Origin of the sequence: Serratia sp. B501 (assembly GCF_051172315.1) — a bacterium.
Classification (GTDB): Bacteria; Pseudomonadota; Gammaproteobacteria; order Enterobacterales; family Enterobacteriaceae; genus Serratia; species Serratia ureilytica.
This window is the reverse complement of sequence record NZ_JBPIZB010000003.1, coordinates 343,225-569,419: the sequence shown is the minus strand read 5'-3', so window position 1 is coordinate 569,419 and position 226,195 is coordinate 343,225. Positions and strand designations below refer to the sequence as shown.

Sequence of the window (226,195 nt, the reverse complement as noted above, 5' to 3'; positions counted from 1 at the left end):
GCCGATGGATATCGTCAATGAGCCGGTCACGGCGCCGGTGCTGGCGGGCTGCCGCTTGCCGCGCATGGGGGCCGCTGCGGCGGACGACATTCAGGCGGCGGTGAAACTGATCCGCCAGGCCAAATGCCCGGTGCTGCTGCTGGGCTTGCAGGCCAGCCGGCCGGAGAACAGCGAGGCGGTGCGCCATCTGCTGTACCGCACCCATATGCCGGTGGTCGGCACCTATCAGGCGGCGGGGGTGATTGACGTCAATCACTTTGCCCGCTTCGCCGGCCGCGTCGGCCTGTTCAACAACCAGCCGGCCGATCAGCTGTTGCAGAAGGCCGATCTGGTGGTGAGCGTCGGCTATGATCCGATTGAATACGATCCGTGCATGTGGAACAGCCACGGGCGGCTGAAGCTGGTGCACATCGACGTGCTGCCGGCGGATATCGACACCTGCTATCGGCCGGATGTCGAACTGGTGGGCAACATCAGCGCCACGTTGAACATGATGACCGAAGCGTTCAATGAGGCGGTCTGCGTCCCGGCGGAGGTGGAACTGATCCTGACCGATCTCGGCCGCCAGCGCGCCGAATTGGCGGAACGCGCCGCGCGCCGCGGCGGCATGCCGATCCATCCGTTGCGCATCGTCAAGGAGCTGCAGGACATCGTCAGCGACGACGTGACGCTGTGCGTGGACATGGGCAGTTTCCACATCTGGATAGCCCGCTATCTTTACAGCTTCCGCGCTCGCCAGCTGTTGATCTCCAACGGCCAGCAAACCATGGGGGTAGCGCTGCCGTGGGCCATTGGCGCGGCGCTGGTGCGCCCCGGCGACAAGGTGGTGTCAATCTCCGGCGACGGCGGCTTCATGCAGTCGAGCATGGAGCTGGAGACCGCGGTGCGGCTGAAAAACAACATCGTGCACGTGATCTGGGTCGATAACGCTTACAACATGGTGGAAATGCAGGAAGTGAACAAATACCAGCGCAAATCCGGCGTGGAGTTCGGGCCGATCGACTTCAAGGCCTACGCGGAATCCTGCGGCGCGGTCGGTTTCGCCGTGCAGTCGGTGGAAGATCTGCGGCCGATGCTGCGCAAGGCGATGGAGATCCAGGGGCCGGTGGTGGTGGCCATTCCGGTCGACTACGCCGATAACTATAAGCTGATGGCGCAGATGAACTTCAGCCAGATGATTTAATTTCATCATCCTCGCGCCGTTTCACCGGGGCAGGCTGCTTGCGCGCCTGCCCGTTTTTATGCGCGGAATTTGTCCTTTACATCGCTAACTGCATGATTTATTGCTATCCGTTCGGCTGTTTTTTCACCACTGGGGATAGCAATGAAAAGAAAAGCAATAACGATCGGGCTGCTGGCGTTGGCGATTGCCGGCGGCGCGCGGGCCAATACGCTGGTCTACTGTTCCGAAGGCTCGCCGGAAGGCTTCAACCCGCAGCTGTTCACCTCCGGCACCACGGTAGACGCCAGTTCGGCGGCGATCTACAACCGGCTGGTGGATTTCAAACCCGGCACCGTCGAGCTGCAACCCAGCCTGGCGGAAAGCTGGGAGGTGAGCGAAGACGGCAAGCGCTATACCTTCCATCTGCGCAAGGGCGTGGCATTCCAGAGCAATAAATATTTCACGCCCACCCGCGATTTCAACGCCGATGACGTCATCTTCTCGTTTATGCGCCAGAAGGACGCCAACAACCCATATCACAAGGTCTCCAACGGCGCCTACACCAACTTCGAGTCGATGGAGTTCGGCACGCTGATTGACCGGATCGTCAAGGTGGATGACCACACCGTGCGCTTTGAGCTCTCCCGCGCCGAGGCGCCGTTCGTCGCCGATCTGGGCATGTATTTCGCCACCATTTTATCGGCGGAATATGCCGACGCGATGCTGAAGGCCGGCACGCCGCAGCGGGTGGACAACGATCCGATCGGCACCGGGCCGTTCCAGCTGGTGCAGTACCAGAAGGACGCGAAAATCCTCTACAAGGCGTTCGACCGCTACTGGGAAGGCAAGCCGAAGCTTGATCGGCTGGTGTTCTCGATCACGCCGGATGCGGCGGTGCGTTACGCCAAGCTGCAAAAGAACGAATGTCAGGTGATGCCGTTCCCCAATCCGGCGGATCTGGCACGCATGCGGCAGGACGGCAACATTCAGGTAATGGAAAAATCCGGCTTGAATATCGGTTTCCTGGCGTTCAACACCCAGAAGAAACCGTTGGATAACGTTAAGGTGCGCCAGGCGTTGGCGCTGGCGGTCAACAAGCCGGCGATCATCGACGCGGTGTTCCACGGCGCCGGTCAGCCTGCCAAAAATCTTCTGCCGCCGGCCCAATGGGGCAGCAACGCGCAGCTTGAAGACTACCCGTATTCACCGGAGCGGGCGAAGCAGCTGTTGCAGGAGGCCGGGCTGGGGCAGGGCTTCGACATCGATCTGTGGGCGATGCCGGTGCAGCGGCCCTATAACCCCAACGCCAAGCGCATGGCGGAGATGATCCAGGCCGACTGGGCTAAAATCGGCGTGCGCGCCAAAATCGTCACCTTCGAGTGGGGCGAGTATTTACAGCGGATTAAAAACGGCGAACACCAGACCGCGCTGATGGGCTGGACCACCGCCAACGGCGATCCGGACAACTTCTTCGGGCCGCTGTTCACCTGCGCTTCGCTCGGCGGTTCGAACTCGGCGAAATGGTGCTATAAACCGTTCGACCAGCTGATCCTGCAGGCGCGCGAAGAGAACGATCACGCCAAACGGGTGGCGATGTATCAGCAGGCGCAGGTGATGATGCACGATCAGATGCCGGCGTTGATGATTGCGCACTCGACCATCTTCGAACCGGTGCGCAAGGAAGTGAAAGGCTACGAGATAGACCCGTTCGGCAAACACATTTTCAAACAGGTGTCGCTGGAGAAGTAACGACAAGGCCGGGATAACCCGGCCTTTTTCATGCCTGTGGCGCGTCGCAGTGATAGCGGCCGCGGGGGATCACCAGCGGCGTGTGGGACAGCGGATCGTCGATGATCATGCACGGCATGCCGAACACCCGCTCCACCAGTTCGGCGGTAATGATCTCCGCCGGTTTCCCTTCCGCCACGATCTTTCCGTCGCGCATGGCGATGATGTGATCGGCATAGCGGCAGGCGTGGTTGAGATCGTGCAGCACCGCGATCAGGGTTTGACCGCGCTCGCGGTTGAGCTGGCGGAACAGATCCAGCAGCTCGATCTGGTGCGCGATGTCCAGATACGTCGTCGGTTCATCCAGCAGCAGCAGCGGCGTTTGCTGCGCCAACGCCATCGCTACCCAGACGCGCTGACGCTGCCCGCCGGACAGCTCGTCGACGCTGCGATCCGCCAGTTGGCTGACGTTGGTGGCCGCCATGGCGGCTTCCACCGCCTGTTTATCGGCCTGTGTCCACTGTTTCAGCAGGCTCTGGTGCGGATAGCGGCCGCGCGACACCAGGTCCGCCACGGTGATGCTGTCCGGTGCAATCGAGGTTTGCGGCAGCAGGCCAAGCTCGCGCGCCAGCGCCTTGGTGGCGAAACTGCTGATGTTCTTGCCGTCCAGCATCACCTCGCCGGCGCTGGGTTTCAGCAGGCGGCACAGGGCGCGCAACAGCGTCGATTTGCCGCAGGCGTTCGGCCCGACGATCACCGTAAAGGCGCCGTCGGGGATCGCCACGCTCAGATCGTCAGCGATGATTTTATTGTCGTAGCCCAGCTTCAGGTGCGAGGCGTGCAGGCGGTGGCTCATGGCATTATCACTCTTCATTATCTATCTGCGGGCCTCACGGATGAGCAGCCAAATCAGGTACAGGCCGCCGATGCAGACGGTCACGATCCCGACCGGCAGTTGGATCGGCGCGAAAAGATGTTGGGACACCACGTCGGCGCCGAGCAGCAGCGCCGCGCCCATCAGCGCCGAGGACGTCAGGGTGACCGAGGATTGCCCGGCCAAGCGGCGGGCGATTTGCGGCGCCGCCAGCGCGATAAAGGAAATCGGCCCGGCGGTGGCGGTGACGGCGGCGGTGAGGGTGACGCCGAACAGCATCAGCCACAGCCGGCTGCCTTCGGCGTTCACGCCCAGCGCGCGCGCCGTGTCGTCGCCCATTTCCAGCAGCTGCAGCCGTTTGCCCATCAACAGCGCGGCCGCGGCCGCCAGCAGGATGAACGCCGTGGCGGGCTGGGCTTTCTGCCAGGTCATGCCGTTGAGCGAGCCGGCCTGCCACATGGCGGCGTCCATGGCGCGCTCGAGCGAGGCGGTGATGATCAGCCAGGTATTGGTGGAGACCAGCACCGCGCTGATGGCGATGCCGACGATGATCAGCCGGAAGCCGGCGATGCCTTGCCGCCAGGCCAGCAGGTAGATGGCCAGTGCGGCGAGAATGCCGCCGGCCAGCGCGCCGCCGGCGATGTAGTAATAGCCGCCGTTGAACAGGGTGATGGCGATCAGCGCGCCGGTGTAAGCCCCCATGTTAAAGCCAATCACGTCCGGGCTGCCGAGCGGGTTGCGGATAATCGACTGGAAGATGGCGCCGCTCATGCCGAGCGCGGCACCTAACAGCAGCGCCATGGCGATACGCGGCAAGCGCCATTGGGTGACCACGGTGACCAGGTTTTTCGGCGCCTCGCCGGTCAGCGCGGCAAAAACCTGCTCCAGCGAAAGTTGCAGCGTGCCGTAGCACAGGGCGGCGACGGCCATCGCCAGACACAGCGCCAACAGTGAAAGGTTGACCAGCAGCAGGCGCAGCGGCAGGCGCCCGTTGATGACGCCGTCCGGGCGGCCGATATACAGCGTGTGCGGCAGACTCATCACAGACCCCCCAGCGTTTTCTTGCGGCGCACCAGCCAGATCAGCACCGGCGCGCCGATGAAGGCTGCCACGATGGAAACCCGCAGTTCACCGGCCGCCAGCAAGCGGCCGACCACGTCGGCGCACAGCAGTAAAATCGGTGCCAGCAGCATGGAGTAGGGCAGGATCCAGCGTTGGTCGGGGCCGACCCACCAGCGGGCGATATGCGGCACCATCAGGCCGATGAAACTGATCGGGCCGACGGTGGCGGTCGCCGCGCCGCACAGCAGCGTAATGGCGATCACTGCGATCGCCTGAGTCAGCACTACGCGCGCGCCGAGCGCGATAGCCAGATCTTCCCCCATGCCGATGGTATTCAGCGGCCGGGCGATGAGCAGCGTCAGCAGGCAGCCGAGCAAAATGGCGGGGGCGGTCACCGGCAGGGTGGCCAGCGTGCGGATATCCAGCGTGCCGGCCTGCCAGAAGCGCAGTTGGTCGAAGGTTTGCGGATCGATCAGCGACAGCCCGGTGGTGATGCCGAGCAACACCGCGCCGATCGCCACGCCGGCCAGCGTCAGCCGCACCGGGTTGATGCGCCCGCCCGCCAGCGTGCCTATCAGGTAGACCAGCAGGGTGGTGACGGCGGCGCCGACAAAGGCGTAGGCCATATAGCTTTCGGTGGTGGCGGCGCCGAAAAACATGATGCCGATCACCACGGCGAAGCTGGCGCCGGCGTTGATGCCGAGCACGCCGGGATCGGCCAGCGGGTTGCGCGTCAGCGCCTGAATCAGCGCGCCGGCGGCGCCGAGCGCCATGCCGGCCAAAATGCCCGCCAGCGTACGGGGCACCCGGGCGTTGAGAATGATGGTGCTGTCGGAGCCGCTCGCGGCGCCCTGTAGGCTGAGCCAGACGGTATGGAAGGGGATGGCTTTGGAACCCAGCATCAGGCTGGCAATGATGCACAGCAACAACAACGCCAAGCCGATACCGAACCCGGCGATGCGTTTGAAGCCACTGGCGTAAGCTGCGTGCGGTGCGGACGAAAGCGTCCGCTCAGTCGGAGTGGGTACGTTCACACCGGTAACTCCTTTATGATTTTTATTCTCATTGTTATTTGCGTTCGTGAAGGGCGCAATAGTAACACGAGTTTACGCCCGCATGCACCCGCCGGTTGGTGGCGAAGGCGCGTGGACGATGTTAATAACTATTGATATTTCAATTGATTGAATGTGAATGGTTGCCCCGTTTGCGAAAAGCGTCGGCAGGGGACTGGCCTGCCGACGGCGTGATTCAGGGCTTTTTGAACAGCCGTTCGATTTGGTTCAGCATGTTGGTGGCGCTGTAGTAATCGAGACGGAAGGTATCGTTGCCGACGGCGTAGACGTGCCGCTGTTCCACCGGCTCCAGATGTTTGAGGAACGGGTTGGCCAGCACCTCTTGCACTTTGCGCTCATTGGTGGCGAACAGGATCAGGGTTTTGCCGTTCAGGCCTTCGGCCATTTTTTCGCCGGAGATCTGGATGATGTCATGGCGTTTACCCATGCTGGCGTTGCCTTTGGCGCTTTCCGGCGGGGTAGCCAGCTGGAAGCCGAGCTGGGTCAGCAGCTTGCCTTGGGCGGAGCCCGGCGTCCACAGCATGGCTTCGCGGCCGTTGTCGGCATACACCAGCGGCGTGGTCGGCTGCGGCGGCAGGGTAATCGCCTGCTTCACTTGTTCCACGCGCTGCTCGAAACGATCTTCCGCCTGTTTGGCGCCGGCTTCGTGACCGGTGATCTCACCGAGCTCGCTGGCCAGCTGTTGCCAGCTTTTGTCGCCGTAATCGAGCACCAGCGTCGGCGCAATGGCGGACAGCTGATCGTACAGTTTCAGCGCCGAATCACCGCCGGTCGCGGCGACGACGATCAAATCCGGCGCGGCGGCGGCAACGGCTTCGGCATTGGGTTCCACCTGATACAGCCGTTTGACGTGGCGCTGTTTGGCCACTTCGCTCCACTGGGTAAAGAAGCCTTGTTGATCGGCCACCAGGGGATTTGGACTGGTGGCGGCGCTGGCGACCACCGGGGCGTCGATAGCCAGTAACGTGCCGGTGATGGTGACGCTGGTGGATACGATGCGCTGCGGCGGTTTTTCCAGCGTGAACTTCCCTTTGGCGCTGTCGATGGTGCGCGGCCAACTGCTGTCGGCAGCGGGGGCTGACGGTTTCTGCCCGTCGCTCTTGTCGTCCGGGCCACAGCCGCTGAGCAACAAGCTGGAAGTGGCGATGAATGCAATGAACAGCTGGCGTAAGGATAGGGTCATGAGCGGGCTCTTTCTTTCCTTGAACTAAGGCGTATCAATCCGGCGGCGGATTGGCTGCGTGGTGGATGCCCGCTAATTTACCATTCAAGCCGCCAAAATGATAACCATTCGTATCTCAGCGCGTGGCGAATGAAGAAAGGGAGGCGAACGGCAGAAACGAAAAAAGCGCCAAAAGGCGCTTTTTTCCGAATGGGTGGGTCGTGCAGGATTGATTCGGCCTGTGGCCTCACCCTGCGGGCAACATTGCGCGTTGTCGTATCGCTGCGCGATGCTCGAACCTCTACGGTTCTTCATCCTACACGACCCGGTGAACTCTGTCGGCGAGAGATGAAGTCAGAGTCGGATGGTGCAGAAACGAAAAAAAGCGCCAAAAGGCGCTTTTCTCTGAATTGGTGGGTCGTGCAGGATTCGAACCTGCGACCAATTGATTAAAAGTCAACTGCTCTACCAACTGAGCTAACGACCCGCAGAAGTGGTGGGTGATGACGGGCTCGAACCGCCGACCCCCTCCGTGTAAAGGAGATGCTCTACCAACTGAGCTAATCACCCACTTCAGGACTTCCAGGCACTGCTAAACGAGAGAATGATGGTGGGTGATGACGGGCTCGAACCGCCGACCCCCTCCGTGTAAAGGAGATGCTCTACCAACTGAGCTAATCACCCTCATTCGTTCTCATTTTTCTCAACAAGATGGTGGGCGATGACGGGCTCGAACCGCCGACCCCCTCCGTGTAAAGGAGATGCTCTACCAACTGAGCTAATCGCCCCGTCTTGTTGGAGTCGCATTATAGGGATAGTTCAAAGTGAGTCAACGGTTTTTAAAATGATTTCAATCGTTCGCCGCAAATTTAGGCAGGGCGCGATAATTATCGCCAACGGCGCCGATTCTTTGCGCAACGCTATGCGAAACTCGCCGCAAAACGCGCGAAATCGACCGGCGCAATATCGTGTCGGCGTTGAGGAATTAGCGCGTGGTGATACAATGTCGTCCACTCTTTTTTCAATTCCGAGCAATCGTCGGCCATCGCCGACACGCGTTGCGTAATAAGGCAGTGAACCCAATGAAAATCAAAACCCGTTTTGCACCGAGCCCGACCGGCTATCTTCACGTCGGCGGCGCGCGTACCGCACTTTATTCCTGGTTGTTCAGCCGCCATGCGGGCGGTGAGTTCGTTCTGCGTATCGAAGATACCGATCTGGAACGCTCTACCCAGGACGCGATCGACGCAATTATGGATGGCATGAACTGGTTGAACCTGGATTGGGATGAAGGCCCGTACTTCCAGACCAAGCGTTTCGATCGCTACAACGCGGTCATCGACGAAATGCTGGAGCAGGGCACCGCCTATAAATGCTATTGCTCCAAGGAACGCCTGGAAGCGCTGCGCGAGAAGCAGATGGAAAACGGTGAGAAGCCGCGTTACGACGGCCACTGCCGCGACAGCCAGTGCAGCCACACCGACGACGAGCCGCACGTGGTGCGCTTCCGCAACCCGCAGGAAGGGTCGGTGATCTTCGACGATAAAATTCGCGGCCCGATCGAATTCAGCAACCAGGAGCTGGACGATCTGATCATCCGCCGCACCGACGGTTCGCCAACCTATAACTTCTGCGTCGTTGTCGATGACTGGGACATGGAAATCACCCACGTGATCCGTGGCGAAGACCACATCAACAACACCCCGCGCCAGATCAACATTCTGAAAGCGCTGGGCGCGCCGGTGCCGGAATACGCGCACGTGTCGATGATCCTCGGCGACGACGGTAAAAAGCTGTCCAAACGTCACGGCGCCGTGGGCGTGATGCAGTACCGCGACGACGGCTATCTGCCGCAGGCGCTGCTGAACTACCTGGTGCGTCTGGGCTGGTCCCACGGCGATCAGGAGATCTTCTCCATCGACGAGATGAAAGAGTTCTTCACGCTGGAAGCGATCAACAAATCCGCCAGCGCGTTCAACACCGAGAAGCTGCAGTGGCTGAACCACCACTACATCAACCATATGCCGGCGGAAGAAGTGGCGGTGCATCTGGCATGGCACGTTGAGCAACTGGGCATTGAAACCCGCAACGGGCCGGAACTGAAGGACATCGTCAAGCTGCTGGGCGAGCGCTGCAAGACGCTGAAAGAGATGGCGGAGTCTTGCCGTTACTTCTACGAAGACTTCAGCGAGTTCGACGCCGACGCCGCCAAGAAGCACCTGCGTCCGGTCGCGCGTCAGCCGCTGGAAGCGGTGCGCGCCAAGCTGGCCGCCATCACCGTCTGGACGCCGGAAAACGTGCACGACGCCATTCAGGGCACGGCGGATGAGCTGGGCGTCGGCATGGGTAAAGTCGGCATGCCGCTGCGTGTCGCGGTGACCGGCGCCGGCCAGTCGCCGGGCATGGACGTGACCGTACATGCGATCGGCCAGAAGCGTTCGCTGCAGCGTATCGATATGGCGCTGGCTTACATCGCCGAGCGTGAAGCCCAGGCCTGATTAGGCTGATACGCCTTAAAGAAAAAGCCCCGTGGAGCGATCCCGGGGCTTTTTTATTGCGCTTTGTCAGGCTTGTTCGCTAGCCGGCAAACCCGGACGGTAGGCGAGGAAATACATCAACCCGACAAAGCCGGCGCCGCCCAGCGCATTGCCGAGAAATACCGCGACGAAATTAGGCAGATATTGCTCCCAGCCCATGCCGCCGGCAAAGATGGCCGCCGGGATGATGAACATATTCGCCACCACGTGCTGGAAGCCGATGGCGACAAAAGCCATGACCGGGAACCACATGCCGATCACTTTGCCCGGCACATCTTTGCTGGCGAAGGCTAACCACACCGCCAGGCATACCAGCCAGTTGCAGCCGACGCCGGAAATGAAGGCGTGCAGGAAGTCCGCATCCACTTTGGCCTGCGCGATCGCCAGCGTCTTATGTAAAAACGCGCCTTCGGTCAGGCCCAGCAGGTGGCCGAAGAAGTAGGCGACGGCCACGCTGCCGGCGAAGTTGGCCAGGGTGACCCAAAACCAGTTGCGCAGCACGGCGATGGCGGGAATTTCACGGGCGAACCAGGCCATTGGCAAGGTCATCATGTTGCCGGTCAGCAGTTCGCCGCCGGCCAGAATGGTCAGGATCAAACCGATAGGGAAGACCGCGGCGCCCAACAGCGCGCCGAAAGAGCCCCATTCGGCCGGCAGGGTGCCGATGACGTGAATATCCAGCAGGAAGCCGGTGGCGATAAAGGCGCCGGCGAGAAAGCCCAGAATCAGCAGATTAGCGAGAGGGGCGCGGCTTTTGTTTACCCCGGCCTGAACGGCGAGGGCGGCGATTTCTTTTGGTGAATGCAAAGACATGACGGACTCGGTTTATAGTAATAAAGTTTATGGCGCGGGCAGTCTATGCCGCTCGGGAGCCCGACTCAAGCGCATTTCGCTAACATTCCGTTAATTAAAAATCAACGTGATATGCAGGGTCTTTTGCCATTTTGAGAAGTAGCGCGCAAAATGGATGAACTCTGCGCAAAGTGATGATTTTTTGGCGCCAAAGATGCTGATTTGGCGGCTTTTTCAACGCTTGATTCAGTAATTCAATTTAGCCGTTGACAGCTTTGAGCGGGTTTCATATTATGCGCCCCGTTCACAGCACAAAGTGATTGTGGAACGGGGCTATAGCTCAGCTGGGAGAGCGCTTGCATGGCATGCAAGAGGTCGACGGTTCGATCCCGTCTAGCTCCACCAACCTTCTTCTCAGAGAGGTTGGGGAATACCGTAACGCCGGTCAACGCGTACCACTTTTGTGGGGCTATAGCTCAGCTGGGAGAGCGCTTGCATGGCATGCAAGAGGTCGACGGTTCGATCCCGTCTAGCTCCACCACCATTTGAAAAGCCGACCTTAGGGTCGGCTTTTTGCTTTGCGTTATTTCACCTTCGCCGAAGGCCAGCCAATAAAAAAGGCGCCCGCAGGCACCTTATCATTGCTGTAAATTTCAGGCTTACCCCAGCACCAGACCCGCGATGGAAGCGGACAGGATGCTGACCAGCGTAGAGCCGTAGACCAGCTTCAGACCGAAGCGGGACACTACGTTGCCCTGGTGTTCGTTCAGGCCCTTGATCGCACCGGCCACGATGCCGATGGAAGAGAAGTTGGCGAAGGACACCAGGAATACCGACAGGATCCCCAGGCTGCGCGGCGACAGTTCGGCAGAGACTTTCTGCAGTTCCATCATTGCCACGAATTCGTTGGAAACCAGCTTGGTGGCCATGATGCTGCCGACCTGCAGGGCTTCGTGCTTAGGAATACCCATGATCCAGGCGAACGGATAGAAGAAGTAGCCGAGGATTTCCTGGAAGCTCAGGCCGAAGATGGCGCTGAACACGCCGTTAAGCGCGGCGATCAGGGCGATGAAACCAATCAGCATCGCGGCGACGATAATCGCTACTTTGAAGCCGGCCAGGATGTATTCGCCCAGCATTTCAAAGAAGCTCTGGCCTTCGTGCAGGTTGCCGAGGTGCAGCTCTTCTTCTTTATTGGTGTCGTACGGGTTGACCAACGACAGCACGATAAAGGTGCTGAACATGTTCAGTACCAGCGCCGCCACCACGAACTTGGCGTCCAGCATGGTCATGTAGGCGCCGACGATGGACATGGACACCGTAGACATCGCGGTCGCCGCCATGGTGTACATGCGCTTTTCCGACATCTTGCCCAGGATATCCTTGTAGGCGATGAAGTTTTCGGATTGGCCCAGGATCAGCGAGCTGACGGCGTTGAACGACTCCAGCTTGCCCATGCCGTTCACTTTCGACAGCACGGTACCGATAATGCGGATGATGAAAGGCAGCACTTTGATGTACTGCAGAATACCGATCAGCGCCGAAATGAAGACGATCGGGCACAGCACCTTCAGGAAGAAGAACGCCAGGCCTTTGTCGCCCATGCCGCCGAACACGAAATCAGTCCCTTGTCCCGCAAACCCGAGCAGTTTGTCAAACAGCGCGGCGAATCCTTTTACGAAGCCCAAACCCGCTTCCGAATGCAGGAAAAAGTAGGCCAGCAGTACTTCGATAACCAATAATTGAATAACATAGCGAATGCGGATGCTTTTGCGATCGCGGCACACCAACAGGGCCAGGATCGCCACCACCACTATCGCCAACGCAAAGTGCGCAATATGGGACATGTTTGCTCCAAATTTGAGGCAGGCTGAATTTCGGCTGTCATTTTATGTAACGCTACGTTTAAAAACGAGACTTCTATTGCAAATATGGAAAATCATAGTGGGAGTTCTCCTAAAGTGTTGCGCAAAAGCATAAAAAATCAAGATGTTAACTCAGACATAGGAAATTCGTATTCTTGTGCTAACCTGTCTTTCAGGGGTATTGCAGCCAAAATCCCAACCCAAAAGCACGGAAATCGGCAAGTTCGGTGTCGAACCCTTCGATAAAACCGTTAATGTTGGCTATTGCAGAGATAAGTTTTACCACTCTAAATGCGCTTGATAATTATTATCATTTATATAGAGTGGAGATAAACGTAATTTCAGTAAGGGTTCAACATATGCTGAACAGTCGCGTGGTTGAAACCACCTCCGGTCGCTCCGCCAGAAAAATCAAACTCTCGCTGATGGGGCCCGCCTTCATCGCCGCTATCGGCTACATCGACCCCGGCAACTTCGCCACCAATATCCAGGCCGGCGCCTCGTTTGGCTATAGCCTGTTGTGGGTCGTGGTCTGGGCCAACGTGATGGCGATGCTGATCCAGCTGTTGTCCGCCAAGCTGGGGATCGCCACCGGAAAAAACCTGGCCGAGCATATTCGCGATCGCTTTCCGCGGCCGGCGGTATGGGCCTATTGGGTGCAGGCGGAGATTATCGCCATGGCGACCGATCTGGCCGAATTCATCGGCGCGGCGATCGGCTTCAAGCTGCTGCTCGGCGTCTCCTTGTTGCAGGGCGCGGTGCTGACCGGCATCGCCACCTTTTTAATTCTGATGCTGCAAAAGCGTGGACAAAAGCCGCTGGAATGGGTGATCGGCGGCCTGCTGCTGTTCGTCGCCGCCGCTTACATCGTCGAGCTGGCGTTTTCCCAGCCGCAGTTTGCGCCGCTGCTGAAAGGCATGGCGTTGCCCGATTTGCCCAACGGCGACGCGGTATTCCTGGCCGCCGGGGTATTGGGTGCCACCATCATGCCGCACGTGATCTATCTGCATTCGTCGCTCACCCAAGTCGGCGGTGAGCACGATAAGGCGGAGCGCTATGCCGCCACCAAAGTCGACGTCGCCGTCGCCATGACCATCGCCGGTTTCGTCAACCTGGCGATGATGGCCACTGCCGCCGCCGCGTTTCATTTCAGCGGCCACAGCGGCATCGCCGATCTCGACGTGGCCTATCTGACGCTGCAACCGCTGCTCGGGCAAGCCGCCGCCACCGTGTTTGGCCTGAGCCTGGTGGCCGCCGGTCTTTCTTCCACCGTGGTGGGCACGCTGGCGGGGCAGGTGGTGATGCAAGGGTTCGTGCATTTCCATATCCCGCTGTGGCTGCGCCGAGCGGTGACCATGCTGCCGTCGTTTATCGTCATCATGCTGGGAATGGACGCCACGCGCATTCTGGTGTTGAGCCAGGTGCTGCTCAGCTTCGGCATTGCGCTGGCGCTGGTGCCGCTGCTGGCTTTCACCGGCAATCGGGCGCTGATGGGGGAGATGGTTAACGGCCCCGTGGTGCAAAACCTGGGCAAGCTGATCGTGTTGGTGGTGGTGGGGTTGAATGGCTACTTGCTGATCGGCAGTGTGCTGTAGGCGAAAACAGTGCGGGCCGGCGTTGCGCCGGCCCGTTGTCGTTAATCGCGGTCGTCATCGCCGTGGCGGCGCCAGCGATCGCGGTCATGATCGTGGTGGTGTTTTTTCTCTTTCTTCCAATGGTGCTTATCGTAATGCTTGTCGTATTTACGATAGCGTCCTTCATGATAGTAATAGTGTTTGCGCCAGTAGTCGCGGTCGCGCCAGCGATAGCCATCCCAGTAATAGCCGCGCGGGCTGCGATCGCCGAGATAGCGTCCCTGATGGCCTTGCCACCAGTCGCGATCGCGCCAGTCGTAACCGTCCCAGTAACGGCCGCGATTGTCCTGATCGCCGATGCGCAATGAAACGCCCGGCATCAGATCGATGCTGATCCCTTCGGCGTGCGCCTGCTGTGCGGCGGGCAGTACCGTCGCCGCCAAGATGGCGGCCAAGAGCAGAGGTTTAAACATGACTTCTCCTTTCCGCTTGCGCGGCCTGGCCGTTGATCACTTTATGAAGCGCGTTCATCAGTTTAAAAAAACGGCCTTATCGTTATTTTTACTGCAATATCGGCATCATAGCGCCGGCGCATGGGGTTGAATCTGAGAGCCACTCTGAAAAGGGCGCCGGAGGCCGAGATTTGAGATTTTTCTGGGGCATCGCCGCTCAATTGAGCGGCGGAATTTGTAAGCGATTACAATAAGATTTTCTCGATCTGCGCAAGCTCTTCTTCAGTGAAGTGACGATTGGCCAGCATGCCCACCGCGTCTTCTATCTGCGCAGTCTTGCTGGCGCCGATCAGCACCGAGGTGACGCGATCGCCGCGCAGCACCCAGGCCAGCGCCATCTGCGACAGCTTCTGCCCGCGTTGCCGCGCCAGCGCATCGAGGCGGCGCACCTTGTCCAGTCGATCGGCGGTCAGCTGTTCCGGCTGCAGGAAACGGCTGCCGCTGGCGGCGCGGGAATCTTGCGGGACGCCGTGCAGATAACGATCGGTCAGCAGGCCGCCCGCCAGCGGGGAGAAGGCGATCGCGCCGACGCCATGATCCGCCAGCGTATCCAGCAATTCCGCCTCCGGCCCGCGTTCAAACATCGAATACTTGGGCTGGTGGATCACGCACGGCGTGCCGAGCCGCTGCAGGATGTCGAACGCCTGGCGCGCGCGCTCGGCCGGGTAGTTGGACAAACCGACATACAGCGCTTTGCCCTGGCGCACCAACAGATCCAGCGCCGCCATGGTTTCTTCCAGCGGCGTGTCCGGGTCCGGCCGGTGGTGATAAAAGATATCCACATACTCCAATCCCATGCGCCTGAGGCTCTGATCGAGGCTGGCGACCAGGTACTTTTTCGAGCCCCAATCGCCGTAGGGGCCGGGCCACATGGTGTAACCGGCTTTGGATGAGACGATCAGCTCGTCGCGCCAGGCCCGCAGATCGACGTTGAGAATGCGGCCAAAGTTTTCCTCGGCGGCGCCGGGCGGCGGGCCGTAGTTGTTGGCCAGATCGAAGTGGGTTATGCCGCGATCGAAGGCGCAGCGGATCAGGGCGCGGGCGTTGTCGTACAGCGTGGCGTCGCCAAAGTTGTGCCATAGCCCGAGCGAGACGGCGGGCAGCTTCAATCCGCTGCGGCCGCAGCGCCGGTATTCCATATCTTGATAACGCGAGGGGGAGGCTGGGTAGGACATCGTGATCCTTTGTCGGCGAAGAAGTGGCGTGTTTTGAGTGTATGCGTTTTCACAACGTGCCGCCGAGGGGGCGATCACAAGGCCGGCATGTAACGCCAGGTTGCCGCTCGACACGGAAAGCGCTGTTCGAAAATTAACCGGCATCTTCGATACTTAAAGATAATCGCTTCAGCTGCAGACAGGTGATGATCATGACTCAGATCTACACGGTGGCCGATTATCTGCTCGATCGTCTGGCCCAGATTGGCATCCGCCACGTCTTCGGCGTGCCGGGGGATTACAACCTGCAATTCCTCGATCACGTCATCGCTCATCCGCAAATCACCTGGGTAGGCTGCGCCAACGAACTGAACGCCGCCTACGCCGCCGACGGCTATGCGCGTTGCAAACCGGCCGGGGCGTTGCTCACCACCTTCGGCGTCGGGGAGCTGAGCGCGCTGAACGGCGTGGCCGGCAGTTATGCCGAATACCTGCCGGTGATCCACGTGGTGGGCACACCGGCGCAGCGTGCCCAGCGCGCCGGCGATTTGCTGCACCATTCGCTGGGCGATGGCGACTTCACTCACTTTGCGCGGATAGCCAAAGAAGTCAGCGTCGCACAGGCCAACCTGACCGCCGACAACGCCGCCAGGGAGATTGACCGCCTGATCGATGCCGCCTTGCTGGAGCATCGTCCGGTTTATCTGATGCTGCCCAGCGACGTAGCGGAAGCGCCGCTGCCGGCCAAACCGGCGCCGCTGATACTGCGCCAGGCCAGGCTGTCGCGGAGCGCATTGCAGGCGTTTATCGCCGCAGCGCGTGAAAAGCTGCAATCGGCACGGCAAGTGTCATTGCTGGCGGACTTTCTGGCGGACCGCTTTGGCGTTGAAACGGCGCTGGATAACTGGATGCAGGAGGTGGCTATCCCGCACGCCACGCTGCTGCTCGGCAAGGGCGTGCTGGATGAGAACCGCGACGGTTTTGTCGGCACCTACAGCGGCGGCGCCAGCGCTGCGGCGACCAAAGCGCTGATTGAAAATGCCGATGTCGTGATCACCGTTGGCGTGCGTCTCACCGACACCATTACCGGAGGATTCACACATCATCTGCCGGCGGAAAAATGCATCGATATCCAACCGTTCGAAGCCTGGGTCGGTCGTCAACGGTTCAGCCGCATCCCGATGTGCGCCGCCGTGCAGGCGCTGCACCGCCTGACTCTGTCACTGGCGTCGCGCTGGCCGTTGCCGACGATCGGCCGTCCGGCGCTGCCGGAAGGCGATGGGGAAGGGTTGGATCAGCACGCCTTCTGGCAGCAGATACAGGATTTCCTGCGGCCGGGGGATATCGTGCTGGCCGAGCAGGGCACGGCCTGTTTCGGCGCCGCGACCTTGACGCTGCCGCGCGGCAGCCGGATGATCGTGCAGTCGCTCTGGGGCTCGATCGGCTATACCTTACCGGCGACCTTCGGGGTGCAAACCGCCGAACCGCAGCGCCGGGTGGTGCTGTTGATCGGCGACGGCGCCGCGCAATTGACCGTGCAGGAGCTGGGATCGATGCTGCGCGACGGGCTTAAACCGGTGATCTTCGTGCTGAATAATCAGGGCTACACGATTGAACGCGCTATCCACGGGCCGGAGCAGAGTTACAACGACATCGCCCGGTGGAACTGGACGCAGCTGCCAACGGCATTGGCCGGTGGGCGGCCGGTGACGGCGTTGCGGGTCAGTCAGCCGGAGGCGCTGCGCCAGGCGCTGAGTGAGGCGGCGCAGGGCGACCGGCTGGCTTTCATCGAAGTGATGCTGCCGAAGATGGATATTCCCGAACTGCTCGATACGATCTCGCGCGTCATTCAGTCGCGCAACGCCGCCGCCTGAGCCGCGTCGTCTTCCAGCAATCGCTCCAGCATCCAGTACCCCGCCGGGCCCGGCGGGGTCAGTTTGGACCATACCGCATCCACCGAAATCAGTTTGGGCCAGCCGCGCGGGCGCAGCTGGGTGAGCCTGCCGTGGCCGTATTGTTGCACCAGCCAGTGCGGCAGCACCGCCCAACCGAATCCCTGTTCCGCCATCTCGAGCAACAGCAGATAGCTGGGCGCCGACCAGACCAGCCCGCCTTGTCTGGCCGCTTCGGCGCCGGTGTAAGTGTTCAGGATCAGCTGACGGGTGCTGGATAATTGCTCCGGGGTCGGCGCGGCGACCTGCGCCAGCGGATGCCCATGCGCGACGAACAACCCCATTTCGGTCTGCTCAGGCAGGCGGGAGAAGGCGATATCCGGCGGATAGGTTTTTTGCACTTCCACCATGCCCAGCTGTGCGCGGCCGCTTTGCAGCAGATCGATGACGTCGCCTTCCTCGGCGATCATCCATTCCAGCTCAATCTCCGGGTAACGTTGTTCAAACCGCTGCATCAGGCTGTCGTGATGCTTCGGCTGGTAGGTATCGGAAAATACCATGCTCAGGCGCGGTTCGACATTGCCCGCCAGCTGAATGCTCAGCGCGTCGAGCCGCTCGCTGGCGGCGAGGATCTCCTGCACGTGCCCCAGCACCTTGCGGCCTGCGGCGGTGAGCACCGGTTGGCGCGCGCTGCGATCGAACAGCGTCAATGCCAGGTCGGCTTCCAGATTGGCGATGGCGGTGCTGACGGTGGATTGGCTTTTGCGCAGCTTGCGCGCGGCGGCGGAAAATGAGCCGAGGGCGGCGGCTTCAACGAACGCCTGTAACGCTTCCGGTGAATAGTGCATATATCTACTTTATAGATGGAATCTATTTTTAATCTACCCAAAAAAGCGATGATAATCACCTGGCTTTCGCAACAACTGTTGAAAAAAAGGTGATGTATGCAACTGCAAAACAAGTCTCTCATTGAACGTATCGTCCACGCCGTCGGTTTCGAGGCCATCGCCGTGATGGTTTGCGCCCCGCTGGGCGCGTGGCTGCTGAACCGCTCAATGGTGCAGGTCGGTGCGTTGGCGGTGATGCTGTCCACCGTCGCGATGCTGTGGAACATGGTTTACAACACGGTGTTCGACCGCCTGTGGCCGGTCAGCCGGGTGGTGCGTAACCTGAAGGTGCGTGCGCTGCACGCCGTCGGCTTTGAAGCCGGTTTTATTCTGATCGGCGTGCCGATCGCCGCCTGGATGCTGAGCATTTCCTGGGCGCAGGCGTTTATGCTGGAAATCGGTTTCTTCCTGTTCTTCCTGCCGTACACCATGGCCTACAACTGGCTGTACGACACGCTGCGCCAGCGCTGGTTCGAAGCGCGCCAGCCGATCAATTCCGGCGCCAAATAAGGCGTCGTCAGCCCGGCGATTCTCAGGTAAGGTCAGAGGATCGTCGGAAAATGCTGAGGAATGAAGGATGAAAGTGTTGGGTCTGCTGGGCGGCATGAGTTGGGAATCCACCATTCCGTATTACCGCACCATCAACGAGCAGGTAAAGGCGCGCCTCGGCGGGCTGCATTCGGCCAAAATCGTGCTCTACAGCGTCGATTTTCAGGAGGTTGAACGCTTGCAGCACCAGGACGATTGGGATGGCGCCGGCCGGCTGCTGGCCGCCGCCGCCGTGGCGTTGCGCGCCGCCGGCGCCGAAGCTATCGTGATCTGCACCAACACCATGCACAAGGTGGCGGAGGCGGTCGAGCAGGCCAGCGGCCTGCCGCTGATTCACATCGCCGACGCCACGGCGCTGCAGGTGCGGGAGAAAAACATTCGCCGCGTCGGGCTGCTGGGCACGCGTTTTACCATGGAGCAGACCTTCTACCGCGGCCGCCTGCAGGAATTGCACGGCATCGATGTGGTGACGCCGATCAGCGCCGATCGTGACATCGTGCACCGCATCATCTATGACGAACTCTGCCTCGGCAAAATTCGCGACGCCTCGCGCGACGAGTATCGCCGGATCATCAGCGATCTGGAGCAGCAGGGCGCGCAGGGGATTATTTTCGGCTGCACCGAGATAGGGTTGCTGGTGAGCGAGCGGGATGCCTCGGTGCCGGTGTTCGACACCACCGCGATCCACGCTCGCGCCGCCGCGGCGTTCGCGCTGGCCTAATCGTCGTGCGGTGGTTGCCGGCGGTTCACCAGCATCAAGGGTTTGCCCGCCAGCGCCAGCCAGGCGGGCAGCATCACGATGCACAAGATCGGCAACAGGTGCAGATCCGGCACCACCGCCACCGCCATAAACAGGCTGAGCCAGCCGTCGCGCGTGACCACCAGCACCAGCCCCATGATGGCGCAGGAGACGGTGATCGCCGCCGGCACCGCCGGAACGTGCTGGTGCAGCATCAGCCCCAGCGCCCCCCCGACGAACACCGCCGGGAAGATGCGCCCGCCGCGAAAGCCGCAGGCGGCGGCGATCACCAGCGCCGCCAGCTTGGTCAGGGTAACGGCCAACAGCGCCGGCACCGAATAGTTGCCGTCTGCCGCGAGGCGCTTCATTTCATCCAGCCCTTTGAACAGGGTAATCTCTCCGCCCACCAGCGCCAGCAGGCCCAGCACAAAGCCCCCCAGTCCTAGCATCAACACCGGATTCTTCATCGAATGGAACAGGCGGTGAACGTGCGGGAAGCACCACAGCGCCACCATGCCGAGCGCGATGGCGATCAGCGCCACGATGGCGCCGCTGAAGATGTCCGGCAGCCGGGTTACGTCATAGGCGTCGAGCTGCAGGGCGAAATTGGGCACGAAGAACAGCTGGGTGGTGACCGCGCCGGCTGCGGCGGCCACCAGCGGGGCGAACAGCCGATCCCACAGCGGCGTTTCGTTATTGCCCGCCAGGGTTTGCGAGAAGATCAGCGCGGCGGCGACCGGCGTGCCGAACATCGCGCCGATGGTGCCCGCGGCCGCCAGGATGATCCAGTCCATGCGCGGCACTTTAGGCAGCAGGCGCGCCCCCGCCGCCGCCACCAGCGCGATATTGATGGCGGTGATCGGGTTCTCCGGCCCCAGGCTGACGCCGCCGGCCAGGCCGACGATCAGCGCCAATCCCAGCCCCGGCAGGGCGGAGAGCGGCAGCGGCATGCCGATCAGCGATTCCGTCGCCGGATCCGGCCCGGCATGGCCCGGCATGTAGCGCACGATCAGGCCGACCGCCACGCCGGTCAGCGTCAGCATGCCGAGCGGCCACCAGGGTGCCTGGGCGTCCAGGCTCAGCGCGTCGGGCAGCGTCACCCACAGCCATTGCTGCAGCGTAGCGGCGACTTTCATCATCAACAGCAGCACCAGACTGGAGGCGGAACCGATAATCAGCGCAGGCAAAGCAAAGGCCAACATGGCATTGGCGCGCGGATGCAGCATGGATAATCCCTTGTCGATGCCTCCATGCAGGGCAGGGAGAGCAGGTGGTTGGACAGTGACCACAGCTTGCCAGACTATCGGCGAGCAGGCACGCATTGATATTGCCCGGCGTCGATGACGGTTAACAGTCGCGGCGGCGCGTTTTTTGCCGCAATTTGTTTCAAATCGCGGCTTGGCAGGTCAGCTGAAACGTTTTTTGTGATCCGGATCGCTATTGGGGCGCAGATCCGAGGCGGGTGATTGTTGTTTTCGCAGCAGGATTTTACAGTGTGGGCAGCTTTTTATTTTTCATTTTGCGGAGACGAAATCAATGACCTATGCCCTCGTAGGTGATGTTGGCGGCACCAATGCCCGCCTGGCGTTGTGCACTGTTGCGACGGGTGAGATTACCCAGGCGAAAACCTATTCCGGCCTGGAGTTCGACAGCCTGGAGGCGGTGATCCGCCACTATCTAAAAGCGTGCGATATCGAGGTGCAGGACGCCTGTATCGCGATCGCCTGCCCGGTGACGGAAGACTGGGTCGCGATGACCAACCACAGCTGGGCGTTCTCTATCAAAGAAATGAAGGCAAACCTGGGGTTGAGTCATCTGGAAGTGATCAACGATTTCACCGCCGTCTCGATGGCGATCCCGATGCTCTCGCCGGACGACGTGCTGCAGTTTGGCGGCGGCGATGTGCAGCCGGGCAAACCGATCGCGGTGTACGGCGCCGGCACCGGGCTGGGTGTTGCCCACCTGGTGCAGGTCGATCGCCGCTGGGTCAGCCTGCCGGGCGAGGGCGGCCATGTCGATTTCGCACCGAACAGCGAAGAAGAAGACATTATTCTGGAGGTGCTGCGCGGTGAAGTGGGGCACGTTTCCGCCGAGCGCGTGCTGTCCGGGCCGGGCCTGGTCAACCTGTATCGCGCCATCGTCAAGGCGGACAACCGCCTGCCGGAGAAACTGGAGCCGAAGGACATTACCGAGCGGGCGCTGGCCGACAGCTGCATCGACTGCCGCCGTGCGCTGTCGCTGTTTTGCGTGATTATGGGGCGCTTCGGCGGCAACCTGGCGCTGAATCTGGGCACCTTTGGCGGCGTGTACATCGCCGGCGGCATCGTGCCGCGCTTTATGGAATTCTTCAAGGCCTCGGGCTTCCGCGCCGCCTTCGAAGATAAAGGGCGTTTTCGTGACTATGTGCGAGACATTCCGGTGTTCATGATAACCCATGGCCAACCGGGTCTGCTGGGAGCCGGCGCGCATCTGCGCCAGACGCTGGGCATGCAGCTGTAAGCAACGCGGCGGCACGATAAAAAAAGGGGCGCAACCCGCAGGTTGCGCCCCTTGTCGTTTTCGCGGGGTATCAGGCTTTGGCCAACTCTGCCGCCTGTGCCGTTTCTTCGCTTTCCACTTCCACGGCTTTCGGCGCTTTGATGAACAGCGTAATCAGCAAGGAGGCGGCGGACAGGACGCCAATCACCATGAAGGTGGCGTGGAAGCCGCCGAAGTATTTGGCGACGAACGAACCGGCCAGCGCGCCCAGGCCGAAGCCCTGGTAGATGATGCCGTAGTTCTTGCTGTGGTTTTTCAGGCCGAAGAAGTCGCCGACAATCGCCGGGAACACGGTGATGTTGCCGCCGAAGCAGAAGGCCACCGCGCCGACGCAGATGAAGAACAGCGTGTGGTTCAGGGTCATGAAGCTCAGGGCGACAATCGCCAGCACGGTAACCAGCATGGTGAAGCTGATGACGCGCATACGGCCCACTTTATCGGACAGCGTCCCCAGGATGATGCGGCCGGCGGTGTTGAAGATGGCGACGGCGGACACGGTGTTGGCGGCGGTGGCCAAGTCCATCCCGGCCAGTTGAACGCCCATGTCTTTCACGATGCCAATCAGATACAGACCGCTCATGCAGGCGGCAAAGAAGATGGTGAACAGCAGGTAGGCTTCTTTGGTGGCCAGCATCTGGCGCACGCTGAAGTCGTTGCCCAGACCGTTGGCGCCTGGCTGTGCGGCGTTGGTCGCCAGCACCGGCTCTTTCAGCAGCAGGGAGCCGACGACGATCAGGCCCATCACGATGGCACCCCAGTAGAAGAAGGCACCGGAAACGCCGACGTCGGCGATCAGGGCGGCGTTGACGTATTTGAACAGCAGGCTGCCGCTGCCGAAGGCGCCGACGGAGATGCCGGAAATCAGGCCTTTGTTGGCCGGGAACCATTTGATCAGGTTGGACAGGGTGGAGATGTAGGCGATACCGACCGCAAAGCCCACCACCACGCCGGCCAGCAGGTAGATCATGTCGAGAGAGCTGACGTGGGCGCTGGCGATAAGGCCCAGGCCGACCAGGATGCCGGAGCACAGCGTCAGGTTGCGGATGCCGAAGCGTTCTTGCAGCTTACCGGCGAACAGCGTGGCGAAGGCCAGGAAGAAGCTGGTGATGGAGAAGGTGGTGGCGACGTCCGCCAGCCCCCAGTGGAACTTGTCGACCAGCGGCTGGTTGAACAGGCTCCAGGTGTAGATGGTGCCCAGACCCATCTGACAGATGATGGTGCCGAGAACGATTAAGCTGCGATTTGCCGGTTTGGTGTTCATGGCCGGTCTCCTTCCTGTGTGTGCGTTGCCGGGCGTGAGCCGTTGGCTGAAATTTGCGGGGTGAATCAGCGTTCCCGCGGTATGGGCTTATTATATGGCCGGCCCCTGCGGCGGGCGGCGGATCGGGAATGAGTTGCACGACGGAAGGAATGAAATGCATTTTATGCGGCGTGAGTTGCCGTTTTTGCGCCTGAAAGCCCGTGAAATGCCGGGGGTGGCACGTGATCTACATCAAAGATATCAACGATTTATTGTTAATCGCCGGTGAACGATTGTGGTGGAATTGTGAAGGATGCGTCTGAAAGGCGTAAATCGGCATTGCGCCTATAGAGCGGCGGTGAGCGCGGGGCTATGTTATCTGCGATCGGACAAGGTCCGCTCTGCAGGAGCCATGAAATGAAAAAAACGCTGTTGTTACTGGCTGCGCTGCTGGCGCTGCCGCTGGCGAGCCAGGCCGACGTCTCCATCGGCGTGAACGTGCCTGGCCTGTCGTTGCATATCGGCGATCGCGACAATCGCGGCCATTACTGGGACGGCTATCGCTGGCGCGATCCGCGCTGGTGGGCCGATCACCGCCGGTATGAACGCCCGCGCGGGTACTATTACGGCCCGCCGCCCCGGGTGATTTACTACGGGCCGCCGCGGCGCGACTGGCGCGACCGGCCGCATTACCGCATGCCGCCACCGCCGCCGCCGGGGTATTACTACCGTCCGGGCCCGCGCTGGTAAGCGCTTACAGGCGCATCAGCTTGCGGAACTCTTTCACCTTGCTGCGGCTGACCGGCACTTCAAACTCGAGATCGCTCAGCCGCAGAATGTAGGTATTGTTGAACCAGGGCACGATCTCGCGGATCTTCGCCAGGTTAACGCAGTAAGAGCGGTGGCAGCGGAAGAAATGCTCTTCCGGCAGCCTGCCGTAAAACTCGGTGATGTTCATCGGCATCACGAACTCTTCCCGGCGGGTATAGACCCGCGTCACCTTTTCATCGGCGGCGGCGTAATAGATGTCGTTGATGTCGGTAACGATGATCCGCTCGTCTTTGATCAGGTTGATGCTGTGGCTGCCGCGGCTCGGCGCGCTGGCCGGCTCCGTCGCGCCGGCGGGGCGATGATGCAGCGCCTCCAGCTTTTGCAGCATGGTGACGATGCGCGCCTCGTGATAGGGCTTGAGGATATAGTCGAACGCTTCGATCTCGAACGCTTCCACCGCATGCTCTTTATAGGCGGTGATGAACACGATAGACGGGCGATGCGCGAATTTGCTGATGTTTTGCGCCAGCAACACGCCGTCCAGCGACGGGATGTTGATGTCGAGGAAAATGGCGTCGACCTGGTGGGTCTGCAGGTATTTGAGGACGTCGAGGCCATCTTCGAAGGTGGCGACGATATCGATATTGCTGTGTTTCTTGATCAGGTAGCTGAGTTCTTCCTGCGCGAGGAATTCGTCTTCCACGATAATGGCTTTCATGAGGCCTCCGCGACCGGCGGCGCGCTCGGCTCCTGATGCAGCTTGCCGCCGTTTTTGCTGATGTAGAACGCGATTTCGGTGCCCGGCTCCAGGCGGCGGATATGCAGCCCTTCACCGTACAGCAGCGACACGCGGTGGTGTACGTTGAGCAGGCCGATATTGTGGCCCGGCATCTCGTTGCGCGCCACCCGATCGATGGTTTCCTGATTGATGCCGTGGCCGGTATCCTTCACCGATATTTTCACCCGGTCGCCCTGATCTTTCACTGCGATCACCACTACCCCTTTGCCCTTGCAGGGCTGGATGCCGTGCACGATGGCGTTCTCCACCAGCGGCTGGATCAGCAGACTCGGAATGCGCACCGAGACGTCGTCGTCGATGTCGTAAATCACCGTCAGCTTGGCGCCGAAACGCGCCTGTTCGATGGCGATATAATCCTGGATCTGATGCAGCTCCTTGCGGATATCGATCAGTTCGTCGTTCAGCTCCAGGTTGTAGCGCAGGTAGCGCGACAGGTTGATGATCAGCTGGCGCGCGGTGTCCGGATTCAGGCGGATGGAGGAAGAGATGGCGTTCAGCGCGTTGAACAGGAAGTGCGGGTTAATCTTGCTCTGCAGCGCGCGCATTTCGGCTTTATCCGCCATCTGACGCAGGTGCTCGATGCGCGAAACCTCCATCTGGGTGGAGATGATCTGCGACAGCCCGACCGCCATCACCTTCAGCGTGTTGGTGATCTGGTGAGCGTGGCAGTAGTAAATTTTCAGCGCGCCGGTCACTTCGCCTTTTTCCCACAGCGGCACCACCAGCTGCGAATGGATCTGCGGCGCGGCCGGGTTTTCCAGGTTGTTTTTGATGATGATTTTGCCGTGGCGAATGCTTTCGCGAGTGACGCGGCTCAGCCCTTCGCGGCCGATCGGGTAGGCTTCGCGCCCTACGCCGACGTAAGCCAGCACCTGATGGGTATCGGTGATCGCCACCGCGTCGGCGCGGATATCCTGGCGGATGATATCGCAGATGGTGGCCAGCGATTCGCTGTTGATGTTGCGGAAATAGGGCAGCGTCTTGTGGGCGATATCCAGCGCCAGCTTGGCCTGGCGCGCGGCGATCACTTCTTTCTCATCCTCGACGCTCTGCACCAGCAGCACGATCAGGCCGATGCACACCGTGCCGAGGATCATCGGCAGGGCGATCTGCGACACGATGTCCAACCCGAGCTCGGTCGGCTTGGCCCACAGTACGATCAGCAGCATGGTGAGGGATTCGCACAGCATGCCGCCGACGATGCCGGCGCGCCAGCGCTGCTCTTTTTTGACCTTGAGGTTGATGTAACCGGCGCTGATGCCGGCGATGATGCTGGTGATAAGGCAGGGCACCGAGGTGATGCCGCCGATGTCGATCAGATAGCGGTGCACCCCGGCGATGATGCCGGTGACGATCCCCACCCAGGGGCCGAACAGGATGCCGCCGGCCATGATGGCGATGACGCGCACGTTGACCAGCGAGCCCTCAACGTTGATGCCGGAGTAGGTGCTGAACAGCGCGAACAGCGAGAAGATTGCCGTGACGATGCCGAGCTCAAGCGGCGTATGGTCTTCTTTTTGCAGCAGTTGGCGGAACAGCCGGGTGCGGGTCAGGAAAAACAGACAGATCAACATCAGCGCGGCGCGATCAAACACCGCCAACAGCATTTCAAAAAAAGGGTGCACGACGGGTTCTCGCTGCGGCCTACGGATGACGGCAGTATACCACAGCGAGAGAGGCCCGTGGCTGGGGGCGGCGGTCAGCGCATGCCGAGCTGCGCTTTGCCCAGCGGCGTCAGCAGCTCGACGGTGGCGCGGCCCTCGAAATCGACCTCGAAATCGTCGGGGGCGAAGTCCGGCGGCGTTCTGCCGTCGATAAAGCTCGGCAGTTGGCGCTGCAGATAAGCGTCGTTTTTCTCGCAGCCCGGCGCGGCGGCGATGTACATCACGTTGCTGTCGAACTCGCCGTTATGTTCGTTCTCCACCGCGTGGATCACATCGCAGTGCCAAAAGACCGTGTCGCCCGGCTCCAGATCGGGAATAGGGGAAATCCCGCTTAATAAAAGGGGATGCCATTTTTCCGAGATCGACAGCGCGCGACCCGGCGCCGCATCGCACAGATCGTCATCGGCGACGTCGTCCTGCAGCGCGCGCAGCAGCACATAGGCCATGGCGTTGGCGATCGGCACCAGGTTCAGCGTGCCGGCGTTGGTGCGCTGCGGCGTCAGCGCCGTCCAGCCCTGGAAGGTGCGGAACATCGAGCAGACCGCCGGAGAGGCTATCTCGCGCACTTCGGTGCGGCCGTCGGCGGCGAAGGGATCGTACTGCTGCCAGTCGCCGGAGAAGACGTGGCGATACACATAGCGGAAGTTCTCGTCCAGCCAGCGCTCGATGGTGCCGCTGTCGACGTGCGGCGACAGGCCCAGCGACGAGGAGTTCGGCGGGCGGCGGCGGGTGCGATCGGCGTAGGTGGCGACGCGAGTCGGATCGAAATGCTGCTTGCCGTTGCTTTCGGTGGCCCACAGGCTGTTGAGGAACACCTGCACCGCATGCATGCGTGCGTCCTGCCGCGCTTCAACCTGCGGTTTTGACCAATAGATGCCGTAAATCTGTGGCTTGCTGGCGGCCAGCTTGCCGAAATAGTTGTCTTCGGCGGCGTTCTTCAATCGCTCGACGAAGTTGTTGCGATCGAGGTAATCGCCGATTTCGCGGTTCCAGCCCTCGGCTTTGGCGCGCGGAAACACCCCGCGAATAGCGCAGGCACCGCGTTGTTTGATCAGCGCTTTTTGTTGTTCAGTGACGCGCTGCTGCAGGATATCTTCCGCGTCAATTTGCGGCACCGGGTTGTGGCCGGCGGCCAGTTCACGGCGAATCTGTTCGACCTGGCCGCGGATGTTCTCTTCCAGCGCCTGGAATACGTCGCGATAGTTGGGCAATGCCTGGCGCAGCTGACGCTTGACGTTAACGATCGCCTGCGGAATATCGTCGATGACTAAAGAGGCCATGGTGTTCTCCTGATGCCGCGTGGGTAACGGCGGCGGGCAGTTGTAGGGAATCGGGCAAGACGTTATGGTTTTGTGGTTTTAACGTAAATGATTATCGGCAACCAATCGGGGAAAATAAAGAGATATCTTTCATTCGTAAGTTCCTCTTTTTCGTTTTTCGGAGATTTTATGAAGCTGGTCACTGAACGTCTGCAGTTACAGTCGATAACCGCCGAGGATTGGCCGCTGTTTCTGCGCCTGTACCAAGATCCCGAGGTGATCCGTTACATCTCCGATCCGCGCAGCGAAGCGGAGATCCGCGCACGGTTCGAGGAGCGCCTGCCGGTCTGGGACAAACACGGCGACCAGTGGCTGTGCCTGGTGATGCGTGAGAAGCACAGCGGAGAGGCGGTGGGCATTACCGGCTTTCGCCCGCACTGGGCGCCGTATCGGCAGGCGGAAGTGGGATATGGGAGTTTGCCTTCCGGGCAGGGCAAGGGCTATGGCAAGGAGTCGCTGCGGGCGGTGCTGGATTTTGCGGTGAACGCCTGCGGTTTTCACAAGCTGACCGCCACCGTGACCGCCGGTAACGTCGCCTCGCGCGGCCTGCTGGAGTCGTGCGGTTTCCAGCTGGAGGGCACGCTGCGCGACAACTACCGTCTGGCGGATCAGTGGTGCGACGACTGGCTGTTCGGGCTGCTGGCGGCGGAGTTTCAGAGCGCTAAATAAAAATATCGCGCCGGGTATCGACAAGCTCGTCGGCGCTGCGCTATGTTCGATATTCGGTCAGTTCGCTGGCCAGCGTCGCTCGGACGGTCCGGGCGCTAACGTCTATCGAGGAATCCCCTATGGCTGATAACAGTCCACAGCGCCGTTTCACGCGCATTGAACGCCTTCCCCCTTACGTATTCAACATCACCGCTGAACTGAAGATGGCCGCACGCCGTCGCGGCGAGGATATTATCGACTTCAGCATGGGTAACCCCGACGGCCCGACGCCGCCGCACATCGTGGAAAAACTGTGCGCCGTCGCCCAGCGCGACGACACCCACGGTTATTCCACCTCGCGCGGCATTCCGCGCCTGCGCCGCGCCATTTCGCGCTGGTATGCCGATCGTTATCAGGTGGATATCGATCCGGAAAGCGAAGCCATCGTCACTATCGGTTCGAAAGAGGGTCTGGCGCACCTGATGCTGGCGACCCTCGATCACGGCGATACCGTGCTGGTGCCGAACCCCAGTTACCCGATCCACATTTACGGCGCGGTGATCGCCGGCGCTCAGGTGCGCTCGGTGCCGCTGGTGGACGGCGTGGATTTCTTCGGCGAGCTGGAGCGCGCCATTCGCGAAACCATTCCGCGCCCGAAAATGATGATCCTCGGCTTCCCGTCCAACCCGACCGCGCAGTGCGTGGAGCTGGATTTCTTCGAGCGGGTGGTGGCGCTGGCCAAGCAGTACAACGTGCTGGTGATCCACGATCTGGCCTATGCCGATATCGTCTATGACGGCTGGAAAGCGCCGTCGATCATGCAGGTGCCGGGGGCGAAAGACATTGCGGTGGAGTTCTTCACCCTGTCGAAAAGCTACAACATGGCCGGCTGGCGCATCGGTTTCATGGTCGGTAATCCCGAACTGGTCAGCGCGTTGGCGCGCATCAAGAGCTATCACGACTACGGGACCTTTACGCCGCTGCAGGTGGCGGCCATCGCCGCGCTGGAAGGCGATCAGCAGTGCGTGCGCGATATCGCCGAGCAGTATCGGCAGCGCCGCAATGTGTTGGTGAAAGGGCTGCATGAGGCCGGCTGGATGGTAGAAAACCCGAAGGCGTCGATGTACGTCTGGGCGAAAATTCCCGAACCTTATGCCCATCTCGGTTCGCTGGAGTTCGCCAAACGCCTGCTGGCGGAAGCCAAGGTTTGCGTTTCGCCGGGCATCGGCTTCGGCGACTATGGCGATACCCATGTGCGCTTCGCGCTGATCGAAAATCAGGACCGTATTCGCCAGGCGGTACGCGGCATCAAGGCCATGTTCCGCGCGGACGGGTTGCTGATGCCGGGCAAAGGCGGCGGCGCCAAATAATCCTGTCAGGCCGGACGTTTGTCCGGCCTTATTTTTTCCCGTCCCAAGGTTTTCTTCATTATTTCCCCATTATGCTCGACTACGCTGAATTTTATTTTTTGGATAGAGTGTATGAGCAACCGCTACGCGCGATCGCAAATCGTTTTACATTGGTTGACGCTGCTGATGGTGATCCTCACCTACGCGGCGATGTTGCTGAAGGATTCGGTGCCGGAGGCGTGGGCGCCGCTGGTCAAAAATCTGCACTTTAATTTTGGGGCTTCGGTTTTTGCCCTGATGCTGATTCGGCTGGCGGTGCGCACCCTCCACGCGACGCCGCCGACCACGCCGCCGCTGGAGGAATGGCAGGAAGTGGGCGCCAAGATCTTCCATTGGCTGCTGTACGTGGTATTCCTGATGTTGCCGCTGCTGGGCGTGTTAACCCTGGCCTACGGCGGGAAATCGTGGACTTTACTGGGGTGGCCGGTACCGCAATGGGTGACGCCGGATCCGGTGATGCGCAAGCTGGTTAAAACGGTTCATGAGACGCTGGCGAATATCGGCTACTTTATCATTGGCGCGCATGCGCTGGCGGCGCTGTATCACCACTACCTGCGCAAGGACGACACCCTGCGCCGCATGATGCCGGGCAAATAACGGCGAACGACGGAAACGACAAAGGGACGCTCGCGCGTCCCTTTGGCTGTGTTCCCGGTCAGGCAACCATCAACATGAAGGTGCCAACCCAGGCAACCAGCATGAATGACACGCCCATCAAAAAATATTTCACTGAACAACTCCTGTCTGGAGTCCTCGCCAGCAATGATCCCGATTGTTGTGCTGAGTGTTTTATGGGCAACCTGTTTGTCGGGCGGGTTCTTCCAAACGAAAGAACAACGTCCTCGCGCGCGGGTTGTCCGGTTGTCGCGCCTCATGCTCCGTGAGGTAAAATCCGAACCGCGACAGGATCGGCGCTAATGTACTCTCAATACTGGTCTGATTTCAATACTGTGTTTTTGATCACAATTTTAGGCTATTTTTTGAACAGGGCGCGCTGTTTTATAACGCTTTTTATCGGCGGGCGACAGGAACTAGCCCGCCGTGGCGGGCTGTAAAATAAGGGATGAAACAATGCAGCGGCAGGCGCTCAGGCGACGGCGTTGATGCCGGTCGCCAGAATGACCCAAAAAACGAGACAAGACAGCAGAATAACGGCCCAAATATGACGGCGACTCCACTCCATTTTTAGCCTTCGTTGTTGCGACAGAGGATTAGGTAACGATCACATCGGCGCGAATGGAGGAAAATTTAGCCCCTGCGGATAATATTTTGCTTACCTGTTGCTAACTTATTGGCAAACTTCACTTATTGTCACGCGCACGTCGTAGCCCAACAGATACAGCGCCTGCTCCAACGCTTCCACCTTCGAGGCGTAACCGATATCCAGCAACCGCTCCATTTGCCCGCCGTTGAAACCCAGCTTGCGCGCCAGCGCCGCTTTACCGGTGTTTTTGCGCAGCATGGCGTTGTGCAGTTCGATTTTCAGCGCCACCAGCGCCGGCAGGTGTACCCTCAACTCATCGGCTTGCAGAGGGGAAGGGGCGGGCAGGGGCAAACCTTCATCCATCGTGGCGGCGATGGCGGCCAACAGGCTTTCCTGCGCCTCCAGTTCGATGTCTTCGCGTTTATAGCAGGCGGTTTGCCACTCGGGGAAGTCGCGAAAACCGATCTGCCAGGCGTCGCTGTCGCGATCGAAGGCGTAATGGGCGAAGTAATGGCTGAACATGGCGATCCCTGATTAAAACCTGAATGAGGCGCTATTGTGACGGCACGGCCGGCGGATAGCCATAGCCTTGAGCGGAATGGCGCTCAATCAGTCTGTTCACGCGGCTTGCGTCGCAGCCCGTCGGGCGGCAACAGCAGGGCGCAGACCATGACTGCCAGACTGAACAGCGGCAGCCAGCGCGCTACCGGGCCGGGGGAGTAGTTGTTGAGCACCGAGCAAACATAGCACGCTACGGCCAACGCCCAACCGGGCAGGCCGATATCGTTGAGTCGGAACGCGGTTTTGGCCATGAACCACGTGACCAGGCCGAAACAGAACAACGCCCACACCATAATGCACAGCAGATACAGCAGCACCGAGACGAATTCGGCGCCGTCGCCGTGCGCGTGGGCGCGAAAATGGTTTTTATCCAGATAGGTCGACAGAAACGACAGCAGCACGATACCGATGGCGAAGATCGCCAGCGAGAAAATAAACGGTTTGCGCGAGATGCGCCCACGGTACAGGTCTTTGGCGAGTTGTCCGAGAGATTCCATCACAGTCCATTGTCGTGATCATTGCGGCGATAGCCGGGTGGCAAGCAGTGAGCATTTTATCGGGGCAAACGTGGGCGTCAAGGTGATAACTTTTCTCATTTAGTTGCGGTTGAGATTCAGCGCGGCCGCACCGGGCGTTCTTTGCCCGTGCAAAACGTCACAATTTGGCACGTTTGGCTACCTGACGCGGTCATTGGCGGCATAATCCTGTTTGTTCGCGTTGAACAATGCATTAACATAACTCCCACTTATCTCTTGCATGGCTATATGGATATCCGATGCGTCACCTGGTTGCGCTTTTACCGCTGATTACCTTGCTTGCTGCCTGTAGCAGCACGCCGAAACCCAGTACCACCGCTACGCCGCAGAGCACCCCGGTAAAGGGCGGCTTTTTGCTGAGCCCGGCGCACAGCGGCGCGCCGCTGGGTGGGGATTTCGCCAATAACCCGAATACCGCGCGCTTTATCGAGAAGATGGTGCAGGAACACGGTTTTGACCGGCAGCAGCTGCACGACGTGCTGGCGCAGGCTCGGCGATTGGATTCGGTGCTGCGGCTGATGGACAGGCAGGCGCCGACGCCGTCTACCCAGGGGCCAACCGGGCCGAATGGCTCCTGGCTGCGCTACCGCAACAAGTTCATCACCCCGGATAACGTGCAAAACGGCGTGGTGTTCTGGAATCAATATCAGGATGCGCTGCAGCGCGCCTGGCAGGTGTACGGCGTGCCGCCGGAGATTATCGTGGGGATTATCGGCGTGGAAACCCGTTGGGGCCGCGTAATGGGTAAAACCCGCATTATCGATGCGCTGGCGACGCTGGCCTTCGACTACCCGCGCCGCGCCGATTACTTCGCCGGTGAGCTGGAAACCTTCTTGCTGATGTCGCGCACCGAAGGCGACGATCCGCTCGAGTTGCGCGGCTCCTTCGCCGGTGCGATGGGCTACGGGCAGTTCATGCCTTCTTCCTTCAAAAGCTATGCGGTCGATTTCAACGGCGATGGGCATATCAACCTGTGGGATCCGGTCGATGCCATCGGCAGCGTGGCCAATTACTTCAAAGCGCACGGCTGGTCCAAAGGCGAGCCGGTCGCCATTCAGGCCAACGGCCAGGCGCCGGGGTTGGAAAACGGCTTCAAGACGCGCTACTCGGTCGCCGCGCTGGCCGAAGCCGGCCTGAGCCCGCAGGGTTCGCTTGGTGATAACCAAGAGGCCAGCCTGCTGCGGCTGGATGTCGGCACCGGCTACCAGTATTGGTACGGTCTGCCGAACTTCTACGTCATCACCCGCTATAACCACAGCACCCATTACGCCATGGCGGTATGGCAACTGGGCGAAGCGGTCGGGCGCTCGGCGCGCGGCGGCTTCTGACGCTGCGTCAATAAACGAAAAAGGCCGCTTGCGCGGCCTTTTTTGCATTCTGAGCAATCAGAAATCGTAGCGCAGACGCACCACGGTCATATCGCCGAGGTTGTCGGTGCTCGATGTCAGCACGTGCTCCACGTCAACGCGGAAACCGTAGTCAAACTGTACGGTCACCCCGAGGCCGTTATCGATGCGCTGGTAGTTGCGGCCGGTGATGTATTCCAGGCGGTCGCCCATGAAGTACGGCATCACCGATTTCACCGCGTACTGACCTACCGGCACGGTATAACCGGCCAGGTATTCGATACCCCACGCATCGCCGGCGAAGTAATTATTGACGTCGGCTTTCTTGGTGGTCAGGAAGTCGTTGTAGTAACCGCCGCCGAAGGTCAGGGTCCAGTTGTCCGGTTTCCAGCTGATGGCGGTGCCGAAAATGTTCTGATCGTAGCTTTTGCTGCCGCTGGTGGACGGGTTGCGCATTTCGGCGCGGGTGTAGTTCCAGGCGGTGCCCCAGGTCAGATCCGGCGTAATGTGGTAATCCACACCCAGAGAGCCGCCGCCTTTGCGCTTGTAGCGCAGGCCGTTGCCCGGCAGATAGTCGCTGTCGCTGAACAGGTACGAGGCGTAAACGTCCGCATCGCCGAAGCGGTTCTTGTACTTCAGCATTTTGCGTGAACGGTAAGAGCCGTCGTAGTCGCCGTTAATGCCGTTGCCCGGCGCCTGGGCCAGCATGTCGTAGTCCCAAATATCAGTCTTGGCGCCCACCACGTCATAATAAACGCTGTTCTGCTGACCGAAGGTCATCTGGCCCCAGGTGTTGCTTTTCAGGCCGGTGTACAGCATGCGGCGGCTGGTGTTTCTCGCGCCGTCGGCATAGTGATGATCCCAGTCAAACAGCGCCGGAATGTTCACGCCCAGCTCGTAGTAGCTGATCCAGCTGATATCGTCGAACAGATAGTAGTCCGCCGCGAAACGGAAGCGGGTGCCGCCGTCGAAGCCGTTACGCTTGTACGAGCCCTTGTCACCGTCGCCCGTCATGTTGTTGAACTGCGGACGAATACTGCCGCCAACGGTGAAGTTCAGGCGGCTGAGCGGATCGCCGGCCTGTGGATCTTGCTTCAGCAGGGTGATTTCCGCCTGAGCGGCGAACGACGCGCTGCCGATCGCCAGACCCAGCGCCACCGCTTGAGTCATTACGCGCAATTTCATTGCCATGTGTTATCCCTGTTTTAGGTATGACCGCCCTCATCAGCGCCGCCATGCCGATGTTTTGCGCAGAAAGCTGCGTTTTTGCGCATTTTGACGGTTTTTTTTGGTGTTTTAGCGGCGGGCGGCATTTGTAGCATAAACGGTGAAATAAATAATTACTTTTCTTGCTAATTATTGGCCGGTTTTTGACCATTTCGTGCGGTGAAAGTGGCCGCTCTGCCTCTCTCTCCACTCGGATGAATTCATTTAACGCCAAGGTTTATATTTTTCATTTGTCAGTCACCAACCCCAGCCTGTAATTTCAGCCATGCAAGAGATAATTAATTCCAGCCTGTCACCGCCGTATTAACGTGAGGCATTTTTGCGTAATCGGTTGGCAGGAATAAGCGATTGGGAGGTCGCCATGAGAAACCTGTTAATGTTGTTGGTGGGGCTGTTTTCATTACCGGCGATGGCGGCGGAGTCGCACGTCTGCCATTCTCAAGCTTATGATTATGCAGAGGTTAGTAAGCTAAGGTTGTCTGACGACACTCTGTTTTTCTGCCGCGGCGTGGGGCGCCTGACGATCCCGGAATTGGCGCGAAAAGGCTGGAAGGTGATTCACCTGGCGCAGCAAACTGAATATACCGACTCCGTCGACAGCGATGGCGAAGTTATTAAGCTTTATCAGGAAATCGTGGTGTATAAAGAATAACGCGGCGGCAGCCTGTGATTATTTCAACGGCGGCGGGAACCCTATTATGAATGCAAGAATCGGTATCGACGGCAGGGCTGCCGCCGCCATGGTGATGCTATGCGCCATTTGGGGGATGCAGCAGGTGGCGATCAAGGCCGCTGAACCGGATGTGTCGGCGGTGCTGCAAATTGCCATTCGCTCCGGTCTTGCCGCCCTGGGGGTTTACCTGCTGGCGCGCTGCCGCGGCGAGTGCTTCACCTGGGATCGTGCCACGCTGAGCGCCGGTTTGAGCGTAGGGGCATTGTTCGCGCTGGAGTTCTTTTTTGTCTCCGAAGGGCTGCGCTATACCAGCGCTTCGCATATGGCGGTGTTTTTGTACACCGCGCCGCTGTTTTCCGCTCTCGGCCTGCATTTTCTGATTCGCCAGGAACGCCTGTCGTCGGTGCAGTGGCTTGGCATGCTCATCGCCTTTGGCGGCGTGGTGTTGGCCATATCGGGCATGGCTGAGGGCAGCGGCGACGCAGCTCGGTTGAAGGGCGATCTCTACGGCCTGCTGGCGGGGATCGCCTGGGGCGGTTCTACGCTGGTGATCCGTACCTCGCGTCTGGCGGAGTGTCCGGCTAAACAGACGCTGCTGTTCCAGTTGACGGGCGCCTGCGTGCTGCTGTCGTTGCTGGCGATAGCGTTGGGCAATTTGCACGTCGCTCTGAGCCGGGTGGCCTGGAGCAGCCTGCTGTTCCAAACGGTGATCGTGTCGTTTTTCAGCTACCTGATCTGGTTTTCACTGTTGCGTCGTTATCAGGCGTCCTCGCTGGGCATTCTCACCTTTATGACGCCGGTATTCGGCATCCTGGCCGGCGTCGTCATGCTCGGCGAGCCGCTGCAAATTGAGTTTGTATTGGGTGCCGTGCTGATCGTGCTGGGGTTAATCGTGGTGAGTTGTTCATATCTTATTTATTTTGACCGTAGGGTGGCACCAAAAATATAAATTATGGATGTTGATGTACAGAATTACCAAATAAGCTGCGAAAGCCAATTCATTATTCAGATGCAAATATCCCGCTATGCCTGGGGCGTGCCGTTGATTACGCTCAGCGATAACGGTGACTTTACCGTGATAAGAAGCCGAGGTTGGTCGAAATTGGCTAACGGAATGCCGCTGGAGGTTTATTACTTTGCCAATAATTCCCTGCTGACCTGGGATAAAAATCGCAAATATATCTCTTATTCAAAGGCCGGCCGGCTCTATGCCTGCGCGTTGCATTTCTCTTATTCTCCCAAAGTATGGCGATAACCCTCTGGCCATCAGACCAGAGGGGATATTTTCATTATCCACTGCTTAAACGCGAGGATCTTCGGCCACTGCCGCTCGGAGATGGTCGAGGTAAAATAGCAGTGCTCGCAGGGCACGGTCATATCGGCGAACGGAATGATCAGCTCGCCGCTTTTGATCCAGTCCTGCACCAGATTAAGCCGCCCCATGGCGACGCCAAGGTGCCGCGTAGCGGCCAGCACCGCGAGATCGGAACGGTCGAACTCCATACTTTTACTGTCGGTATCCAGCCCCAGCGCAAAGTGTTGTGACCAGGTTTGCCACTCATCTTCGCCGGAGTTGTAGCGATCGTGCAGCAGCGTACAGCGAGCCAGGTTTTCCGGCGCATCATACAGATTGTGTGCGGCGGCGTACTGCGGCGTACAGATCGGCACCATCGATTCCTGCATAAAGGCTTCTTCCAGATGCCGCCCCGAGCGCAGTTTGCCGAAGTACATCGCCAGATCCACGCCGCGGTTGGCCAGGTTGATGATTTCCTGCCCGGTCAGAATGTTGAGATGAATGGTGGGGTGCTGGGCGATAAAGTCGCCGATGCGCGGCAGCAGCAGACATTGCACCAGGGACGGGTGCGAGTAGAGGGTCAAGGTCCCCGTCAACTCGCGATTTTTGATGTCCAGGATTTCCTGATTCAAGGTGTTGAAGGAGCTGTCCAGCGCCCATTGCATGCGCTCGCCCTCCGGCGTCAGCGTAATTCTGCGATGAAAGCGTTGGAATAGCAGAAACCCCAATTCCTTTTCGAGCAAATTAATGCGGTGGCTCACGGCGCTGGGGGTGATCGACAATTCTTGTGCCGCCAGCGCAAAAGATAAATGACGGGCGACGCATTCGAAAGTATGCAGCCTGGAAAATTGATAGCTGGTCAGCGGGGTCGCCCGCTGCGAATGTTTTTTACTGGGGAACATGCTATTTCTCCGTGCGCATAATCCGGCAATATTAACATTTAATGGTGCGGAGGATAAACCCAGCCTGATTGATATATTCGGTTTTTATGCCGAGGAATTTCGTTATCTTGAGGGGAAATTAACTTACTGGCATAACACGCGGAAATAACAGACACAGGGGGCGTTGACTGAGAGGGCGATGATAATCAGCAATAGGACGAATATAATAAAAGAGGTGCCGTTAAGCCGCGAGTAAAGGCGGTGTGCGACAGCCTGAACGATAAAGGCTCATGTTCCATGCGGGATATAACGGTTTCGCCATAATAATCCGTCGCATGGCGACGCAGAGCACGCGTTAAGCCCGGATGCCAACGAGAGGGAGGCAGCAATCCCCCGCCTGGCCAGAGAACCGTGCCCGGTGGCTGCCCACCGGACACGGCATTCAGGGAAAAGCGGTTTGCTCGTCGGCGCCCATCAACGGCGACGCAGCAGCAGGCCGGCCAACAGACCTGCGCCGGCAACGAGTGCCAACGCGGCGAGGGGATTTTTCTTCATCATGCTGCCGGCGCAGCTCAGGGCGTCGCCGTATTTTTCTTGCAGCGCGCCCACTGCCTGGCGCGTGACGCCTTCGGCCTGCCAACGTTCGTTGCCGCTGACGTCGCCCGCGATTTCCTGCGCTTTGCCCGCCACTTTTTCCATCATGCCATTGGCTTTTTCGCTGTTCATTATGATGCGCTCCTTAGGTTCGATCCGTTTGGCGTTCGCTCAGGGCGAAAGCCTGCATTTGCACCGCCATGTTATGCACTTCACTCGGTGCTCATAAGGGGCGTTTGCATCGGTATGGCTAGTGCATTTGCAGGCTACTTGCCATTCATCGAGGCCGGTCCGCCGGTAAACAGCCCGCGTTCTCTGGCCCATACGATGGCTTCGCTGCGGCTGTGCACGCCGAGTTTGGAATAGACCGTCGCGACATGATTGCGAATGGTGTTGAGCGCCAGATTGAGGCGCGCCGCGATTTTCTTGTCCGGCAGTCCCTCGCAGATCAAACCCAGCACATCGCGCTCGCGCGGGGTGAGATCGTTGGCGGCAAACCCGGTCTGGTTGGACCGATTGATGCTTTTCACATTAGCCAGTTTTTCGATCAGGGTTTGGCTAAACCACGAGGCGTCCTGCATCACTTCCTCGATGGCGTTCACCAGCTCCAGCTCCGAGCGCTTGCGTTCGGTAATGTCCATGAGCACCAACAGATAGCAGGGCACATTATGGATGCTGACGGCATCCGCTGAGGCCACGCAGTCGATTAACTCGCTCCCTTTCTTGCGCACCCGGATGTCCATCCCTTCGACATTGCCGGTTTTTTCCAGGGCGGCAAACAAACGGCTGCCCGCTTCGGGATCGTCAAAAACCGGGATCTCGTCGACCGATTTGCCGATCAAGGCTTCGGCGTCGTATTCGATGGCGCGGGTGAAGGCTTCGTTAACATCCAGCACGCGCCGCCCGTCTGCGGTGCACACCAGCGTTGGCACCGGGCTCAGGCGGAAAGATTTGGCGAACCGCTCTTCACTTTCTCGCAGCGCCGATTCAGCCTGGCGCCGGGGTTCGAGATCGGTAAACGTGAACAGCATGCAGTCGTCTTCATTGATGTCCAACGGTTGACCGGCAACCACCACCAGCTTGCTGCCTCCGTCGGGCAGTTTCAGCTCGGCCTCCATCTGCGGAATGGTGGCGCCTTCCCCCAGGCGCTGCACGGCCAGCTCTTTATGCTCGGCCTGTTGCAGGACGTCCAGTTCATAAACCGAACGCCCCAAGACCTGCTCACGTTGGTAACCGGTCATATCAAGGAACCCTTGATTGACCTTGACATAGCGCAGATCGCTGAGCCGACAGATGACCGCCGGCGCCGGATTGGCGTTAAAGGTTTTTTCAAAGCGCTGTTCGGCGCTGGCCCACTCCGTCGCGTCGCTCATGATCAGCGCCAGCAGCTCCGGCTGCCCCTGCGGATCGGTGACGATCAGGCTCCGCAGGCGGTGCACCCAGAAATTGTCCGGATCGTCGACCTGGCGAACTTCCACCACCACATCGGTGAAGGTCTCGCCATCGGCAACCCGGTTCAAAGGGTACTGCTCCAAAGCCAGCGGATGGTTGTTGCGATAGCGCAGGGCAAAACGCGCCGCGTACTCGCCGGCATTGGCCCCCAGGGCTTGCTGGTGGCTCACGCCATGCATGGCTAACGCGGCCTCGTTGGCCCATAGCAGGGTTTGATCGGTATCCGTCAGGATCACGCCGTCGGACAAGCCGGAGATGATTTGCTGCAGGTGGCCGCGGTTGGTTTCGCTGGCCAAGACGGATTGGCTCATGTGTTCTCCGCTAGACAGAAGGGGAGCGGCCTCTCTAGGGGCCGCGGGTTGCGCTACTCGCTGAGCAGCTTAGTGCATAACGTGCGTATTCGCAGGGTGTGAATGCACCAGGCGTTCTGGTGCAAATGAACCGGGACGGCCGATGATGCCGCGCGGCAGACTGAATTTGTCTGCGCGGTTTTCTGCCGTGCCTGCAATCACTTGTCCAGAAAATATAAGGAACAACGATGACCACTGTCTATGAATCAAATCGCTTTGCGTTTCAGGTGTCATGGGGCTCGATATTGGCCGGGAGTGCCGTGGCGCTGGTGACTTATCTGATATTCAGCGTGCTGGGGACGGCGATCGGCGCCCAGGCCGTGGATATGATGCAAAAGGGCAACCCGCTGAGCGGATTTGGCACCGGCACCGGGATCTGGCTGCTGGTTTCAACGCTGGCATCGCTGGCCGCGGGCGCATTCGTCGCCGGCCGCACCGCGCCGAATCGCGGCGGCTTGCATGGCCTGCTGAGCTGGGCGATCACCACCTTGCTGACTACCTGGTTGATGGTGTCGCTGGCGAGCGGCGTGGTGGGGCTGGCTGGCAACGCGGTTGGCAAAGGGCTCTCGCTGGCGGGCAGCGGCCTGGCGGCGGCGGCGCCAAGCGTGGGCGACAGCCTGAAGCAACAGTTGGATAAAAAGGGCATCAGCCTGGACTGGGGAAACCTGGAAAGCCAGTTGAACGCAACGCTTAAGCAGAGCGGTAAGCCGGAGCTGGATCCGGCTCGGTTGGAGCAGAAAGCCAATCGGGCGGCCGCCGACGGCAAACAGTCGGCCGTGGATGCCGCGGCCGATCCGGCGCAGGCCGCCACCGAGCTTAAGCAGTGGTTCGAGCGCGTTAAGCAGTCCGGTGAGCCGACGTTGAGCGCCGCCGATAAGGACGCGCTGGTGAATATTGTTGCGGCGCGTACCGGCAAGAGCCGTGATGAAGCGAGCCAAATCGTCGATAACTACGCCCAGGCTTATCAGCAGGCGGTGCAGAAGGTGGAAAAACTCAAGGCCGAGGCCGAGCTGAAAGCGCGTGAAGCGGCTGATGAAGCGGCCAAGCAACTCTCTCGCGCCGCGTGGGGCTCACTGCTGATACTGTTGCTGGGCGCTGCGTTGAGCGCCGGCGTGGGGCGAATTGCCGAGTCAACCCGCCGTAGCGTCGCGGTGAGTTGAGATGGGCAAAAACCTGTCGTGCATCTCGCTGAATTATCGAAAAGTGGCGGGAGCGTCCGCGCCCGTACTGGTCATCGATTTTTGCAACGAGAACAACGAGCGCTACACCTTGCGCTATAACTTGCCGCCGGATACCCCGGAACGGACCGAGCGACGGGTGTCCTTGCTGCTGTATCTGTTGCGTAAGCACAGAGCGGCAGAAATCGACAACCTGACGGACTAATCCGCTCATTGGATGAAAAGCCCAGCTTTGCGTGCTGGGCTTTTTTTTGAGGAGCGGGCGGTTACGGTAACAAACTATGGCGCGTATCGGCTTGGCGCTTGACGGCGGAGAGGCTGGCGCGGTGCGGGAACATCAATGCCCCCGGGACGGGAAGGCAATATATGACCTCTAACATGATTTGTTGATGCATCCGCTTTTTCTGTGCAGGGAAAGATAAAAAAGAAACTCACTGTTGCGACACGTGATTATTAAGCCTGATGTTCAGGCTTTGCGTTTATTCCTTTCAGCTTCCTTAGCCACGGCTCAGGCTTTACCCATTAGCTGCAATAAGTGTTATCAACAATCAAGGCTATAAAATGCGATTTAATTTCTGATGATGAAATTCCTATTCGGCCATGCAATTGATGCGATAAAAAACACTTTAAGATAAAAAATTTAACAGGAAGTGTGATTCTCACTGGCGGCGCAAGTGCTCCTTCAATAGATGCACTTTGTGTCGTTAAATTTTGTTTTTCGATTTTCTTGTGGGTGGATTTATATAACATGATCATTTTCAGTTATTTATATAATGACCTCTTGGAGGGTGTGAGAATAAAAAGAAGAGGGTGTGATTTTTTAGGATTAATCTTAATGACTTAATTTCTTTGCTTAACGATTTTAATGAAAAGGACACGGATTTTATAAATGCAAGGAGCGCACATGGATTACAGAAGAGATATTCTTTTACAAGTATTGGAGTATATGGAAAAGAATATTGTGGAGGGGCTTTCGGTTGAGAAGGTTTCAATTATCTCGGGTTACTCTAAATGGCATTTACAGCGGTTGTTTAAGCATTATTTTGGCATTACGCTCGGGACGTATATCAGGAATAGAAAGCTGAGCCGATCGGCTGTCTTGCTCAAACAGCATCAAGGGAACATATTGGATGTCGCCTTGGCATCGGGGTTTGCCTCTCAGCAATGCTACACCCGGGCATTCAAACGTTTCTTTGGCGAAACGCCCAACAGCTTTAGAAACAGCCGGGGATGGGATTTTTCCACGCAGATCCCCCCGTACGGCAACGATAATAAACCCTATTTCTATCATACGGTCATGCCGGATGACATCGAGATGCTGAAGCATTACAAAACATTAATTTTCCATTCTATAAGGAAATACAGAGATGCCAATGATATTGCGCAGACTAATGAGAAACGGCTAAGCAAAAATTGGGGGGCATATAATGTAGAGAAAAGCAGGGGGAATAAATGCCATGCCAACGGCAAGGAGCAGGCGGTTTTTCACTCCATCTTCAACTTCTATATCCCAATGGGCAAGTATATTGTTATTCCCTTTATGGGCGAGTTGCCTGAGTACGTTAATTTTTTTGAGGGGATATATGACGCTTACTTGCCGGCTATCAACGCCAAAATGAGGGAAAGCTTCTTTATCGAGCTATATAGAGATGAAAATTCAAACAGTAAAGTTATCAATGTCGATATACTTATTCCTGTGACGTAGTGATGGAAAAGGAGACGTCATGGATAGAGAAAATCGCCCCGATTCGATGAATAAACGGCACCGCGCACTCCTGCTACTGTATTTAAGGCTGTCTGCCTTTGGCCGAATCATCGTCGCCGGTTTAGGGAAACGGGCCATTCAATTCATGCTGGCATTTATTCTGTTCATGTTTTCAGGAAATGCGATGGCCAATAATTGGGAACATCAGCCAATCGCGTTGGCAGGAATGACCTGGATGGCGTGCCTGCACCTGCAGGGATGAAATTAGGGCTGAACAAGGGATTGGAGCAGGGGCCGCGGGCGGTCGATGCGCATTGGCTCGATAAGGAAAAATGGCGTCCCCGACTGGAATCGAACCAGTAACTAGCCCTTAGGAGGGGCTTGTTATATCCGTTTAACTACGGGGACGCTGCAGACCGGCAACCGAAGCTGCCGGGGCATTATACCTTTTTTTACCCGCAGAATAAGCGCTTAGCGGCGCGTTTGCTCAATACCTCGCCAGTTCGCGCCGAAATTTCCTCGGCTAACCGACGGCGATCACGGTTTTTCCCCGCCGTGGCGCCGTTTTTCCTCTTGCAGGCGCGCCGCCTTATTTTTGGCGCTCAAATCGTTGCGGATTTGCGCGTGGCTTATCAGCGCAAAGATAAAGGTGCCGCCGATGATGTTGCCCGCCAGCGTCGGCAGGGCGAACGGATAAACGAATGCTTGCCATCCCATCGCGCCGTTGAACACCAGATACAGGATCTCCACCGAGCCGACCACGATATGCGTCAAATCGCAAATCGCCACCAGGTAGGTCATCAACACGATCACCCAGATTTTCGCCGCGCCGGCGGCCGGGAACATCCATACCATGGTGGCGATGATCCAGCCGGCCAGGATGCCGTTGGCGAACATTTCTCCCGGCGTATGGCGCATCACCTCTTCGCCCAGGCTGATGAAGGCGCGGCGCGTTTCGGCGTCGAACAGCGGCATATGGGTAAACGCCAGCGCCGCCAGCGCGGTGCCGATCAGATTGCCGAGCAGCACCACGCCCCACAGGCGCAGCAGGATAAGCAGGTTGCGCGGCGTGGGTTTATGCATGATCGGCAACACCGCCGTGACGGTGTTTTCGGTAAACAGCTGCTGGCGCGCCATAATGACAATGATAAAACCGAAGGTGTAGCCGAGGTTCTCAATGAAAAAGCGGCTGGGATCGTCCGGCAAGCGGGCGTGGAAAATGCCTTTCGCCGCCAGCGAGGCGCCCATCGACAGCCCGGCGGCGATCGCCGACCACAGCAGCGCCAGCCCGTCGCGCTCCAGCTCTTTTTCGCCTTCCATCCGGATCTGTTCATGCACCGCCGCCGCGCGCGAAGGCAAATTTTCTTCCCTGACTTCGATTTCGCGTTTGCCCTGTTCCTGCTCTTCGCTCTCTACCTGCATTGTCTCATCCGGCTCGTGCTCCTGGCGTTGCTGTTCGTTCATGCTGTCGCTCCTGCTCAATAAGGGTGAGTTCACGTCATTAAGCGTAGTTGCCCGGTCTAAATGCGGCGAAATACAGAAAAAGGTAACAAGAGTTAAAATCCGCCGATTTTTTCCACGCATTCTTGATCCTGCTCGCCATATTGGCCCCTCGGCGCGCCCGCCGCAGGCTGCGTGCGGGGAAAGGCTTATGCTATGATTCGCTATCCCAAAGAAAAATATGAGTTCCCTGATGCTGGAAGCCAAAAGTCTGAGTTGCGTGCGCGATGAGCGCATCCTGTTTAGCGAGCTAAGCTTTTCAGTTCAGCCGGGCGATATCATTCAGGTAGAAGGGCCGAACGGCGCGGGCAAGACCAGTTTGCTGCGCATCCTCGCCGGTCTGGCGCGGCCGGACGGCGGTGAGGTGTGCTGGCGCGGGCGCAACACGTTGCGCGATCGCGCGGCGTATCAGCAAGATTTGCTGTTTATCGGCCATCAACCGGGCATCAAAGCCGTATTGACACCCTTTGAAAATCTGCAGTTTTATCAGGCGGTGCGCGGCGCGGTCGAGCATCAGGCCATCTGGCGCGCGCTGGAGCAGGTGGGGTTGGTGGGGTACGAAGATCTGCCGGTGGCGCAGCTTTCGGCCGGGCAACAGCGGCGGGTGGCGCTGGCGCGATTGTGGCTCAGCGCGGCGCCGCTGTGGATCCTCGATGAACCCTTGACGGCAATCGATAAACAGGGCGTGGCCGAGTTGATTAGCCTTTTTGAACAACATGCGCAGCGGGGCGGCATGGTATTGTTGACTACGCATCAGGATTTGGCCGGCGTCAGCCAAACGGTGGGCAAAATTCGTTTGGCGGAACACGACGCGGGGAGTTTGTGATGTTTTTGACTCTGGTGCGTCGCGAATTGAAGATCGCCTGCCGTAAAGGGTCGGAGATCGTCAACCCACTGTGGTTTTTCCTGATTGTGATCACGCTGTTCCCGCTGGGGATTGGCCCTGAACCGCAGCTGCTGGCGCGCATTGCGCCGGGCATCGTGTGGGTGGCGGCGCTGCTGGCTTCGCTGCTGTCGCTGGAGCGGCTGTTTCGCGACGACTTTCTCGACGGTTCGCTGGAGCAGCTGTTGCTGCTGCCGACGCCGCTGCCGATGACGGTGCTGGGCAAAGTGTGTGCTCACTGGGTTGTGACGGGATTGCCGCTGCTGATCCTGTCGCCGCTGGTGGCGCTGCTGCTGTCGCTTGATATGCAAACCTGGCTGGCGGTGGCGGGTACGCTGCTGCTCGGCACGCCGACGCTGAGTCTGATCGGCGCTATCGGCGTGGGGCTGACCGTCGGCCTGCGCAAAGGGGGCGTGCTGCTCAGCCTGCTGGTGCTGCCGCTGTATATCCCGGTGCTGATCTTCGCCACCGGCGCGATCGACGCCGCCTCGATGGGCATGCCGATCGACGGTTATCTGGCGATACTCGGCGCGATGCTGGCGGGCAGCGTGACATTGGCGCCGTTTGCCACCGCGGCGGCGCTGCGAGTGAGCGTGCACTAGCTAACGTATTGAATGAACAGACGGGGCAAGGCCGACAAGAGCGTACCCCGCAGAAGATTTTCGCCGTTTCGAACGCTCGGAGCGGCCGACGCATAAAAATTACCGTGAGCACTGACGACAATGTGGAAATGGTTACATCAACTGGCGCGGCCCGAACGGCTGTATCACGTCTGCGGCCGCTTTATCCCCTGGCTGGGGCTGGCGGCGGCGGCCTGCCTGCTGCTCGGCTGGGCATGGGGCTTTGGCTTCGCGCCGAAGGATTATCAGCAGGGCGACAGCTTCCGCATCATTTATATTCATGTGCCGGCGGCCATGTGGTCGATGGGCATCTACGCCTCGATGGCGGTGGCGGCGTTTATCGGCCTGGTGTGGCAGATGAAAATGTCCGATACCGTGGTGGCGGCGATGGCGCCGATCGGCGCGGTGTTCACCTTTATCGCGCTGGTGACCGGCTCCGCCTGGGGCAAGCCGATGTGGGGCACCTGGTGGGTATGGGACGCGCGGCTGACCTCCGAGCTGGTGCTGCTGTTCCTCTATATGGGTGTCATCGCGCTGTATAACGCTTTTGAAGACCGTCGCCTGGCGGGCCGGGCCGCCGGCATTCTGGTGCTGGTGGGCGTGGTGAACATTCCGATCATCCATTTCTCCGTCGAATGGTGGAATACGCTGCATCAGGGCTCGACCAACATGCAGCAATCCATCGCGCCAAGCATGCGCACCCCGCTGCGCTGGGCGATCCTCGGCTATCTGCTGTTGTTCATCACGCTGACGCTGATGCGCCTGCGCAATCTTATCCTGTTCCAGGAGCGCCAGCGCCCGTGGGTTGCCGGGCTGGTGAATAAGGAGCGTCAGTCATGAATGCCGCGTTCGATTCCTGGCCGGCGTTTTTCGCCATGGGCGGTTATGCCTTCTATGTCTGGCTGGCGGTCGCCGTCACGCTGATTTCGCTGTTGGGGCTGGTGGCGCACACCGTCTGGCAGCGACGGCTATTGCTCGCCGAGATCGGCCGCCGTCAGGCGCGCGAGCGGCGCATTCGCCATGCGCAACAATCAAAACAAAAATCCGCCGCACCGCGGGAGAAATCATTGTGAATCCACGTCGTAAAAGCCGCCTTTATCTGGCGATCGTTGTGCTGATCGGCATCGCGCTGACCGCAACCCTGATGCTGTACGCGCTGCGCTCCAACATCGATCTGTTCTACACCCCGGGTGAAATCCTGCAGGGTAAGGGCGAAAACCATGAGAAGCCCGAGGTCGGCCAGCGGCTGCGCATCGGCGGCATGGTGATGCCCGGCTCGGTGAAACGCGATCCCAATACGCTGCAGGTCAGCTTCAAGATTTACGATGCGCGCGGCGCGATCGGCGTGACCTACACCGGCATTCTGCCGGACCTGTTCCGCGAAGGGCAGGGCGTGGTGGCGCAGGGCGTGCTGGGCGAGGGCAACGTGGTCAACGCGCGCGAAGTGCTGGCCAAGCACGACGAGAAATACACCCCGCCGGAAGTGGCCGACGCGATGAAAGAGAATCACAAAGGGCCGGCGGAAGCGTATAACGCGCCGCAGGCGGAGGGCGCCAAGTCATGATGCCGGAACTGGGCAGTTTTCTGCTGTGCCTGGCGCTGGCGATCGCGCTGTTGCTGAGCATTTACCCGCAGTGGGGCGCGGCGCGGCAGGACAGCCGCATGATGGCGGTGGCCCGCCCGCTGACCTACGGCATGTTCGCCGCGATTGCGCTGGCGTTCCTGTGCCTGGTGCATGCCTTCGTGGTCAATGACTTTACCGTCGCCTACGTGGCCACCAACTCCAATACCCAACTGCCGGTGTATTACCGCATCGCCGCCACCTGGGGGGCGCACGAAGGTTCGTTGCTGCTGTGGGTGCTGCTGCTGAGCTGCTGGTCGCTGGCGGTGGCGTTGTGCAGCCGGGCGATGCCACAGGACGCGGTGGCGCGGGTGTTGTCGGTGATGGGCATGATCACCGCCGGCTTCCTGCTGTTCATCATCATGACCTCCAACCCGTTCACCCGCACGCTGCCTAACTTCCCGATCGACGGCAGCGATCTCAACCCGCTGCTGCAGGATATCGGCCTGATCTTCCACCCGCCGCTGCTGTACATGGGCTATGTCGGCTTCTCGGTCGCCTTCGCGTTCGCCATCGCCTCGCTGATGGCCGGCCGGCTCGACACCGCCTGGGCGCGCTGGTCGCGCCCGTGGACCACCGCCGCCTGGGTGTTCCTCACGCTGGGCATCGTGCTCGGATCGGCCTGGGCCTACTATGAGCTGGGCTGGGGCGGTTGGTGGTTCTGGGATCCGGTTGAGAACGCTTCCTTTATGCCGTGGCTGGCCGGCACCGCGCTGATGCATTCGCTGGCGGTGACCGAGAAACGCGGCACGTTCAAAGCCTGGACGGTGTTGCTGGCGATCACCGCTTTCTCGCTGTGCCTGCTGGGCACCTTCCTGGTGCGCTCCGGCGTGCTGGTCTCGGTGCACTCCTTCGCCTCCGATCCGGCGCGCGGCATGTTTATTCTCGCCTATCTGGTGATCGTCATCGGCGGTTCGCTGCTGCTGTACGCGGTCAAGGGCGGCCAGGTGCGCAGCCGGGTGCAGCACGAGACCTTCTCGCGCGAGACCTTCCTGCTGGGCAACAACGTGCTGCTGATCGCCGCCATGCTGGTGGTGCTGTTGGGCACGCTGCTGCCGTTGGTGCACAAACAGTTGGGGCTGGGCAGCATTTCGATCGGCGAGCCGTTCTTCAACACCATGTTCACCTGGCTGATGGCGCCGCTGGCGCTGCTGTTGGGCATCGGGCCGCTGGTGCGCTGGCGCCGCGATGAGCCGGGCAAGCTGTGGCGCCGCCTCGGCGTGGCGCTGCTGGTGACGCTGGTGCTGTCGATTCTGCTGCCGTGGCTGTTGCAGGACAGCATCGCCGGCATGACGGTGGTGGGCCTGATTATGGCGCTGTGGGTGATCATCCTGACGCTGATGGAGCTGCATGAGCGCGCCACCCATCGTCACGGTTTCTGGCGCGGCCTGCGGCAGCTGTCCCGCAGCCACTGGGGCATGGTGCTCGGCCACCTCGGCGTGGCGGTGACGGTGATCGGCATCGCCTTCAGCCAGAACTACAGCGTGGAGCGCGACGTACGGATGAAGGCCGGCGACAGCGTGGATATCCACAACTATCACTTCGTGTTCCGCGACGTGCACGACATTCGCGGCCCGAACTACAGCGGCGGCGTCGGCATCATCGACGTCACGCGCAACGGCAAGCCGGAGGCGACGCTGCACGCGGAGAAACGCTACTACAGCGTGGCGCGCAGCATGATGACCGAGGCGGCGATCGACGGCGGGTTCAGCCGCGATCTGTACGCAGCGCTGGGCGAGGAGCTGGAAGACGGATCCTGGGCGGTGCGCCTGTATTACAAACCCTTCGTGCGCTGGATCTGGTTCGGCGGCGTCTTTATGGCGCTCGGCGGCCTGCTGTGCATTCTCGATCCGCGTTATCGCATGAGCAAAAAGCTCAAGCGTGAAGGCAAGCTGGAGGCGCAATCATGAAGCGTAAGCTGCTGTTTATCCCGTTGGTGCTCTTCCTGCTGCTGGTGGCGGCCCTGATGGTGCAACTGACGCGCAACGCCGGCGGCGAAGATCCGACCATGCTGGAGTCGGCGCTGATCGGCAAACCGGTGCCGACCTTCAGGCTGGAATCGTTGGATCAGCCGGGCAAAACCTACGATCAGGCGGTGCTGCGCGACGGCAAGCCGATATTGCTCAACGTCTGGGCGACCTGGTGCCCGACCTGCCGCGCGGAACACCAGTATCTCAATACGCTGGCGGCGCGCGGCGTGCGGGTGGTCGGCCTGAACTATAAAGACGATCGCGCCAAGGCGGTGACCTGGCTTAATTCCCTCGGCAATCCCTATGCGCTCAGCCTGTACGACGGCGACGGCATGCTGGGATTGGATCTCGGGGTGTACGGCGCGCCTGAGACCTTCCTTATCGACGGACAGGGGATCATTCGCTATCGCCATGCCGGCGACATGAACGAGCGCGTCTGGCAGCAGGAAGTGCTGCCGCTGTATAGAAAGTACGGGGGTGAGGCATGAGGCTGATTGCCCTGCTGTTCGCCGCATTGCTGAGCTGGAGCGCCGCTGCGGCGATCGATACCTATCGCTTCAACTCCGTTGAGCAGGAGCAACAGTATCGCGAGTTGACCGAACAGCTGCGCTGCCCGAAATGCCAGAACAACAGCATTGCCGATTCCAACGCCATTATCGCCGCAGACATGCGCACCAAGGTGTACGAGCTGATGATGCAGGGGCAAAGCAAGCAGCAGATCATCGATTACATGGTGGCGCGTTATGGCAATTTCGTCACCTACGAACCGCCGGTAACGCCGGCGACGCTGATCTTGTGGATCGGCCCGCTGCTGTTCGTGCTGATAGGCGGGGCGGTGGTGATCCTGCGCACCCGTCGCCGGCCCGACGCGGCGGTGGACGATGAATTCTCCGAACGGGAACGGCAGCGCCTGGCGGCGTTGTTGCAAGAGACTGACAGGAAGAAACCCTAATGGCTTTTTGGCTGATTATTTGCGTGTTGCTGGCCGGCGCCGCCGCGTTGCTGGTGGTGCCGGCGATGCGCCACGGCAAGCAGAGCGCCGCTACGCGCGATGCGCTGAACAAGGCGTTCTATCAGGATCGCCTCAGCGAACTGGAGCAGGACGAGCAGCAGGGCGTGGTGGCCGAGCGCCCGGAGCTGGTTAAAGAGCTGCAACAGAACCTGTTGAACGACATCCCCGTCGAACAGGCAGAGCAGGCGAAACCGATCAACCGTTGGGCGTTAGTGCCGGGCGTGCTGTTATTGCTGGCGGTGACCGTTGGCTTTTATCTGAAAACCGGCGGGTTGGCGCAGGTGCTGGATTGGCGTCTGGTGCAGGCGCAAATGCCGGAATTGCGTGAGCGCGTCGCCAATGAGCGCGCCAAACCGCTGAGCATGGAAGAGATCGCTCGCCTCGGGCTGGGGCTGCGCACCGAGCTACAGCAGGACGATCGCAATATCAATGACTGGATGATGCTGGGGCGCGTCGGCATGGCGTTGAACAACGCCACCACCGCCACGCAGGCATTTGCTCATGCCTATCAATTGGATCCGAATAGTCTGGAAGTGCGGCTCGGCTATGCCGAGGTCTTGACGCGATCCAACGATCCGGAGGATAACAAGCAGGCGACGCAGCTGTTGCGGCGCATGATCGCGGAAAATCACAGCGATCCGCGGGTGCTCAGCCTGTTGGCGTTCAACGCTTTCGAACAGGGCGATTTCAAACAGGCGATCGGCGCCTGGCAAGTGATGCTGCAGCTGCTGCCGGCTAACGATCCGCGCGCGGAAGTGATAAAGCGCAGTATTGCACAAGCAAAAGCCCAGGCCGGCGGAGAAACTGTTAAACTGAATGTGACTGTTTCACTGTCACCGCAGGCGGCGAAAGCCATGCCGCCGCAGGGGACGCTGGTTATCTCGGTGACCGACGGCGTCAGCCCGGTGCCGGTCGCGGTAAAACAATTGCCGTTGAGCCGTTTTCCGCTGTCTTTCTCTCTGGACGACAGCAACGCCATGATGCCCGAGCGTCTACTCTCGGCACAGCATCAGGTGCAGGTGCGTGTGCGCCTCTCACAGGACGGATTGGCCACGCCGCAGCCGGGGGACTGGTTCGGCGAAAGCTCGCTGCAGACATTCAGCGGCAAAGAGCAGGTTAGCGTTCAGATAAACAAGCAGGTCCCTGAAAAATAAGACCGAACGTGTTTTTATGGAGAAAAATATGAACTTTCGCCTGACTGGGGTGGCATTCGCAGCGGCATTACTGGTGGGCTGTGCCAGCGCGCCAGACAATGAGCCGCAAGGGCGTTCCGATCCTCTGGAAGGATTTAACCGGACGATGTTCGACTTCAACTACAACGTCCTGGATCCTTATATCCTGCGTCCGGTCGCGGTGGCCTGGCGTGACTACGTGCCGATGCCGGCGCGTAACGGCATCAGCAACTTCACCTCTAACCTGGAAGAGCCGGCCAGCATGGTCAACGCCTTCCTGAAGGGCGATCCTTACCGCGGGATGATCCACTTCAACCGTTTCTTCCTGAACACCCTGCTCGGGATGGGCGGCCTGATCGACGTGGCCGGCATGGCCAACCCGAAACTGGCGCGCGAAGAGCCGAACCGTTTCGGCAGCACGTTGGGGCATTACGATGTGGGCTACGGTCCGTACGTGATGCTGCCGGGCTACGGCAGCTTTACCCTGCGTGAAGACGGCGGCGACTTTGCGGATACGCTGTATCCGATGCTGAGCTACCTGACTTTCTGGATGTCGGCGGGCAAATGGGTGGTCGAGGGTATCGAAACTCGCGCTCAACTGCTGGATTCCGACGGCCTGCTGCGCAACTCCTCCGATCCTTATGTCATGGTGCGCGAAGCTTACTTCCAGCGCCACGACTTCATCGCCAACGGCGGTTCGCTCAAGCCGGAAGAGAACCCGAACGCCAAGGCGATTCAGGGCGATCTGGACGAGATCGACTCGCAGTAACCGCCGGCCTTATGCCCATGAAAACCCGCCGTCTGGCGGGTTTTTTTACGCCCGCTGCGAGCGACAGGCAAAGAAAAAGCGCCCCGCGGGGCGCTTTGGCATCCATCTCAGGCGAGATTAGAAGCGGTAGTTGAAGTTGGCGCCGTACAGCCAGGCTTTACCCACCGAGTTGAAGGTGTAAGGACCTTCATTGATGGTGACTTTCTGGCCGTGCATGTAGGACACGCCGACGTCAACCGAGGCGTCTTTGTTGAACGCATAGGTAGTACCGGCACTCAGCCAGAAACGATCCTGATCGGGAATGGAAATCGAACGGTTTTGGGCAGGCACCGGGCTGTCATCGAAGGCGATACCGGTACGGAAGGTCCAGTTGTCGTCGTAGAAGTAGGTGGTGCCCAATGCGATACGGTAGGCATCGCGGAAGCCTTCATGCTTCTCGAACAGCGTCTGGCCGTTGTTGCCGGTGGCTCTCAGCTCCTGGAACTGGCTCCAACTGGTATAAGCCAGGCTGTAGTGAACGGCCCACTGCGGCGCCACTTTGTTGTAACCGGACAGCTCCCACATTTCCGGCAGGTTCAGATCCAGAGAACCTGGAATGGTGCTACCGCTGGTGCCCCACGGTAAACCAACGCCCAGCGCCTGGGTAATTGGGTTGTACTGTGCCGGCAGGCTGCTCTTGTAATCGCCGTCGAACTTGATTTTCACTTCAGAGCGATAGGTGAAGCCGTAACGGTTGTTTTCATCCACTTCGTAGAGAATACCGGCGTTCCAGCCGAAGCCCCATTTATCGCCTTTCAGGTGAGAAATCTGGGTATCGCCAGGGATTTGAGCGATCATTCCGGCTTGCTGCTGCGTTAATCTACCGGTTTGTAAGCCTTGAGCAGCCAATAGCTTAGGCAATTCACCGGCGTAACGCTCGAGTTTAGCCTTGGCGTAGACGGCGTCAAAGCCCAGGCCAAAGCTGAAGTGTTGGTCCAGACGATAGGCGCCGCTCAGGTTCAGGTTCAGGGTTTCCAGATCGGTTTTACCGCCGTAAGCGCCTGCGGTGTAACCGTTATTGAATTCGGTCGCCAAACCGAAGTTGCTGGTGACCGAGCCGCCTACGGCGAATTGATCGTTAATCGGGTGAACATAATGCAGGTTCGGCACCCAGGCGGTCGGCGCGATGTTTTTCGCATCCAGACTGGCGCGGGAAGGCGAGGTACCGGAAATATCGACGTCCGGATCGATGAAGACTGCGCCGAAAGAGAGTTCCGGGCGGGTATACATCATCAGCAACGCCGGGTTGCGGCTTGCGGAGGCCGCCGTATCCGCCATGGCGCCTTCGCCAGAATACGAACGTCCTAAACCAGCTGATGAGAACTCATTCAGCTGGAATCCTGCGGCAGACACGTTTGAAGAAATAATTGCCACTGCAGCTGCGAGAGCTGATTTAGTCAATAGGTTTTTCTGGCTCATGACCAAAACCTCATTATGTGTTTATTATTTAAACTATTGTTACACGAAGTAACAAGGAGCGCGGGATTGTAGGGTCCGTTATCGTTCAGACAAATCAGACCAGTGGCTGAAGTATAGGTCTGACCTGTGAAAATGTTGCAAGTTTGTTTTTGAAATATTTCCACTCTGATATCAAAAAAGAGATCTGCTTAACAAAAAGACAGTGGTAAATAACAAAATTCTTACCATTTCTTAGCAGGCGCTCATTTTTATTTGTGATTTCCATCACTTAAAACACCCAGTAAAAGTAAGTGCTAGTGATTGCCGGCTTGGGAGCGTAAAATACCCACAGAATTTTGTGGCTTTGCGCCGGTGAATAAAACGGCAATTTGGGCTGATAACAGAGGCCCTTGAGGAGAACCAACCATGTCAGATGCAATTAATAAATGCAGCGCCCAGGAAACCGCCGCGTGTTGCTGCGTGGATGTCGGCACCGTGATGGATAACACCGATTGCACCGCATCCTACAGCCAGGTGTTCAGCAATCAACAAGATGCGGAGGCGATGCTGGCGGCCCTGAGCGAAAAGGCGCGCGCGGTCGAATCCGATCCCTGTGACATCAGCAGTAGCATTAAACCGGTTGACGGCGGCGTACAATTGGAAGCCGATTTTACCTTCGCCTGCCAGGCGGAAACCCTGATCTTCCAGCTCGGCCTGCGTTAATCCCCGCTTTACCCCCGGCGCCGCCTGCTGCGCGCCGGGGATTTCCTTCCCTGCCTCGTTCCCGATAGAAAGTGCGCCTGCTCGCAGTTTTGATCTCTGCCGGTTTGCCAAATGTAACCGTTTGGTTAACAATGACCTCATCAGGTCAGACCTCTTTCTGCCCATTGCGCTGACGTTATTTTCTTCAGGAGCATTTATGAGTAAGGCACTGCCGTTGGTGACCCGTCATGGTGACCGCATTGCGATTGTGAATGGACTGCGTACCCCCTTTGCCAAACAGGCGACCGCCTATCACGGCATTCCGGCGGTGGATTTAGGGAAAACGGCGGTGAGCGAGCTGTTGGCGCGCAGCGGTATCGAGCCGCAACTGATCGAACAACTGGTGTTCGGCCAGGTGGTGCAAATGCCCGAAGCGCCGAACATCGCGCGTGAGATCGTGCTTGGCACTGGCATGAGCGTCCATACCGACGCCTACAGCGTGTCGCGCGCCTGCGCCACCAGTTTCCAGGCGATCGCCAACGTGGCGGAGAGCATCATGGCCGGCAGCATCAGCGTCGGCATCGCCGGCGGGGCGGACTCTTCTTCCGTCTTGCCGATAGGCGTCAGCAAGGCGCTGGCGCGCACGTTGGTGGACGTCAACAAGGCGCGCACGCTGTCGCAGCGCCTCAAATTGTTCAGCCGGCTGAAATTCCGCGATCTGATGCCGGTGCCGCCGGCGGTGGCGGAGTATTCCACCGGCCTGCGCATGGGCGATACCGCCGAACAGATGGCGAAAAGCCACGGCATCACCCGTGAAGCGCAAGATGCGCTGGCGCATCGTTCCCATGAGCTGGCGGCCAAGGCCTGGCGGGAGGGGTGGCTGCGCGACGAGGTCATGACCGCCTACGTGCCGCCTTACCGCGCTCAGCTTTCTGAAGACAACAATATCCGCAAAGACTCCAGCCTGGCTTCCTACGCCAAGCTGAAACCGGCGTTCGATCGCAAACACGGCAGCGTCACTGCGGCCAACAGCACGCCATTGACCGACGGCGCGGCGGCGGTACTGATGATGAGCGAATCGCGCGCCAAAGCGCTGGGGCTGCAGCCGCTCGGCTATCTGCGCAGTTTCGCCTTCGCCGCCATCGACGTGTGGGAAGACATGCTGCTGGGGCCCTCCTACGCCACGCCGCTGGCGCTGGATCGCGCCGGCATCGGCCTGGCCGATCTGACGCTCATCGACATGCATGAAGCCTTCGCCGCGCAAACGCTGGCCAACCTGAAGATGTTCGCCAGCGAAGCGTTCGCCCGCGAGAAGCTTGGCCGCAGCCAGGCAATCGGCGAAGTGGACGTGGACAAATTCAACGTATTGGGCGGTTCTATCGCCTATGGTCACCCGTTCGCCGCCACCGGCGCGCGCATGATTACCCAGACGCTGCGTGAGCTGAAACGCCGTGGCGGCGGGCTGGGCCTGACCACCGCCTGCGCCGCCGGCGGGTTAGGGGCCGCGATGATCGTGGAGGTGGAATGATGAGCGTCGAAAACGCATTGCACGAGCAGCGCGCCAAACCGTCGGCCTTTCAACTGACGATCCGCCCCGACAACATCGGGGTGATCACCATCGACGTGCCGGGCGACAAGGTCAATACGCTCAAGGCCGAGTTCGTCGAACAGGTTAACGACGTGCTGATCCGCGCGCAGCAGCATACTGCGCTGGAAGGGCTGGTGATCGTTTCCGGCAAGCCGGACTCGTTTATCGCCGGCGCCGATATCACCATGATCGCCGCCTGCACCAGCGCCAAAGAGGCGGAAACGCTGGCCAAGAAAGGGCAGAGCACGCTGGCGCAGATCGCCGCCTTCCCGGTACCTGTGGTGGCGGCCATCCACGGCGCCTGCCTTGGCGGCGGGCTGGAATTGGCGCTGGCCTGCCACGGCCGCGTCTGTTCGCTGGATGACAAAACCGCGCTCGGTCTGCCGGAAGTGCAGCTGGGCCTGCTGCCGGGCTCCGGTGGCACTCAGCGCCTGCCGCGCCTGATAGGCGCCGCCAAGGCGCTGGACATGATCCTGACCGGCAAGCACATTCGCGCCCGCCAGGCGTTGCGCATGGGGCTGGTGGACGACGCCGTGCCGCAATCGATTTTGCTGCAGACCGCCATCGAGCGGGTGAAACAGGGCTGGAAGCATCAGCGCGAGCTGCCGTGGCAGGATCGTCTGCTCAACGGCCCGCTGGGCAGAAATCTGCTGTTCAGCATCGTGCGCAAGAAAACGTTGGCGAAAACGCACGGCAACTACCCGGCGGCGGAGCGCATCATTCAGGTGGTGCGCACCGGGCTGGATCACGGCAGCGCCAGCGGCTATGAAGCCGAAGCGCGCGCCTTTGGCGAGCTGGCGATGACGCCGCAATCGGCGGCGTTGCGCAGCCTGTTCTTCGCTTCCACCGCGCTGAAAAAAGAGCGGGGCGGCGATGCTCAGCCGCGCGCCTTGCATCGCGTCGGCATTCTCGGCGGCGGCCTGATGGGGGGCGGCATCGCCTGCGTCACCGCCACGCGCGGCGGTTTGCCGGTTCGCATCAAAGACATCAATGAAACTGGCATCAATCATGCGCTGAAATACAGTTGGGACGTGCTCGGCAAGCGGGTGCGCAGCAAGCGCATGCGCCCGGCGGAGCGGCAAAAGCAGATGATGTTGATCTCCGGCTCTACCGATTACACCGGATTCGAGCAGGTGGACATCGTGGTCGAGGCGGTGTTTGAGGATCTGGCGCTGAAGCAGAAGATGGTGGCCGAGGTCGAAGCGAACTGCGCGCCGCATACCGTGTTCGCCTCCAATACTTCCTCGCTGCCTATCGGTCAAATCGCCGAACAGGCCCAGCGGCCGCAGCAGGTGATCGGTCTGCACTACTTCAGCCCGGTGGACAAAATGCCGCTGGTGGAAGTGATCCCGCACGCCGGCACAAGCGAAGAGACTATCGCGACCACCGTGGCGCTGGCGCACAAGCAGGGCAAGACCGCCATCGTGGTGGGCGACAGCGCCGGTTTTTATGTCAACCGCATCCTGGCGCCGTACATCAACGAAGCGGCGCGCTGCCTGCTGGAAGGCGAGCCCATTGAATCGCTGGACAAAGCGCTGGTGGACTTCGGCTTCCCGGTCGGCCCCATCACCCTGTTGGACGAAGTGGGCATCGACGTCGGCACCAAGATCATTCCTGTGCTGGTCGAGGCGCTGGGGCCGCGCTTCGCCGCGCCTGCCGCGTTCGATGCGGTGCTGAAGGACGGGCGCAAAGGGCGCAAGAACGGCCGCGGCTTCTATCTTTACCCGAGCGAGGGGCAGCAGCGTCAGCGGCGTAAGCGCGCGGACACCTCATTGTATACGTTGCTCGGCGTCACGCCGAAGGCGCACATGCTGCCGGCGACCATTGCCCAGCGCTGCGTGATGATGATGCTGAACGAAGCGGCGCGCTGCCTGGATGAAGGCGTGATCCGCAGCGCGCGCGACGGCGACATCGGTGCGGTATTCGGCATCGGTTTCCCGCCGTTCCTTGGCGGCCCGTTCCGCTATATGGATGAACTCGGCGCCGAGAAAGTGGTGAAGACGCTGGACTACCTGCGTCAGCAGCACGGCGAGCACTTCGCACCGTGCGAGCGCCTGCAGCGCATGGCGCAGCAGGGCGAACGTTTTTACCCGCTGGGGAGTTGAACGCAGGGCGGCCCGATTTGCACTATAGTTGCAACAGGGCCGCGTTGTGATCGCCATCACTCCTTGCGACAGCGTCAGCCCGTGAGGCTGTACAGCAAGGCTGCGGCAGCGGTAAGTTAGCTTGAGCGCCATCAATAATTTTCATGGCGAAAAGGTTAAAATTTAACCCGTTGAATTGATTGTTCTATGAGCAATCGAGGTTTGCTCGGGGAGGATTGCTGTAAAAAACAGCATTTTCTTTACGCAAACTTTCAGGCAAAATGCCCGGCCGCCATAAAGAGACGGCGCGTTATCGTTTTAAAGCTTTGGCTTTGGGGTTGTAAAACTCGGCGGTACAGCACGCACGGCGTTTCTGTATAGCGTTACTTTGTCAACAACAGCGGTGCAATATGCAAGTTTTGATTATGCGTCACGGAGAGGCGGCGCTCGAGGCAGCCAGCGATGCGGTAAGGCCCCTTACCCTGTGCGGCCGCGACGAGTCCCGTCAGATGGCGGCCTGGTTGAACACCAAGTCTGTGGATATTGAACGCGTGCTGGTCAGCCCCTATCTGCGGGCCGAACAGACGCTGGCGACGGTGCGTGAAGCCTTGACGCTGCCGGAGGGCGAAGAAGTGCTGCCCGAACTGACGCCGGGCGGGAACGCCGAACAAGTCGGCAGCTATCTTCAGGCGCTGGCGATGCAAGGGGTGAGCTCGGTGCTGATCGTGTCGCACCTGCCGCTGGTGGGGTATCTGGTGGCGGAACTGTGTCCGGGCGAGTGCCCGCCGATGTTCGCGACCTCGGCGATCGCCAACGTCGATCTGCCGGCGGACGGCAGCTACGGCAAATTTGAATGGCAGGTCAGCCCGTCGCAGGTGATGGCCAAAGTGTGAGCCGCGGATGCGGTGCGGAATAAACTCAGGGCGATGTCTGACATCGCCCTGAGTCGTTTCTGCGGGAGGCTATTCTGCCAGCTCCACCAACAGCAGGACGGCGGCGTTGCCGCCCCATTCCTTCGGCGCCTGATGGAACGCCAGCACGTCGGGATGCTGCGCCAGCCACAGCGGCGTTTGCTGTTTGAGAATGTGTTTGCCGTGCCCGTGCATCACGCAGGCGCAGTGTACATGCTCGCGTTTGCAGGCGGCGATCAGCGCCCCCAATTCCTGCTTGGCCTGCAGCTGAGTCAGGCCGTGCAAATCAAGAAACAGCTCCGGCGAATAATCGCCGCGTCGCAGCTTCTTCAGCTCATACGGGCTGCTGCCGGGGCGCACGTAGCGCGTCGGGCCTTCCTCTTCCAACTGCGGCTGATATTCATCTGAAAAATAATAGCTGGCATCGACCTGCTCCTGCAGCAGCCGCTGCGGCGCGACCTGTTTGACCTTGAGCTTCGGCGGGCGGTGGACGATGGTGTCCTGGCGCAGCTTTTTTGCGCCCGCCACCGACTCTCTGAAGAGCTGTTGTTCGTCTTTGCTCAGAGGGAGCTTGTTCTTCATGCTTCATTCACCGGAAATCGTTTATTTCGCTAGTTTACCTTGTGAATGAGCGCTGTCGACGCAAAACTCGGGCCAGAGTGAAAAGCGCGAGGGGCGCGCGTGATTTGTCGCGGGCTTCATGGCAAACTATGCGGCTAAATCATGAAACACAGCGCCTGCCGGAGGGCAAATTGGACAAAATTTTCGTCGACGAAGCAGTGAACGAACTGCACACCATTCAAGATATGCTGCGCTGGACGGTAAGCCGTTTCAACGCCGCCAATATCTATTATGGTCACGGAACCGACAATCCGTGGGACGAAGCGGTGCAATTGGTGCTGCCAAGCCTGTTTCTGCCGTTGGACATTCCGGAGGACATGCATACCGCTCGTCTGACTTCCAGCGAGCGCCATCGCATCGTTGAGCGCGTGATCCGCCGCGTCAACGAGCGTATCCCGGTCGCCTACCTGACCAACAAGGCCTGGTTCTGCGGCATGGAATTCTACGTCGACGAACGCGTGCTGGTGCCGCGCTCGCCGATCGGCGAGTTGATCAACGATCGTTTCAGCGCGCTGATCCCGCACCCGCCGCGCCATATTCTCGACATGTGCACCGGCAGCGGCTGCATCGCCATCGCCTGTGGCTACGCTTTCCCGGAAGCGGAAGTGGACGCGGTGGACATCTCCAGCGAAGTGCTGGCGGTGACCGAGCGCAATATTCAGGCGCACGGCGTCGAGCACCAGGTGATCCCGATCCGTTCCGATCTGTTCCGCGACGTTCCCGCGATCCAGTACGATCTGATCGTCACCAACCCGCCGTACGTCGATGCGGAAGATATGTCGGATCTGCCGCAGGAGTTCCGCTTTGAGCCGGAACTGGGGCTGGCGGCGGGCAGCGACGGCCTGAAGCTGGTGCGCCGCATCCTGGCGTGCGCGCCGGACTACCTGACCGACGACGGCGTGCTGATTTGTGAAGTGGGCAACAGCATGGTACATCTGATGGAACAATATCCGGACATCCCGTTCACCTGGCTGGAATTCGAAAACGGCGGCGACGGCGTGTTCATGCTGACCAAACAGCAGCTGGTGGATTGCAAGGATCACTTCAGCCTCTATCGCAGCTAAGCCGCATTTCCAAGGCCCGCATGGCGGGCCTCATAACGATAAAAGACTAACGGTAAGGAGCCGTGATGGCAGGAAACAGTATTGGGCAGATTTTCCGCGTCACCACCTTCGGTGAATCTCACGGGGTGGCGCTGGGTTGTATCGTCGACGGCGTGCCGCCCGGCATCCCGCTCACCGAAGCCGATTTGCAACACGATCTGGACCGCCGTCGTCCGGGCACCTCGCGTTACACCACCCAGCGTCGCGAACCGGATCAGGTGCGCATTCTCTCCGGCGTATTCGAAGGCGTGACCACCGGCACCAGCATTGGTCTGATCATTGAAAACACCGATCAGCGCTCGCAAGACTACAGCGCCATCAAAGACGTGTTCCGTCCCGGGCATGCCGACTACACCTACGAACAGAAATACGGTCTGCGCGACTATCGCGGCGGCGGCCGCTCTTCGGCGCGTGAAACCGCCATGCGCGTCGCGGCGGGCGCTATCGCCAAGAAATACCTGCAGCAGAAGTTCGGCGTGCAGGTGCGCGGCTATCTGGCGCAGATCGGCGACGTGACCTGCGAGCTGAAAGACTGGGATCAGGTCGAACAGAACCCGTTCTTCTGCCCGGATCCGGACAAGCTGGAAGCGCTGGACGAACTGATGCGCGCGCTGAAAAAAGAGGGTGACTCCATCGGCGCTAAGGTCAGCGTGATTGCGGAAAACGTGCCGGTTGGCCTGGGCGAGCCGGTGTTTGACCGCCTCGATGCCGATCTGGCGCACGCGCTGATGAGCATCAACGCGGTGAAAGGCGTGGAGATCGGCGACGGATTCGCCGTGGTGACCAAACGCGGCAGCGAAAACCGCGATGAAATCACCCCGGAAGGCTTCCAAAGCAACCATGCCGGCGGCATTCTCGGCGGCATCAGCAGCGGCCAACCGGTGATCGCGCATCTGGCGCTGAAGCCGACCTCCAGCATCATGGTGCCGGGCCGCACCATCAATCGCCACGGGGAAGCGGTGGAAATGGTGACCCGCGGTCGCCACGATCCGTGCGTGGGCATCCGCGCCGTACCGATCGCCGAAGCGATGATGGCGATCGTGTTGATGGATCACCTGCTGCGCCAGCGTGCGCAAAACGGTGATGTGGTTTCCGACGTGCCTCGCTGGTAATCGCCATGAAAAACTGGATGTTGGGCCTGGTGGCCCTGACGGCCTCCGCTTCCGCCATGGCGCTGACGCCGTGGCAGAAAATCGACCATCCGGTGGCCGGCGCGCCGCAGGCGGTGGGCGGTTTCGCCAACGGCTGCATCATCGGCGCGCAGCCGTTGCCGCTGAATTCACCGGACTATCAGGTGATGCGTACCGACCAGCGCCGCTATTTCGGCCATCCGGATCTGCTGGCGTTCATACAGCGCCTCAGCAGCAAAGCGAACCAGAAAGCGCTGGGCACGGTGCTGATCGGCGACATGGCGATGCCGGCCGGCGGGCGCTTCAGCAGCGGCCACGCCAGCCACCAGTCTGGGCTCGACGTCGACATCTGGCTGCAGCTGCCGCGCCAACGCTGGAGCGCGCAGCAATTGCTCAAACCGCAGCCGATCGACCTGGTGTCGGGCGACGGCAAACAGGTGGTGGCGAGCCAATGGCAACCGCAGATTGAGTCGCTGATCAAACTGGCGGCGCAGGATGCGGACGTGACGCGCATCTTCGTCAACCCGGCGATCAAGCAGCGTCTGTGCCTGGACGCCGGCGCCGATCGCGCCTGGCTGCACAAGGTGCGGCCGTGGTTCGGCCACCGTGCGCACATGCACGTGCGTCTGCGTTGTCCGGCCGGCAGCCTGGAGTGCCAGGAGCAGGATACGCCGCCGCCGGGCGATGGCTGCGGCGCCGAACTGGCGAGTTGGTTCGTACCGCATCAGCCGAACGCGAAGCCGGGCAAACCCGTGCCGCCGCCGTTACCGCCTACCTGTCAGGCATTGCTGGATCACCATTTCTCAGCGGAATAACACATGGACTGGTTCGTCATTGGCCCCGAAATGCTCGGGGTGTTGTTTGCGGTAGCGCTGCTGGCGGGGTTTATCGACTCCATCGCCGGCGGCGGCGGATTACTGACGGTGCCGGCCTTGCTGGCAGTGGGGGTTCCTCCGGCGCAGGCGCTGGCGACCAATAAGCTGCAGTCGGTCGGCGGCTCCTTCTCCGCCAGTCTGTACTTCATTCGTCGGCGAGCGGTGAACCTCAACGACCAGAAGCTGACGATTTTTCTGACGCTGATCGGCTCGATCGCCGGTGCGATTCTGGTGCAGCACATGCGCGCCGATTTGCTGCGGCAGATGTTGCCGCTGCTGGTGATCGGCATCGGTCTCTATTTCTTGTTGATGCCGCGACTGGGTGAGGAAGATCGTCAACGCCGCCTCGGCGCCTTGCCGTTCGGGCTGGTAGCCGGCGGTTGCGTCGGGTTTTACGACGGTTTCTTCGGCCCCGGCGCCGGCTCATTCTACGCGCTGGCCTACGTGACGCTGTGCGGTTTCAACCTCGCCAAGTCTACGGCGCACGCCAAAGTGCTGAACTTTACCTCCAACGTCGGCGGGCTGGCGTTGTTCATCATCGGCGGCAAGGTAGTGTGGAGCATCGGTTTGGTGATGCTGGTGGGGCAGGTGCTGGGGGCGCGTTTGGGCGCGCACATGGTGCTGACCCGTGGCCAGAAATTGATTCGGCCGATGATCGTGATCGTCTCGCTGGTGATGAGCCTCAAGCTGCTTTACGACAATCACGGCGCAGAGATTCAGCAGTGGCTGTCCGCCTTCGTGCACGGCTGACGATGAAAATGGGCGCCGTTTATGCGCCCGTATCCCCCCGCCGGTTATCGGGTATAATGGCCTCTTTATTTTTGTGGTTATAGAGTTTTTTATGTCAGACACGCAGACCCGCCATCATTATGAGCAGTTGATCGAGATCTTCAATCGCTGCTTCAGCGATGACTACAACACCCGCCTGGTGAAGGGCGACGACGAACCGATCTACCTGCCGGCCGACGACGAATTGCCGTATCACCGCATCGTGTTCGCCCACGGTTTCTACGCCAGCGGCCTGCACGAAATTTCGCACTGGTGCATCGCCGGTGAAGCGCGCCGTCAATTGGTGGACTTCGGCTATTGGTATTGCCCGGATGGGCGGGACGCGCAGACCCAGAGCGAATTTGAAGCGGTAGAGATCAAACCGCAGGCGCTGGAATGGATGTTCTGCGTGGCGGCCGGTTTCCCGTTCAACGTCAGCTGCGACAACCTGAACGGCGACTGCGAGCCGGATCGCATCGCGTTCCAACGCAAGGTGCGCGCCCGGGTATTGGCGCTGCTGGAGCAGGGAATACCCACAAGGCCTGCGCGCTTTATTCAGGCGTTGCAATCGTTCTACAATACGCCACCGTTGGCGGCCGAGCACTTTCCGTATCCGGAAGATCTCAACTGACGCCACAGCCCGTTATTTAATGAGGAAATTTGATGATCGCAGAATTTGAAGCGCGCATTTTGGCGCTGATTGATGACATGGTAGAGCACGCCAGCGATGATGAACTGTTTGCCGGTGGCTACCTGCGCGGTCATCTGACGCTGGCGGTGGCCGAGGCGGAAGAGCAGGGCGAACACACCGCCGAAGCGCTGAAAGCGCGGGTGGAGGAGAGCCTGCACAAAGCGATCGCCGCCGGGGAACTCTCGCCGCCGGATCAGATCCTGGTGCGCGGCATGTGGGAAAACCTCTATCAGGCTGCAACCCCTGCCGCCTGATCGTCATGCCGGGGCGCGTCGCCGCGCCCCTCAAGGTTGATTAAACCGCACGCCCTTTCAGCAATTTCCGCACCCACATCCGATTCGGATTCAACGCCGCCAGCAGGCGCGCATCGCCCGGCAACGGTTCGCCGAACAGTTGCGCCGCCAAAATTTCCGCCGCCAACGGCGCCGAGCACAAGCCGCGCGAGCCTAACCCGCCGATAGCGAACAGACCGGGATAGACCGGCGCATCGGCGACGGTTTCGCCGCGCTGATTCTGCCGCTGCAAGTCCTGATACTGCGCCAGCGTGGCCTGATAGTCCGGCAGCGCGCCGACCATCGGCAGATGATCGCGGGTGGCGCTGCGCACGCCGCAGCGCGCCTGATGAGCGCTGACGTCCACCTGCTGCGGCCAGGCCTGCTCCGGCAGACAGCGCAGCAGGCGCTCGCGGTTCTCCTGTTGCTCCTGCTCGCGGTAGTCGGTGGCGATGTCGCCGCGCTGGTAGCTGGCGCCAATGCAGTGGTGGCCGTTGTTGGCATTAACCGGCGTCAGGTAGCCGTCGTAACACAATACCTGTTTCAATTGACCGAGGGCCGGCGAGGTCGGAATATGCGACACCTGCCCGCGTACCGAATACAGCGGCAGGGCCTCCGTCGGCGCCAGTTCGGCCAACCGATGGCCGTTGGCCAGGATCACCGTCGCATGGCGCCGGCTGTCGCCGTTGGCGAAATCGATGCGCCAGCCGTTTTCTTCCTGCGTCAGCCTCTGTGCATCGTGCCGGTAGTGGCAGACCAAGCCCTGACGCTGCGCCAGCGCGATAGCGCCGCGCGTCAGCTCGGCCGGGCAGAGCCAGCCGCCTAGCGGGTAGGTGATGCCGCCAAAGCCGGTATCGACGCCGCACCGTTCGCTGAGCGTCTCGCGGTCGGCCGCCATCGCCAAGGCCTGCGGCCAGTCGGTTTTCAGCATGTTGGCGATCTTGGCGCCGCTCTTTTCGTCATAGGCCAACTGGCTGACGCCGCACCACTGGTGATCAAAGGCGACGCCTTGTTGCAACAGGGCATCGTACTGGCGGCGGGCGAAGGGAAACGCGGCGCTGAAAAAGCTCTCCAGCGCGTCGCCGCTGCCGTTCAGCAAAGGATAAATCGCGCCCTGGCGGTTGCCGGATGCGCCCTCGGCCGCCTGCTCATCGGCGCAGTACAGCGTGACGGTGGCGCCGCGGCGCAGCAAGGCCAGCGCGGTGAGCGCGCTGGCGACGCCGCCGCCGATTAGGGCGATGTCGGCGGTGTTGTCCGCCGCCGGGCGTCGATACCAGGGCGCCGGATGTGCGGCGGGCTGCGCATCGGCCGGGAGCTCGCCGGCGAGCATCTCACGCTTTTGGCCGAAGCCTTTGCAGCGGTTGACCTGAAAACCGGCCTGTTGCAAGCCGCGGCGCACGAAGCCGGCGGCGGTAAAGGTGGCGAAGCTGCCTCCCGGCCGGGCGAAGCGCGCCATGGCGGCGAACAGTTGATCGGTCCACATGTCGGGGTTTTTTGCCGGCGCGAAACCGTCGAGGAACCAGGCATCCACCTGGTTATTCATGCTGGCGTCAAACTGCGGCAGCAGATCGTTGACGTCGCCGAACCACAGATCGAGCGTAATGCGTCCTTCGGCTAACAGCAGGCGATGGCAACCCGGCAACGGCAGCGGCCACTGGGCGCGCAGCTCGTCGGCATAAGGCGCCAACTCCGACCAGCGTGCATGCGCCGCCGCCAGGTCAGCCTGCTGGAGGGGGAATTTTTCGAAGCTGATAAAGTGCAGGCGCTGCAGCGTCGCGTCCGGCTCAGCCTGACGGAAGCCGGCGAAGGCCTGCCACAGCGTGAGAAAATTGAGCCCGGTGCCGAACCCGGTTTCCGCCACGACAAACAGCGAGCGCGGATGGGCGGCGAAACGTTGCGGCAGCCGATTGCCGTGCAGGAAGACGTAGCGGGTTTCTTCCAGCCCATCCTGATTGGAAAAATAGACGTCATCAAACTGTTTCGAAACAGGTGTACCCTGTTCGTTCCAGGTTAGCGTTGCGGTTTGGATGGGGGCGTGGTTCACGGTCAATGGCTCGAAATTCAAGGGATGCCGCGAATTCTAACGGCGCTGGCGCCCCGGCGCAAACTGGACAACAATAAAGCTGAAAAACGCTGATCGGACTTGTTCGGCTTACATCTGTACGCTAAAGTGCGATGCAAAATCCCGTAGGTAAATAGTGGAAGAGGTATTGAATGAAACGTGCAGTGATTACTGGCCTGGGAGTTGTCTCCAGCATTGGTAATAACCAGCAGGAGGTCCTGGCAAGCCTGCAGGAAGGACGTTCTGGGATCACTTTCTCCCAGGAGCTGAAAGATTCCGGCATGCGTAGTCACGTATGGGGGCAAGTTAAGCTCGACACTACCGGCCTGATCGACCGCAAGGCGGTGCGTTTCATGAGCGACGCTTCCATTTATGCCTTCCTGGCGATGCAAGAAGCGATCGCGTCTTCCGGCCTGAAGGAAGAAGAGTATCAAAACAACCCGCGCGTGGGCCTGATCGCCGGTTCCGGCGGCGGTTCTCCGCGCTTCCAGGTGTTCGGCGCCGATGCGATGCGCAGCCCGCGCGGCCTGAAAGCGGTTGGCCCGTACGTGGTGACCAAGGCCATGGCTTCCGGCGTTTCCGCCTGCCTGGCAACGCCGTTCAAAATCCACGGCGTGAACTACTCCATCAGCTCCGCTTGCGCGACCTCCGCGCACTGCATCGGCAACGCGGTTGAGCAAATCCAGCTGGGCAAACAGGACATCGTGTTCGCCGGCGGCGGCGAAGAGCTGTGCTGGGAAATGGCCTGCGAGTTCGACGCGATGGGCGCGCTGTCCACCAAATACAACGACACGCCGGAAAAAGCGTCCCGCACCTATGACGCCGATCGTGACGGTTTCGTCATCGCCGGCGGCGGCGGCATGGTGGTGGTTGAAGAGCTGGAGCACGCGCTGGCGCGCGGCGCGCACATCTATGCGGAAATCGTCGGCTACGGCGCGACTTCCGACGGCGCCGACATGGTTGCCCCTTCGGGTGAAGGCGCAGTGCGCTGCATGAAGATGGCGATGCAGGATCTGGATGCGCCGATCGATTACATCAACGTGCATGGCACCTCTACGCCGGTAGGCGACGTGAAAGAGCTGGGCGCCATTCGTGAAGTGTTCGGCGACAATACCCCGGCCATCTCCTCCACCAAGGCGATGACCGGCCACTCGCTGGGCGCTGCGGGCGTGCAGGAAGCGATCTACAGCCTGCTGATGCTGGAGCACGGCTTTATCGCGCCGAGCATCAACATCGAAACCCTGGATGAACAGGCGGCCGGCATGAACATCGTGACTCAGCCGACCCAGCGCGAGCTGACCACCGTGATGTCCAACAGCTTCGGCTTCGGCGGCACCAACGCCACGCTGGTGATGCGCAAACTGGCGAAATAATCCCGCCGCGCGTCATTCCGCCAACAAGCCCGCGTTTTCGCGGGCTTTTTACTGCCCGAAGCCCACCGGCCGGGCGCTCGGAGTTTTCCCAAATCACATCCCCTGACACATCATTACCTCGCCATTACACGCGTTGGGCATACAATAGCCAGGTAGCGTGATTATCGCTCGGCGTAGCTTTCTAAAGTGATCGAACATTGAGGCAAGAAGTATGAAAAAGTTAATTGCGGTTGGGTTACTGTCGGCCGTGTTGGCCGGATGCGCCACCGATTCTCCCTGCGTGCCGGTCTACGATGACCAGGGGCGTCTGGTGCACACCAACACCTGTATGAAGGGCACCACTCAGGATAACTGGGAAACCGCGGGCGCGATCGCCGGCGGTGCGGCGGCGGTTGCCGGTCTGACCCTCGGTATCATCGCGCTGACCAAGTGATCGGCGCGGAACAGGAATAAGCCCGGCCATTGCGCGCCGGGCTTTTTTATCTCACTGCACTAAAAATGCTTTGAACTGCGGCGTCATCACGGCGCTGAAACCGTCGTCGGTTTTGCTGATCAGGTAGACCGCCAGCCCTTTCTCTTCTGCGAGCTGCAACGCTTTCTCCGGGCCCAGCACCATCAAGCCGGTATCCCAGCCGTCGGCCTCGAGTGCGGTCGGGGCGATCACCGTGGCGGAAACCAGTCGGTGGTTTATCGGCCTGCCGGTGGTCGGATCGATGACATGGGAGTAACGCTGGCCGTTTTGTTCGAAGTAGTTGCGGTAGCTGCCGGCGGTGCTGATGCCGTAACCGTGCAGATCCACCAGCGCCTGCACCGCATTTTCACGGTCGGTCGGCTTTTGGATCGCCACCCGCCAGGGTTTGCCCTGGCCGTTGACGCCGCGTGAAGAGACCGCGCCGCCTACCGACACCAGGTAGTTGGTAATGCCGTGACGGTTCATCAGGCGCACCAGCTCATCGGCACCATAGCCTTCGCCCAGCGTCGAGAGATCGACATACATGCCCGGCAGATCTTTTTGCAGCCACTCCCCGCGATTGTCGCTGATCAGCTTCAGGTGCTGCAGGCCGATGTTCAGCTTCGCCGCGTCGATCTGCGCCTGTTCCGGCACCTTGACCGGATGCTTGTCTGGGCCGAACCCCCACAGGTTCACCAGTGGGCCGACGGTGATGTCCATGGCGCCGCCGGTATCGCGGCCGATGCGTTGGGCCATCAATACGATGTCCGCCATGCCGCGCGGGATAGGCTGCGGCTCGAGGCTGGCGCTGCGGTTAAACCGCGACAGCACCGAATCGGCGCGGTAGGTAGAGATATCGTCGTTGGCCCGTTCGAGCACCGTGTCGATCTGCCGCTGCAGCTCTTGTTTGCCGATCGCGACGTCACCGCTGACCTTAACGCTGTAGAAGGTGCCCATGGTCTTGCCATCGATATCGATTTGCGGGCGAGAGGCGGAATCGTCGCAGGCGACGAGCAGGGCGCATAAGGCGCTGAGCAACGCCCCTTTGGCGAGCAGGGAAGCCATAACATGTCCTTTGAAACCGTGAAAGCCGCTACAAATAAAGTAAAGCGCGGCAAATGAAAAGCGGATAAAGGTAAAATAGCATTTTGCTGGCGCTGAAGCCGCGTCTGAGCTAACGTCTGCCCATTCTTTTCGGTGAGGTTCACACTGCCGCTATGAGTTCAACCGCCATTTCTCGGCTTATCCACCCCTTTGTCAAAGATCGCTTCTTGCATGCATTGCTGCTGGCCGGCGTGGCGATGTTCGCTTTTCATCCGCAGCCGCTGTCGGCGCTGGGTGGTTTCATCGACGGCCGTACCCTCATCACCCTGTTGGGGCTGATGCTGCTGACCAAAGGGGTGGAGGTCAGCGGCTACTTCGATTTTGTCGGCCGCAAGATTATCAACCGCTTGCACAACGAACGGCGGCTGGCGCTGTTCCTGGTGTTTTCCGCCGCGCTGCTGTCGTCGTTTCTTACTAACGATGTGGCGCTGTTTATCGTCATTCCGCTCACCATCACGCTAAAAAAGCTGTCGGCGCTGCCGGTTGGCCGCTTGATCATCTTCCAGGCGCTGGCGGTGAACGCCGGTTCGTTGCTGACGCCGATCGGCAACCCGCAAAATATCCTGCTGTGGAGCCGCTCCGGCCTCTCTTTCCTCGGTTTCATCGGCCAGATGGCGCCGTTTGGCGTCGCAATGATGTTGAGCCTGCTGGCGCTGACCTGGTTCAGCTTCCCGGCGCGCGACATCGTGAAAACGCCGAATACCGAGGGGTATCCCTACCAGCGGCCGCTGTTGCTGAGCTGTGTAGGGCTGTATGCGGTTTTCCTGCTGTGTCTCGATTTCGATCTGCCGTTGTACGGGCTGCTGGCGGTGTTCGCCGGTTTCTTGCTGCTGGCGCGCCGAGTGCTGTTGCAGATCGACTGGAGTCTGATTTTCGTGTTCGCCGCCATGTTCATCGATGTCGGCCTGTTTACCCGTTTGCCGCCGCTTCAGCCGGCGTTCGCCGCCATCGCCGGGCTGAGCGAGGGGAGCGTGTATGCGTTGGGCGTCGGGCTGTCGCAGATCGTCAGCAACGTGCCGGCCACCATACTGTTGCTCAACTATGTGCCCTCCAGCGCTCAGCTGGCCTATGCGGTCAACGCCGGCGGCTTCGGGTTGGCGATCGGATCGCTCGCCAACCTGATTGCGCTGCGCATGGCGGGGGAGCGCAAGATCTGGTTGCGCTTCCACTATTATTCGCTGCCGCTGTTGGTATGGGCCGCGTTGCTCGGCTGGGTGATGAGCTAAGCCGGTTGGCCGCTTTGTCGCGCGGCCAGCAGGCAAATGCTGCGGGTCACCTGATAGGATTTCACGAAGGCGCTGACGGGTAAAAACTCGAAGCGCGAGTGGAAGTTATGCGCGCCGGTGAAGTAATTGGGCGTCAGGATGCCACGGCTGGAGAGCGCCGCGCCGTCGGTGCCGCCGCGCATTGGGATCACCTTCGGCGGGATGCCGTGGGCGGCGAGGGCGCCGAAGATCAGATCGATGGCGCGCCGGTCCTCGCCGATGGCGTTGCTGATGTTGCTGTAGATGTCGCTGACGCTGCAGCTGACGTTGGCCCGCGGATAGTTGGCCGCCACCTGGCGCACCGTCTCCTCAAGGCGGGCCTTGCGCGCCTCGAACGCCGCGCGATCGAAGTCGCGAATCGACACCTTCAGCGTCGCCTGATTGGCGTTGGCGGCCAGATCGGTGAACCAGAAATAGCCCTCGCGCCCTTCGGTGTGCTCCGGGGTATCCTGCACGTCGAATCGGTTAATGATGTCGTTGGCGATGCGTATCGGGTTGATTAATACGTTTTTCGCCGACATCGGGTGGGCGGTCACCCCCTCGATGCGGATCTCCGCCGCCGCCGCGTTGAAATTCTCGTACACCACTTCACCCAGTTCGCAGCAGTCGATGGTGTAGGCGAAATCGACGGGGAAACGCTGCAGATCCAGCGCCTTGGCGCCGCGCAGGCCGATTTCTTCGTCCGGCACGAACGCCACCACGATATCGCCGTGGCGATCGGCCGCGGTCAGGTTGGCCAGCAGCGTCATCACCACGGTGACCGCCGCCTTATTGTCGGCGCCCAGCACGCTGGTGCCGTCGCTGAACAGGATCTCTTCGTTCCGGTAGGGCAGGATCTCCGGATGCTCGGCGGTACGCAGCCAGATGTCTTGCTCGGCATTCAGGCATAAATCCTCGCCGGTGAAGCGCAGGCGCTGCGGGCGAATCTCGGGCGACAGGCCGACGTCCACGGTGTCGATATGCGTGATGAAGCCGATGCGCGGCGCGCCGGGTTGGGTGCCGGGCTTGCGGGCGGTCACGGTGGCGTGCTCGTCGATTTGAACGTCGGCCAGGCCGAGCCGGCGCAGCTCGTCCGCCAACAGTTGCGCCATCTCATGCTGTCCCGGCGTGCTGGGCAGGGCGGTTGCGGCGGCGTTGCTCTGGCTGGTGACGGCCAGGTAGCGGAAGAAACGTTCGGTAAGCTGTTCGGCAATCGGGCTGGTCATCGGAACTCCTCGCGGTTGGCAATCTACCGGTTTTAAAACGAAATCAGCCGATTGTCCAACGGCGCAATGCGTAAACCGCCAGAATGCGAAGCATCGCGCAGAAACGAAAAATAGCGGTGCAACTAGGAAATAGTCGCAGGTTTCTGCGGCAAAATCGGTGTTAGCTGTGGGCCGGGAAGCGCCCGCATAACACTTATCTGTCCCTCAAGGAGAATTCATGCACACCGGTCACGCTTTGCTCATCACCTTACTGTCCCTGGGCATCTCTCACAGCGCCTGGTCGTCCGCCGATACCGGGCACGCCAACAGCAACGCCAACAGCCGCGAGGTGGCCAGCGCGTTGGGCGGCCTGAAGAACAAAACCTACGAGCTGGAACAGGCGCCGAAGATCCGCGTCGCCAGCTTCAATATCGCCGCCGGCAAGGTCAGCGACATGACCGCTATCGCCAAGGCGATTCGCGCGATGAACGTCGACGTGGTGGCGCTGCAGGAGGTGGATAAACTCACCGCCCGCAGCGGGCGGGTCGATCAGGCGGCGGAACTGGCGAAGCTGACCGGCATGCAGGCGGTGTTCGGCCGGGCGATCGATTTCGACGGCGGTGAATACGGCCTGGCGTTTCTCTCGAAGTATCCGCTGCACGACGCCGTGATCTATCCGTTGCCGTCCGGCCAGCGCGAGCAGCGCATCGCCTTCAGCGCCAAGGTCGATGTGCCGGAGTTCCCGACGCCGATTACCCTGTTCAACACCCATCTCGACACCAAGGAGGATCCGACGATGCGTCTGGATCAGGTGCGGGAGCTGAACGATCGCACCATCGAAGTGCGCGGCATCAAACTGCTGTTCGGCGACATGAACGACGTGCCGGGCAGCGTCACCTGGCTGGAGCTGAGCCGCTATTGGAACGATATCATGCCCAACGGGCAGGACGGCCGCAGCTGGCCGGCGGAAAACGCCGAAATCAAGGTGGATTACATCTTTAGCGGCAATGCGCAGCGTTGGCATCTGGACAGCCTGACGGTGCCGAACGCCAGCGGCGATTGGAACGGCGTGCACTGGCCGGCGGTGAGCGATCACCTGCCGCTGGTGGCGGAGATGCGCCTGACCGAGCAATAAGCCGGCCGGCGTCTCTCCGGGGCAGGGCTAAGCCGCGGCGATCCGCGCCAGCCGCTCGACGGCGCTGCGGATCTCGCCCGGCGTCAGGGCCGAAAAACCCAGCAGCCAGCCGTCGCGCTGGGCCTGAACCGTTTGGTATTGCGCCGTTAACCCGGGCGTAAGGACGCCGAGCCGCCGCGCCTGTTGGCTGAGCGCCGCCTCCCGGCCGGGCGGCAGCCAAACGCTGAGCTGCAGGCCGCCGGCGGCGGGAGCGGCCGTGGCGAAGTGGCTCAGCTTTTCGCTCACTTCCGTCAGCAGAACATCGCGCCGGCTGTGGTAGAGCTGGCGCATGTAACGAATATGCGCGGCGAAGTGCCCCTGGCGGATGAACTCGGCGGTCACCGCCTGCATCAATTGCGCGCTGTGGCCGTCATAGACCGTGCGTGCGGTGACGAAGGGGGCGACCAGCGCGGGCGGCACGATCAGGTACGCCAGCCGCAGCGAAGGGAACAACGATTTGGAGAAGGTGCCGAGATAGAGCACCCGGCCATGGCGATCCAGGCCTTGCATCGCCGGTATCGGCAGCCCGTCGTAGTGAAACTCGCTGTCGTAATCGTCCTCAATGATCCAGGCCTGCTGCCTTTCCGCCAGCGTCAGCAACGCCAAGCGGCGCGCCAGACTGAGCGCCGCGCCGGTCGGGTATTGGTGCGAGGGCGTCAGATAAATCAAACGCGGATCGGGCAAGGAAGGTTCTGCTCGCAGGCCATCGCCGTCTACCGCCACCGGCGTCAGCGCGGCGCCGGCGCTGATAAAGGCGTTTCTCGCCCCGGCGTAACCCGGCTCTTCCATCCAGACATCATCACCGCTGTCCAACAGTAAGGTGGCGATCATTTGCAGCGCCTGCTGCGAACTGGTCAGCACGATAACCTGGCTCGCATCGCAGACTACGCCGCGCGTTTGGTTGACGTGGGCGGCAATGGCTTCGCGCAGCGGCAGATAGCCTTGCGGATCGCCGTAGCGCAGCAGGCTTTCCCCCTGCAGGCGCAGGCGTTGAGCGGTCAACTGCTTCCACAGGGCCAGCGGAAACGCGCGCAGGTCCGGCGAGCCGGCAGCGAAGGCCTGAGGGTTCTGCGGATCGCGGCAGCCGCCGGTGTGCACGATCTGTTGGCCGCGCAGCGAAAGGCGCGGCATGGCGGTGCGGGTCGCCGGCGGCGGCGATTTGGCGATGCGGATAGCCACAAATGTGCCCTGGCCGACGCGGCGCTGCAAATACCCCTCCGCTTCCAACTGACCGTAGGCTGCTTCGACGGTCACCCTTGAGAGGTTCAGATCCCCAGCCAGCACTCGGCTGGAGGGCAGCCGTTGCCCAACGCTCAATGCGCCGTGGTGGATGGCCTGCCGCAATGCCGCACACAGACGATCGCGCAGCGTGCCGATGGCCTGGGGCGATTGCTGAAACAGCGTGATCAGCGTGTGCCGCATAATGGGTCTTATCATGAGTAAAAAATGGGTATCAATCATAAGACCAAAATCGGGCACTATTGTCATCTGTCTTGATCAACGGGAGTGAGTGATATGTCGAAAGAATCCTTGGTGCTGGCCTTTCCGCCGGCAGAGCCGGAAGAGAGCCTGGCCTATCTGGCGGCCAAGCTGAGCCGCTATGCGGATGCCTGGGACGTGGCGGAAGATTTGCGCAATGGCGTGGACGGGATGGTGGTGATCGACACCCGTGCGGAGGCGCTGTACGCCGCCGGGCATATCCCCGGCGCGCTCAGCTTGCCGCATCGCCTGATGGATGAAGCCGGCACGGCGCACCTGGATCGCCAAAAGGTGTATGTGACCTACTGCGACGGCATCGGCTGCAACGGTTCCACCAAAGGCGCCTACAAGCTGGCGAAGTTGGGGTTCAGGGTGAAGGAGTTGATTGGCGGGCTGGATTTCTGGCTGCGCGACGGCCATCCGTTGGCCATCGGCGAACTGCCGGGGTCGCTGCGCTCCCGGGCGGCCGCAGCGGACTGCGGCTGCGCCTGAGGCGTTAAAACACCAGCGCCAGCACGACGGCCAGCGCCAACAGCAGCAGGATCAGCGCCACGGCGGGCTTGCTCAGCGCTTTTTGCAGCGGCAGAGGCAGGGCGGCGATCAGCGGGTTGAGCAGCGGCTGCGGTTCGACAGGGGGGCTGGCGATCGGCTGCGCCTGGCCGGTTTTCTCCAGACGGCGGGCAAACAGCTGATGAATGGCGTCGCTCATTTGCGGATGCGTCAGCGGCGCGTTGGCGCCGCAGTTAAAGCGCGTCTGGCAATAGTCGTTCATCTGCTGCAGTTCTTGCTCATCCGCCGGCTGTTTGAGCGCCGCCAGCAGGTTGTTCAGCGTTGGCGCGTTCTGCGGGCTGAGCGCCACCTTCACCTGTAAAAACTGGTTCAGCAGTTGGAAGTGGCGCGCCGGCAGCGGATCGTTGGTTTTCACGCCCGCCAGATCGAACAGCGTTTGCCAAATTTTAGCCGGCGCTTCACCGGTCGCGGCGCTGAGTTTGGTGACCTGCTGCTGCAGGCTTTGATGCTCTGCGGGCAGCAGCGGGCGATCGCTGGTGGCGGTTTGCTGCGGTTGGGGAATGGTCAGGCCGCCGGTCTGCAACAGATTCAGCACCTGCTGCAGCTGCGGTGGGCTTAGCTGGCTCAACACCGTATGGCCGAACCGTTGACGAATAAAGTCACTGACCGCCTGGCGATTATTGCCCTGCGGCAGCAACTCGGCCAGCTGTTGCAGCAGTTGGCGCCCGGCATGGTTTTGCTGCGCCTGCGTCAGGCGCGTTTGCAGCAGCTGTTCCGCCGGTTGAAAATGGCGCGCCAGCAGTTCGCCGCCTTTGTCGGCGCCGAGATCGTGACGCAGAGACGCCCAGATCTCCGCCGATTTTACCGGGCTGAGCGTCATGATTTTCACGATCAGTTTTTCCAGCGTTGTGCGCTGCGCCGGAGAGAGGGGTTGATCGTCAGTGGCCGCCGTTTTGCCCGGGGAAGGGGGGCGCTCGCCGGCGATTGGGGTGCCCGGCCCACTCAAAGGTTGCATATCACCAGTCCTTCGCTGTGTATCCCCGCAGTGTGTCTGGAGGAGAGAATCGTCATCGTACCCGGCGAAAAGCGCAGGCTTACCCTCTATGATACCTGTAATTCGCCGCCATCAATACCGCCGCTCAGACATTTCTTTACCGACAAAACGTTGCTAATCGCGTCTGCGCCGCTAAGATAACCCCAGATCTGAAATGAGGATGGCATGGTTAAACAGCAGCGGATTGCAAAATGGTTTTTATGCCTGGCTTGCCTGGTGGTGCTGACGTGCATGACCCAGCGCATGGCGGGCCTGCATGCGCTGCAGCAAACGCTGGGGATCCCGGCCGCCACCGCCGTTCAATCCAGCGACGCCGCCGCCGAAGCGCAGCCGACGCCCTGTGAACTGAGCGCCAAATCATTGCTGGCCGCGCCGCCGGTAATGTTCGAAACCGTGCTGTTCGGGCTGGGTCTGCTGCTGGCGCTGTTGGCGCCGACCATTGCCGCGCGTCTGCGCATTCCTCCTCCTCGCGCCATTTCTCCGCCCACCCTCAGGGTGCACCTTCGATTATGTGTCTTCCGTGAATGAGTTAATCGCCCGTTTTTCGCGGTGAATTAATCATTTATGGAGAATTAACATGTTGAAAATTATCAGGCTGGCCTGCGCTTGCCTGTTTATGCTGTGGCTGCCCGCCTTGCAGGCGGCGGACAGCGGCTGGCTGCAAAATCCGGCCAACGATCATGCCAAGGTGCGGCTGCGCGCCGACACGTCACAGCCGGGAGAGACCCGTCTGTTGCTGTCGGTCGAGCTGCAAAAAGGCTGGAAAACTTACTGGCGTTCCCCGGGCGAAGGCGGCATCGCGCCGGCTATCGTCTGGCAAGGCCACCCGCCGCCGGCGACCTGGCACTGGCCGACGCCGCAGCGTTTCGAGGTGGCCGGCATTTCCACCCAGGGCTATCACGATCGGGTCACGCTGCCGATCGTGATGCCAGGCCAGGTGTCCGGCCCGCTGGCGGGTACGCTGACGCTGTCCACCTGCAGCAACGTCTGCATTCTGACCGACTACCCGTTCAGTCTGGATCTGACGGCGCCGAACGATCCGCAGTTTAATCACGACTTCGCGCAGGCGATGGGGCAGGTGCCGATCGCCGCCGGGTTGACGGAGAATGTCAAGGCCGGGTATCGCAGCGGCGAGCTGCAGATTGCCGCTGAACGCGCCGACGGTTGGCAGCGGCCTGCGCTGTTCTTCGATACGCTGGCGGATGCCGATCTCGGCAAGCCGCAGGTTGAAACCGACGGCGCTCAGTTGCTGGCGCGAGTCCCGGTCAGCGATGGCTGGGGAGAGGCGGCGCCGGATCTGCGCGGCAAAACGCTGACGCTGGTGATCGACGACGGCGGCATGGCGCAGCAGATTACGCTGCCGATCGGCGAGCCGCTGGTCGCGCCGGCCGGTGCGGCGTTCCCGTTATGGCAGGCGGTATTGATGGCGCTGGCGGGCGGGTTGATCCTCAATCTGATGCCGTGCGTCCTGCCGGTGTTGGGCATCAAGCTCGGTTCCATCCTGCAGGTGGAGCGGCGCGATCGGCGCAGCGTACGGCTGCAGTTCCTGGCGTCGTCGTTGGGTATTGTCGCCTCGTTTATGGCGTTGGCCCTGCTGATGACGCTGCTGCGGCTCGGCAACCACGCGCTCGGCTGGGGCATTCAGTTCCAGAATCCGTGGTTTATCGGCTTTATGGTGCTGGTGACGCTGCTGTTCAGCGCCAACCTGTTCGGCCTGTTCCATCTGCGCCTCTCATCCGATCTGAATACCTCGCTGGCGACCCATAACGGGCACGGTCTGAGCGGCCATTTCTGGCAGGGCGCGTTCGCCACGCTGCTGGCGACGCCGTGCTCGGCGCCGTTTCTCGGCACGGCGGTGGCCTTCGCGCTGGCGGCGTCGCTGCCGGTGCTGTGGGGCATGTTCATCGCGCTCGGCATCGGCATGAGCCTGCCGTGGCTGCTGATCGCCGCCTGGCCTTCGCTGGCGCTGCGGTTGCCGCGTCCCGGCCGCTGGATGAATACCGTCAAGCTGGCGATGGGATTGCTGATGCTGGCGTCGTCGCTGTGGTTGCTGAGTCTGCTGAGCAATCATATCGGCGTGCAGGCTACGCTGTGGCTGGGGGGGTTGGCGCTGCTGGCACTGCTGCTGGCGGTGTGGCGCCGGCAGGGGGCACGGTTGGCGGCCAAGCTGGCGGCGGGCACGTTGGTGCTGGCGGGCGCCGTCTTGCTGGCCGGCTCGCTGACCGCCGGTCTGTGGCGCCAGCCGTTGCAGGATCGGGTGCAGTGGCAACCGCTGAGCGAACAGGCGATCGCCGAGGCGCTGGCGCAGCATAAGCGGGTGTTCGTCGACGTGACCGCCGATTGGTGCGTGACCTGTAAAGCCAACAAATTCAATGTGCTGCTGCGCGATGACGTACAGCGGGCGTTGAGCGCCGATGACGTGGTCGCGCTGCGCGGCGACTGGAGCCGCCCGTCGGCCGACATCAGCGCCTTCCTGCAAAGGCGCGGCAGCGTCGCCGTGCCTTTCAACCAAATCTATGGCCCCGGCAGCCCGGACGGCGTGGTGCTATCCCCGCTGTTGACCCGTGACGCCGTGCTGCAAACGCTTTCCCATGCCAAAGGAACCGAACAATGAAAAAGTTACTGATTTTACTGATGATCATCGCCGCCCCGGTGTGGGCCGCCGAGCCTTTCACCCCGGCGCAAGAGGCGCGTATCAAAGAGATGATCCGCGAAACGCTGGTGTCCAACCCGGACATTCTGGCGCAGGCGGTGGACGCTTGGCAGCAGCAAACCGCAAGCCAGCAAATCAGCCAGGCTATCAAGCAGAATGCCAAAACGCTGTATCAGGATCCGGCCAGCCCGCGCCTCGGCGCCGCCAACGCGAAACTGACGCTGGTGACCTTTACCGACTATAACTGCCCGTACTGCAAGCGGTTTGATCCGATGCTGGAGAAAATCGTCAAGCAATACCCGGATGTGGCACTGGTGGCGAAGCTGTTGCCGTTCAAGGGCGAAAGTTCGGTCAGTTCGGCGCGCGTGGCGCTCACCACCTGGCAGCAGCACCCGGAGCAATTCTGGGCCTTGCATCAGCGGCTGATGGCGAAAAAGGGCTTCCACGACAAGGCCAGCATCGCCGCCGCGCAGGAGAAAACCGGCGTCAAGGCGGTGGCGCCGAGCGAACAGAGCATGACCACGCTGCGCACCAATATGGAATTGGCGGAACAACTGGGCGTACAAGGGACGCCGGCGACGCTGATCGGCGATCGGATGCTGCCGGGGGCGGTGTCCTATGAAGAGCTGGAAACGATGGTGAAGCAGCAGCTGGCGAAGGCCAACCATGGCTAAGCTCAAGCGCTGGGGGCGCGAGTTGCTGCTGCTGGCGCTGATCGCACTGGCGGTGATCACGGTGATGGATTGGCTGAACGCGCCGCAGGCGCCGCCGGCCTTCGATGCCCAGACGCTGACCACGTTGGACGGCGAGCGCGTGTCGTTGGCGCAGCTCAGTCATGAGCGGCCGCTGCTGGTTTACTTCTGGGCCAGCTGGTGCGGCGTTTGTCGTTTCACCACGCCGGACGTCGCCCGTTTGCAGGCGGCGGGCGGCAACGTGCTGACCGTCGCGCTGCGATCGGGCGACGATCCCCAGGTGAAACAGTGGCTGGCGCGCAAACGGCTGGCGCTGCCGGTGGTCAACGATCCGGCCGGTACGCTGTCGGCGCAGTGGCAGATTGGCGTGACGCCGACCTTCGTGGTGGTCTCGCAGGGCAAGGTGGTGCACAGCACCACCGGCTGGACCAGCTACTGGGGGATGAAGCTGCGGCTGTGGTGGGCCGCCGTCTAACCGGCGTTTTTCTCTGCTATCACTTCCTCAATCGCCCGGCTAAGCCGGGCGATACCTTCTTCAATCTGCGGCGGCGAGTTGGCGGCGAAGTTTAGCCGCAGACTGTGCGCGCCCAGCTGTTCCTGGGCATAAAAGCATTCGCCGCGCGCGAAAGTGACGCCGTGCCGCCAGGCCACCGGCATCAGCTCGGTGGTGGTCACCGTCGCGGGCAGCGTCAGCCAGATAAACAAGCCGCCTTGCGGCGTTTCGAAACGGCACCCCGGCGGCAACCGCCGTTGCAACGCGTCGATCATCACTTCCAGATGCAGGCGATAGACGCGCCCGGCGCGGCGCAGCTGCTTGTCGTAACGGCCGACGGTGACAAACGCGTCCAGCGCCCGCTGGATCAGGCTGGAACTGGTGAAGCTGTCAACGTGCTTGCGCCGCGCGAAGCGCTGATAGTGCTCGCTGTCCGCCACCAGATAGCCGATGCGCATGCTGGGCAGCAGCATCTTGGAGAAGGTGCTGACGTAGATCACCGCGCCCGGCTGCGCCAGCGCACGCAGCGACGGCAGCTGTTTGCCCTGGTAACGCAGATCGCCGACGAAATCGTCCTCCAGGATCACCACGCCGGCCCGTTGGGCGATCGCCAGCAGGCGCCGCCGGCGAGCTTCGCTCAGGCAACGGCCGGTCGGGTTGTGAAAGTTGGGGATGGTGTAGATCAATTTGGGGCGGTGGCGTTCCAGCAACTCGGGCAATCGTTCGACCAGCATGCCGTGGCGATCGCCCGGCACGGTGACGATATTGATGCGGTGCTGGCGCAGCAGGCCCAGCGCTTCGGCGTAGGTCGGTTCTTCGACGATCACCGTATCGCCCGGCGCCAGCAGGCTTTGCACCACCAGGCTGATGGCATGCTGCGAGCCGTTGGTGATCAGCACCTGTTCCGCCTGCGTGGGGATGCCCTGCGCGCTGAGAATGCGGCTCAGCGTATCGCGCAGCGGGTAGTAGCCGCAGTATTCCCCGTAGCTGAAGGCCTCTTCCGCATGGCGGCTGAGCACCGACAGCAGCACTTTGCGAAACGCCTCCAGCGGAAACACCTTAGGGCTGCCGACGCCGGCGGCGAAGTTGATCAGCCCCTCCGGCAGCGGGGCGTCGGCGTAGCCGTCCAGCCGCGAGGTGAGGGTGGTGAAGCTCTCCAGCGGGAAGGGGGCATCGCTGCTCGGTCGGGCCGGGCGCGCCTGCGCCTGCGGGTGCGCAACATAGGCGCCGCTGCCGCGCCGCTGATGCAAAAAGCCCTTGGCCGCCAGTTCAGCGTAGGCGTTGTCCACCGTTAAACGGCTGACCGCCAGTTCGGCCGCCAGCGTGCGCGTCGAGGGCAGTTTGTCGCCATCGACGAACACGCCGGTGAGGATGGCGCGCCGCAGCGCTTCTTCGATCTGTAAATAGAGCGGAACGTCCTGCTCGCGATCCAACGGGATATGCATGCGAAATTGGCCCGGTTAGGGAGAGTGATTTTTACTATACCCCATGTCAACAGGGCTTCAAGCGCAGAAAAGTGGCCTGCATGACAACGCCGTAAAGTGGCTATAGTGAGAAAAAATGGCCGCGTTACACTGTCCGCCTGAGCATTTATGTCGCCATTTTCCCGAGGATCTCATGTCATTACCGTCAGGCGTTTCCGCCCGGCCTTTGCTGCCCGGCGCGCGTCTCTTTCAGGGCAGCCGCCAGGGTTACGTCATCGCCATTATCAGCGCCATGCTGCTGGCCTTTACCGCCATCATCATCCGCGCGCTGACCGAATACTATCACCTGCCGACCTTCGTGCTGGCGTTCTGGCGCGCGGCGCTGGTGGCGTTGGTGCTGTTACCGCTGCTGTTGCTGGTGAAACCGCAGTGGGCGCGCCTGCGCCGTGAACAGGTATTGTTCTACGCGCTTTACGGGCTGCTGCTGGCGCTGTTCAACAGCCTGTGGACGCTGTCGGTGGCGCTGAACGGCGCATCGGTGGCGACTATTCTGACCTACTGTTCGGTGGGCTTTACCGTGTTCCTCGGCTGGGTGATGTACAGCGAACGCCTGACGCTGCGCCAACTGCTGGTGATCGCCATCAGCCTGGGCGGCTGCTTCCTGGTCAGCAACGGCGACAGCATGGGCAACCAGCACTTCGACTTGTTGGGGCTGCTGGTGGGGATGCTGTCGGGCATCGGCTATACCCTGTATACCCTCGGCGGGCGGGTGGCCAGCGAACGGGGCTATCCGGTGTGGAACACCATTTTGTACGTTTTCGGTTTTTCGGCGCTGTATCAGCTGGTGTTCAACGCGGCGCTGACGGTGTTCCCGCTGGCGGCGTTCCACGGCATGGCCGGCTCTCTGTGGTTCCTGTCGCACGGCGCGCAGGGCATTCAGTGGAGCGGCTGGCTGTTGCTGCTGGCGCTGGCCGCCGGGCCGACGCTGTTGGGCTTCGGGTTGTATAACATCAGCCTGAAAACGCTGCCGCTGGCGGTAGCCAACCTGATCCTGTCGTTGGAGCTGGTTTTCACCGCGGTGATCGCCTATTTCCTGCTGGGGGAAAACATGAATCAGTTGCAGCTGCTGGGCAGCGCGTTGGTCATGGGTGGGGTGTTGCTATTGAAAAGCAAGACCGCCGAGGCGTGATCGGTTACCATTTCGCCTCGCAAGAGAGGCGGTAATCATGAATAACCCGAGATTGAAACGAGCGCTTATCGCTTGAATGGCCGTGTTGAGTGAACGACAACACGGCCACAGACATTCCGTTCCGTGGCTTTTATTCCCGTAACAAGAGAATACGCCATGTCCGAAAAACACTGGTCCAAAACCGAACTGCTGCATCAGACGGTGACCAACCCGAATATTATCGTCAAAGGCACCCACAGCTACTACAGCGACTGCTGGGATAACGGTTTCGAACGCTCGGTGGTGCGCTATCTGCACGGCGACGCGGTCAGCCGGCAATGGCAGCCGCTCGGTGAAATAGATCGCCTGCTGATCGGTGACTATGTCTGCATCGCGGCCGAAGCGGTGATCCTGATGGGGGGCAACCACACCCATCGCCTCGACTGGTTGAGCTTGTACCCGTTTATGGCAACCATTAAACAGGCTTACCGCCCCAAAGGCGATACCCGGCTGGGTGACGGTTGCTGGATTGGCATGCGGGCGATGTTGATGCCAGGGGTATCGATAGGCGAAGGGGCGATCGTCGCTGCCGGCAGCGTGGTGACCGGCGACGTTGAACCTTATGCCATCGTCGGCGGCAATCCGGCGAGGTTTATCCGTTGGCGATTCGCGCCGGAAGTCATCGCGCGCTTGCTCGCCTTGCGCCTCTATGACTTGTCCGAGGCGGACTTTGCGGTGATTCAGCCCTTGCTCGCCGATGACGATATCGATGCGTTGGAAAGGGGAATTGCGGCCTTGTGCCGTTAAACACAACGGGCGGGAAATTCCCGCCCTTTTCGCGTTACTCGGCCTTGGCCTCGGCCGCCGGATGGCGGCGCTTGCGCATCAGGCGCAGCAGCGGCGGCAGCGCCAGCACCGCGACGGCCAGCACCAGCAGCGTTTGCGCGATGCTGCTGCTCCACAGGATGTCGAATTCGCCGTTGCTGATCGACAGCGCGCGGCGCAGGTTCTGCTCCAGCATCTCACCCAGCACGAAGCCCAGAATCAGCGGCGACATCGGGAAGTGCATTTTCCGCAGGATATAGCCGAACACCCCCAACCCGACCATCAACAGCAGGTCGAAGGTGGTGCTGTGCACCGCATAAACCCCCACCGCGGAAACCGCGGCGATCGCCGGCACCAGGAACCACAGCGGGATGGTCAGCATGCGGGTGAACAGGCCAACCAGCGGCAGGTTCATGATCAGCAAGATGACGTTAGCGATCAGCAGCGCGGCGATCAGCCCCCAGACGATATCCGGTTGTTCGGTAAACATCGCCGGGCCGGGGGTGATGTTGTACAGCGTCAGCGCCCCCATCATCACCGCCGTGGTGCCGGATCCCGGCACCCCCAGCGTCAACATCGGAATGAACGAACCGCAGGCCGAGGCGTTGTTGGCCGCTTCCGGCGCCGCTACGCCGCGGATGTCGCCTTTGCCGAAGGTGTCGCTGTTGCCGCTGATTTTCTTCTCGGTCATGTAGGTCAGCGCGCTGGCGATGGTGGCGCCGGCGCCCGGCAGAATGCCGACGAAGAAGCCGATCACCGACGAACGCAGGGTAGGGCCTGCGCACTGCGCCGCCTCTTTGCGGTTGAACAGCAGCCGGCCGGTTTTACGCACCAGCTTTTGTCCGGCGCTGGTGCTTTCCAGCATCAGCAGAATTTCACTGACCGAGAACAGGCCGATCACCACCACGATAAACTGCACGCCGTCGGAGAGGTGCACGCTGTCGAAGGTAAAGCGGTAAACGCCGGTGTTGGCGTCGACGCCCACCGTCGCCAACCCCAGGCCGATCAGCGCCGCCAGCAGCGATTTCAGCGGGTTCTGGCTCATCATGCTGCCGAGGCAGGCGATGGCGAACACCATCAGGGCGAAATACTCCGCCGGGCCGAAGGCCAGCGACCAGCGGGCCAGCAGCGGCGCGAACAGAATGATGCCGCCGATGGCGATCATCGAGCCGACGAACGAGCTGACCGCCGAGATGGACAGCGCCACGCCGGCGCGCCCTTGCTGCGCCATCGGGTAGCCGTCCAGCGCGGTCATGATCGCCGCCGCATCGCCCGGCACGTTGAGCAGAATCGACGAGATGCGCCCGCCGTATTCGCAGCCGATATACACCGTCGCCAGCAGGATCAGCGCCGATTCGGCCGGCAGTTTGAGAGCGAACGCCAGCGGCAGCAGGATCGCCACGCCGTTGATCGGCCCCAGCCCAGGCAACAGGCCGACGATGGTGCCGACGAAGCAGCCGATCAGGGCGATAATCAGGTTTTGCGGCACCAGCGCCACTTCAAACCCTTGGGTCAAATACATCCAGGTATCCATCATCGCTCCCGTTAGCTCAGCCAGGCGCCGAGCGGCAGTGTGACATCGAGAAGTTGGTCAAAGGCGTAGTACAACGCTGCGCCCATGATGACGCCGGAGATGGCCGCCGCCGGCAGGCTGGCCTGAAACAGCAGGCCGATGCTGAACGTCAGCAGCGCGGTTGCCAGCGGGAAGCCGAGCCATTCAAACCCCCAGGCATACAGCACTAGGGTGATCACCAGCACCAGCAGCCGCTGCATCACTTTGTGGTGCGGCCATTCCACCGCCTGCGGGCGGCGCAGCAACAGCAGCGCCGCGCACAGCGCCATCAGGCTGAGGATCGCCAGCGGGAACGGGCGCGGCCCCAGCGGTTCATAGCTGTATTCGCTCTGGATGCCCCAGCCGATGAACAGCCCGCCGATACACAGCAGCAGCCAAAAGCCGGCAAAAATACGATCGCTCATGGTTTTCCCCTGCGGTTATTTGGCCAGGCCGAACACTTTCGCCTGCTCACGGTATTGGGCAACCTGATTCTTCACGTAGGCGTCCAGCTCTTTGCCGGTCAGGTTGAATTCGAACAGGCCGCGCAGATCGCGCTGCTGCTTGAATTCCTCGGTCGCCATCATTTTCTGGAAGGTGTCGATCCACCACTGATACTCTTCATCGCTGACTTTCGGCCCGACGTAGAAGCCGCGAATGATCGGCCACACCAGGCTGTATCCCTGCTCTTTGGCGGTCGGAATGTCGGCCAACTGGCCTGGCAGACGTTGCTCGGCATACACCGCCAGCACGCGGATCTTGTCGCCCTGCAGGTAAGGCACCATTTCGCTCAGATCGCCGGATACCGCCTGAATGTGGTTGCCCAGCAGCGCGGTGACCGGCTCTCCGCCGCCCTCGAACGCCACGTAGCGCATCTTGCGCGGATCCACGCCGACTTCGCGCGCCAGCAGCGCGGTTTTCATCCAGTCCTGGCTGCCGATGGAGGCGCCGGCGCCAAACACCACGCTGTTGGGATCTTTTTGGAAAGCGTCCATCAGGTCTTTCAGGGTTTTGTAAGGCGAGTCGGCGCGTACCGCGATCATGCCGTAGTCGGTACCGACCGCCGCCAGCCATTTCACGTCGTCCACGTTGTAGCGGCCGAACTTGCCCTGGGCCAGATTGAGCAGCGAGCCGCCGGAGAAGGCCACCACGGTGCCAAACTCCGCCGGGCGCTGCGCGACAATGGCGTTGTAGGCCACCGCGCCGACGCCGCCGGGCATATAGGTGACGCGCATCGGTTTATCAATGGCCTTGGTGTCCTGCAGCGATACCTGAATCAGTTTGCAGGTCAGATCGAAGCCGCCGCCGGGTTTGGCCGGCGCAATGCATTCGGTGCGTTTGGGCGCTTCCACGGCAAAGGCCTGAGAGGCCGCCAGCAACAGGGCGGCGGCGGTAAAGGTACGGGTCATTATTTTTTTCATTGTGACTTACCCTCGGTATTGGCTGATGGTGAATCCCGCTGAATGCGGTTGCGGAATTGTTAAAACAACAACCTTTCATTTACCTTTCAGTGGCCGGAAAAGTTTCCAGTCTGTGATTAGGGTCTCTTGTCGCGAGCGAACGGCGGGTGCGCTAACATAGAATGGGCGCAGAGAACAGCGCGCAAAACCGGTCAAAACCCTGTGTAATATCAGGATTGCCGATAGTCATTCGCGATAAAATCATCTGTAATAAAATGAATAGAGATGCAGTGATATGTTTTCGTTAGGGAAATTGTTTGGCGGCAGGGACAGCGCCAAGGTATGTGCGATTAAACGGTTGCCAGAGGTCTACGCCGAGATGGCGGGAGAGGCCGGGCAGTGTCGTGTGAAGCGCCTGCGCCCTGAGATTGGCGTATTTGAGCTGCATTTCGTCAACGCCGACGGTGAAAAGTATGCTTGCCCGATGACCGCCTGCGTGACCGGCATCGATCTGGTGTTTGCCGCCAACAACCGCTCCGTGCTGGTTTCTTCGCCGTTTACCGCCGACAAGCTGCGTCCGGTGTTGGATCTTGCTCTCGCCGATAGCCCCATCACGCTGATCTGACGCCGTCACACGATCGCGCGCCAGTACGCATAATTGTGTGTCAGCTCCCAAAACTGGCGGCGCGGCGCTCTTTTATCCCCTTATTTTCCATGCCATTCTCTGTTATCGACCTGTTAACAGACGCCGCGTCGGTGTCTGGTTGTTCAGGTAAATCAATGGAATGGGAACATGCGACTGTTATTGGTTGAAGATCACCCCGAACTGTCTCACTGGTTGCAAAAGGCGTTGACCGGCGCCGGATTTGCCGTCGACGTCGCGCCGGACGGCGTGGCCGCCGACCACCTGTTGCTTAATGAACGCTATGCGCTGGCGGTGCTGGATGTGGCGTTGCCGCGTCTGAACGGTCTCGATTTGCTGGCGCGCCTGCGCAAGCGTGGGCAGGATCTGCCGGTGCTGTTGCTGACGGCGCGCACCGACGTGACCGACCGGGTGAAAGGCCTGAATCTGGGGGCGGACGACTACCTCACCAAGCCGTTCGAACTGGACGAGCTGGAGGCGCGCATTCGGGCGTTGCTGCGCCGCAGCGTCGGCGCCGCGCAGCCGGCGTTGCAATACGGCGCGTTAACCTATCATGACGAAGGTTATTTCCTGCTGGAGAGCAAACCGCTGGCGCTGACGCCGCGCGAGCTGGCGGTGTTGACCGCGCTGATGCACCGGCGCGGCCGCCCGGTGGCCAAGCAGCAGCTGTTTGAGCAGGTGTTTACGCTGTCTGACGAGGCCAATCCGGAGAGCATCGAGCTTTACGTACACCGCTTGCGGAAAAAGCTGCAGGGCAGCGACGTGGCGATCGTCACGCTGCGCGGTCTGGGCTACAGCCTGGAACTGTGCAATGCGGTGGTTTAACGCGCCGCGTTCGCTGTTTTATCAACTGCTGCTATTTTTTGGCCTGCCGCTGCTGGCGCTGGGCGGCATCTCTATCTACACCCACTACTTCAGCGCCATGAGCGCCGCCACCCTAGCCTATGACCGCACGCTGCTGGCGTCGGCGCGCACCGTGGCGGAGCGGCTGGTGGTGCGCGAAGGCAAGCTGGCGGTCGATGTGCCTTATGTGGTGCTCGACAGCTTCGAGCGCAACATGAACGATCGGCTTTATTACGAGGTGATCTCGCCGCAGGGGAAAAGCATCTCGGGCTATGACGATTTGCCGTCGTTGCCGCCCCACATTCCACGCTCCACCCTCTATCCGGCATTGGTGCATTTCTACGATGCGGAATACCTCGGCCGGCCGATCCGCGTGGCGGCGCTGTTTCAACCGGTCAACGAGTCGGGCGTGAGCGGCATGGCGACCATTCTGGTGGCGGAAACCCTGGAGTCGCGTCGTTACCTGGCGCGGCAGATGATGATCGCGGCGCTGTTGAGCCAGGGCACTGTGGTGGTATTGACCCTGACCCTGGCGTTCGCGTTGCTCAAGCGGGTGTTGAAGCCGATGCGTAAACTCTCCGGCATCATGCTGCGGCGCGATCCGGGCGAACTGACGCCTTTGCCGCGGGTTCTTCCCTGGTCGGAGATGCAGCCGCTGCTGGTGGCATTTAATCGTTACATCGAACGGCTGCGGCTGATGGTGGCGCGTCAGGAACGCTTCAGCGCCGACGCCTCTCACCAACTGCGCACGCCGCTGGCGGTGCTGAAGACCCAGGTCGGGGTGGCGCTGGCCAGCGATCGGCCTCAGCAGTGGCGCGAAAGTCTGCAGGCGATGAGCGCGACGCTGGATAATACCGTGGCGCTGACCGACCGTCTGCTGCACCTCTCGCGCCTGAAGGCCAGCGAGCACAGCGCCGATCGCAAGCTGCAGCCGGTCAACCTGGCGCAGGTGCTGCGCGACGCCTGTTTCTCTCGCTTGCCGCAGGCGCGCAGCAAACAGATCGATCTCGGTTTCGAGGGTGAAGCGGCGTGTCAGGTCGCGGGGGAGCCGCTGCTGTTGGCCGAGCTGTGCGCCAATCTGTTGGACAACGCGCTGAAATACACGCCGCGCCAGGGCGTGGTGACCGCTCACCTTACGCGGGATAAGGCAACGGGGGAAGGGGTGCTGGAGATTGAAGACAGCGGCCCGGGCATCGCCTTGCAGGACAAGGCGTTGGCGCTGCAGCCGTTTCATCGTTTGGACAACGTGGGCGATCAGCCGGGCGCCGGTTTGGGATTGGCGTTGGTGAAGGACATCACCGCGTATCACGGCACCCGCCCGGAGCTGTTGAGCTCCGCCGCGCTGGGCGGCCTGTTGGTGCGGGTGCGTTTCAGGTTGCTGGCTTAGGCCTGTTCTTTGCAGGAATCTGCGCCTGCCGCCGGGGCTTTGGCTTTACGCGTCAGCGGCGTGCGCAGCCGCTGCGACAGGATCACGCCCAGCAGGGTGATGCCGCCGCCGATCAGGTGGTAACCGTGCAATTGCTCATGCAGGAACAGCACCGCGATAGCGGCGGTAAACACCGGCGCCAGGTTCATGAAAATCGAGGTGGTGTTGGCGCCCAGGCGCAGGACGCCCTGGATCCACAGGTACGGCGCGATGATCGAGGCCGGAATGCCGGCGAACAGCACCAGCGGCAGGTTATGGCCGTTCAAGCCGACATCCTGCGCCATCAGGAAATTCGGCAGCAGCAACAGCACGCCGAACAGGATCTGCACGTAGAGCGATTGCCAGTTCGGCAGCGCGATGGCCCAGCGTTTGGTCAACACGCCATACAGCGCGTAAGAGGCGGTGGCGAGCAGCATCATCAATTCCCCTTTGCCGATACCGTGCTGCAACAGCGCGCCGGGCTGACCGCCGCTGACCAGCCAGATCAAACCGCAGAAGGAGAGAATGCTGCCGAGCAGCACGCCGACGGTCGGCGCAATGCGCAGCAGCACGATGCTGATCAGGATGGTCAGCAGTGGGATCAGCGACACGATGATGCCCATAAACAGCGCGCTGACGCTGTGCGCCGCGTAATAGGCCAGGCTTTGATACAGCACCATGCCGAGCAAGCCGAGGATCATCAGCTTCCACCAGTTGGCGCGCACCTGCGCCCAGTTGCGAAGCACGCCCGGCAGCACAAACGGCGTCAGGGCGATCAGCGCCAGCAGCCAGCGGTAGAGCGAGATGGCCGCCGGATCGATGGCGGTGGCGGAGAGTTTGCTGACGACGGCGTTAATCGACCAAATCAGCACGGCCAGCAGGGGGAAAAGCATATTCATGACAATTATTCTCAATAGCGTCCAACATGCTGGCTAGTCTACGCGTGTCCGGTTTATCATATATAGCGATATTCAGACAAAAATCGGCGTAAATAAGACAAATCACGGGACGAAACCATGCCAGAAATCCGCCATTTCCCCGAGTCGCTGATCCCGGCGCCAAACCCGGTGCAGTTTCGTTGCGAGGAGTTCAACGTCCGCACCGAATTCCAGCCGCACAGCCATACCTGGGGCCAATTGATGTGGGTCAAAGCCGGGGTGATGGTGCTGCGCATCGGCGGGCAGCGCTTTCTGGCGCCGCCGGAGTTCGTGCTGTGGACGCCGGCGGGCATCGAACACTCCTGTTACAACCAGCGGCTGGCGCAGTGCCGCATGGTGGACATCGCGCCAGCGCTGTGCGCCGGCATGCCGGCCGATCCTTGCCTGGTCAATGTGACGCCGATCTTTCGCGCCATCGCCGAGGATTTCTATGCGCGCAAACAGTACATTCCGCAGGCGGAGGCGGATTTGCGCCTCTGCCAGGTGCTGATCGACCAGCTGCATCTGTCGCCGCGCCAGCAAACCTATCTGCCGTCGTCGGACGACAAGTTTTTGGCGCCGGTGCTGGAAGCGCTGGAACATTGCCCGGCGGACAACACCTCGCTGGCGACGTGGGCGAAGCGGGTATACACCACCGAGCGCACGCTGTCTCGCCGCTGCCAGCAGGATTTGGGCATGCCGTTCAGCGAATGGCGCCAGCGCCTGCGGTTTCTGCACGCCGTGTCGCTGCTCGAACAGGGTAAAACCGTGCAGGACGTGGCGCTGGAAGTCGGCTACAGCTCCGCGTCGGCCTTTATCGTCATGTTCCAGCAGATCGCCGGCACCACCCCTGAGCGCTTTCGCCGTGCCTGATTCAGTGGCACACTATTTCGCAGACAAATAGCCGTAAACCGTCGGAGAACGCAGTGAAAATTCTGGTTGATGAAAATATGCCGTATGCGGCCGAGCTGTTCAGCCGCCTGGGCGACGTGCGGGCGGTGCCGGGGCGTCCGATCCCGCTTGAGGCGCTGGCGGATGCCGACGCGCTGATGGTGCGTTCGGTCACCAAGGTCAATGAAGCCTTGTTGGCCGGCAGCCGCATCGGCTTTGTCGGCACCGCTACCGCCGGCACCGATCACGTCGATGACGCCTGGCTGCAACGGCAGGGCATCGGGTTTTCCGCCGCGCCGGGCTGCAACGCCATCGCGGTGGTCGAGTATGTGTTCTCCGCATTGATGCTGCTGGCCGAGCGCGACGGCTTCCAGCTGCGGGATAAAACCGTCGGCATCGTCGGCGTGGGCAACGTCGGTTCGCGTCTGGACGCGCGCCTCAAAGCGCTGGGCGTGCGCACGCTGCTGTGCGATCCGCCGCGCGCCGATCGCGGCGACGCCGGGGAATTCTGGCCACTGGAGAAGTTGGTGGCCGAGGCCGACGTGCTGACCTTCCATACGCCGCTGAATAAATCCGGCCCGTATCATTCATTGCATCTGGCGGACGCCGATCTGCTGGCGGCGTTGCCGGACAACCGCATTCTGATCAACGCCTGTCGTGGGCCGGTGGTGGATAACGCTGCGTTGCTGCAGGCGCTGGAAAAAGGCAAAAAGCTGAGCACGGTGCTGGACGTGTGGGAACCGGAGCCGGATCTCGCCTTGCCGCTGTTGGCGCGGGTGGATATCGGCACCGCGCACATCGCCGGGTATACGCTGGAAGGCAAGGCGCGCGGCACCACCCAGGTGTTCGAAGCGTTCAGCCGCCATCTGGGGCAGCCGCAACAGGTGGCGCTGGCCTCGCTGCTGCCGGTGCCGGAGTTCAGCCAGATCCGTCTCAACGGCCCGCTGGATGAAGCGCGGTTAAAACGATTGATGCACTTGGTGTATGATGTGCGCCGCGATGATGCGCCGCTGCGCAAAGTCGCCGGGCAACCGGGCGAGTTCGATCGCCTGCGCAAGCACTACCAGGAACGCCGCGAGTGGTCTTCGCTGGCGGTGCAATGCGATGACAGCGCCAGCGCCGAGCTGCTCGGCAAGTTGGGCTTCAGCATCGCGTAGCGCGTAAGGTTGTCTTAAGCCAACGCCGCTACAGTGAGCGGCAAAGATTATCGGGCGGTGGCTGCACTGCCCGTCTGCTTTTATGAATGAAATACTCTGGAGAAAACCCAATGTCTGACGGCTGGAATATCGCGCTGCTCGGCGCCACTGGCGCGGTAGGTGAAGCGTTGCTGGAATTGTTGCAGGAACGCCAGTTCCCGGTGGGTGAGCTCTATCCTCTGGCAAGCGAACGCAGCGCGGGCGCCAATGTGCGCTTCAACGGCAAGTCTATTCTGGTGCAAAACGCCGAAGAGTTCGATTGGTCGCAGGCGCAGCTGGCCTTCTTCGTCGCCGGCAGCGACGCTTCCGCGCGCTATGCCGAAGAGGCCGGCAACATGGGCTGTCTGGTGATCGACACCAGCGGCCTGTTCGCCATGGAACCGGATGTGCCGCTGGTGGTGCCTGGCGTTAACCCGCAGGTGCTGGCGGATTACCGCAACCGCAACATCGTCGCGGTGGCCGACAGCATGGTCAGCCAACTGCTGACGGCGATCAAACCGCTGACCGAACAGGCGGGGCTGTCGCGCCTGCACGTCACGACGCTGATGTCGGTATCCTCGCGCGGCAAGGCGGCGGTGGACGATCTGGCCGGCCAGAGCGCGCGGCTGTTGAACGGCATCCCGGCCGAAGAAGGCGTTTTCACTAAACAGCTGGCGTTTAATATGCTGCCGCTTGTCGCCGACGAGCAGGGCAGCGTGCGCGAAGAACGCCTGATCGTCGATCAGGTGCGCAAGGTGCTGCAGGACGAAGGGTTGCCGATTTCGGTGAGCTGTATCCAGTCGCCGGTGTTTTATGGCCACGCGCAGGTCGTGCACCTGGAAGCGCTGCGTCCGCTGTCCGCCGAAGAGGCGCGCAGCGAGCTTGAAGAGGTCGAAGATGTTCAACTGAGTGAAGAGGATGATTACCCGACTCAGGTTACCGAAGCTTCCGGCAGCGATGCGCTCAGCATCGGGTGTCTGCGCAACGATTATGGAATCCCCGAGCTGTTGCAGTTCTGGACGGTGGCGGACAACGTCCGCTTCGGCGGCGCGTTGATGGCGATCGAAACCGCCGAGCGTCTGGTGCAGGAGCAGATGTACTGATGTCTGAGGTGGTCTCGCCCGCTCAGCCGACGCTGAAGGTAGCGCTGGGCATCGAATATGACGGCAGCCGTTACTACGGCTGGCAGCGGCAGCAAGAAGTGGCCAGCGTGCAGGAACGGCTGGAGCAGGCGCTGAGCAAGGTGGCGGATGCGCCGATCAACGTGCTGTGCGCCGGGCGCACCGACGCCGGGGTGCACGCCACCGGGCAGGTGGTGCACTTCGAAACCACCGCGCGCCGCAAGGACGCCGCCTGGACGATGGGCGTCAACACCCATTTGCCGCCGGACATCGCGGTGCGCTGGGTGAGCCCCGTCGCCGATGATTTTCACGCGCGTTTCAGCGCCACCGCGCGCCGTTACCGCTATATTATTTTCAACCATCGCTACCGGCCGGCGGTGTTGCAACAGGGGGTGACGCATTTTTATCACCCGCTGGACGCGGACCGCATGCATCGGGCGGCGCAGGCATTGCTGGGCGAGAACGACTTTACCTCGTTTCGCGCGGTGCAATGCCAGTCGCGCACCCCGTGGCGCTGCGTAAAACACGTTAAGGTTACGCGCTACGGCGAATATATTGTGGTAGATATCAAGGCGAATGCCTTCGTGCATCACATGGTTCGCAACATCGTCGGCAGCCTGATGGAGATCGGCTGCGGCAATCAGGATGAGAACTGGATGGCCGAGCTGCTGGCGCTGAAGGATCGCAATCTGGCGGCGGCGACGGCGCGAGCCGAGGGGCTGTATCTGGTTTCCGTGGACTATCCCGACCACTTTGGCATCCCGCGGCCGCCGATGGGGCCGCTGTTTTTACCCGACGATTAAACGCCGGCACGCCTGAAAGCGTCGCTCCCTTGTGCTTCTGCCGGGTGATTGAAACGCCCGGTATCAATGAGAGAATTTATGGACATCATCAAGTTTATTATTGATTTCATTCTGCATATTGATGTGCACCTGGCCGAACTGGTCGCACAATACGGCATGTGGGTCTACGCTATTCTGTTCCTGATCCTGTTTTGCGAGACCGGTTTGGTGGTGACGCCGTTCCTGCCGGGGGATTCTTTGCTGTTCGTCGCCGGCGCGCTGGCGGCTTTGCCGACCAACGATCTGAACGTGCACACCATGGTGGCGTTGATGGCCGTGGCGGCGATCATCGGTGATGCGGTGAACTACACTATCGGGCGGTTGTTCGGCGAGAAGCTGTTCAGCAACCCGAATTCGAAAATCTTCCGCCGCAGCTACCTGGATAAAACGCATCAGTTTTATGAGAAGCACGGCGGGAAAACGATTATTCTGGCGCGATTCGTGCCGATCGTGCGTACTTTTGCGCCGTTCGTCGCCGGCATGGGGCATATGTCCTATCGCCACTTCGCCGCCTACAACGTGATTGGCGCACTGGTTTGGGTGCTGCTCTTCACTTATGCTGGCTACCTGTTCGGCGATCTGCCGGTGGTGCAGGAGAACCTGAAACTGCTGATCGTCGGGATCATCATCGTTTCGATTCTGCCGGGCGTGATTGAAATTTGGCGCCACAAGCGCGCCGCCGCCCGCCAGCAAAAACAATAAAAACATCGCTCAACCTGTCGGTTCGACCAGTTTTTTGTCCACAGCGTCGGGCCGATATGGTTTAATGAGCGACATTATGGTCTGTTCCTGCGAACAACCCTGAAGCCGATGCCTCGGTCGCGCGCTTGCCGCGCGGCGAACGGGCATTTTTTCATTGGGGGTGTTTTCAGGGGGATTGTTAAAGCATGAACAGCGGACTGGCGTGTGCCAGGTTCAAACAGAAAGGTCATCGATGAGCTGGATTGAACGAATTCTTAACAAGAGCAATATCACACAAACCCGTAAGGCGAGCATTCCTGAAGGGGTCTGGACCAAATGCGACAGCTGCGGCCAGGTTCTCTACCGCGCCGAGCTGGAGCGTAATCTGGAAGTGTGTCCGAAGTGCGACCACCATATGCGTATGAGCGCGCGCGCGCGTCTGCATACCCTGCTGGATGAAGGCAGCGAAGTGGAGTTGGGCAGCGATCTGGAGCCGAAAGACGTTCTGAAATTCAAGGATTCCAAGCGCTATAAAGATCGTCTGGTCGCCGCACAGAAAGCGACCGGCGAGAAAGATGCGCTGGTGGTGATGAAGGGCACGCTGTACGGCATGCCGATCGTCGCGGCGTCCTTTGAATTCGCCTTCATCGGCGGTTCGATGTCTTCCGTGGTTGGCGCGCGTTTCGTGCGTGCGGTTGAGCAGGCGCTGGAGGACAACTGTCCGCTGGTGTGCTTCTCCGCCAGCGGCGGCGCGCGCATGCAGGAAGCGCTGATGTCGCTGATGCAGATGGCGAAAACCAGCGCGGCGTTGGCCAAAATGCAGGAGCGCGGCTTGCCGTACATCTCCGTGCTGACCGACCCGACCATGGGCGGCGTCTCCGCCAGCCTGGCGATGCTGGGCGACATCAACATCGCCGAGCCGAAAGCGCTGATCGGCTTTGCCGGCCCGCGCGTGATCGAGCAGACCGTGCGCGAGAAACTGCCGCCGGGCTTCCAGCGCAGCGAGTTCCTGATCGAAAAAGGCGCGATCGATATGATCGTTCGCCGCCCGGAAATGCGCCAAACGCTGGCGAGCATTCTGTCCAAGCTGACCAACCAGCCGCAGCCGCATTTCGATGAGGCCGCGCCGGTCATTGAGCCGGAGCAGCAGGCCGACGCCTGAGGCAAAGACGGATCCCGCCCGGGTTCAGCCGCCACTTTGTGGCTAAGTGACGGCTGATGCCCGTTCCCTGCCGGCCGCAGCCTATGACGTTGCGGTTTGCAGGTGGGCGGCAGTGACGAAGCGCATCGCCTTTACCGCGGTGAGGGTGGTGCCCTGATGGATTAATGAACCCAAGTTCAGTGATGGGACTCATGCAAAACCACCAAATTCCCCAAGCCACGTCGCCATTGAGCTCGTGGCTTTACTATCTGGAACGTCTGCACAGCCAGGCGATCGAACTCGGCCTCGAGCGCGTACAGCGCGTCGCGGCGCATCTGGACTTACTGACCCCCGCTCCCACGGTGTTCACCGTTGCCGGCACTAACGGCAAAGGCACGACCTGTCGCACCCTTGAAGCCATTCTGCTGGCCGCCGGCCTGCGCGTCGGCGTTTACAGTTCACCGCATCTGGTGCGCTACACCGAACGCGTGCGCATTCAGGGGGAAGAGTTGAGCGAAGCGGAGCACAGCCGCTCGTTTGCCGCCATTGAAGCCGGCCGCGGCGAAACGTCGCTGACCTATTTCGAATTCGGCACCCTGTCGGCGCTGCAGCTGTTCAAACAGGCGCGGCTGGACGTGGTGATCCTGGAAGTCGGCCTGGGCGGGCGTCTCGACGCCACCAACATCGTCGATCCGAGCGTGGCGGTGATCACCAGCATCGCGCTCGATCACACCGACTGGCTGGGCAACGATCGCGAAAGCATCGGCCGAGAAAAGGCCGGCATTTTCCGCAGCGGCAAGCCGGCGGTAGTGGGTGAACCCGACATGCCGGACAGCATTCGCCAGGTCGCCGAAACGCTGGGCGCGCCGCTGTATCGCCGTGGTGAAGCCTGGAGCTTCAGCGAGCAGGGCGATCGCTGGCAGTGGCAGGGCGGCGACACGCTGCTGACCGATCTGCCGACGCCGAACGTGCCGCTGGCCAACGCCGCTACCGCGCTGGCGGCGCTGAACTGTTCCCCGTTGGAAATCGACGAGCGCGCGATCTTCACCGGGCTGCAGCAGGCGACGCTGCCGGGGCGTTTCCAGATCGTGCGGCGGGAGCCGATGCTGATCCTCGATGTGGCGCACAACCCGCACGCCGCCGGCTATCTCGCCGGGCGTCTGGCCAAGCTGCCGCGCGACGGCGGCAAGGTGCGCGCGGTGGTGGGCATGCTGTCGGACAAGGACATCGCCGGTACGCTGGCCTGCCTGAGCGAGCAGGTGGATGAATGGTACTGCGCACCGCTCGACGGCCCGCGCGGCGCCAGCGTTGAACTGCTGGCGCAACATCTGGCGGAACCGCGACGCTTTAATGATGTCGAAACTGCCTGGCGGCAGGCTATGCAGGATGCTGATAAACAGGATATTGTGATCGTCTGTGGATCGTTCCACACCGTTGCGCAGGTGATGGCGGCGTCAGACGAGATGCGGGGAGTGTGAGTGGCGAGTAAATTTCAGAACCGACTGGTCGGAACCGTGATTCTGGTGGCGCTGGGGGTGATCATCCTGCCAGGGTTGCTGGACGGCAAAAAGAAGCATTACGAGGATGAATTCGCGGCCATTCCTTTGGTGCCGAAGGCGGGCGACGTCGAAGAGAACGACGTGTTGCCGCCGGTGACGCAGCCGTTGCCGGCGCAGCCGCCGGAAGGGGCGGGCGCGCTGGTCGAGCAGCAGGCGGCCAACGAAGCGGCGGCGCAACAGGCGGTGCGACAGAATGCTCAGCAACCGACGCAGGTGGCGCCGCCGCCGGTCGAGACGCGTCCTCAGCCGGTGCAGCAGCAGCCTAAGCCGAAACCGGTGGAAACCAAACCGGTAGAGGTGAAACCGAAACCGGCGCCGCAGCCGAAGCCGGTGGAAGTGAAACCGACGCCTAAGCCGGAGCCGAAACCTGAACCGACGCCGAAGCCTGAGCCGGCACCGCAGCTGAAACCGGCGGAAGAAAAAGCGCCGGCCGGGCAAGCCTATGTCGTGCAGCTCGGGGCGTTGAAGAATGCCGCCAAGGCGAATGAGATTGTCGCTTCGCTGCGTCTTTCGGGCTATCGCGCCTTCACTGTGCCATCAACGCCGGTGCAAGGGCAGATCACCCGCATCTACGTCGGCCCGGATGCTTCCAAGCAGAAGCTGCAGGCGGCATTGCCGTCGCTGAACTCGATCAGCGGGCTGAGCGGGCAGGTGAAGCCGTACGGTCGTTAAACCCCGCAGGGGCGCAGCAGGATGCGCCCCTGAATTAAGGAGTGGTGGAGAGATCGCTAGAGAAACCGCGCCTTTTACAGGCGAAATCACCTATGTAGGCGCGGCGATTGGGAATTTTTTAATCGCCGCTTTTTATTTGTAACGTGGTAGGAAATCCCCTACGCAAACGTTTTCTTTTTCTGTTAGAATTCGCCGCGAATTGGATGCAGGGGCGATTCATCATTGGAATAGTTCATGGTCTGGATTGATTACGTCATTATAGCGGTGATTGGATTTTCGGCTCTGGTGAGCCTGATCCGAGGGTTTGTTCGCGAAGCATTGTCACTTGTGACATGGGGATGTGCGTTTTTTGTTGCCAGCCATTTCTACTCTTACCTTGCGGTCTATTTCACTCGTTTTGAAGATGAACTGGTGCGAAACGGCATCGCGATCGCGATTTTGTTCATCGCGACCCTGATCGTAGGGGCTATTGTTAACTATGTGATTAGCTCACTGGTAGAGAAAACCGGGCTGTCGGGCACCGACAGGGTGCTGGGCATCTGCTTCGGCGCATTGCGCGGCGTGTTGATCGTTGCGGCGATCCTGTTCTTCCTGGATACCTTTACCGGCTTTTCACAAAGTGCCGACTGGAAACAGTCGCAGCTGATTCCCCAGTTCAGTTACGTCATCAGGTGGTTCTTTGACTACCTGCAGAGCACGTCGAGTTTCTTGCCGACCCAATTGCCGGGGCGGTAGCGCTGATGAGGAAAAGACAACATGTGCGGTATTGTCGGTATCGCCGGTTTTATGCCGGTAAACCAGTCGATTTATGATGCGCTGACGGTGCTTCAGCACCGTGGCCAGGATGCCGCAGGCATCGTCACCATTGACGCCCACAACGGGTTCCGTTTGCGCAAAGCCAACGGCCTGGTGAAGGATGTATTTGAGGCGCGCCATATGCAACGCTTGCAGGGCAACATGGGCATTGGCCATGTGCGTTACCCGACGGCCGGCAGCTCGAGCGCCTCTGAGGCCCAGCCTTTCTACGTCAACTCGCCGTTCGGCATTACGCTGGCCCACAACGGCAACCTGACCAATGCCCATGAGCTGCGCCAAAAGCTGTTCGAAAGCGGCCGCCGCCATGTCAACACCACCTCCGACTCGGAAATCCTGCTGAACGTGCTGGCCAGCGAGCTGGACCGCTTCCCGCATTATCCGCTGGAGGCCGACAACATCTTTACCGCGGTCGCCGCCATGCATCAGCAACTGCGCGGCGCTTACGCCTGCGTGGCGATGATTATCGGCCACGGCCTGCTGGCGTTCCGCGACCCGTACGGCATTCGTCCGCTGGTGATCGGCAAACGCACGCTGGAAGATGGCCGCAGCGAGTATATGGTGGCTTCCGAGAGCGTGGCGCTGGATACCCTGGGCTTTGAATTCCTGCGCGACGTGGCGCCGGGCGAAGCGGTGTACATCACCACCAAAGGCCAGCTGTTCACCCGCCAGTGCGCAGAGAATCCGAAAACCAATCCGTGCCTGTTCGAATACGTCTATTTCGCGCGCCCGGACTCCTTTATGGACAAGATCTCGGTCTACAGCGCCCGCGTGCGCATGGGCCAGAAGCTGGGCGAGAAGATTGCCCGCGAATGGGAAGATCTGGACATCGACGTGGTGATCCCGATTCCGGAAACCTCCTGCGACATCGCGCTGGAGATCGCGCGCATTCTCGACAAACCCTACCGCCAGGGCTTTGTGAAGAACCGCTACGTCGGCCGCACCTTCATCATGCCGGGCCAGCAGGCGCGTCGTCAGTCGGTGCGCCGCAAGCTGAACGCCAACCGCGCCGAGTTCCGCGACAAGAACGTGCTGCTGGTGGATGATTCCATCGTGCGCGGCACGACCTCAGAGCAGATCGTCGAGATGGCGCGCGAAGCGGGCGCCAAGCGCGTGTACCTGGCTTCCGCCGCGCCGGAAGTGCGTTTCCCTAACGTCTACGGCATCGACATGCCGAGCGCCAACGAACTGATCGCCCACGGGCGCGAAGTGGATGAAATCCGCCAAATCATCGGCGCCGATGGGCTGATCTTCCAGGACCTCGACGATCTGATCGAAGCGGTGCGTGAAGAAAACCCGGACATCACCCAGTTCGAATGCTCGGTATTCAACGGTATCTACGTGACCAAAGACGTCGATCAAAGCTATCTGGAATACCTGGAGTCGCTGCGCAACGACGACGCCAAGGCGCTGCGGGGACAAACCGAAGCGGAAAATCTGGAACTGCATAACGAAGGCTAACCGCCTGCGTTGATCCATCAGGGGGCATCGCCGCGTCTGCGGCGGTGCGCCTTGCTCCTGTGAACTTGCTTATCCCTCGCCATTGCGGCAAAGTCTGCCTGATCTTATTTTTTACTTTTTACGGCAGAGGCCATTCTTCATGAAACGACTCATCATCGGCATTTCCGGCGCCAGCGGCGCGATCTACGGCGTGCGCCTGTTGCAGGTCTTGCGCGACGTCGCAGAGGTGGAAACCCATCTGGTGATGAGCAACGCTGCAAGGCAGACGCTGGCGCTGGAAACGCCGTACAGTCTGCGTGAAGTGCAGGCGCTGGCCGATGTGGTTCACGATGCGCGCGATATCGCCGCCGCCATCTCTTCCGGTTCCTTCAAAACCCTGGGCATGGCGATTTTGCCTTGTTCAGTCAAAACGCTGTCCGGCATCGTCAACAGCTACAGCGACGGGCTGCTGACCCGCGCCGCCGACGTGGTGCTGAAAGAACGCCGCCGCCTGGTATTGTGCGTGCGTGAAACGCCGTTGCACCTTGGGCACCTGCGGCTGATGACGCAGGCGGTGGAAATGGGTGCGGTGATCATGCCCCCGGTGCCGGCGTTTTATCACCAGCCGAAAAGCGTGGAAGACATCATCGATCAGACCGTCAATCGGGTGATCGATCAGTTTGATATCGAATTGCCGGCCGATCTGTTCACCCGTTGGCAGGGTGCTGATTAACATTTCTATCCCCAAATTGGTACATTTGTGCAACACCGCACTGAATTAGGGCGGCTAATGCACCATAATGATCCCACTTCATCACGTTCACTGTTTCATGGCGCCGTCCTGTCGCGGCTGCCAGTGGCGCGGCCCCGAGCGGCCGATTTAATTTTGCGGTTATCGTCCCAGGAAACAGTATTGTGAAGGCCGGAGCCGTTCCCTCCGCCCGTAGCACCTAATGTGGCACGATTACTGCAAATTGATTTGGTGGGGAAAAGTAATGCCCGTAGTGGCATCAAAAAAATCAATTTGAGGGTAATTTATGAAAAAGCTGGTTAAGGTTCTTCCTTTAGTCTTGGCTTTGGCGGCCGCAAACAGCGCATTCGCCGCTATCCCATCGACATTGAAGATTGGCACCGATCCGACTTATGCGCCGTTTGAATCCAAAAACGCCAAAGGCGAGCTGGTCGGCTTCGATATCGATTTGGCCAAAGAGCTGTGCAAACGCATAAATACCCAATGCACCTTCGTGGAGAGCGACTTTGACGCGCTGATCCCATCCCTCAAGGCGAAAAAGATCGACGCTATCATCTCTTCGCTATCCATCACCGAAAAACGCCAGCAGGAAATCGCCTTTACCGACAAGCTGTATGCCGCCAACGCCCGCCTGATCGCGCCGAAGGGGTCTAAGCTGTTGCCTACCGTGGATGCGTTGAAAGGCAAGAGCGTGGGCGTGCTGCAGGGCACGACCCAGGAAGCCTACGCCAATGCCATGTGGCAGCCGAAGGGCGTCACCGTGGTGCCTTATCAGAACCAGGATCTGGTCTACGCCGATCTGGCCTCCGGGCGTATCGACGCTGCCTTCCAGGATGAAGTGGCGGGCAGCGATGGCTTCCTGAAACAGCCGCCGGGCAAAGACTATGCGTTCGCCGGCGAATCGGTGAAGGATGACAAATTCTTTGGCGTCGGCACCGGCATGGGGCTGCGCAAAACCGATACCGAGCTGAAAGCGGCGCTGGACAAAGCCTTCGCCGAGATGCGCAAAGACGGCACCTACGATAAATACGCGAAAAAGTACTTCGACTTCGACGTCTACGGCGGCTAATCCGCTAACCGTTCCATGCTGTGACTGCGGGGCCGGTGCGCCGGCTCCGATGGTTCGGATCCTAGACGACAGGGTGAAGTAGATGCTGCAAGGCTATTCCCAACTGATTTTCGAGGGGGCTCTGGTGACGCTGGAGTTGGCCCTCAGTTCCGTATTGTTGGCGGTGGTGATCGGGTTGATCGGCGCCGGCGGCAAACTCTCCCACAACCCCCTTATTTCCGGCCTGTTCGGCGCTTACACCACGCTGATCCGCGGCGTGCCCGATCTGGTGCTGATGCTGCTGATTTTTTATGGCCTGCAAATCGCTTTGAACAACATCACCACGCTGCTCGGTTTCTCGCAGATCGATATCGACCCGCTCGGCGCCGGCATCATTACCCTCGGTTTTATTTACGGCGCGTACTTTACCGAAACCTTCCGCGGTGCCTACTTGGCGGTGCCGAAAGGGCAGATTGAGGCGGCGACGGCCTACGGCTTCAGCGGCGCGCAGATCTTTCGGCGCATTTTGTTCCCGGCGATGATGCGCTTCGCCTTACCGGGCATCGGCAATAACTGGCAGGTGATCCTGAAGGCGACGGCGCTGGTGTCTATCCTTGGCCTGAACGACGTGGTGAAAGCCACGCAGTTGGCGGGGAAAGGCACCTATCAGCCGTTCTTCTTCGCCATCGTAGCCGGCGTGGTTTACCTGATTTTCACTACCGTTTCCAACGGCGTGCTGTTGTGGCTTGAACGGCGTTACTCACTGGGCGTCAAGAGGGCCGAGCTATGATCGAGATTTTGCAACAGTATTGGCAGTCGCTGCTGTGGAGCGACGGCTACCGTTTCACCGGCGTGGCGGTCACGCTGTGGCTGCTGATCGCCTCCGTGGTGATGGGCGGGCTGCTGGCGATCCCGATGGCGGTGGCGCGCGTCTCTTCCCTGCGCTGGGTGCGTTTCCCGGTGTGGCTCTACACCTACGTGTTTCGCGGCACGCCGCTGTACGTGCAGTTGCTGGTGTTCTACTCCGGCATGTACAGCCTGGAAATCGTGCGCGGCAGCGAGTTTCTCAACGCGTTTTTCCGCAGCGGGCTCAACTGCACCATCCTGGCGCTGACGCTCAACACCTGCGCATATACCACCGAGATTTTCGCCGGGGCGATCCGCTCGGTGCCGCACGGTGAAATCGAGGCCGCCAACGCTTACGGTTTCTCGCGCTTCAAGATGTATCGCTGCATCATTTTGCCTTCGGCGCTGCGCACCGCGCTGCCGGCCTACAGCAACGAAGTGATCCTGATGCTGCACTCCACCGCGCTGGCGTTTACCGCCACCGTGCCGGACCTGCTGAAGATTGCGCGCGACATCAATGCCGCGACCTATCAGCCGTTTTACGCTTTCGGCATTGCGGCGGTGTTGTACCTGATCATCTCCTACGTGTTAATCAGCCTGTTCCGCAAAGCTGAAAAACGCTGGATGGCACACGTTAGTCACTGATAAATGACGGGAAGAAAAACCATGTCTGAGAATAAATTAGCCGTCACGGAACTGCACAAACGCTATGGCGATCACGAGGTGCTGAAGGGCGTCTCGCTGGCGGCCAACGCCGGGGATGTGATCAGCATCATCGGCTCCTCCGGCTCCGGCAAAAGCACCTTTCTGCGCTGCATCAACTTCCTCGAGAAGCCGAGCGAAGGCTCGATCAGCCTGAACAACGAAGATATTCGCATGGTGCGCGACAAGGACGGCCAGCTGAAGGTATTCGACAAGAAGCAGCTGCAGCTGCTGCGCACCCGCCTGACCATGGTGTTCCAGCATTTTAACCTGTGGAGCCATATGACGGTGCTGGAGAACGTGATGGAGGCGCCGGTGCAGGTGCTGGGGCTGAGCAAGGCCGACGCGCACGAGCGCGCGGTGCGCTACCTGGATAAAGTGGGCATCGACGAGCGGGCGCGCGGCAAGTACCCGGTGCACCTGTCTGGCGGCCAGCAGCAGCGCGTCTCCATTGCCCGCGCATTGGCGATGGAGCCGGAAGTGCTGCTGTTTGACGAACCGACGTCGGCGCTGGATCCCGAGTTGGTGGGTGAGGTGCTGCGCATCATGCAGAAGCTGGCGGAGGAGGGAAAAACCATGGTGGTGGTGACGCACGAAATGGAATTTGCGCGCCACGTTTCGAACCACGTGATCTTCCTGCACAAAGGGTTGATCGAAGAGCAGGGCCCGCCTGCCGAGCTGTTCGGCAATCCCAAAAGCCCGCGCCTGCAGCAGTTCCTGTCCGGCGCGTTGAAGTAACCTCAGATCAGCGGGCTTCGGCCCGCTGATTGACAACGTCATCCAATGCCTGTTCCAGCTCCAGATAACGGAAGTGGAAACCGGCCTCTTCCAGGCGCTTCGGCACCGCCCGCTGGCCGCCGAGCACCAGCACCGCCGCTTCCCCCATCAACAGCCGCATGACGAACGCCGGCACCCGCAGAAACGCCGGGCGATCGAGCACGTTGGCCAATTGGGCGGCGAATTGCTCGTTGTGCACCGGGTAGGGAGCGACCATGTTGAACGGGCCGCTCAGGGTGGCGTGATCCAGCAGATAAATAATGCCGTTGACCATGTCTTCGAGGTGGATCCACGGCAGGTATTGGCGACCGTCGCCGATCGGGCCGCCTAGCCCGAAGCGGAACGGCGGCAGCATTTTGGCCAGCGCGCCGCCCTGTGGCGCCAGCACCACGCCGGTGCGCAGCAGGCAGACGCGGGTGGCGTCGCTTTGCGCCTGCAGCGCCAGCGCTTCCCAGCGTTGACACAACTGGTGGGTGAATTCGTCGTGCGGCGGCTCCTCTTCGGTCACCACCGCCTGCCCCTGATCGCCGTAGTAGCCGACGGCGGAACCGGAAATCAACACGCCGGGGGGCGTGCTGCCGGCCTTGATCAGCTTCGCCAAGCGTTCGGTCAGATCCCAGCGGCTGCGGCACAGCCGCTCTTTCTGCTGCGCGCTCCAGCGCTTGTCGGCGATAGGTTCGCCGGCCAGGTTGATCACCGCGTCAAATTCATCCAGCGATTGCCGGTCGTCCAGCGTTCGCCAATAGCTCGGCCGGTCGCCCAGCCGGGCTCGGGCTCGCCGTTCGTCTCGGGTCAGCACCGTAATGTGGTGAGAAAGCGCCAGCAGTCTTGCCGTCAGGCTGCTGCCTATCAATCCCGTTGCGCCGGTGATCAGGATCCGCATGGTCGACCTCCCTGAATTAGTCCCGGCGGTAGCTCATGGTCATGGAAACCGAGTCGGCGTAGCGCAGGGCCAGAAGTTTATCTATCTCCACTTCAGCATAGGTCACCCAGGCGTGTTCTTTTACGATATCGAGCACATCCTGCGTTAATTTTTCCAGCAACGCGAAACGGTTATCTTCCACATGGCGGATGATCGCTTTGGTGATGGTGCGGTAGTTGAGCGCATCGGCGATATCTTCGCTGTTGCGCGCCTTGTCCGCCGGGTAGTGGATCACCACGTTGATCAGGACGTCCTGTCGGTTGTTGATTTCCTCTTCCTTGATACCGATGAACGTGCGCAGCCGCAGATTTTTAATGCGAATAACGGCGTCGGGTTGACTGAAAGACATCAGAGATTCTCCATAGGTCTGATTATTAGCGTTCAGAATACACGGAAAGTAGGGAAATGATAACGCAGGGACGATGTGACTCCCCGGCCGACGGGGAGTCGGGGGGGCACTTAGGCTTGTTCGGCCAGTTTGTAGGCGCGCTCGGTCGCCGGGCGATTGCTGATGCGCTCGAACCAGTTGCGCACCGCCGGGTAATCCGCCAGATCGATGCGCTGGCGCGGATGCGACACGACCCACGGGTAGGTGGCGATATCGGCGATGCTGTAGTTATCGCCGCCCAGGTACGGGTGTTTTTGCAGTTCAGCTTCCAGCACGCCGTACAGCCGCTTGGTCTCCAGATGGTAACGCTCGATGGCGTAAGGCACCGGCTGCGGCGCGTAGTGGTTAAAGTGGTGATTCTGCCCGAGCATCGGCCCGAATCCGGCCACTTGCCAGAACAGCCACTGCAGGGTAGCGGCGCGTTCGCGCAGGCCCTTGCTCAGCAGCTTGCCGGTCTTCTCCGCCAGATACAGCAGGATTTCCCCGGATTCGAACAGGCTGATCGGCGCGCCGCCGTCCACCGGTTGCTGATCGACGATCGCCGGGATTTTGTTGTTGGGAGAAATGCTCAGAAAGTCCGGCTTGAATTGCTCGCCGGCGCTGATGTTTACGCGATGGATACGGTAGGGTAAGCCGACCTCTTCCAAAAACAAGGTGATCTTGTGACCATTGGGAGTAGGCGCGTAATACAGGTCAATCATGTTGCCTCCTGCGGTAAGGTGATCTGTAATTCATTACACGTTGCTGCGGTCTTCGCCGCGCACAAAGGTATATCAGAGATCCAACAATAGCAGCTAAGGATAGCAGGCTATGTGGGATTCGTCCGATGCTATCTGCGCAGTTGGATCACAATTCTCCACCGGGGCGGGCGGCGGTTTGCCGCACGGCGCCGGCGCGGTAAAATGGCGATTATTTCCCTCTATAGGACAAGGTTATGAAGCTGATGTTCGCCTCGGATATCCACGGTTCGCTGCCGGCTACCGAACGCGTGCTGGAATTGTTCGCACAACACGGCGCCGACTGGTTGATTCTTCTGGGTGATTTGCTGAATCACGGCCCGCGCAACGCGCTGCCCGCCGGGTATCAGCCCGCTCAGGTTGCCGAACGATTGAATCGCTATAGCGACAAGATCATCGCCGTTCGCGGCAATTGCGACAGCGAGGTCGATCAGATGCTGCTGACGTTTCCCATCGAGGCGCCCTGGCAACAGGTTTTACTGCAAAAAAGACGATTGTTTTTGACCCACGGTCACCTTTATCATCCCTCGGCACTGCCGCCGTTATCCTGCGGTGACGTCTTGGCCTATGGCCATACGCATCTGCCGCAGGCGGAGCGGCAGGGTAAGATCTATTGCTTCAATCCGGGCTCGGTCAGCATCCCGAAAGGGGGCTTTCCCGCCAGCTACGGCATGTTGGAAAGCGGCACTTTGCGCGTGCTGACGCTCGACGACGGCAAGGTCGTCGCGGAGGTGGCGTTAACACGCTAAACGCACTAATTTATACACACACAATAAAAATCTTTGAAAAACACTCATTGATTAACCAGCGCGCGGGATTGCATCGCGCCAAAATAGAAGGTTTTAGAGGATGGCGGAACAGGGTCAGGCTGCAGATACCGAGTGGGTTGATATCGTCGACGAGCAAAACGAGGTGATTGCTCAATCCAGTCGTCAACAGATGCGGGCGGAGCGGCTGCGTCATCGTGCTACCTATATTGTGGTGCATGATGGGATGGGAAAAATTCTGGTGCAGCGTCGCACCGAGATCAAGGACTTCTACCCGGGCTGGCTGGACGCGACGGCGGGCGGCGTAGTGCAAAGCGGTGAAAACGTGCTGGATTCGGCGCGCCGCGAGGCGGAAGAGGAGCTGGGCATCGCCGGCGTGCCTTTCGCCGAGCACGGTCTGTTCTACTTCGAGGAAGAGCAGTGCCGGGTGTGGGGGGCGCTGTTCAGCTGCGTATCGCACGGGCCGTTCGCGCTGCAGGAAGAAGAAGTGGCCGAGGTGTGCTGGCTGACGCCGGAAGAGATCACCGCCCGCTGTGACGAGTTTACCCCGGATTCGCTGAAGGCGCTGTCGCTGTGGCTGACGCGCAACAATGAACAGGATTACGGCAAGCCGCTCGACAATCACTGAGCCGCCTGCGCATGGAAAAGCCGGTCATCGACCGGCTTTTTTTACGGGCGGATTCAGCAGCTGTCGCGGCGGCACAGCGTGGCGGGCAGGGAGCCTGGCGGCTGCCAGGGATGCTCGTTCAGCCGCGCCAGCAGCGCCTGGCCGGCCTGAATGCCGATGTCGCGATGCGGAATGGTCATGGTGGTCAGCGGCGGCTGGCACACCCGGCTGAACTCGCTGTTGCCGAAGCCCACCACCGCCAGATTATCCGGCACCTTGATGCGCCGCCGCTGGCATTCATACAGCACGCCGCCCGCCAGTTCGTCCGACGCGCACACCAGCGCGTCCAGCTCCGGCCAGGCCAGCAAGAATTCCGGCAGCTGCTGCGCGCCGGTGCTGAAGCTGGCGGGCTGCGCGGCGTTGATGACCCGATGCGGCGACATATGGTTGCGCAGCAGCGCCTTGTGCCAGCCCTGCAGGTGCTGCTGGAAAATCCACTGCTCCTGATTGGCGCACAGCAGCCCGATATTCTGGTAACCGCTGGCGATCACCGTTTGCGTCAGCTGATACATGGCCGCCACGTAATCGATGCCGATGCTCATGTCGATCGGATCGGCGCGTACGGCGCCGATCTCCACCACCGGAATGTTGGCGGCGATCAACGCGTTGCGGGCATTTTGCGAATGCTCGACGCTGAGCAGCACCGCCGCCGCCAGGTTGTAAGAGAGCAGCGTCTCCAGCAGTTTCTCCTCGCGTTCCAGGTGGTGCTGCGACTCCGCCAGCATGATGTGATAGCCGGCGGGCTGCAGCACTTTCTGCAGCCCGGCGAACATCTCGGCGCAGCCGGATTCGGACAGGCTGGGCACCACCATGGCGATCGTGTAGGACGAGGCCGAGGCCAGCGAGCTGGCGGCCAGGTTGGGCAGATAGCCCAGCTCGTTTACCGCCGCGTCTATCTTCTCGCGCAGTTTGTCCGAAACCTGTTCCGGCGTGCGCAGCGCGCGCGACACCGTCATGGTGCCGACGCCCGCCAGCTGCGCTACGTCAGCCAACGTCACCCTGCCTGTGCTGCGGCGTTTTTTACCGATCGACATGCCTAATCCCGACTGAAATGCGCGCGCGGCGCATAAAGATTGTGATGGTGGGAAGCCGACGGCGCGGCTTCGACGATCCCAGTATGCGGCACATTCTACCCCGTAACCCGGAAGAGCGAGAAAAAATTGTGGTTAACGCCGCGCCGCGGCATGGCGTTTTGATAGCGCTATCACAGTTCTGCATGATAGCGCTTTGGTAGCGCTATCTTTGTGATGCCAATCACTGTGCAGCCGAGAGGGGTTGATTAAAGTTTTACCGTCATCGGTGAATTAATCACCGGCCGAAACCATCAACGCTTGGGAGGGTAACGTGCTGAAAGAATGGCTGACCGCCGACCATATACAGCTGTGCAAACGGGTGGAGGACTGGCGCCAGGCGGTAACGCTGAGCGCGCAACCGCTGCTGCAACGCGGCGTGATTACGCCGAATTACCTGACGGCCATCTTTCATCAGCAGGAGCAGCTTGGCCCCTACTTCGTCCTGGCGCCGGGCATCGCGATGCCGCACGCGCGGCCGGAGCAGGGCGCCAACGCGCTGGGGCTGTCGCTGTTGAAGATCCACCAGGGCGTGAATTTTCATTCTGCGGATAACGATCCGGTTCAGGTGGTGGTGATGCTTTCCGCACCCGACGGCAACAGTCACATTGAAATGATTTCGCAGTTGGCGGAATTATTTTCCGATAACACGGCGATGGAGGCGTTATTTCACGCCACAGATAAACGGCAAATTGAGGATATTATCGCCCGCTATTAACGTTTAATCACCAGGAACATTATTAATGCCCATAACGTCGGGAATATTCCCGGCGGCGCTACCCTACACGCTAAATTCAACAGGTGGATATCATGAAAATCATGGCGATTTGCGGTTCAGGTCTCGGCAGCAGCTTTATGGTGGAAATGAACATTAAAAAGGTGCTGAAAAAGATGGGGGTGGAGGCCGAGGTCGAACACTCCGATCTGTCGTCCGCCACTCCCGGCGCCGCCGACGTGTTCGTGATGGCGAAAGACATCGCCGACAGCGCCAGCGTACCGGCCGAGCAGCTGGTGGTGATCAGCAACATCATCGACATTAATGAGCTGGAAGCCAAGCTGCGCGCTTACTTCGAAGCCCACTCAATCATCTGAATAAAACGATTGGCGAGGTGGATATGTTTATCCAGGAAACGCTTAAGTTTGTGGTGGATATATTAAAGGTGCCTTCGGTACTGGTCGGGCTTATTGCGCTGATCGGTTTGCTGGCGCAAAAGAAATCGTTTTCCGACGTGGTGAAAGGCACGGTAAAAACCATTCTCGGCTTTATCGTTTTGGGCGGCGGCGCCACGGTATTGGTCGGATCGCTCAATCCGCTGGGCGGCATGTTCGAACACGCGTTTAATATTCAGGGCATCATTCCGAATAACGAAGCCATCGTCTCCATCGCGCTGGAGAAATACGGCGCTTCCACCGCGCTGATCATGGCGTTCGGCATGGTGGCGAATATCGTGGTGGCGCGTTTTACCCGATTGAAATACATCTTCCTCACCGGCCACCACACCTTCTACATGGCCTGCATGATCGGCATCATCCTGACGGTGGCGGGCTTCGAGGGCGTACAGCTGGTGTTCACCGGCGCGCTGACCCTGGGGCTGGTGATGGCGTTCTTCCCGGCGATCGCCCAGCGCTATATGCGCCGCATCACCGGCAACGACGATATCGCCTTCGGCCACTTCGGCACCCTGGGCTATGTGCTGTCCGGTTGGATCGGCTCGAAAGTGGGGAAAAACTCGCGCTCGACCGAAGAGATGAACCTGCCGAAAAACCTCAGTTTCCTGCGCGACAGCTCCATTTCTATCTCGATGACCATGATCGTCATCTACCTGATCCTGGCGATCTGTGCCGGGCGGGCCTATGTGGAAAGCGAGCTCAGCGGCGGCCAGAACTACCTGGTGTATTCGATTATCCAGGCCATCACCTTCGCCGCCGGGGTATTCATCATCCTGCAGGGCGTGCGCTTGATTCTGGCGGAGATCGTGCCGGCGTTCACCGGCTTCTCGGAAAAGCTGGTGCCTAACGCGCGGCCGGCGCTGGATTGCCCGGTGGTTTACCCCTATGCCCCCAACGCGGTGCTGATCGGCTTCCTGTTCAGCTTCCTCGGCGGGTTGGCCGGGCTGTTCCTGCTGGGGCAACTGAAGATGGTGCTGATCCTGCCCGGCGTAGTGCCGCATTTCTTCACCGGCGCTACCGCCGGGGTGTTCGGCAACGCCACCGGCGGGCGGCGCGGCGCGATGCTGGGCGCTTTCGCCAACGGTCTGCTGATCACCTTCCTGCCGGTGCTGCTGCTGCCGGTGCTGGGGGCGCTGGGCTTTGCCAACACCACCTTCTCCGACGCCGACTTCGGCGCGATCGGCATCCTGCTGGGCAACATGGCGCGCTTTATGTCGAAAGAGATGATCATGCTGGCGATTGTCGCCGTGTTTGCGCTGCTGGTGGCGCATAACTTCCTGGGAAAACGCAAAGGCGCGCCGGCCGCTGACCGCGTCGAGAAATAATGAGGGCAGAGTGATGAACGACACAACGAGCGAAACGGAAATTGAAGAGCTGCGCGCCCTGGCGCGCGCCATCCGCCTGGAAACATTGAAGGCGTTGACCGGGCTGGGGTTCGGCCACTACGGCGGTTGCATGTCGGTGGTCGAGACGCTGGCGGTATTGTACGGCGGCGTGATGCGCATCGATCCGGCGGATCCGGACTGGCCGGAGCGCGATGACTTCGTGCTGTCGAAGGGGCACGCCGGCCCGGCGCTGTACAGCACGCTGGCGATCAAGGGCTACTTCCCGCTGGCGGAGTTGCAAACCCTCAATCAGAACGGCACGCGCCTGCCGAGCCATCCGGACCGGCTGCGCACGCGCGGCGTGGATGCCACTACCGGCTCGCTGGGGCAGGGGGTGTCGATCGCCGCCGGCATGGCGCTGTCCCATCGGCTGGCGGGGCGCCGCAATCGGGTGTTCAGCATCCTCGGCGACGGTGAACTGAACGAAGGGCAGTGCTGGGAGGCGTTCCAGTTTATCGCCCACCACAATCTGAACAACCTGACGCTGTTTATCGATTACAACAAACAGCAGCTGGACGGTGCGCTGGACGAGGTGATCCAACCGTTCGATCTGGCCGCCAAGTTCCGCGCTTTCGGCTTTGAGGTGCAGACCATCAAGGGCGACGACATTGCGGCGCTGCTGGCGGCGGTGAGGCCGGCGCGCGGCAGAGAACAGCGGCCGCTGGCGATCGTGCTCGACAGCATCAAGGGACAGGGGGTGACCTATTTGGAAAACCTGTCGAACTCACACCACCTGCGCCTGACGCCGGACGTGCAGCAGGAGATTGAAAAAGCCATCGCCGAACTGGAGGCCGCCCATGTTTAACGTAGTGACGCAGTTGGAAAACGACGCCGTCGAAATGCGCAAAGTCTATGCCGGCGCGGTGCGGCGGCAGATTGAAGCGGGCGCGCCGATCATCGCGCTGGAGGCGGATCTGATGAGCTCCATGGCGATGGACGGCGTGCATAAGGATCACCCGCAGCACGTGATTAACTGCGGCATCATGGAGGCTAACGTGATCGGCGTCGCCGCCGGGCTGTCGCTGACCGGCCGGGTGCCTTTCGTGCACACCTTTACCGCCTTCGCCAGCCGCCGCTGTTTCGATCAGCTGTTCATGTCGCTGGATTATCAGCGCAACAACGTCAAGGTGATCGCTTCCGACGCTGGGGTGAGCGCCTGCCACAACGGCGGCACCCACATGTCGTTCGAGGATATGGGCATCGTGCGCGGGCTGGCGCACTCGGTGGTGCTGGAAGTGACCGACGCCACCATGTTCGCCGACATTCTGCGCCAGCTGATGGATCTGCGCGGCTTCTACTGGGTGCGCACCATCCGCAAGCAGGCGACGCGCATCTACCAGGACGGCTCGCGCTTTACCATCGGCAAGGGTAACCTGCTGCGCGACGGCGACGATATCACGCTGATCGCCAACGGCATCATGGTGGCGGAGGCGCTGAAGGCGGCGGAGATGCTGGCGCGGCAGGGCGTCAGCGCGGCGGTGATCGATATGTTCACCCTCAAGCCTATTGACCGTGAACTGATCAAAACCTACGCGGCCAAGACCGGACGCATCGTCACCTGTGAAAACCACAGCATTCATAACGGGCTGGGGTCGGCGGTGGCGGAGGTATTGGCGGAGGAATGCCCGACGCCGATGCGGCGCGTGGGGGTGAAGGAGCGTTACGGCCAGGTGGGCACCCAGGCGTTTTTACAGCAGGAGTACGGCCTGACCGCCGAGCACATTCTGGAGGCTGCCGGGCAGTTATTGTAAAGCAGAATAGGAATTACCGGCATACTTAATCGGTAATCGAATTGGTTATTACCCGCGAGTTGTTCTGCCCTGAGACGTTTATCAACATGCTATCCATTATAAAGTCCCTTAGGGGACTTTTTTTTCATTGATAATAACTGGTCAATACAGGGATAAAATATGATAATGAGAAAATAAATCAAATAAATACAACGTGTTAAATTTATTTGGTGAATGATTTTCGTCATGCTGTCTTATTCATACGTGCAGTGAATAAGACACTGTGTGAATTTTTTATAAACCCTATGATTAAATGACATCTGGCTCTCAAGGAGGAGATTATGGCCGTGGTTCCATTACTGCCGCCAGGCGGTTTTACTGTTCTTGCCAGAAACTTGCGCGAGGCGCGCAGGCAGGGGCAACCGCGCAACATGGCGTTGCCTGGTACTTACTATTGGTTCTACCATCAGGTAAAAAATCGGGGCCCCTGGGATTACAAACAGCAAAATCGCGCCTTGGCTAACTTTGGTAATTTCAATTATGGTGCAACCGGTACCGCGGCTGGAATTCCCGCAGATATTTTGTTGATGGGCGCTGGATTTGCTCAGTCACGTGCAGGAACATCGCGGTTAGAATGGAGTCATTGGTATCAACGCCCGCCGTATGGTGATGACCCTCGGGATCAATATTGGATCAAACAAGGAATTGATTATGCAACTCGGCATGGTTACTAAATGGGCTCATCGGCTATTGACGACGGTTTTGTTGGTTATTGTCGTTGGCTTTGCGGGGTATTGGTATGCCACCCGCGATACTTATGACGATAAGCTCTACAGCAAAAAGCAGTTGACCGACGAGATTTGGCTCTATGTCACCGAGTACCAGAATGCGGGGGCCACCGACACGGATGTGTATCGTTACTATTTGAACGGAAGCCTGGATGGCGACCCTATCAACGTGCTGAGTCAAAGCGCGCCAATTTTGACGGCGGATCGGGCTGATGCAACTATCCGCGGCGAGGGCAACCGCGTCACCATCAATTTTTCCGGGAAGGTGTATTCCTTTACGAATTCGGCATTTTTCTATGCCACGAATAGCCAAATCCCCATCATGCCTACCATTGATTTTTCTGCACGGGGCGTCAGCGCCTGGCGATGATGGTGGGTGCTGCGGATTTGGCGGGTATTGTCTAAAACAGCATCATCACCAAGAATATCAGGCATAAAAAAGCCAGTCAGGATTACCTGACTGGCTTTTTTTAACGGTTTATTACGCCTTGGCGGCGGCAGCGTCAGCCTGGGAAGACTGGATCGCCGTCAGCGCGACGGTGTAGACGATATCGTCAACCAGTGCGCCGCGCGACAGGTCGTTCACCGGCTTGCGCATGCCTTGCAGCATTGGCCCGATGGAGACCAGGTCAGCGGAACGCTGTACCGCTTTGTAGGTGGTGTTGCCGGTGTTCAGATCCGGGAAGATGAACACGGTCGCCTGGCCGGCCACCGGCGAGTTCGGCGCCTTGGACTTGGCGACGTCGGCCATGATGGCGGCGTCGTACTGCAGCGGGCCGTCGATGATCAGATCCGGGCGTTTTTCCTGCGCCAGACGGGTCGCTTCGCGCACTTTCTCTACGTCGCTGCCCGCACCGGAGTTGCCGGTGGAGTAGGAGATCATCGCCACGCGCGGCTCGATGCCGAAGGCCGCGGCGGAATCCGCAGACTGGATGGCGATTTCAGACAGCTGCTCGGCGGTCGGATCCGGGTTGATCGCGCAGTCGCCGTAGACCAGTACCTGGTCAGGCAGCAGCATGAAGAACACGGAGGACACCAGCGAGCTGCCCGGTGCGGTTTTGATCAGCTGCAACGGCGGACGGATGGTGTTGGCGGTGGTGTGAACCGCGCCGGAGACCAGGCCGTCGACTTCGCCTTGTTCCAGCATCAGGGTGCCGAGCACCACGTTGTCTTCCAGCTGCTCGCGCGCGACCACTTCGGTCATGCCCTTGCTCTTACGCAGTTCAACCAGACGCGGCACGTAGTTTTCACGCACGGCGACCGGATCGACGATTTCGATGCCTTTGCCCAGCTCAACGCCTTGCGCTGCCGCGACGCGCTGGATCTCGTCCGGGTTGCCGAGCAGCACGCATTCCGCGATGCCGCGTTCGGCGCAGATGGCCGCCGCTTTCACGGTGCGCGGCTCGTCGCCTTCCGGCAGCACGATGCGTTTGCCGGCTTTACGTGCCAGCTCGGTCAGTTCGTAACGGAACGCCGGTGGAGACAGGCGGCGTGAACGCTCAGAGGTAGCGGTCAGCGAGTCGATCCACTCGGTGCTGATGTGGCTGGCCACGTAGTTCTGCACTTTCTCGATGCGCTGGTGGTCGTCCGCCGGCACTTCGAGGTTGAAGCTCTGCAGGCTCAGCGAGGTTTGCCAGGTGTTGGTGTCAACCATGAACACCGGCAGGCCGGTCTGGAAGGCGCGTTCGCACAGCTTCTTGATCGGCTCGTCGATGGCGTAGCCGCCGGTCAGCAGGATGGCACCGATTTCCACGCCGTTCATCGCCGCCAGGCAGGCGGAGACCAGCACGTCAGGGCGGTCTGCGGAGGTCACCAGCAGGGAGCCAGGGCGGAAGTGTTCCAGCATGTGCGGGATGCTGCGCGCACAGAAAGTCACGGACTTCACGCGGCGGGTCATGATGTCGCCTTCGTTGACCACGCGGGCCTTCAGGTGGCGAGCCATGTCGATGGCGCGGGTGGCGATCAGATCGAAACTCCACGGCACGCAGCCCAGAACCGGCAGCGGGCTGTTGGCGAACAGCTGTGCAGGATCGACGTGGGCGATGCTGGCCTTGGTGGAGTCGTCGAAGATTTCGGACAGGTCAGGACGGGTGCGGCCCTGATCGTCGACCGGCGCGTTCAGCTTGTTGATGATAACGCCGGTGATGTTTTTGTTCTTGCTGCCGCCGAAGCTGGTGCGCGCCAGTTCGATGCGCTCTTTCAGCTGCGCCGGGGAGTCGTTGCCCAGCGCCAGCACGAAGACGATCTCGGCGTTCAGGGTTTTGGCGATCTCGTAGTTCAGCGCGTTGGCGAACTGATGCTTGCGGGTCGGCACCAGGCCTTCGATCAGCACCACTTCCGCGTCTTTGGTGTTCTCGTGGTAACGCGCCACGATCTCTTCCATCAGCACGTCTTGCTGGTTGGAGCTCAGCAGGCCCTCAACGTAGTCCATGCGCAGCGGTTCGGCCGCCGGAATGGTGGAGTTGCTGCGGATGATGGTGGTGGTCTGGTCGAGTGCGTTGTCGCCGGTGCGCGGTTGAGCGATAGGTTTGAACACGCTCAGACGAACGCCTTTTTGCTCCATGGAGCGGATGACACCCAGGCTGACGCTGGTCAGGCCGACGCTGGTGCCGGTGGGGATCAACATAATAGTACGTGACACAGAATAGTCCTCTTCACGATTAACATGAGGCTAAAACAACACCGTCAGCCTGGGCTGACGGTGTTTTGAGAGCATTACGCGGTCAGGCGGGATGCGTCCTGCGCGATGACCAACTCTTCGTTGGTCGGGATCACCAGCGCCAGGCGGCTGCCGTCTTTGGTGATGGCGCCGGATTTGCCGAAGCGAGCGGCCATGTTGCGGTCGTGGTCGATTTCGAAGCCCAGCAGGCCCAGTTTGTTCAGGGTCAGCTCACGCACCATGCCGGCGTTCTCGCCGATGCCGCCGGTGAAGATCACCGCGTCCAGACGGCCTTCCATCAGCGCGCTGTAGGCACCGACGTATTTGGCCAGACGGTGGCAGAACACGTCCATGGCGCGTTTGGCGTCGGCTTTGCTGTCGTAGTTGTCTTCAACGTAACGGCAGTCGCTGGTGACTTCGGTCAGGCCCAGCAGGCCGGATTCTTTGGTCAGCATCTTGTTGATCTGGTCAACGCTCATGCCCAGAGAATCGTGCAGGTGGAAGATGATAGCCGGATCGATGTCACCGCTGCGGGTGCCCATCACCAGGCCTTCCAGCGGGGTCAGACCCATGGAGGTGTCAACGCACTGGCCGTTGCGCACTGCGGTGACGGAGCCGCCGTTGCCCAGGTGGCAAGTGATCACGTTCACTTCTTCTACCGGCTTGTTCAGCATCTTCGCGGCTTCTTGAGTCACGTAGAAGTGGCTGGTGCCGTGTGCGCCGTAGCGGCGAACGCCGTGGTCGCGGTACAGGCTGTACGGCAGGGCGTACAGGTAAGATTCTTCCGGCATGGTCTGGTGGAACGCGGTGTCGAACACGGCAACGTTCTTGTCAGCCAGGTGAGGGAAGGATTTCAGCGCTTCCGCGATGCCGATCAGGTGAGCTGGGTTGTGCAGTGGTGCAAACGGCACGGAATCTTTGATACCCTGCAGAACTTCGTCGTTGATCACGGCGGAAGCGGTGAACTTCTCGCCGCCGTGCACGATGCGGTGGCCGATAGCGGTCAGCTGCGCAGAAAGCTCTGGTTTTTGTGCCAGAATAGTATTAACAATGAAGTTCAGCGCTTCGCTGTGTGCAGCGCCGGCCCCCAGGGCAGCTTCGTGTTTGGCGCCGTCCATTTTCCACTTGATGCGAGCTTCAGGCAGGTGGAAACACTCGGCCAAACCGGAGAGGAATTCGTCGCCGTTAACGGCATCGATGATGGCGAATTTCAGAGAAGAACTGCCGCAGTTAAGAACCAGTACTAGCTTACTCGACATGGAAGTACCTACTTAAATAGTCGTGTTGTTAAAAGAAAATCGAACACACGTGGTGAATTAATCGTCAATCAGACAACAAGCGTAGCGCATAGTGCCGATGACATTTATGATTAACATCATGTGAAGTGCACAAATCACAGGATGATGGAAAAACCGATGATTTCTCTGCGGTTTAAATAATCTTGATTTTTATAGGGCTAAAAGTTGACAAAATTTACGTCATCTTCTACCGGCCACAAGGCCGGCTTAGGATACCGATAGCCCGGTGCAAACACAAAATAAATTTAAAGCTTCAAATTTTTTAGTATGGGCTCTGGCAGCACGCTTTTAGTTTCTTTACGTGACGTTGAGGTACGCAATGACGAGCAAACCGTCCGGTTCCGTAAGCTGGTTTCAGGTCTTCCAGCGCGGGCAGCATTATATGAAAACCTGGCCGTCAGACAAACGTCTGGCACCGGTCTTTCCGGAGAACCGCGTTGCGCGTGCCACCCGTTTCGCTATCCGTTTCATGCCGCCGTTGGCGATTTTCACGCTGACCTGGCAGATCGCGCTGGGCGGCCAGCTCGGCCCGGCGATCGCCACCGCGCTGTTTGCCTGCAGCCTGCCGATGCAGGGCTTGTGGTGGCTGGGGCGTCGCTCGGTCACGCCGCTGCCGCCGACGCTGCTGCAATGGTTCCATGAGGTGCGCAACAAGCTGACGGAAGCCGGGCAGGCGGTGGCGCCGCTCGAGGGCACGCCCACCTATCAGACGTTGGCCGATCTGCTTAAGCGCGCCTTCAAGCAGTTGGATAAAACCTTCCTCGACGATCTGTAATGAAAAGGCCGCGCTGATGCGGCCTTTCTCGTCAAAGCGCCAATAACCCCGGTTTAAATCAAAGAACGGTCGAGTTGTGATTTCCTGCGTTCTTGCGCTGTGCGATGCTCCCGCCATCATACAGAAATGAGGAAATCCTGATGGAAATGACCCATGCCCAGCGCCTGATCCTGTCGAATCAGTACAAGATGATGACGCTACTCGATCCGGACAACAGCGATCGTTATCGCCGGTTGCAAACCATCGTCGAACGCGGCTTCGGCTTGCAAATGCGCGAGCTGGATCGTGACTTTGGCGAACTGAGCGAAGAAGTATGCCGCACCATCATCAACGTGATGGAGATGCACCATGCGCTGCAGGTTTCCTGGGGCAATCTGAAAGAGAAGCAGGGGCTGGACGAGCGCCGCCTGGCGTTTCTCGGCTTCGACGCCGCCACCGAGGCGCGCTACCTGAGCTATGTGCGTTTCCTGGTCAACACCGAGGGGCGCTATACTCACTTCGATTCCGGCAGCCACGGTTTCAACGCCCAGACCAAAATGTGGGAAAAATACCAGCGTATGCTGGCGATCTGGCTGGCCTGCCCGCGCCAGTATCACTTGAGCGCCGTTGAGATAGCGCAAATCATCAATGCTTGATTAAAAAGAGGTTTTCTGTGGAGTGTAAGGGTTTTCTGTTCGATCTTGATGGCACCCTGGTGGATTCGCTGCCGGCGGTAGAGCGCGCCTGGACGCACTGGGCCGAGCGTCGCGGCGTCGATCCGCAAGCGGTGCTGGACTTCATTCACGGTAAACAGGCCATTACTTCTCTGCGCCACTTTATGCCGGGTGAAAGCGAAGCGGAAATTCAGCGCGAGTTCCAACTGCTGGAGCAGGTGGAAGCGCAGGATACCGAAGGCGTTCGCGCGCTGCCGGGCGCTAACGCGTTGTTGGCGCGCCTGAACGCGCTCGGCATCCCTTGGGCGATCGTCACCTCCGGTTCGGTGCCGGTGGCCGGCGCTCGCCGCCAGGCCGGCGGTTTGCCGCAGCCGGCGGTGTTCATCACCGCCGAGCAGGTTAAACACGGCAAGCCTCAGCCCGATGCCTACCTGCTGGGCGCCGAACGTCTGGGGCTGGCGCCGCACGAGTGCGTGGTGGTTGAAGACGCACCGGCCGGCATTCTTTCGGGGCTGGCGGCGGGCTGCCAGGTGATTGCGGTCAACGCCCCGGCCGACGCGCCGAAGCTGGAGCAGGTTGACCTGCGGCTGGATTCGCTGGCGCAGATCGCCGTTGATAAAACGGCGCAGGGCGCGATCGTTCGCCTACTGGCCTGAGTGGCATTATCTTCACCCTAATTGATTAGACCCCGCCTTTGCGGGGTTTTTTTATGCTATTTTTTAAGCCCTTGGACATTTGCCGGATGAGGCCGTTTTGAACAGCGAATTACTGTGGGTGCTGAGTTTACTGCTGATTGCCATCGTGCTGTTTACCACCAACAAGCTGCGCATGGACGTGGTGGCGCTGTTGGTGATCATCGCCTTCGTGCTGAGCGGCACGCTCAGCCTGCAGGAGGCGACGGTCGGGTTCAGCGATCCCAACGTGATTCTGATCGCCGCGCTGTTCGTGATCGGCGAAGGATTGGTGCGCACCGGGGTGGCCTATCAGGTGGGCGACTGGCTGGTCAAAGTGGCCGGCAGCAGCGAAACCAAAATGTTGATGCTGCTGATGGTGACGGTCGCCGGGCTGGGGGCATTTATGAGCTCGACCGGCGTGGTGGCGATCTTTATCCCGGTAGTGCTCAGCGTGACGGCCAGAATGAAGATCGCGCCGGGGCGGCTGATGATGCCGCTCAGCTTTGCCGGGCTTATCAGTGGCATGATGACGTTGGTGGCCACGCCGCCCAATATGGTGGTCAACAGCGAGCTGGTGCGCGAAGGCATCCATGGTTTCGGTTTCTTCAGCGTGACGCCGATCGGCCTGGTGGTGCTGGCGCTGGGCGTCGGCTACATGCTGATCGCCCGGCGTTGGCTGGGCAGCGGTGACACGGGCAAAGCCGGCGACGGCTGGCAGCGCCGCACCTTCCGCGATCTGATCCGCGATTACAGACTGACCGGCCGCGCGCGGCGGCTGGCTGTCCGCAGCGCTTCGCCGCTGATCGGGCGTTCGCTGGATGAACTGCATCTGCGTGCGCGCTACGGCGCCAACGTGGTGGGCATCGAACGCTGGAAACGCTTTCGGCGGGTGATGGTCAGCGCCTCCGGCAGCACCGAGCTGCGCGAGGGCGACGTCCTCTTGATCGACATGTCGGACAGCCAGATCGATCTGCGCGAATTCTGCGGCGAACAGCGGCTGGAGCCGATGGTGCTGCGCGGCGATTACTTCTCGGAACAGTCGCGCAACGTCGGCATGGCGGAGGTCTCGCTGATCCCTGACTCGGCGCTGCTGGGCAAAAGCCTGCGCGAAGCGGCGTTCCGCAGCCGCTACGATCTGAACGTGGTGGGCATCCGCCGCCACGGCGAGACGCTCGGCGGCAAACTGGTGGACGAGCCGCTGGAGCTGGGCGACATTTTGCTGGTGATCGGCGACTGGAAGGCGATCCGTCAACTGCAGGCCAAAACCCATGACTTTATCGTGCTCAACTTGCCGGCCGAAGTGGACGAAGTGGCGCCGGCCATCACACAGGCGCCGCACGCGCTGTTTTGCCTGGCGTTGATGGTGGCGATGATGCTGACCGACGAAATCCCCAACCCGATCGCGGCGCTGATCGCCTGTTTGCTGATGGGCAAATTCCGCTGTATCGACATGGAGAGCGCTTATAAATCGATCCATTGGCCGAGCATCATTTTGATCGTCGGCATGATGCCGTTCGCGCAGGCGCTGCAAAAGACCGGCGGGGTCAGTCTGATCGTCAGCGGGCTGATGGATGTCGCCGGCGGGGCGGGGCCGCGCGTGATGCTGCTGTGCCTGTTCGTCTTGTGCGCGACTATCGGGCTGTTTATTTCCAACACCGCGACGGCGGTGCTGATGGCGCCGATCGCCATCGCCGCCGCGCGCGAAATGGGCGTCTCGCCATACCCGTTCGCGATGATTATCGCCATCGCCGCGTCCGCCGCCTTTATGACGCCGGTCTCTTCACCGGTCAACACGCTGGTGCTGGGGCCGGGCAATTACAAGTTCGGCGATTTCGTGCGTCTCGGCGTGCCGTTCACCCTGCTGGTGATGGCGGTCAGCGTGATTGTGGTGCCGTGGCTCTATGGTTTTTAATGGCGCAGCGAGGCTGCGCCGGCGGGGTTACAGCGAACTGTCGAGGCTGATTTCGTCCAGCGACAGGCTGAAGCTGGGAATGAACACTTCCATGAAGTAGTCCATCTCCGGGCTGCGGCGCTGTTCCAGGGTTTTATCCAGCCGCGCCTTGGCCAGGGTGAATTCGTTGTTGCCGGCAGACAGCTCTTCCAGGCATTTCAGGTAGGCGCACAGCGCGTCAGCCTGCTTCACCACCTGCTTTTCATCTTCGCTGTAATAATGCTCATCGAGAATGGTGCGAAAATCGTTGCGCAGCTCCGCCGGGATCATATCCAGCAGCTTTTGCTGGGCGATCTTTTCGATCTTCTTGTACTCATGGGCGATCTGCGGATTGTAGTATTTGATCGGCGTCGGCATGTCGCCGGTGATCACTTCGCTGGCGTCATGGTACATCGCCAACAGCGCAACGCGGTCGGCGTTGAGGTTGCCGTTGAATTTGCGGTTCTTGATCACCGCCAACGCGTGGGCGACAAAGGCCACCTGCAGACTGTGTTCGGAGACGTTCTCGGTGCGCACGTTGCGCATCAGCGGCCAGCGGTTGATCAGTTTCAGGCGGGACAGATGGGCGAAGAAATGGCTCTGACTCATGGTGCTCTCTTTAACGGCAAGTGAGGGCCCCATTGTGAAGCAGTGTCGGCGAATTTTGCAACCGGGCTGTGAGGGAAGGGCGCAGCGAGGCGCTGCGCCCCTGATGATTATTGGTGATAGCCTTCCAGGAAGCGGCCCAGCTTGCCGACCGCCATTTCCAGTTCGTCTACGCGCGGCAGGGTGACGATGCGCACGTGATCCGGGTAAGGCCAGTTGAACGCGGAGCCCTGCACCAGCAGCACTTTTTCCTGCAGCAACAGATCCAGCACCAGCTTCTGGTCGTCGTGGATGTTGAAGCGTTTGGCATCGATGCGCGGGAACATGTACAACGCGCCCTGCGGCTTCACGCAAGAGACGCCCGGGATGTCGTTGAGCAATTCCCAGGTGCGGTTGCGCTGTTCGTACAGGCGGCCGCCGGGCTGAATGAATTCGCTGATGCTCTGATAACCGCCCAGCGCGGTCTGAATCGCGTGCTGCATCGGCACGTTGGCGCACAGGCGCATCGAAGCCAGCATCTCCAGCCCTTCGATATAGCCTTTGGCGTGCTTTTTCGGCCCGTTCAGCACCATCCAGCCCTGGCGGAAGCCCGCCACGCGGTAGGTCTTCGACAGGCCGTTGAAGGTCACGGTCAGCAGATCCGGCGCCAGCGCGGCGATAGAGTGGTGCTCTGCTTCGTCGTACAGGATCTTGTCGTAGATCTCGTCGGCGAAGATGATCAGGTTGTGTTGACGGGCGATCTCGACGATCTGCTCAAGCAGCGCTTTGCTGTAGACCGCACCGGTCGGGTTGTTCGGGTTGATGATCACGATGCCGCGGGTGCGCGGGGTGATCTTGCTGATGATGTCGTCCAGATCCGGGAACCAGCCGGCCTGCTCATCGCACAGGTAATGTACGGCCTTGCCGCCGGACAGCGACACTGCGGCGGTCCACAGCGGATAGTCCGGCGCCGGCACCAGCATTTCGTCGCCGCTGTTGAGCAGCGCCTGCATGGACTGAACGATCAGCTCGGAGACGCCGTTGCCAATGTAGATATCCTCAACGGTCACGTCACGCATGTTGCGCGCCTGATAGTGCTGCATGATCGCTTTACGCGCCGAGAAGAGGCCTTTGGAATCGGAGTAGCCTTGCGCCGTGGGCAGATTGCGGATCACGTCGACCAGGATTTCGTCCGGGGCGTCGAAGCCGAACGGGGCAGGGTTGCCGATGTTCAGTTTCAGGACTTTATTGCCTTCTTCTTCAAGACGTTTAGCTTCTTTAAGCACCGGGCCGCGAATGTCATAGCAGACGTTGTCCAGTTTGCTGGATTTCTCAATGGGGGACATAAAAAGTTGAGCCTTTTGCTGGGATAGGGGCGCTCCTACCGTGGGACGCCGCAACCCGCCCAATGTACTCCTGGCGTAGTTGCTTTTGAAGGGTTTTGCACGCCTTTGGTGCAAATGCATGTCGTAACGGGGGATTTTAGTTATGATAAGCAAAGGTAAAGTTATTTTGTGGTTCATAATTTCATGAACTATAATTTTACTAGGGTTTTGTTCTGTAAAATCGAGTGTCGTTCAACGCGACGCGCTGGCATCAGCGCTTGGGTGTGGAGAACTGATAAGCCATAAGGGAGAATGGTTTTCAGTAACTGTAAAGGAACGATAATACCGGAGTTGTCTGATAGCGGGTTGTCAGATGACACACCACACTAAGAAAAATGGCATATTTACATAAGCTTTACTTTATATTTTATCTTAAGCATTGTTTATGTGGTTATGAGAATATTATTTAAAGTAAAAATCTTACTGATTGAATTTATTAAATTCATTGCGTGGTGATACGAAGTCGGTGCCGTTAATTATTTATATTTCTTGCTCGTAAATGCAGTCTGAACGCCAGTTGATAAGGGTTATCAGTAGCACGAATGGAGTGGAAATTAGGCAGTATGAATGAGTAAAATCTCAGGCCCGGTGGGGGTTTTCCCCGTATGCCGGCATTTAGTCCCCCGCGTTCTATAAGCAGTATCGATAGATCGCATTTCAAAAAGCGATAGAGGTAACGAATCATAAGTAATTTTTTTGCCCTCCACTTATGAGTGGGGTACTGTCATAACAGGCTCCGTCCTTTTTCAACGGCGTCTGAGAAACACACCAGGGTAGTAGTTCGTAAATTAGAATTTAAAAAAGTGAAGAATACACTATGACAACTGCAAATCGTCCGATACTTAATCTCGACCTCGATCTGCTAAGAACCTTTGTTGCGGTTGCTGATTTGAATACTTTCGCAGCGGCGGCTGTCGCCGTTTGCCGTACTCAATCAGCCGTCAGCCAACAAATGCAGCGATTAGAGCAACTGGTCGGCAAAGAACTGTTTGCCCGCCATGGGCGCAACAAACTTCTGACTGAGCATGGTATTCAGCTTCTCGGTTATGCCAGAAAAATCCTGCGCTTTAACGATGAAGCCTGTACCTCTCTGATGTACAACAATATTAAAGGTGTTCTGACCATCGGCGCTTCCGACGACACCGCCGATACCATTCTGCCTTTCCTGCTGAACCGCGTAACCGCCATCTATCCGAAGCTGGCTATTGACGTGCGCGTGAAGCGCAGCACGACGATGGTCGATCTGCTGGAAGAAGGCGAGATCGATCTGGCGGTGACCACGGCCGATCCCGAAGGGCATCCGCACATCGTGCTGCGCACGTCGCCGACGTTGTGGTACTGCGCCGCCGATTACCATTACCAGGCCGGCGAGCCGATCCCGCTGGTGGTGATGGACGAGCCAAGCCCGTTCCGTTCGCTGGCGATCAAGCAGTTGGACGAAGCCGGCATCCCGTGGCGCATCGCCTACGTCGCTTCCACGCTGTCCGCGGTGCGGGCGGCTTGCAAGGCCGGCCTGGGCGTGACCGCGCGGCCGATCGAGATGATGAGCCCTGACCTGCGGGTGCTGGGCGCGGCGGAAGGTTTGCCGCCGTTGCCGGATACCCAGTATGCGCTGTGCAAAAACGCGCAGTGCAGCAACGAGCTGGCGATGGCCATCTTCAGCGCGATGCAGGGCGGCAATGACGGCTATGGCTTCAACGGCGCGGAAGGCGGTCTCCAGAGCGATCAGGATGACGCCAGCCTGGTGGACGAAGAAGAATAACGCTGCGGCGCGATATCTGATGAAAACCTCTGCTTCGGCGGAGGTTTTTTTTGTCCTTTTTTTACCTAAAATTGTATTTATATGTATTTGGTTTGTTTTTTAAATTGAGTTGGCTGTTTTGTTAACTTTTAAGCGTTACTGAAAAGAGAGTTTGGCCGGGTTTAATACGCTAAGTTCGTTTTTTGAACAATAAGATTGAATGGGTTAAAGACATGGTAATAGCAGGGTTATTTTGTTAGCTTATAGCGGCCGTTTTTGCGGCTCAATTTGAGGAAAATTGTTAAAGGGCCACACTTTTTTTGAGGATTTATGCTGAAAACGTGTCCTGGATCAAAAAAATACCCCTAGGTAGTGAGTGGAAGAACAGGGAATTCCTGAGACAATGGTATAGTAAAACTGAAATGTGCATGTTGGTTTATATCTATCTGTTTCTACACAAAAATTAACTGACACGATTTAGCCTGTCCCTGGCGCATCAAATGTTAATCAAATGATACGTATGTAAACTAGTGTGTAGATACTTTTGTCAAAGTTGACAAAAGGTTATAGAAAGGAGTAAAAAGCCCACAGAAAAACGCTGCCTAACTCGCTGTAAAAGCAGTTTGTTTGTGTGGTTATTTATCCTTCCCTTAAATCGATGTGGCGCACTAACTGCCGGTGACAAGAGCAGTGCGATCGACGCCACTTTTGATGAGTAAGCATAGAGTATGTCAACAACCACTGAAGTTATCGCTCATCACTGGGCGCTCGCCGTATTTCTCGTTGTGGCTATCGGGCTCTGCGGCTTAATGCTGCTGGGCGCGTTCTTCTTGGGCGGGAGAGCCCGGGCGCGCGCCAAACACACCCCGTTTGAATCAGGCATCGACTCGGTCGGCACGGCGCGCATGCGTTTGTCCGCCAAGTTCTACCTGGTGGCCATGTTCTTCGTTATTTTCGACGTTGAAGCCTTATACCTGTATGCCTGGTCGGTCTCGATTCGCGAGAGCGGCTGGGTAGGCTTTATCGAAGCCGCCATTTTCATTTTGGTGCTATTGGCCGGTCTGGTTTATCTGGTGCGCATCGGCGCGTTGGATTGGACTCCGGCGCGTTCCCAACGCCGCAGCAAACCGAGCACGATCACTAACACCAACAGTCATCCGCAGTAACAGCGAGGCATTAAGATGGACTATACGCTCACCCGCATAGACCCGAACGGTGAGAACGACCGTTATCCCCTGCAAAAACAGGAGATCGTCGCCGATCCCCTGGAACAACAGGTCCACCGCACGGTTTACATGGGTAAACTCGAGCATGCGCTGCATGACATGGTGAACTGGGGGCGTAAAAACTCTATTTGGCCGTATAACTTCGGCCTTTCGTGCTGTTACGTGGAGATGGTGACGTCGTTTACCGCCGTTCACGACGTGGCGCGTTTCGGTGCGGAAGTGTTGCGCGCCTCCCCGCGTCAGGCTGACCTGATGGTGGTGGCCGGCACCTGCTTCACCAAGATGGCCCCGGTTATCCAACGCCTGTACGAGCAGATGCTGGAGCCCAAGTGGGTGATCTCGATGGGCGCTTGCGCCAACTCCGGCGGCATGTACGACATCTATTCCGTGGTGCAGGGCGTGGACAAGTTCCTGCCGGTCGACGTGTACATTCCCGGCTGCCCACCGCGTCCGGAGGCCTACATGCAAGCGCTGATGCTGCTGCAGGAATCCATCGGCAAAGAACGTCGCCCACTGTCGTGGGTTGTCGGCGATCAGGGCGTTTACCGCGCCAATATGCAGTCTGAAAGAGAGCGTAAACACGGCGAGCGCATCGCGGTGACCAACCTCCGGACGCCTGACGAGATTTAAGACGTTCATTTAACGTCCATCTTAGTGCGCTATTGGTTAACACAGCGAAAAGTGAAACTTGCGGCGAATAACCCTTTAGTGTGGTGAAAAAAAATTATGACAGATTTGACGACGCACGACGCCTTGCCTGCCTGGCAGACCCGAGATCACCTTGACGACCCGGTGATCGGCGAACTGCGCAACCGTTTTGGGCCGGAAGCCTTTACTGTTCAGGCCACCCGCACCGGCATGCCCGTGGTATGGGTTAAACCTGACCAGTTACTGGAAGTAATGACGTTCCTGAGAAAACAGCCGAAGCCGTATGTCATGCTGTTCGATCTGCATGGCGTGGACGAACGTCTTCGCACCCACCGCGACGGCCTGCCCGCTGCGGATTTCTCCGTTTTCTACCATCTGATTTCCATCGAGCGCAACCGCGACATCATGCTGAAGGTGGCGCTGTCTGAAAAAGACCTGCACGTGCCGACGGCCACCAAGGTGTTCCCAAACGCCAACTGGTATGAGCGCGAGACCTGGGAAATGTTCGGCATCACCTTCGACGGCCACCCGCACCTGTCGCGCATCATGATGCCGCAGACCTGGGAAGGGCACCCGCTGCGCAAGGACTACCCGGCGCGCGCCACCGAATTCGATCCTTTCGTGTTGACCAAGCAGAAAGAAGATCTGGAGATGGAAGCGCTGACCTTCAAGCCGGAAGACTGGGGCATGAAGCGCGGCACCGAGAACGAAGACTTCATGTTCCTCAACCTCGGCCCGAACCACCCGTCTGCGCACGGTGCGTTCCGCATCATTCTGCAGCTGGACGGCGAAGAGATCGTCGACTGCGTGCCGGATATCGGCTATCACCACCGCGGCGCCGAGAAGATGGGCGAGCGTCAATCCTGGCACAGCTACATTCCGTACACCGACCGCATCGAATACCTCGGCGGCTGCGTGAACGAAATGCCTTACGTGCTGGCGGTTGAAAAGCTGGCCGGCATCAAGGTGCCGGAGCGCGTTGACACCATTCGCGTGATGCTGTCCGAACTGTTCCGCATCAACAGCCACCTGCTGTACATCTCCACCTTCATTCAGGACGTCGGCGCGATGACCCCGGTGTTCTTCGCCTTTACCGACCGCCAGAAGATCTACGATCTGGTGGAAGCGATCACCGGCTTCCGTATGCACCCGGCCTGGTTCCGTATCGGCGGCGTCGCGCACGATCTGCCGCGCGGCTGGGATCGCCTGCTGCGTGAATTCCTCGAATGGATGCCGAAGCGTCTGGATTCCTACGTGAAAGCGGCGCTGAAGAACAGCATTCTGAAAGGCCGTTCCATCGGCGTCGCGTCTTACAACGCCAAAGAAGCGCTGGAATGGGGCGTGACCGGTGCCGGTCTGCGCGCCACCGGCGTCGAGTTCGACGTGCGTAAATGGCGCCCGTACTCCGGCTACGAGAACTTCGACTTCGAAGTGCCGGTCGGCGACGGCAACAGCGACTGCTACACCCGCGTGATGCTGAAGGTGGAAGAGCTGCGCCAGAGCCTGCGCATCCTCGAACAGTGCCTGAACAATATGCCGGAAGGCCCGTTCAAGGCCGATCACCCGCTGACCACGCCGCCGCCGAAAGAGCGCACGCTGCAGCACATTGAAACGCTGATCACCCACTTCCTGCAGGTTTCCTGGGGCCCGGTGATGCCAGCCAACGAATCATTCCAGATGATTGAAGCCACCAAAGGGATCAACAGCTACTACCTGACCAGCGACGGCAGCACCATGAGCTACCGCACCCGGGTACGTACGCCGAGCTTTGCGCACCTGCAGCAGATCCCATCGGTCATCCGAGGCAGCCTGGTTTCCGACCTGATCGTCTATCTGGGTAGTATCGATTTTGTAATGTCAGATGTGGACCGCTAACTATGCATGATCAAAAAGACAATCACGCAGTCAACGATGCGCTCGAGCCCATCAATGCAGCCGCTCCTCAGAGCGGCGTTGATGCATTTGTACTGAGCGCGGAAGAACGTGATGCGATCGAGCACGAAAAGCACCATTACGAGGATCCGCGCGCCGCTTCCATCGAAGCACTGAAAATTGTGCAGAAGCAGCGCGGCTGGGTTCCGGACGGTGCGATTTACGCCATCGCGGAAGTGCTGGGCATCCCCGCCAGCGACGTAGAAGGCGTGGCCACGTTCTACAGCCAGATTTTCCGTCAGCCAGTAGGACGTCACGTGATCCGTTATTGTGACAGCGTTGTTTGTCACATCACCGGTTACCAGGGCATTCAGGCCGCTATCGAGAAGAAGCTGAACATCAAACCGGGTCAAACCACCTTTGATGGCCGCTTCACGCTGCTGCCGACCTGCTGTCTGGGCAACTGCGATAAAGGGCCGACCATGATGATTGATGACGACACGCACAGTCAGCTGAAGCCTGAAGATATCGAGACGCTACTGGAGCAGTATCAATGACCAAGCACATTGTACGCACTCCCGAAACGCATCCGCTGACCTGGCGTCTGCGCGATGACAAGCAGCCGCTGTGGCTGGACGAATACCGCAGCAAAAACGGCTATGCCGGCGCAGAGAAGGCCCTCAAAGGCCTGGCCCCGGACGAGATCGTCGGCCTGGTGAAAGATTCCGGGTTGAAGGGCCGCGGCGGCGCGGGCTTCTCCACCGGTTTGAAGTGGAGCCTGATGCCGAAGGACGAATCCATGAACATCCGTTACCTGCTGTGTAACGCCGATGAGATGGAGCCGGGCACCTATAAAGACCGCCTGCTGATGGAGCAGCTGCCGCACCTGCTGGTGGAAGGCATGCTGATCTCCGCGTTCGCGCTGAAAGCCTATCGCGGGTACATCTTCCTGCGCGGCGAGTACATCGAAGCGGCGGCGCACCTGCGTCGCGCCATCGCGGAAGCCACCGAAGCCGGCTATCTGGGCAAGAACATTCTCGGCACCGGATTTGATTTCGAGCTGATCGTGCACACCGGCGCCGGCCGTTACATCTGCGGCGAAGAAACCGCGCTGATCAACTCGCTGGAAGGCCGCCGCGCCAACCCGCGTTCCAAGCCGCCATTCCCGGCCAGCGCCGGCGTCTGGGGCAAGCCGACCTGCGTCAATAACGTCGAAACGCTGTGCAACGTGCCGGCCATTTTGGCGAACGGCGTGGAGTGGTACACCGGCATCTCCGGCAGTGAAGACAAAGGCACCAAGCTGATGGGCTTCTCCGGCCGGGTGAAAAATCCGGGCGTCTGGGAGTTGCCGTTCGGCACCACCGCGCGCGAAATCCTGGAAGATTACGCCGGCGGCATGCGCGACGGTCTGCGTTTCAAAGCCTGGCAGCCGGGCGGCGCGGGCACCGACTTCCTGACCGCCGATCACCTCGATCTGCCGATGGAATACGGCGCGATCGGCAAAGCCGGCAGCCGTCTCGGCACCGCGTTGGCGATGGCGGTAGACCACGAGATCGGCATGGTGCCGCTGGTGCGTAACCTGGAAGAGTTCTTCGCCCGCGAGTCCTGCGGCTGGTGTACGCCATGCCGCGACGGCCTGCCGTGGAGCGTGAAGATCCTGCGCGCGTTGGAAAACGGCGAAGGGCAGCCGGGGGATATCGAAACCCTCGAACAGCTGTGCCGTTCCCTCGGCCCGGGCAAAACCTTCTGCGCCCACGCGCCAGGTGCCGTAGAGCCACTGCAAAGCGCGATTAAATATTTCCGTGAAGAGTTCGAGGCGGGTATCGCCGTGCAGCACTTCGGCAACGCGCATGCGATTGGCGGCATTCAGCCGAACAATCTGCTGAAGCAACGCTGGTAAGCCGACTCGCCCGAACACGGCCAGAATTTTTGATTAACGCCTGCCGCAAGGCAGGCCACTTGGAAGCATGCTGACTATGGCTACGATTCATGTAGACGGCAAAGAGTATGAGGTAGACGGAGCGGACAACCTGCTGCAGGCTTGTCTCTCCCTCGGCCTTGATATTCCTTACTTTTGCTGGCATCCGGCGCTGGGAAGCGTCGGCGCTTGCCGCCAATGTGCGGTAAAGCAATACCAAAACGCGGAAGATACGCGCGGCCGTTTGGTGATGTCCTGTATGACCCCGGCATCCGATGGCACCTTCATCTCCATCGATGACGGCGAAGCGAAGCAGTTCCGTGAAAGCGTGGTCGAGTGGTTGATGACCAACCACCCGCACGATTGCCCGGTTTGTGAGGAAGGCGGTAACTGTCACCTGCAGGATATGACGGTAATGACCGGCCACAGCTTCCGTCGCTACCGCTTCACCAAGCGCACCCACAACAACCAGGAGCTGGGGCCGTTTATCTCGCACGAGATGAACCGCTGCATCGCCTGCTACCGCTGCGTGCGTTACTACAAAGACTATGCGGACGGCACCGACTTCGGCGTGTACGGCGCGCACGACAACGTCTACTTCGGTCGCCCGGAAAGCGGCACGCTGGAAAGCGAGTTCTCCGGCAACCTGGTGGAAGTGTGCCCGACCGGCGTTTTCACCGACAAAACGCACTCCGAACGCTACAACCGTAAATGGGACATGCAGTTCGCGCCAAGCATTTGCCAGCAGTGCAGCATCGGCTGTAACACCAGCCCGGGCGAGCGCTATGGCGAGCTGCGCCGTATCGAAAACCGTTACAACGGCAGCGTGAACCACTACTTCCTGTGTGACCGCGGCCGTTTCGGTTACGGCTACGTCAACCAGAAAGATCGTCCGCGTCAACCGCAGCAGCTGCGCGGCGACGACTGGATCACCCTGAACGCCGAGCAGGCGATGCAGGGCGCGGCGGACATCCTGCGTCAGGCGAAGAAAACCATCGGCATCGGCTCCCCGCGCGCCAGCCTGGAAAGCAACTTCGCGCTGCGCGAGCTGGTCGGCGCCGAGAACTACTACACCGGTATCGCTCAGGCGGAGCAATCACGCCTGGCGCTGATGCTGAACGTGCTGAAGAACGGCGGCGTTCATACGCCGGCGCTGCGTGAGATCGAAGATTACGACGCGGTGCTGGTGCTGGGCGAAGACCTGACGCAAACCGGCGCGCGCATCGCGCTGTCCGTGCGTCAGGCCGTCAAGGGTAAAGCCCGCGCGATGGCGGCGGCGCAGCGCGTTGCCGACTGGCAGATCGCGGCGGTGCAGAACATCGGCCAGCACGCCAAGTACCCGCTGTTCACCACCAACGTCGACAACACCCGCCTGGACGACATCGCCGCCTGGAACTACCGCGCGCCGGTTGACGAGCAGGCGCGCTTCGGCTTCGCCATCGCGCACGCGCTGGATAACGCAGCGCCGGCGGTGAACGATCTGGCCGAAGGCCTGAACAAGAAAGTCGACATCATCGTGCAGGCGCTGACCGGCGCACGCAAACCGCTGATCATTACCGGCAGCAACGCCGGCAGCGAAGCCATCATCGAAGCGGCGGCCAACATCGCCAAAGCGTTGAAGGGCCGCGGTTCCGATGTCGGCATCACCTTCGTGGCGGGCGCCGCCAACAGCATGGGCCTGGCGATGATCGGCGGCGGTTCGCTCGATCAGGCGCTGGAACAGCTGGCGAGCGGCGCAGCCGATACCGCCATCGTGATGGAAAACGATCTCTATCGTCATGCGCCGGCGGCGCAGGTGGACGCAGCGTTGGGCAAGGTCAACAACCTGATCGTCGCCGATCACCAGCGCACCGCGATCATGGACAAAGCCAACCTGATCCTCTCCTCGGCCAGCTTTGCCGAGAGCGACGGTACGCTGATCAACCAGGAAGGCCGCGCGCAGCGCTTCTTCCAGGTATACGATCCGGCTTACTACGACGACGCCAAGAAGAATCAGTTCACCGTGATGCTGGAAAGCTGGCGCTGGATGCACTCGCTGCACTCCACCTACACCAGCCGCCATGTGGACTGGACTCAGCTCGATGACGTGATCGCCGCTTGCGTCGCCGCGTTGCCGCAGCTGCAGGGCATCGTCGATGCCGCGCCGGACGCGACTTTCCGCATTCGCGGTCAGAAGCTGGCGCGTTCGCCGCACCGTTCCAGCGGCCGTACCGCCATGCGCGCCAACATCAGCGTGCACGAGCCGCGTCAGCCGCAGGATAAAGACACCATGTTCGCCTTCTCGATGGAAGGGAACAACAGCCCGCTGGCCGATCGTCAGCAGATCCCGTTCGCCTGGGCGCCAGGCTGGAACTCACCGCAGGCATGGAACAAGTTCCAGGCCGAAGTGGGCGGCAAACTGCGCCACGGCGATCCGGGCGTGCGCCTGATCGAAGCGGGGGAGGGCAGCCTCGGTTACTTCGACCGCGTGCCAGCCGCCTTCAATCCGAACGACGGCTGGCGTGTCGCGCCTTACTACCACCTGTTCGGCAGCGATGAAATGTCGCAGCGCTCTCACGTGATCCAGCAGCGCATGCCGGAAGCTTACGTGATGGTCAACCCGGCCGACGCGGCGACCCTTGGCGTCAACGCGGGCAGCCTGGTGGAGTTCAGCTGTGCGGGCCAGACCTTGCGTCTGCCGGTGCGTCTGAGTGAAACCCTGACCCAGGGCCAGGTTGGTTTGCCGCTCGGCTTGCCAGGGATCCCGCCGATTTTGGTGGGTGCTAAGGTAGACAATCTGCGGGAGGCGGCACGATGAGCTGGTTTACCCCTGAGGTGATCGACATTCTGATCGCCGTTCTTAAAGCGGTCGTGATCCTGTTGGTGGTCGTGGCGTGCGGGGCGTTCATGAGCTTCGGCGAACGCCGCCTGCTCGGCCTGTTCCAGAACCGTTACGGACCGAACCGCGTAGGCTGGGGCGGCTCGCTGCAGCTGGTCGCCGACATGATCAAAATGTTCTTCAAGGAAGACTGGGTGCCGAGATTCTCCGACCGGGTGATCTTTACCCTGGCGCCGATGATCGCCTTTACTTCCCTGTTGCTGGCATTTGCCATCGTGCCGGTCAGCCCGACCTGGGCGGTGTCCGATCTCAACATCGGTATTCTGTTCTTCCTGATGATGGCCGGCCTGGCGGTGTACGCCGTGCTGTTCGCCGGCTGGTCGAGCAACAACAAATACTCGCTGTTGGGCGCGATGCGCGCCTCCGCGCAAACCCTGAGCTACGAAGTGTTCATCGGCCTGTCGCTGATGGGTGTGGTGATGCAGGCGGGTTCGTTCAACATGCAGGCTATCGTTGAATCGCAGGCGCACGTCTGGAACGTCATTCCGCAGTTCTTCGGCTTCGTGACCTTCGCGATCGCCGGCGTGGCGGTGTGTCACCGTCACCCGTTTGACCAGCCGGAAGCTGAGCAGGAACTGGCTGACGGTTACCACATCGAATATTCCGGCATGAAGTTCGGTCTGTTCTTCGTGGGGGAATACATCGGTATCGTCACCGTGTCCGCCCTGATTGTGACGTTGTTCTTCGGCGGCTGGCAGGGTCCGTTCCTGCCGCCATTCATCTGGTTCGCGTTGAAAACGGCCTTCTTCATGATGATGTTCATCCTGATCCGCGCCGCGCTGCCGCGTCCGCGTTATGACCAGGTGATGTCTTTCGGCTGGAAAGTGTGCCTGCCGCTGACGCTGCTGAACCTGCTGGCAACCGCCGCGGTCATTTTGTACAACGCTCAATAAGGGGTGAATAAACCATGACATTGAAAGAGTTAGTGGTTGGTTTCGGCACCCAGATGCGCAGCATTTGGATGATTGGCATGCATGCCTTCGCCAAGCGTGAAACCCAGATGTACCCGGAAGAACCGGTTTACCTGCCGCCGCGCTACCGCGGCCGCATCGTGCTGACGCGCGATCCGGACGGCGAAGAGCGCTGCGTCGCCTGTAACCTGTGTGCGGTTGCCTGCCCGGTCGGCTGTATCTCGCTGCAAAAAGCGGAACAGAAAGACGGCCGTTGGTATCCGGAGTTCTTCCGCATCAACTTCTCGCGCTGCATCTTCTGTGGCCTGTGCGAAGAGGCTTGCCCGACTACCGCTATCCAGCTGACGCCGGATTTCGAACTGGGTGAGTACAAGCGTCAGGATCTGGTGTACGAAAAAGAAGATCTGTTGATCTCGGGGCCGGGTAAATATCCGGAATATAACTTCTACCGGATGGCCGGTATGGCGATTGACGGCAAAGCCAAAGGCGAAGCCGAAAACGAAGCCAAACCGATCGACGTCAAAGGTCTGTTGCCCTAAGGAGCCAGCAAGCATGGAAATTGCATTTTATCTGGCAGGTTTGATTGCGGTGGCCGCGACGATTCGCGTGATCACCCATACCAACCCTGTGCATGCGCTGCTGTATCTGATCGTCTCGTTATTGGCGATCTCGGCAGTCTTCTTCTCTCTCGGCGCCTACTTTGCCGCCGCGTTGGAAATCATCGTTTATGCGGGCGCCATCATGGTGCTGTTCGTGTTCGTGGTGATGATGCTGAACCTCGGCAACGTGCAGCAGCAAGAGCGCGACTGGATGAAGCCGACGGTGTGGATCGGGCCTGGCCTGCTGTCGCTGGCGCTGCTGGTGGTATTGATCGTCGCGATCCGCAGCGTATCCGATCAGGGTATCAGCGGTGAGATGGTCGACGCGAAGGCGGTGGGCATCAGCCTGTTCGGGCCTTACGTACTGGCGGTTGAGCTGGCTTCAATGCTGCTGTTGGCGGGTCTGGTTGTCGCCTTCCATATCGGCCGCGAGCACAAGCCTGGCGAGGTGCTGAGCAACGCGCCGGCGAGTGGCGAAATGGCGAGAAGAAAATCGGAGGAGCAAGCATGATCCCTCTTCAACATGGCCTGATCCTGGCGGCTATCCTGTTTGTGCTCGGGCTGACCGGGCTGCTGGTGCGCCGCAACCTGCTGTTTATGCTGATCAGCCTGGAAGTGATGATCAACGCTGCGGCGTTGGCGTTTATCGTGGCGGGAAGCTACTGGGGCCAGGCGGACGGACAGGTGATGTACATCCTGGCGATCAGCCTGGCGGCAGCCGAGGCCAGTATCGGCCTGGCGCTGCTGCTGCAGCTCTACCGTCGTCGTCATACCCTGAATATTGATACTGTCAGTGAGATGCGCGGATGAACCTATTATATTTAACAATTCTGCTACCGCTGATCGGGTTCCTGCTGTTGGCATTTTCCCGCGGTCGTTGGTCTGAAAACACGGCGGCCACCGTCGGCGTGGGTTCTATCGGCCTGGCTGCGCTTGTCACGGTCTATGTGGCGATGGATTTCTTCGCCCAGAAAGCCGCCGGCGTGCAGCTGTTCGAGCAAAGCCTGTGGACCTGGATGGCCGTCGGCAACTTCAATATCGGCGTGACCCTGGTGCTGGACGGCCTGTCGCTGACCATGCTGTCGGTGGTCACCGGCGTCGGCTTCTTCATCCACATGTTCGCTTCCTGGTACATGCGCGGTGAAGAGGGCTATTCGCGCTTCTTCGCTTACACCAACCTGTTTATCGCCAGCATGGTGGTATTGGTGCTGGCGGACAACCTGCTGTTGATGTACCTGGGTTGGGAAGGCGTGGGCCTGTGCAGCTACCTGTTGATCGGTTTCTACTACAAAGATCCGGCCAACGGCGCGGCGGCGATGAAAGCCTTTATCGTCACCCGCGTGGGCGACGTGTTCCTGGCGTTTGCGCTGTTCATCCTCTACAACGAGCTGGGCACGCTGAACATCCGCGAGCTGATGATCCTGGCGCCGCAGAAACTGGCGGTGGGCGACACGGCCATCACCTGGGCGACCCTGATGCTGCTGGGCGGCGCGGTCGGCAAATCGGCGCAGCTGCCGTTGCAAACCTGGTTGGCGGACGCGATGGCGGGCCCAACCCCGGTTTCCGCACTGATCCACGCGGCGACCATGGTGACCGCGGGCGTCTATCTGATCGCCCGCACGCACGGCCTGTTCCTGATGGCGCCTGAAGTGCTGCACCTGGTGGGTATCGTTGGTGCGGTCACTCTGCTGCTGGCCGGCTTCGCCGCGCTGGTGCAGACCGACATCAAGCGCGTGCTCGCTTACTCCACCATGAGCCAGATCGGTTACATGTTCCTGGCGCTGGGCGTGCAGGCATGGGACGCGGCGATCTTCCACCTGATGACCCACGCGTTCTTCAAGGCGCTGCTGTTCCTGTCATCCGGTTCGGTGATCCTGGCTTGCCACCACGAGCAAAACATCTTCAAGATGGGCGGTCTGCGCAAGAGCATCCCGCTGGTGTACGTCTGCTTCCTGGTGGGCGGCGCGGCGCTGTCTGCGTTGCCGCTGGTCACGGCCGGCTTCTTCAGTAAGGACGAGATCCTGGCGGGCGCGATGGCCAACGGCCACATCAACCTGATGGTTGCCGGCCTGGTCGGTGCGTTCATGACCTCGCTGTACACCTTCCGTATGATTTTCATCGTGTTCCATGGCGAAGAGAAAATCAAAGCGCATGCCGGTAAAGGCATCACTCACCACTTGCCACTGCTGGTTCTGCTGGTGCTGTCCACCTTCGTCGGCGCGATGATCGTGCCGCCGTTGCAGGGCGTGCTGCCGGAGACCACCGAGCTGGCGCACGGCAGCGTGCTGCGGCTTGAAATCACCTCCGGCGTGGTGGCTATCGTCGGCATTCTGCTGGCGGCCGCGCTGTGGCTGGGCAAACGCAGCCTGGTCAACAGCATCGCCAACAGCGCGCCGGGTCGTTTCTTCTCGACCTGGTGGTTCCATGCCTGGGGCTTCGACTGGCTGTATGACAAAGTGTTCGTCAAGCCGTACCTGGGCATTGCGAAGCTGCTGCAACGCGATCCGCTGAACTCGCTGATGAACCTGCCGGCCGTCTTCTCCCGCTGGGGGAACCGCGGTCTGACGGTGAGCGAGAACGGTCAGGTGCGTTGGTATATAGCGTCTATGGGTGTGGGTGCAGTGGTCGTATTGGCTCTGTTGATTTTGGTTTAATTGAATAATTTAAACAGACGCATTTTTCGGGCGTAGCGCCGGGCAGGCGCTACGTACAAAGTTTGAAATTATTCGTATAAGGGACACAAAACGCCATGCTATTACCTTGGCTAATTCTTATCCCCTTTATCGGCGGTCTGCTGTGCTGGCAGCTTGAGCGCTTCGGTACTAAGGTGCCGCGCTGGATAGCGCTGATCGCAATGGGGCTGACGTTGGCGCTCTCTCTGCAGCTGTGGATGCAGGGCGGCTATACATTGACCACGCCGAAAGGCATTCCGCAGTGGCAGAGCGAATTCCTGCTGCCGTGGATCCCGCGCTTCGGCATCTCCATCCACCTGGCGCTGGACGGTCTGTCGCTGCTGATGGTGGTGTTGACCGGTCTGCTGGGCGTGCTGGCGATCCTCTGTTCCTGGCGTGAAATCCAGAAGTATCAGGGCTTCTTCCACCTCAACCTGCTGTGGATCCTGGGCGGCGTTATCGGCGTGTTCCTCGCCATCGACATGTTCCTGTTCTTCTTCTTCTGGGAAATGATGTTGGTGCCGATGTACTTCCTGATCGCGCTGTGGGGTCACAAGGCGTCGGACGGTAAAACCCGCATCACCGCGGCGACCAAGTTCTTCATCTACACCCAGGCCAGCGGTCTGGTGATGCTGATTGCGATCCTGGGCCTGGTGTTCGTGCACTACAACGCCACCGGCGTGTGGACCTTCGATTACGAAGACCTGCTGCAAACGCCGATGTCCCACAACGTGCAATATATGCTGATGCTGGGCTTCTTCATCGCCTTCGCGGTGAAAATGCCGGTGGTGCCGCTGCACGGCTGGTTGCCGGATGCGCACAGCCAGGCGCCAACCGCAGGTTCCGTCGACCTGGCGGGCATCTTGCTGAAAACCGCGGCCTACGGCCTGCTGCGTTTCAGCCTGCCGCTGTTCCCTGAGGCTTCGCACGAGTTCGCGCCAATCGCCATGTGGCTGGGCGTGATCGGCATCTTCTACGGCGCCTGGATGGCGTTCGCGCAGACCGACATTAAGCGCCTTATCGCTTACACCTCGGTATCGCACATGGGCTTCGTGCTGATCGCCATCTACACCGGCAGCCAGCTGGCTTACCAGGGCGCGGTTATCCAGATGATCGCGCACGGCCTGTCCGCCGCCGGCATGTTTATCATCTGCGGCCAGCTGTATGAGCGTCTGCATACGCGCGACATGCGCCAGATGGGCGGCCTGTGGGGGCGCATCAAGTTCATCCCTGCGCTGTCGCTGTTCTTCGCCGTGGCTACGCTGGGGATGCCGGGTACCGGTAACTTCGTCGGCGAATTCATGATTCTGTTCGGCAGCTACCAGGTGGTGCCGGTGATCACCGTGATCTCCACCTTCGGTCTGGTGTTCGCTTCGGTTTACTCGCTGATCATGATGCAGCGCGCTTACTACGGTGCGCCTAAATCCGACCAGCCGCTGCAGGGCATGACCGCGCGCGAACTGTTCATCATTCTGCTGCTGGTGGTGTTGCTGGTTCTGCTGGGGGTTTACCCGCAGCCGATTCTGGATACTTCCAACGCGGCGATGAGCAACGTGCAACACTGGTTTGGTTCGTCAGTTTCAGCAATTTCAACAACAAGGCCGTAATTCGCCATGACAATAACTCCTCAACAACTGATCGCACTGCTGCCGCTGTTGATCGTCGGATTGACGGTGGTGGTTGTGATGCTAGGCATTGCGTGGCGACGCGACCACTTTATCAACGCCACCCTGACCGTGATCGGTCTCAACCTGGCGCTGCTTTCGCTGTACTTTGTCGGCCAGGCAGGCCCAATGGACGTCACCCCGCTGCTGCGGGTTGACGGCTACTCGATGTTCTACACCGGGCTGGTGCTGCTGGCGAGTCTGGCGACCTGCACCTTCGCGTATCCGTGGCTGGTCGGCTATCCGGATAACCGCGAAGAGTTCTACCTGCTGGTGCTGATCGCCGCCATGGGCGGCATCCTGCTGGCGAGCGCCAACCATCTGGCTTCGCTGTTCATCGGTATCGAGCTGATCTCGCTGCCGCTGTTCGGCCTGGTGGGCTATGCCTACCGCCAGAAGCGCCCGCTGGAAGCCGCCATCAAGTACATGCTGCTGTCCGCCGCCGCGTCGTCGTTCCTGCTGTTCGGCATGGCGCTGCTGTACGCCGAATCCGGCGATTTGTCGCTGGCCGGCCTCGGCAAGAGCCTGCAGGAAAACATGATGCACCAGCCGCTGATCCTGGCCGGCATGGGCATGATGATCGTCGGTCTGGGCTTCAAGCTGTCGCTGGTGCCGTTCCAACTGTGGACGCCGGACGTTTATCAGGGCGCGCCTGCGCCGGTCTCGACCTTCCTGGCGACCGCCAGCAAGATCGCGATCTTTGCGGTCGTGATGCGTCTGTTCCTGTATGCCCCGGCCGCCGACAACGAAGCGCTGCGCATGGTATTGTCGATCATCGCGTTCTGCTCCATCTTGTTCGGTAACCTGATGGCCATCAGCCAGACCAACATCAAGCGTCTGCTGGGCTACTCGTCGATCGCTCATCTGGGCTACCTGCTGGTGGCGCTGATTGCGGTGCAAACCCATCAGCTGTCGCTGGAAACCGCCGGCGTTTATCTGGCCGGTTACCTGTTCAGCAGCCTGGGCGCCTTCGGCGTGGTCAGCCTGATGTCCAGCCCATACCGCGGCCCGGATGCGGATTCGCTGTTCTCTTACCGTGGTCTGTTCTGGCACAAGCCAATCTTGTCCGCGGTAATGACGGTGATGATGCTGTCGCTGGCCGGTATCCCGATGACGCTGGGCTTTATCGGTAAGTTCTTCGTGATCGCGATGGGCGTCAGCGCGCACCTGTGGTGGCTGACCGGCGCAGTCGTGGTAGGCAGCGCCATCGGCCTGTATTACTACCTGCGCGTGACCGTCAGTCTGTTCCTCAGCGCGCCGGAATCGCTGCAGCGCGACACCCCGAACAACTGGGCGTTGACCGCCGGTGGCGTCGTGGTGCTGATCTCAGCCGCGCTGGTGCTGCTGTTGGGGGTTTATCCTCAGCCGCTGATTTCGCTGGTGCAGATGGCTCAGCCGACGTTCTGATAACGCTTCAGACGGTAAAAAGGTCGCTTCGGCGGCCTTTTTTTATGGAGAAACGGCACTCAGTCGTAATGGGCGCTAAACGACGTTTCCAGCGCCTGCACCACCGCGCGCACGCGAGCGGCGCGTTGCAAATCGGGGTGCAGCACCAGCCAGATATCCACCCAGTCTTTGCTCTCGGGAAAGAGGCGCACCAGTTCCGGGTCGTGGTCGGCCAGGCACGACAAGAGCAGCCCGATGCCCAGCCCGCTGCGGGTGGCCGAACGTAACAACAGCTGCGAATTGCATTGCAGCACGGCGTTGGGCTCGTACAGGGTCTCGCCGCCGAAATTGCTCCAGTGGCGCGGCACCAGTTCGCGCGGGAACATCAGCAGATCGTGGCCGCGCAGCTGCTCGCCTTTGACCGGCATGCCGCGTTGCGCCAGATAGTGCGGGCTGGCGTACAGGCCCATTTCGATAGTGGCTAAGCGTTTGATGATCAGCTCATCGTCATCGGGGCGCGCGCCGCGGATCGCCAAATCCGCGCTGTGGTAAGCGATATCGGTGATGTTCAGCGCCGTCAACAGCGTGACGGTGATGGCCGGATAGCGTTGCCGCAGATCTTGCAGCGCCGGTATCACGAAGGCTTCGGCCAGGGTATCGGTGGTGGCGATGCGCACGTTGCCGCACAGACTTTCGTCGCCGCCGGCGGCTTTGCGAGCGATCGCCTGCACGGCATTTTCCATCTTCATCATGTCCGCCAGCATGGATTCGCCCAGCGGGCTGAGGGAGAAGGATTTTGGCGTGCGGATAAACAATTTCGAACCCAGCGAGTTTTCCAGGGCGGTGAGACGTCGGCCGACGGTCGCCTGATCAACCTGCAGCTGGTTGGCGGCTTTACGTAACGTGCCGCAGCGCGCGACGGCCAGAAAGAAGCGCGCGTCATCCCAATTCATCATGCCATTTCCTCTCTGCAGATTTGTCGGCGCCAGGGGAGCAGTGCGGGCCGGGCGAACGATACCGGTATCTATCATAAAGCGTTGTTCCGCCTGGAGGGAGAGAAAGACGGTCAACGGCACGCACATCGGCGGTTATTTCTCCGGTGATGCAAGAATGCATCAGGGTGATTCATTCTTGACGATACTTCGCCCGTCGTCGTAACGCTATGATAAGCGCCGTTCCCGGCAGACCGGGTGAGGAAAGACGACGATGGCAGGCCGCCGCCTGCCGACTTTGGGAGTGGAAGCATGTCAGAAAATACCGCCATCCAGGACGCGGCGCCAGCAAACGCACAGGCGTCGCGCACGGCCATTTTACTGTTCCTGGCGCTGGCTTTGATGTCGGCATTGCTGAACAGCAGCGCGCCGACGCCGCTTTATCCGCTGTATCAGCAGCAGCTTGCGCTAAGCTCGGTCAGTCTGACCGTCATCTACGGCGCCTATGCCGCCGGCGTGCTGATCTCTTTGTTCGGCGTCGGCAATCTGGCCGGCAAAGTAAAGGATTTACGCAGCATGATCGTGCCGGCGTTGCTGGTGGTGTTGAGCGGCGCGCTGCTGTTCGCGCTGGCTGATACCTTTGCCATGATGCTGATGGCGCGGCTGCTGGCCGGGGTAGGCACCGGGGCGCTGACCGGCGCGGCGAACATCGCGTTGGTGCGGTTTGGGCCGCGCGACGGCGGTAAAAGCGCGGCGTTAATCGCAACGCTGTCATTCACCACCGGATTAGCGCTGGGGCCGATCTTCAGCGGCATCGCTTTGCAGACCGGTTTTCATCCCACGACGCTGCCGTTCGTTTTCATCATGGCCATTGCCGCCATGGCGGCGTTGGGCGTCATGCTGCTGTGGCCGCGTGGCCAGGTTGCGTCGCCGGCCCGAGCTGCGCCGGCCGAACAGGAAAAAAGCACGCTGCTCGATGGCCTGCGCGCTACCGGCGGTAAATTCTTTGTGTGCGCCGGCGCGCTGTTTGTCTGTTGGGCGCTGGCCGCCAGTATTTTGGCAATCGGCCCCGGCGTGGCGGAAACGCTGTTAGGCATGCACCAGCGTGGCGTCTTTGGCTATGCGATTGCGGTGTATCTGCTGATCGCCGGCATCAGCCAGATCCTGAGCCGCCGCGTTAACGCCCGTCATTCGCTGTTGTTCGGTTGCCTGGCGCAGGTGCTGGCGGCAGTGGTGTTCGCCATGGCGATCCAGTGGCATTCTCTGGGGCTGGCGGCGGTGGGGCTGGTGGTGGCCGGCTATGCTTACGGCGCCATTTTCGTCGGCAGCGCGACCCTGGTTAACTTGATTTCGCCGCCGACCAGCCATGCGCGTTTGCTTTCTCTGTTTTACGTTATCGCTTATATCGCCAACTGGGTGCCGATCTTGCTGGGCGTGGTGGTCGATCGCGTCGATCTGCAGCAGGCGACCCATTTGCTGTTCTTGAGCAGCAGCGCAGTGTGCCTGTTGCTGGCATGGAAAACGTCCCGGGTGGGATTCCCTTGCTAATTATTTTGTGATGAATATCTATTTTTTATAATTAATGATTCTTTAATTACATTTATGATGTGATTTGTATAGCATAAATTGGCCTGTTTTCGGGTAAACTGCGCGCTTTCTTTTTGCTGCAGGTCACTTTATGAACGTTCTTTTCGCCATTGCCGTCACCACCGGGATCCTGTCCGGCGTTTGGGGATGGGTTGCCGTCAGTCTGGGCCTGATCGGTTGGGCCGGTTTTCTCGGCTGCACGGCCTATTTCGCCTGCCCGCAGGGCGGCCTGAAAGGGCTGTTGATCGGCGCGTTGACCTGCTGCAGCGGCGTTTTCTGGGCAATGGTCATCATCCACGGCAGCGAACTGGCGCCGCAATGGAATTTGCTGGGGTATCTGCTGACCGGCGCCGTGGCGTTCTTGATGTGCATACAGGCCAAACAGCAATGGCTGGGGTTCGTGCCCGGCACCTTTATCGGCGCCTGTGCGACCTTCGCCGGCGGCGGCGACTGGCCGCTGGTGACGCTCTCTTTGCTGGTGGGCCTGCTATTCGGCTATGCGATGAAAAACAGCGGGCTGTGGTGGGCGGCGCGCAGCGAAAAAGCCCGCGCCGCACAGCCGGTCAGCCGGCATGCCGGCTCAAACGGTGCCGCCGAGTGAGAGGCGGTAGTGCAGATCGAGACGCTCGGCGCAGGGCTCGCCCGCGATCCGCTGCAGCAACAGTTCACTGGCGGCCTTACCCATCTCAAAGCGCGGCGTGATCACGCTGGCGATGCCCGGCGTGGTCGCCTGGCCGATATCCAGACCGTGAAAACCCGATAGCGCAACCTCCTGCGGCACGCGCACGCCGAGACGCAGGCAGGCCTGCAACACGCCTACCGCCAAATCGTCGTTGGTGCACAGGATACCGTCCAACTGCGGGTAGCGTTCGCGCGCCATCGCCAGCATGTCGGCGCCGATCGAAACCGATGAGACTCGATGCGGCGTGATCTGGCGCGGCGTTTGCCCCTGAGCCGCCATGGCGCGGCAGTAACCCTGGTAACGTTTAATGTCGCGGGCGTCGGACATGGCGCCAAAGTAAACGATATGGCGTTTGCCGCTGGCCAGCAGCGCGGCGGTCATGTCATACCCCGCCTGTTCATTGTCAAATCCCACTGCGATCCGCCCCGGCGGCGCGTCGAGATCCATCACCTGCGCGATGGGAATTTTCGCGGCGGCGAGATAGGTCTCCGCGCGCAAGGTGTGCGCCGAATCGGTGAGGATTAGCCCGGCGATTGGATAAGCCAGCAGTTGTGCAATCTGCTCTTCTTCCCGCTGCGGGCTGTAATCGTAGTTCACCACCAGCGTTTGATAACCCCGCGCCTGGGTGACGGATTCGATGCCGGCCAGCAGATCGGCGAAAATCTGGTTATTGAAAGAGGGGATCAACACGCCGATGCGCGGTTTTCTGCCGGCCTGTGCGGTATCGGCGTCAGTGATGTTCAGCTCCCGCATGACCTGCGCAATGCGTTCAGCGGTGTCGGCCGCCACTTTGTCCGGCGTGCGCAGAAAACGGCTGACGGTCATTTTGGTCACGCCGGCCAATTGCGCGATGTCCTGTAGCGTTACGCGGGGGTGTTTCATTCGGTAGCCTTAACGGGCGGCGCGGCAAGGGTGGATAGCGGTATGTTAACAAATCGATTTGGTGATAACAACGCATGCGATTTTATTGAAAGTGGCTATTTTTCAATTGGATAAATTGGCTTTGTTCTCTTGCTGTCTGCGTGAGTTCACGTTAAGGGTAACAGGGTTTCGTAACATTATTTTCAGTGATTTCCATCACGTTTTTACCGGTAACAATCGGCTGAGATAGAGGCCTGTCCGATTGGAGGCCTGAAGGCCGGGAATTACCATGAACAACCTGTTTTCTCTGGATAACAAAACCGTCTTGATCACCGGCGCCTCGCGCGGCATCGGTTTTCTGCTGGCGCGCGGCCTGGCGCAGCAAGGCGCGCATATTCTGGTCAACGCCACCACCGAAGAACATGCCCGGCACGCCGCCGATCGCCTGCGCGAAGAGGGGCTGCGCGCCGACGCGGCGGCGTTCGACGTCACCGACTCTCAGGCGGTGCATGCCGCCATCGGCCGTATCGAAGCGGACATCGGCGCGATAGACGTGTTGATCAACAACGCCGGCATCCAGCGCCGTCATCCCTTCACCGAGTTCCCGGAGCAAGACTGGGACGACATCATCGCCGTCAACCAGAAGGCGGTCTTCATCGTGTCGCAGACCGTGGCCCGTTACATGGTGCCGCGCCGGCGCGGCAAGATCGTCAATATCGGCTCGATGCAAAGCGAGCTGGGGCGGGACACCATCACCCCTTACGCGGCGTCCAAAGGGGCGGTGAAAATGCTGACGCGCGGCATGTGCGTGGAGTTGGCGCGTTACAACATTCAGGTCAACGGCATCGCCCCCGGCTATTTCAAAACCGAGATGACGCAGGCGTTGGCCGACGACCCGGCCTTTACCGCCTGGCTGACCCAGCGCACGCCCGCCGCGCGTTGGGGGGATCCACAGGAGCTGATCGGCGCGGCGGTGTTCCTAGCCGCCGACGCTTCCAGCTTCGTCAACGGGCAACTGCTGTTTGTCGATGGCGGCATGTCCGCCGCGGTGTAATCCCTCTTTCGTGGAGTGTTGAGATGAAAATTCAAACCCAGTCCTGCATGGTTAACGGCAAACGCGACGTGGCGGTGATCGCGCAAGAAGTGAATTATCAGGGGCAGGGCACGCTGGTGAAAATCCGCCGCGGCGGCATCTGCGGCTCGGACCTGCATTACTTTCAGGAAGGGAAGGTCGGCAATTTTCAGGTACGTCAGCCGATGGTGCTGGGCCACGAGGCGATCGGCGAGGTGGTCGCCAGCGATTCACCGCAGCTGGCGATCGGGCAGAAGGTGGCGCTCAATCCCAGCAAACCCTGCGGGCAGTGCAAATATTGTCTGGCGCAGCAAAGCAATCAGTGCGTTGACATGCGCTTTTTCGGCAGTGCGATGTATTTCCCGCACGTCGACGGTGCTTTCACCCAATACAAGGTGGTGGATAGTGCGCAGTGCATTCCTTACGCCGCTGATCGCGACGACAGGGTGATGGTATTCGCCGAACCGCTGGCGGTGGCGATCCACGCGGCGAAACAGCCCGGTGCGGTGAAGGGTAAAACGGTTTTCGTGTCCGGCGTCGGCCCGATCGGTTGTTTGCTGGTGGCGGCGCTGAAAGCGCTGGGCGCCGCCGAGATCGTCTGCGCCGATCTCAGCCCGCGCTGTCTGGCGCTCGCCGGCCAGATGGGGGCGGACCGCTGTCTGCATGCCGCAGACGACGATTTCAGCGTATATCAGCAACACAAAGGCTATTTCGACATTGCTTTCGAGGCAGCAGGGCATCCGACGTCGCTGCAGCGCTGCCTGGAAGTCACGCGCGCCAAGGGCACCGTCGTGCAGGTCGGGATGGGCGGCAGCTTCCCTGATTTCCCGCTGATGCTGTTGATCGCCAAGGAGTTGAATCTGCTCGGCTCCTTCCGCTTCGTGGAGGAATTCGCGCTGGCGGTGGCCTGGCTGGCCGGCGATGTGGTCGATCCGCTGCCGCTGCTGTCGGCGGAGTTCGCCGGGGACCAACTGGCGCAGGCGCTGGAGTTTGCCGGCGACAAGCGCCAGGCCGCCAAGGTGCAATTAGTGTTTTAGGGTAAAAGTCCGATGGCCGCAGGTGACGATCGTTGTCTATAGTGTAGGAACGCTTAATTTTTCAACCACGGAGATCTCACGATGGCAAGACATACGGATGCTGAGCAAACTACGCTGGATGACGATCTGAGAATGCTGACCGAAACGCTGGAAGAAGTGTTGCAATACAGCGGCGATCGCGCGGATCAGGCCTACATCGACATCAAGTCGCACGCCGAGCAGGCGCTGAGTGAGGTCAAGGCGCGCTGGGTGAACACCGGCGAATCCTACTATGCCCGCGCCAAAGAAGTGGTGCACCGCACCGACGACTATGTGCGGGATAAACCCTGGCACAGCGTGGGCATCGGCGCCACCGTCGGGCTGGTGCTGGGGCTGCTGCTGGCCCGCAAATAAATTACGCCCCAGGGGCGGCGCAAGCCGCCTCGTTCTTTTCTGCAGACTGTGTTCTTCATCCCGCTGTTTCTCCGATAGTTCTTCCATATCCCGCCTATACTTTCCGCTAGCCGCCGCAGGCGGGGCGCTATTCCCCTGTTTTTTGTGCGGACGGATTGAGACCATGTCGCCGCAGGTGTAAAGTGTTTGTGTATTTATTGTTTATTTTTTGTTCTAAATCAAATAATTATCTGGTGTAAACACCCAGGGATATACGGCGTTTTTGCGCTGGCGCAAAAGCCGTGAAAATAACACCTCATATAATACAGAGCGTAACTACAGGCGCGGCGTCCGTCGGCTGCGCCGGGGACGATCTCTGCTAACTGACTTGTGAGCGAACTATGTCGACAAGTGTTTTTAATCGCCGGTGGGCGGCTGTGCTGCTCGAGGCGCTGGCCCGCCATGGGGTGCGGCATGTTTGTATCGCTCCGGGATCGCGCTCCACGCCGTTGACGCTGGCCGCTGCGGCCAACCGATCTTTTATCTGTCATACCCACTTTGATGAACGCGGGCTTGGCCATTTGGCGCTTGGGCTGGCGAAGGCGGCGCGTGAGCCGGTAGCGGTGATTGTCACGTCCGGTACCGCGGCGGCGAACCTTTACCCGGCTTTAATCGAGGCCGGCCTGACCGGTGAGCGGCTGGTGTTTCTCACCGCCGATCGGCCGCCGGAACTGATCGACTGCGGCGCCAATCAGGCGATCCGTCAAAACGGCCTCTACAGCAGCCACCCGACGTTGGCGATCGATCTGCCGCGTCCTACGCCGGATATTCCGGCCGCGTGGCTGGCCTCCAGCGTCGACAGCGCGATGGCGCGCCTGCAGCACGGCGCGTTGCATATTAACTGCCCGTTCGCCGAACCGCTGTACGGCGGTGATGAACGTCAGTATGCCGATTGGTCCGCCGCGCTGGGCGACTGGTGGCAGAGCGATCGGCCTTGGCTGCAGGAAAGTGAGACGCGTGCGGCGCCGTCGCCGCAGCCGGACTGGTTCTTCTGGCGGCAAAAACGCGGCGTGGTGCTGGCCGGCCGCATGAGCGCGGAAGAGGGCGCACAGGTGGCCGACTGGGCCGAGACGCTGGGCTGGCCGCTGATCGGCGATGTGCTGTCGCAGACCGGGCAACCGCTGCCCTGCGCCGATTTATGGCTCGCTCATCCGCAGGCGCAGCGCGTGTTGCAAGACGCGCAGCTGGTGGTGCAGTTCGGCGGCAGTCTGACCGGTAAACGCTTGCTGCAGTGGCAGGCGCAGTGTCGGCCGGAAGAGTATTGGGTCATCGACGAGCTGCCGGGGCGGCTCGATCCGGCCCAGCACCGGGGGCGGCGTCTGCGTGCCGGGGTGGCGCAGTGGTTGGCGCAGCATCCGGCGCAACCGCGCGCGCCGTGGGCCGCCGGGCTGGCGGCCTTGGCGGATAAGGCGCTGACGGCGGCGTCCACGCATCTGCACGATAACTTTGGCGAAGCGCAGCTGGCGCACCGCCTGCCGGAACTGCTGCCGGAGAACGGCCAGCTGTTTCTCGGCAACAGCCTGGTGGTGCGATTGATCGACGCGTTAACCACGCTGCCTGTCGCTTACCCGGTATTCAGCAACCGCGGCGCCAGCGGCATCGACGGTCTGATTTCCACCGCCGCCGGCGTACAGCGCGCCACCGCCAGGCCGACGTTGGCGGTGGTGGGCGACCTTTCCGCGTTGTATGACCTCAATGCGCTGGCGTTGTTGCGCCACTGTTCGGCGCCGACGGTGCTGATCGTCGTCAATAACAACGGCGGCCAAATTTTCTCGCTGTTGCCGACGCCGGACGAGGAGCGCCAACGCTTTTACTGCATGCCGCAGAACGTCGAGTTCAGCCACGCGGCGGCGATGTTCCAGCTTGGCTACGCGCGGCCGGAAAACTGGCGCCAACTGCAACAGGCGGTTGAGCAAGGCTGGCGGCGCGGCGGCGCCACGCTGATAGAACTGCAGGTGTCGCCGAGCGCAGGGGCCGAAAGCCTGCAATACCTGGTGCAACAGATGGCGGTGCAATGATGCTGGCGACGCGAATTTTGCAACAGGGCGAAGCGGGGCGTCCGTGGCTGGTATGGCTGCACGGCCTGCTGGGCAACAACAATGAATGGAGGGTGATCGCCGCGCGTTGCCCGGAATGGCCGTCGCTGGCCATCGATCTGCCCGGCCACGGCGATTCCGTGGCGGTGAGCTGCCGCGGCTTCGACGACATCAGCGCGCAAATCGCCGCGACCCTGCAACTGCGCAATATTGAACGTTATTGGCTGGTGGGCTACTCGCTCGGCGGGCGCATCGCCATGTATCACGCTTGCCACGGCCGCCATGACGGCCTGCAAGGCGTGATCGTCGAGGGCGGCAACCCGGGGCTTGAGGACGAACAACAGCGCCGCGATCGTTGCGAGCAGGATGCGCGATGGGCGGCGCGTTTTCGCAGTGAGGCGATTGCCGAAGTCCTGGCGGACTGGTATCAGCAACCGGTGTTCAAAGAGCTTAGCCATGTGCACCGCCAGGCGCTGATCGCCGCGCGTTCGGTCAACAGCGGCCCGGCGATTGCCGACATGCTCGAAGCCACATCGCTCGGCAGACAGCCTTATCTGGCGCCGCAGCTGCGCCAACTGACCGTGCCGCTGCGGGTGCTGTGCGGTGAGAACGACCCCAAATTTCAACGGCTGGCGCGCGACGCCGGGTTGCCGTTGCGCATCGTGCCGCAGGCCGGCCACAACGCGCATCTGGCCAATCCGCAGGATTTCGTCGCCGAGCTGCAGACCTTTCTCGTTAACCCTGGTTAAAGGAACCGAACATGCTTTATCCGAATGAAGAACAGCTGTATGCCGCTATCGCCTGGCAGGATTGCACCGGCGATTTCGAAGACATTCTGTATCACAAGTCCGCCGACGGCATCGCCAAAATCACCATCAACCGGCCGCAGGTGCGCAACGCGTTTCGTCCGCAAACGGTCAAAGAGATGATCGACGCGCTGGCCAACGCCCGTTACGACGACGGCATCGGCGTCATTATTCTAACCGGCGCTGGCGATAAGGCCTTCTGCTCCGGCGGCGATCAGAAAGTGCGCGGCGACTACGGCGGCTATCGCGACGACAGCGGCGTACATCACCTCAACGTGCTGGACTTCCAGCGCCAGATCCGCACCTGCCCGAAGCCGGTGGTGGCGATGGTGGCCGGCTATTCGATCGGCGGCGGCCACGTGCTGCACATGATGTGCGATCTGACCATCGCGGCGGATAACGCCATCTTCGGCCAGACCGGCCCGAAAGTGGGCTCGTTCGACGGCGGCTGGGGCGCGTCTTACATGGCGCGCATCGTCGGCCAGAAGAAGGCGCGCGAAATCTGGTTCCTGTGCCGCCAGTACGACGCCGCCGCCGCGCTGGACATGGGCCTGGTCAATACCGTCGTGCCGCTGGCCGATCTGGAAAAAGAGACGGTGCGCTGGTGCCGCGAAATGCTGCAGAACAGCCCGATGGCGCTGCGCTGCCTGAAGGCGGCGCTGAATGCCGACTGCGACGGCCAGGCCGGTTTGCAGGAGCTGGCGGGCAACGCCACCATGCTGTTCTACATGACCGACGAAGGGCAGGAAGGGCGCAACGCGTTCAACGAGAAGCGCCAACCTGACTTCAGCAAATTCAAGCGTAACCCGTAATGAACGGGGCAAACCGCAGCGCGGCGCTATACCGTTACAGCCTGCCGATGGAGGCGGGCGTGGTGCTGCGCAATCAACGGTTGAAAACGCGTGACGGATGGGTGGTGCAGCTGCGTCAGGGCGAGCGTGAAGGTTGGGGCGAGATCGCGCCGCTGCCGGAATTCAGCCGGGAAACGTTGGCGCAGGCCGAACAGGCCGCGTTGGGCTGGCTGCAGGCCTGGTTGGCGGGCAACGAACCGGATGACAGCCCGCTGCCCTCGGTGGCCTTTGGGCTCAGCTGTGCGCAGGCCGAGCTGGAGCAGCGTTTGCCGATGCAGGCGGATTTTCGCAAGGCGCCGCTGTGCACCGGCGATCCGGATGAGCTGTTCGAAACATTGAACGCTTTGCCGGGTGAGAAAGTCGCCAAGGTGAAGGTGGGGCTGTATGAGGCGGTGCGGGACGGCATGATCGTCAACGTGTTGCTGGAGGCGCTGCCGGATCTGCGGCTGCGGCTGGACGCCAACCGCAGCTGGACCCGCGCCAAGGCCGACGGCTTCGCCAGGTACGTTAACCCGGCGTGGCGCGATCGCATCGCCTTCCTGGAAGAGCCCTGCAAGACCCGTGATGAATCGCGCGACTTCGCCCGGGCGACCGGTATCGCCATCGCCTGGGATGAGAGCGTGCGGGAGGCGGACTTTGTGGTGCAGGCCGAGCCGGGCGTGGCGGCCATCGTGCTCAAGCCGACGCTGGTCGGCAGCCTGGCGCGTTGCCAGACGCTGGTGGCGCAGGCGCACGCGGTGGGCCTGACGGCGGTGATCAGCTCCAGCCTCGAATCCAGCCTGGGGTTGACCCAACTGGCGCGCATCGCCCATTGGCTGACGCCGGATACCGTGCCGGGCCTGGACACGCTGGGGTTGATGCAGGCGCAGGTGCTGCGCCCGTGGCCGGGCAGCGCGTTGCCGCTGCTGGATGTCTCGGCGCTGGAGTGCCTATGGCGCCGTTGAACGATTGGCCGTGGCGACACTGGGCGCGCACTCAGCCGCAGGCGACGGCGCTGATGCTCGGCGAACAACCGCTGAGCTGGCTGGCGTTGCAGAGCCAGGTGGATGAGCTGGCGGCGGATTTCCAGCATCAGGGCGTTGAACCGGGCTGCGGCGTGGCGCTGTGCGGTAAAAACAGCTATCCACTGCTGCTGGCCTATCTGGCGCTGTTGCAGTGCGGCGCACGCCTGTTGCCGCTCAATCCCGCCTTGCCGACGCCGCTGCTGGCGCAGCTGTTGCCGGAATTGGGTATGACCTTTGTCTTCGGCCCGGACTCGTTGCCGGCGTTGCCGGAAGACGTGATTCGATTGACCCCGCCGTCGACCGAGCCGCGTTGGCCAGACCTGCCGACGTGGGATGCGCAGCGTCTGGCGACGCTGACGTTGACTTCCGGTTCCAGCGGCATGCCGAAAGCGGCCGCGCACAGCTATGCCAACCATCTGGCCAGCGCCGCCGGGGTGTTGGGGCTGATGGCGTTTCAGCGCGAGGATTGCTGGCTGCTGTCATTGCCGCTGTTTCACGTCTCCGGACAGGGCATTGTCTGGCGCTGGCTGGCGGCGGGCGCCCGGTTGGCGGTGCGCGAGATGCACCCGCTGAACGAGGCGTTGGCGGGATGCACGCATGCCTCGTTGGTGCCGACCCAGCTGTGGCGGCTGCTGGCGCAACCGCTGGCGGGCATGACGCTGAAGGCGGTGCTGCTCGGCGGCGCGATGATCCCGGTGGAACTGACCGAGCGGGCGGAGGCGGCGGGGATCCGCTGCTGGTGCGGCTACGGGCTGACCGAACTGGCCTCCACGGTTTGCGCCAAGCGCGCCGATGCGCGGCCGGGCGTCGGCCTGCCGCTCGATGGTCGCGAAGTAAAACTGGTGGATGAAGAGGTCTGGATCCGCGCCGACAGCCTGGCGCTTGGCTACTGGCGTCATGGCCATCTGCAACCATTGGCCGATGAGCAGGGCTGGTTCCCGACCCGCGATCGCGGCGCGATGATCGAGGGGGAACTGCGAATTCTCGGCCGGTTGGACAACCTGTTTTTCAGCGGCGGCGAAGGGGTGCAGCCGGAAGATATCGAACGCGTGCTGGCGGCGCATCCGCAGATCACGCAGGCGTTTGTAGTGCCGGTGGCGGACGCCGAATTCGGTCAGCGGCCGGTGGCGGTGATCGACGGCGATCCGTCGCTGTCGCTGGCGACGCTGCTCGCCTGGTCGCAGGATAAGCTCGCCAATTTCCAACGCCCGACGGCATTGCTTCCGCTGCCTGACGAGCTGAAAAACGGCGGCATCAAGATTTCGCGCCGCCGGTTGCAGGCGTGGGTGGCGGAGCGCCTGCGTCAGGCATAAAAAAAGCCGCCCGAAAGGGCGGCTGAGCGAATGATGACGGCGGGTTATTTCAGTCCCAACGCCTTGGCGACGCCGGCGCCGTAGTCCGGGTGCACCTTGGTGAACAGCTCGACCTGACGGCGCTGGATGTGTTCCGGCACCTGCGACAGTTCGCCGGCGATGCGGGTGAACATGCGCTGGTGCTCTTCGGCGCTCAGCAGGTTGAACAGCGCGCGCGGCTGGCTGTAGTAATCGTCGTCTTCACGATGATTCCAGTGGTCGGCCGCGCCTTCAATGCTCAGCGGCGGTTCGCTGAAGTCCGGCTGCTCTTGGAACAGGCCGAAGCTGTTCGGTTCGTAGGTTGCGCCGTTGCCGCTGTTGCCGTCCACGCGCATCGCGCCGTCGCGATGATAGTTGTGGAACGGGCATTTGGCGCCGTTCACCGGGATCTGATGGTGGTTGACGCCCAGGCGGTAGCGGTGCGCATCGCCATAGGAGAACAGGCGGCCCTGCAGCATTTTATCCGGCGAGAAACTGATGCCCGGCACCACGTTAGCGGGGTTCATCGCCACCTGCTCGACCTCGGAGAAGTAGTTGTCGGGGTTGCGGTTCAGCTCGAAAAAGCCGACGTCGATCAGCGGGTAGTCGCCGTGCGGCCAGACCTTGGTCAGATCGAACGGGTTATACGGCGTCTGCGAGGCCTCATGCTCCGGCATGATCTGGATCTGCAGTTTCCAGCGCGGGAAGTCGCCGCGTTTGATCGCATCGAACAAATCGCGCTGTGAGCTTTCGCGATCCTTGGCGATGATCGCTTCCGCTTCTTCATCCATCAGGTTTTCAATGCCTTGTTCGCAGCGGAAGTGGAATTTCACCCAGAAGCGCTCGTTGGCGGCATTGATAAAGCTGAAGGTGTGGCTGCCGAAACCGTGCATGTGGCGGTAGGACTTGGGAATGCCGCGATCGCTGAAGTCGATGGTCAGCTGGTGCAGCGATTCCGGCAGGTGAGAGAAGAAATCCCACTTGTACACCGGATTACGCAGGTTGGTATGCGGATCGCGTTTCACCACGTGATTAAGATCGGGGAATTTCAGCGGATCGCGCAGATAGAACACCGGCGTATCGTTGCCCACCAAATCCCAGTTGCCTTCTTCGGTATAGAACTTCATGGCAAAACCGCGAATGTCGCGTTCGGCGTCGGCCGCGCCGCGCTCACCGGCGACGGTGGAGAAGCGGATAAACATGTCGGTCTGCTTGCCGATTTCGGAGAAGATCTTGGCGCGCGTGTAGCGGGTGATGTCATGGGTGACGGTAAAGGTGCCGTAGGCGCCGGATCCTTTGGCGTGCATGCGGCGCTCGGGGATGACCTCGCGGTCGAAGTGGGCCAGTTTTTCCAGGAACCACACGTCCTGCAACAGCATCGGGCCGCGTTTGCCCGCGGTGATCACGTTATTGTTATCGACAACCGGGGCGCCGGCTGCGGTGGTCAGTCCTTTCTTGCTCATCACTTGCTCCTTATCGTAGTGCAGTTAAGTAAAGACTCGGGCGGTTTAAGCGTTCATCAGCATAGTCCTTTGGCGGGGCTTCTTCCCCTGACCTTGGTCAAAGCCACTACTAGTTGTAGCCCTATTGCCGAGCGACGGCAAATAGGTCTCGGTTATCGTTGGCATCGCCTTGACGAATATGGATTTTTGTTTGCAAATTTTTACATTTATTTGATTATTGAAGAATTTTTTCGCTTTTATCCCTTAAATACTCATTGCGCTTTGGTATAGACTCATGACGTTATTATTTTGCGTTGATTCGATCATTCGGTACGGATGACAAACCAGAGGGAAAGATGATGAAAAAGACTTGGGTCGCGTGCGCGGCAGGATTGCTGTTTGTGACCGGCGCGGCGAATGCCATCAGCGTGTCGGGCGAAGCCGGGCAACACTACACCAACCTGGGCGTTGGTATGAGCACCGGCTCTTCAGGTCTGGGCCTGACCGGCAACTGGGCGCGCAGCGACCACGACGGCAACGTCGGCAGCGTGGGCCTGAACTTCGGCGTGCCGCTGGGGCCGTTGACGGCGACCGTGGGCGCCAAAGCGCTGTACCTCAGCCCGAAAGACGGGAAAAGCGGCGGGGCGGTGGCGCTGGGCGGCGGCCTGGAGTGGGAAATTAACCGTTACTTCAGCCTGCACGGCGAAGGTTACTTTGCCCCTGAGTCTTTCACCAGCGGCGTGAAGGCCTATAACGAAGCCAGCGGCGGCCTGCGCTGGAAGTTCCGTCCGCTGAGCGTGGACGTGGGCTACCGTTACATGCAGATGGAAGGCAAAGACGGGCGTCGCGATAACACCCTGGCCGATGGCCCTTATGTCGGTGTCGGTCTGAGCTTCTGACGCTCAGCAAAAAGGGGCCATTGCGGCCCCTTTCTCTTTATCATTGCTTGTCTTTCGTCGCTTACCCGACCGCCGGCAGCATGCCGCTGGCGATGCCCAGTTGGATGGCGATCACCGTTACCCCACAGACAAACACCAGCGCCAGCGCAGGGGTGCCGCCCCAGACGCGGTACTGCGCCTGATGCTCTTGGCGGGTTTTCCACACCAGCAGCGAAGGCAGCAGCAGCGCCAGCACCGACAGGGCGATGGCGGCGAAACCCAACGCCAGCACGAAACCGCGCGGATAGAACAGCGCGAAGGCCAGCGGCGGCAGGAAGGTGATGGCGCCGGTTTGCAGGCGGCCACGCACGTTATCTTGCCGCTTGAACAGGTCAGCCAGGAAATCGAACAGCCCAAGCGCAACGCCGAGGAACGAGGTCGCCAGCGCCAGATCGGCGAACAGGTGCACCGCCAGTTCAACGTGCGGCGAAGCTACTGCATCACGCACCGCCTGCAACAGGCCATTCAGCCCGGCCTGCTGCGCCAGAATGCCGACGAAGGTGTCGGAGCTGATGCTGCCCAGCGTTGCCAGTTGCCAGAAGATATAGGCGATCAGCGGGATGGCGCTGCCGATGATGAACACCCAACGCAGTTTGCGAATGTTGCCGCCCATGTAGTTGACGATGCTCGGCACGCTGCCGTGGAAGCCAAATGAGGTGAAGATCACCGGAATGGCCGATAACGCCAGGCCTTGCTCCAGCGGCAACGTCATCAGATTGGTCTGGTGGATATTCGGCAACATCAGGCCGAGCATCACCACCAGAAACACCACTTTCGCGCTGAACAGGATGCGGTTGAACAAGTCGACCGAGTGGGTGCCGATGCACACCACGCCGCCGGCCACCAGGGTGAACAGCAGGACGCCGAGCGATACCGGGAAGTCCTGCGATGTCCATTGGCTTATGCTGGTGGCGAGCAGTTCGCCGGCGCCGCTAATGTAGGCAGCGGTGAGGGCGTACATCAGGAACATCATGCTAAAGCTGGTCAGCCACTGGCCGCCGCCGCCGAGATAACGTTTGGCGAGCGTGCCCAGACCGGTATCCGCCTGCTCATGCTGGTAAACCTCCACCAGTAACAGCGCGGTGTAACACATCAACAGCCACAGCCCGACCAGTAAGGCCAGCGTGACGCCGAAACCGACGCCGGCCGCCGCCAGCGGCATCGCCAGCATCCCGGCGCCAATGGTGGTGCCCGCCACGATAAAAACACTGCCAAGAGTGCGATTCTTCACGTTTTTTCTCTACCAGCCGAAAGATTTTGAAAATTATAGGTAACGATTTATGAGGATGGCAGGATAGTGGAAGCCCTAATTTGTGTCAAACCGGCGTTACGCGAATTGTAAATTAAAGTTTACAACCTTGCGGGCGGCATGGCGCATGATGAACGACGCGATGGCGGAAATAATCCGACGGCGGCTAGTGAAAAGTTATTTACGGGCTTCTATAGTGGAATGACCAAAAAATGTGGGAGAGATCAATGTTAAGGGTGGAGATGCTCAGCACCGGCGATGAGGTGCTGCACGGGCAAATTATTGATACCAACGCCGCCTGGCTGGCGGACTACCTGTTCCAGCAGGGCGTGCCGATGAGCGGGCGGGAAACGGTAGGGGACAGCCTCTCTGCTTTGATCGAGATCCTGCAGGAACGCAGCCATATCGCCGATGTGCTGATCGTCAACGGCGGCCTGGGGCCGACCAGTGACGATTTGAGCGCGCTGGCCGCCGCGAAAGCCTGCGGCGTAGAGCTGATTGAACGGGCTGACTGGCTGGCGCGCATGGAAGCCTATTTCGCCGAGCGCGGGCGGCCGATGGCCCCTTCCAACCGCAAGCAGGCGCAGATCCCGGCCAATGCGGAAATGCTGGATAACCCGGTGGGCACCGCCTGCGGTTTCGCGTTGCAGCTGAACCAATGCCTGATGTTCTTCACCCCCGGCGTGCCTTCGGAATTCAAAGTGATGGTCGAACAGCAGATCGTGCCGCATCTGCGCCAGCGTTTCACTTTGCCGGCGCCGCCGCTGTGCCTGCGCCTGACGACGTTCGGCACCTCCGAGAGCGATCTGGCCGCCGAACTGGACAGCCTGCCGCTGCCGCCGGACGTGGTGCTGGGTTACCGCTCGTCCAGCCCGATCATTGAGCTGAAGCTGACCGGGCCGGAAAGCCGGCGCGCGGAGATGGAGCTGGTCTGGCGACGCGTGCGCGAGGTAGCGGGGGACAACTGCATCTTCGAAGGCACCGTCGGGTTGCCGGCGATGTTGACGCAGCGCCTGAATCAGCAAGGGCTGAAGCTGGCGTTGAGCGAGCAATTCAGCGGCGGCTTGATCAACCTGCAGCTGCAGAGCGAAGGCGCGCCGCTGGCGGGGGGAGAGCTGCTGCCGGCCCACTGCATCGAAACGCTGGAAACGACGCTGGCGCGCGCCCGCTCGCTGGCGGAATTGACCGGCGCGCCGTTGGCGTTGGCGGTCAGCGCCATGCGCGATGAGCAGGTGAGCATTGCGCTGCACACGCCGCGCGGCGGGATTGGCCAGACCGTGCGTTATCGCGCGTCGCGCCACGGGCTGCGGCTGCGGCAGGAGTCGGTGGCGATGCTGGCGCTGGATATGCTGCGCCGTTGGCTGAATGGGGGCCAGGCGTGCGGTAAAAACGCCTGGCTGGAGGTGGTGGAAATTATCGAGTGACGCTCATGGCGCTGAGTTGTCTGCCTCACTGTTTTGTTGTAGCCGTTCGGACGCCAGGCGTGAAAGATGTATTGCCGCCGCGCCTCGCGTTTGCAGCTCTGTACCGTAGTTCCTGAGCGCCTGCGCGGCGCTGTCTGAGTGCGCCAGATGCGCCGCCAGGCTGGCGGCGTCTACCAGCGCGGTGTTGGCGCCGAGCCCACCTGCCGGGCTCATGGCGTGCACGGCGTCGCCGAGAAAGGCGATGCGTTCGCTGTGCCATTCCGGCATCGCCGCCGTAACCTGCACCGTCCGCACGCTGAGCGACAGGGGATCCGCCAGCGCTAACGCCGTTTGCAAGGCGGGCGCCCATCCTTGCGAGATATGCCGTACGCGCGCCTGCAACGCGGTGTTCTCCTCCAGTCCCGGGGCTCCGCCGAGACGTTCAGCCGATCCGATACAGGCCCAATAGAGATAGTCGTCGACCGGCGAGAGGCGGCAATCGGGCGCGTAGTCGGCCGCCAGTTGCGCCATGGGGGCCTGAAAGCGCATCGGTTCAACCACCAGCGACACGCCGTCGGCGAAGATCACTGATACGCCGTTCAGCAGTTCAGGGGCCAATTGGGCCCGGGTCGCCGCATCGAGCGGCGTTTTGCCGTAGAGGGTGACCGCACCGCTGTCTTCTGGCCCAGCCTCGGGCAGGCAGCGCCGCCGCACCAGCGAGTTGACGCCGTCGGCGGCGATCAGCACATCGACCCGCACGTGTTCGCCGTTGGCGAACTGAAGCTCCACACCCTGCGGCGTTTGTGCAAATTCACGCAAGGTATGGCCGAAACGCACCCGGTCTTGCAGGCCGGCAAGCAGGATCTCGCGCAGCGTTTGGCGATGGATGCCGAGATCGCCGCCCGGTTCTTGCGTTTGGTGCTGGCTGGAGGGCAACCAGTGCTCGGGGCGACGGCCGGTGAGCGGGGCAAGCTGCGGATCCCATAGATTGCTCTCGCCGCTGTTTTGCGCGCTGCCGGCGCAGAGCAAGCGGTAGTGCGCCGGCGGCAGGCAGGCGGCCAGCGCCTGCTGGCCCGACGGATCGATGCGCAGCCGGTAGCCCTGATCGCGTGCTTGCGGTGTGGTGTCGCGTTCAAACACCGTGGCATGGATGCCAAAGCGGCGCAGTCCCTGAGCCAGACACAGGCCGCCGGGCCCGGCGCCGATAATGCCAATGCTGAGTGTTGTCATCATGTTCCCTCGTGAGTCAGTGGCCGCAGACGGTCGCGGCCGGAAGCATTTCATTATGTCGGTGCTGGAAAAGGTTGGTATAACGGTATCTGGACTAAAAATAGTGATTAGTGGCCAATATGAATGCGAACCTTCACGCCCTCGATGCTGACTGCAGCGAATGGTCGGCGGGCCCCTGGTTGATCGCCCTTGGCGGCCGTGACGCGGCAGGCCGGGAGTATCGGTTGGGCACGCGCGAATACGACTGGCATCAGCATGTGCGCGGGCAGTTGCTGTGCGTTGAAAGCGGTTTGCTGCATGTAAGCACGGCGCAGGGCGATTGGGTGCTGCCGCCTCAGCGGGCGGGTTGGATCCCGCCGGCGACGGAGCACCGGGTGCAGGTTTGCGGCGCGCTGAGCGGCTGGAGTTTACTGCTGGCGCCGGAGGCCTGCCACGATCTGTCGAATACACCTTGCGTTATCGGCATCAGCGCAGTGCTACAGGCGCTGGCTCAGCGTGCGGAAGGTTGGGACAAACGCAGCGCGCTTACCCTGGAGCAGGAGCGTATGGCGCAGGTGATGCGTGACGAGATACGGCTGGCGCCGACGGAGCCGCTGTATTTACCGATGTCGTCCCATCCGCGCCTGGCCGGCGTTCTGCAGGCCTTGCTGGCGCAACCGGGGAGCGAACGTTCACTGGAGGCGTGGGCTGAATGGGGGGCGATGTCGCCGCGTACCCTGCGGCGGCTGATGATCGGCGAGACGGGGTTGAGTTTTGCCCAGTGGCGTCAGCAGGCTCGGTTGTCATATGCGTTGGCGAAGCTGGCCGAAGGCGAAACGGTGCTGCAGATTGCGGAGGCGCTGGGGTATGCCTCGCCGAGCAATTTTATCGCCATGTTTCGTAAAGCCTTCGGCGATTCCCCGGCGCGTTATTTTTCCACATCGGCGGGAAAGGGGCGCTAAGCGAAATACTTTGAGGATAGTTATATATCCCTGATTAATCATAATCTTATAGGGGATATTCGCGGTGAGGGAATGCTGTTACTCTCTTGACGGGTGCTTGAGACTGTTCGTCTTGGGCATTGTGTGACAAGGCGGATAGATGAAAGCCCCAGACTGACTCTCAATCAGAATGGGGCTGCACATACCGCCTAGACACCGGTATGGTAGCCCCTTCACAGCAAGGAGGCAAGCATGCGCTTAAGGCATGTGTTTCACTCGCTAACCGTTGTATGTATTACGGTTTTGTTATTTATCTGGATGATAAGAGACTCGCTGTGCGAGCTGAAAATCTACCAGGAAAATATCACTATCCTGATCAGGTTGGCGTGTGAGGTGAAGCGGTGATCCTAGGGCGGGGGCAACCCCGCCTTCTGGTCTCCAGGCGCGGTTTCCGGCACCCGACTTTACATTTCCAGCTCGATATCCGTCAGCGGCATGCAGCAGCAGGGCAGGATTTCACCGGCGTTGATAAACGCCAGCGGCTGTTGGCGGTAGGCCACTTCGCCTTTCACCAGCTTCAGGCGGCAGGCGCCGCAATAGCCGGAGCGGCATTGGTACTCCACCTGCACGTCGTGCAGTTCCAGCACGTCGAGCAGGCAGTTTTCACTGTTAGGGCAAGAGAGCTGCGTGCCGGCGGCGCGCAGCGTTACGGTAGGCGTCGCCATCGCTTACAGTTCGAAGTCGCTCAGGTCGTCGGCGTTGATCTCCGAGTCGATCTGGCCAACCAGGTAAGAGCTCACTTCCACTTCCTGCGGCGCTACCTGCACGTTGTCGGACACCAACCAGGCATTGATCCACGGGATCGGGTTGGAGCGGGTTTCGAACGGCAGACCGAGGCCGACCGCCTGCATGCGGATATTGGTGATGTACTCCACATACTGGCACAGGATGTCTTTGTTCAGGCCAATCATCGAGCCGTCGCGGAACAGGTATTCCGCCCACTCTTTCTCCTGCTGGGCGGCCAGCACGAACAGATCGTAGCACTGCTGCTGACATTCCTCGGCGATCTCCGCCATTTCAGGATCGTCGGCGCCGGAACGCATCAGGTTCAGCATGTGCTGGGTGCCAGTCAGGTGCAGCGCTTCGTCGCGGGCGATCAGTTTGATGATTTTGGCGTTGCCTTCCATCAATTCGCGCTCGGCGAAAGCGAAGGAGCAGGCAAAGCTGACGTAGAAGCGGATCGCTTCCAGCGCGTTCACGCTCATCAGGCACAGGTACAGCTGCTTCTTCAGCGCACGCAGATTGACGGTGACGGTTTTACCGTTCACCTGGTGGGTGCCTTCACCCAGCAGGTGATAGTAGCTGGTCATCTCGATCAGATCGTCGTAGTAGCCGGAAATGTCTTTCGCGCGCTTCTTGATCTCTTCGTTGGTGACGATGTCGTCGAACACCAGCGCCGGATCGTTGACGATGTTGCGGATGATGTGGGTGTAGGAACGGGAGTGGATAGTCTCGGAGAACGACCAGGTTTCCACCCAGGTTTCCAGCTCAGGGATCGAGATCAGCGGCAGCAGGGCGACGTTCGGGCTGCGGCCCTGGATGGAGTCCAGCAGGGTCTGATACTTCAGGTTGCTGATGAAGATGTGCTTCTCATGCTCCGGCAGCGCCTGGTAATCGATGCGATCGCGGGAAACGTCAACCTCTTCCGGGCGCCAGAAGAAGGAGAGCTGTTTTTCGATCAGTTTTTCGAAGATTTCATGCTTTTGCTGGTCGAAACGCGCAACGTTTACCGACTGGCCGAAGAACATCGGCTCTTGCAGCTGGTCGTTTTTGGTCTGAGAAAAAGTGGTGTAAGCCATAAGCCTGAATCCATCGTAACGTGGCTAAATGAAGGGGCCGGAAAATTCCGGCCCGCTAGGTCAAACTTTAGATCTTGCAGGCGCCGCTTTCGCAGTCGTCATCGCCGGCCTTGGCAGGCTGCAAATCTTCCTGGGCGTCTTCCGCACCGTCGCGGGTGTTTTGGTAGTACAGCGTTTTCACGCCGAACTTGTAGGTGGTGAGCAGGTCTTTCAACAGCTGCTTCATCGGCACCTTGCCGCCCGGGAAGCGGGTCGGATCGTAGTTGGTGTTGGCCGAAATCGACTGGTCGATGAATTTCTGCATCAGCCCCACCAGCTGCAGATAGCCGTCGTTGCTCGGCATTTCCCACAGCAGCTCGTAGTTGTCTTTCAGACGCTCATACTCCGGCACCACCTGGCGCAGGATGCCGTCTTTCGACGCCTTGATGCTGATGTGACCGCGCGGCGGCTCGATGCCGTTGGTGGCGTTGGAAATCTGCGAAGAGGTTTCCGACGGCATCAGGGCGGACAGCGTCGAGTTGCGCAGGCCGGTTTCCTGGATCTCTTTACGCAGGGTTTCCCAGTCGTAGTGCAGCGGCTCGCTGCAGATCGCATCCAGGTCTTTCTTGTAGGTGTCGATCGGCAGGATGCCCTGCGAATAAGTGGTTTCGTTGAACCACGGGCAAGCGCCTTGTTCCTGCGCCAGACGGTTGGAGGCTTTCAGCAGGTAGTACTGAATGGCTTCGAACGTTTTGTGGGTCAGGTTGTTGGCGCTGCCGTCGGAGTAGCGCACGCCGTTCTTCGCCAGATAATAGGCGAAGTTGATGACGCCGATGCCCAGGGTGCGGCGACCCATCGCGCCACGGTGCGCGGCCTTGATCGGATAATCCTGATAATCCAGCAGGGCGTCCAGCGAACGTACCGCCAGGGTCGCCAGCTCTTCCAGATCGTCCAGGCTGTCGATCGCGCCCAGGTTGAAGGCGGACAGGGTGCACAGCGCGATCTCGCCGTTTTCGTCGTTGACGTCTTCCAGCGGCTTGGTCGGCAGGGCGATTTCCAGACACAGGTTGGACTGGCGCACCGGCGCGATCTGCGGATCGAACGGGCTGTGGGTGTTGCAGTGGTCGACGTTCTGGATGTAGATACGGCCGGTAGAGGCGCGTTCTTGCATCATCAGCGAGAACAGCTCAACCGCTTTCACGCGCTTCTGGCGAATGCTGTCGTCTTTCTCGTACTGGGTGTACAGGCGCTCGAATTCGTCCTGATCGGCGAAGAACGCATCATACAGCCCCGGCACGTCGGACGGGCTGAACAGGGTGATGTCTTCGCCTTTGATCAGGCGCTGGTACATCAGACGGTTCAACTGCACGCCGTAGTCCATGTGGCGCACGCGGTTGCCTTCAACGCCGCGGTTGTTTTTCAGCACCAGCAGGCTTTCCACTTCCAGGTGCCACATCGGGTAGAACAGCGTTGCCGCGCCACCGCGCACGCCGCCCTGCGAGCAGGATTTGACGGCGGTCTGGAAGTGTTTGTAGAACGGGATGCAGCCGGTATGGAAGGCTTCACCGCCACGGATCGGGCTGCCCAGCGCGCGGATGCGGCCGGCGTTGATGCCGATGCCGGCGCGTTGCGAAACGTATTTCACAATGGCGCTGGAGGTAGCGTTGATGGAGTCCAGACTGTCGCCGCACTCGATCAGCACGCAGGAGCTGAACTGGCGGGTTGGGGTGCGCACGCCGGACATGATCGGCGTAGGCAGCGAAATCTTGAAGGTGGAAATCGCGTCGTAGAAACGTTTGACGTAATCCAGACGAGTTTCACGCGGGTAGTTGGAGAACAGGCAAGCGGACACCAGCATGTACAGGAACTGGGCGCTTTCGTAGATCTCGCCGCTGACGCGGTTCTGCACCAGATACTTGCCTTCCAGCTGCTTGACGGCGGCATAAGAGAAGTTCATGTCGCGCCAGTGATCGATAAAGGAGTCCATCTGCTCGAACTCTTCAGCGCTGTAGTCTTCCAGCAGATGTTTATCGTATTTGCCCATCTCGACCATGCGGGTCACGTGAGCGTGCAGCTTCGGCGGTTCGAACTGGCCGTAAGCCTTTTTACGCAGGTGGAAGATCGCCAAGCGAGCGGCCAGGTACTGATAGTCCGGCGCATCGCGGGAGATCAGATCGGCAGCGGCTTTGATGATGGTTTCGTGAATGTCGGCGGTTTTGATGCCGTCATAAAACTGAATGTGGGAACGCAACTCTACTTGAGAAACCGAGACGTTGTGCAATCCTTCTGCGGCCCAATCGATGACCCGGTGGATTTTGTCGAGGTTGATGCGCTCTTTACGGCCATCGCGTTTAGTTACAAGCAGACTTTGGTTCATGTGGTGTTTTACCTGTCCGTATGGTGCCCCTAAGCAGAAGTGTAGTCGCTCTGCTCAGTATGTAAACACTATATATAGGGGTTGTATGTCGGTGAGGTAACAAGATAGTGAGAAAAAACGGCGTTTGCAAGTGAACAAAACCGGCCTAATTTGTGGATAACTTGGGGGTGAAATGTAACTTGCCGTTCGCAGTGCGCGCCGTGACTGGCGCGACAAGCTTGTCAATAAGCGAGATCAGATTTTACTGAAAAACTGAAAAAACCGATCGTTTGGCGCTTTATTAAACGTTAGAAAAAAACGGCATATTGATCTGATTTAATATTCTAAAAAACTGTCTACAACCACGATTTTGATCGAAGTCGCGGAAATTAGGTATTTTTCCTAACAGCGCGTTGGCGCCGAACCTCGATAACGCAGGGCCGGCGCGGTTTACAGCGCTCAGCCTTCGTGCTGGGTGTGCACCATGTAGTTCACGTCAACGTTGCGCCCAAGCTTGAAATGATCGGTGATCGGGTTGTAATGCAGGCCGATCATGTGCTTTTCGCGCAGCGGCGTGCCGTCGACCCAGCCGATCAGTTCGGAAGGGCGAATAAACTTCTTATGATCGTGGGTGCCCTGCGGCACCATCTTCAGCACGTACTCCGCGCCGATCACCGCCATCAGCCAGGCTTTGGTGTTGCGGTTGATGGTGGAAAAGAACACGTGGCCGCCCGGTTTCACCAGTTGGGCGCAGGCGCGCACCACCGAGGCCGGATCGGGCACGTGCTCCAGCATTTCCATGCAGGTGACCACGTCGTAGCGCTGGGGGTTGGCCTGAGCGTGGCTTTCCACCGTCTCCTGCACGTAAGTCACGTTCACGCCGCTTTCCAGCGCGTGCAGCCGGGCGACCTGCAGCGGCTCCCCGCCCATGTCCAGGCCGGTCACTTCGGCGCCTTCGCGCGCCATGCTTTCCGCCAGAATGCCGCCGCCGCAGCCCACGTCGAGCACCTGCTTGTCAAAAATGCCGCCGGCGCGCTGCATGATGTAGTTCAGGCGCAGCGGGTTGATACGGTGCAGCGGTTTGAACTCGCCTTCCAGATCCCACCAGCGGGAGGCGACGGCCTCGAACTTGGCGATTTCCTGGTGGTCAACGTTTTGCACTCGGCTGGATGATTCTGCGTTCATGGGCTTGTCTGGCTCCTTGTTCTCGTTGCGCGGATTATACATGTTCCGGCGCGGCATCGTCTGCGTCGATGCGTTTTTAGCGCACTAATCTGTACAATTTCCGTGAAACAGCGGCGGTTATTTTCCCGTAAAGCGTGCTTTGTGATATAGTTTTACACCTTTGCCACTATGGCAGCGGGCAGATGAATCATTAGTAGAGGGATAGCAGCTCCATGAGCGACCTTGCCAGAGAAATCACACCGGTAAACATCGAAGACGAGTTGAAAAACTCGTATCTGGACTACGCGATGTCCGTTATTGTCGGACGTGCGCTGCCAGATGTTCGTGATGGACTGAAGCCGGTTCACCGCCGCGTTCTTTACGCGATGAGTGTATTGGGTAACGACTGGAATAAACCATACAAGAAATCGGCCCGTGTCGTCGGGGACGTGATCGGTAAATATCACCCGCACGGTGACAGCGCGGTTTACGACACTATCGTGCGTATGGCTCAGCCGTTTTCACTGCGCTACATGCTGGTGGACGGTCAGGGTAACTTCGGTTCCGTCGACGGCGACTCCGCCGCGGCGATGCGTTATACCGAAGTGCGCATGTCCAAGATTGCTCACGAACTGTTGGCGGATCTGGAAAAAGAAACCGTCGACTTCGTGCCTAACTATGATGGCACCGAGCAGATCCCGGCCGTTATGCCGACCAAGATCCCGAACCTGCTGGTAAACGGCTCGTCGGGCATCGCCGTGGGCATGGCCACCAATATTCCGCCGCACAACCTGGCTGAAGTCGTCAACGGCTGCCTGGCCTATATCGATGATGAAAACATCAGCATCGAAGGGCTGATGGAACACATCCCGGGGCCGGACTTCCCGACGGCGGCGATCATCAACGGCCGTCGCGGCATTGAAGAGGCCTACCGCACCGGGCGCGGCAAAGTCTACCTGCGCGCGCGCGCGGAAGTGGAAGCCGACGCCAAAACCGGCCGCGAAACCATCATCGTTCACGAGATCCCGTATCAGGTGAACAAGGCGCGTCTGATCGAAAAGATCGCCGAGCTGGTGAAAGAAAAACGCGTAGAAGGCATCAGCGCGCTGCGTGACGAGTCCGATAAAGACGGCATGCGCATCGTGATCGAAGTCAAACGCGACGCGGTCGGCGAAGTGGTGCTGAACAACCTGTATGCGCTGACGCAGCTGCAGGTCACCTTCGGCATCAACATGGTCGCGCTGCACCAGGGCCAGCCTAAGCTGCTGAACCTGAAAGATATCCTCGAAGCCTTCGTGCGCCACCGCCGCGAAGTGGTCACCCGCCGCACCATCTTCGAACTGCGCAAGGCCCGTGACCGCGCCCATATCCTGGAAGCGCTGGCTATCGCGTTGGCCAACATCGACCCGATCATCGAGCTGATTCGCCGTGCGCCGACGCCGGCGGAAGCGAAAGTCGCGCTGGTGGCTCAGCCGTGGGATCTGGGCAACGTCAGCGCCATGCTGGAACGCGCCGGTGACGACGCCGCCCGTCCTGAGTGGCTGGAGCCGGAATTCGGCATCCGCGACGGCAAGTACCATCTGACCGAGCAGCAGGCTCAGGCGATTCTGGATCTGCGTCTGCAGAAACTGACCGGCCTGGAGCATGAAAAGCTGCTGGACGAATATAAAGAGCTGCTCAACTTCATCGCCGAGCTGATCTTTATTCTGGAAAGCCCAGAGCGCCTGATGGAAGTGATCCGCGAAGAGCTGGTGGCGGTCAAAGAGCTGTACAACGACGGCCGTCGCACCGAGATCACCGCCAATACTTCCGACATCAACATCGAAGACCTGATCAACCAGGAAGACGTTGTGGTGACCCTGTCTCACCAGGGCTACGTGAAGTATCAGCCGCTGTCCGACTATGAAGCTCAGCGCCGCGGCGGCAAAGGCAAGTCCGCCGCGCGCATTAAAGAAGAAGACTTTATCGATCGCCTGCTGGTGGCCAACACCCACGATACGATCCTGTGCTTCTCCAGCCGTGGCCGCCTGTACTGGATGAAGGTGTATCAACTGCCTGAAGCCAGCCGTGGCGCGCGCGGCCGCCCAATCGTCAACCTGTTGCCGCTGGAAGCCGATGAGCGTATCACCGCCATTCTGCCGGTGCGCGAGTATGAAGAAGGGCGTCACGTGTTCATGGCCACCGCCAGCGGTACCGTGAAGAAAACCGCGCTGACCGAGTTCAGCCGTCCGCGCAGCGCCGGCATTATCGCCGTCAACCTCAACGAGGGCGACGAGCTGATCGGCGTCGATCTGACCGATGGCAGCAATGAAGTGATGCTGTTCTCCGCCAACGGTAAAGTGGTGCGCTTCCCGGAAACGCAGGTGCGTTCGATGGGCCGTACCGCGACCGGCGTGCGCGGCATCAACCTCGGCGAAGGCGACAGCGTGATTTCGCTGATCGTGCCGCGCGGCGAGGGCGACATTCTGACCGTCACGCAAAACGGCTTCGGTAAACGTACTGCAGTCACCGAGTACCCGACCAAGTCACGCGCCACCCAGGGGGTTATCTCCATCAAGGTGAGCGAGCGTAACGGCCAGGTGGTTGGCGCCGTGCAGGTGGAAACCAGCGACCAGATCATGATGATCACCGATGCCGGCACGCTGGTGCGTACCCGCGTTTCGGAAGTCAGCGTGGTCGGTCGTAACACCCAGGGCGTGACGCTGATCCGTACGGCGGAAGACGAAAACGTCGTCGGTCTGCAGCGCGTGGCCGAGCCGGTGGAAGACGAAGAGCTGGACAGCCTGGAACCGGGCGCGGAAGCGGTGGAAGAAGACACTACGCCGCTGGACGATGGCGACGACGCGGCTGAGCCGATGGACGACGACAACGTTTAAGCAAGGTGAGGGCGTCGGCATGCCGACACCGTAATGCACTGAGACAAAAGGGCCTGGCAGCGATGCTAGGCCCTTTTTCAGTTATATGGTTTAATTGGCGCACCGAGCCGCCGGCCGCTGCGCCGGCGACAACGCGCGCCGCCACTGACTTTCGTATGGTATCCGATTGAAATATTTAGCCTCTTTTCGAACTACGCTGAAGATATCCCGCTATCTGTTCCGGGTGCTGGCGATTTTGCTGTGGTCGTTGGGAGCGCTGCTCACCACCTTTTATATTCTGAATATCCTGCATCAGAAAGAATCGGACATCCGCCAGGAGTACAACCTCAATTTCGATCAGGCGCAGGGCTATATTCGCCATTCCGCCGACATCATACGCGACATCAAGTACATGGCGGAAAACCGCCTCAACGGTTCGGTCAGCGGCCTGGACATGTTCAGCGGCGTGATCCCCGGCAAGGGCAGCCCGCCGCAATTCTATCCGCTGTATCCAGAGTCTAACTGCGCCCTGAGCGCCACTTACCGCAGTTCACTCGATTCGCTGAGCGGCCTGATCCAGTATTGGAAAGAGAACTTCGTGGCGGCCTACGATCTCAACCGGGTGTTCTTCATCGGCGGCGACAGCCTGTGTCTGGCGGAATTCGGCGGCGGCAACGCGGTCGCCAACCGGGAAAACATGCTGAAGCTGCTGCACGAGCGCATTCTGAAATACCGCAACGCCAAGAATCTGGACAAAGACAACAACCTGTATTGGATTAGTCCCAGCGCGCAGCGGCCTGACATCGGTTATCTGTATGTGCTGACGCCTCTCTATATCGGCAACAAGCTGGAGGCTCTGCTGGGCATCGAGCAAACCGTCCGGCTGGAAGATTTCGTCACCGCCGGCAACCTGCCGATCGGCGTCACGCTGCTGGATGAAAACAACGATCCGATACTGCGCCTGGCGGATGGCGATCGCTATGCCGCTGCCCTCAACAGCTACCCCGAAGAGCATGCTTACTTCGGTTATGTCGATAACTACCGCGATCTGATCCTGAAAAAAGCGCTGCCGCCTTCATCGCTGAGCATCGTTTATGCGCTGCCGGTGAAAAGCGTGGTGGAACGCTTCAAGATGCTGATCCTCAATGCGCTGTTGCTGAACCTGTTGTCGGCTATCGTGCTGTTCACGCTGGCGTGGCTGTTTGAGCGCAAGATGTTCCTGCCGGCGGAGGACAATGCCTTCCGGCTGGAAGAACACGAACAGTTCAACCGCAAGATCGTCGCCTCGGCGCCGGTGGGCATCTGTATCCTGCGCATCAGCGATGGCACCAATATTCTGAGTAACGAACTGGCGCACAACTACATCAACCTGTTGACCCACGAAGATCGCGATCGCATTACGCGCATCATCTGCGAACAGCAGGCGAACTTCGTCGATGTGATGACCAGCAACAACAATAACCTGCAGATCAGCTTTGTCCATTCGCGTTACCGCAACGAAGAGGTGGCGATCTGCGTGCTGGTGGACGTCAGCGCGCGCGTGAAAATGGAAGAGTCGCTGCAGGAGATGGCGGCGGCGGCGGAGCAGGCCAGCCAGTCTAAATCGATGTTCCTGGCCACCGTCAGCCATGAGCTGCGCACGCCGCTGTACGGCATTATCGGCAACCTCGATCTGCTGCAGACCAAGGCGTTACCGCCAGGGGTCGATCGGCTGGTCAATGCGATGAACAACTCTTCCGGGCTGCTGCTGAAAATCATCAGCGATATTCTCGACTTCTCCAAAATCGAGTCCGAGCAGCTGAAGATTGAACCGCGTGAGTTCTCCTGCCTGGAGGTGATCACCCATATCGCCGGCAACTATTTGCCGTTGGTGGTGAAGAAACGTCTGGGGCTGTACTGCTTTATCGAGCAAAACGTGCCGGAGCGTATCTTCGGCGATCCGGTGCGGCTGCAGCAGGTGCTGTCCAACCTGGTGAACAACGCCATCAAGTTCACCGATACCGGCTGCATCGTGCTGCAGGTCTGCACCCGCGGCAGCTACCTGGAATTCAGCGTGCGCGATACCGGCGTCGGTATTCCGGAGAAGGAGATCTCACGCCTATTCGATCCGTTCTTCCAGGTGGGCACCGGCGTGCAGCGCCACTTCCAGGGCACCGGTTTGGGGCTGGCGATCTGCGAGAAATTGGTCAACCTGATGGACGGCGACGTCTCCGTCGAGTCCGAACCGGGGCTGGGCAGCTTGTTCAGCATTCGCATTCCATTGTTTAACGCCCAGTTCCCGATCCCGCAGGCCAGCGATACCTGGCAGGGCCGGCGGCTGTGGCTGGATATCCGCAATCAGCGGCTGGAAAGCTACCTGATGGCGATTCTGGGCGGCTACGGCGCCGATATCCAGCGCTATGAGGGGCAGGAGACCGCCGCCGACGAGGTGATGCTCAGCGATTATCCGCTGATGCTGAACACGCCGCTGTTGGCTCAGATCCAGTTCTCGACCGAACATATCGGCCCGTCGCTGGAAACCCGGCCAGGCTATTGGATGCACAGCACCTCTACGCCGCGTGAAACGCTGACCTTGATCAACCGATTGTTCGGCGTCGGCAACGGCGCGGCAGAGGCGCTGGTGCAGCTGCCAGTGCCCGCCAAGGCCAGCGCGGCGGACAACGGCGATATTCATCTGCTGGTGGTCGACGATCATCCGATCAACCGTCGTCTGCTTTCCGATCAGCTGGGGTCGCTGGGGTATCAGGTGGTGACCGCCAACGACGGCGTCGACGCGCTCGCCGTACTGAAACAGCACCACGTCGATATTGTGTTGACCGACGTCAATATGCCGAACATGGACGGCTATCGCCTGACGCAGGCGCTGCGGGAGATGCAGTTCAGCGCGCCGGTGATCGGCGTGACGGCGAACGCGTTGGCGGAGGAGAAGCAGCGCTGTCTCGAGGCGGGCATGGATAATTGCCTGTCGAAACCGGTTACGCTGGAGACGCTGGAGCAGACATTGGCTTATTACAGCCAGCAGGTACGCTACAACCGCAGCGAGGCCTGAAAAGCAAACAGGCACGGCGGATGCCGTGCCTGTTTGGCGTTAACCTGCCGTGAGGCGGGCTTTAGTCTTTGTCCAACGGCGTCATGCTGACGGACGAGAGGTAGTTGAGCAGGGCGATGTCGTTTTCGACGCCCAGCTTCATCATCGCCGATTTCTTCTGGCTGCTGATGGTTTTGATGCTGCGGTTGAGCTTCTTGGCGATTTCGGTCACCAGGAAACCTTCGGCGAACAGACGCAGCACTTCGCTCTCTTTCGGCGACAGGCGTTTGTCGCCATAGCCGCTGGCGCTGATTTTCTCCAGCAGTTTGGAGACGCTTTCCGGCGTGAACTTCTTGCCTTTCTGCAGGGCGGCCAGCGCCTTCGGCAGATCGGTCGGCGCGCCTTGTTTCAGCACGATGCCTTCGATATCCAGATCCAATACCGCGCTCAGGATCGCCGGGTTGTTGTTCATGGTCAGCACGATGATCGACAACTGCGGATAATGACGCTTGATGTACTTAATCAGCGTGATGCCGTCGCCATACTTGTCACCCGGCATCGACAGATCGGTGATCAGCACGTTGGCATCCAGCTTGGACAGATTGTTGATCAGTGCGGTTGAGTCTTCGAACTCCCCAACGACATTCACCCATTCAATTTGCTCAAGTGACTTCCGGATGCCAAACAGTACGATAGGATGGTCATCAGCAATAATTACGTTCAGGTTATTCATGTTGTTGGCTACCTTGCTTCAGCAGTCTGCTGACGAAAAAATCAATCTGACTGATGTTATTCTCGATCTCGGGCGCATCACCTTCTGCGATGCGCTGTTCTAACGATTCGCACAGCTGCTTGCCGGGAAGCAGATTTAACATGGCAAACACGCCTTTCAGGCGGTGTGCGGTTTGTGACAGCGCATTGAAATCACTGCTGCCCGCCTCAGTATACAGTTTTTTGACATCATCGGGTACTGTATCGACAAACAGCCCATAGTAATCACTTGATTTCAATTGTTTTTCATAGAGTTGGATATCTTCTGAGCTCAATGAAAGCGGACTTTCTTCCTGCTCCAGCGCGGCCATTTGCTGTTCGATCAGCATCAGCACGGCGTCGATTAATGCGCCGTTCAGGTTATAGTTCACCCGAATGTAGCGTTTATCCAGCGCTTGCCAACCCGGTTCATCGGTCGCCAGCAACAGCGTGTAATCATCGGCTCGCTGCGGGTTATCGGTCAGCAGCACGTCATAATCGCGGTTGACCGCGCGATCTTCGGCGACGAGGCAGTCGGCGCCGTAAGCCTGCAACAGGCGGGTCACGATGCCGCGCACTTCATCTGACGTGATGTCCAGCAGGGCGGTGACGCCGTCGAGCAGCTTTTCCTGTTCCTGCGGCTCTTTTCTCTCCATCTCCATGGCGACGCGAATGGTATAGCGAGTGCCGATATCCACTTTGCTGCGAATGTCCAACTGGCCGTTAAGCTTTTTGCACAGCTGATTGCACAGGAAGAAAGTGAGGCCGGAACCGTGGTTGAAGCGGTCCACCAGCGTCTGGCTGAGGAACGGGTAATTGAGATTGCTGATCTCTTCGTTGGAGATGCCGGAGCCGGTGTCGTTGATTTGGAAAATCAGGCGATCCGGGTGTTCGGGCTCATGGTCGATGACCAGAGAAATCTTGCCGCAGGCGGTGGTGATAATGGCGTAATGCACCAGCAGTGAGATCACTTTGCGCAGCGCGTTGGCGTCGCCGATGTAGTTCTGTTCGACGTCCAACTGAAAATGCTTGAACAGCGCCAGCCCCTTTTGATTGAGGGTGGGCAGGGCTTCCAGCAGCAACTCGTCGATCATCGCCGCCGGGTTGAACGGCTCGCGCGTCGGTTGCCAGTCCTGGGTTTCCAGCCGCGTCAGCAGAGTGATGTTATCGATCAATCCCAGCACCGACGACGACGCCGCCGTCAGTTGGCCCAGCAGCGCCTGCTGTTGTTCCTCATCCGGCTGGTTGTGCAGGCTGTCGACCAGATCGTGCATCTGGCGCACCGGCTGATTCAGTTCGATGCCCAGGTTGTGCAACATCAGTTTGCGCGCCTGCACGTTCTTGTCGTATTCACGCCGTGCCTGCTGCAGCCGCTTGTTCACCATGACCTCTTTATCCTGATCGTGCATCAGGAACAGGTAGGTATCCGGCGACAGTTGGCTGCGGAAAATACGGATTTCATACACCTCGTTGTTGACCGTTGCCTGAATGACGCCGTGGTGCTGTTCGGCCATATGGGCGATTTTTTGCAGGCTGAGGTGCGGCAGCAGGTGCTCGGCGATTTTGTTGCTGGCGATCACCGCATTGTTGGCGAAGCTGTAAACCAGCAGGCCGGAGGGCAGGCTGGAGACGATTTCCTGATTCAGCGCGCGCTCGGCCTCCAGCTCAACCGCCATGTTTTCGCTCGGGCGGATGTACTGGCGGCGGATAAAGTAGATGCTCAGCATCGAGAGCGCCAACAGCAGCAGGTTGACCGCGATCAGCCAGATGTTGTTGCGCAGCAGATCGATGGCCAGATTAATGGCCGAAACGCGATACACCACCTTCAGCGGCGCATTGGGCAGGGCGGCGCTGAACTCCACCCAGCCGCCGCTCATCGCCGCCTGGGCGCCGAGGGCGGTTTCCGCCGGGATGGCGCTGTCGTCGAGCTCGACATCGTCCGGCAGCAGCAGGAAATTGGCGCGGGCCAGATTGGCAGGAATGATGTCGTTGATCGGCAAGTCGAAGGCGATCACCGTCGCCAGATGTCCCGGCTGATTAAAGGTGGTGCGAATCGAGAACGAATAGGCGTTCTGGAAGCGCTGTTTGCGCAGATCGGAAAAGCTCTCGCGTTCGTCGAGCATATTGGCCTGTTGCAGCATCTCAGCGCGGCGTTCGTCCGCCGAAGTGGTCAGGTAGCTTTCCCTAAAGCGCGAAGCCAGCTCTTTGAGCGGCTGAGTGGTGATCAGACTGAGGCTGTTGTCCTGACCATTGAGGTAATACATGGCGTAGCTCTCGGTCTTGGCGCCCCAACGGTTGTCCAGGTAGTCCGAAATGTTGGCGATCATCGCCAGCGTGTTCTCGTCATGGCTGCCGAAGATCACCGCGTCGGTTTTCTTGTGCGGCTTCTCGACATAGTAGACGTCGGGGCGCAGGCGGGTTTCCTGCAAACCGGGATCGACATTCTGCGCCGGCGCGTTGCCGAATTTGTCATAGACCTGATAGGTCATGTAGCGATAGGTATCGATGCGCTTTTGCAGCGAACCGGCGATGCTGTTCAGCGTGTACTTCTTTTCCGCCAGCCAGGCGTTGGTGTAGTTGTAGCCATACAGGCCGATGCCGATCGTCAGCAGCACGATAAACAGCAGGAAGCAGCGAGTGATATTGCTGGAGCTAATGGTCAGTTGTTTATTTTGCATAGTGGCTGCGCATTCCTGAATCAGCGAGTGACGGCCCTGGCGCTGGCGGTCACCGCCAACAGCAGAGCGGCTACGCAGGCGAAGGCCACCGTCAGGCTGGAAAACTGAGCGACAAAGCCGATCAGCGCCGGGCCGGCCAGAATACCGGCATAGCCGACGGTGGTAACGGATGCGATCGCCAAATTGGCCGGCATATCGCGTTGGTTGCCCGCGGCGCTGAACAGAATCGGCACGACGTTGGAAGCGCCCAGGCCAACCAGCATAAAGCCGACCAGCGAAACGGTGGCGTGATTGAAGGCGATAGCCAGGCTGAGACCGACAGCGGCGCACAGGCTGCCCAGCAGCAGCACCCGGTAGCGGCCCAGCGAGTTCACCACCCGATCGCCATTGAGGCGGCCGAGCGTCATGGTGATGGAAAACAGCGCATAGCCCAGCCCGGCCTGGCTGTGTTCGACGCCGCGCAGCGTGGTGAGGAACAGCGCGCTCCAGTCGAGCATCGAGCCTTCCGCCAGGAACATGATAAAGCACAGAATGCCGATAAACATCACCCAACCGCGCGGCAAGACGAACATCGGTCCGCCGTCGTCGTCGGCGCCGCTGTCACGCAGCAGATGGCGGCTGGCGAACGCCAGTAGCACGATCACCGCCAGCACGGTGATCAGGGTGGATTGCAGCGGCGTCAACCCCAGCCACAGCAGCGCGCTGACGCCGCCTGCGCCGGCAATGCCGCCGATGCTGAAGAAGCCGTGAAAGCCGGACATCATCGCCTTGCCGCTGTTGCGCTCGACGATCACTGCCTGCACGTTCATCGCCACGTCTATCATGCCGATCGCCGCGCCGAACAACAGCAGCGCCACGGCCATGCCGCCGAGGGAGTCCATCAGCGCCAGCAACGGCAAATCGATGCACAGCCCCAGCCCGGCCATCAGGATCACCGCGCGGCAGCCCAGTTTGCCGGTCAGGAAGCCGGTCAGCGGCATCGCCAGCATGGAGCCGGCGCCGATACATAACAACAGCAGGCCGAGTGAGCCGTCATCGAGGCCGATGCGCGTTTTGGCGAAGGGCACCAGCGGCGCCCAGGCGGCCATACCGAGGCCGGCGACGAAAAAGGCCAGGCGGGTGGCGATCTGTTGAGGAACGCCGGGCGTTTGCTGTTCATTGCACAAGGTGGCTGTCATGTAAGCGTCAGGATCTTGGGTCAAAAGAGTGGCGAAAGTTACTGACAGTTTTTATCACAATCCGCGATCCGGGTCGAAAAGATTCGCGCCTGATTCCTCTCTGGCGCCGCCTCGGCGCACCAGCCACAGGGCGATCGCCTGGACAATATAGTCTTTTTGCTGTTCGTCCAGCGCGACGCCCTGCGGTATGCCGTGCCATTTTTCCAGGCAGCTTCGGCAGCAGGTGGCGGTGGCGTGTTGGGCGACGAACACCGGGTGGCCGCGCATCGGCGTCTGCTTGCCATCGTTTTTGGGGTGGGCGGCGGCCAGACGGCGATCGATAAAGTCGCGGGCATGGCTGAGGATCAGCGGCAAGCCTTTGTCGTCAAGATAGCTCTGGTCTTTGGGATTCAAACGGAAACGGGCGCGGAAGGGGGAGCCTTGCAGCCGCCGCCATAGCGCCTCTGGGTGAAATGGCATCATGACTTTACTCGCTGAGGGTGAGCTTTTTTTCAGGCTACCAGAAGTGAAACTCTGCGGCCAATTTTGCCTGTGACGCACAATATTCGGCGAGATAAAGCACGAAATGAAAAACAAATTCAATTTGTAGACCAAAATAAGAGAAAAGATTAGCAATTAGTGCGGATGTAAATTGGCGAAACTATATCGCGAGGTTATTTATTTGCGTGCTATTTGTGCGGATTGAAATTGTGAGGACAGTGTGGAGGAAAATAAAAAACCGGCCAGAAGCCGGTTAAAGGTATGCAGAAATTATCTTCGGATAATGAAGGTAATAATGAAAATAATGATGATAGCGAGGTGATTATAGCGGCTGCGTGCAGGCGGCGTTTTGGCACAATGTGCTTATTGTCCAGTACAATTGTATGGTTGGCTTTTTTTTCTTAAAGATTTGTATAACTGCATGATTTTTTATCAATTAATCTATTCTTTGTCTTTAAGTGCTTTATTTTGTTTGTCGGTAATGTTTTGTGAAAGTTCGCGCGCATTTACATTTTGAAACATTTATTAATTACACTGAAACACTATCGGATACTTGGTATCATTTTCTTTCTGGATTAATATAACCCTTGTTACCAGAATGGTAATGCACAGTCGTGCTAATAATGCTCGAAAAGGGCAGTGGCCGTAGCTCGACATAATTAATGAGGATAATAACGATGAAACTTCGAGTACTCTCTCTGATGGTACCCGCACTGCTGGTTGCAGGCACAGCAGGCGCGGCGGAAATCTACAACAAAGACGGCAATAAACTGGATTTGTACGGTAAAGTCGACGGTCTTCACTATTTCTCCAGCAACAACGGCGTGGACGGCGACCAGTCTTATATGCGTTTTGGCCTGCGCGGCGAAACGCAAATCAGCGATCAGCTGACCGGCTACGGCCAATGGGAATATCAGGCTAACCTGAACCACGCTGAAAACCAGGACAACAAGAACTTCACCCGTTACGGCTTCGCCGGTCTGAAATTCGGCGACTATGGTTCCTTCGACTACGGCCGTAATACCGGCGTGCTGTACGACGTCGCGGCGTATACCGACTTGCAGCCTGAGTTCGACGGTATGACCTACGGCGCCGACCAGTTCATGTTCCAGCGTTCCAGCGGCCTGGCGACCTACCGTAACAACGACTTCTTCGGTCTGGTTGACGGCCTGAACTTCGCCCTGCAGTACCAGGGTAAAAACGGCAATGGCGAAGAGACCAACAACGGTCGCGACGTCCTTGGCCAGAACGGCGAAGGCTACGGTATGTCCATGAGCTATGACATGGGCTACGGCATCAGCGCGGCGGGCGCCTTCTTCAACTCTCGCCGCACCAGCGAGCAGAACGGCGCTAACGGTCACCAGAACATCATGGGCCGCGGCGACAAGGCCGAAGGTTACTCCGGCGGTCTGAAATATGACGCCAACGACGTCTACCTGGCGGTGATGTTCACCCAGTCCTACAACGCGGCGCGTTTCGGCAGCTCTGCCAAGGATGATGGTGCTTACGGCTACGCCAACAAGGCGCAGAGCTTCGAAGCCTATGCGCACTACCAGTTCGATTTCGGTCTGCGTCCGTTCGTCGGCTATAACCAGACCAAAGGTAAAGACCTGGGCCGCGCCGGTAACGGCAAGGACTACGGCGATCAAGACCTGGTCAAATTCGTCGACCTGGGTGCGACCTACTTCTTCAACAAAAACATGTCTACCTATGTTGATTACAAAATCAACCTGATGGACAACAACGACTTCACCGACGCTGCCGGTATCAACACCGACAACGTGGTTGCCGTGGGCCTGGTTTACCAGTTCTAAGCACCTCAGTGTGAACGTCATCGCGCGGCCTTCGGGCCGCGTTTTTTTTGCCTGTAAACCGGTAAAAGCACGGATTGATCCGCTATCGGCACGGGAAGCACCGTGGTTCTCCTCCTCTAAGCCTACGCTATCAGTACAGAAAAAGAGGGGGGATGATATGGAGCTCAAGATCGATAAGGTGATCGAAACGGTGCTGTACGTCAGCGATATTGAGCGCGCGGACGCTTTCTATCGAGAGGTGCTGAAGCTGCCGGCGATGGTCGCCAATGAGCGGTTCCGCGCCTATAACGTTGGCGATCGAAGCGTATTGTTGCTGTTTGTCGAGGGCGACTCGCTGCGTGGGGCGCATTATCCGACCGGCTTTATTCCCGCGCACGATGGGGTGGGGCCGGCGCATATCGGCCTGGCGGTGGCGAAAGAGCAACTGCCGCACTGGGAGCGCCATCTGACGGCCAACGGCGTGGAAATTGAGGGGAGAATGCGTTGGGATCACGGTGGCGAGAGCATTTATTTCCGCGATCCCGACGCCCACCTGTTGGAACTGGTGACGCCGGGCATCTGGGCCAATTACTGATCGAACCCGCCTTGCGCCAACAACGCCAGCGCGGCATTCAGCACCTGCAACGCCGGCTGCGGCTGGCGCTCAATCTGCACCCTGACGATGGCGCCGTCGATCAGCATCGCCAATATCGCGGCGTGCTGTTCCCGCTGCGGGTCTGCGGGCAGGTGGCGCGCCAGTTCATCCGTCATCTGTTGCTTATGCCGGCCGGCGAGGTGCAGGCTTTCCGGCAGCAGATCGGCGATCTCCACGGCCGTATTGATAAACGCGCAGCCGCGAAAACGCGGATCGTCGAACCATTCCGCCAGGCAGGGCGCCAGCGCCGGCAGTAACCCGCCGCTCTGCGCCACATGCCTGGCCAACGCGGTACTGAACCAGGTTAGCCACTGCTGGTGGCGATAGGCCAAAAACGCCGTAATCAAATCGTTCTTGCTGGGAAAGTGGCGATAAAACGTCACCTTAGTGACGCCTGACTCCTTGATGATGCGATCGATGCCGGTGGCGCGGATCCCTTCCTGATAGAACAGATCGTGGGCCGTCAGCAGGATGCGCTGACGGGCGGGCAAGGTGTTGCGATCAACGGTCATCATTTTTCTCCCAGGCTATTTTCGAGTGATTGTAGACAACTCTGTCTACATGCGCTAGCGTAACGATGTAGACAGAGTTGTCTACTTGCCTATACGCAGGAGATGATCATGAGCATTAAACCCCCATTGCCGCCTTTTACCCGTGAATCCGCCATCGAAAAAGTACGGTTGGCGGAAGATGCCTGGAACAGCCGTGATCCTGAGCGGGTGTCGCAGGTCTATTCCCTCGATACCCATTGGCGTAATCGCGCGGAGTTTGTCGACGGCCGCGCGGCGGTGGTCGCATTTTTGCAACGCAAGTGGGCGAAAGAGCTGGAGTATCGGCTGATTAAGGAACTGTGGGCGTTTGACGGCGCGCGCATTGCGGTGCGTTTCGCCTATGAGTGGCGCGACGATTCCGGCAACTGGTATCGCAGCTTCGGCAACGAAAACTGGGAGTTCAATCAGGAAGGGTTGATGATCAACCGCCATGCCTGCATCAACGACATGCCGATTCGCGAACAGGATCGGCGTTTTCATTGGCCGCTGGGTCGGCGCCCGGACGATGTCCTGGCGCTGAGCGATTTCGGCTTTTGAATCCGATGTCGCGCCCGCGCCGGCCGATCGCGAGAAAAAGCGCACCGATCGACAAAGGGGAGTTTGTAGAAAAGCCTTTCCACTTCTAGACTTAGGGGACAACAAACGTACTCCAAGAGGACAAGCTATGACGAAGAAGTTGGTTTTGGCCGTCGGCACTGCGGCGGTATTTTCCATTCTTGCCGGCTGCACCGCCTATGACCGTGCAACCAGTTATGTCAATGAGCCGGTGGTCAGCGATGTTAAAGTAGGGATGACCAAGCAGCAGGTGCGGGCGATTGCCGGTCCGCCGTCGACGTCCGCCACGCTGATCCATGCGCAGGGCACTTGCGACACCTATGCGGTCGCGCCGCGCGATGGCAAAGTGCAAACGTATTTTGTCAGCTACAACGACACGGGCCATGTCATGAACAAGGGCTATCAAACCTGTTCAGACTACGATTCGCAGCCGAAGTAATCGCCTTTCAGCCGAACATAAAAGCCTCGCTTTTGCGGGGCTTTTCATTTTTTAAGCGTTTAAGGCCTGAAGTTTAGGCAACTGCGCCGCCGATGTGATTTTTTTGCATCAAAACGATAGACATTTCATAACGGTATCGCTAATATCAGCGCCCATTGGAAGGATGGCCGAGTGGTTTAAGGCAACGGTCTTGAAAACCGTCGAGTGTAACAGCTCCCAGAGTTCGAATCTCTGTCCTTCCGCCAAATTCAGCCGGCTTAGCTCAGTAGGTAGAGCAACTGACTTGTAATCAGTAGGTCACCAGTTCGATTCCGGTAGCCGGCACCATGATAAAGCAGTACCGGCGCCCCGAGTGCCAAAAAAAACCGTCAGCCGCAAGGTTGGCGGTTTTTTGCTTTATGTCGTCTCAAACGGGTAGGTCAGGGCAGCCAGGCACCGAGCACCACGCCGAGAATCATGTACTCATCGGCATTCAACGTCGGACAACCCGGCATGTTCCCCTTAAGCCATCGATGCCCGGCTTCCTCGACATACCTTCTAAAGATAAGTTCCGCACTGTCGCAGCGTTTCGCTATCACCTTATCGCCGGACACGAGCTCGGTTATGCCGGCAGTAACGGGTTCGACAAGTATCAAGGCATCCTTTGGGTAATTGGCGGCGGCAGAGCCGTTCATCGTGTTATCCCGCACCGGCAACCAGTAGGCCTGAGCGCTGCATTGCACCATCGACGGGTAGTGGACGGTCGTTCCTTTGCGCAACTGCTCGTGAGACAACGGCAATGTCCACGCCAGCAGCGGCAGCGTTTTACCCAAGGCCTGTGCGGCCTTCTGCCTGACGGGGCGTTGCCCGGTCTGCTCAAGGCCATCCAGCCAGCCGATTTGCACGGCGAAGTACTGTTCAATCCTTCGCGCCATGTCGCCACTGATGCCCTTTTTGCCTTTTTTGCCCGGCGGGTAGAGCAGGCGAGAGACATAGTCTGCGGCAATACCGAGCGCCTCGGCAAGGCGCTTTTGCCCCCCGACGCCGAGGTTATCGATCAGGATGATCAGGCGCTCTCGCCGCATCTCCTGCAGGTACATTTTTTGCTCGTTTTTCATGAGGCCATCGTACCTAAATTTACCTGCAGGTAAATGGATTTTCGCTATTGAAAAAAAGATACCTCTGGGTATACTTGATACTGGTTATTTATACAGTATTTTGTGCGATGTCCCTCGGTGAGCCCGCCGGGCGGATCGGTTGTTGCGTGTTGGCGCACGCCGAGCAGAAGAACGGCTCGACCAACGTCGGTCAACGACATGGAGCCCTGGCGATGTGGCAAACGCCCAAAGGAGGTGGAAGCATGAGAGATATGAATGAAGTGTTGGAGCGGTGGGGCGTATGGGCCAGGGATAATAGCGGCATCGATTATTCCCCCATTGCTGCCGGGTTCAGAGGGCTGTTGTCCTATAAATCGAAAGGCGAGCGTTCCTGCTGCGATGATGATGGCCTGGTGATCGACGGTTGCGTGGGCAGATTGAAGAAATACAAACCCGAAGAGTTCGATCTCATCATTGCCCACCATGTTTATGGCATATCTCTGCGTAAGATCGCCCTGAAAAGGAAATGTTCAGACGGTACGATACGCAAAGAGATGCAAACGGCGGAGGGATTCATCGGGGGATGCCTGGCGATGTTGGATATAAAGTTGAGTATGGATCGCTGAAACTGCTGCGGTTGAAGTTGATGAGGGTTTATTTCTCGTTTCACTGTGACATCAGGAATAACAATAGCGTATGCGCGTTGCAATAATTTAAAAAAAGACTCACGCGTACGCAAATAAACGCGTAATCTGATAAAACTGAGTCGTTGCCGGCGCCGCCGCACGATAGCTAAACCTCGCTTCGGCGGGGTTTTATTTTTTATAATAAAAGACTCACGCGTACGCAAATAAGCGTGTAATCTGATAAAACTGAATTGTTGTCGGCGCCGCCGCACGATAGCTAAACCTCGCTCCGGCGGGGTTTTATTTTTTATGATAAAAGACTTACGCGTACGCAAATAAGCGTTTAATCTGATAAAACTGAATTGTTGCCGGCGTTGCCGCACGATAGCCAAACCTCACTCCGGCGGGGTTTTGTTTTTTTATAATAAAAGACTCACGCGTACGCAAATAAACGCGTAATCTGATAAAACTGAGTCGTTGCCGGCGCCGCCGCACGATAGCTAAACCTCGCTCCGGCGGGGTTTTGTTTTTTTATAATAAAAGACTCACGCGTACGCAAATAAACGCGTAATCTGATAAAACTGAGTCGTTGCCGGCGCCGCCGCACGATAACTAAACCTCGCTTCGGCGGGGTTTTTCATTTTTAGCCTCCTTGTCAAAACGGTCAATCACTCACTGAATAATGACTGTCGTTGAATGATCACGGCGGGAGGCTAATCCTTCTCCTTTATAAAACGGCGCAATCCTTATTTATCTGCTCAGGTTGGGCAGAACGGATAAGCCATTTTCGACAGCGTAAATGGCCGCTTATTTAAATGGAACAGGAATGACGGAGAGGGGCGCCGCATTTAGCCGCTCTTTTCCATGACTCCCGACGATCGGGCTATGCCCCGGTAAGGGGAGGGTGATGACTATGCCTTGGAAAAATGAACCAAACATCCTTTCAATGCTGCTTGCTTTCGGTATGACGCTGCTGGGGGCGGTCGCCAGCTATTCCTTCAAGGTCTTGAACGGCGAAACCTTTAGCTGGAGGACGCTGTTTTTGCAGCTGTTCGTCTCTATTTTCGCCGGTTTGACCATGGTGATGATTGCGCTGCATTACGACTGGCCTTCGGAGGTGATGGGCGGCGTATGCGGCATGGCAGGATGGTCGGGAGCATCGCTGATCAAGGCATTGGAACGCCGATTTCTCAATAAAGCGTCAGGAGGAAACCAATGAAGATAAGTGACGATGGCATGGCGCTGATTCAGCGTTTTGAAGGCTTGCGGTTGCAGGCTTATCAGGACTCGGTCGGCGTTTGGACCATCGGCTACGGGTGGACTCAACCGGTAGCGGGACGAAAAGTCGGGGCCGGCATGGCGATCGATGCCGCAACGGCCGAGCGTTTGCTGGTGTGCGGTGTCGCTCAATTCGAACAGGGCGTCGAACGGCTGGTGACGGTGACGATCACGCAGGGGCAGTTCGATGCGCTGGTGAGCTTCGCCTATAACCTGGGCCTGCGCGCGCTGGAGAAATCGACGCTGCTGCGTCGGCTGAACGTCGGCGATCGGCAGGGGGCGGCCGACCAGTTCGGCCGATGGGTCAATGCGGGCGGTGTGCGGCTCGATGGGCTGGTTGCCCGGCGCGCGGCGGAACGCGCGCTGTTCCTGTCCTGATGCCCGAATGCGTCTGCACAACGATTCCCCCCTCAAAACGACGGAGACCTTGCCCAAATGATTGAAGATGAAATCCAACGCTCGCTGGCCGCGCTAACCCATCTGGCGGTTCATCCGCTGATCTTGCCGGATCCTCAGCAAGAAGGCGTGACCTATCAGAAGATCAGCGATCTGAAAGTGAACACCGGTCTGGTTGACAGCTCGCTGGTGCAGAGCCGTTTTCAGATCGTGCTGTACGTGATCGACGATTACTCCCGGCTGATCGCTCTGGATAAGGCGGTTTTGAATGCCTGGGAAGGGGTTCGGCATGGCCATATCGGCCAATGGCCGGTACAGGCGGTCACGCGCAGCACCCTTTTGCAGAGCGCCACGCCCCTGGCGGATAACCGCGTTCAGTATCGGATGGCGCGCGATTACCTCATCACGCATTCCGAGGTGGCGGTGTGATCGCCATGAACGTTTCCGGCATGGCGGAATTGACTCGCCGGTTGGAAACGATTCGGCGCGAGGTCACCAGCCACATTCTGCCGGAAGCCGGCCACGCCGCGTTGACCCCGGTCCTTGGCACTATGCGGCAGTGTGCCGATCGGGGGGCGCCAAACAGCGAACCCTCGCTGAGCGCCGGCATCGCGATACGCCCGATCGTTACCGGATGGAACGCGGTGACGTTGCGCGTCGGTCCCAGTAAACAGCATTACCACCGAGCCCTGGCGCAGGAGTACGGCACGGCAACGCAAGCCGCCGCCCCGTTTATTCGCCCTGCGCTGGATCACCATAAGCACCAAGTGTTACGCATCCTGGCGGCTAACGTCCGCTATGGCATCGAAAACCGGTAGCGACCGCTACCATCCTTCATCAAAAAGAGAGAGAAAAACTATGGCTGATAAAACTTCGCCAGAATACGCCATGCTGCCTGCCGGCACTATCGTCAAATGGGGCACCGTCGGGGCTGCAACCACGGCCATGAAGGCGCTGACCAACTGTAAAGCGGTGGGTGAAATGGGGCAAACCGGCGGTTTTGTCGATTGCACCACGCTGCTGGATACCGCCAAGCAGTTTATTTCCGACCTGCCGGAAGGCGCGGAGAAATCCATCGGTTTCATCGACGATCCGTCCAACGCCGATTTCGCGGCGCTGCTGAATGCGGCGGACAAGCGCGAAACGGTACAGTTTTACGTCGAGCTGCCGAACGGCCGCACTTCCACCTCCATCCTGTCGCTGTCCGGCTGGAAAATGAATGAGATCACCGCCCCGGCGAGTGAAGTCATTCAGATTACCGTTCAGGGCAAGCAAAACAGCAACACCTGGGGCTCGGTTACCCCGAAGGTGTGACGAACCGACGATCGCGTTGGGTTAACGCCTGAGGGCGCTCGACGCGATCGTTTCCGCCGCGGGCCATGTGGCCTGCGGCAATTTTCTTTATGCAGAGCACATGATATGAACAAGGAAAAACCGATGACTGAGAAATACGATCTGAAAGCGCTGAAAGCGGCGCTGCTGAAATCCGACGATCACGTGATTGAAACGCAGATCTTTGGCGCCAAAGCCTTTATCCGCCGCCTGAAAGCGGCGGAGCTGCAGGAAAACGAAGACGGCATGAAGGCCGCCATCGACAGCGGTGACATGAACAAAGCCGCGCAGCTTAACGTGCAGCTGCTGCTGTCATGCCTGATGACGCCGGACGGCAAACGTATCCCGGCCGGCGCCTTGCCGAGCGTTGACGATCTGCTGGCGGCGCACGATAACCCAACGCTGGTCGAAGCCATCGGTGCCGTCAAGCGCCATGCGGTCGGCAGCCTGGAGGAAGCGGAAAAAAACTGACTGACTCGCCCTGGCTGATGTTGGTGTTCCAACTGGCCGATCGCTGGGGTGAGTCGGATCCTCGCAAGATCGCCGCGATGCCGGCGCACATCCTGAATCACTGGCGGGCATACTTCAAACTGCAAGGCATGATGGCCGATGCGGCGGAGAGTGCCCCCGTTCATCAATCCGGTCAGCCCGCGCAAAGCAGTATTGATATGCAGTGTGCTGACGTTATGCGAGTGCTGGGAAATGGCTGATACCGCACAGTTGGTCGTCGGGTTGCAACTGAATGACACCAACTTTAAAAACAAACTGACGGCGGCTTACCGTACCGCCGGGGAACAATCCGCCAAATTTAACCGCCAGGCTCAGCAGGACGCGAAAAAGACCGACGAGTCATATCAACGTATCGGCGGCACGCTTGGCGGCCTGGCGGGGAAACTGGCGGGGCTGGCCGGCGTTGAATTGTCGCTGCAGGGCCTCGCCGCCACCTCGCGCCAGTATGGACAGGCGCTCACCGAACTTGCGTCCATCACCGTCGCCGCGACGGCGCAGATGAAGCAGTTGGACGACGCGGCTCGCCAGGCGAGCAGCGCTTCCGGCGAAGGCGGCAGCCGCGCGGAGGAGATGCTGAAACTGGCCGGTGGCCTGAATGACAGCGCGGCGGCCTGGCGCGATCAGGCGGCGGCGGCGCGCGGGGCGGCTCAGGCGACATCAGGCGTCGGCGCGGCGTCTCGCGTTGCGCTGGGGATGCTTGGCGGCCCGATCGGTGTCGCCATCCAGGCGGGATTGGGGATGGCATACTTTTATGAGCAAACAATGCAAGCCAAAGAGGCTGCGGTGAGTCTGAAAGATGCTGCGATTCTAACCACGTCAGAGCTTATAAAACTGTCTAGTAAGCAACTTGCCCTGAGAAAGTTAGATCTCAGTGAGCAGCTCGAGGAACAGCTTAGTGAGCGAGATAAGCAGCAGAATTTGTTGAATTACGCAAACGAGAGAATAGAACGAATCCAGAGTAACCCAGGTCGGCTGGGTGACATATTTGGTGTTGAAAAGCAGTTGCAAGCTACGCGGGTGCGTGCAGAAGCGGCTCTCGAGTCAATAGACATCGGGATTCAAAATACTCGCACTAGCATGCAAAATATTGACCAAGCTAACCTTCTTGTTTTGACAGGGGCTGCTCGTCATTTTAATCAGCCAGCAGGTAATATTTTGCCCGCTACTGCAACTGCGCAGGCGCAGTTGATGCCCTCTCCGCCCCCTGCTTATACATTGGATATTGTAAATACAGATAATCGTGGACGTGAGCGACAGCAGGTTCTTGATCAGTACCAACAACTGCGTCAGGAAATCGAGCAGGCGCATCTGAGCAGCCTCGAAAAAATCACCCAGGATGAACAAAGTGCGCAGGCCAAGCTGGCGTCAACGGCCAAGGCGGCCGGTGCCGGGCAGGCCGATGTGCAGCGTGCGATGGCGCTGAACGCCGAGAAGTACCAGCGGCAGCGGCAACAGCTCGCTGAACAATACGCGCCAGGGCAGGCGGCGGTGCGTAAAGAGCAAGAGGTTGGCAAGGAGCTGAAGGCGTTGTATGACGGGCGGCTGTTGACCGAACGCGAGTACCACACCGCCAGCCGGATGCAGCAGCAAGAAACGACGCGCCAGCGGTTGAAGGCTGAAACCGATGCGCTTGCCGCGCCGCGTATGAACATTGCCGGTGATGTGGATCCGGTCGCTCGCCTTAACAACCAACTGGTGCAGCAGCAGGCGCAGTACCAGGCTTACTACCAGCAAGGCATTCTGGATAAAGAGCGCTATGAACAGCTGATGCAGGCGGCGACGCAAGAATCGTCGGACGCTCAGTATCAGCAGGCGCTGAGCCTGTTCGGCGGGCAGAGCCGCGTGCACAAGATGGCGCTGGGGCTGGTGGATATGACGCGGGAACGGACCTCCGGCATGATGTTCGATCTGCTGACCGGGACGCAAAACTTTAAGCAAAGCATGCTCGGTTTGATGACCTCCATGACGCAGTCCATCATTCAGCAACTGATCGATCTGGCGATGCAGGCGCTGTTGACCAGAACCATTCTTTCCACCTTTATGAATATCGGCAGCGGCTTGCTGGGCGGGGCTGCAAGCGCCGGCACGGGCACGGCCGGTTCAGGTGCGATGGGCATGCCGACCGGTTGGCAAGGCTATGTCCCCAACGCCAAGGGCGGCGTGTACGCCTCGCCTTCGCTGAGCGCATTCAGCGGCCAGATCGTCAGCAATCCCACGTTGTTCGCGTTCGCCAGAGGCGCCGGCTTGATGGGCGAAGCCGGGCCGGAGGCCATCATGCCGCTCAAACGCGGCGCGGACGGTTCGCTCGGCGTGCGGGCGATCGGCGGCGGCCAGCAGTCTGCGGCGGCGCCGAATGTCTACATCACCATCGAGAACGGCGGCAACGTCAGCTCGCAGGCCGATCCGGGATGGGGCGAGTTCGGTAAACAGATGGGCAATATCGCCGCGCAGGAAAGCCAGAAGGTGATCAACCGCAACCTGATGCCTGGCCAGCCGATTTGGAAAGCAATCAAGGGGATGTAATGGGCATTCAGACATTTGAATTTCCGGCGCGCGTCAATGCCGCCGGCGATATGCGTTTTCGCGTCAGAAAGGCGCAGTTCGGCGATGGCTATGCGCAGGTCTCCGGCGACGGCATTAACCCGATCGTGCGCTCCTGGGATCTGACCTTTGTCGGCAAGTATGACTACATCACGCCGATCATCGTCTTTCTGGAAAATCATCATGGGGTGAAGTCCTTCCAATGGACGCCACCAACTCAGGTTCCCGGCCTGTACCGCTGCGAGGGTTATAAGCCGGTCGCCATGGGCGGGGACAACTATTCACTGACGGCCACGTTTACCGAGGCCTTCCACGTTTAACCGGGGGAGACGATGCTGAATTCAGATTTGCAAAAGCTGGAGCCGGGCAACCGCATCCGCCTGATTGAGGTAGACGGCACCCGATTTGGCGCCGATATTCTGCGCTTTCATTGCGATACCCTGCCTTTTACGCCGCAAGAGCTGGCCGCCGCCGGCGGTGATGAAACCAAACTGCCGGCGAAATCGGTCTGGTGGCAGGGGCAGGAGTATGGCCCGTGGCCATTTAGCGTCGAAGGGCTGGAGATCTCCGCCGACAGCCAGGGCAATGCGCCCAAGCTGTCGGTCGCCAATATCAATGGCCTGATCAGCGCGCTCTGCCTGCAGTTTGAGGACATGGCGCAGGCCAAGGTGCGGATCCACGACACGCTGGTGCACTACCTTGACGCCCGCAACTTCCCGCAGGGGAACCCTTCGGCCGATCCGCTGCAGGAAAAGCTGCAGGTGTTCTACATCGATCGCAAGGCGACGGAAAGCGACGAAGCGGTGGAGTTCGAGCTCTCCAGCCCGGCGGATCTGCGGGGACTGCGCATCCCGACCCGGCAAATCCACAGCCTCTGCACCTGGTGCTCGCGCGGCGGCTATCGCACCGGCAAGGGCTGCGATTACGCCGGTAGCCGTTACTTTGACGACAAGGGCAACCCGGTGGATGACCCGAGCCAGGATCGCTGCGGCGGGCTGTTGAGCGACTGCCAAAAACGCTTTGGCGAGCACGAGCCGCTGCCGTTCGGCGGCTTCCCCGGCGCGGCGTTGATCCGGCAGTAGGGGGCGAGCATGAAAGAAAAAACCGCGGCAGCCATTATGGCGCACGCCAGGGCCGAGTATCCGCGCGAATGTTGCGGCGTGGTGGCGCAAAAGTCCCGCGTGGAGCGCTATTTCCCGTGTCGCAACCTGGCGGACAACCCCACCGAGCAGTTTCATCTGGCGCCGGAAGACTACGTGGCCGCCGCCGAATGGGGCACCATCACCCTCATAGTGCACAGCCACCCGGACGCCACCACGCAGCCGAGTGAACTGGACAAGGCGCAGTGCGACGCGATGGAGTTGCCCTGGGCGATAGCCAGCTGGCCGGAGGGGGATTTGCGCACCATTTTGCCGCGCGGCGAACTGCCGCTGGTGGGCCGCCAGTTCGTGCTGGGGCATACCGACTGTTGGGGACTGATCATGAGCTATTTCCGCCAGGAGCACGGCATAACGCTCCAGGATTACCGCGTTGATTACCCGTGGTGGGAGCAAGGTGAAAACCGCTATCTGGAAAACTGGCATGCCTGCGGCTTTCGCGAGTTCGATGGCCCGCCGCAGCAGGGGGACATGGCGATCATGCAGGTTTCTGCGCCGGTGGCCAACCACGCCGGCATTCTGCTGGCAGATGGCCTGTTGCTGCACCATATGTACGGCATGCTTAGCCAGCGGGTGCCTTACGGTGGGTATTGGAAAGAGCGAACGGTGAAGGTGTTGCGCTACAAAGCCCTGATGTGATGCTATCATTCCACTTTTCAGCTTAAGGAAAAGGTAATGAAGAAAATTATCGCTGCAATTGCCACAGTAATTTTGTCTGGCTGTTCAACTACGGCTAACGAACTTCGATTGACAACACCGGCTATCCAAGGCCATACAATTAAAGCAGCGGATGTATATATTGGATGTGTTCTTAATGTTTGGAATGAAAAAAACACCATCTCACCAATTAGCCCACAGCCTGCGGAGCGCGGTTATACAGCTCAGATAAATGATATGTCTAGAGGTGTTGTAATGTTAATTGACGTGAAAAAGACTGACTCTGGTAGCGATTTCTTATTTTATAAAAAACGAGATATGGACTTCTATGAGGCGGCAGTTAATGCATGTAAATAGTATCTTGGTTACACGCTATATACCCGCCTAGGCGGGTTTTTTATTGGGGGTCATATGAGCTTTATCGAGGTGCCATTAAGAGTAGTTCACTTCCACGGCCCGATGGTTAGGTTGTTTGGTAAAAACTTTAAATATCGTGCTCACAATGTTCCAAAAGCTATCGATGCTATGAAAAATCTAATAGACGGATTTGAACGATATATGTTGGAAGCACATAAGCGCGGACTGACCTTCGCTGTATTTGTGGGGAAACGTAACGTTGGTCAAGACGAGATGGAGCTGACGAAAGGCACGGAAGACATTCACCTGGTGCCAGTGGTTATTGGAAGTAAACGTGCAGGGCTTTTTCAAACTATTGCAGGAATAGCATTAATTGCTCTGGCTGCTTGGAACCCAGTTATAGGTGGAGCGGCAATGATGTCGGCAACCACAGCCACTTCCGTTGGCCTGATGGGTGCTTCCCTTGCCCTCGGCGGCGTCGTCCAAATGCTTTCCCCGCAAATGGGCGGGCTGCGCATGCGGCAAGGCCCGGAAAATAAACCGAGCTATGCCTTTGGCGGGCCGGTCAACACCACGGCGCAGGGCAACCCCGTCGGCGTGCTGTACGGCACGCGTGAAATTGGCGGGGCGATTATCTCCGCAGGCATTTATACCGAAGACCAGCAATAACGACATCCGTTTGAACAGACAGCCGCAATAGCGGCTTTTTTTATGGGCGAAATATGGCACAGAACATGATCCGTGGGCGAAAAGGCGGCGGCGGTGGCGGCCACACGCCGGTAGAATCGCCGGACAGCATTCAGTCGATCGCCAGAGCGAAGATGCTGTTCGCATTAGGCGAAGGGGAATTTGCCGGCGGGCTGGATGGCACAAACATTTTTGTTGACGGTACGCCGGTACTGAGCAGCGACGGCACGGAAAACTTTCCCGGTTTCCGCTGGGAGTTCCGCCCCGGTTCGCAGGCGCAGGAATATATCCAGGGCATTCCCGCCGTTGAAAATGAGATCTCGGTCGGCAGCGAACTGAAAAGCGGCGCGCCGTGGGTGCGCTCCGTCTCTAACCTGCAGCTTTCCGCCGTCCGCCTGCGCCTGGGTTGGCCCATGCTGCAAAAGCAGGCGGACAACGGCGACGTCAACGGCTATCGCATCGAGTACGCCATCGACGTGGCGACCGACGGCGGCAGCTATCAGGAGGTGTTAACGGCGGCGATCGACGATAAAACCACCTCGCTGTATGAACGCTCGCACCGCATCAATTTGCCGAAGGCCACCACGGGATGGCAGCTGCGCGTGCGCCGGTTGACGCCTAACGCCAACAGCGCCCGGATCGCCGACCGGATGAACATCGAGGCGCTGACCGAAATCATCGACGCCAAGCTGCGCTATCCGAACACTGCGCTGCTTTACGTGGAGTTTGATTCAAAGCAGTTCCCCAACATCCCGAAGATCAGCTGCAAACCGCGCGGCCGCCTGATCCGCGTGCCGGACAATTACGATCCGCAAACGCGCAGCTATACCGGCATCTGGAGCGGCGGCTTTAAGTGGGCCTACAGCGATAACCCGGCGTGGGTGTTTTACGACATTATTTTGGCCGAGCGCTTTGGCCTGGGCGATCGCATCGACGCCTCCCAGGTCTCCGAGTCCGAACTGTACCGCATCGCGCAGTATTGCGATCAGCCGGTGCCGGACGGGCGCGGCGGCGAGGGCATGGAGCCGCGCTTTACCTGCAACGTTTATCTGCAGTCGCGGGAAGAGGCCTGGACGGTACTGAGCGATTTGGCCGGCATCTTCCGCGGCATGACCTATTGGGGGCAAAACCAAATGGTCGCCCTGGCGGACATGCCGCGCGATATGGACTTCACCTACACCCGCGCCAACGTGATCGACGGCAAGTTTACCTACTCGTCCGCCAGCGAACGCACCCGCTACAGCACCGCGATGGTCAGCTGGTCCGATCCGGGCAACCATTACGCCGATGCGATAGAGGCGGTATTCGACAGCGATCTGGTGCGCCGCTACGACGTGAACCAGACCGAGCTGACGGCTATCGGCTGCACCACGCCGAGCGAAGCGAACCGCCGCGGCCGCTGGGCGCTGTTGACTAACAGCAAGGATCGTACGGTCAGCTTTTCCGTGGGGCTGGACGGCATGATCCCCATGCCGGGGCATATCGTCGGCGTGGCAGACCAGATGCTGGCCGGGCGGGTGATTGGCGGGCGCCTCAGCGGCGTGGACGGCCGTAAACTGACGCTGGACAGGACGCCGGGCGCCAAAGCCGGCGATCGCCTGATCGTCAACCTGCCTTCCGGCCGGGCGCAGGCGCGCACCGTGCAGGCGGTGAATGAACGCGTAGTGACCGTCACCACGGCCTACAGCGAGACGCCGGCGCCGGAAGCGGCCTGGTCCATCGACGCGGACGACCTGGCGGTGCAGCTTTACCGCGTGGTGGGTATCGCCGACAACGGCGACAACACCTATACCGTCAACGCGGCGGAACACGATCCGAACAAGTACGCCCGCATCGATACCGGCGCGCGTATCGACGATCGTCCGATCTCCATCATTCCGCCCGGCGTGCAGGCGCCGCCGAAGAACATCACCATCGACAGCTACTCCTCGGTGAGCCAGGGTATCGCCATTACCACCCTGCGCGCCGCCTGGGGCGCGGTTGAAAATGCCATCGCCTATGAGGCGGAATGGCGCAAAGATAACGGCAACTGGGTGTCGGTGCCGCGCACCTCGGCGCTCGGCTTCGAGGTGCCGGGGATTTACGCCGGTCGTTATCGGGTGCGGGTGCGAGCCATCAACGCCAGTGACGTATCGTCTATTTGGGCGACGTCGATGGAAACCTACCTCAAGGGCAAAGAGGGTAAACCGCCGATGCCGCTTGGCTTCAAGGCATCGCCTTTGCTGTGGGGCATCCAGCTCGACTGGGCGTTCCCTGGCGGCGCTGAAGATACGCTCAAGACCGAAATTCAGTATGCGGACAACGCGGCCGGAAATAACGCGATGCTGCTGGCCGATATCCCGTACCCGCTGCACACCCACGCCATGACAGGGTTGAAGGCGGGGCAGGAGTTCTGGTTCCGCGCGCGGTTGCAAGACCGCACCGGCAATCAGGGCGACTGGACAGGCTGGACCGCTGGGCAGGCGAACGCGGACGCCGGCGATTATCTCGAGAACATCGGCGACGATCTCCTGACCGCGAAAGACGGCGAGCGGCTGGTGGGCGATATCGACACCAACATCGACGCTATCTTGCAGAATGCGCTGGCCAACAACGCGACGGTGGGTCACCAATGGGCGCAGTACGGCACGGTGCGCGCCGATATTATGGTGGTGAAAACCACCATCGCGGAGGTCGATCGCGGGCTGGCCGAGATGAAAACCCAGGTGCAGGCGCAGATTGACGACGTGGCGGCGGTGCTGGAAGACAAACTGACGGCGACGGTAGACGCCGACGGCGCCACGGCCATCCATACGTTGAAAGCGGGCGTGCGGGTGAACGGCACCTTCTACAACGCCGGCATGTCGATCGCGGTATTGGCGGAAAACGGCAGGCCGGTTACCACCCGCGTGGGCTTTAACGCCAACCAGTTCGTGCTGATGAGCGGCAACAACAGCAATCAGTATTCGCCGTTTGCCGTGGTGGATGGGCAGGTGTTTATTAGCGACGCGTTTATTCGCAATGGTACTATCGATAGCGCAAAGATCGCACAGCATATCCAGTCTTCTAATTGGGTAAGTGGGCAGCGTGGCTGGGCGATAAATAAAGATGGCGGGGCACAATTCAATAACATTAGCGCCCGTGGAGCGATATATGCCGACACTGGTGAGTTTAAAAATGGCGTGATTGGCAATTGCCGGATCCTTGAGAATTGCTCCATTGAGGGAAAACTTTCCGCCGCGAATATCGAAGGCGCGATCATGGATGGCTCGATGTTAAGCTGGACGGGTTATCATACTAATGCGAGTCGGTTATTACGCTTTGGCGGTAATAATGTTATTCCCGTTCGTGTCTTTGGACAGATTCAAATTAAAAGAAGTGGACGAGGCTATCCTCACGGTTATGGCGGGGTTAGGCAAAACACAACCGGCGGAGGCTATATGCCAGAGGTTTCCGTTAGTTCCAGTTCTAGTAGCGGGCAACCTTCAGTATCCATCGTTTATATCGATACATTAATTGGAAAGTCTTCGACTGCCTTTTGGCAGCTTGCCGCAGGAGAGCTTGACCAAGGACAATCGCACTCAACGACTTTTATTGTGAACATCTTTGCCACTCCGCAATATACAGCCTTTGGGCTGGAGTAACCATCATCTCCGTAACGAGGTTTTTATCAGGCTAATTCAGGAGGATATTTATGCCAGCAGGCACTCTCACCCTAACAAATAATTCCACAATAGTAAAAGGTACCGGAACGGCCTTTAATACCGAGCTGAAAGCCGGTGATTTCATCGTGAGCGTGGTCGGCGGCGTAACCTATACGCTGCCGGTTAAAACCGTTGATAATGCTACGCAGGCAACGCTGGTTAAAGCCTATGACGGCTCGACTCAGGTCGGTGTTGCCTGGAATGCTGTACCGCGCGATGCAATGAACGCCATCACTGCCCAGCTGGCTGCCGAGACGGCGAAAGCCCTGCGTGGGTTGAATTCCGATAAAGAGAATTGGCAGCAGGTCTTCAGCGGCAGCGGAAATATTACGGTAACGCTCCCTGATGGCAGCACCTATACCGGTCCAGCCTGGAATAATATTGCAGATTCACTCAATAATAAATTAGACAAGACGATTAGCGCTGCCCAGGAAATTAAAGGTTCACTGTCTTTACAGGGTTCTTTGGTGACAGGGCAAACGGCAAACCTTGACGTGGGGGGATATTCACGCTTCCGTAAGTCAACGACATTTGATGATACCATGATGGGGCGAAATGGGATTCATTTGAACTCTGGTGATACGGGGTCGTCTAATGTCCGTGCTGAAAAGACGTTTACTAGATCTACCGGAACTGTAGATGGCCCGACATTACTATCGGTTATGACAACTGCAGGTGGTGTTGTCACAGCTATGCAAATGTTTTGTCGCCGTGAAATTGGTGTAACTGATTATGGTGCGATTTCATTTAAGGATTATGCCAATGTTTGGCATGAGGTTCGTCTACAGAATAACGGAGACTTTAATAACTTAACTGGAAATTGGGTGACCGGCTCAGATCTTAGAATTAAAACTGAAGTAAAAGAAATTGAAGATCCCATAACACTCATTCGTGGTCTAAAACTCTATACCGGCAAGCGCGATGGCAAGCCCTTTATCGGTGGTATCGCACAAGAAATTGAAAAGAAGCTTCCTCAGGTTGTTGCTGAAGGTGGTTCTTTAGAGTTGCAAAATGGCGAAACCGTTACTCGAGTAAAATCCGTCGATTATTCAACGTTGGGATATGTGGCCTTGGCTGCCTTGAATCAGGCTCTGGATAGAATCGATCGCCAGGATGAATTAATCAAAGAACTCATGGAGAAAGTGCAATGACTTTAATCAGCGGCGTATTAAAAGGGCCTTATGGCGATCCTCGTTCCGGCGTAACCATTACCCTGCGCGCAGTCAGAACCTCGTCAACGGTATTGAGCCTGGCTAAATCACAATCGGTGACGGATGACAGCGGTAAATACGCTCTATCCGTGGAGCCGGGCGCTTACGAGGTTATCATCTCTGTCTATGGCGCACAGCCGGAACGGGTGGGGGCTATCGAGGTGTATAGCGATTCCTTGCCCGGCACGCTCAATGATTTCCTGAGCCGGCCAGGGGAAAGCGATATCACGCCGGAGATTGTGCAAACCGTCGATCGTTTGCGTGCAGAGGCGGCCGCTTCCGCAGGCAAGGCATCTTCTTCCGCTGCGGCGGCGAAAACCAGCGAGCAAAATGCGGCGAAGAGCGCCGCTCAGGTGGTGACCGCCTTTGATAATGTGCGGTTCAAGTTCCCGGAAAACAACACCAATATCGCCACTTGGTTCCTGTTGGGGCAGTTTAAAAATGCAGGGCAAAATGGTGTCGGGATCGCGCTCAATTTCTACGGTTCGAACGGCTATAACGGATTTGTTTATAACGCCGGCCTGTCACGCCTGATGCTGAGAACGGGTAATCTTGGCGCCAGCGATACGACCAATAAGGCCAATCGTATCGGCGGCACCTTTCTTAACGATACCGGAACGGCGATCTTGGATATTCAGGTTATTGAATCCAGTCGCGATAATTATGATATCTATGTGAAAGTGAATACCTTCACCATCAACTGCTGGTATACGGTTGAGCAAATCACCTACGCGAACGCGGCCGGCTTGCGCTGGGAGCATAAGGCGGTAAAGCAATCGGTGGAACCGAGCGGGGTGATGAAAATTGATATGCGCACGGGCGTTTCGTTTTCGCAATCCCAGGCGTTACCCGATTATGCTACTGTCGCCCAATCTGCTATCGGTGGTTTTGGTACCGGACCAATTCATACCGAGGATGCATTTGCGAAGGATAATAAATCCTCCATTCAGCGCTACACGGTAGCGACGGCCAATCGGCCGGGCAACGTGTCCGGGGGCATATTAACGCTGCCGGTGGATGGCGGGCCATCTTGCGCGTATTTTGCCACATCGGTTTCGCGGCAGGCTTGGGTGGGGAGTTCATCTACCGCATTGCCTTCGGCTATCACCTGGTCGCGGTTATTTAGCTCGTCCGATCAACCCACCGTCGCGGATATTGCAAACCTGAAAGATTGGGGCTTGAGTAAAGGTGCTACCGCCGCAAACAAAGGCAACTTCAATGCGCAAATGCAGAGCCGACGGGGTTATGTGAGCACAGATCCCATTGGCAATCCCTTCAAAGATGTCGGCACTCACTTTCTCGATACGCGATCGTGGGCGGTGACGCAGGCGGGAACCGACGACAGTTACCGGACGGTGCAAACCTGTTACGGCTATGGTGTAAGTGCGGCGCAATCGGGGAAAATTGCCGTGCGCAGCTGGAATGGCGCTACGTTTACCCCCTGGGTTTGGATGTGGTCGGAAGCCAACACCACCGTTGACGCCAACGGCTTTATCAAGAAAGCCTCGCCGATCGCCAGATTGTCCGCGGCGCCGCAGCATATGCAAGCGGACTATCTGGACGGCGGCTTTGCTTTGGCCGGCTATGTCGCCGTTAATGGCGAAGCGGCCGGGGTGAGCGCGGAACGAATCGCTACCGGCCTTTATCAGCTGAATGGATCGCTGGGGCTGGCAAAGGAGGGCTGGACTATCGAAGTGCCGCAGGACGTGAACGGCAACCGCCTGTGCTTTGTGGAAACCGCCACCGATAACGACGGCGTCATTACGGTGAAAATCAGCAAACGTCGTTTTGACATCGATACCGCGACGATTGTGGCCGGCGAAGCGATGGATATCCCTGAAGGGCGCTGGATCGATCTGCGTCTCGCCATGCCGGTGCGTGAAGAGGTGGAAGTATTGCCGCCGGAGGCGCTGGTATCAAACGATGACGCGTCATCGGAAACCAACTCGGTTTCATAAATAAAGTGGATGCCAGGTAAATAATGCCGGTGCAGCAGGTTATTGGCCGCCTATTGCATCGGCGTCGGCATTATCACCTATAGGCTCGGGCAGAACGACTGCCCGTTCTGCGATGCAGGGTTCCCGCTGGGTGGGAATCTTCTCCTTGCGAATACCGTTCTTCCCCGTCAAATATCCGTGACCAGCCACTGATCCGCTTCTTCGAACATCTCTTCCAACATTCGGTTTAACTTCTCACGATCGCTTTTGCTGGCGTCGGAGTTCAGGCCGTTGGCCTGCATCGGCTTCACGCGCACCTCCGCCTCCGGGAACAGCACGTGCACGCGTTTTTCCAGCTCGTTGTGAATAATCTCGGCGGCGTTGGGTAGCCCAGCGACGTTGCGTTTGTCGTACACCAATTCTACAAACATGACTCACCTGTAAATACTGATTTAATGTACAGTATTCTGGCCTGAGGAGGGCCGCTTGGCAAGAGGGGGGCGCGGAATTTTGCATGACGCGATCACTCTTGCGTGGCGTGCGGTAAAACCTGCAGCTGAATCACCAATTCCGCCTGGCTGGCGGCCTGCATTTTCTCCATCATCTCCTCGTTGACCCTTCAGAGGGTGTAGCCATGCCTGCAATGTACTTTTCTCTTCGGTTCAAAACGCAAGGCGGTGCGCCAGGAGATTCCGGCGGCTATCGCCACACTTTCCGCGTGAGCGTCATATGAAAAAAACCTGCTGCAACAGCAGGTTTTCTTGAATTTGGTCGGTATGAGAGGATTATACGCATCTTCGATGCCCGCCCTGCGGGCCGTCGCTAAAGCAACGTGGTCTCACTCCGCTCGGCTCAAACCTCCTTCGGAGATTCTCATCCTCCCAGTGTGCAGACGAAAAAAAACCTGCTGTAACAGCAGGTTTTCTTGAATTTGGTCGGCATGAGAGGATTCGAACCTCCGACCCCCGACACCCCATGACGGTGCGCTACCAGGCTGCGCTACATGCCGACGCTATAAAAAATCATACTACCGATTCTCGATGTTTATGCAAGCGCCTTACCACTTGATTGCTTTAGTTTTAAGCAGTTAGTTGGCGATAAAGCGTTTTACATCGGTCAGCACCTGCAACAGCAGAGCAAGCTGCGGTTTCTCGTCTTTTATTTCATCGCCGTTCTGATCGTAGACGCGATAGTTGCCGCTGTTGTCCAGCATCAGCGTCTGCGTCGGTGTGGTGATCACCAGCTGGTTGCCATCGCCGGTGGCGATCCAGTTGTTGCGGCGCTGAGCGGTAAACAGGTCTTCGCCCTGCGAATAGTCTTTCGGCGCGGTCTTCACGTGCAGCAACCGTTGCATCAAGGTACGCATCACGTCGTTATGGCCGGTCAGCTTGTTGATGGTCTGCGCCGGCGTGCCCGGCCAGTGGATCACCAGCGGCACTTGCAGCTGCGCCTGGTTGAAGGCGGTGCCGGCGCCCCATTGGCCTTTGCCGCTGTCGTTGAACTCGACGCCGTGCTCGGCGGTGATCACCACCACGGTTTTATCCAGCAGGCCGCGCTGTTTCAGGGTGTCCAGCACCTGGGCTATCTGGGCGTCCACGTCTTGGGCGCCGGCGCGATAGCGTTGGATAAAATCGGCCGACGTCGGAGTTTTAGCGCCTTCAGCCGGCTCGGCGCCGCTGAAGTTGATATAGGAGAACCACGGCTCTTTGTCGCCCTGATCCGTCAGCCAACGTTGCCATTGCTGCGTGGTTTGCGCGTCGCTTTGCGGCGCCGGCGTCGGCAGCGAGAAGTCGGTCAACAGGGCCTGACGGTACAGGCTGGCGTTGAAGCCGTCGGACGAGAACAGCCCCAGTTGGTAACCCTGCTCGCCGAGCGCGTTGATCAGCGCCGACGGCTTGCGGCCGGCGAGCACGCTGTCCAGATAGGTCGGGGAAATGCCGTAGAATAGGCCGAACAGCCCGGTGTCGGCGTGGTTGCCCGAGCTGTAGTGATCGCTGAAGCGCACGTTTTCCTGGGCGAAACGCGTCAGCGTCGGCATATCCTGCGCCACGTCTTTGGCGCGAATGCCGTCCACCACGATCATCAGCAGGTTATAGCCGCTGCCCTTATCGCCGTAGCTGAGATCGCTGAGCGGGTACTCCACCGCCACCGCTTCCGGATTGCCCTGCTGCACCAGGCGGCGCTCATATTCTTGCTGATCGAGCAGGCCGTGTTTTTCGAGGAACTTGCGCGCGGTCATCGGGTACGAGAGCGGCAGGTTGGCCCGTTGCATGGTGATCGGGCGATAGAAGTTGGCGTCGGCCCAGATGTAAATCAGGTGCGAGGCGAAAAAGGCGCTGATGAACAGCGCCGCCAGCGGCTTGCCGAAACGGCGGCGGTTCAGGCTGCGCAGTTTCTGCCAGCTCCAGGTGCCGAACAGCATCTCCACCAGGAAGATCACCGGCACGCAGATAAACATCAGCTGCCAGTCGCGCGACAGCTCGCTTTGATCCGGGTTGACCACCAGATCCCACACCACCGGATTGAGGTGCAGGTGGAAATGGGAGAACACCTCGCTGTCGACCAGCAACAGCGTGAGCCCGGCGGTAGCCAGCGCGGCGGAAATAAATCGCAGCAGCCGCTGCGACATCACCACGAAGGTGAGCGGGAAGATCACCAGCAAATAGCCGGCGAACACGATAAAGCTGAAATGCCCCAGCAGGCTGACCAGGGCATAGACCCGGCCCAGCAGCGAGGCGGGCCAATCGGTGACAAACAGGTAGCGGCTGCCCAGCCCAAGGGCGAGCAGGATGTTGAATAAGGCGAACCAGTGCCCCCAGCTGATCATCTGGGAGACTTTTTCACGATAACGCTGACGGTTTGTCACCATAAATAAATATTAATGCGCTTTATCTTCACGGACAGAAGCCTGCAGGGCTTCCGCGAACGATCTCGCCAGGGTTTTCCGCTGCGCGGGGGCAACGCTGGTGTTGATCAAATTAGTGACCATATTGCCCAGCACCATCAGGGAAAGATCGGTGGGGGTATGGTGTTTTTCCAGAACATTGACCAGCTCTGAGAGCAGTTGTTCAACGTGTTCGTCACTGTAACGGGATGATTGTGGCATAAAATTGCGCTTAGTAATCTGCAAAGTGCCCTATCTTACCGTATAGGACAGTGATTTTCCGCTCTTTTATCACTTCCTGTCATTCGGTAAAGGGTTCGCCCGCGACGGGGCCGCTCACCGCTGCGCCTTTCCGGTTTGCCGCGGTTTTTTAGTATTGCAGGGCGGGGCCTTCAGTGTTTGAATACGCGCCTAAAGAACAGGAGGATTTACCATGAGTCTGGATATCGACCAGATCGCTCTGCACCAGTTGGTGAAACGCGACGAGCAAACGCTGGACGTGGTGCTGCGCGATTCCTTGCTTCCCACCAACGCGGCGGTGGAAGAAATGATGGCGGAACTGCATCGCGTCTACAGCGCCAAGAGCAAGGCCCTGGGCTTGTTCAACGAGGGCAGCGAGCTGGCGGAAGCGCTGCGCACCTGCCGCAAGGACGATAAGGACTTTCTGGCCTTCAGCCGCGCGGCGACCGGCCGTCTGCGCGACGAACTGGCGAAGTATCCATTCGCCGAAGGCGGCGTGGTGCTGTTCGGTCAATACCGTTATCTGGCGGTCGAGTACCTGCTGATCGCGGTGCTGAACAGCCGTAACAGCATGCGCGTCAACGAAGAGCTGGATATCAACACTACGCACTATCTGGACATCAACAACGCCGATATCGTTGCGCGTATCGATCTGACCGAGTGGGAAACCAACCCGGAATCGACCCGCTATCTGACCTTCCTGCGCGGGCGCGTGGGCCGTAAGGTCGCCGACTTCTTCATGGATTTCCTGGCGGCGTCCGAAGGGTTGGACACCAAGGCGCAAAACCGCGGGCTGCTGCAGGCGGTGGACGACTACTGCGCCGACGCGCAACTGGACAAGAATGAGCGCCAGTCGGTGCGCCAGCAGGTGTACAGCTACTGCAACGAACAGCTGCAGGCGGGCGAAGAGATCGAACTGCAGGCGCTGTCGCAGGAGCTGTCGCCGGTCGGTGAGAAAGACTTCATGCAGTTCTCCAGCGAGCAAGGCTATCAGCTGGAAGACAGCTTCCCGGCGGATCGCGGCACGCTGCGCCAGCTGACCAAATTCGCCGGCAGCGGCGGCGGTATCAGTCTGAACTTCGACGCCATGCTGCTGGGCGAGCGCATTTTCTGGGATGCGGCCACCGACACGCTGACCATCAGAGGCACGCCGCCGAACCTGCGCGATCAGCTGCAGCGCCGGACCGGCAGCGGCAAGTAAGCTTGCCGAATCGCAGACAATAAAAAACGCCGCAATTGCGGCGTTCTTTATTTCGGCGTCCCGAAAGGTTCGAAAACGTAGCGATTAAACGCGAACGAAGTCGATGTGAGCCAGTTTTGGCTTGAACGGGTGACGCTGTACAGCCTGAACCTTAACTTTGGTTTCTTTACCGTCGATAACCAGAGTTACTGCTTCGCTGTAGAATTCTGGTTTAGCTTCCATGTTCTTGACAGAATCATGATCCAATTCGATGGAAACTGCAGCTTCTTTGCCACCGTAAACGATAGCTGGGAATTTGTTTGCTGCACGCAGGCGGCGGCTCGCACCTTTACCCTGGTCTTTACGTACTTCTGCATTGATAGTGAACATTGTTTTTTCTCTTAAAAGAAAATTTACCCTGCTACAGGCGACCCAAGTAGCAAGTTCGGAATTCCGCTTTAACGCTGGGCAGGCCCAGGTAAAGCGCGCGGCATTTTAACGGAAAGCCGCCCGCAGGGCAACGAAAACCTGCCCAGATTGAGGGCCGTTCGCTCAGGCCAACTGATTGGCACGGCGGAAACGGCCTTGATAATCGAACACTTTCTCACGCACCTGCCAAAACTGCCCGCGCTTGCGCGCCACCACGAAATCCGGATGGCGCAGCGCTTGCTGTTGCGCCAGCACGTCGGCGGCGGTGTGCCAGGCGAACGGCACGCCCGGCGCACGCTGGTGCGGGCGCAGGAACAGCATCTCGAACGCTTTGCGCTGCGCCGGCGTCTGCAGGCGGAAGCGCTCGCTGGTGCTGGTGCCGTCCTCGTCGTAATAGGTGGCCTTCAGCCATTCGCCCTTGTCGTCGCGGCCGCTTTGCAACTCCATGCCGCCGCAGCGCAGCACCAGCGCGTCTTTCAGCTTCAGCGCCGCCTTCAGCATGTCGTCGGGATCGACCAACACCTCCTGACACTGATGGCAACGGCGCGCGGCGATGTCGTTCTCCGCGCCGCAGTGTGGGCAGCTCTTGAACCGGAAGCGGTAATCGCACTGTTCGCGGTGGCCGTCGTCGTCCTCCAGCCAGCCCTGGCAGCGGCGGCCGTAGTGTTCGATGATGTCGCCGTTTTCGGTACACTTGCCCCAGAACAGGTTGGCGAAACCGCAGGCCGGGCAGAACACCTGCACCGGCTGGCTGTCGCCGTGCGGTTTGCTGACGCCGACCTCCGGCGTAAACAGATCGTGCGGGTTGCCGGCGTAGTCGAGGATCAGGCAATCCTTTTTGTCGGGCGCCAAACGCAGCCCGCGCCCGACGATCTGCTGATACAGGCTGACGGACTCGGTGGGGCGCAGGATAGCGATCAGGTCGACGTGCGGCGCGTCGAAGCCGGTGGTTAACACCGCCACGTTGACCAGATAGCGCAGATGCTGCTGTTTGAACGCCTCAATGAGCGCATCTCGCTCGGCGGGCGGCGTTTCGGCGCTGACCAGCGCGGCTTCGCCGTTCGGCAGCAGGCCGTGGATCTCGCGGGCGTGCTCGACGGTGGCGGCGAAGATCATCACGCCTTTGCGATCGTCGGCGTACTCTACAATCTGGCTGATGATGTGCGGCGTGACGCGGTTTTGCCGCTTCAACTCTCGGTTCAGGTCCGCTTCGCTGAACAGGCCGTTGCTCCTGGCCTCCAGACGGCTGAAGTCGTATTGCACGATCGGCATATCCAGCCGCTCCGGCGGCACCAGAAAACCGTGTTTAATCATGTAGCGCAGCGGTAGCTCATAGATGCAGTCGCGAAACAGACTGGCGCTGTCGCCGCGGGTGAAACCGTGGTAGTGGTACTGGTAAATCCAGCCTTTACCCAGCCGGTACGGCGTGGCGGTCAGCCCCAGCAGCCGCAATTGCGGGTTGGTTTTCTGCAGGTGCTGGATGATTTTCTGGTACTGGCTGTCGTCGTCGTCGCTGATACGATGGCATTCATCGACGATCAGCAGCGAAAAGGCGCCGTCGAACAGCGGCAGGTTGCGCGCCACCGACTGCACGCTGCCGAACACCACCTTGCCGGCGCTCTCTTTTTGTTGCAGCCCGGCGGCGAAGATGTCCGCCTCCAGGCCGTAGGCGCAGTATTTGGCGTGGTTTTGCGCCACCAGTTCCTTGACGTGCGCCAACACCAGCACTCGCCCACGGGCGCGCTTCGCCAGCTCGGCGATCACCAGGCTTTTGCCGGCGCCGGTCGGCAGCACGATCAGCGCCGGCTCGGGATGCCGCCGGAAATGGTTGATGGTGGCTTCGACCGCTTCCAGTTGGTAGGGGCGTAGGGTAAAGGCCATAAATGAACGCCGTAGGTTGGAATGGGCCGCGGGGGACAGGTTTGTCAGCGCTGTTGCCACAGAAACGCTGACATTTTTACGCCCCGGGCGACCGAGAAATGTCTATATTATGCCTTCTGAGCGCGCACGGTGCGAGAAGCGTGAAAATTACCCCTGTCGGGCAGCGCGTTGTGCCGCTATACTCGTGTGACAGCAATCGCTGTGCCCCCACGCGATTTCCCCCCTGAGCCTGCCATTTGCACCCGATGCAACGGCGGGCGTCATATTTTGGCAATACGATCAATGCGATCATAACAACGACAGGCAAAGCAGATCCCATGCGATTGGACAAGTTTTTATCTCAGCAGTTAGGCATCAGCCGTGCGCTGGTCGCGCGCGAACTTCGGGCTAAACGCGTCACCGTAGACGGTGAGGTGGTGAAGAGCGGGGCTGTCAAACTGACCCCGGAGCAAGAAGTGGCGTTCGACGGCAATCCGCTGCAGCAGCAGAACGGCCCGCGCTATTTCATGCTCAACAAACCGCAGGGCTACGTTTGCTCCACCGACGATCCCGATCATCCGACGGTGCTGTACTTTCTCGATGAGCCGGTCGCGTACAAACTGCACGCCGCCGGGCGGCTGGATATCGACACCACCGGGCTGGTGCTGATGACCGACGATGGCCAGTGGTCGCACCGCGTCACCTCGCCGCGCCACCACTGCGAGAAAACCTATCTGGTGACGCTGGAGCACCCGCTGGCGGAAGACACCGCGCAGCGTTTCGCCGCAGGGGTGCAACTGCACAACGAGAAAGATCTGACGCGGCCGGCGACGCTGGAGCAGGTTGACGAGCATGTGGTGCGCCTGACCATCAGCGAAGGGCGCTACCACCAGGTGAAGCGGATGTTTGCCGCGGTCGGCAATCGGGTGATCGAGTTGCACCGTGAGCGCATCGGCGCCATCGTGCTGGATGACGATCTTGCGCCGGGCGAATACCGCCCACTGACCGAAGAAGAGATCGCCAGCGTGGGCGCGCCGCACCTGCAGGACTGATAACCGATCATTGATTGCGGCCGATTAAGGAGTCGTGGAACGTGCAACAGAACCGAACCTCTCATCTCGGTTTGATTTTCATTCTGGGCCTGCTGTCCATGCTGATGCCGCTGGCCATCGACATGTACCTGCCCAGCATGCCGGTGATCGCTGCCCAGTTTGGCGTCGAGTCCGGCAGCGTGCAGATGACGCTCAGCGCCTATATGCTCGGCTTTGCCTTCGGGCAGCTGTTCTATGGGCCGATGTCGGACAGCGTCGGCCGCAAACCGGTGATCCTGTGGGGAACGCTGATCTTCGCCATCGCCGGTTGCGCCTGCGCCATGGCGCAGTCTATCGATCAGCTGATCGGATTACGTTTCTTGCACGGCCTGGCCGCCGCCGCCGCCAGCGTGGTGATCAACGCCTTGATGCGCGACATGTTCACCAAGGACGAGTTCTCGCGCATGATGTCGTTCGTCATTCTGGTGATGACCATTGCGCCGCTGCTGGCGCCGATGATCGGCGGGGCGCTGCTGCTTTGGTTCAACTGGCATGCCATCTTCTGGACCATGGGCGCCGCGGCGCTGATCGGTTCACTGCTGGTGGCCTTGTTCATCAAGGAAACGTTGCCGAAAGAGCGGCGACAGCGGTTCCACCTGCGCACCACGCTGGGCAATTTCGGTTCGCTGTTCCGCCACAAGCGGGTGCTGAGCTACATGCTGGCCAGCGCCTTCTCGTTCGCCGGCATGTTCTCGTTCCTCAGCGCCGGGCCGTTTGTCTACATCGAACTGAACCATGTTTCGCCGCAGCACTTCGGTTACTACTTTGCGCTGAATATCGTCTTCCTGTTCCTGACGACGCTGATCAACAGCCGCAACGTGCGGCGATTCGGCGCGGTCAAGATGTTCAAACTGGGGCTGCTGGTGCAGCTGGCGATGGGGCTGTGGCTGCTGGCGGTGAGCGCCGTCGGGCTGGGCTTTTGGGCGCTGGTGATCGGCGTAGCGGTCTATCTGGGGTGCATCGCGATGATCTCCTCCAACGCCATGGCGGTGATCCTGGATGATTTTCCGCATATGGCGGGCACCGCTTCCTCCCTGGCCGGCACGCTGCGTTTCAGCATCGGCGCGCTGGTGGGCGCGGTGCTGTCGATGGCGCCGGGCAAGAGCGCCTGGCCGATGGTCACCTCGATGGCGCTGTGCAGCATTGTGGCGGTGTTGTTCTATCTGTACGCCAGCCGGCCGCGCGATCGCGCAGCCTGACGTTCTCCAGGCTCGGGGCGAAATTGCCCCGAGCCGTCACAGGGTTGCGCCTTGCCAGTTTGCGGTGCAACCGGCAATGAAAATTTTGTTGCTAAACATATGCCTGCTAATCAATGACTCATTTACCCTTCTGTGTGCTTTTTGTTAAAAAATACCGCCGCTGAACTGCCCGATATCCTCCGGTATGCGTGGGGTTTTGCCGGCGGGTCGGTGCGAGCGGTTTGCATTAGGGTTGATGTAAATCAAGGCATTAGCAGGGGATGGCGCGCTAACGTGACGGGTGAAATGTTTCTTCAATGTAAAAATATGGCGACGAAAAAGTAGTCGCATTGCAAGAAAAAAGAGTTGAGATCGCTGCGGGAAAGGGTTACATATAACGCAAAAATGCGAGCTGAGTCGCAAAATGCCGTGAAATAACACCGCACGGCGCGCCAAAAAATGGCACGGCATCGGCAAGCACGGGGTCAGGTTAATGGCTTGCGGCAAAATTTACATTTAAATAACATTTGTGCGCGGCAGAGTCGGGAGTCAACGGCTATAACTTAGTAACCCTGTCAGGTAAAAGTGTTTCACCTTTTCAAACTAGGGATTTCATGTGGAGAGTATCCAACTTTCGGTAGTGCATCGCTTGCCGCAAAGTTATCGTTGGCTATCCGGTTTCACCGGCGTAAAGGTCGAACCGATTCCGTTTAACGGAATAGACGAGGATAACAACCTGATTGGACTGAAGCTGCTCAGCCATGAAGGGGCCGAGGCCTGGCAGGTGATGCAACAGCTTAATCTGTCGTTGCAGGAGATTCAGGTCGACTGCGCGATCGTCGAATGGGAAGGGGAACCTTGCCTGTTCGTGCAGCGCAGCGATGAGAGCGCGACGATGTGCCGCCTGAAAAACGTCGGCGCCGCGATCGCCGAACCGCTCAGCGCGCAATACCCCTTCTGAATTCGCCGCTAATCCGCCAACTGTAACAGTTGTCGGGTATAGTCGGCTGCGGGCGCCGCGAAAATCGCCCGGCAGTCTCCCTGCTCAACCACTTCTCCCTGTCGCAGCACGATCACCTGGTGGCACAGCGAACGCACCACCTGCAGGTCATGGCTGATGAACAGATAAGCCAGCCGGTGGCGTTGCTGCAGCGATTTCAGCAGCGTCAGGATCTGCGCCTGCACCGATTTATCCAGCGAAGAGGTCGGCTCGTCGAGGATCAGCAGCTGCGGCTGCAGGATCAGCGCGCGCGCGATGGCGATGCGCTGGCGCTGGCCGCCGGAAAACTCGGTGGGGTAGCGGTGGCGCAGCTGCGGATCCAGGCCGACCTCCTGCAACACCTCGATCACGCGCTGTTCCCGCTGCTCGGCGTTCAGCCGCTGGTGCACTTCCAGCCCTTCGGCGATGATCTGCTGTACGTTCAGGCGCGGGTTGAGGGCGGAATACGGATCCTGGAAGACGATTTGCATCCGGCTGCGGTAGGGCAGCATTTGTTTCATCGTCAGCGGGTGCAGCGGTTCGCCGTCGAACCAGATGGCCCCCTGCGAGGCCAGCAGACGCAATAGCGCCAGCCCGGTGGTGCTTTTACCCGATCCGGATTCCCCCACCAGCCCCACGCTTTCTCCGGCGCGCAGTTCGAAACTCAATGACTTCAACGCATAGTGATAGTCCACCGTGCGGCGCAGCAGGCCGCGCCGAATGGGGAATCGCACCTGCAGATCTTCCACCTTGAGCAGCGGCCGCTCATCGCCGGGGCGCGCGCTGGCTGCGGCCGGCAGCGGCAGCGGTTCGCCGACGTCCTCGGCGGCCAGCAGTTGCCGTGTGTAGGGATGCTGCGGCCGGCTGAACAGCTGTGCGCGGCCGTTTTGCTCCACGCAACGGCCCTGACGCATCACCGCCACGTTGTCCGCCAGACGGCGCACAATATTCAGGTTATGGGTGATGAACAGCAACCCCATGCCCATTTCTTGTTTCAATTCTTGCAACAACGTCAGGATCTGCGCCTGGATAGTCACGTCGAGCGCGGTGGTGGGTTCGTCGGCAATCAGCAATTTCGGGCGGGTTAACACCGCCATGGCGATCATCACGCGTTGGCGTTCACCGCCGGAGAGCTGATGCGGATAGTCCTGCAACCGGGTTTTGGCCTGGCGGATGCCGACGCGCTCCAGACAGTCGACGATCTCTGCGCGCGCGGCTTCGCGCCGCAGGCCGCGGTGCAGCATCAGCACTTCCGCCAGTTGCTTCTCAATGGTGTGCAGCGGATTGAGAGACACCATCGGTTCCTGAAAGATCATCGCGATCTGATTGCCGCGCACCTTGCGCAGTTCAGCCTCCGGCGCATGCAACAACGAGTTGCCGTTGAACAGAATATCGCCGCCAGGGTAAACCACCGGCGGCGCGGGCAGCAGTCGCAGTATCGACAGGGCGGTGACGCTTTTGCCGGAGCCGGATTCTCCCACCAGCGCCAGCGTTTCCGCCGGGGCTATTTGCAAAGAGAGTTCGTTGACCACCGGCGTGACGGCGTCGCCCTGGCGGAAGGCGATGCTGAGATCCTGGATGGCGAGCAGAGGTGTAGCCATATCAATGCGCCTTGCTGGGGTCAAAGGCGTCGCGTACCGCTTCGCCGATAAAGATTAATAACGACAGCAGCACTGCCAGCACCAGGAAGGCGGTGATGCCGAGCCACGGCGCCTGCAGATTGTTTTTGCCTTGCAGCAGCAGTTCGCCGAGCGACGGCGAACCGATCGGCAGACCGAAGCCGAGAAAATCGAGCGACGTCAGGGTGGTGATCGAGCCGCAGAGGATAAATGGCAGGAAGGTCAGCGTCGCCACCATGGCGTTGGGCAGCATGTGGCGGGACATGATCACGCGATCCGGCACGCCCATGGCGCGCGCGGCGCGGATATAGTCATAGTTGCGGGTGCGCAGGAACTCGGCGCGCACCACGCCCACCAGGCTCATCCAGCCGAACAGAATAGTGATGCCGAGCAGCCACCAGAAATTGGGCTGGACGATGCTCGACAGCAGAATGATCAGAAACAGCGTCGGCATGCCCGACCACACTTCGATAAAGCGTTGCCCCCACAGATCGAAACGCCCGCCGTAATACCCCTGTGTCGCGCCGACGCACACGCCGATCAGGCTGGAAAACAGCGTCAGCGCCAGGCCGAACAGCATCGAAATGCGAAAACCATACAGCACGCGGGCCAGCACGTCGCCGCCGTTGCTGTCGGTGCCCAGCAGGTTATGGCGCGAAGGCGGGGAGGGGAAGGGCACCTCGGTGGCGAAGTTGATCGTGTCGTAGCTGAAACGGATCGGCGCCCAGATCGCCCAGCCATGCCGGTCGATTTGGCGCTGGACGAACGGATCCTGATAGTCGGCTTCGGTGTTCAGTTCGCCGCCGAACGCGGTTTCGCTGTAGTTGATCATAAACGGCAGGTATAGCCGGCCTTCATAACGCACCAACAGCGGTTTGTCGTTGGCGATAAGATCGGCGGCCAGGCTGAGCGTGAACAGCGCCAGAAAGATCCACAGTGACCAGTAACCGCGGCGGTTGCGGCGAAAACGCGCCCAGCGCGCCTGATTGATTGGGCTAAGGCGGCTCATTGGCGGGCCTCGAAGTCAATGCGCGGATCGACCAGGGTATAGGTGATATCGCTGAGGATGTTCAACAGCAGGCCGATCAGGGTGAAGATATACAACGTGCCGAACATCACCGGGTAGTCGCGCTGCAGCGTGGCGTCGTAACCCAGCAGCCCCAGGCCGTTGAGCGAGAACATCACCTCAATCAGCAGCGAGCCGGTGAAAAACATGCTGATAAAGGTGGCCGGAAAACCGGCGATCACCAGCAGCATGGCGTTGCGGAACACGTGGCGGTACAGGATCTTTTTCTCGTCCAGGCCCTTGGCGCGGGCGGTGGTGACGTACTGTTTGCGGATCTCGTCGAGGAACGAGTTTTTGGTCAGCATGGTCAGGGTGGCGAAACCGCCGATCACCGTCGCCAGCACCGGCAGCGTGATGTGCCACAGATAGTCGGCGATCTTCGCCGGCCACGAGAGGGTATCGAAGTTGCTGGAGACCAGGCCGCGCAGCGGGAACCAGTCGAGATAGCTGCCGCCGGCGAACAGCACGATCAGCAGGATGGCGAACAGGAACGCCGGAATGGCGTAGCCGATAATGATCAGCGTGCTGCTCCAGGTATCGAACGCGCTGCCGTTGTGGACGGCCTTGCGGATGCCGAGCGGGATCGACACCAGATAGATGATTAGCGTGCTCCAAAGGCCCAGCGTGATGGAGACCGGCAGGCTTTGGCCGATCAGTTGCATCACCGAAGCGCCGCGAAACAGGCTGTCGCCGAAGTCAAAACGCATGTAGTTCCACAGCATGGTGAAATAGCGTTCGTGCAGCGGTTTATCGAAGCCATAACGCTGGGTGATCTCGGCGATCACCTCCGGATCCAGGCCGCGCGAGCCGCGGTATTGCCCTTCGGTCGCGGCCGGGACGCCGGCTCTGGCGTGCCCCAGGCCTTCATTGATCCCGCCGCTGCCGAAACCGCTGCCCTGACCCAGTTCGATGGCGGCGATGGCCTGATCGACCGGGCCGCCGGGGGCGATTTGCACGATAAAAAAGTTGATGGTGATGATCGCCCACAACGTGGGGATCACCAGCAACAGTCTGCGTATCAGATAGGCTGCCATGCCGACTCCTTATTGCCGTTGAGCCGGCAAGCGCGCCGCCTTGTTGACGTCGTACCACCAGTTGTCGAAGCCGATGGCGTAGGCCGGGCGGATCGGCGGCGTGGAGAACTTGTCCCAATAGGCGTAGCGGTCGTGGTTGGAGTACCACATCGGCAGCATGTAGCGGTTCCAGGTCAACACCCGATCCAACGCGCGGCCGAGCGGCAGCAGCGCTTTTTCGTCTCCCTGATGCTCAGCGATTTGCCTGACCAGGCTGTCGACCGCCGGGTCTTTGACGCCGGGGGTGTTATAGCTGGAGTTGATGTACTCCGAATCCCAAATGATGCGTAAATTGGCGGTGGGGAACGGCATCGCCATGTACACCGTCGGCATCATATCGAAGTCGCGTTCGCGCATGCGGCGCGTATATTGCGAGGCGTCGATCTCGCGGATTGCCATATCGATGCCCAACCGCTGCAGGTTGTGGCGGAACGGCAACACGTACTGGAAGTTGCTGCCGCTCAGCAGCATCAGCTCAAAGGCGAACGGCTGGCCGGTTTTGGCGTTGACCAACTTTTGATTTTTGACCACCCAACCGGCCTCTTTCAACAGTTGGGTCGCCTTCAGCAGATTTTGCCGATCGTTGCCGCTGCCGTCGGAGGCGGGCGGTTGATAGATGCTGGTGAAAACCTCAGGCGGCACCTGGCCTTTGAGCGGCGCCAGCAGCGCCAGTTCGGCGGCGTCCGGATAGCCGCGGGCGGCGTAGGCGGTGTTTTGGAAATAGCTGTCGGCGCGTTGATAGGCGTTGTAATACAGCGCCTTGTTCATCCAGTTAAAGTCGAAAGCCAGGGTGATCGCCTCGCGCACGCGCGGGTCGGCAAACAGCGGTTTTTGGATGTTGAACGCCAGCCAGCGGGTGTTTTGCGCCGCCTGGTTGGTCTCGTCCTGTTTGATGATGTAGTTGCGCGCGAAGTTGCCGCCCTGATACTGAGTGGCCCAGCTCTTGGGCGACGGCTCGATGCGGAAATCGTAAGCGCCGGCCTTGAACGCTTCCAGCGCCACTTTATCGTCCAGATAATAATCGTAGCGAATGCTGTCGAAGTTATAGCGGCCGCGGTTCACCGGCAGGTTGGCGGCCCAGTAGTCGCGCACCCGTTGATAGGTGATGTACTGGCCGAGGCGATAATCGCCGATTTTATACGGGCCGCTGGCCAGCGGCGGCGTGTTGAGCGGCTCGTTGAGCTTATGGTTTTGCCAAAAGGCGGCCGGGAGAATAGGCAGGCTGCCGAATAACGACAGCATCGCTTCTTTGTTCGGCTGCGGGAATTCAATGCGCACCGTCAACCGAGAGATGGCTTTGACCGTGACGCCTTTGTAGTAGGAGCGAAACTGCGGCACGCCCTCGGCCATGAATTTGCTGAAGGTGAAGGCCACGTCGGCGGCGGTGATCGGGCTGCCGTCGTGGAAACGCGCGCGGGCGTTGATATCCACTTCCACCCAACGCATGTCGGCCGGGAAGCGCGCCGATTCGGCAATCAGCGGATAAAAGCTGCCGGGTTCGTCGTCGGACGTTGCGAACAGCGTGTCGTAAAGTTGATCCGAGCGCTCGCCGGGCACGCCCCGAGTAGCGAAGCGGTTGAAGTTATCGTAGGTGCCGATGGCCGCCAGGCGCACGTCGCCGCCCTTGGGCGCCGCCGGATTGACGTAGTCGAAATGGCTGAAGTCGGCGGCGTATTTCGGTTCACCGAGAAGGGCGAAAGCGTAGCTTTCGTTGAGGGCTTCGGCCTGCGAGGCGAAGCTCAGTGCCGAGAGCACCAGAGCAGCGAAAATGCGCACGGACATCAGACGGTAAGCTCCTGCTGTGGAATAAAGTACAACCGGCGCCCAGCATATCATTCTTCGGGCGGGCGCAGGGTAAAGATGCTTAAAGATTAACTATTTTTTTCCTGATAATCAAAGACCTGATGAGCGTTGCAGTAAGCGACGAAATTAGCGATGCTAAGCGGCTTGCTGAAGTAATAGCCCTGCATGAAGTTAACGCCGCGTTCTTGCAGGAACTGCATCTGCTCGGCGGTTTCCACGCCTTCGGCCACCGTCAGCATTTTCAGCTTTTTCGCCAGTGAGATCACCGCATCCAGCACCGGCGCGGTGACCGTGTCCTGGCCGATGGTATTGACGAAGCCGCGATCGATCTTCAGGTAATCCATGGTGAAACGCTCAAGATAGATCAACGCGCTGTGGCCGGTGCCAAAATCGTCCACCGCGATCTCGATGCCCTGTTTATGCAGCCAGTCGAACTCCGCCAGCGCGCTCTCTTCTTCCACCATGCCGCGTTCGGTGATTTCAAACACCAGCGTAAAGTAATCGCCCGGCAGCTGCGCCAACAGTTCATACACGTCCTGATGGAATGACGGCGCGCTAAGGTGGGCGGGGGAAATATTGAGGCCGACCTTGCCTCCCCGCGGCAGCGCCTTGGCGAGCTGCGGCGCATCTTCGGCAATCAGCCGGAACAGATGGCGGGTGAGCGGCACGATCAGCCCGTTGCTTTCGGCGTAGGGGATAAAGACATCCGGGGGAATGCGCCCCTCGATAGGGTGTTGCCAGCGGATCAACGCTTCCAGCCCGCCGATGCTGTTGCTGCCGGTATGGAACACCGGCTGATATTCGATGAAGAACTCGTTGCGCTTGATGCCGCGCAGCAGCGCGCGCTCCGGGCTTTGCCGCAACAGCAGCATGTAGTAGCAGAGCACGCCGACCATCAGCGACAGCACCAGGCTGCCCAGCAGCGTCAGGCGAATATCGTTGGGCGTCAGTTTCTCGTTGTAAAACAGGATGCTCAGCGGCAGATTGGGCAGCGTCAGGGTATCCGCCTTGCCTTTCGGCAGCTGATCGACCGGCATCAGGTTCGGGCTGAAAGTGGTCAGGGCGCGGTTGCCCATCACGATGGCGATACCCGGCGCTTGTTCGTCATGCGAGGTGAACAGCAGGTAGGGCATCAGATCGATATCCAGCGTGGCGAGAATGCCGGTGGCCCGATCGCCGGGATACCGCAGCCAAACCGCAACCGCCGGTTTGTTCGGCACGATCGGCGTACCCTGCTGCAGCTTCAGATCCAGAGGCAGGCTCCAGTCGATGTCCTGATAAAGGTTTCTCATTGGCAACATCATGTCGCCGGTGGCGGAAGAGCAATAGGCGTAGCCATCCTTCACCAGCAGGAAGGTGCGCACGCCGCTGGTAAAGGCCGCCTGATAGGTAATGTCCGACTGGCTGGAGAGGCAAGGCTTGTCCAGCAGCGGCATCATTTGTTGCATCACGGCCGTCAGGTGCGAGATATAACCCAGCGCGAACTTCTGCGTACGCGCTTCGACTTTATGTTGATATTGCGTGCGCTGGTGGCTGATCAAAGAAAGCGTGACTGCGGTAAATAGCGTAAAAAATAGCAGGGCGGCGGCGACGCTTTTGGCCAGACTGCGCTGTCGGTGCGACACGCTGCGAGAGAACGCCCTTTTCAAGCCCATAACCGAGACCTCTGCAACGGGGCGTCAGGCGTGTCGCGCAGCCATTTAATGGATTGTGCCAACGGCTTTTTTTTCATTTTTTGCCTTTTATCCCGTACCCAACCGGCGACGCCGTTTAAATACAAGGCGTCGTCGACAGAAATATAATGCACCTATTAAGCGGAAACGTTTTAAATAACGCCGGGCGCGCCGTTGCCGTCATCTGACGATAATAGGCGAGTTTTTCCTCGAAGGCGCGATTTCCGGCCGGCAGTTTATCAAAATAATGGTGTGAGGTGACGATAAGGCCTGGCTCAGCCCCGGTGACTCTCGTTCGACAGCCAAAAAAAACGCCGCCCGTAGGCGGCGTTTATCGCTCGTTTGGTATTCAGGATCTTCAGGGCGTTGCGCCGTCAGCCGTTGGTCAACACTCGGCGCGCTTCTCGATAACGTTTATTCCAATAGTTATCGGTCAGCTTGGAAATCATGACGCCACTGCTGGTAGAAGCGTGAACGAACTGATCGTTGCCTAAATAGATGCCGACATGGCGCCCGGTAGAACCGGCGCGGAACAGCACCAAATCGCCGGCGCGCAGTTTGGTGCGCTGGATTTTCTTACCGAGATCTTCCTGTTCGTAGGTAGAACGCGGTAAATCCATGCCGAACTGTTCGCGGAAGGTGCGCTGTACAAACGCCGAGCAATCGATGCCGCGCTTGGTGTCACCGCCTAAACGGTAGCGAACGCCTTTCCAGTCCGCGTACTGATCCATAATCTTTGACTTGACGTCAACGTTGCGGACCATCGCTTCGAATTCATCCTGAGAGGCTTGCAGTAAAAGACCGTCTTTGTCATTAACTGCACGCATCTCAGTTTGTGCGTTACTCAAGTTCGAAGTGTGAGTCGAGCTGCACGCTGACAGCATAACCGCAGCGGCAATTGCAGGGACTACCCGCAAAAAATATCTCAGAAACGGTTGAGATTTGACCATTGTTGTTGTTTTCCCTTGAAGTCCTTAACGACGAAAGTCGCTACCTGAAAAATGCCAAACGAAACGAGCCTAGTCCGCACCTGTTGCATCGACAATCAGTTACCGTTGAAAACGTGCGGGAACGCACATTTTTATCGGATTCCGTACTGATTCGACTTAAACCAGGCACAAACGCATCTGAGATTACCGGAACAAATAGGGGATTGCGAGTCTTTTTCCGGTCTTTTTTATATGAATTTGTGATGTAACATAATGTAAATCTTCATATAAAAAACGCCAATTGTCCGATGTATGAATCTGGCGTGAAATCAGGTTGCAAAAGCGTTAACGGGGGGCGGAGAAATGTTGCGCATCGCGAGGGGATAAAACGCGGGAGGCGGGCGCCTCCCGGAATGACTCATAGACGTAAGTTATGGTTGGCCGGGGCGGTGCTTGCCGGGCAACAGGCGATTCAACCGTTCGATAATCCAGTCGCTGCAAGGCGTCATCAGCACCCAACTGGCGCCAACCAAGACCACGGACAGCGAGCCTACGGCGATATCGGTAAACCAGTGGGCGCCAATCATCACGCGCGGCAATGAAAAGATCAGCGTAATCAGCAGGGCGACGGCAAAGGCGCCGCGGCCGAAATAGCGCAGCATAAAGCAGGAAAAAATAATCAGCATCATGCCGTGGTCGCCGGGGAAGCTGTCGCCGGAGGCGTCCTTGGTGGGGATGCCGGTCAAGGCGCTGACGCGATTGATATTGTCGAAGGTCAGGGTGGGGCTCGGATGCTTCACCGGCAGCAGGTGGCCAAGCTGATTCAGCACCACGGCGGTCAGCAGCATCACCACGCCGGTGATCACCAGACGGCGGCGGCCGGCGGCGTCCTGCTTCAGGTAGAAGTACAAATACAGCAGGCCCATGGCGAGCAGCGAAATCACATCGAACGCGCGGTTGTTGGTGATGGCCACCAGGTGCAAAAATGCCGGGTCGGTGGCCAGATGGCGGTTAAAGAAGAAGAAGATCGCCGAATCCAGGGTAAACCAGCCGCCGTGATTGGCCGGCAGGAACCAGGACAGAAACAGCGCAACGCCCAGTAAGTTGAAGAAGAGAATGAAGGGTAAATTGCGGCGTGTCATGACATAAACCTGTTGGAAAAATGAAAACGAAACAAAACCGGCCGCCCTGCGGCAACCGGGGGGCAACGGTACGGGGTTTAACTTAAACGAATCTTAAACAAGGCGGATTGCAGGGCGTTCCAGTCGGCATTTTCGCTGTGGATCAGTTCAACCCGGCTGTCGAGCGGCGCGTTCGGGCGGGTTTCGATGTTGAGATCCTGGCCCTGGCGATTGATCAGCAACGTGCCTTCGGGGATGCGCACCACGCCTTTGGCACGTTCGACCGGCGCCAGCCGCACCCATTCCATAAAGCCGACGGTGTCGAACCGGGTGTCGCCATCAAAAATCCAGCCGCAGCTGGTGAAGCCTTGCCCTTCGTTCAGCGCTCGCCGCCAACGCGCGTTCTCCGGCAGCCGCAACGCCGCCAGTCCTTGCGTTTTCGCCTGACCATGATGATGTCGTGCGTCCGGCAATTCTGTACGATTTGTGCGAGGAAGTGACAACAACGCGACATCCGCCTCGCCTTGCGCGATGGCGTAGCAGGGCCGCTGCAGCGGATCTTGCGCCGTCCAGGTTTCCAGCGCCCGTCTGTCTTCCGGCCGATAGGTATCGCTTTTGCTGGCCAGGATAACGTCGGCCGCGGCCAGCTGATCGCGGAAGTTTTCGTTGTCGCGGTAGCGGGGCTGACTGAGTTGACGGGCATCCAGCAGGCACAGCGTGGCCTGCAGATCGATCCAGCCGGCATAGCTCTCCTGGGTCAGCAGCGACAGGATTTGCTTCGGATGCCCGAGCCCGGTCGGCTCGATCAGCAGCCGGTCCGGTTTGGTCTGCTGCAACAGCATATTCAGACCCACCTGCATCGGCAGACCGTTGACGCAGCACATGCAGCCGCCGGGGATCTCTTTGAGCACCGCGCCGCTGTCCGCCAGCAGCGCGCCGTCGATGCCTATTTCGCCGAATTCGTTGACCAGTACCGCCCAGCGTTCATGCTCGGGCTTATGGGCCAGCAAATGGCGGATGGCGGTGGTTTTACCGCTGCCGAGGAAGCCGGTAATCAGATTGGTTTTAGTCATTAATCATTCCTGGGTGCAAAAATCAACCTGCCTAATAAATGAGCGATTCTGCGCGGTCGCGGCGGCGAGCGCGATTTAATTTGTGCTCTACCTCGCAAATTTTGCACGCCACCCTGCGCTTTTCAACCGGCAAAATCCACCTTTTTTGGCAAGAAAATTCTTAGATAAAACCCTGTATTAGATACGGTTAACTTTTGTTAGTAGCTTGTTTTTACATTGTTAATGACGCGATTAACGATCAAATCTCGTCCCTTTCCTTGCGATTATTCCGAACAAGATCCTCTATGGTTAAATTGGCTTAACTAAAAATGAGGTTGCCATGAATACCTTTCGGTTATTTTTGATCGTAGGAATGTTGTTTTCATGGACGGCAGTGAGTCAGGCAGGAGTGGCCGGCGGGGTAATTCGCTTCGTCGGCTCTATCGTTGAAAGTCCTTGCACGGTCAAGATTGCAGATTCTAAGGCGAATACGCAATGTTACCGCAACGGCCAGCATTATCAGGCCCAGCAAGCGTTGTCAGGTTTTGATACTACACGCAAAGAACTTCCGCTGAATCTTGGCACAACCGAAATGAAGTGGGTAGACCAACAGAAGAAACTTGCTGTTATGACGGTCGTTTATCGTTAAGTCGTTCCGCCATGCCGGCGTAACGTTACGTCGGCATGGTTATTCTCAGCCTGCAGGCACTTCACCGCTTCACCCACTCCTTCACCGTTTCACGCGTACCGCGATCGCGCAGTGACAAATAGGCTTGCGTCACCGCCTCGATAAACGCGGCATGCGTCGCCAGCTGTTCGCCAAACACCGATTTCAGCGCCAGGAGCGCCGTTACGCGCCGCCGATCGTCCGGAGTGGCGGCGATCGTCTGTTGCAGGACATCTGCCAGCGGATCGCGAATGTCGATGGGCTGGCCGGCGTCATCGACACCGCCGACGTACCGCATCCAGCCCGCCACGCCCAGCGCCAGCCCGCTATAGTCGCCGCCGTGCCGCAGATGCCAGCGCACGGCGTCCAGCAGGCGCTGCGGCAGCTTTTGCGTGCCGTCCATGGCGATCTGCCAGGTGAGGTGTTGCAGCGCCGGATTGCTGAAGCGCGCGATAAGCTGCGCGGCGTAGTCGGGCAGACTGATGCCGGTGACGCTCAGGGTCGGGGCCTGCTCGCACAGCATCAGCCGCTGTGCGGCGCGGCGGTAGTGCTCGTCCGCCATGCACTCGTTGATATAGCGGTAGCCGCCCAGGTAACCGAGATATGCCAGGAACGAGTGGCTGCCGTTCAGCATGCGCAGCTTCATATGCTCAAACGGCAGCACATCGCGGACCAACTGGGCGCCGGCCAGCTCCCACGCCGGGCGTCCGGCGGCGAAATTGTCTTCCACGACCCATTGAATGAAGGGCTCGCAGGCGATGGCGCATTCGTCACGCACGCCGCCCAGCGCGGCGGCGATCTCATCCAGCGTGGCCGGCGTGGCGGCCGGCACGATGCGATCGACCATGGTGCAGGGGAAGGTGGCGGCGGAGGCTATCCAGTCGGCGAGCGACGGATCCCGCGCCTGCGCCAAATCGAGCACCGCCCGGCGCAGCACGTGACCGTTCTCCGGAATATTGTCGCAGGAGAGCAGGGTGAAGGCGGGCAGCTCGCGTTCACGCCGCAGCCGCAGCGCCTCCACCAAAATGCCGGGCGCGGTCTGCGGCTGATGCGGCGCCGCCAGATCGGCGACGATCCCCGGATGCCGCCGATCCAGCCGCCCGCTGCCGGGTTCGATGCAGTAGCCCTTTTCGGTAATGGTCATCGAGACGATCGCCACCTGCGGTTCGGCCAGCTTCTCCAACACTGCGGCGATGCCCTCCAGCTTGCGGTGCACGCTCTCATGCACTGCGCCGATCACCAGGGCCTGATGGCCGTCCGCGCCTTTCTCCAGCACGCTGTATAAATGATCCTGTTGCCGCAGCGCCTGAAACAGCGGCACGCCGCCGGACAGGCTGATCTCGCAAATGCCCCAGTCGCCGCCCTGGGCGTTCAACACCCGATCGGTCAGCAGCGCCTGATGCGCACGGTGGAACGCGCCGAAACCCAGGTGCACGATGCGGCTGCGCAGGGCCCGGCGATCATAATTCGGTTGCCGGACGGCGCCCGGCAGCGGGGTGTTGGCGATCGTATTCATCTCATCTCCAAAGCGAGTAGACAGCTGGCGGGCCACTTGCGTCAAGTTAGCGGACCAGTTTGCCGACGCATGGGCAGCGGGGCGCCAGCGATAAAAACTGCCACCAGTCTAAAGTTGTCGGCAGGTTAAGGGAATTGGTCAGGCCAAAATAAGCCAGAATCGTGAAGCGGATCAACCAATGAACGGTTCAATTTTGACAGTGCGCGGCGAAAGAGTAAGTTAAAGCTAGCTGATATCTAAATTAAACTGGTATAACAACATCGCGATGCGAGACAGGCATAAGGACACAACATGGAACAAACATGGCGTTGGTATGGCCCGAACGATCCGGTCTCTTTGGATGACGTGCGTCAGGCAGGGGCGACCGGGGTGGTCACGGCGCTGCACCATATTGCGAACGGCGAAGTCTGGCCGATCGACGAGATCCGCGCGCGGCAGGCGCTGCTGGCGGAAAAAGGGCTGGTGTGGTCGGTGGTGGAGAGCGTGCCGGTACATGAAGAGATCAAAACCCACAGCGGCGATTGGCGGCGGCATATCGCCAACTATCAACAGACGCTGCGCAACCTCGCGGCCTGCGGCATCGACACCGTCTGCTACAACTTCATGCCGATCCTCGACTGGACGCGCACCGATCTGGCCTATTCGCTGCCGGACGGTGCCAAAGCGCTGCGTTTCGATCAAATCGCCTTCGCCGCGTTCGAGCTGCATATCCTGCAACGCGCCGGCGCCGAGGCGGACTATACGGCGCAAGAGCGCAGTCAGGCGGCGGCCTATTTCGCCGCCATGAGCGAGGAGGAGAAAGCCACGCTGACGGGCAATATCATCGCCGGGCTGCCGGGGGCGGAAGAAGGCTATACGTTGGAGCAGTTCCGCCGCCGCCTGGCGGAATACGACGGCATCGACAAGGCGCAGCTGCGCGAAAACATGGCGGTCTTTCTGCGCGCCATCGTGCCGGTGGCGGAAGAGGCCGGCATCCGGCTGGCGGTGCATCCCGACGATCCGCCGCGGCCGATCCTCGGCCTGCCGCGCATCGTCTCCACGATCGAAGACATGCAGTGGCTGAAGCAGACCGTCGACAGCATTCATAACGGCTTCACCCTATGCACCGGTTCCTACGGCGTGCGCGCCGACAACGATCTGGTGCGGATGATTGAAACCTTCGGCGATCGCATTCACTTTACCCACTTACGCGCCACCTGCCGCGAGGAAAACCCGAAAAGCTTCCACGAGGGGGCGCATCTGCAGGGCGATGTGGACATGGTGGCGGTGATCGAAGCGATCCTGACCGAAGAACTGCGTCGGCAGCGGGCGGGCGATCGGCGGCCGATCCCGATGCGCCCCGATCATGGGCATCAGATGCTGGACGATTTGAAAAAGAAAACCAATCCGGGCTATTCGGCCATCGGGCGGTTGAAAGGGCTGGCGGAGCTGCGCGGCGTCGAGCTGGCGCTCAAGCGGCGCTTTTTCCCGGAATTGCCGTAGCGGAAAATGAAACGGGGCCGAGTATCGGCCCCGCTGGCGCGACTAGTCGGCGCGGCTCATGTAGCGGCGTTCGGCGATATGAATGCGGATCTTGTCGCCGGCGCTGAGGTATTCCGGCACATGGATCACCAGACCGGTCGCCATGGTGGCCGGTTTGTTGCGGGCGCTGGCGGAAGCGCCTTTGATGCCCGGCGCGGTCTCGACGATTTCCATATCCACGGTCTGCGGCAGCTCCAGCGCCAGCACCTGGCCGTCCAACGTCAGCACCTGCATGCCCGGCAGGCCGCCTTCCGGAATGAACAGCAGTTCGTCTTCGATCTGGTCTTTCTTGAAGATGTACGGCGTGTAATCTTCGTCATCCATAAACACGTATTCTTCGCCGTCGATATAGGAGAAGTTCACCTTGCGGCGCGACAGGGAAATGGTGTCCAGGATATCGTCGCCCTTGAAGCGTTCTTCCACTTTCAGGCCGGTGCGCACGTCGGAGAAGCGCATTTTGTACAGGGTGCTGGCGCCGCGGGCGCTCGGGCTCTGCACGTCGATATCTTTTACCAGCAGCAGCTTGCCGTTGTAGCTGATCGCCATGCCGCGTTTAATTTCGTTAGCTCTTGCCATTTCAATTCATCCGCAATGAAGAGTATTAGAGAAGTTGCGACAAGGTACTCGCGCCGCCGATTTCAGGCAATAGCCCGGCGCAAAAACAGTACGGGAAAGGGAGGGCGGCAGCCCTCCCGTCGGGGATTATCGGAAGACCGGCAGCAGGCCGAACAGCGACAGAATATGCGCGGCGGCGTTGATCAGTCCAAACAGGATGACGAACAGGATCACGCCGTTGCCGCCCGGTGCGCGATAACCGGCCTGCGGATAGCGGCGGCGGCTGGCGCGCGCCATCAGCGCCGGCACGATCACCGCCCAGATGGTGGCCGCCAGCCCGGCGAAGCCGATGGCGTACAGGAAACCGTTCGGGAACAGCAGCGCGGCCAGGGTCGGCGGCACAAAGGTCACCAGCGCGGTCTTGCTGCGCCCGACGGCGTCGTCCTTGAACTTGCAGAAGTCCGCCAGGTAGTCGAACAGGCCCAGCGACACGCCGAGGAACGAGCTGGCCAGCGCCATATAGGAGAAAGCGTTCAGCAGTTGGCTGACGGTCTGGTTGCTGGAGACGTTGCCCATTTGCTTGAGCAGGCTGCCGATATTGCCGCCCTCGGCGATCACCTGCTTAAAGGCGTCGCGCGCGATATTGCCCTGAATCACATACTGCCACAGGATGTAGATAGCCAATGCCAACAGGGTGCCGTACACCAGGCTGCGCACCACGGAGCCGCTGTCCTTGTGGTAGTACTTCACTAGCCCGGGAATGTTGCCGTGGTAGCCGAACGAGGTCAGCAGGTAAGGCAACGCCGCCAGGGCGTAAGGCAGATAGCTGGCCTGGTCATCGCCGGTATTGAACAGCACCGCAGGCTGCACGTGGGTGAACATGTCGCCCACCGACATCACGAAGGTGATCACCATGCCGCCGATCAGAATGGTGCTCAGGCGGTCGACCGCGCGGGTGGAGAGCCAGACGATAAACGCCACGACCAGCGCGAACACCAGGCCGGCGGTGGTCTGGCCGACGCCGACGATGCCCTCCAGCGTGTGCGCGATGATCGAACCGCCCGCGGAGATATAGGCGTAGGTCAGGATGTACAGCACGAACGCCACCGACAGGCCGTTCACGGCGTTCCAGCCTTTGCCCAGCAGATCCTTGACCATGGTGTTGAAGCTGGCGCCGCTCGGGTAGTGCAGCGTGGCTTCAAGGATCATCAGGCCGGACAGCAACATGCAGGCCCAGGTATACACCAGCAGCGCGACGGAGCCGCTGAACCAGACACCGGAAGTGACGATCGGAATGGAAAACATGCCGGCGCCTACGGCGGTACCGGCAATGATCATCGCGCCGCCGAGAACGGAAGGGCGGGCCAGCTTCTGGATAGTGTCCGTAGACATGCGTGCTCCTGATGGAAGAGGTTCTTTTGTACTAGCTCAATGGTACATGGCCGTGTGACGCATGTAAAGCGGGGTAATTGCACGCTTCACGCGTTTTTGTCTTTAAATTGCGGCTTTTTGGGCGTTTATTCGCCAGGCGGCGAATCAGGCGGGGTAAGACGGCTGTGGGACGAGTGTAAAGATCGCCAAGGCGCAGGGATTCTGCTGGCGGCCGCCGTGCGCGGCTGTTATTGTCGCGCTTCTTTTCCCCAGCCCACCAGGAGTAGCGCTGATGGACTGTCGCAGCGACTGCGGCGCCTGCTGTATCGCGCCGTCAATATCCAGCCCGATCCCCGGCATGCCGAACGGCAAGCCCGCCAATACCCGCTGCATTCATCTGGATGAACAGCTGCGCTGCGGCCTGTTTCATTCGCCGCTGCGGCCGAAGGTGTGCGGCAGCCTGCAGCCGAGCCGCGACATGTGCCACGATCATCGCGATCAGGCGCTGATTTATCTCGCCAGGCTGGAAGCGGACACCGCGCCCTTAGCGTCTTTCAACCGCGACAGACACAGCGTCGCGCCTGCCGTCATCGCCAGCGCGGCGTAAAACACCGCATGGTAGTTCCAGATTTCTGCCACCGCCCCGGCGATCGTGCCGGCGATGATCCAGCCCACCCGGATGGTGTTGGTGAACAGCGTGGTGGCCGCTCCGGCCTGACCGGGCATCAAATCCTGAAAGTAGAGCATGCCGATACCCGCCAGCACGCCGATAAACACCGCATTCAGCAACTGCAGAGCGATGAGCTGCCAGCTGCCGGTGATAAACAGCAGGCCGCAATAGAACAAAATTCCGGCGATGGCCGCCCCGCGCATCAGGGAACGTTTGCCGCAGCGTTTCG

The 226,195-nt window shown here is 59.7% G+C and carries 213 protein-coding genes, 10 tRNA genes and 2 other RNA genes (2 of these 225 running past the window's edge); 143 read left to right on the top strand and 82 right to left on the bottom strand.

Annotation, left to right across the window (positions count from 1 at the left end; translation table 11 throughout):
* Both alsS and ACSBQV_RS13295 read left to right on the top strand, forming a co-directional pair.
* On the top strand, positions 1-1,183 hold the 3' portion of the coding sequence (alsS, locus tag ACSBQV_RS13300; RefSeq protein WP_033643950.1) for an acetolactate synthase AlsS. The gene continues 503 nt to the left of window position 1, outside the view; the window shows 1,183 of its 1,686 coding nt (coding positions 504-1,686); the start codon falls outside the window, past its left edge; its stop codon occupies positions 1,181-1,183.
* A gap of 141 nt (positions 1,184-1,324) precedes the next feature.
* Positions 1,325-2,911 (top strand): ABC transporter substrate-binding protein, encoded by a 1,587-nt coding sequence (locus ACSBQV_RS13295; RefSeq protein WP_094141716.1) that lies wholly within the window; start codon positions 1,325-1,327, stop codon positions 2,909-2,911.
* A 28-nt stretch (positions 2,912-2,939) separates the two neighbouring features.
* On the opposite strand, the gene ACSBQV_RS13290 is transcribed toward ACSBQV_RS13295, so the two are convergent.
* The 9 genes from ACSBQV_RS13290 to ACSBQV_RS13250 all read right to left on the bottom strand — a co-directional run bounded on the left by ACSBQV_RS13290 (position 2,940) and on the right by ACSBQV_RS13250 (position 7,849).
* The gene (locus ACSBQV_RS13290; protein WP_004936408.1) at positions 2,940-3,746 is read right to left on the bottom strand and encodes an ABC transporter ATP-binding protein; all 807 of its coding nucleotides are present in this window, start codon (positions 3,744-3,746) and stop codon (positions 2,940-2,942) included.
* A 21-nt stretch (positions 3,747-3,767) separates the two neighbouring features.
* On the bottom strand, positions 3,768-4,805 hold the full coding sequence (gene fepG / locus ACSBQV_RS13285) for an iron-enterobactin ABC transporter permease (protein ID WP_099782520.1): 1,038 nt from the start codon (positions 4,803-4,805) through the stop codon (positions 3,768-3,770).
* Positions 4,805-5,860 (bottom strand): Fe(3+)-siderophore ABC transporter permease, encoded by a 1,056-nt coding sequence (fepD, locus tag ACSBQV_RS13280; RefSeq protein WP_033643948.1) that lies wholly within the window; start codon positions 5,858-5,860, stop codon positions 4,805-4,807. Before fepD ends, fepG begins: the two co-directional genes overlap by 1 nt.
* 214 nt (positions 5,861-6,074) lie before the next feature.
* Positions 6,075-7,082 (bottom strand): Fe2+-enterobactin ABC transporter substrate-binding protein, encoded by a 1,008-nt coding sequence (gene fepB / locus ACSBQV_RS13275; RefSeq protein WP_099782521.1) that lies wholly within the window; start codon positions 7,080-7,082, stop codon positions 6,075-6,077.
* 191 nt (positions 7,083-7,273) lie between these two features.
* Positions 7,274-7,397: non-coding RNA, RtT sRNA (locus ACSBQV_RS13270), on the bottom strand.
* Positions 7,398-7,472: 75 nt separating this feature from the next.
* Positions 7,473-7,548 (bottom strand) — tRNA-Lys (locus ACSBQV_RS13265).
* Between the two features lie 7 nt (positions 7,549-7,555).
* Positions 7,556-7,631, bottom strand: a tRNA-Val gene (locus tag ACSBQV_RS13260).
* A gap of 38 nt (positions 7,632-7,669) precedes the next feature.
* A tRNA-Val gene (locus tag ACSBQV_RS13255) sits at positions 7,670-7,745 on the bottom strand.
* 28 nt (positions 7,746-7,773) lie between these two features.
* Positions 7,774-7,849: transfer RNA gene (locus ACSBQV_RS13250), tRNA-Val, on the bottom strand.
* Positions 7,850-8,143: 294 nt separating this feature from the next.
* On the opposite strand from ACSBQV_RS13250, the gene gltX reads away from it, so the two are divergent.
* Entirely contained in the window at positions 8,144-9,559 is a 1,416-nt protein-coding gene (gltX, locus tag ACSBQV_RS13245; protein ID WP_033643946.1) for a glutamate--tRNA ligase, read from the top strand.
* 66 nt (positions 9,560-9,625) lie between these two features.
* Here gltX and ACSBQV_RS13240 read toward each other — a convergent pair whose 3' ends face one another.
* Positions 9,626-10,411, bottom strand: a complete 786-nt coding sequence (locus ACSBQV_RS13240) for a formate/nitrite transporter family protein (protein ID WP_042785144.1) — start codon at positions 10,409-10,411, stop codon at positions 9,626-9,628.
* Between the two features lie 308 nt (positions 10,412-10,719).
* Here ACSBQV_RS13240 and ACSBQV_RS13235 point away from each other — a divergent pair.
* Together ACSBQV_RS13235 and ACSBQV_RS13230 are read left to right on the top strand one after the other, a co-directional pair.
* A tRNA-Ala gene (locus ACSBQV_RS13235) sits at positions 10,720-10,795 on the top strand.
* A gap of 60 nt (positions 10,796-10,855) precedes the next feature.
* Positions 10,856-10,931: transfer RNA gene (locus ACSBQV_RS13230), tRNA-Ala, on the top strand.
* 118 nt (positions 10,932-11,049) lie between these two features.
* On the opposite strand, the gene ACSBQV_RS13225 is transcribed toward ACSBQV_RS13230, so the two are convergent.
* On the bottom strand, positions 11,050-12,237 hold the full coding sequence (locus ACSBQV_RS13225) for a NupC/NupG family nucleoside CNT transporter (protein ID WP_004936373.1): 1,188 nt from the start codon (positions 12,235-12,237) through the stop codon (positions 11,050-11,052).
* Positions 12,238-12,614: 377 nt separating this feature from the next.
* Here ACSBQV_RS13225 and ACSBQV_RS13220 point away from each other — a divergent pair, with 377 nt between their 5' ends.
* Positions 12,615-13,850, top strand: coding sequence for an Nramp family divalent metal transporter (locus ACSBQV_RS13220; RefSeq protein WP_099782522.1), 1,236 nt, complete (start codon positions 12,615-12,617; stop codon positions 13,848-13,850).
* 41 nt (positions 13,851-13,891) lie between these two features.
* On the opposite strand, the gene ACSBQV_RS13215 is transcribed toward ACSBQV_RS13220, so the two are convergent.
* On the bottom strand, positions 13,892-14,302 hold the full coding sequence (locus ACSBQV_RS13215) for a DUF2502 domain-containing protein (RefSeq protein WP_050440153.1): 411 nt from the start codon (positions 14,300-14,302) through the stop codon (positions 13,892-13,894).
* Positions 14,303-14,526: 224 nt separating this feature from the next.
* Positions 14,527-15,516 (bottom strand): L-glyceraldehyde 3-phosphate reductase, encoded by a 990-nt coding sequence (gene mgrA, locus ACSBQV_RS13210; protein ID WP_099782524.1) that lies wholly within the window; start codon positions 15,514-15,516, stop codon positions 14,527-14,529.
* Between the two features lie 191 nt (positions 15,517-15,707).
* Here mgrA and ACSBQV_RS13205 point away from each other — a divergent pair, with 191 nt between their 5' ends.
* Positions 15,708-17,369 carry an alpha-keto acid decarboxylase family protein gene (locus tag ACSBQV_RS13205; protein WP_168177213.1) on the top strand — a complete coding sequence of 554 codons (1,662 nt, stop codon included), beginning with the start codon at positions 15,708-15,710 and terminating at the stop codon, positions 17,367-17,369.
* Here the strand turns inward: ACSBQV_RS13205 and ACSBQV_RS13200 are convergent.
* Positions 17,345-18,235: a LysR family transcriptional regulator gene (locus ACSBQV_RS13200; RefSeq protein ID WP_089197292.1), complete on the bottom strand. Its 891-nt coding sequence runs from the start codon at positions 18,233-18,235 to the stop codon at positions 17,345-17,347. The genes ACSBQV_RS13205 and ACSBQV_RS13200 overlap by 25 nt on opposite strands.
* Before the next feature lie 96 nt (positions 18,236-18,331).
* Between ACSBQV_RS13200 and ACSBQV_RS13195 the strand changes: the two genes are divergently transcribed.
* On the top strand, positions 18,332-18,784 hold the full coding sequence (locus ACSBQV_RS13195) for a multidrug/biocide efflux PACE transporter (protein WP_016926809.1): 453 nt from the start codon (positions 18,332-18,334) through the stop codon (positions 18,782-18,784).
* Positions 18,785-18,851: 67 nt separating this feature from the next.
* Positions 18,852-19,544 (top strand): aspartate/glutamate racemase family protein, encoded by a 693-nt coding sequence (locus tag ACSBQV_RS13190; RefSeq protein WP_099782528.1) that lies wholly within the window; start codon positions 18,852-18,854, stop codon positions 19,542-19,544.
* On the opposite strand, the gene ACSBQV_RS13185 is transcribed toward ACSBQV_RS13190, so the two are convergent.
* A complete protein-coding gene (locus tag ACSBQV_RS13185) occupies positions 19,541-20,788 on the bottom strand; it encodes an ion channel protein (RefSeq protein WP_099782530.1) in 1,248 nt (415 codons plus the stop codon). The genes ACSBQV_RS13190 and ACSBQV_RS13185 overlap by 4 nt on opposite strands.
* Before the next feature lie 310 nt (positions 20,789-21,098).
* Here ACSBQV_RS13185 and glk point away from each other — a divergent pair, with 310 nt between their 5' ends.
* Positions 21,099-22,061: a glucokinase gene (glk, locus tag ACSBQV_RS13180; protein ID WP_099782532.1), complete on the top strand. Its 963-nt coding sequence runs from the start codon at positions 21,099-21,101 to the stop codon at positions 22,059-22,061.
* A 70-nt stretch (positions 22,062-22,131) separates the two neighbouring features.
* Here the strand turns inward: glk and ACSBQV_RS13175 are convergent, their stop codons facing one another.
* Positions 22,132-23,361: an L-lactate MFS transporter gene (locus tag ACSBQV_RS13175; RefSeq protein ID WP_033643939.1), complete on the bottom strand. Its 1,230-nt coding sequence runs from the start codon at positions 23,359-23,361 to the stop codon at positions 22,132-22,134.
* A gap of 396 nt (positions 23,362-23,757) precedes the next feature.
* On the opposite strand from ACSBQV_RS13175, the gene ACSBQV_RS13170 reads away from it, so the two are divergent.
* Positions 23,758-24,090, top strand: coding sequence for a DUF2502 domain-containing protein (locus tag ACSBQV_RS13170; protein ID WP_033643938.1), 333 nt, complete (start codon positions 23,758-23,760; stop codon positions 24,088-24,090).
* A gap of 4 nt (positions 24,091-24,094) precedes the next feature.
* On the opposite strand, the gene ACSBQV_RS13165 is transcribed toward ACSBQV_RS13170, so the two are convergent.
* The 3 genes from ACSBQV_RS13165 to ACSBQV_RS13155 all read right to left on the bottom strand — a co-directional run bounded on the left by ACSBQV_RS13165 (position 24,095) and on the right by ACSBQV_RS13155 (position 27,854).
* Positions 24,095-24,829, bottom strand: coding sequence for a LytR/AlgR family response regulator transcription factor (locus ACSBQV_RS13165; protein ID WP_025303751.1), 735 nt, complete (start codon positions 24,827-24,829; stop codon positions 24,095-24,097).
* Positions 24,826-26,517 carry a sensor histidine kinase gene (locus ACSBQV_RS13160; RefSeq protein ID WP_099782534.1) on the bottom strand — a complete coding sequence of 564 codons (1,692 nt, stop codon included), beginning with the start codon at positions 26,515-26,517 and terminating at the stop codon, positions 24,826-24,828. The genes ACSBQV_RS13165 and ACSBQV_RS13160 overlap by 4 nt, the downstream gene beginning before the upstream one ends.
* A 92-nt stretch (positions 26,518-26,609) precedes the next feature.
* A complete protein-coding gene (locus ACSBQV_RS13155; protein WP_042785138.1) occupies positions 26,610-27,854 on the bottom strand; it encodes a DUF1479 domain-containing protein in 1,245 nt (414 codons plus the stop codon).
* 168 nt (positions 27,855-28,022) lie between these two features.
* Between ACSBQV_RS13155 and ACSBQV_RS13150 the strand changes: the two genes are divergently transcribed.
* From ACSBQV_RS13150 to ACSBQV_RS13140, 3 genes are all read left to right on the top strand, one after another.
* On the top strand, positions 28,023-28,562 hold the full coding sequence (locus ACSBQV_RS13150; RefSeq protein ID WP_033643935.1) for a GNAT family N-acetyltransferase: 540 nt from the start codon (positions 28,023-28,025) through the stop codon (positions 28,560-28,562).
* A 119-nt stretch (positions 28,563-28,681) separates the two neighbouring features.
* Positions 28,682-29,911, top strand: a complete 1,230-nt coding sequence (gene alaC, locus ACSBQV_RS13145; RefSeq protein ID WP_033643934.1) for an alanine transaminase — start codon at positions 28,682-28,684, stop codon at positions 29,909-29,911.
* A gap of 111 nt (positions 29,912-30,022) precedes the next feature.
* Positions 30,023-30,547, top strand: coding sequence for a cytochrome b (locus tag ACSBQV_RS13140; protein ID WP_033643933.1), 525 nt, complete (start codon positions 30,023-30,025; stop codon positions 30,545-30,547).
* A gap of 58 nt (positions 30,548-30,605) precedes the next feature.
* Here the strand turns inward: ACSBQV_RS13140 and ypdK are convergent, their stop codons facing one another.
* The 3 genes from ypdK to ACSBQV_RS13125 all read right to left on the bottom strand — a co-directional run bounded on the left by ypdK (position 30,606) and on the right by ACSBQV_RS13125 (position 32,212).
* The gene (ypdK, locus tag ACSBQV_RS13135; protein ID WP_099782600.1) at positions 30,606-30,680 is read right to left on the bottom strand and encodes a membrane protein YpdK; all 75 of its coding nucleotides are present in this window, start codon (positions 30,678-30,680) and stop codon (positions 30,606-30,608) included.
* A 558-nt stretch (positions 30,681-31,238) separates the two neighbouring features.
* A complete protein-coding gene (locus ACSBQV_RS13130) occupies positions 31,239-31,676 on the bottom strand; it encodes an antitoxin HicB (protein WP_033651988.1) in 438 nt (145 codons plus the stop codon).
* Positions 31,677-31,759: 83 nt separating this feature from the next.
* Positions 31,760-32,212, bottom strand: coding sequence for a DUF805 domain-containing protein (locus tag ACSBQV_RS13125; protein WP_033643931.1), 453 nt, complete (start codon positions 32,210-32,212; stop codon positions 31,760-31,762).
* Positions 32,213-32,490: 278 nt separating this feature from the next.
* Here ACSBQV_RS13125 and mltB point away from each other — a divergent pair, with 278 nt between their 5' ends.
* Positions 32,491-33,579: a lytic murein transglycosylase B gene (mltB, locus tag ACSBQV_RS13120; protein ID WP_046687577.1), complete on the top strand. Its 1,089-nt coding sequence runs from the start codon at positions 32,491-32,493 to the stop codon at positions 33,577-33,579.
* A 57-nt stretch (positions 33,580-33,636) separates the two neighbouring features.
* Here the strand turns inward: mltB and ACSBQV_RS13115 are convergent, their stop codons facing one another.
* Positions 33,637-34,788 carry a porin gene (locus tag ACSBQV_RS13115; protein WP_033632458.1) on the bottom strand — a complete coding sequence of 384 codons (1,152 nt, stop codon included), beginning with the start codon at positions 34,786-34,788 and terminating at the stop codon, positions 33,637-33,639.
* Positions 34,789-35,185: 397 nt separating this feature from the next.
* Between ACSBQV_RS13115 and ACSBQV_RS13110 the strand changes: the two genes are divergently transcribed.
* The 3 genes from ACSBQV_RS13110 to ACSBQV_RS13100 are packed head-to-tail and all read left to right on the top strand — an operon-like array spanning position 35,186 to position 36,752.
* Positions 35,186-35,476 (top strand): hypothetical protein, encoded by a 291-nt coding sequence (locus tag ACSBQV_RS13110; protein WP_033643929.1) that lies wholly within the window; start codon positions 35,186-35,188, stop codon positions 35,474-35,476.
* Positions 35,477-35,522: 46 nt separating this feature from the next.
* Positions 35,523-36,446, top strand: coding sequence for a DMT family transporter (locus ACSBQV_RS13105; protein ID WP_099782538.1), 924 nt, complete (start codon positions 35,523-35,525; stop codon positions 36,444-36,446).
* Positions 36,447-36,449: 3 nt separating this feature from the next.
* Entirely contained in the window at positions 36,450-36,752 is a 303-nt protein-coding gene (locus ACSBQV_RS13100; protein WP_042785132.1) for a hypothetical protein, read from the top strand.
* A gap of 11 nt (positions 36,753-36,763) precedes the next feature.
* Here the strand turns inward: ACSBQV_RS13100 and dsdC are convergent, their stop codons facing one another.
* The 3 genes from dsdC to ACSBQV_RS13085 form a co-directional block, all read right to left on the bottom strand.
* A complete protein-coding gene (gene dsdC, locus ACSBQV_RS13095) occupies positions 36,764-37,693 on the bottom strand; it encodes a DNA-binding transcriptional regulator DsdC (RefSeq protein ID WP_033643926.1) in 930 nt (309 codons plus the stop codon).
* A 453-nt stretch (positions 37,694-38,146) separates the two neighbouring features.
* Positions 38,147-38,398 (bottom strand): CsbD family protein, encoded by a 252-nt coding sequence (locus ACSBQV_RS13090; protein ID WP_033643925.1) that lies wholly within the window; start codon positions 38,396-38,398, stop codon positions 38,147-38,149.
* Between the two features lie 134 nt (positions 38,399-38,532).
* Positions 38,533-40,029 carry a PAS domain S-box protein gene (locus ACSBQV_RS13085; protein WP_099782540.1) on the bottom strand — a complete coding sequence of 499 codons (1,497 nt, stop codon included), beginning with the start codon at positions 40,027-40,029 and terminating at the stop codon, positions 38,533-38,535.
* A 227-nt stretch (positions 40,030-40,256) separates the two neighbouring features.
* Between ACSBQV_RS13085 and ACSBQV_RS13080 the strand changes: the two genes are divergently transcribed.
* The 4 genes from ACSBQV_RS13080 (at position 40,257) to ACSBQV_RS13065 (ending at position 43,213) form a co-directional block, all read left to right on the top strand.
* Complete coding sequence (locus tag ACSBQV_RS13080; protein WP_099782542.1) at positions 40,257-41,228, top strand: hypothetical protein; 972 nt, start codon at positions 40,257-40,259, stop codon at positions 41,226-41,228.
* 1 nt (position 41,229) lies between these two features.
* Positions 41,230-41,451, top strand: coding sequence for a hypothetical protein (locus ACSBQV_RS13075; protein ID WP_033643922.1), 222 nt, complete (start codon positions 41,230-41,232; stop codon positions 41,449-41,451).
* Positions 41,452-42,150: 699 nt separating this feature from the next.
* Complete coding sequence (locus ACSBQV_RS13070) at positions 42,151-42,951, top strand: helix-turn-helix domain-containing protein (protein ID WP_033643921.1); 801 nt, start codon at positions 42,151-42,153, stop codon at positions 42,949-42,951.
* A 19-nt stretch (positions 42,952-42,970) separates the two neighbouring features.
* A complete protein-coding gene (locus tag ACSBQV_RS13065) occupies positions 42,971-43,213 on the top strand; it encodes a hypothetical protein (protein WP_047574210.1) in 243 nt (80 codons plus the stop codon).
* Between the two features lie 71 nt (positions 43,214-43,284).
* Here ACSBQV_RS13065 and ACSBQV_RS13060 read toward each other — a convergent pair.
* Positions 43,285-43,359, bottom strand: a tRNA-Arg gene (locus ACSBQV_RS13060).
* Between the two features lie 129 nt (positions 43,360-43,488).
* A complete protein-coding gene (locus ACSBQV_RS13055) occupies positions 43,489-44,415 on the bottom strand; it encodes a formate/nitrite transporter family protein (protein WP_099817870.1) in 927 nt (308 codons plus the stop codon).
* A 229-nt stretch (positions 44,416-44,644) separates the two neighbouring features.
* Between ACSBQV_RS13055 and ccmA the strand changes: the two genes are divergently transcribed.
* The 10 genes from ccmA (at position 44,645) to mlaA (ending at position 52,498) form a co-directional block, all read left to right on the top strand.
* Positions 44,645-45,277: a cytochrome c biogenesis heme-transporting ATPase CcmA gene (ccmA, locus tag ACSBQV_RS13050; protein ID WP_047574213.1), complete on the top strand. Its 633-nt coding sequence runs from the start codon at positions 44,645-44,647 to the stop codon at positions 45,275-45,277.
* Positions 45,277-45,936 carry a heme exporter protein CcmB gene (ccmB, locus tag ACSBQV_RS13045; RefSeq protein ID WP_025303731.1) on the top strand — a complete coding sequence of 220 codons (660 nt, stop codon included), beginning with the start codon at positions 45,277-45,279 and terminating at the stop codon, positions 45,934-45,936. The genes ccmA and ccmB overlap by 1 nt, the downstream gene beginning before the upstream one ends.
* A gap of 120 nt (positions 45,937-46,056) precedes the next feature.
* Positions 46,057-46,794 (top strand): heme ABC transporter permease, encoded by a 738-nt coding sequence (locus ACSBQV_RS13040; protein WP_042785127.1) that lies wholly within the window; start codon positions 46,057-46,059, stop codon positions 46,792-46,794.
* Positions 46,791-47,027 carry a heme exporter protein CcmD gene (gene ccmD / locus ACSBQV_RS13035; protein ID WP_033651976.1) on the top strand — a complete coding sequence of 79 codons (237 nt, stop codon included), beginning with the start codon at positions 46,791-46,793 and terminating at the stop codon, positions 47,025-47,027. The genes ACSBQV_RS13040 and ccmD overlap by 4 nt, the downstream gene beginning before the upstream one ends.
* Positions 47,024-47,518 (top strand): cytochrome c maturation protein CcmE, encoded by a 495-nt coding sequence (gene ccmE, locus ACSBQV_RS13030; protein ID WP_004936264.1) that lies wholly within the window; start codon positions 47,024-47,026, stop codon positions 47,516-47,518. Before ccmD ends, ccmE begins: the two co-directional genes overlap by 4 nt.
* A complete protein-coding gene (locus ACSBQV_RS13025) occupies positions 47,515-49,485 on the top strand; it encodes a heme lyase CcmF/NrfE family subunit (RefSeq protein WP_033643917.1) in 1,971 nt (656 codons plus the stop codon). The genes ccmE and ACSBQV_RS13025 overlap by 4 nt, the downstream gene beginning before the upstream one ends.
* Positions 49,482-50,033: a DsbE family thiol:disulfide interchange protein gene (locus tag ACSBQV_RS13020; RefSeq protein WP_033643916.1), complete on the top strand. Its 552-nt coding sequence runs from the start codon at positions 49,482-49,484 to the stop codon at positions 50,031-50,033. Before ACSBQV_RS13025 ends, ACSBQV_RS13020 begins: the two co-directional genes overlap by 4 nt.
* The gene (locus tag ACSBQV_RS13015; RefSeq protein WP_033643915.1) at positions 50,030-50,497 is read left to right on the top strand and encodes a cytochrome c-type biogenesis protein; all 468 of its coding nucleotides are present in this window, start codon (positions 50,030-50,032) and stop codon (positions 50,495-50,497) included. Before ACSBQV_RS13020 ends, ACSBQV_RS13015 begins: the two co-directional genes overlap by 4 nt.
* Complete coding sequence (gene ccmI / locus ACSBQV_RS13010; protein ID WP_033651975.1) at positions 50,497-51,711, top strand: c-type cytochrome biogenesis protein CcmI; 1,215 nt, start codon at positions 50,497-50,499, stop codon at positions 51,709-51,711. Before ACSBQV_RS13015 ends, ccmI begins: the two co-directional genes overlap by 1 nt.
* A 28-nt stretch (positions 51,712-51,739) precedes the next feature.
* Entirely contained in the window at positions 51,740-52,498 is a 759-nt protein-coding gene (gene mlaA, locus ACSBQV_RS13005) for a phospholipid-binding lipoprotein MlaA (protein ID WP_033643913.1), read from the top strand.
* A 117-nt stretch (positions 52,499-52,615) separates the two neighbouring features.
* Here mlaA and fadL read toward each other — a convergent pair whose 3' ends face one another.
* Positions 52,616-53,956 carry a long-chain fatty acid transporter FadL gene (fadL, locus tag ACSBQV_RS13000; protein ID WP_042785124.1) on the bottom strand — a complete coding sequence of 447 codons (1,341 nt, stop codon included), beginning with the start codon at positions 53,954-53,956 and terminating at the stop codon, positions 52,616-52,618.
* Between the two features lie 405 nt (positions 53,957-54,361).
* On the opposite strand from fadL, the gene ACSBQV_RS12995 reads away from it, so the two are divergent.
* The 4 genes from ACSBQV_RS12995 to sixA all read left to right on the top strand — a co-directional run bounded on the left by ACSBQV_RS12995 (position 54,362) and on the right by sixA (position 59,202).
* Positions 54,362-54,658 carry a YfcZ/YiiS family protein gene (locus ACSBQV_RS12995; RefSeq protein WP_072145088.1) on the top strand — a complete coding sequence of 99 codons (297 nt, stop codon included), beginning with the start codon at positions 54,362-54,364 and terminating at the stop codon, positions 54,656-54,658.
* Positions 54,659-54,854: 196 nt separating this feature from the next.
* A complete protein-coding gene (gene fadI, locus ACSBQV_RS12990; protein ID WP_099782548.1) occupies positions 54,855-56,165 on the top strand; it encodes an acetyl-CoA C-acyltransferase FadI in 1,311 nt (436 codons plus the stop codon).
* On the top strand, positions 56,165-58,330 hold the full coding sequence (gene fadJ, locus ACSBQV_RS12985) for a fatty acid oxidation complex subunit alpha FadJ (protein ID WP_060660418.1): 2,166 nt from the start codon (positions 56,165-56,167) through the stop codon (positions 58,328-58,330). Before fadI ends, fadJ begins: the two co-directional genes overlap by 1 nt.
* 389 nt (positions 58,331-58,719) lie before the next feature.
* Entirely contained in the window at positions 58,720-59,202 is a 483-nt protein-coding gene (sixA, locus tag ACSBQV_RS12980; RefSeq protein WP_004936230.1) for a phosphohistidine phosphatase SixA, read from the top strand.
* Positions 59,203-59,271: 69 nt separating this feature from the next.
* On the opposite strand, the gene smrB is transcribed toward sixA, so the two are convergent.
* The gene (smrB, locus tag ACSBQV_RS12975; RefSeq protein WP_099782550.1) at positions 59,272-59,802 is read right to left on the bottom strand and encodes an endonuclease SmrB; all 531 of its coding nucleotides are present in this window, start codon (positions 59,800-59,802) and stop codon (positions 59,272-59,274) included.
* A gap of 170 nt (positions 59,803-59,972) precedes the next feature.
* Between smrB and prmB the strand changes: the two genes are divergently transcribed.
* The 6 genes from prmB (at position 59,973) to ACSBQV_RS12945 (ending at position 64,662) form a co-directional block, all read left to right on the top strand.
* Positions 59,973-60,905, top strand: coding sequence for a 50S ribosomal protein L3 N(5)-glutamine methyltransferase (gene prmB, locus ACSBQV_RS12970; protein ID WP_025160157.1), 933 nt, complete (start codon positions 59,973-59,975; stop codon positions 60,903-60,905).
* Between the two features lie 65 nt (positions 60,906-60,970).
* A complete protein-coding gene (gene aroC, locus ACSBQV_RS12965) occupies positions 60,971-62,056 on the top strand; it encodes a chorismate synthase (RefSeq protein ID WP_033643909.1) in 1,086 nt (361 codons plus the stop codon).
* A gap of 5 nt (positions 62,057-62,061) precedes the next feature.
* A complete protein-coding gene (gene mepA / locus ACSBQV_RS12960; protein ID WP_025303719.1) occupies positions 62,062-62,889 on the top strand; it encodes a penicillin-insensitive murein endopeptidase in 828 nt (275 codons plus the stop codon).
* Positions 62,890-62,892: 3 nt separating this feature from the next.
* Positions 62,893-63,699, top strand: a complete 807-nt coding sequence (locus ACSBQV_RS12955) for a sulfite exporter TauE/SafE family protein (protein WP_047025284.1) — start codon at positions 62,893-62,895, stop codon at positions 63,697-63,699.
* Between the two features lie 91 nt (positions 63,700-63,790).
* Positions 63,791-64,348, top strand: coding sequence for an elongation factor P hydroxylase (locus ACSBQV_RS12950; RefSeq protein WP_033651970.1), 558 nt, complete (start codon positions 63,791-63,793; stop codon positions 64,346-64,348).
* Positions 64,349-64,380: 32 nt separating this feature from the next.
* Positions 64,381-64,662, top strand: a complete 282-nt coding sequence (locus ACSBQV_RS12945; protein WP_016926855.1) for a YfcL family protein — start codon at positions 64,381-64,383, stop codon at positions 64,660-64,662.
* Positions 64,663-64,702: 40 nt separating this feature from the next.
* On the opposite strand, the gene mnmC is transcribed toward ACSBQV_RS12945, so the two are convergent.
* Positions 64,703-66,724 carry a bifunctional tRNA (5-methylaminomethyl-2-thiouridine)(34)-methyltransferase MnmD/FAD-dependent 5-carboxymethylaminomethyl-2-thiouridine(34) oxidoreductase MnmC gene (gene mnmC / locus ACSBQV_RS12940; protein WP_099782602.1) on the bottom strand — a complete coding sequence of 674 codons (2,022 nt, stop codon included), beginning with the start codon at positions 66,722-66,724 and terminating at the stop codon, positions 64,703-64,705.
* Between the two features lie 170 nt (positions 66,725-66,894).
* Here mnmC and fabB point away from each other — a divergent pair, with 170 nt between their 5' ends.
* Complete coding sequence (fabB, locus tag ACSBQV_RS12935; RefSeq protein WP_016926857.1) at positions 66,895-68,115, top strand: beta-ketoacyl-ACP synthase I; 1,221 nt, start codon at positions 66,895-66,897, stop codon at positions 68,113-68,115.
* Positions 68,116-68,326: 211 nt separating this feature from the next.
* The gene (locus ACSBQV_RS12930) at positions 68,327-68,548 is read left to right on the top strand and encodes a hypothetical protein (protein ID WP_004936201.1); all 222 of its coding nucleotides are present in this window, start codon (positions 68,327-68,329) and stop codon (positions 68,546-68,548) included.
* A gap of 51 nt (positions 68,549-68,599) precedes the next feature.
* Here the strand turns inward: ACSBQV_RS12930 and apbE are convergent, their stop codons facing one another.
* Positions 68,600-69,631 (bottom strand): FAD:protein FMN transferase ApbE, encoded by a 1,032-nt coding sequence (gene apbE / locus ACSBQV_RS12925; RefSeq protein ID WP_099782554.1) that lies wholly within the window; start codon positions 69,629-69,631, stop codon positions 68,600-68,602.
* Between the two features lie 152 nt (positions 69,632-69,783).
* Here apbE and ACSBQV_RS12920 point away from each other — a divergent pair, with 152 nt between their 5' ends.
* A complete protein-coding gene (locus ACSBQV_RS12920; protein WP_099782556.1) occupies positions 69,784-70,896 on the top strand; it encodes an SLC13 family permease in 1,113 nt (370 codons plus the stop codon).
* Here the strand turns inward: ACSBQV_RS12920 and pepT are convergent.
* On the bottom strand, positions 70,893-72,140 hold the full coding sequence (gene pepT / locus ACSBQV_RS12915; RefSeq protein ID WP_099782558.1) for a peptidase T: 1,248 nt from the start codon (positions 72,138-72,140) through the stop codon (positions 70,893-70,895). The two genes, ACSBQV_RS12920 and pepT, sit on opposite strands and share 4 nt — an antisense overlap.
* Positions 72,141-72,357: 217 nt before the next feature.
* Between pepT and ACSBQV_RS12910 the strand changes: the two genes are divergently transcribed.
* Complete coding sequence (locus ACSBQV_RS12910; protein ID WP_016926861.1) at positions 72,358-73,254, top strand: endonuclease/exonuclease/phosphatase family protein; 897 nt, start codon at positions 72,358-72,360, stop codon at positions 73,252-73,254.
* A gap of 27 nt (positions 73,255-73,281) precedes the next feature.
* On the opposite strand, the gene ACSBQV_RS12905 is transcribed toward ACSBQV_RS12910, so the two are convergent.
* Positions 73,282-74,715 carry a PLP-dependent aminotransferase family protein gene (locus ACSBQV_RS12905; RefSeq protein WP_193160439.1) on the bottom strand — a complete coding sequence of 478 codons (1,434 nt, stop codon included), beginning with the start codon at positions 74,713-74,715 and terminating at the stop codon, positions 73,282-73,284.
* A gap of 93 nt (positions 74,716-74,808) precedes the next feature.
* On the opposite strand from ACSBQV_RS12905, the gene ACSBQV_RS12900 reads away from it, so the two are divergent.
* Positions 74,809-75,264: a rhodanese-like domain-containing protein gene (locus ACSBQV_RS12900; protein WP_047025289.1), complete on the top strand. Its 456-nt coding sequence runs from the start codon at positions 74,809-74,811 to the stop codon at positions 75,262-75,264.
* A gap of 4 nt (positions 75,265-75,268) precedes the next feature.
* On the opposite strand, the gene flk is transcribed toward ACSBQV_RS12900, so the two are convergent.
* On the bottom strand, positions 75,269-76,297 hold the full coding sequence (gene flk / locus ACSBQV_RS12895; RefSeq protein WP_099782562.1) for a flagella biosynthesis regulator Flk: 1,029 nt from the start codon (positions 76,295-76,297) through the stop codon (positions 75,269-75,271).
* Positions 76,298-76,501: 204 nt separating this feature from the next.
* Here flk and ACSBQV_RS12890 point away from each other — a divergent pair, with 204 nt between their 5' ends.
* The 4 genes from ACSBQV_RS12890 to ACSBQV_RS12875 are packed head-to-tail and all read left to right on the top strand — an operon-like array spanning position 76,502 to position 80,156.
* A complete protein-coding gene (locus ACSBQV_RS12890; RefSeq protein ID WP_099782564.1) occupies positions 76,502-76,864 on the top strand; it encodes a copper resistance protein in 363 nt (120 codons plus the stop codon).
* A gap of 49 nt (positions 76,865-76,913) precedes the next feature.
* A complete protein-coding gene (locus ACSBQV_RS12885; protein WP_099782566.1) occupies positions 76,914-78,950 on the top strand; it encodes a protein-disulfide reductase DsbD family protein in 2,037 nt (678 codons plus the stop codon).
* Complete coding sequence (locus tag ACSBQV_RS12880; RefSeq protein ID WP_434991453.1) at positions 78,947-79,663, top strand: DsbA family protein; 717 nt, start codon at positions 78,947-78,949, stop codon at positions 79,661-79,663. Before ACSBQV_RS12885 ends, ACSBQV_RS12880 begins: the two co-directional genes overlap by 4 nt.
* Entirely contained in the window at positions 79,656-80,156 is a 501-nt protein-coding gene (locus tag ACSBQV_RS12875; protein WP_099782570.1) for a protein disulfide oxidoreductase, read from the top strand. Before ACSBQV_RS12880 ends, ACSBQV_RS12875 begins: the two co-directional genes overlap by 8 nt.
* Here the strand turns inward: ACSBQV_RS12875 and ACSBQV_RS12870 are convergent.
* On the bottom strand, positions 80,153-81,619 hold the full coding sequence (locus ACSBQV_RS12870) for a PLP-dependent aminotransferase family protein (RefSeq protein ID WP_099782572.1): 1,467 nt from the start codon (positions 81,617-81,619) through the stop codon (positions 80,153-80,155). The two genes, ACSBQV_RS12875 and ACSBQV_RS12870, sit on opposite strands and share 4 nt — an antisense overlap.
* Positions 81,620-81,791: 172 nt before the next feature.
* Between ACSBQV_RS12870 and ACSBQV_RS12865 the strand changes: the two genes are divergently transcribed.
* The gene (locus ACSBQV_RS12865; protein ID WP_099782574.1) at positions 81,792-82,787 is read left to right on the top strand and encodes a DMT family transporter; all 996 of its coding nucleotides are present in this window, start codon (positions 81,792-81,794) and stop codon (positions 82,785-82,787) included.
* Positions 82,788-82,943: 156 nt separating this feature from the next.
* Positions 82,944-83,573 (top strand): CatB-related O-acetyltransferase, encoded by a 630-nt coding sequence (locus ACSBQV_RS12860; protein ID WP_099782576.1) that lies wholly within the window; start codon positions 82,944-82,946, stop codon positions 83,571-83,573.
* A 34-nt stretch (positions 83,574-83,607) separates the two neighbouring features.
* Here the strand turns inward: ACSBQV_RS12860 and ACSBQV_RS12855 are convergent, their stop codons facing one another.
* Genes ACSBQV_RS12855 through ACSBQV_RS12845 form a run of 3 tightly spaced genes read right to left on the bottom strand, consistent with a single transcriptional unit; the run spans position 83,608 to position 86,564 of the window.
* Complete coding sequence (locus ACSBQV_RS12855; protein WP_099782577.1) at positions 83,608-85,125, bottom strand: tripartite tricarboxylate transporter permease; 1,518 nt, start codon at positions 85,123-85,125, stop codon at positions 83,608-83,610.
* A gap of 11 nt (positions 85,126-85,136) precedes the next feature.
* Positions 85,137-85,568: a tripartite tricarboxylate transporter TctB family protein gene (locus ACSBQV_RS12850; RefSeq protein WP_033643891.1), complete on the bottom strand. Its 432-nt coding sequence runs from the start codon at positions 85,566-85,568 to the stop codon at positions 85,137-85,139.
* 15 nt (positions 85,569-85,583) lie between these two features.
* Complete coding sequence (locus ACSBQV_RS12845; protein ID WP_042785108.1) at positions 85,584-86,564, bottom strand: Bug family tripartite tricarboxylate transporter substrate binding protein; 981 nt, start codon at positions 86,562-86,564, stop codon at positions 85,584-85,586.
* 274 nt (positions 86,565-86,838) lie between these two features.
* On the opposite strand from ACSBQV_RS12845, the gene ACSBQV_RS12840 reads away from it, so the two are divergent.
* From ACSBQV_RS12840 to ACSBQV_RS12830, 3 genes are all read left to right on the top strand, one after another.
* On the top strand, positions 86,839-87,168 hold the full coding sequence (locus ACSBQV_RS12840; protein ID WP_099782579.1) for a hypothetical protein: 330 nt from the start codon (positions 86,839-86,841) through the stop codon (positions 87,166-87,168).
* A gap of 168 nt (positions 87,169-87,336) precedes the next feature.
* Complete coding sequence (gene tctD / locus ACSBQV_RS12835; protein WP_033643888.1) at positions 87,337-88,011, top strand: transcriptional regulator TctD; 675 nt, start codon at positions 87,337-87,339, stop codon at positions 88,009-88,011.
* On the top strand, positions 87,998-89,416 hold the full coding sequence (locus ACSBQV_RS12830) for a sensor histidine kinase (RefSeq protein WP_099782581.1): 1,419 nt from the start codon (positions 87,998-88,000) through the stop codon (positions 89,414-89,416). The genes tctD and ACSBQV_RS12830 overlap by 14 nt, the downstream gene beginning before the upstream one ends.
* Here the strand turns inward: ACSBQV_RS12830 and ACSBQV_RS12825 are convergent.
* Positions 89,413-90,333 carry a DMT family transporter gene (locus ACSBQV_RS12825; protein WP_033651953.1) on the bottom strand — a complete coding sequence of 307 codons (921 nt, stop codon included), beginning with the start codon at positions 90,331-90,333 and terminating at the stop codon, positions 89,413-89,415. The two genes, ACSBQV_RS12830 and ACSBQV_RS12825, sit on opposite strands and share 4 nt — an antisense overlap.
* 117 nt (positions 90,334-90,450) lie before the next feature.
* Here ACSBQV_RS12825 and ACSBQV_RS12820 point away from each other — a divergent pair, with 117 nt between their 5' ends.
* From ACSBQV_RS12820 to hisP, 15 genes are all read left to right on the top strand, one after another.
* Positions 90,451-91,224, top strand: coding sequence for an AraC family transcriptional regulator (locus ACSBQV_RS12820; protein ID WP_046896308.1), 774 nt, complete (start codon positions 90,451-90,453; stop codon positions 91,222-91,224).
* A gap of 53 nt (positions 91,225-91,277) precedes the next feature.
* Positions 91,278-92,399, top strand: a complete 1,122-nt coding sequence (gene pdxB, locus ACSBQV_RS12815; RefSeq protein ID WP_033643884.1) for a 4-phosphoerythronate dehydrogenase PdxB — start codon at positions 91,278-91,280, stop codon at positions 92,397-92,399.
* 110 nt (positions 92,400-92,509) lie between these two features.
* Complete coding sequence (locus tag ACSBQV_RS12810; RefSeq protein ID WP_046896310.1) at positions 92,510-93,520, top strand: aspartate-semialdehyde dehydrogenase; 1,011 nt, start codon at positions 92,510-92,512, stop codon at positions 93,518-93,520.
* Entirely contained in the window at positions 93,520-94,341 is an 822-nt protein-coding gene (gene truA, locus ACSBQV_RS12805; RefSeq protein WP_033651950.1) for a tRNA pseudouridine(38-40) synthase TruA, read from the top strand. The genes ACSBQV_RS12810 and truA overlap by 1 nt, the downstream gene beginning before the upstream one ends.
* A gap of 78 nt (positions 94,342-94,419) precedes the next feature.
* Positions 94,420-95,082: a DedA family protein gene (locus tag ACSBQV_RS12800; RefSeq protein ID WP_004936130.1), complete on the top strand. Its 663-nt coding sequence runs from the start codon at positions 94,420-94,422 to the stop codon at positions 95,080-95,082.
* 232 nt (positions 95,083-95,314) lie between these two features.
* Positions 95,315-96,223, top strand: a complete 909-nt coding sequence (gene accD, locus ACSBQV_RS12795; protein WP_033643880.1) for an acetyl-CoA carboxylase, carboxyltransferase subunit beta — start codon at positions 95,315-95,317, stop codon at positions 96,221-96,223.
* 191 nt (positions 96,224-96,414) lie between these two features.
* A complete protein-coding gene (folC, locus tag ACSBQV_RS12790) occupies positions 96,415-97,680 on the top strand; it encodes a bifunctional tetrahydrofolate synthase/dihydrofolate synthase (RefSeq protein WP_033643879.1) in 1,266 nt (421 codons plus the stop codon).
* On the top strand, positions 97,681-98,433 hold the full coding sequence (gene dedD, locus ACSBQV_RS12785; RefSeq protein ID WP_099782583.1) for a cell division protein DedD: 753 nt from the start codon (positions 97,681-97,683) through the stop codon (positions 98,431-98,433).
* Between the two features lie 234 nt (positions 98,434-98,667).
* Complete coding sequence (cvpA, locus tag ACSBQV_RS12780) at positions 98,668-99,168, top strand: colicin V production protein (protein WP_004936119.1); 501 nt, start codon at positions 98,668-98,670, stop codon at positions 99,166-99,168.
* 21 nt (positions 99,169-99,189) lie between these two features.
* Positions 99,190-100,707: an amidophosphoribosyltransferase gene (purF, locus tag ACSBQV_RS12775; protein WP_033632500.1), complete on the top strand. Its 1,518-nt coding sequence runs from the start codon at positions 99,190-99,192 to the stop codon at positions 100,705-100,707.
* A gap of 139 nt (positions 100,708-100,846) precedes the next feature.
* On the top strand, positions 100,847-101,419 hold the full coding sequence (locus ACSBQV_RS12770) for a UbiX family flavin prenyltransferase (protein ID WP_033643877.1): 573 nt from the start codon (positions 100,847-100,849) through the stop codon (positions 101,417-101,419).
* Positions 101,420-101,723: 304 nt separating this feature from the next.
* Positions 101,724-102,506, top strand: coding sequence for a histidine ABC transporter substrate-binding protein HisJ (hisJ, locus tag ACSBQV_RS12765; protein WP_033643876.1), 783 nt, complete (start codon positions 101,724-101,726; stop codon positions 102,504-102,506).
* 82 nt (positions 102,507-102,588) lie between these two features.
* Complete coding sequence (locus ACSBQV_RS12760; RefSeq protein WP_033635345.1) at positions 102,589-103,275, top strand: histidine ABC transporter permease HisQ; 687 nt, start codon at positions 102,589-102,591, stop codon at positions 103,273-103,275.
* Positions 103,272-103,976 carry an ABC transporter permease gene (locus ACSBQV_RS12755; RefSeq protein WP_033643875.1) on the top strand — a complete coding sequence of 235 codons (705 nt, stop codon included), beginning with the start codon at positions 103,272-103,274 and terminating at the stop codon, positions 103,974-103,976. The genes ACSBQV_RS12760 and ACSBQV_RS12755 overlap by 4 nt, the downstream gene beginning before the upstream one ends.
* Positions 103,977-103,997: 21 nt before the next feature.
* Complete coding sequence (gene hisP / locus ACSBQV_RS12750) at positions 103,998-104,771, top strand: histidine ABC transporter ATP-binding protein HisP (RefSeq protein WP_004936098.1); 774 nt, start codon at positions 103,998-104,000, stop codon at positions 104,769-104,771.
* A gap of 7 nt (positions 104,772-104,778) precedes the next feature.
* Here hisP and ACSBQV_RS12745 read toward each other — a convergent pair whose 3' ends face one another.
* The 3 genes from ACSBQV_RS12745 to yfcG all read right to left on the bottom strand — a co-directional run bounded on the left by ACSBQV_RS12745 (position 104,779) and on the right by yfcG (position 106,821).
* Positions 104,779-105,693, bottom strand: a complete 915-nt coding sequence (locus ACSBQV_RS12745) for a TIGR01777 family oxidoreductase (RefSeq protein WP_033643873.1) — start codon at positions 105,691-105,693, stop codon at positions 104,779-104,781.
* A 16-nt stretch (positions 105,694-105,709) separates the two neighbouring features.
* A complete protein-coding gene (gene folX / locus ACSBQV_RS12740) occupies positions 105,710-106,081 on the bottom strand; it encodes a dihydroneopterin triphosphate 2'-epimerase (protein WP_025303682.1) in 372 nt (123 codons plus the stop codon).
* Positions 106,082-106,191: 110 nt separating this feature from the next.
* Positions 106,192-106,821: a GSH-dependent disulfide bond oxidoreductase gene (gene yfcG / locus ACSBQV_RS12735; protein ID WP_016926886.1), complete on the bottom strand. Its 630-nt coding sequence runs from the start codon at positions 106,819-106,821 to the stop codon at positions 106,192-106,194.
* 233 nt (positions 106,822-107,054) lie between these two features.
* Between yfcG and yfcE the strand changes: the two genes are divergently transcribed.
* Positions 107,055-107,606, top strand: coding sequence for a phosphodiesterase (yfcE, locus tag ACSBQV_RS12730; RefSeq protein ID WP_099782587.1), 552 nt, complete (start codon positions 107,055-107,057; stop codon positions 107,604-107,606).
* A 100-nt stretch (positions 107,607-107,706) separates the two neighbouring features.
* Positions 107,707-108,252: an NUDIX hydrolase YfcD gene (gene yfcD, locus ACSBQV_RS12725; RefSeq protein ID WP_004936086.1), complete on the top strand. Its 546-nt coding sequence runs from the start codon at positions 107,707-107,709 to the stop codon at positions 108,250-108,252.
* A 53-nt stretch (positions 108,253-108,305) separates the two neighbouring features.
* On the opposite strand, the gene ACSBQV_RS12720 is transcribed toward yfcD, so the two are convergent.
* Positions 108,306-109,325, bottom strand: coding sequence for a LacI family DNA-binding transcriptional regulator (locus ACSBQV_RS12720; protein WP_033651947.1), 1,020 nt, complete (start codon positions 109,323-109,325; stop codon positions 108,306-108,308).
* A 310-nt stretch (positions 109,326-109,635) separates the two neighbouring features.
* Here ACSBQV_RS12720 and ACSBQV_RS12715 point away from each other — a divergent pair, with 310 nt between their 5' ends.
* The 7 genes from ACSBQV_RS12715 (at position 109,636) to ACSBQV_RS12685 (ending at position 114,804) form a co-directional block, all read left to right on the top strand.
* Positions 109,636-110,079, top strand: a complete 444-nt coding sequence (locus ACSBQV_RS12715) for a PTS sugar transporter subunit IIA (RefSeq protein WP_099782589.1) — start codon at positions 109,636-109,638, stop codon at positions 110,077-110,079.
* Positions 110,080-110,171: 92 nt separating this feature from the next.
* A complete protein-coding gene (locus tag ACSBQV_RS12710) occupies positions 110,172-110,453 on the top strand; it encodes a PTS sugar transporter subunit IIB (protein ID WP_025303676.1) in 282 nt (93 codons plus the stop codon).
* 23 nt (positions 110,454-110,476) lie between these two features.
* Complete coding sequence (locus tag ACSBQV_RS12705; protein ID WP_004936074.1) at positions 110,477-111,856, top strand: PTS ascorbate transporter subunit IIC; 1,380 nt, start codon at positions 110,477-110,479, stop codon at positions 111,854-111,856.
* Positions 111,857-111,869: 13 nt separating this feature from the next.
* Positions 111,870-112,721, top strand: a complete 852-nt coding sequence (locus ACSBQV_RS12700; protein WP_094141788.1) for a transketolase — start codon at positions 111,870-111,872, stop codon at positions 112,719-112,721.
* Complete coding sequence (locus tag ACSBQV_RS12695) at positions 112,714-113,667, top strand: transketolase family protein (protein WP_099782591.1); 954 nt, start codon at positions 112,714-112,716, stop codon at positions 113,665-113,667. Before ACSBQV_RS12700 ends, ACSBQV_RS12695 begins: the two co-directional genes overlap by 8 nt.
* A 320-nt stretch (positions 113,668-113,987) precedes the next feature.
* Positions 113,988-114,380 carry a polymorphic toxin type 44 domain-containing protein gene (locus ACSBQV_RS12690; protein WP_071997811.1) on the top strand — a complete coding sequence of 131 codons (393 nt, stop codon included), beginning with the start codon at positions 113,988-113,990 and terminating at the stop codon, positions 114,378-114,380.
* Complete coding sequence (locus tag ACSBQV_RS12685) at positions 114,358-114,804, top strand: hypothetical protein (RefSeq protein WP_046687549.1); 447 nt, start codon at positions 114,358-114,360, stop codon at positions 114,802-114,804. Before ACSBQV_RS12690 ends, ACSBQV_RS12685 begins: the two co-directional genes overlap by 23 nt.
* Before the next feature lie 111 nt (positions 114,805-114,915).
* Here ACSBQV_RS12685 and pta read toward each other — a convergent pair whose 3' ends face one another.
* Together pta and ackA are read right to left on the bottom strand one after the other, a co-directional pair.
* Positions 114,916-117,075, bottom strand: a complete 2,160-nt coding sequence (pta, locus tag ACSBQV_RS12680; RefSeq protein ID WP_004936066.1) for a phosphate acetyltransferase — start codon at positions 117,073-117,075, stop codon at positions 114,916-114,918.
* A gap of 74 nt (positions 117,076-117,149) precedes the next feature.
* Entirely contained in the window at positions 117,150-118,352 is a 1,203-nt protein-coding gene (ackA, locus tag ACSBQV_RS12675) for an acetate kinase (RefSeq protein WP_004936063.1), read from the bottom strand.
* Positions 118,353-118,710: 358 nt separating this feature from the next.
* Between ackA and yfbV the strand changes: the two genes are divergently transcribed.
* The 4 genes from yfbV (at position 118,711) to ACSBQV_RS12655 (ending at position 122,405) form a co-directional block, all read left to right on the top strand.
* On the top strand, positions 118,711-119,166 hold the full coding sequence (gene yfbV, locus ACSBQV_RS12670; RefSeq protein ID WP_004936061.1) for a terminus macrodomain insulation protein YfbV: 456 nt from the start codon (positions 118,711-118,713) through the stop codon (positions 119,164-119,166).
* Between the two features lie 140 nt (positions 119,167-119,306).
* Positions 119,307-119,801: a YfbU family protein gene (locus tag ACSBQV_RS12665; protein ID WP_033643864.1), complete on the top strand. Its 495-nt coding sequence runs from the start codon at positions 119,307-119,309 to the stop codon at positions 119,799-119,801.
* A gap of 17 nt (positions 119,802-119,818) precedes the next feature.
* Positions 119,819-120,475 (top strand): sugar phosphatase, encoded by a 657-nt coding sequence (locus ACSBQV_RS12660; protein ID WP_099782593.1) that lies wholly within the window; start codon positions 119,819-119,821, stop codon positions 120,473-120,475.
* A gap of 97 nt (positions 120,476-120,572) precedes the next feature.
* Positions 120,573-122,405 carry an SLC13 family permease gene (locus tag ACSBQV_RS12655; protein WP_033643862.1) on the top strand — a complete coding sequence of 611 codons (1,833 nt, stop codon included), beginning with the start codon at positions 120,573-120,575 and terminating at the stop codon, positions 122,403-122,405.
* A gap of 27 nt (positions 122,406-122,432) precedes the next feature.
* On the opposite strand, the gene yfbR is transcribed toward ACSBQV_RS12655, so the two are convergent.
* Both yfbR and ACSBQV_RS12645 read right to left on the bottom strand, forming a co-directional pair.
* Positions 122,433-123,032 carry a 5'-deoxynucleotidase gene (yfbR, locus tag ACSBQV_RS12650; RefSeq protein ID WP_015378582.1) on the bottom strand — a complete coding sequence of 200 codons (600 nt, stop codon included), beginning with the start codon at positions 123,030-123,032 and terminating at the stop codon, positions 122,433-122,435.
* 107 nt (positions 123,033-123,139) lie between these two features.
* Positions 123,140-124,354, bottom strand: a complete 1,215-nt coding sequence (locus ACSBQV_RS12645; protein ID WP_019453720.1) for a pyridoxal phosphate-dependent aminotransferase — start codon at positions 124,352-124,354, stop codon at positions 123,140-123,142.
* 856 nt (positions 124,355-125,210) lie between these two features.
* On the opposite strand from ACSBQV_RS12645, the gene lrhA reads away from it, so the two are divergent.
* The 14 genes from lrhA (at position 125,211) to nuoN (ending at position 141,929) form a co-directional block, all read left to right on the top strand.
* The gene (gene lrhA / locus ACSBQV_RS12640) at positions 125,211-126,155 is read left to right on the top strand and encodes a transcriptional regulator LrhA (RefSeq protein WP_033643860.1); all 945 of its coding nucleotides are present in this window, start codon (positions 125,211-125,213) and stop codon (positions 126,153-126,155) included.
* Between the two features lie 707 nt (positions 126,156-126,862).
* Positions 126,863-127,300, top strand: coding sequence for an NADH-quinone oxidoreductase subunit NuoA (gene nuoA, locus ACSBQV_RS12635; protein ID WP_004936040.1), 438 nt, complete (start codon positions 126,863-126,865; stop codon positions 127,298-127,300).
* A 15-nt stretch (positions 127,301-127,315) separates the two neighbouring features.
* Positions 127,316-127,990: a NuoB/complex I 20 kDa subunit family protein gene (locus ACSBQV_RS12630; RefSeq protein ID WP_004936039.1), complete on the top strand. Its 675-nt coding sequence runs from the start codon at positions 127,316-127,318 to the stop codon at positions 127,988-127,990.
* 96 nt (positions 127,991-128,086) lie between these two features.
* The gene (gene nuoC / locus ACSBQV_RS12625) at positions 128,087-129,883 is read left to right on the top strand and encodes an NADH-quinone oxidoreductase subunit C/D (RefSeq protein ID WP_033651942.1); all 1,797 of its coding nucleotides are present in this window, start codon (positions 128,087-128,089) and stop codon (positions 129,881-129,883) included.
* 2 nt (positions 129,884-129,885) lie between these two features.
* Complete coding sequence (gene nuoE, locus ACSBQV_RS12620; RefSeq protein WP_015378580.1) at positions 129,886-130,437, top strand: NADH-quinone oxidoreductase subunit NuoE; 552 nt, start codon at positions 129,886-129,888, stop codon at positions 130,435-130,437.
* On the top strand, positions 130,434-131,780 hold the full coding sequence (gene nuoF / locus ACSBQV_RS12615) for an NADH-quinone oxidoreductase subunit NuoF (protein ID WP_015378579.1): 1,347 nt from the start codon (positions 130,434-130,436) through the stop codon (positions 131,778-131,780). Before nuoE ends, nuoF begins: the two co-directional genes overlap by 4 nt.
* Before the next feature lie 76 nt (positions 131,781-131,856).
* Complete coding sequence (gene nuoG / locus ACSBQV_RS12610; protein ID WP_099782604.1) at positions 131,857-134,595, top strand: NADH-quinone oxidoreductase subunit NuoG; 2,739 nt, start codon at positions 131,857-131,859, stop codon at positions 134,593-134,595.
* The gene (gene nuoH, locus ACSBQV_RS12605; RefSeq protein ID WP_033643858.1) at positions 134,592-135,569 is read left to right on the top strand and encodes an NADH-quinone oxidoreductase subunit NuoH; all 978 of its coding nucleotides are present in this window, start codon (positions 134,592-134,594) and stop codon (positions 135,567-135,569) included. Before nuoG ends, nuoH begins: the two co-directional genes overlap by 4 nt.
* A gap of 14 nt (positions 135,570-135,583) precedes the next feature.
* Entirely contained in the window at positions 135,584-136,126 is a 543-nt protein-coding gene (gene nuoI / locus ACSBQV_RS12600; protein WP_004936019.1) for an NADH-quinone oxidoreductase subunit NuoI, read from the top strand.
* 13 nt (positions 136,127-136,139) lie between these two features.
* Positions 136,140-136,697 carry an NADH-quinone oxidoreductase subunit J gene (gene nuoJ / locus ACSBQV_RS12595; RefSeq protein WP_019453717.1) on the top strand — a complete coding sequence of 186 codons (558 nt, stop codon included), beginning with the start codon at positions 136,140-136,142 and terminating at the stop codon, positions 136,695-136,697.
* Positions 136,694-136,996: an NADH-quinone oxidoreductase subunit NuoK gene (nuoK, locus tag ACSBQV_RS12590; protein ID WP_004936014.1), complete on the top strand. Its 303-nt coding sequence runs from the start codon at positions 136,694-136,696 to the stop codon at positions 136,994-136,996. Before nuoJ ends, nuoK begins: the two co-directional genes overlap by 4 nt.
* Complete coding sequence (gene nuoL / locus ACSBQV_RS12585) at positions 136,993-138,840, top strand: NADH-quinone oxidoreductase subunit L (RefSeq protein WP_004936005.1); 1,848 nt, start codon at positions 136,993-136,995, stop codon at positions 138,838-138,840. The genes nuoK and nuoL overlap by 4 nt, the downstream gene beginning before the upstream one ends.
* Positions 138,841-138,935: 95 nt before the next feature.
* The gene (gene nuoM, locus ACSBQV_RS12580) at positions 138,936-140,465 is read left to right on the top strand and encodes an NADH-quinone oxidoreductase subunit M (protein ID WP_033643857.1); all 1,530 of its coding nucleotides are present in this window, start codon (positions 138,936-138,938) and stop codon (positions 140,463-140,465) included.
* Positions 140,466-140,471: 6 nt separating this feature from the next.
* Positions 140,472-141,929 (top strand): NADH-quinone oxidoreductase subunit NuoN, encoded by a 1,458-nt coding sequence (nuoN, locus tag ACSBQV_RS12575; protein WP_033635324.1) that lies wholly within the window; start codon positions 140,472-140,474, stop codon positions 141,927-141,929.
* A 59-nt stretch (positions 141,930-141,988) separates the two neighbouring features.
* Here the strand turns inward: nuoN and ACSBQV_RS12570 are convergent, their stop codons facing one another.
* Positions 141,989-142,864, bottom strand: coding sequence for a LysR family transcriptional regulator (locus tag ACSBQV_RS12570; protein WP_099782595.1), 876 nt, complete (start codon positions 142,862-142,864; stop codon positions 141,989-141,991).
* Between the two features lie 288 nt (positions 142,865-143,152).
* On the opposite strand from ACSBQV_RS12570, the gene ACSBQV_RS12565 reads away from it, so the two are divergent.
* Entirely contained in the window at positions 143,153-144,388 is a 1,236-nt protein-coding gene (locus ACSBQV_RS12565; protein WP_060660434.1) for an MFS transporter, read from the top strand.
* A gap of 130 nt (positions 144,389-144,518) precedes the next feature.
* Complete coding sequence (locus ACSBQV_RS12560) at positions 144,519-145,028, top strand: DUF1097 domain-containing protein (RefSeq protein WP_033643854.1); 510 nt, start codon at positions 144,519-144,521, stop codon at positions 145,026-145,028.
* Here ACSBQV_RS12560 and ACSBQV_RS12555 read toward each other — a convergent pair.
* Positions 145,008-145,991, bottom strand: coding sequence for a LacI family DNA-binding transcriptional regulator (locus ACSBQV_RS12555; RefSeq protein ID WP_033643853.1), 984 nt, complete (start codon positions 145,989-145,991; stop codon positions 145,008-145,010). The genes ACSBQV_RS12560 and ACSBQV_RS12555 overlap by 21 nt on opposite strands.
* Positions 145,992-146,259: 268 nt before the next feature.
* Between ACSBQV_RS12555 and idnO the strand changes: the two genes are divergently transcribed.
* The 8 genes from idnO (at position 146,260) to menE (ending at position 154,521) form a co-directional block, all read left to right on the top strand.
* Positions 146,260-147,024, top strand: a complete 765-nt coding sequence (idnO, locus tag ACSBQV_RS12550) for a gluconate 5-dehydrogenase (protein ID WP_099784650.1) — start codon at positions 146,260-146,262, stop codon at positions 147,022-147,024.
* A gap of 23 nt (positions 147,025-147,047) precedes the next feature.
* Complete coding sequence (gene idnD, locus ACSBQV_RS12545) at positions 147,048-148,079, top strand: L-idonate 5-dehydrogenase (protein WP_089195007.1); 1,032 nt, start codon at positions 147,048-147,050, stop codon at positions 148,077-148,079.
* Positions 148,080-148,160: 81 nt separating this feature from the next.
* Entirely contained in the window at positions 148,161-148,472 is a 312-nt protein-coding gene (gene elaB / locus ACSBQV_RS12540) for a stress response protein ElaB (protein WP_099784648.1), read from the top strand.
* A 380-nt stretch (positions 148,473-148,852) separates the two neighbouring features.
* The gene (gene menD, locus ACSBQV_RS12535; protein WP_099784646.1) at positions 148,853-150,529 is read left to right on the top strand and encodes a 2-succinyl-5-enolpyruvyl-6-hydroxy-3-cyclohexene-1-carboxylic-acid synthase; all 1,677 of its coding nucleotides are present in this window, start codon (positions 148,853-148,855) and stop codon (positions 150,527-150,529) included.
* A complete protein-coding gene (gene menH / locus ACSBQV_RS12530) occupies positions 150,526-151,296 on the top strand; it encodes a 2-succinyl-6-hydroxy-2,4-cyclohexadiene-1-carboxylate synthase (protein WP_099784644.1) in 771 nt (256 codons plus the stop codon). Before menD ends, menH begins: the two co-directional genes overlap by 4 nt.
* Positions 151,297-151,307: 11 nt before the next feature.
* Positions 151,308-152,165, top strand: coding sequence for a 1,4-dihydroxy-2-naphthoyl-CoA synthase (gene menB / locus ACSBQV_RS12525; RefSeq protein WP_033635308.1), 858 nt, complete (start codon positions 151,308-151,310; stop codon positions 152,163-152,165).
* On the top strand, positions 152,165-153,148 hold the full coding sequence (menC, locus tag ACSBQV_RS12520) for an o-succinylbenzoate synthase (RefSeq protein WP_099784642.1): 984 nt from the start codon (positions 152,165-152,167) through the stop codon (positions 153,146-153,148). The genes menB and menC overlap by 1 nt, the downstream gene beginning before the upstream one ends.
* Positions 153,136-154,521, top strand: a complete 1,386-nt coding sequence (menE, locus tag ACSBQV_RS12515) for an o-succinylbenzoate--CoA ligase (RefSeq protein WP_099784640.1) — start codon at positions 153,136-153,138, stop codon at positions 154,519-154,521. Before menC ends, menE begins: the two co-directional genes overlap by 13 nt.
* 44 nt (positions 154,522-154,565) lie before the next feature.
* Here menE and katA read toward each other — a convergent pair whose 3' ends face one another.
* Positions 154,566-156,002: a catalase KatA gene (gene katA / locus ACSBQV_RS12510; protein ID WP_033651930.1), complete on the bottom strand. Its 1,437-nt coding sequence runs from the start codon at positions 156,000-156,002 to the stop codon at positions 154,566-154,568.
* Between the two features lie 338 nt (positions 156,003-156,340).
* On the opposite strand from katA, the gene ACSBQV_RS12505 reads away from it, so the two are divergent.
* Positions 156,341-156,880: a YfaZ family outer membrane protein gene (locus tag ACSBQV_RS12505; RefSeq protein WP_033643844.1), complete on the top strand. Its 540-nt coding sequence runs from the start codon at positions 156,341-156,343 to the stop codon at positions 156,878-156,880.
* Positions 156,881-156,941: 61 nt separating this feature from the next.
* On the opposite strand, the gene tyrP is transcribed toward ACSBQV_RS12505, so the two are convergent.
* The gene (gene tyrP / locus ACSBQV_RS12500) at positions 156,942-158,150 is read right to left on the bottom strand and encodes a tyrosine transporter TyrP (RefSeq protein ID WP_099784638.1); all 1,209 of its coding nucleotides are present in this window, start codon (positions 158,148-158,150) and stop codon (positions 156,942-156,944) included.
* Between the two features lie 245 nt (positions 158,151-158,395).
* Here tyrP and ACSBQV_RS12495 point away from each other — a divergent pair, with 245 nt between their 5' ends.
* A complete protein-coding gene (locus ACSBQV_RS12495; protein ID WP_434991452.1) occupies positions 158,396-159,592 on the top strand; it encodes a nicotinamide mononucleotide deamidase-related protein YfaY in 1,197 nt (398 codons plus the stop codon).
* Positions 159,593-159,595: 3 nt separating this feature from the next.
* On the opposite strand, the gene ACSBQV_RS12490 is transcribed toward ACSBQV_RS12495, so the two are convergent.
* Positions 159,596-160,804, bottom strand: a complete 1,209-nt coding sequence (locus ACSBQV_RS12490) for an FAD-dependent oxidoreductase (RefSeq protein ID WP_241900217.1) — start codon at positions 160,802-160,804, stop codon at positions 159,596-159,598.
* A 116-nt stretch (positions 160,805-160,920) separates the two neighbouring features.
* Between ACSBQV_RS12490 and ACSBQV_RS12485 the strand changes: the two genes are divergently transcribed.
* Both ACSBQV_RS12485 and ACSBQV_RS12480 read left to right on the top strand, forming a co-directional pair.
* The gene (locus ACSBQV_RS12485; protein WP_033643841.1) at positions 160,921-161,742 is read left to right on the top strand and encodes an AraC family transcriptional regulator; all 822 of its coding nucleotides are present in this window, start codon (positions 160,921-160,923) and stop codon (positions 161,740-161,742) included.
* A gap of 231 nt (positions 161,743-161,973) precedes the next feature.
* Entirely contained in the window at positions 161,974-162,126 is a 153-nt protein-coding gene (locus ACSBQV_RS12480) for a Hok/Gef family protein (protein ID WP_004935921.1), read from the top strand.
* 59 nt (positions 162,127-162,185) lie between these two features.
* Here ACSBQV_RS12480 and yfaE read toward each other — a convergent pair whose 3' ends face one another.
* The 4 genes from yfaE to ubiG all read right to left on the bottom strand — a co-directional run bounded on the left by yfaE (position 162,186) and on the right by ubiG (position 167,100).
* The gene (gene yfaE / locus ACSBQV_RS12475; RefSeq protein ID WP_015378558.1) at positions 162,186-162,446 is read right to left on the bottom strand and encodes a class I ribonucleotide reductase maintenance protein YfaE; all 261 of its coding nucleotides are present in this window, start codon (positions 162,444-162,446) and stop codon (positions 162,186-162,188) included.
* Positions 162,447-162,449: 3 nt separating this feature from the next.
* A complete protein-coding gene (nrdB, locus tag ACSBQV_RS12470) occupies positions 162,450-163,580 on the bottom strand; it encodes a class Ia ribonucleoside-diphosphate reductase subunit beta (RefSeq protein ID WP_019453694.1) in 1,131 nt (376 codons plus the stop codon).
* Between the two features lie 67 nt (positions 163,581-163,647).
* Complete coding sequence (gene nrdA, locus ACSBQV_RS12465; RefSeq protein ID WP_033632525.1) at positions 163,648-165,936, bottom strand: class 1a ribonucleoside-diphosphate reductase subunit alpha; 2,289 nt, start codon at positions 165,934-165,936, stop codon at positions 163,648-163,650.
* Positions 165,937-166,374: 438 nt separating this feature from the next.
* Positions 166,375-167,100 carry a bifunctional 2-polyprenyl-6-hydroxyphenol methylase/3-demethylubiquinol 3-O-methyltransferase UbiG gene (ubiG, locus tag ACSBQV_RS12460; RefSeq protein WP_033644327.1) on the bottom strand — a complete coding sequence of 242 codons (726 nt, stop codon included), beginning with the start codon at positions 167,098-167,100 and terminating at the stop codon, positions 166,375-166,377.
* A 212-nt stretch (positions 167,101-167,312) separates the two neighbouring features.
* Between ubiG and gyrA the strand changes: the two genes are divergently transcribed.
* Both gyrA and rcsC read left to right on the top strand, forming a co-directional pair.
* The gene (gene gyrA, locus ACSBQV_RS12455; RefSeq protein WP_099784632.1) at positions 167,313-169,955 is read left to right on the top strand and encodes a DNA topoisomerase (ATP-hydrolyzing) subunit A; all 2,643 of its coding nucleotides are present in this window, start codon (positions 167,313-167,315) and stop codon (positions 169,953-169,955) included.
* 166 nt (positions 169,956-170,121) lie between these two features.
* Entirely contained in the window at positions 170,122-172,983 is a 2,862-nt protein-coding gene (gene rcsC, locus ACSBQV_RS12450; protein WP_099784630.1) for a two-component system sensor histidine kinase RcsC, read from the top strand.
* A 61-nt stretch (positions 172,984-173,044) separates the two neighbouring features.
* On the opposite strand, the gene rcsB is transcribed toward rcsC, so the two are convergent.
* Genes rcsB through ACSBQV_RS12430 form a run of 4 tightly spaced genes read right to left on the bottom strand, consistent with a single transcriptional unit; the run spans position 173,045 to position 178,030 of the window.
* Positions 173,045-173,695 (bottom strand): response regulator transcription factor RcsB, encoded by a 651-nt coding sequence (rcsB, locus tag ACSBQV_RS12445; protein WP_004935900.1) that lies wholly within the window; start codon positions 173,693-173,695, stop codon positions 173,045-173,047.
* A complete protein-coding gene (gene rcsD / locus ACSBQV_RS12440; protein ID WP_099784628.1) occupies positions 173,688-176,390 on the bottom strand; it encodes a phosphotransferase RcsD in 2,703 nt (900 codons plus the stop codon). Before rcsD ends, rcsB begins: the two co-directional genes overlap by 8 nt.
* Before the next feature lie 20 nt (positions 176,391-176,410).
* A complete protein-coding gene (locus ACSBQV_RS12435; protein ID WP_096242445.1) occupies positions 176,411-177,568 on the bottom strand; it encodes an MFS transporter in 1,158 nt (385 codons plus the stop codon).
* A 54-nt stretch (positions 177,569-177,622) separates the two neighbouring features.
* Positions 177,623-178,030, bottom strand: a complete 408-nt coding sequence (locus ACSBQV_RS12430) for a DUF4186 domain-containing protein (RefSeq protein WP_071991658.1) — start codon at positions 178,028-178,030, stop codon at positions 177,623-177,625.
* A 695-nt stretch (positions 178,031-178,725) separates the two neighbouring features.
* On the opposite strand from ACSBQV_RS12430, the gene ompC reads away from it, so the two are divergent.
* Together ompC and ACSBQV_RS12420 are read left to right on the top strand one after the other, a co-directional pair.
* Positions 178,726-179,862 (top strand): porin OmpC, encoded by a 1,137-nt coding sequence (gene ompC / locus ACSBQV_RS12425; protein ID WP_033651922.1) that lies wholly within the window; start codon positions 178,726-178,728, stop codon positions 179,860-179,862.
* Positions 179,863-180,019: 157 nt separating this feature from the next.
* On the top strand, positions 180,020-180,436 hold the full coding sequence (locus ACSBQV_RS12420) for a VOC family protein (RefSeq protein ID WP_099784626.1): 417 nt from the start codon (positions 180,020-180,022) through the stop codon (positions 180,434-180,436).
* On the opposite strand, the gene ACSBQV_RS12415 is transcribed toward ACSBQV_RS12420, so the two are convergent.
* A complete protein-coding gene (locus tag ACSBQV_RS12415) occupies positions 180,430-181,008 on the bottom strand; it encodes a TetR/AcrR family transcriptional regulator (RefSeq protein ID WP_099784624.1) in 579 nt (192 codons plus the stop codon). The two genes, ACSBQV_RS12420 and ACSBQV_RS12415, sit on opposite strands and share 7 nt — an antisense overlap.
* A 108-nt stretch (positions 181,009-181,116) precedes the next feature.
* On the opposite strand from ACSBQV_RS12415, the gene ACSBQV_RS12410 reads away from it, so the two are divergent.
* From ACSBQV_RS12410 to ACSBQV_RS12395, 4 genes are all read left to right on the top strand, one after another.
* Positions 181,117-181,584 (top strand): DUF1348 family protein, encoded by a 468-nt coding sequence (locus ACSBQV_RS12410; protein ID WP_099784622.1) that lies wholly within the window; start codon positions 181,117-181,119, stop codon positions 181,582-181,584.
* Between the two features lie 127 nt (positions 181,585-181,711).
* Positions 181,712-182,041 (top strand): osmotically-inducible lipoprotein OsmE, encoded by a 330-nt coding sequence (gene osmE / locus ACSBQV_RS12405; protein ID WP_004935874.1) that lies wholly within the window; start codon positions 181,712-181,714, stop codon positions 182,039-182,041.
* Between the two features lie 157 nt (positions 182,042-182,198).
* Positions 182,199-182,286: transfer RNA gene (locus ACSBQV_RS12400), tRNA-Ser, on the top strand.
* 6 nt (positions 182,287-182,292) lie between these two features.
* Positions 182,293-182,368 (top strand) — tRNA-Thr (locus ACSBQV_RS12395).
* 92 nt (positions 182,369-182,460) lie between these two features.
* Here the strand turns inward: ACSBQV_RS12395 and ACSBQV_RS12390 are convergent.
* On the bottom strand, positions 182,461-183,138 hold the full coding sequence (locus tag ACSBQV_RS12390) for a LexA family protein (RefSeq protein ID WP_099784620.1): 678 nt from the start codon (positions 183,136-183,138) through the stop codon (positions 182,461-182,463).
* Positions 183,139-183,380: 242 nt separating this feature from the next.
* Here ACSBQV_RS12390 and ACSBQV_RS12385 point away from each other — a divergent pair, with 242 nt between their 5' ends.
* The 16 genes from ACSBQV_RS12385 (at position 183,381) to ACSBQV_RS12310 (ending at position 199,510) form a co-directional block, all read left to right on the top strand.
* Positions 183,381-183,743, top strand: coding sequence for an antiterminator Q family protein (locus ACSBQV_RS12385; RefSeq protein ID WP_033632532.1), 363 nt, complete (start codon positions 183,381-183,383; stop codon positions 183,741-183,743).
* A gap of 907 nt (positions 183,744-184,650) precedes the next feature.
* Complete coding sequence (locus tag ACSBQV_RS12380) at positions 184,651-184,962, top strand: phage holin family protein (protein WP_099784213.1); 312 nt, start codon at positions 184,651-184,653, stop codon at positions 184,960-184,962.
* Entirely contained in the window at positions 184,959-185,399 is a 441-nt protein-coding gene (locus tag ACSBQV_RS12375; protein ID WP_099784211.1) for a lysozyme, read from the top strand. Before ACSBQV_RS12380 ends, ACSBQV_RS12375 begins: the two co-directional genes overlap by 4 nt.
* 57 nt (positions 185,400-185,456) lie before the next feature.
* Positions 185,457-185,846, top strand: coding sequence for a hypothetical protein (locus tag ACSBQV_RS12370; RefSeq protein ID WP_073531527.1), 390 nt, complete (start codon positions 185,457-185,459; stop codon positions 185,844-185,846).
* Positions 185,847-185,851: 5 nt separating this feature from the next.
* Complete coding sequence (locus ACSBQV_RS12365) at positions 185,852-186,235, top strand: HK97-gp10 family putative phage morphogenesis protein (protein ID WP_232094786.1); 384 nt, start codon at positions 185,852-185,854, stop codon at positions 186,233-186,235.
* A 40-nt stretch (positions 186,236-186,275) separates the two neighbouring features.
* Positions 186,276-186,731, top strand: a complete 456-nt coding sequence (locus ACSBQV_RS12360) for a phage tail protein (RefSeq protein ID WP_099784207.1) — start codon at positions 186,276-186,278, stop codon at positions 186,729-186,731.
* 123 nt (positions 186,732-186,854) lie between these two features.
* Positions 186,855-187,220: a phage tail protein gene (locus ACSBQV_RS12355; protein ID WP_025160180.1), complete on the top strand. Its 366-nt coding sequence runs from the start codon at positions 186,855-186,857 to the stop codon at positions 187,218-187,220.
* 231 nt (positions 187,221-187,451) lie between these two features.
* A complete protein-coding gene (locus ACSBQV_RS12350; protein ID WP_099784205.1) occupies positions 187,452-189,782 on the top strand; it encodes a phage tail tape measure protein in 2,331 nt (776 codons plus the stop codon).
* Complete coding sequence (locus tag ACSBQV_RS12345) at positions 189,782-190,120, top strand: phage tail protein (protein ID WP_004935824.1); 339 nt, start codon at positions 189,782-189,784, stop codon at positions 190,118-190,120. Before ACSBQV_RS12350 ends, ACSBQV_RS12345 begins: the two co-directional genes overlap by 1 nt.
* A gap of 12 nt (positions 190,121-190,132) precedes the next feature.
* Complete coding sequence (locus tag ACSBQV_RS12340; protein WP_099784203.1) at positions 190,133-190,882, top strand: phage minor tail protein L; 750 nt, start codon at positions 190,133-190,135, stop codon at positions 190,880-190,882.
* A 9-nt stretch (positions 190,883-190,891) separates the two neighbouring features.
* The gene (locus tag ACSBQV_RS12335; RefSeq protein WP_099784201.1) at positions 190,892-191,596 is read left to right on the top strand and encodes a C40 family peptidase; all 705 of its coding nucleotides are present in this window, start codon (positions 190,892-190,894) and stop codon (positions 191,594-191,596) included.
* Between the two features lie 36 nt (positions 191,597-191,632).
* Positions 191,633-191,971 (top strand): hypothetical protein, encoded by a 339-nt coding sequence (locus ACSBQV_RS12330; protein WP_143557036.1) that lies wholly within the window; start codon positions 191,633-191,635, stop codon positions 191,969-191,971.
* A gap of 168 nt (positions 191,972-192,139) precedes the next feature.
* Entirely contained in the window at positions 192,140-192,640 is a 501-nt protein-coding gene (locus ACSBQV_RS12325; protein WP_404757993.1) for a tail assembly protein, read from the top strand.
* Between the two features lie 53 nt (positions 192,641-192,693).
* Positions 192,694-196,281, top strand: coding sequence for a TipJ family phage tail tip protein (gene gpJ, locus ACSBQV_RS12320; RefSeq protein WP_099784197.1), 3,588 nt, complete (start codon positions 192,694-192,696; stop codon positions 196,279-196,281).
* Between the two features lie 50 nt (positions 196,282-196,331).
* Positions 196,332-197,492 (top strand): tail fiber domain-containing protein, encoded by a 1,161-nt coding sequence (locus ACSBQV_RS12315; RefSeq protein ID WP_042785073.1) that lies wholly within the window; start codon positions 196,332-196,334, stop codon positions 197,490-197,492.
* Positions 197,489-199,510: a prophage tail fiber N-terminal domain-containing protein gene (locus tag ACSBQV_RS12310; protein WP_099784195.1), complete on the top strand. Its 2,022-nt coding sequence runs from the start codon at positions 197,489-197,491 to the stop codon at positions 199,508-199,510. Before ACSBQV_RS12315 ends, ACSBQV_RS12310 begins: the two co-directional genes overlap by 4 nt.
* Positions 199,511-199,677: 167 nt before the next feature.
* Here the strand turns inward: ACSBQV_RS12310 and ACSBQV_RS12305 are convergent, their stop codons facing one another.
* The 5 genes from ACSBQV_RS12305 to ACSBQV_RS12285 form a co-directional block, all read right to left on the bottom strand.
* Complete coding sequence (locus ACSBQV_RS12305) at positions 199,678-199,920, bottom strand: DinI family protein (protein ID WP_099784193.1); 243 nt, start codon at positions 199,918-199,920, stop codon at positions 199,678-199,680.
* Between the two features lie 337 nt (positions 199,921-200,257).
* Positions 200,258-200,387, bottom strand: a non-coding RNA gene (locus ACSBQV_RS12300) — RtT sRNA.
* Positions 200,388-200,421: 34 nt separating this feature from the next.
* A tRNA-Pro gene (locus tag ACSBQV_RS12295) sits at positions 200,422-200,498 on the bottom strand.
* 78 nt (positions 200,499-200,576) lie between these two features.
* On the bottom strand, positions 200,577-202,358 hold the full coding sequence (gene yejM / locus ACSBQV_RS12290) for an LPS biosynthesis-modulating metalloenzyme YejM (protein WP_434991451.1): 1,782 nt from the start codon (positions 202,356-202,358) through the stop codon (positions 200,577-200,579).
* Between the two features lie 9 nt (positions 202,359-202,367).
* Positions 202,368-202,595 carry a YejL family protein gene (locus tag ACSBQV_RS12285; protein WP_004935782.1) on the bottom strand — a complete coding sequence of 76 codons (228 nt, stop codon included), beginning with the start codon at positions 202,593-202,595 and terminating at the stop codon, positions 202,368-202,370.
* A 211-nt stretch (positions 202,596-202,806) separates the two neighbouring features.
* Here ACSBQV_RS12285 and yejK point away from each other — a divergent pair, with 211 nt between their 5' ends.
* Complete coding sequence (gene yejK / locus ACSBQV_RS12280; RefSeq protein WP_042785067.1) at positions 202,807-203,814, top strand: nucleoid-associated protein YejK; 1,008 nt, start codon at positions 202,807-202,809, stop codon at positions 203,812-203,814.
* Positions 203,815-203,898: 84 nt separating this feature from the next.
* Here yejK and rplY read toward each other — a convergent pair whose 3' ends face one another.
* Together rplY and ACSBQV_RS12270 are read right to left on the bottom strand one after the other, a co-directional pair.
* The gene (rplY, locus tag ACSBQV_RS12275) at positions 203,899-204,183 is read right to left on the bottom strand and encodes a 50S ribosomal protein L25 (RefSeq protein ID WP_004935776.1); all 285 of its coding nucleotides are present in this window, start codon (positions 204,181-204,183) and stop codon (positions 203,899-203,901) included.
* A gap of 162 nt (positions 204,184-204,345) precedes the next feature.
* On the bottom strand, positions 204,346-206,103 hold the full coding sequence (locus tag ACSBQV_RS12270; protein ID WP_099784189.1) for a DEAD/DEAH box helicase: 1,758 nt from the start codon (positions 206,101-206,103) through the stop codon (positions 204,346-204,348).
* Positions 206,104-206,420: 317 nt separating this feature from the next.
* On the opposite strand from ACSBQV_RS12270, the gene rsuA reads away from it, so the two are divergent.
* The 3 genes from rsuA (at position 206,421) to ACSBQV_RS12255 (ending at position 209,312) form a co-directional block, all read left to right on the top strand.
* A complete protein-coding gene (rsuA, locus tag ACSBQV_RS12265) occupies positions 206,421-207,134 on the top strand; it encodes a 16S rRNA pseudouridine(516) synthase RsuA (protein ID WP_033652527.1) in 714 nt (237 codons plus the stop codon).
* 41 nt (positions 207,135-207,175) lie between these two features.
* The gene (locus ACSBQV_RS12260) at positions 207,176-208,372 is read left to right on the top strand and encodes a Bcr/CflA family multidrug efflux MFS transporter (protein WP_099784187.1); all 1,197 of its coding nucleotides are present in this window, start codon (positions 207,176-207,178) and stop codon (positions 208,370-208,372) included.
* A 595-nt stretch (positions 208,373-208,967) separates the two neighbouring features.
* The gene (locus ACSBQV_RS12255; RefSeq protein WP_004935763.1) at positions 208,968-209,312 is read left to right on the top strand and encodes a YejG family protein; all 345 of its coding nucleotides are present in this window, start codon (positions 208,968-208,970) and stop codon (positions 209,310-209,312) included.
* An 8-nt stretch (positions 209,313-209,320) separates the two neighbouring features.
* Here the strand turns inward: ACSBQV_RS12255 and yejF are convergent, their stop codons facing one another.
* The 8 genes from yejF to ACSBQV_RS12215 all read right to left on the bottom strand — a co-directional run bounded on the left by yejF (position 209,321) and on the right by ACSBQV_RS12215 (position 219,687).
* A complete protein-coding gene (yejF, locus tag ACSBQV_RS12250; RefSeq protein ID WP_033643820.1) occupies positions 209,321-210,931 on the bottom strand; it encodes a microcin C ABC transporter ATP-binding protein YejF in 1,611 nt (536 codons plus the stop codon).
* Position 210,932: 1 nt separating this feature from the next.
* Entirely contained in the window at positions 210,933-211,958 is a 1,026-nt protein-coding gene (locus ACSBQV_RS12245; protein WP_042785062.1) for an ABC transporter permease, read from the bottom strand.
* The gene (locus ACSBQV_RS12240; protein WP_099784185.1) at positions 211,955-213,049 is read right to left on the bottom strand and encodes a microcin C ABC transporter permease YejB; all 1,095 of its coding nucleotides are present in this window, start codon (positions 213,047-213,049) and stop codon (positions 211,955-211,957) included. The genes ACSBQV_RS12245 and ACSBQV_RS12240 overlap by 4 nt, the downstream gene beginning before the upstream one ends.
* A 9-nt stretch (positions 213,050-213,058) precedes the next feature.
* Positions 213,059-214,870: an extracellular solute-binding protein gene (locus tag ACSBQV_RS12235; RefSeq protein WP_099784183.1), complete on the bottom strand. Its 1,812-nt coding sequence runs from the start codon at positions 214,868-214,870 to the stop codon at positions 213,059-213,061.
* An 89-nt stretch (positions 214,871-214,959) separates the two neighbouring features.
* Positions 214,960-216,546: a cyclic di-GMP phosphodiesterase gene (locus ACSBQV_RS12230; RefSeq protein WP_099784181.1), complete on the bottom strand. Its 1,587-nt coding sequence runs from the start codon at positions 216,544-216,546 to the stop codon at positions 214,960-214,962.
* Between the two features lie 392 nt (positions 216,547-216,938).
* Positions 216,939-217,514, bottom strand: a complete 576-nt coding sequence (gene mepS, locus ACSBQV_RS12225) for a bifunctional murein DD-endopeptidase/murein LD-carboxypeptidase (RefSeq protein ID WP_033643815.1) — start codon at positions 217,512-217,514, stop codon at positions 216,939-216,941.
* A gap of 410 nt (positions 217,515-217,924) precedes the next feature.
* Complete coding sequence (locus ACSBQV_RS12220) at positions 217,925-218,635, bottom strand: phosphatase PAP2 family protein (RefSeq protein WP_033643814.1); 711 nt, start codon at positions 218,633-218,635, stop codon at positions 217,925-217,927.
* A gap of 77 nt (positions 218,636-218,712) precedes the next feature.
* Complete coding sequence (locus tag ACSBQV_RS12215; RefSeq protein ID WP_099784179.1) at positions 218,713-219,687, bottom strand: CobW family GTP-binding protein; 975 nt, start codon at positions 219,685-219,687, stop codon at positions 218,713-218,715.
* 319 nt (positions 219,688-220,006) lie between these two features.
* Here ACSBQV_RS12215 and ACSBQV_RS12210 point away from each other — a divergent pair, with 319 nt between their 5' ends.
* The gene (locus ACSBQV_RS12210) at positions 220,007-220,315 is read left to right on the top strand and encodes a type 1 fimbrial protein (protein ID WP_004935734.1); all 309 of its coding nucleotides are present in this window, start codon (positions 220,007-220,009) and stop codon (positions 220,313-220,315) included.
* Between the two features lie 61 nt (positions 220,316-220,376).
* Here the strand turns inward: ACSBQV_RS12210 and ACSBQV_RS12205 are convergent, their stop codons facing one another.
* Entirely contained in the window at positions 220,377-221,849 is a 1,473-nt protein-coding gene (locus ACSBQV_RS12205) for a mannitol dehydrogenase family protein (protein WP_099784177.1), read from the bottom strand.
* 291 nt (positions 221,850-222,140) lie between these two features.
* Here ACSBQV_RS12205 and uxuA point away from each other — a divergent pair, with 291 nt between their 5' ends.
* Positions 222,141-223,331 (top strand): mannonate dehydratase, encoded by a 1,191-nt coding sequence (uxuA, locus tag ACSBQV_RS12200; RefSeq protein ID WP_069100289.1) that lies wholly within the window; start codon positions 222,141-222,143, stop codon positions 223,329-223,331.
* A 42-nt stretch (positions 223,332-223,373) separates the two neighbouring features.
* Here the strand turns inward: uxuA and yeiP are convergent, their stop codons facing one another.
* Positions 223,374-223,946: an elongation factor P-like protein YeiP gene (gene yeiP, locus ACSBQV_RS12195; protein WP_004935725.1), complete on the bottom strand. Its 573-nt coding sequence runs from the start codon at positions 223,944-223,946 to the stop codon at positions 223,374-223,376.
* Between the two features lie 126 nt (positions 223,947-224,072).
* Entirely contained in the window at positions 224,073-225,317 is a 1,245-nt protein-coding gene (mtr, locus tag ACSBQV_RS12190) for a tryptophan permease (RefSeq protein WP_099784175.1), read from the bottom strand.
* A gap of 271 nt (positions 225,318-225,588) precedes the next feature.
* Here mtr and ACSBQV_RS12185 point away from each other — a divergent pair, with 271 nt between their 5' ends.
* Positions 225,589-225,903, top strand: coding sequence for a YkgJ family cysteine cluster protein (locus ACSBQV_RS12185; RefSeq protein WP_434991450.1), 315 nt, complete (start codon positions 225,589-225,591; stop codon positions 225,901-225,903).
* Here the strand turns inward: ACSBQV_RS12185 and ACSBQV_RS12180 are convergent.
* A protein-coding gene (locus ACSBQV_RS12180; RefSeq protein ID WP_434991449.1) for a sugar efflux transporter crosses the window boundary here: on the bottom strand, positions 225,807-226,195 show its final stretch. 820 nt of this gene lie beyond the right edge of the window; 389 of the gene's 1,209 nt are visible here — the last part of the coding sequence; its start codon lies beyond the right edge, outside the window; it ends in the stop codon at positions 225,807-225,809. The genes ACSBQV_RS12185 and ACSBQV_RS12180 overlap by 97 nt on opposite strands.

Bases quoted from the DNA above. Each gene is read 5' to 3' on its own strand.
- ACSBQV_RS13295 (WP_094141716.1), top strand. From the start codon at position 1,325: ATGAAAAGAAAAGCAATAACGATCGGGCTGCTGGCGTTGGCGATTGCC.
- ACSBQV_RS13290 (WP_004936408.1), bottom strand. From the start codon at position 3,746: ATGAGCCACCGCCTGCACGCCTCGCACCTGAAGCTGGGCTACGACAAT.
- fepG (WP_099782520.1), bottom strand. From the start codon at position 4,805: ATGAGTCTGCCGCACACGCTGTATATCGGCCGCCCGGACGGCGTCATC.
- fepB (WP_099782521.1), bottom strand. From the start codon at position 7,082: ATGACCCTATCCTTACGCCAGCTGTTCATTGCATTCATCGCCACTTCC.
- gltX (WP_033643946.1), top strand. From the start codon at position 8,144: ATGAAAATCAAAACCCGTTTTGCACCGAGCCCGACCGGCTATCTTCAC.
- ACSBQV_RS13240 (WP_042785144.1), bottom strand. From the start codon at position 10,411: ATGTCTTTGCATTCACCAAAAGAAATCGCCGCCCTCGCCGTTCAGGCC.
- ACSBQV_RS13225 (WP_004936373.1), bottom strand. From the start codon at position 12,237: ATGTCCCATATTGCGCACTTTGCGTTGGCGATAGTGGTGGTGGCGATC.
- ACSBQV_RS13220 (WP_099782522.1), top strand. From the start codon at position 12,615: ATGCTGAACAGTCGCGTGGTTGAAACCACCTCCGGTCGCTCCGCCAGA.
- ACSBQV_RS13215 (WP_050440153.1), bottom strand. From the start codon at position 14,302: ATGTTTAAACCTCTGCTCTTGGCCGCCATCTTGGCGGCGACGGTACTG.
- mgrA (WP_099782524.1), bottom strand. From the start codon at position 15,516: ATGTCCTACCCAGCCTCCCCCTCGCGTTATCAAGATATGGAATACCGG.
- ACSBQV_RS13205 (WP_168177213.1), top strand. From the start codon at position 15,708: ATGACTCAGATCTACACGGTGGCCGATTATCTGCTCGATCGTCTGGCC.
- ACSBQV_RS13200 (WP_089197292.1), bottom strand. From the start codon at position 18,235: ATGCACTATTCACCGGAAGCGTTACAGGCGTTCGTTGAAGCCGCCGCC.
- ACSBQV_RS13195 (WP_016926809.1), top strand. From the start codon at position 18,332: ATGCAACTGCAAAACAAGTCTCTCATTGAACGTATCGTCCACGCCGTC.
- ACSBQV_RS13190 (WP_099782528.1), top strand. From the start codon at position 18,852: ATGAAAGTGTTGGGTCTGCTGGGCGGCATGAGTTGGGAATCCACCATT.
- ACSBQV_RS13185 (WP_099782530.1), bottom strand. From the start codon at position 20,788: ATGCTGCATCCGCGCGCCAATGCCATGTTGGCCTTTGCTTTGCCTGCG.
- glk (WP_099782532.1), top strand. From the start codon at position 21,099: ATGACCTATGCCCTCGTAGGTGATGTTGGCGGCACCAATGCCCGCCTG.
- ACSBQV_RS13175 (WP_033643939.1), bottom strand. From the start codon at position 23,361: ATGAACACCAAACCGGCAAATCGCAGCTTAATCGTTCTCGGCACCATC.
- ACSBQV_RS13170 (WP_033643938.1), top strand. From the start codon at position 23,758: ATGAAAAAAACGCTGTTGTTACTGGCTGCGCTGCTGGCGCTGCCGCTG.
- ACSBQV_RS13165 (WP_025303751.1), bottom strand. From the start codon at position 24,829: ATGAAAGCCATTATCGTGGAAGACGAATTCCTCGCGCAGGAAGAACTC.
- ACSBQV_RS13160 (WP_099782534.1), bottom strand. From the start codon at position 26,517: ATGCTGTTGGCGGTGTTTGATCGCGCCGCGCTGATGTTGATCTGTCTG.
- ACSBQV_RS13155 (WP_042785138.1), bottom strand. From the start codon at position 27,854: ATGGCCTCTTTAGTCATCGACGATATTCCGCAGGCGATCGTTAACGTC.
- ACSBQV_RS13150 (WP_033643935.1), top strand. From the start codon at position 28,023: ATGAAGCTGGTCACTGAACGTCTGCAGTTACAGTCGATAACCGCCGAG.
- alaC (WP_033643934.1), top strand. From the start codon at position 28,682: ATGGCTGATAACAGTCCACAGCGCCGTTTCACGCGCATTGAACGCCTT.
- ACSBQV_RS13140 (WP_033643933.1), top strand. From the start codon at position 30,023: ATGAGCAACCGCTACGCGCGATCGCAAATCGTTTTACATTGGTTGACG.
- ACSBQV_RS13130 (WP_033651988.1), bottom strand. From the start codon at position 31,676: ATGTTCAGCCATTACTTCGCCCATTACGCCTTCGATCGCGACAGCGAC.
- ACSBQV_RS13125 (WP_033643931.1), bottom strand. From the start codon at position 32,212: ATGGAATCTCTCGGACAACTCGCCAAAGACCTGTACCGTGGGCGCATC.
- mltB (WP_046687577.1), top strand. From the start codon at position 32,491: ATGCGTCACCTGGTTGCGCTTTTACCGCTGATTACCTTGCTTGCTGCC.
- ACSBQV_RS13115 (WP_033632458.1), bottom strand. From the start codon at position 34,788: ATGGCAATGAAATTGCGCGTAATGACTCAAGCGGTGGCGCTGGGTCTG.
- ACSBQV_RS13110 (WP_033643929.1), top strand. From the start codon at position 35,186: ATGAGAAACCTGTTAATGTTGTTGGTGGGGCTGTTTTCATTACCGGCG.
- ACSBQV_RS13105 (WP_099782538.1), top strand. From the start codon at position 35,523: ATGAATGCAAGAATCGGTATCGACGGCAGGGCTGCCGCCGCCATGGTG.
- ACSBQV_RS13100 (WP_042785132.1), top strand. From the start codon at position 36,450: ATGGATGTTGATGTACAGAATTACCAAATAAGCTGCGAAAGCCAATTC.
- dsdC (WP_033643926.1), bottom strand. From the start codon at position 37,693: ATGTTCCCCAGTAAAAAACATTCGCAGCGGGCGACCCCGCTGACCAGC.
- ACSBQV_RS13090 (WP_033643925.1), bottom strand. From the start codon at position 38,398: ATGAACAGCGAAAAAGCCAATGGCATGATGGAAAAAGTGGCGGGCAAA.
- ACSBQV_RS13085 (WP_099782540.1), bottom strand. From the start codon at position 40,029: ATGAGCCAATCCGTCTTGGCCAGCGAAACCAACCGCGGCCACCTGCAG.
- ACSBQV_RS13080 (WP_099782542.1), top strand. From the start codon at position 40,257: ATGACCACTGTCTATGAATCAAATCGCTTTGCGTTTCAGGTGTCATGG.
- ACSBQV_RS13075 (WP_033643922.1), top strand. From the start codon at position 41,230: ATGGGCAAAAACCTGTCGTGCATCTCGCTGAATTATCGAAAAGTGGCG.
- ACSBQV_RS13070 (WP_033643921.1), top strand. From the start codon at position 42,151: ATGGATTACAGAAGAGATATTCTTTTACAAGTATTGGAGTATATGGAA.
- ACSBQV_RS13065 (WP_047574210.1), top strand. From the start codon at position 42,971: ATGGATAGAGAAAATCGCCCCGATTCGATGAATAAACGGCACCGCGCA.
- ACSBQV_RS13055 (WP_099817870.1), bottom strand. From the start codon at position 44,415: ATGAACGAACAGCAACGCCAGGAGCACGAGCCGGATGAGACAATGCAG.
- ccmA (WP_047574213.1), top strand. From the start codon at position 44,645: ATGCTGGAAGCCAAAAGTCTGAGTTGCGTGCGCGATGAGCGCATCCTG.
- ccmB (WP_025303731.1), top strand. From the start codon at position 45,277: ATGTTTTTGACTCTGGTGCGTCGCGAATTGAAGATCGCCTGCCGTAAA.
- ACSBQV_RS13040 (WP_042785127.1), top strand. From the start codon at position 46,057: ATGTGGAAATGGTTACATCAACTGGCGCGGCCCGAACGGCTGTATCAC.
- ccmD (WP_033651976.1), top strand. From the start codon at position 46,791: ATGAATGCCGCGTTCGATTCCTGGCCGGCGTTTTTCGCCATGGGCGGT.
- ACSBQV_RS13025 (WP_033643917.1), top strand. From the start codon at position 47,515: ATGATGCCGGAACTGGGCAGTTTTCTGCTGTGCCTGGCGCTGGCGATC.
- ACSBQV_RS13020 (WP_033643916.1), top strand. From the start codon at position 49,482: ATGAAGCGTAAGCTGCTGTTTATCCCGTTGGTGCTCTTCCTGCTGCTG.
- ACSBQV_RS13015 (WP_033643915.1), top strand. From the start codon at position 50,030: ATGAGGCTGATTGCCCTGCTGTTCGCCGCATTGCTGAGCTGGAGCGCC.
- ccmI (WP_033651975.1), top strand. From the start codon at position 50,497: ATGGCTTTTTGGCTGATTATTTGCGTGTTGCTGGCCGGCGCCGCCGCG.
- mlaA (WP_033643913.1), top strand. From the start codon at position 51,740: ATGAACTTTCGCCTGACTGGGGTGGCATTCGCAGCGGCATTACTGGTG.
- fadL (WP_042785124.1), bottom strand. From the start codon at position 53,956: ATGAGCCAGAAAAACCTATTGACTAAATCAGCTCTCGCAGCTGCAGTG.
- ACSBQV_RS12995 (WP_072145088.1), top strand. From the start codon at position 54,362: ATGTCAGATGCAATTAATAAATGCAGCGCCCAGGAAACCGCCGCGTGT.
- fadI (WP_099782548.1), top strand. From the start codon at position 54,855: ATGAGTAAGGCACTGCCGTTGGTGACCCGTCATGGTGACCGCATTGCG.
- fadJ (WP_060660418.1), top strand. From the start codon at position 56,165: ATGAGCGTCGAAAACGCATTGCACGAGCAGCGCGCCAAACCGTCGGCC.
- sixA (WP_004936230.1), top strand. From the start codon at position 58,720: ATGCAAGTTTTGATTATGCGTCACGGAGAGGCGGCGCTCGAGGCAGCC.
- smrB (WP_099782550.1), bottom strand. From the start codon at position 59,802: ATGAAGAACAAGCTCCCTCTGAGCAAAGACGAACAACAGCTCTTCAGA.
- aroC (WP_033643909.1), top strand. From the start codon at position 60,971: ATGGCAGGAAACAGTATTGGGCAGATTTTCCGCGTCACCACCTTCGGT.
- mepA (WP_025303719.1), top strand. From the start codon at position 62,062: ATGAAAAACTGGATGTTGGGCCTGGTGGCCCTGACGGCCTCCGCTTCC.
- ACSBQV_RS12955 (WP_047025284.1), top strand. From the start codon at position 62,893: ATGGACTGGTTCGTCATTGGCCCCGAAATGCTCGGGGTGTTGTTTGCG.
- ACSBQV_RS12950 (WP_033651970.1), top strand. From the start codon at position 63,791: ATGTCAGACACGCAGACCCGCCATCATTATGAGCAGTTGATCGAGATC.
- ACSBQV_RS12945 (WP_016926855.1), top strand. From the start codon at position 64,381: ATGATCGCAGAATTTGAAGCGCGCATTTTGGCGCTGATTGATGACATG.
- fabB (WP_016926857.1), top strand. From the start codon at position 66,895: ATGAAACGTGCAGTGATTACTGGCCTGGGAGTTGTCTCCAGCATTGGT.
- ACSBQV_RS12930 (WP_004936201.1), top strand. From the start codon at position 68,327: ATGAAAAAGTTAATTGCGGTTGGGTTACTGTCGGCCGTGTTGGCCGGA.
- apbE (WP_099782554.1), bottom strand. From the start codon at position 69,631: ATGGCTTCCCTGCTCGCCAAAGGGGCGTTGCTCAGCGCCTTATGCGCC.
- ACSBQV_RS12920 (WP_099782556.1), top strand. From the start codon at position 69,784: ATGAGTTCAACCGCCATTTCTCGGCTTATCCACCCCTTTGTCAAAGAT.
- pepT (WP_099782558.1), bottom strand. From the start codon at position 72,140: ATGACCAGCCCGATTGCCGAACAGCTTACCGAACGTTTCTTCCGCTAC.
- ACSBQV_RS12910 (WP_016926861.1), top strand. From the start codon at position 72,358: ATGCACACCGGTCACGCTTTGCTCATCACCTTACTGTCCCTGGGCATC.
- ACSBQV_RS12905 (WP_193160439.1), bottom strand. From the start codon at position 74,715: ATGCGGCACACGCTGATCACGCTGTTTCAGCAATCGCCCCAGGCCATC.
- ACSBQV_RS12900 (WP_047025289.1), top strand. From the start codon at position 74,809: ATGTCGAAAGAATCCTTGGTGCTGGCCTTTCCGCCGGCAGAGCCGGAA.
- flk (WP_099782562.1), bottom strand. From the start codon at position 76,297: ATGCAACCTTTGAGTGGGCCGGGCACCCCAATCGCCGGCGAGCGCCCC.
- ACSBQV_RS12890 (WP_099782564.1), top strand. From the start codon at position 76,502: ATGGTTAAACAGCAGCGGATTGCAAAATGGTTTTTATGCCTGGCTTGC.
- ACSBQV_RS12885 (WP_099782566.1), top strand. From the start codon at position 76,914: ATGTTGAAAATTATCAGGCTGGCCTGCGCTTGCCTGTTTATGCTGTGG.
- ACSBQV_RS12880 (WP_434991453.1), top strand. From the start codon at position 78,947: ATGAAAAAGTTACTGATTTTACTGATGATCATCGCCGCCCCGGTGTGG.
- ACSBQV_RS12875 (WP_099782570.1), top strand. From the start codon at position 79,656: ATGGCTAAGCTCAAGCGCTGGGGGCGCGAGTTGCTGCTGCTGGCGCTG.
- ACSBQV_RS12870 (WP_099782572.1), bottom strand. From the start codon at position 81,619: ATGCATATCCCGTTGGATCGCGAGCAGGACGTTCCGCTCTATTTACAG.
- ACSBQV_RS12865 (WP_099782574.1), top strand. From the start codon at position 81,792: ATGTCATTACCGTCAGGCGTTTCCGCCCGGCCTTTGCTGCCCGGCGCG.
- ACSBQV_RS12860 (WP_099782576.1), top strand. From the start codon at position 82,944: ATGTCCGAAAAACACTGGTCCAAAACCGAACTGCTGCATCAGACGGTG.
- ACSBQV_RS12855 (WP_099782577.1), bottom strand. From the start codon at position 85,125: ATGGATACCTGGATGTATTTGACCCAAGGGTTTGAAGTGGCGCTGGTG.
- ACSBQV_RS12850 (WP_033643891.1), bottom strand. From the start codon at position 85,568: ATGAGCGATCGTATTTTTGCCGGCTTTTGGCTGCTGCTGTGTATCGGC.
- ACSBQV_RS12845 (WP_042785108.1), bottom strand. From the start codon at position 86,564: ATGAAAAAAATAATGACCCGTACCTTTACCGCCGCCGCCCTGTTGCTG.
- ACSBQV_RS12840 (WP_099782579.1), top strand. From the start codon at position 86,839: ATGTTTTCGTTAGGGAAATTGTTTGGCGGCAGGGACAGCGCCAAGGTA.
- tctD (WP_033643888.1), top strand. From the start codon at position 87,337: ATGCGACTGTTATTGGTTGAAGATCACCCCGAACTGTCTCACTGGTTG.
- ACSBQV_RS12830 (WP_099782581.1), top strand. From the start codon at position 87,998: ATGCGGTGGTTTAACGCGCCGCGTTCGCTGTTTTATCAACTGCTGCTA.
- ACSBQV_RS12825 (WP_033651953.1), bottom strand. From the start codon at position 90,333: ATGAATATGCTTTTCCCCCTGCTGGCCGTGCTGATTTGGTCGATTAAC.
- ACSBQV_RS12820 (WP_046896308.1), top strand. From the start codon at position 90,451: ATGCCAGAAATCCGCCATTTCCCCGAGTCGCTGATCCCGGCGCCAAAC.
- ACSBQV_RS12810 (WP_046896310.1), top strand. From the start codon at position 92,510: ATGTCTGACGGCTGGAATATCGCGCTGCTCGGCGCCACTGGCGCGGTA.
- truA (WP_033651950.1), top strand. From the start codon at position 93,520: ATGTCTGAGGTGGTCTCGCCCGCTCAGCCGACGCTGAAGGTAGCGCTG.
- ACSBQV_RS12800 (WP_004936130.1), top strand. From the start codon at position 94,420: ATGGACATCATCAAGTTTATTATTGATTTCATTCTGCATATTGATGTG.
- accD (WP_033643880.1), top strand. From the start codon at position 95,315: ATGAGCTGGATTGAACGAATTCTTAACAAGAGCAATATCACACAAACC.
- folC (WP_033643879.1), top strand. From the start codon at position 96,415: ATGCAAAACCACCAAATTCCCCAAGCCACGTCGCCATTGAGCTCGTGG.
- cvpA (WP_004936119.1), top strand. From the start codon at position 98,668: ATGGTCTGGATTGATTACGTCATTATAGCGGTGATTGGATTTTCGGCT.
- purF (WP_033632500.1), top strand. From the start codon at position 99,190: ATGTGCGGTATTGTCGGTATCGCCGGTTTTATGCCGGTAAACCAGTCG.
- ACSBQV_RS12770 (WP_033643877.1), top strand. From the start codon at position 100,847: ATGAAACGACTCATCATCGGCATTTCCGGCGCCAGCGGCGCGATCTAC.
- hisJ (WP_033643876.1), top strand. From the start codon at position 101,724: ATGAAAAAGCTGGTTAAGGTTCTTCCTTTAGTCTTGGCTTTGGCGGCC.
- ACSBQV_RS12760 (WP_033635345.1), top strand. From the start codon at position 102,589: ATGCTGCAAGGCTATTCCCAACTGATTTTCGAGGGGGCTCTGGTGACG.
- ACSBQV_RS12755 (WP_033643875.1), top strand. From the start codon at position 103,272: ATGATCGAGATTTTGCAACAGTATTGGCAGTCGCTGCTGTGGAGCGAC.
- hisP (WP_004936098.1), top strand. From the start codon at position 103,998: ATGTCTGAGAATAAATTAGCCGTCACGGAACTGCACAAACGCTATGGC.
- ACSBQV_RS12745 (WP_033643873.1), bottom strand. From the start codon at position 105,693: ATGCGGATCCTGATCACCGGCGCAACGGGATTGATAGGCAGCAGCCTG.
- folX (WP_025303682.1), bottom strand. From the start codon at position 106,081: ATGTCTTTCAGTCAACCCGACGCCGTTATTCGCATTAAAAATCTGCGG.
- yfcG (WP_016926886.1), bottom strand. From the start codon at position 106,821: ATGATTGACCTGTATTACGCGCCTACTCCCAATGGTCACAAGATCACC.
- yfcE (WP_099782587.1), top strand. From the start codon at position 107,055: ATGAAGCTGATGTTCGCCTCGGATATCCACGGTTCGCTGCCGGCTACC.
- yfcD (WP_004936086.1), top strand. From the start codon at position 107,707: ATGGCGGAACAGGGTCAGGCTGCAGATACCGAGTGGGTTGATATCGTC.
- ACSBQV_RS12720 (WP_033651947.1), bottom strand. From the start codon at position 109,325: ATGTCGATCGGTAAAAAACGCCGCAGCACAGGCAGGGTGACGTTGGCT.
- ACSBQV_RS12710 (WP_025303676.1), top strand. From the start codon at position 110,172: ATGAAAATCATGGCGATTTGCGGTTCAGGTCTCGGCAGCAGCTTTATG.
- ACSBQV_RS12705 (WP_004936074.1), top strand. From the start codon at position 110,477: ATGTTTATCCAGGAAACGCTTAAGTTTGTGGTGGATATATTAAAGGTG.
- ACSBQV_RS12700 (WP_094141788.1), top strand. From the start codon at position 111,870: ATGAACGACACAACGAGCGAAACGGAAATTGAAGAGCTGCGCGCCCTG.
- ACSBQV_RS12695 (WP_099782591.1), top strand. From the start codon at position 112,714: ATGTTTAACGTAGTGACGCAGTTGGAAAACGACGCCGTCGAAATGCGC.
- ACSBQV_RS12690 (WP_071997811.1), top strand. From the start codon at position 113,988: ATGGCCGTGGTTCCATTACTGCCGCCAGGCGGTTTTACTGTTCTTGCC.
- ACSBQV_RS12685 (WP_046687549.1), top strand. From the start codon at position 114,358: ATGCAACTCGGCATGGTTACTAAATGGGCTCATCGGCTATTGACGACG.
- ackA (WP_004936063.1), bottom strand. From the start codon at position 118,352: ATGTCGAGTAAGCTAGTACTGGTTCTTAACTGCGGCAGTTCTTCTCTG.
- yfbV (WP_004936061.1), top strand. From the start codon at position 118,711: ATGACGAGCAAACCGTCCGGTTCCGTAAGCTGGTTTCAGGTCTTCCAG.
- ACSBQV_RS12665 (WP_033643864.1), top strand. From the start codon at position 119,307: ATGGAAATGACCCATGCCCAGCGCCTGATCCTGTCGAATCAGTACAAG.
- yfbR (WP_015378582.1), bottom strand. From the start codon at position 123,032: ATGAGTCAGAGCCATTTCTTCGCCCATCTGTCCCGCCTGAAACTGATC.
- ACSBQV_RS12645 (WP_019453720.1), bottom strand. From the start codon at position 124,354: ATGTCCCCCATTGAGAAATCCAGCAAACTGGACAACGTCTGCTATGAC.
- lrhA (WP_033643860.1), top strand. From the start codon at position 125,211: ATGACAACTGCAAATCGTCCGATACTTAATCTCGACCTCGATCTGCTA.
- nuoA (WP_004936040.1), top strand. From the start codon at position 126,863: ATGTCAACAACCACTGAAGTTATCGCTCATCACTGGGCGCTCGCCGTA.
- ACSBQV_RS12630 (WP_004936039.1), top strand. From the start codon at position 127,316: ATGGACTATACGCTCACCCGCATAGACCCGAACGGTGAGAACGACCGT.
- nuoC (WP_033651942.1), top strand. From the start codon at position 128,087: ATGACAGATTTGACGACGCACGACGCCTTGCCTGCCTGGCAGACCCGA.
- nuoE (WP_015378580.1), top strand. From the start codon at position 129,886: ATGCATGATCAAAAAGACAATCACGCAGTCAACGATGCGCTCGAGCCC.
- nuoF (WP_015378579.1), top strand. From the start codon at position 130,434: ATGACCAAGCACATTGTACGCACTCCCGAAACGCATCCGCTGACCTGG.
- nuoG (WP_099782604.1), top strand. From the start codon at position 131,857: ATGGCTACGATTCATGTAGACGGCAAAGAGTATGAGGTAGACGGAGCG.
- nuoH (WP_033643858.1), top strand. From the start codon at position 134,592: ATGAGCTGGTTTACCCCTGAGGTGATCGACATTCTGATCGCCGTTCTT.
- nuoI (WP_004936019.1), top strand. From the start codon at position 135,584: ATGACATTGAAAGAGTTAGTGGTTGGTTTCGGCACCCAGATGCGCAGC.
- nuoJ (WP_019453717.1), top strand. From the start codon at position 136,140: ATGGAAATTGCATTTTATCTGGCAGGTTTGATTGCGGTGGCCGCGACG.
- nuoK (WP_004936014.1), top strand. From the start codon at position 136,694: ATGATCCCTCTTCAACATGGCCTGATCCTGGCGGCTATCCTGTTTGTG.
- nuoL (WP_004936005.1), top strand. From the start codon at position 136,993: ATGAACCTATTATATTTAACAATTCTGCTACCGCTGATCGGGTTCCTG.
- nuoM (WP_033643857.1), top strand. From the start codon at position 138,936: ATGCTATTACCTTGGCTAATTCTTATCCCCTTTATCGGCGGTCTGCTG.
- nuoN (WP_033635324.1), top strand. From the start codon at position 140,472: ATGACAATAACTCCTCAACAACTGATCGCACTGCTGCCGCTGTTGATC.
- ACSBQV_RS12570 (WP_099782595.1), bottom strand. From the start codon at position 142,864: ATGATGAATTGGGATGACGCGCGCTTCTTTCTGGCCGTCGCGCGCTGC.
- ACSBQV_RS12565 (WP_060660434.1), top strand. From the start codon at position 143,153: ATGTCAGAAAATACCGCCATCCAGGACGCGGCGCCAGCAAACGCACAG.
- ACSBQV_RS12560 (WP_033643854.1), top strand. From the start codon at position 144,519: ATGAACGTTCTTTTCGCCATTGCCGTCACCACCGGGATCCTGTCCGGC.
- ACSBQV_RS12555 (WP_033643853.1), bottom strand. From the start codon at position 145,991: ATGAAACACCCCCGCGTAACGCTACAGGACATCGCGCAATTGGCCGGC.
- idnO (WP_099784650.1), top strand. From the start codon at position 146,260: ATGAACAACCTGTTTTCTCTGGATAACAAAACCGTCTTGATCACCGGC.
- idnD (WP_089195007.1), top strand. From the start codon at position 147,048: ATGAAAATTCAAACCCAGTCCTGCATGGTTAACGGCAAACGCGACGTG.
- elaB (WP_099784648.1), top strand. From the start codon at position 148,161: ATGGCAAGACATACGGATGCTGAGCAAACTACGCTGGATGACGATCTG.
- menD (WP_099784646.1), top strand. From the start codon at position 148,853: ATGTCGACAAGTGTTTTTAATCGCCGGTGGGCGGCTGTGCTGCTCGAG.
- menH (WP_099784644.1), top strand. From the start codon at position 150,526: ATGATGCTGGCGACGCGAATTTTGCAACAGGGCGAAGCGGGGCGTCCG.
- menB (WP_033635308.1), top strand. From the start codon at position 151,308: ATGCTTTATCCGAATGAAGAACAGCTGTATGCCGCTATCGCCTGGCAG.
- menC (WP_099784642.1), top strand. From the start codon at position 152,165: ATGAACGGGGCAAACCGCAGCGCGGCGCTATACCGTTACAGCCTGCCG.
- menE (WP_099784640.1), top strand. From the start codon at position 153,136: ATGGCGCCGTTGAACGATTGGCCGTGGCGACACTGGGCGCGCACTCAG.
- katA (WP_033651930.1), bottom strand. From the start codon at position 156,002: ATGAGCAAGAAAGGACTGACCACCGCAGCCGGCGCCCCGGTTGTCGAT.
- ACSBQV_RS12505 (WP_033643844.1), top strand. From the start codon at position 156,341: ATGAAAAAGACTTGGGTCGCGTGCGCGGCAGGATTGCTGTTTGTGACC.
- ACSBQV_RS12495 (WP_434991452.1), top strand. From the start codon at position 158,396: ATGTTAAGGGTGGAGATGCTCAGCACCGGCGATGAGGTGCTGCACGGG.
- ACSBQV_RS12490 (WP_241900217.1), bottom strand. From the start codon at position 160,804: ATGATGACAACACTCAGCATTGGCATTATCGGCGCCGGGCCCGGCGGC.
- ACSBQV_RS12485 (WP_033643841.1), top strand. From the start codon at position 160,921: ATGAATGCGAACCTTCACGCCCTCGATGCTGACTGCAGCGAATGGTCG.
- ACSBQV_RS12480 (WP_004935921.1), top strand. From the start codon at position 161,974: ATGCGCTTAAGGCATGTGTTTCACTCGCTAACCGTTGTATGTATTACG.
- yfaE (WP_015378558.1), bottom strand. From the start codon at position 162,446: ATGGCGACGCCTACCGTAACGCTGCGCGCCGCCGGCACGCAGCTCTCT.
- nrdB (WP_019453694.1), bottom strand. From the start codon at position 163,580: ATGGCTTACACCACTTTTTCTCAGACCAAAAACGACCAGCTGCAAGAG.
- nrdA (WP_033632525.1), bottom strand. From the start codon at position 165,936: ATGAACCAAAGTCTGCTTGTAACTAAACGCGATGGCCGTAAAGAGCGC.
- ubiG (WP_033644327.1), bottom strand. From the start codon at position 167,100: ATGAACGCAGAATCATCCAGCCGAGTGCAAAACGTTGACCACCAGGAA.
- gyrA (WP_099784632.1), top strand. From the start codon at position 167,313: ATGAGCGACCTTGCCAGAGAAATCACACCGGTAAACATCGAAGACGAG.
- rcsB (WP_004935900.1), bottom strand. From the start codon at position 173,695: ATGAATAACCTGAACGTAATTATTGCTGATGACCATCCTATCGTACTG.
- rcsD (WP_099784628.1), bottom strand. From the start codon at position 176,390: ATGCAAAATAAACAACTGACCATTAGCTCCAGCAATATCACTCGCTGC.
- ACSBQV_RS12435 (WP_096242445.1), bottom strand. From the start codon at position 177,568: ATGACAGCCACCTTGTGCAATGAACAGCAAACGCCCGGCGTTCCTCAA.
- ACSBQV_RS12430 (WP_071991658.1), bottom strand. From the start codon at position 178,030: ATGATGCCATTTCACCCAGAGGCGCTATGGCGGCGGCTGCAAGGCTCC.
- ompC (WP_033651922.1), top strand. From the start codon at position 178,726: ATGAAACTTCGAGTACTCTCTCTGATGGTACCCGCACTGCTGGTTGCA.
- ACSBQV_RS12420 (WP_099784626.1), top strand. From the start codon at position 180,020: ATGGAGCTCAAGATCGATAAGGTGATCGAAACGGTGCTGTACGTCAGC.
- ACSBQV_RS12415 (WP_099784624.1), bottom strand. From the start codon at position 181,008: ATGACCGTTGATCGCAACACCTTGCCCGCCCGTCAGCGCATCCTGCTG.
- ACSBQV_RS12410 (WP_099784622.1), top strand. From the start codon at position 181,117: ATGAGCATTAAACCCCCATTGCCGCCTTTTACCCGTGAATCCGCCATC.
- osmE (WP_004935874.1), top strand. From the start codon at position 181,712: ATGACGAAGAAGTTGGTTTTGGCCGTCGGCACTGCGGCGGTATTTTCC.
- ACSBQV_RS12390 (WP_099784620.1), bottom strand. From the start codon at position 183,138: ATGAAAAACGAGCAAAAAATGTACCTGCAGGAGATGCGGCGAGAGCGC.
- ACSBQV_RS12385 (WP_033632532.1), top strand. From the start codon at position 183,381: ATGAGAGATATGAATGAAGTGTTGGAGCGGTGGGGCGTATGGGCCAGG.
- ACSBQV_RS12380 (WP_099784213.1), top strand. From the start codon at position 184,651: ATGACTATGCCTTGGAAAAATGAACCAAACATCCTTTCAATGCTGCTT.
- ACSBQV_RS12375 (WP_099784211.1), top strand. From the start codon at position 184,959: ATGAAGATAAGTGACGATGGCATGGCGCTGATTCAGCGTTTTGAAGGC.
- ACSBQV_RS12370 (WP_073531527.1), top strand. From the start codon at position 185,457: ATGATTGAAGATGAAATCCAACGCTCGCTGGCCGCGCTAACCCATCTG.
- ACSBQV_RS12365 (WP_232094786.1), top strand. From the start codon at position 185,852: ATGAACGTTTCCGGCATGGCGGAATTGACTCGCCGGTTGGAAACGATT.
- ACSBQV_RS12360 (WP_099784207.1), top strand. From the start codon at position 186,276: ATGGCTGATAAAACTTCGCCAGAATACGCCATGCTGCCTGCCGGCACT.
- ACSBQV_RS12355 (WP_025160180.1), top strand. From the start codon at position 186,855: ATGACTGAGAAATACGATCTGAAAGCGCTGAAAGCGGCGCTGCTGAAA.
- ACSBQV_RS12350 (WP_099784205.1), top strand. From the start codon at position 187,452: ATGGCTGATACCGCACAGTTGGTCGTCGGGTTGCAACTGAATGACACC.
- ACSBQV_RS12345 (WP_004935824.1), top strand. From the start codon at position 189,782: ATGGGCATTCAGACATTTGAATTTCCGGCGCGCGTCAATGCCGCCGGC.
- ACSBQV_RS12340 (WP_099784203.1), top strand. From the start codon at position 190,133: ATGCTGAATTCAGATTTGCAAAAGCTGGAGCCGGGCAACCGCATCCGC.
- ACSBQV_RS12335 (WP_099784201.1), top strand. From the start codon at position 190,892: ATGAAAGAAAAAACCGCGGCAGCCATTATGGCGCACGCCAGGGCCGAG.
- ACSBQV_RS12330 (WP_143557036.1), top strand. From the start codon at position 191,633: ATGAAGAAAATTATCGCTGCAATTGCCACAGTAATTTTGTCTGGCTGT.
- ACSBQV_RS12325 (WP_404757993.1), top strand. From the start codon at position 192,140: ATGAAAAATCTAATAGACGGATTTGAACGATATATGTTGGAAGCACAT.
- gpJ (WP_099784197.1), top strand. From the start codon at position 192,694: ATGGCACAGAACATGATCCGTGGGCGAAAAGGCGGCGGCGGTGGCGGC.
- ACSBQV_RS12315 (WP_042785073.1), top strand. From the start codon at position 196,332: ATGCCAGCAGGCACTCTCACCCTAACAAATAATTCCACAATAGTAAAA.
- ACSBQV_RS12310 (WP_099784195.1), top strand. From the start codon at position 197,489: ATGACTTTAATCAGCGGCGTATTAAAAGGGCCTTATGGCGATCCTCGT.
- ACSBQV_RS12305 (WP_099784193.1), bottom strand. From the start codon at position 199,920: ATGTTTGTAGAATTGGTGTACGACAAACGCAACGTCGCTGGGCTACCC.
- yejM (WP_434991451.1), bottom strand. From the start codon at position 202,358: ATGGTGACAAACCGTCAGCGTTATCGTGAAAAAGTCTCCCAGATGATC.
- ACSBQV_RS12285 (WP_004935782.1), bottom strand. From the start codon at position 202,595: ATGCCACAATCATCCCGTTACAGTGACGAACACGTTGAACAACTGCTC.
- yejK (WP_042785067.1), top strand. From the start codon at position 202,807: ATGAGTCTGGATATCGACCAGATCGCTCTGCACCAGTTGGTGAAACGC.
- rplY (WP_004935776.1), bottom strand. From the start codon at position 204,183: ATGTTCACTATCAATGCAGAAGTACGTAAAGACCAGGGTAAAGGTGCG.
- ACSBQV_RS12270 (WP_099784189.1), bottom strand. From the start codon at position 206,103: ATGGCCTTTACCCTACGCCCCTACCAACTGGAAGCGGTCGAAGCCACC.
- rsuA (WP_033652527.1), top strand. From the start codon at position 206,421: ATGCGATTGGACAAGTTTTTATCTCAGCAGTTAGGCATCAGCCGTGCG.
- yejF (WP_033643820.1), bottom strand. From the start codon at position 210,931: ATGGCTACACCTCTGCTCGCCATCCAGGATCTCAGCATCGCCTTCCGC.
- ACSBQV_RS12245 (WP_042785062.1), bottom strand. From the start codon at position 211,958: ATGAGCCGCCTTAGCCCAATCAATCAGGCGCGCTGGGCGCGTTTTCGC.
- ACSBQV_RS12240 (WP_099784185.1), bottom strand. From the start codon at position 213,049: ATGGCAGCCTATCTGATACGCAGACTGTTGCTGGTGATCCCCACGTTG.
- ACSBQV_RS12235 (WP_099784183.1), bottom strand. From the start codon at position 214,870: ATGTCCGTGCGCATTTTCGCTGCTCTGGTGCTCTCGGCACTGAGCTTC.
- ACSBQV_RS12230 (WP_099784181.1), bottom strand. From the start codon at position 216,546: ATGGGCTTGAAAAGGGCGTTCTCTCGCAGCGTGTCGCACCGACAGCGC.
- mepS (WP_033643815.1), bottom strand. From the start codon at position 217,514: ATGGTCAAATCTCAACCGTTTCTGAGATATTTTTTGCGGGTAGTCCCT.
- ACSBQV_RS12220 (WP_033643814.1), bottom strand. From the start codon at position 218,635: ATGACACGCCGCAATTTACCCTTCATTCTCTTCTTCAACTTACTGGGC.
- ACSBQV_RS12215 (WP_099784179.1), bottom strand. From the start codon at position 219,687: ATGACTAAAACCAATCTGATTACCGGCTTCCTCGGCAGCGGTAAAACC.
- ACSBQV_RS12210 (WP_004935734.1), top strand. From the start codon at position 220,007: ATGAATACCTTTCGGTTATTTTTGATCGTAGGAATGTTGTTTTCATGG.
- ACSBQV_RS12205 (WP_099784177.1), bottom strand. From the start codon at position 221,849: ATGAATACGATCGCCAACACCCCGCTGCCGGGCGCCGTCCGGCAACCG.
- uxuA (WP_069100289.1), top strand. From the start codon at position 222,141: ATGGAACAAACATGGCGTTGGTATGGCCCGAACGATCCGGTCTCTTTG.
- yeiP (WP_004935725.1), bottom strand. From the start codon at position 223,946: ATGGCAAGAGCTAACGAAATTAAACGCGGCATGGCGATCAGCTACAAC.
- mtr (WP_099784175.1), bottom strand. From the start codon at position 225,317: ATGTCTACGGACACTATCCAGAAGCTGGCCCGCCCTTCCGTTCTCGGC.
- ACSBQV_RS12185 (WP_434991450.1), top strand. From the start codon at position 225,589: ATGGACTGTCGCAGCGACTGCGGCGCCTGCTGTATCGCGCCGTCAATA.